Below are 225,387 nucleotides of genomic sequence, written 5' to 3'. Positions count from 1 at the left end.
ATAGTCAGACAACTGGGTCTACTGTGGGAGCTGGCTTGCCTGCGATGGCGTCATCGGCTCCGGACGATAAGCTCCGATACCGACTTGAGCAGGCTTTTCATAACGTAAAAGGGCGAGCCAGGAACACATCCGCCAGCAATTGATTACGCGGCAGGCCCGCCAGGAACAAGCGCTTGGAAAAGGCCTCGACGCTTGCAGGATGCCCGCAAAGCAAGGCCTGGGTGTGCCGGGAAACAAGCCGCAGTTGCGCCAATGCCGGCTGCAACTGCGCCGCGGTCCATAGCTCCACGGTGAGGTGCCCATGCTGCGCGGCAAGGGCTGCCAGGGGTTCAGCCAGATAATGAGCCTCGGCCTCATGGGCCAGGTGAATCACGCGAATGTCGCCCTGATGATCCTGGCGCAGTGCCTCGCGCAACACGCCCCACAAGGGGCCCAGGCCAGTACCGGAGGCCAGCAGCCACAAGGGTCGCGATTGCCAGTCAGGATCATAGTGCAGCGCTCCACCCCGCAGTTCGCCCAGGCGTAGAGGCTCACCGACCTTCAACTGTCGCGCGGCATCGCTGAAGGCACCGGGTTGACGGCAGTCGATATGGAACTCCAGGTACGGCTCCTCCTGGGGCAAACTCGCCAGGGAATAAGGGCGTGCCACCTGCCCCGCCCACAACACCAAATGCTGCCCGGCCCTGTACCGCAGGGCACGTTCTGGTTGCAGGCGCAGGCGCAGTACCGTCGAACTCAGCCAATCGGCGCCCACCACCTGGGCGGGCAGGCCATCGCGCTGAGGATCAAACGCTTCGACCTTCAGGTCCACACTGACCCGGCACTGGCACGCCAGGCGCCAACCTTGCTGGCGCTGCGTCGGGCTCAGGGCTTCGGGCTGCTGGTCGTCAACCTCACCCTCGCAACGCACCAGGCACGCATGGCAACTGCCGGCCCGGCAACTGAAGGGCACGGCCACACCGGCCTGATTCAAGGCATCCAGCAGGTTGCTGCCGGGGGTGACCGACCAATGGCGTTCGCCGACGTACAGTTCAGGCATATAAGGGCTCAATCATTGCAAAGGGCTAATCCATAATGCGGGTCGCGTTTGGTGGGAGCGGGCTTGCTCGCGAAGGCAGAGTATCAGCAACCACCTACGTCGAAGGGTACACCGCCTTCGCGAGCAAGCCCGCTCCCACATTGGCCTGTGTTCACACTCCTCAGACTTTGACCATAGTCGGGTGTATCGGCCACCGTGCCGGGTTATACTGCCGCGCCTTTTTAGCGTCGCGCCTGCACCATTCTGGCGTGCCTTGGAAAGATGGCTTCAGCCGACCGATGCAACACTGACGCCATCTTTATTGAATGTTCCCTTATAGAGGAGCGCGACTCATGACCGTGATCAAGCAAGACGACCTGATTCAGAGCGTTGCCGATGCCCTGCAATTCATTTCCTACTACCACCCCGTTGACTTCATCCAGGCCATGCACGAAGCCTACCTGCGCGAAGAATCGCCGGCAGCCCGTGATTCCATCGCCCAGATCCTGATCAACTCGCGCATGTGTGCCACCGGCCACCGCCCGATCTGCCAGGACACCGGTATTGTCACCGTGTTCGTGCGCGTGGGTATGGACGTGCGTTGGGACGGCGCCACCATGGGCCTGGACGACATGATCAACGAAGGCGTGCGTCGCGCCTACAACCTGCCAGAAAACGTCCTGCGCGCCTCGATCCTCGCCGACCCGGCAGGTGCGCGCAAGAACACCAAGGACAACACCCCTGCGGTCATCCACTACTCCATCGTCCCGGGTAACACCGTGGAAGTGGACGTGGCGGCCAAGGGTGGCGGCTCCGAGAACAAGTCGAAAATGGCCATGCTCAACCCGTCCGACTCGATCGTCGACTGGGTGCTCAAGACCGTTCCGACCATGGGTGCCGGCTGGTGCCCTCCAGGTATGCTCGGCATCGGCATCGGCGGCACTGCCGAGAAAGCCGCGGTGATGGCCAAGGAAGTGTTGATGGAGTCCATCGACATCCACGAGCTGAAAAAGCGCGGCCCGCAGAACCGTATCGAAGAAATGCGCCTGGAGCTGTTCGAGAAGGTCAACCAACTGGGCATCGGCGCCCAGGGCCTGGGTGGCCTGACCACCGTGCTCGACGTGAAGATCATGGACTACCCGACCCACGCCGCGTCCCTGCCGGTGTGCATGATCCCCAACTGCGCCGCCACCCGTCACGCGCACTTCGTGCTCGACGGTTCGGGCCCGGCGTCGCTGGAAGCGCCACCCTTGGACGCCTACCCGGAAATCGTCTGGGAAGCCGGCCCATCGGCCCGCCGCGTCAACCTCGACACCCTGACCCCGGAAGAAGTGCAGAGCTGGAAGCCGGGCGAAACCGTCCTGCTCAACGGCAAGATGCTCACCGGTCGCGACGCGGCGCACAAGCGCATGGTCGAGATGCTGAACAAGGGCGAAACCTTGCCGGTGGACCTCAAGGGCCGCTTTATCTATTACGTCGGCCCGGTTGATCCGGTGCGCGAAGAAGTGGTTGGCCCGGCAGGCCCGACCACCGCGACGCGGATGGACAAGTTCACCCGTCAGATCCTCGAGCAAACCGGCCTGCTGGGCATGATCGGCAAATCCGAGCGCGGCCCGACCGCCATCGAAGCGATCAAGGACCACAAGGCCGTGTACCTGATGGCCGTGGGCGGCGCAGCTTATCTGGTGGCCCAAGCCATCAAGAAGTCGCGCGTGGTTGCCTTCGCCGAGCTGGGTATGGAAGCCATCTACGAGTTCGACGTGAAAGACATGCCGGTCACCGTTGCAGTGGACAGCAAAGGTGAGTCCGTCCACATCACCGGTCCTGCCATCTGGCAGAAAAAGATCAGTGACAGCCTGGCGGTAGAAGTGCAGTAAGCACCTCTTCCAAAAGAATAAAGGCGACTGCGGCCCCATGGCCCAGTCGCCTTTTTTCTGCCTGAAGCAAGGGGGGCTAGCTCCCACACAAGCTCCTTGGTCACAAGATATGAGCTGCCCATGCTATGGTGCTCGCCCCTTACCGTGCCTGTTCATCATCGTATGATCGTGATCCCTCGCCCCCTGCGTCTGACCTTCTATTCTCTGTTGATCATCGCCGGTGCGGTGCTGGCCGCCGCCTTGGCCACGCGCCATGCCGAACGCCAGGCCCTGGTGGACGACGCCGCCCGTGCCAATCAGCAACTCGCGCTGTATGCCAACTCGCTGCACACCCTGATCGAACGCTACCGTGCCCTGCCCGCTGTGCTGGCGCTGGATTCGGAGATGATCAGCGCCTTGAAGGGCCCGCTGGACGCCGCTACGCAAGACCGGCTCAACCGCAAGCTGGAGCGCATCAACGGCGCTGCGCAGTCTTCGACCCTGGAACTGATGGACCGCTCCGGCCTGGCCGTGGCCGCCAGCAACTGGAACCTGCCCAGCAGTTATGTCGGCCACAACTACGCGTTCAGGCCGTATTTCAGCCAGACCTTGAGCCAGGGCACCGGGCGCTTTTATGCGGTGGGCGTTACCACGGGTATTCCGGGCTACTTTCTTTCCAGCGCGGTCGTGGATGAGCACGAGCAGTTCCTCGGCGCCATGGTGGTCAAGCTGGAGTTCCCCGAGCTGGAGCGCGAGTGGGCCCAGGGCAATGACCTGCTGTTGGTCAGCGATGCGCGGGGCATCGTGTTTATCGCCAACCAGCCGGGCTGGCGTTATCGCAACCTGCGGCCGTTGTCCGAAAATGACCTGGCTGAACTCAAAGCCACCCGCCAATACGACAAGAAGCAACTGCAGCCACTGGACACCCAGCCCCTGCAACGCTTTGACGAAAACAGCCACTTGATTCGCGTCAGCGGCCCCGACGGTAACGCCAATTACATCTGGGAGTCGCTGCCGCTCAAGCGCGAAGGCTGGACCCTGCACCTGTTGCGCAAACCCCAGTTCGCCTTTGAAGACCAACGTAACGCGGGCCTTGCCGCTGCGGGTTCGTGGCTGGCATTGGTGTTCCTGGTGCTGTTCCTCAGCCAGCGCTGGCGCCTGGCGCGCTTGCGCCAGCGCAGCCGTGAAGAGCTGGAACAATTGGTCGAAGAACGCACCCAGGCGCTGCGCACCGCCCAGGATGGCCTGGTGCAGTCGGCCAAGCTGGCGGCATTGGGGCAGATGTCGGCCGCCCTCGCCCATGAAATCAACCAGCCGCTGACCGCCCAGCGCATGCAACTGGCGACGCTGCGGCTGCTGCTCGACCATGGTCGCGTGGACGATGCCTACAAGGCTCTCACGCCATTGGATGACATGCTCACGCGCATGGCCGCGCTCACCGGCCACCTGAAGACGTTCGCGCGCAAGAGCCCCAGTGGCCTGCGCGAAAAGCTGGACCTGGCGACGGTGGTCGACCAATCCTTGCACCTGCTCGACGCGCGCCTGCGTGACGAAGCCATCGGTGTGGTGCTGGACCTCACCCGCCCGGCCTGGGTACGTGGCGACGCGATCCGCCTGGAACAGGTGCTGATCAACCTGTTGCGCAACGCCCTCGACGCCATGGCCGACAAACCGCGCAAGCGCCTGGAAATCCGCCTGCACGCCGATCAGCAGCTGTGGCAGTTGAGCGTCTGCGACAGCGGCGGCGGGATTGCCGAAGAACATTTGAGCAGCGTGTTCGACCCGTTTTTCACCACCAAACCGGTGGGCGACGGACTCGGCTTGGGGCTCGCGGTGTCCTACGCTATCGTGCATGAACTGGGCGGACGCCTGAGTGCCGCTAACCGTGGCGATGGCGCGACTTTCACCTTGACCCTGCCTATCGCCCTGGAGACGCCAGACCTATGTTGAACGCGGTGATTGTGGTCGATGACGAAGCCAGTATTCGCACGGCCGTCGAGCAATGGCTGAGCCTGTCGGGGTTTGAAGTGCAGTTGTTCAGCCGCGCCGAAGAGTGCCTGGCGCAATTGCCCAAGGACTTTGCCGGAGTGATTCTGAGCGACGTGCGCATGCCGGGGCTCAGCGGCCTTGAGCTGTTGGCCGAGGTGCAGCGCCGCGATGCCGATTTGCCGGTGATTTTGCTCACCGGCCATGGCGACGTGCCTATGGCCGTCGAAGCCATGCGCGACGGGGCCTACGACTTCCTGGAAAAACCCTTCAGCCCCGACGCCTTGCTCAACAGCCTGCGCCGGGCGTTAGACAAGCGTGGCCTGATCCTGGAAAACCGCCGCCTGCATCAACAGGCCGATCATCGCGCGCAGTTGGAGTCCAGCCTGCTGGGCGTGTCCAAGAGCCTGCAAAGCTTGCGCCGCCAAGTGCTGGACCTGGCGAGTTTGCCGGTCAATGTGCTGATTCGTGGCGAGACCGGCAGCGGCAAGGAGTTGGTCGCCCGCTGCCTGCATGACTTCGGCCCACGCGCCAAGAAGCCCTTCGTAGCCCTTAACTGCGCGGCGATCCCCGAGCAGTTGTTCGAAGCCGAGCTGTTCGGGCACGAAAGCGGCGCTTTCACCGGTGCCCAGGGCAAACGTATCGGCAAGCTGGAATATGCCCACGGCGGCACCTTGTTCCTGGATGAAATCGAAAGCATGCCCCTGGCCCAGCAAGTGAAATTGCTGCGAGTGTTGCAGGAACAGAAGCTGGAGCGGCTGGGCTCCAACCAGAGTATCCATGTGGACCTGCGCATCATCGCCGCCACCAAGCCCGACCTGCTGGAAGAAGCCCGTGCCGGGCGCTTTCGCGAAGACCTGGCCTATCGGCTCAACGTCGCGCAACTGCGCCTGCCGCCATTGCGTGAACGTCGCGAAGATATTCCGCTGCTGTACGAGCATTTTGCGCAAAGCGCCGCCGAGCGTTTGGGCCGCCAGGTCGAGCCCTTGAGTGGGCCACAGCTGGGGCGCCTGCTCAGCCATGACTGGCCGGGCAATGTGCGCGAGCTGGCCAACGTCGCCGAGCGCCAGGTGTTGGGGCTGGACGAGCCGGAACCGCAAGGGATCGAAGCCGGGCAGTCGTTGGCGGCGCAGCAGGAGGCGTTCGAGGCACACTGCCTGAAGGCCGCGTTGACGCGGCACAAGGGTGATATCAAGGCGGTGCTGGCCGAGCTGCAACTGCCGCGTCGTACCTTCAATGAGAAGATGCAGCGGCATGGGTTGGTGAGGGAGATGTTTCTCTGATCCCGCTTCTGTATTGATTGTAAGGACGTCTTCGCGAGCAAGCCCGCTCCCACATTTGAAATGAATTCCAACCTGTGGGAGCGGGCTTGCTCGCGAAGAGGCCAGTAGCTATAAGCGGATTTCCGCTCATCACCTAAAAACCATCAGCGACTTTCCGCTCAAAAAAAACCCATAACCCTTCTATTCCGGGCCTTCCTCTACCTGGCACAGCTCCTGCTATAGCCCGAACAGGCTGCGCACGCGCCGCTCCATAAAAACAACTAGATGAAGGATCCTTCAATGGATAACTCCAACACCGTGCCTCTGGGATCGACGACCGCAAAAGCGCAGGAGCGCACCACCTCCAGCCGCATCAAGTCGATCTTCAGCGGATCGGTCGGCAATATGGTCGAATGGTACGACTGGTACGTCTACGCCGCCTTCTCGCTGTACTTCGCCAAAGCCTTCTTCCCCAAAGGCGACACCACTGCCCAACTGCTCAACACCGCCGCGATCTTCGCCGTGGGCTTCCTGATGCGCCCGATCGGTGGCTGGCTGATGGGCCTGTACGCCGACAAAGTCGGGCGTAAAAAAGCCTTGATGGCCTCGGTGTACCTGATGTGCTTCGGCTCGCTGCTGATTGCCCTGAGCCCCGGCTATGAAATCATTGGTATCGGTGCGCCGATCCTGCTGGTGTTTGCCCGTCTGCTGCAGGGCCTGTCGGTCGGCGGCGAATACGGTACCTCTGCCACTTACCTCAGTGAGATGGCTACCAAGGAACGTCGCGGTTTCTACTCCAGCTTCCAGTACGTGACCCTGATTTCCGGCCAGCTCATCGCCCTGGCGGTGCTGATCGTGCTGCAACAGGTGCTCACCACCGAGCAGTTGTACGCCTGGGGCTGGCGCATCCCGTTCGCCATCGGCGCCCTGTGCGCAGTGGTCGCGCTGTACCTGCGTCGCGGCATGGAAGAAACCGAGTCGTTCACCAAGAAAGAAAAAGCCAAGGAAAGCGCAATGCGCACCTTGATGCGCCACCCCAAGGAACTGATGACCGTGGTCGGCCTGACCATGGGCGGCACCCTGGCGTTCTACACCTACACCACCTACATGCAGAAATACCTGGTGAACACCGTCGGCATGAGCATCTCCGACTCCACCACCATCTCGGCGGCGACGCTGTTTCTGTTCATGTGCCTGCAACCGATCATCGGCGGGCTGTCGGATAAAGTCGGCCGCCGCCCGATCCTGATCGCCTTCGGCGTGCTTGGCACCCTGTTCACCGTGCCAATCCTCACCACCCTTCACACCATCCAAAGCTGGTGGGGCGCGTTCTTCCTGATCATGGCGGCGCTGATCATCGTCAGCGGCTACACCTCGATCAACGCCGTGGTGAAGGCCGAGCTGTTCCCCACCGAAATCCGCGCACTGGGCGTGGGCCTGCCATATGCCCTGACCGTGTCGATCTTCGGCGGTACCGCTGAATACATCGCGCTGTGGTTCAAGAGCATCGGTATGGAAACTGGCTACTACTGGTACGTGACCGCGTGTATCGCCGTGTCGTTGATGGTCTACGTGACCATGAAAGACACGCGTAAACACTCGCGAATCACCACCGACTAAAAAATGTGGGAGCGGGCTTGCTGTGGCGAGCAAGCTTGCTTGCGCTGGGGTGCGAAGCGCCCCCAAAAAGCTGGCTCCAGCTACGCTGTCGAACGGGAGCAAGCTCCCTCGCCACAGCAAGCCCGCTCCCACATTAGCCTTAGGACAACTCTGCGGCCTCATTGCGCCCATAACGCCGTTGTGCATACGACGCGCCGACAATCATCACCAGCAGCACCGCTGCCAACACCGCCGATGAACCAATGGTGCCAAAATCCAAGCCGCCCTTTTCATGGGGTTTGGTCAGGAAATCCCCCAAGGTCGCGCCAAACGGCCGAGTCAGCACAAATGCCACCCAGAACAACAGCACCGACGATATGCGGGTGAAGTATTTGAGCGCCACCACCGCGGCGATGGTCGAGCCGATCAACAATGCGCCACCGGCGAAGCCCAGTCCCGAATCGTCCGCGAGGAAATCGCCCAATGCGGTGCCCAAGGTGTTGGAGAACAGGATCGCCATCCAGTAAAACAGCTCCCCTCGGAAGGTCTGCACCTTGTTCACGTTCAGCGAGTCACCACTGAGGTGCCACAATGCAAAGATGATCATCAGGATCACGATCAGGATCATCGACCCGGTGGCGTAGCCCAGCCCCAGAGTGCGGTCCATGAAGTCGGACATCGTGGTACCCGCCGTGCTGGTGGACAAAATCACGATCCAGTACAGCACCGGGTTGTAGGTTTTCGACCAGAGTTGTGTCACCAAGGTAACCAGGAACACGCTGATCAGGATCATCGAGCTGATGGCGTAGCCAACGTTCAAAGTCATCGACAGCAAGTCCCCGGCGGTTTCGCCCAAGGTGGTTGCGCAGATTTTCATGACCCAGAACGCCAGGGTGATCTGAGGAAGTTTGTTCATGTGTTAGAAGGCTCCAAGGCTCAGTCTTATAGGGGTATTGACCTTGGGCGCAGACTGAAGGGGAAGCTGTGAAAAATAGGTGGCCGATGTATGAAAAATCTATAGGCTCGATGGAAATTTGCCGCCATGAATTGCACTATGACGACCTCCCAAACCGCGTAGCAGGAACCCCGGCCATGCCTGACGACATCCACTTTTACGAACCCGCCAACGGCCACGGCCTGCCCCATGACCCGTTCAATGCCATCGTCGGCCCACGCCCGATTGGCTGGATCTCCTCGCACGACCGCGAAGGCCGCCTGAACCTGGCGCCCTACAGCTTCTTCAATGCGTTCAACTACATTCCGCCGATCATTGGGTTTTCCAGTGTCGGGCGTAAAGACAGCCTGAATAACATCGAACAGACCGGCGAATTCGTCTGGAACCTGGCCACCCGCCCGCTGGCCGAGCAGATGAACCAGAGCTGCGCGGCGGTATCGCCCGAGGTGAATGAATTCGAACTCTCCGGCCTGACGCCGGTGGCTTCGAAAATCGTTGGCGTACCACGGGTGGGCGAGAGCCCGGTGTCGTTCGAATGTAAGGTGACGCAGATCATCCAACTGCAACGTGCCGATCAACAGTTGGTGCCAAGCTGGCTGGTGCTGGGCGAGGTGGTTGCGGTGCACATCGCCAAATGGTTGCTCAAGGACGGGATCTACGACACCGCTGCCGCCGAGCCGATTTTGCGTGGGGGTGGCCCGGCGGATTATTTCCAGTTGGGGCCCGAAGCGCTGTTCAAGATGTACCGCCCAGGTGCCACCAAACCCTGACTGTAATGCAATCAAAACTGTGGGAGCTGGCTTGCCTGCGATAGCGGTGGGTCAGTTAACTCAGGAGTGGCTGATACACCGCTATCGCAGGCAAGCCAGCTCCCACATTGGTTAGGTGTGCTGCCTCAGCGTTAAGCAATTGCCCAGGTCAGTTGCCCTTCTGCATCCACATCGACCAGCCGCTCAAGTTGCAACGTCGCCGCATCATCGGCATCGGACGCAGTCTTGAACGTCTGCCCATCAAGGATCTTATGAAACCTGGGTGCGCCCATGCCATCCAGTGCCTTGACAGCGACGGCGGCGCTGTAGCCACCTTCGCCCGGTACTACGGCGGAAACGGCTTCGTGGTGGGCAAATTGTTTACGTGCCATGTTGCAGGTCCTGGCCAATGGAAAGTCGGCCATTCTAACCGTTAACCGGCCAGTTGCAGGTACTCGCCGTAGGCCTGTGTGGCCGATGCGTCGGTGAAGGTCTGGAAGTCCATGCTGCGCACGACCATGTCGTTCAGAAGCTCAGTGAAGATCATCAGGGCCGCAGAGTTGAAGTAGGCGCTCATGGCCTGCTCGCTGCTCCAGAACCCGGACACCAGCCAGACATCGGGATCGACCTGGGAGTGCTGCAACGAGAATTGCAGGCAACCCTGGGCCTGGCGACCCGGTTCAATCAAACTGCTCAAGCGTGCACCGAGTTCGGTGCTGCACCCGCTACGGGCACGGATAAAGGCCATATGGCTCGCGGGAATGGGGGTGGACATGTTCGACTCTCCCGTTGAGAAGTGATGCTCGGCAAGCACAATGAGAACGTGTTGCCACAGGATCAAAGATAACGGCGCGGAGGTGGGCGCGGTTAGTCAATTCCTGCAGGCTTATTGCACAATCCTGCGAGAAGCGTAGGGAAGACGTTCGGCCCCAGGATTTATTCCAGGCCCAGGCCTCATGTTTCAGGCAGATGACAGTCTGTGTACTTGCCTGATTCACGCCATCTCGCAGGATCAGGCAAGGATCCTGCAGAATCGACGTAACACTATTTGAAAAGCCGCCGCTAAGCTGAGCCCATCAAAGCAGCGTGTAGAGGACGCCCCATGCCGTCGCCAGAATCCAAGTCCGTTCCCCTCGATGCCGAGATGGAGAAACAACGCGCCGAGCTGGCCAGTATCGTGCACCGCCATACCTGGGAAGACGGTTCCTACGGCACGGCGATCACCTCGCTGTACCTGAACCGCCACAACGCGCCCCGAGATTTCATGCCGGTGCTGGTGGAACCCGCGCTGTGCATCCTCGCCAGTGGCAGCAAGGAAGTACGCCTGGCCGACGAGATCTTTGCCTACGACCCGCTCAACTACCTGGTGTTCTCGGTGGCGATGCCGGTGGCCGGCCGCATCATCGACGCCACCGCCGAGGACCCGAACCTCTCGGTGCGTATCAATATCGACCCGGCGCAACTCACAGCGCTGATCGCAGAGGCCGGGCCAATGGGCGTGCCCTCGCGCCCGACCTCACGAGGCATGTATGTTGACCGCATTGATCACGCGCTGCTCGACGCGGTGCTGCGCCTGACCCGCTTGCTGGACACCCCTAAAGACATCGCGATGCTCGCGCCGCTGATCAACCGTGAAATCCTCTACCGTTTGCTGCGTGGCCCGCAGGGTTATCGCCTGTATGAAATTGCTGTGACTAATAGCCAGAGCCATCGGGTAAGCCGGGCGATCAAGTGGCTGAACGGCAACTATGAACAGCCGCTGCGTATCGACGACCTGGCCAAGGAAGTGAACCTGAGCGTCTCGACCTTGCACCACCGGTTCAAAGCGATCACGGCCATGAGCCCGCTGCAATACCAGAAACAACTGCGCTTGCAGGAAGCCCGGCGGCTGATGATTGCCGAAGGGCTGGAGGCCTCGGCGGCGGGGTATCGGGTGGGGTATGAAAGCCCGTCGCAGTTCAGCCGGGAGTACAGCCGGTTGTTCGGTGCGCCGCCGCTGCGCGACCTGGCCCGGTTGCGTCAAAGCATCTGATGTACGCAAAGCACAATGTGGGAGCTGGCTCGCCTGCGATGGCGGTGTGTCCGTCGCTGATGAGTCAACTGAACCACCGCAATCGCAGGCAAGCCAGCTCCCACAGTTGATCGGCGACGCTTACTAATCCAAGGTTCGGGGGAGCTGCAGGGTGACGCGCAGGCCGCCTTCGCGCAGATTCTGCAAACTCACTTCGCCCCCATGGCTGTGGGCAATATTGCGCGCAATCCCCAACCCCAATCCGTAACCCTGCTGCTGGCCGGCCAGGCGGAAGTGCGGTTCAAACACCTGCTCCAGTCGCTGCTGCGGCACACCAGGCCCCTCGTCATCCACATGCAGGATGAACTGCGCGCCATCGTCCTCGATATGCAAATGCGCGTTCTGCCCGTACTTCAGCGCGTTGTCGATCAGGTTGCCGATGCAACGCTTGAGCGCCAGCGGCTTGCCTGGGTAGGCTGACAGCGCCGCGCCATCGAGGGTCACTCTGCCATTGCCATGGGGTGCCAGGTATGGCTCCACCAGGCATTCGAGGACGTGGTTGAGGTCCACCGGCTGGATGTTTTCGTGGATGTCGGTGTCTTTCACGCATTGCAGCGCGCCCTTGACCAGCAATTCCAGTTCATCCAGGTCACGGCCGAATTTGTTTTGCAGGTTCTCGTCTTCCAGCAATTCCACGCGCAGGCGCAGGCGGGTGATGGGTGTGCGCAGGTCATGGGAAATCGCGCTGAACAACTGGCTGCGCTCGGTCAGGTAACGGCTGATACGTTCACGCATGGCATTGAATGCACGGCCCACTTCCACCACTTCACTACCGCCGCCTTCAGCCACCGGCTCCACATCGGCGCCCAGGGACATGTCCCGCGCCGCTCGCGCCAGGCGCTTGAGCGGCCGGCTTTGCCAGTGCACCAGCAGGCCGATGAACAGCAGCAGAAAACCGCTGGTGAGCACAATGAACCACACCTGCTGGGATGGCAGGCCTTGCTCTTCCAGGCTGGTGTAGGGCTCGGGCAACAGCGAGGCGATGTACAGCCATTCACCGGGCGCCAGTTGGATCTGGGTGACCAGCACCGGCGGGTTCACCGGTTCCAGGGTCAGCGCGTAATGCGCCCAGGAGCGTGGCAGTTCGTCGAGCTTCAGGCCGGCATTGAAGATGCGCAGGTCTTCGGCGCTGACGAACTCCACCGAGATATGCACGTCGGCACCCAGGGTCTGGCGCAGCACTTCATCCACCGCCACCAGCACCGCCTGCTTGCGCGGGGTTTCGGGCAATATCTGCATGTCCAGCGGGCGATCATTCAGGGTCACCACAAAACGCGTGCCGCCCATGCTGCGCAATTGGTCCAGCACCAACGGGCGATAGGCCACCGGCAGCGACCGGAAGTAACTCACGCTGGCGGTCATTGAATGCGCCAGGCTACGGGCGCTGGTGACCAGGCCCTCAAGCTGGGTGGCGCGCAGTTGCGACACCCAGATCACGCTGGACAGCGCTTGGGCGAACAGCACCGCAAGCAAGGTCAGGAGTAACATGCGCCCCAGCAGCGAGCGGGGTACCGGGAAGCGGCGGCGGCGTTCGTTCAGCGGTTCAGTGGGCATTGCCGGCAACCACGCTGGCTGCCAGTTGATAGCCGCTGCCACGCACGGTGCGGATCAGCCGCGGAGGTTTCTCGGTGTCGCGCAGGCGCTGGCGCAAGCGGCTGACGGCCATGTCGACGATACGGTCCAAGGGCATCAGGTCGCGGCCACGGGTGGCGTTGCCGATGGTGTCGCGGTCGAGGATCTGCTGCGGGTGGTCGAGAAACAACTTGAGCAAGGCGAAATCGGCACCGGAGAGAATTACCTCTTCACCATCCACATGAAACAAGCGGTGGCTGATCATATCCAGGCGCCATTCATCGAACACCCACACATCGCCGCCACTGCTGCGCTCCTGGCCGAATTGGCAGCGGCGCAGCAGTGCCTTGATGCGCGCCTGCAACTCGCGGGGGCTGAACGGCTTGCCGATATAGTCATCGGCGCCCAGCTCCAGGCCGATCACGCGGTCGGCTTCGTCGGAACTGGCGGTGAGCATGATGATCGGCACCTGCGCCTGGCGCGGGTGCTGGCGGATCCAGCGGCACAGGCTGAAGCCGTCTTCGTCCGGCAACATGACATCGAGGATGACCAGGTCGCACGGTGCCTCGTTCATCGCCTGGCGGAACCCCGCGCCGTCGGACACGCCACAGACCTGGAAGCCGGCGCGACTGAGGTAGGTTTGCAGCAATTCACGGATTTCCTGGTCGTCGTCGACGAGGAGAATGGATTTACTGATTACGCTCACGGGGGCCTCCTTGTTGTTATGGCCTGGCTTAAATCATCGGGTGCCCTTTAGGCCGCCATCGCAGGCAAGCCAGCTCCCACACTTGGAATGCATTCCAGACTGTGGGAGCTGGCTTGCCTGCGATGGCGCCATTATGACCTATGCAAAAGCTTGCTCAAGCGCCACGCCAGCCCCAGTCAACCCGGAATACGGCGCCGTCACCAGCCACACGGGAATACCCTTGAAGTAGTCGCTCATGCAGCCTTTATCCGCAAAGCTTTTGGCGAAACCACTGGCGATAAAGAAGTCGGCAAACCTAGGTATCACCCCACCCACGATATACACGCCACCGCGCCCACCGGTGGTCAAGACGTTATTGCCCGCCACCCGGCCCAGCCAGATGCTGAACTGGTCCAATACTTCCATGGCCACCGGATCGCCGGCCAGGCCCGCCGCCGTGATGGCTTCGGGGGTGTCCAGCACCGGCTCATGCCCATCCACCGCACAAATCGCCCGGTACAGCCGCGGCAAGCCGCCACCGCTCAACGCGGTTTCGGCGCTGACATGCCCGATCTCGCTGTAGATGTGTTGCCACAATTGGGTTTCTCGTGGGCTGCTCAGGGGCAGGTCGACATGCCCACCCTCCCCCGGCAGCGCTGCCCAACGGCCTGCGCCGAGGTCCAGCAAGGTGCCGACGCCAAGCCCCGTGCCTGGGCCGATCACCACGGCCGGGCGCAAGGGTTCCGGCGTGCCTTCGCAGACCACGCGGAATTCGTCGGGCTTGAGCCGGGTCATGCCCAGGGCCATGGCCGAGAAGTCGTTGACCAGCAACAGTTCATCCACCTGAAGGGCCTGGCAAAACGCGGTTTTGCTCAGGCGCCAGTGGTTGTTGGTGAACTTGAATTCATCGCCGCTCACCGGCCCGGCCACCGACAGGCACACCGCACCGATGTCCCCGATTTGCAGGCCTTCTTCTCTGAGATAGACCTTGATCGCCTCTTCAGGACTGCCGTGATCCGCCGTGGCATGCACACGGATCGAATGCAGTTCCTGATCCCGCCATAACGCAAAACGGGCGTTAGTCCCCCCGATGTCACCGACCAGCGCAAGCTTCACTTAAGCGTCTCCAAGGCAGAGGTAAAGGCGCTGGCGCCCTGCTCTGCGGAGCTTGCGGCCAAGCGCATGAATGCAAACAGCTCGCGACCGGCCCCCACGTTATTGCCCAACAGGCCCGTGGCAGGCGTGCGCGCTGCAAATACTTCGGCGTCCACCTTAAGCTCCAGGGTGCCGGTAACGCCATCCACACGGATGATATCGCCATCCTGGACCCGCGCCAGCGGCCCGCCGCTCTGGGCTTCGGGGTTGACGTGGATCGCGGCAGGGATCTTACCCGACGCGCCGGACATTCGCCCGTCTGTCACCAGCGCCACTTTGAAACCACGGTCCTGCAACACGCCCAGGAACGGTGTCATCTTGTGCAGTTCCGGCATGCCGTTGGAGCGCGGCCCCTGGAAGCGCATCACCGCGACGAAGTCTTTTTCCAACAAGCCGGCCTTGAAAGCATCGGCCAGGTCCTGCTGGTCCTGGAACACCACCGCCGGCGCTTCGACAACCTGATGCTCCGGGGCCACCGCCGAAACCTTCATCACGCCACGGCCGAGGTTGCCTTCCATCACGCGCAAGCCGCCTTCCGGCGAGAACGCACGGGCCACCGGGCGCAGGATGGTTTCGTCGAGGCTTTCGATCGGGCCGTCGCGCCAGACCAGTTCGCCATCCACCAGGAAAGGTTCCTGGATATAGCGGCTCAAGCCCTTGCCGGCCACGGTGTTGACGTCTTCGTGGAGCAGGCCGGCTTCCAGCAGTTCGCGGATCAGGAACGACATACCGCCCGCCGCCTGGAAGTGGTTGATGTCAGCCTTGCCGTTTGGATACACGTGGGACAGGGTTGGTACCACCTCGGAGAGGTCGGCCATGTCCTGCCAGGTCAGGATGATGCCTGCCGACATGGCGATGGCCGGCATATGCAGGGTGTGGTTGGTGGAGCCGCCGGTGGCGTTGAGCGCAACGATGGAGTTGACGATGGATTTCTCGTCGACGATCTCGCCGATCGGCGTGAAGTTGCCATTGGCCTTGGTCAAGCGCGTGACCTGGTGCGCGGCCTCCCGGGTCAGCGCATCACGCAGCGGCGTGTATGGATTGACGAATGACGCGCCCGGCAAATGCAGGCCCATCACTTCCATCAACAACTGGTTGGTGTTGGCGGTGCCGTAGAAGGTGCAGGTGCCGGGGCTGTGGTAGGACTTCATCTCCGATTCCAGCAGCTCTTCGCGGCTGGCCTTGCCTTCGGCATAGCGCTGGCGCACATCGGCTTTCTGCTTGTTGGAGATACCCGACGGCATCGGGCCGCCCGGCACGAAGATCATCGGCAGGTGACCGTAGCGCAGCGCGCCCATCATCAATCCCGGGACGATCTTGTCGCAGATCCCCAGCATCAGCGCAGCGTCGAACATATTGTGGGACAGCGCTACCGCCGTGGACATGGCAATGACTTCACGGCTGAGCAGGCTCAGCTCCATGCCCGGCTCGCCCTGGGTCACGCCGTCGCACATGGCGGGGGTGCCGCCGGCGAACTGGCCGACCGAGCCGACTTCGCGCAGAGCCTTTTTGATTTGTTCGGGGAAATGCTCGTAGGGCTGATGCGCCGAGAGCATGTCGTTATAAGAAGAAACAATTGCCACGTTGGCGGCATTCATCATGCGCAGGCTGTTTTTGTCTTCGGTGCCGCAACCGGCCACGCCGTGGGCGAAGTTGGCGCATTGCAGCTTGCCGCGCATCGGACCGTCGCTGGCTGCGCCGCGAATGAGCGCAAGGTAAGCCTCGCGGGTGGCGCGGCTGCGGGCGATAAGCCGTTCGGTGACCTCAAGAACGCGGGGATGCATGTATAGAACTCCAGGCTAACGGATGTGGCGACCTGAGAGTCTATGCTGATCAAACGCCCACGGCTCATGGGATGGCAGGGGGTCGTTTGGATCATCGGACCAGTTGATTCAGGTCACTCGTTGTAGATTGAACAAAATATTGCCACTAAAAAGGCTTGTTTTCTATTTTTATGCGAATAATCTTGTAATTCTTACAACAAATCGACGACAGGCACTTTCCGATGACTCTTCGAATCGCAATCAATGGTTTTGGCCGTATCGGCCGTAATGTCCTGCGCGCACTGTATACCCAAGGCTATCGCCAGGATCTGCAGATCGTCGCCATCAACGATTTGGGCGACAGCTCGATCAATGCCCACCTGCTCAAGTACGACACCGTACACGGCACTTTCGACGCAGAGGTTGCCCACGATCAGGAAAGCCTGACCGTCAACGGTGACCGGATTGCCGTGAGTGCCATTCGCAACCCCGCCGACCTGCCGTGGGCTGCGCACAAGATTGACGTGGTGTTCGAATGCACCGGTCTGTTCACCGACCGTGACAAGGCTGCCGCCCATATTAGCGCCGGCGCGCGCAAAGTAATCATCTCGGCCCCGGCCAAGGGCGCGGACGCCACGGTGGTCTATGGGGTAAACCATGACATTTTGCGTCAATCCCACCAGATCATTTCCAACGCATCGTGCACCACCAACTGCCTGGCGCCGGTGGCCCAGGTGCTGCATCGCGAGCTGGGCATCGAAAGTGGGCTGATGACCACCATTCACGCCTACACCAACGACCAGAACCTCACCGACGTGTACCACACCGACCCGTACCGCGCGCGTTCGGCCACCCAGAACATGATCCCGAGCAAGACCGGCGCCGCTGAAGCGGTGGGCCTGGTGCTGCCGGAACTGGCAGGCAAGCTGACCGGCATGGCGGTACGCGTACCGGTGATCAACGTGTCGCTGGTGGACCTCACCGTGCAGCTGAAGAAAGAAGCCACGGCCGACGAAGTCAATGCCCTGCTCAAACACGCCAGCCAGCATTCGAAGATCCTCGGCTACAACACCCTGCCGCTGGTTTCCAGCGACTTCAACCATAACCCGCTGTCGTCGATCTTCGACGCCAATCACACCAAGGTCAGTGGCAAATTGCTCAAAGTATTGGCGTGGTATGACAACGAGTGGGGCTTCTCCAACCGTATGCTGGATAACTGCCTGGCGTTGTGCAACGCCGAATAAGCCCTGGGCTGGATTGCATGGACTGACTTGTGTGGGAGCCGGGCTCCCACACAATCTCCAAGGCATCTCAAAGTGCCACTTGCCATTTCAGTTGATGATAAGCATTATCATTCACTGCAAATCGGTCTGGTATCACTGTGAGCCAATCTCGCTTCAACCACGTCTTCCTCACCCAACGGGTGATCCTGCTACGAACTCTGCAACGCATGGTGCATAACCACAGCACTGCCGAGGACCTGTTGCAGGAAACCTACCTGCGCGTGACTCGGGCCCTGAGCGAGCGGCCAATCGACCACCTTGAACCTTTTGTCTACCAGACAGCCCGCAACCTGGCGCTGGATCATTTGCGCTCGCGCAGGATTCAGGCGCGTACGCTGCAGGAGGATGTCCCGCTGGATGTCCTGCAAAGCGTCGCCGCGCCCGCCAGCACGCCAGAGGAAGCCACTCAGGCCGAGCAACTGCTGGAGCACCTGAGTGTCAGCCTCGGCCAGTTGAGCGCCCGCCAACAGCGGATTTTCATCCTCAGCCGCCTGCACGGTTGCAGCTACCAGGAGATTGCCGATCAGTTGGGTGTGTCCTTGAGCACGGTGCAAAAGGAACTCAAATTGATCATGGCCATCTGTGTGGGTGTGGCCGAAAGGCTGGATCAGCCTTAAGCTTCACCTGACAGAGGTGTCGATCCAAGCTGTAGGAAAAATGAATAGAACGTGGCGAAGACCCGAGGAACACCGTGACGGACCCGAATAAACTGCGCCCCCATGCGTTGGCTCATGAGGTGTTGCAAGACGCGGCCATGGACCAAGCCCTCGATTGGCTGATTGCCTTGCAGTGCCCGCAACCGGGCCAGCAGGCCGAGTTCGACGCCTGGCTGGCCCAGAACCCGGCGCATGTCCACGCCTTCAGCAAGGCCCAGGCCGCTTGGGGTGACGCGCCGGTACACAGCGCCGCCGTGGCCCTCGCCGCACCGCGCAAGCCCAGCGGCTGGCGCCGGATCAAACCGCACTGGAAACCCCTGGCCACCGCCGCCGTGTTACTGGTCGGCTTGTTCAGTTTCAGCAACCTGCCGGTGCGTTTGCAGGCCGACCATCTGACGGTGGTGGGCGAGCGCCAGCGCCTGCAACTGGACGATGGCTCCAAGGTGCTGCTGAACACCAACTCGGCGTTTTCCAGCACCATCAAGGACCACCAGCGCATTGCCCGCCTCTACCAGGGCGAAGCGTTCTTTGAAATAGCGCCCACCCGTGGCCTGCCCCTGGAGATCGACGCCGGCCCGGTGCGCGCCAGCGTGAGTGACACCGCCTTTGCCGTGCGCTACCTCAATGGTGAAGCCCAGGTCCAAGTGCAGCGCGGCGATGTCGACCTGAGCAATACTTTCGACGATGCCCGTGTGCGCCTGAGCGCCGGTGAAAGCATCCGCATCGGCCCCAAGGGTTTCGGCCTACCGGCCAAGCTCGATCCCAGCAAGGACCTGGCCTGGGTGCAGGGCCGGCTGGTGTTCGAAAACTGCCCGCTGAGCGAAGTGCTGGCTGAGTTGCGCCGCTATTACCCAGGCTGGATCGTCAACAACAACGAGCAACTGGCCAGCGTCGCCGTCACCGGCAACTACCGCCTCGACCAGCCCCTGGACGTGGTGCGCTCCCTGGCTCACATCACCTCGGCCAAGCTGTCGGAGTACCCGGCGCTGGTGATCCTGAACTAAATGAGAATTATTTTTACTCGATGTTAACCGGCGATACGTCTCGTTATAGCCAATGCAACTGATTCCTATTTGGTTCGGTTCGCAACTATAAGATTCGTCTCCCGGAGCGCTCTCGATGTCCTCTCGTTTCAACCGCCGGTCTGCTTCGCCCGTTTTGTCCTTGCTGACCGCTGCGATCCTTCTGGCTGGCGCCCCCGTCATGAGCGCCACCGCCGCGGAACCTGCCGCTCGCAGCCACGCCAATTACACGTTCAGCATCGAACAGCAGCCACTGGTGTCGGCGCTTAACGCCTTTACCGCAGTGACCGGTTGGCAAGTCGGCCTGCCGGCCGAACTGGGCCAGGGCGTATCGTCCCCAGGCGTGCGCGGCCCGCTGCCAGCGGAAAAAGCCCTGGAGCGGCTGTTGGTGGGGACCAACCTGAGCTATCGCAAATTGGGCACCAACAACATCGTGCTGGAAAAACGTAGCGCCGGCAGCGCCCTCGCCCTGCAACAGGTGACCATCAGCGCCACCCGCAATGAACAGGATGTGAACAGCGTACCGAGCACCGTCAGCGTGCACGACCGCGAAGAACTGGACCGCCAGAACGTCAACAACATCCGTGAACTGGTGCGCTACGAACCCGGCGTTTCCGTCGGCGGCGCTGGTACGCGCTCGGGTAACGCGGGCTACAACATTCGCGGTATCGACGGCGATCGCGTGCTCACCCAGGTGGATGGCGTCGAAGTGCCCGACAATTTCTTCAACGGCCCCTACGCCAAGACCCGTCGCAACTACGTCGACCCGGAAATCGTCAAGCGCGTGGAGATCCTGCGCGGCCCGGCCTCGGCCCTGTACGGCAGCAGCGCCATCGGTGGCGCGGTGAGTTATTTCACCCTCGATCCGGATGACATCATCAAGCCAGGCCAGGACGTCGGCGCTCGCCTGAAGACCGGCTACAGCTCCGCCGACGAGAGCTGGCTGACCTCCGGCACCTTCGCCGGGCGTGTGCAAGACTTCGACGGTTTGCTGCACCTGAGCCAGCGCAATGGCCATGAAACCGAATCCTACGATGGCAACAACGCCACCGGCCTGGCCCGTACCGGCGCCAACCCGGAAGATGCGCGCACCACCAACGTGCTGGCCAAGCTGGGCTGGAACTATGGCGATGACAATCGCTTGGGCCTGACCTATGAGAAGTTCAAGGATGACCGCGACGTCAATCTGAAAAACGCAGTGGGCGGCCCGTTCATCGGTGGCCGAGGCATGAACCTGTACCGCGACCGTCGCGGTAACGACACCATTACCCGCGAGCGCTTCGGCCTGGAAAACACCTTCGCCCTGGAGTCGCCGATTGCCGACCGCATCAAGACCAGCCTCAACTACCAGATCGCCAAGACCGACCAGACCACCGCCGAAATCTACCAGGCCGGCCGTCGCGTCCTGCGTACCCGCGACACCCTTTACGAAGAAAAACAGTGGGTTTTCGACGCGCAACTGGACAAAGCATTCAGCCTCGGTGAAACCGACCACCAGGTCACCTACGGCACCACCCTCAAGCAGCAGAAAGTCACCGGATCACGCGAAGGCTCGGCCTCGTGCCTGGCCATTGGCGCCGGCTGCACCGCCATCGGCGCGCCCAGCCCATCAGCCAGCGACAGCGTGAAAAAGGCCAGCGACTTCCCCGACCCGACCATCAACACCTACTCGCTGTTCGCCCAGGACCAGATCACCTGGGACAAATGGACCTTCCTGCCCGCCGTGCGGTATGACTACACCCGGCTCAAGCCCAAGCTGACCCAGGAATTCCTCAACACCGTCAACCCGACCGGCGCCTATGCCGTCGATGGCAAAGACAAGACCTGGAACCGCGTAACACCCAAGTTCGGCCTGACCTACGCCCTGACCGACAACTACACCTGGTTCGGCCAATACGCCGAGGGCTTCCGCACGCCGTCTGCCAAAGCGCTGTACGGTCGCTTCGAAAACCTTAACCTGGGCTACACCGTCGAACCCAACCCCGATCTCAAGCCAGAAACCAGCAAAGGCATCGAAACCGGGATTCGCGGCAAATTCGACGAAGGCTCCTTCGATATTGCGGTGTACTACAACAAGTACCGTGACTTTATCGACGAAGACAACGCCGTGGTCGGCGGCACCGTGGAGCAGTTCCAGGCGGTCAACATCAAGCGCGCCACCATCAAGGGCGTGGAAGCCAAGGGCCGCCTGAACCTGGATACCTTCGGCGCGCCGAAGGGCCTGTATACCCAAGGCTCGGTTGCCTACACCCACGGTCGCAATGACGACAATGGCGAGCCGTTGAACAGCGTCAACCCGCTCAAGGGCGTGTTTGGCCTGGGCTACGACCAGGACACCTACGGTGGCCTGCTGAGCTGGACCTTGGTAAAAAAACAGGACCGCGTCGACAGCACGACCTTCCACGCGCCCGACGGCGGCACCGACGGCCCGTTCAAGACCCCGGGCTTCGGCATCCTCGACCTGACCGCTTACTACAAGGTGAGCAAAGACGTGACCGTCAACGGTGGCCTCTACAACCTCACCGACAAGAAGTACTGGAACTGGGATGACGTGCGCAGCTACGACAGCGTCGGCGAAGCCGGTGTGACCGGCCCGGCCAACCTCGACCGCCTGACCCAGCCCGGTCGCAACTTTGCGATCAACGTGATCTGGGACATCTGACCCATCCGCCTCACCTCGCCGCCATTGCATCCGCGGCGAGGTGAGGATTTTTTACTGTCCCGCGTCTTCTTGTTCGTCTAGTTGATAACGGCTCTCTTTAGGGCACCCAGGCGCTCCCCTTCTCAAGGACTTTTTCATGACTGCTTCTTCCACCGCAGAACGCCCAAGCCTGCGCTCCCAGCGCCTGAACCAGATCACCAACGAGCCGCACACCAAGCTCGACGCGTTGGTGAAGGCTCACGCGCCGTTCGAAACCCAAGCCAACTTCGCCCGCTTCGTAGTGGCCCAGTACCTGTTCCAATCGGAACTGGTGGCCCTGTACAACGATGCCGAGCTGAACCAGATCATCCCTGACCTGACCGCCCGCTGCCGCGCCGAAGCCGCCAAGCTCGACCTGGCAGACCTGGACACCGAAATCCCGGCCCCGGTTGCCGGCGCGGTGAACAACCCCAGCAAAGCCGAAGCCTTGGGCTGGCTGTTCGTCTCCGAAGGCTCCAAGCTGGGCGCTGCGTTCCTGATCAAGCGCGCCGTGGGCCTGGGCCTGAGTGAAACCTTCGGTGCGCGCCACTTGGGCGAGCCGGCCGGCGGTCGCGCCGAGGGCTGGAAGAGCTTCACCCGCACCCTCGACGGCCTGGCATTCAGCGCCGAGGAAGAAGCTGCGGTGGAAAAAGGCGCGATTGATGCGTTTGTGCGCTTCACCGTGCTGCTGGAACAGGCGTACGCTAGCGCCCCAGAACTGGCGTAAATGTTCTGGTAGACGGCGGTTCAAGGTGGGAGCTGGCTTGCCTGCGATGGCGGCGGGTCAGCTCCAGATGTTTAACCTGATGCACCGCTATCGCAGGCAAGCCAGCTCCCACATTTGAGTGCATTTCATCGCTGACAATGTGTAAACCCTCCCACCAGAAAACTGCAGCATGACCGGCAAACCCCAATCCTCCTCCAAAATCGCCCAAGTTCTCTTTGGCCTGCTGGCCTATGTCAGCCTGGGCATCGGCTTGGTGGCGATTGTCATACCGGGATTGCCCACCACCGAATTCATCCTGCTCGCCGCCTGGGCCGCCACCAAAAGCTCGCCGCGCCTCAGCGCCTGGCTGGAAAACCACCGCCTGTTCGGGCCGATCCTGTCCAACTGGCGCAATGGCAAGATCATCGCCCGCCGCGCCAAGGTCAGCGCCACGCTGAGCATGTTGCTGTGTGCCGTGTTGATGCTGGTGATGCTTGATCACGGCTGGCCGGTGTACCTGGCAATTGCCGGGATGAGCCTGGGCAACCTGTGGATCTGGTCCCGCCCCGAGCAACTGGCACGGCCCGTCTAGGGCTGCGTGTAGGCGTTTTCCTACCGCTCATCGCCTGTTCCTCATGAATTGATTTGTGACGCCGATGTTTCAGGCATGACGCCGAATGGACTTGGCGCGTTTGCGTGCATTCCAACAAGTCCATTCGTGAGTGAACCTATGTTCGACACCCTCTCCATCCGCTTGAAAATCGTGTTGCTGTCCGGCCTGTGTCTGCTGGGTGTGATTGCACTGGTGGTCGGCATCAATATCTACAACACCAACCAGAACGATCGGTTGGTCAGTGATTCAAGCTCACGAATGCTCACCGCCAGCGTGGAGCAGTTGCTGCAATCCAAAGCGGCCGAACAGGCCGGCCACTTACAGCAGACCTTCGGCGAAAACCTGCTGGTGGTCACCGCCCTGGCCGACCAGATCAAAGACCTGCGTCAGTTGGGCACCCAGCGTTCCCTTGAAGCCGGGGCCCTGCGTGAAGAGCTCAACCGCAGCGTTAAAACCGCGTTCGAGCGCAACACCAAGGTGCTGGGCATCTGGTTATCCTTCGAACCCAACGGGCTGGATGGCAAGGACAGCGAATTCATCGACGACAAGGCGCGCGTCTCCAATGAAAAAGGTCGGTTTTCCAGCTACTGGAGCCGGGCTGGCGGCGAAGGCCAGAACACCATCATGGTCGAAGATGACCTGACCAAGACCACCCTCAACCTCAGCGGCACGCCCTACAACATCTGGTACACCTGCCCACGGGACACGCGCAGCACTTGCCTGCTGGACCCGTACGAAGACACGGTGGCCGGCAAACCGGTACTGATGACCACCATTTCCTTGCCGCTGATCGTCGACGGCAAAGTCATTGGTGTCGTCGGCGTGGACATCGCCCTCACCGCCCTGCAAGCGACCACCGATGCTGCGCAAAAAGACCTGTTCAACGGCGCCGCCCACCTGGAGATTCTGTCCAGCACCGGCCTGATCGCCGCCTACAGCGGTGAACCGGCCAAAGTCGGCAAGAACCTGATCGACAGCATCGGCGCCGAAGGCAAGGAGATCGTGCAACTGCTGGCCAATGACCGGCCTGTTATCCGTGAACAGGACGACACCATTCGTGCCGTGTACCCGCTCAAGCCGATTGCTGGTGCCAAATCCTGGGGCGTGGTGATCAAGCTGCCCAAAGCGGTGATGCTGGCCGACAACGAAAAACTGCAAGCCGTACTCGACGAGGCCCAGGCCACGGGCACGCTCAAAGCCCTGCTGGTGGCCGCCGCCGCTGGCCTGCTGGGCCTGCTGTTGATCTGGCTGACCGCTACTGGCGTGACCCGCCCTATCAATAGCGTGGCCGCCATGCTCAAGGACATCGCCAGCGGTGACGGCGACCTCACCCAGCGCCTGGCCTACGCCAAGAAGGACGAACTGGGCGAGCTGGTGAACTGGTTCAACCGCTTCCTCGACAAACTGCAGCCGACCATTGCGCAGATCAAGCAAAGCATCACCGAAGCCCGCGGGACGGCCGATCAGTCGTCCGCCATTGCGCGCCAGACCAGCGAAGGCATGCAGGTGCAGTTCCGTGAAATCGACCAGGTCGCCACCGCGTCGAACGAAATGAGCGCCACCGCCCACGACGTGGCCAACAGCGCCTCCAATGCCGCCAGCGCGGCACGTGGCGCCGACCAGTCGGCACGCGAGGGCATGTCAATCATCGAGCAGAGCACCCGCGATATCACCACCCTGGCCGACGAAGTCAGCAAAGCCGTGGGCGAAGTCGAAGCCCTGGCGGTCAACAGCGAGCAAATCGGTTCAGTGTTGGAGGTGATCCGCAGCATTGCCGAACAGACCAACCTGCTGGCATTGAACGCAGCAATTGAAGCGGCGCGCGCTGGGGAAAGCGGGCGTGGTTTTGCGGTGGTGGCCGACGAAGTGCGCAACCTGGCCAAACGCACCCAGGACTCGGTGGAAGAAATCCGCCTGGTGATCGAGCGTATCCAGAGCGGCACCCGTGGCGTAGTGGCGACCATGCACTCCAGCCAGCACCAGGCGCAGAGCAATGCCGGGCAGATCCATCAAGCCGTGCAAGCCCTGGGCAAGATCAGCGACGCGGTCACGGTGATCAGCGACATGAACCTGCAAATCGCCAGCGCGGCCGAACAGCAGAGCGCGGTGGCCGAAGAGGTCAACCGCAACGTCTCGGCGATTCGCACCGTGACTGAAACCCTCACGGGCCAGGCCACCGAGTCGGCGGCGATCAGCAGCCAGCTCAATGCGCTGGCCAGCCAGCAGATGAAGTTGATGGATCAGTTCAGGGTCTGACTCGGTTCTGAAAACATTGCCTCCTGTAGGAGCGAGCTTGCTCGCGAAAAACGTCAACGATAACGCGTGCTTCCTGAATAAACGCGGCGCCTGTGAGTTTTTCGCGAGCAAGCTCGCTCCTACATATAGAGCAAGACGGTGGTGAATTACCGGCCGGGCCAGGCCTGGACGAACGGCGTCAGGTCTTCCTTCGGCGCAGTTCGCGGCGGGTTCTGCGGTGTGCCCAGGTAGAGAAAGCCAATCACTTCTTCATTCGCCGCCAGCCCCAGGCCCTTGGCGACATGGGCCGAGTAGGACAATTCGCCGGTACGCCACACCGCACCAATGCCCTGAGCATACGCCGCCAGCAGAATGCCGTGGGCCGCACAGGCGGCGGCCAGCAATTGCTCGGACTTGGGCACTTTGAAATGCTCTTGCACACGTGCAATCACCACCACCACCAGCGGCGCACGCAGCGGGCCGTTCTGGGCCTTGTCGATGTCGGCTTGCGGTGCGTCGGCGTCTTGCAAACGAGCGGCTTCGGCCAACAGCGTGCCCATCTGTTCACGGGCGGCGCCTTCCACGGTAAGGAAACGCCACGGGCGCAGTTGACCGTGGTCGGGCGCACGCATGGCGGCGGCGAACAGCAGGTCGCGCTGCTCCTGGGTCGGTGCCGGGTCGAGCAAACGGGGCACGGAAACACGGTTGAGCAAAGCGTCGAGAGCCTGCATTGGCCACCTCCATAAAAAATGTGCAGTCATTCTAGCGGGAAAGAATCGGGATGCCACCAAACGATAATTGCTCTTATTCAATCTGCCCTGCCCTGTTAGACTTTGCGCCTTAATTTTCTGCCCTCGTCCAGGAATCACGATGTTCCGTGCGCTTTTGTACCTGCCTGCAGCGTTGATGGCTTTAAGCCTGACTGCTTGCGACGACGCCCCTCGCTTCACGAAAGCAGAGCCGGGTGAATCGCGGGCCGGTGGCGCGGCGACGGTAAACAAGCGCGACCAGAACGCCTTTTCCCTGCCCTCGGCCAACCTCGCGCCGACGCGGCGCCTGGACTTCAGCGTCGGCAACAGTTTCTTTCGCAACCCGTGGGTGATTGCGCCGTCCACCACCACAGCGCGCGATGGCCTGGGACCACTGTTCAATACCAACGCCTGCCAGAACTGCCATATCAAGGATGGCCGTGCCCACCCGCCGCTGCCCGACGCGCCCAATGCCGTGTCGATGCTGGTGCGCCTGTCCATCCATCCCTCTATTACAGAGCAGTCAGCCTACGCCAGGCTCATCGAACAGATCGGCGTGGTGCCCGAGCCCGTCTATGGCGCGCAACTCCAGGACATGGCCGTGCCTGGCGTTGCGCCGGAAGGCAAGGTGCGGGTCGACTACACACCGGTCAACGTCAGGTTCAAGGACGGTACGGTGGTTGAATTGCGCAAGCCCGACCTGCAGATCACCCAACTTGGCTACGGCCCGATGCACCCCGACACACGCTTCTCGGCGCGTATCGCCCCGCCGATGATCGGCCTGGGCCTGCTCGAAGCAATCAGCGATGCCGATATCCTGCGCAACACTAACCCCAAGACCGCCGACAAAGAGGCCATCGTGGGTCGCGCCAATTGGGTCTGGGATGACGCTCAGAACACAACCGTGCTCGGGCGTTTTGGCTGGAAAGCCGGGCAGCCCAACCTCAATCAACAAAACGTTCACGCGTTTTCTGGTGATATGGGCCTCACCACGTCCCTGAGACCCTTCGATGACTGCACCGACGCCCAAGTGGCCTGCAAGCAGGCGCCCAACGGCAATGGCCCCCAGGGCGAGCCGGAAGTCAGCGATAACATCCTGCGCCTGGTGCTGTTCTACACCCGCAACCTCGCAGTGCCCGCGCGCCGCGACATTGATACGCCACAAGTGCTGGCCGGCAAGAACCTGTTCTACCAGGCCGGTTGCCAGGGCTGTCACAAGCCCAGCTTCACCACGGCCGCCAATGCCGCCGAACCTGAGTTGGCCAACCAGTTGATCCGCCCCTACAGCGACCTGCTGCTGCACGATATGGGCGAAGGCCTGGCCGACAACCGTAGCGAATTCAAAGCCACCGGCCGCGACTGGCGCACCCCGCCGCTGTGGGGTATCGGCCTGACGCAAACCGTGAGTGGCCACACCCAGTTCCTGCATGACGGCCGCGCCCGCAACCTGCTTGAAGCCGTGCTGTGGCATGGCGGTGAAGCCCAAGCGGCGCAGCAACATGTGTTGTCGTTCAATGCCGAGCAACGTGCCGCGTTGCTGGCGTTCCTGAATTCTTTATAAGCTTTGCCCCACTTACAGAAGGGAGCTCGACATGTTTCGTCCCAAGTTGTTGTTCACCAGCCTCGCCGCCCTGGCCTTGGGCGCCTGCTCGCCCCAAGACCCACAAGCAGTGACCTCGGCAGCCATCGCCAAGCAAGTGATCCTGCCGACCTACAGCCGCTGGGTTGAGGCCGACCGTCAACTGGCCGTCAGCGCCCTGGCCTACTGCCAAGGCAAGGAAAGCCTGGACACCGCCCGCGCCGACTTCCTGCACGCGCAAAAAGCCTGGGCCGAGCTGCAACCGCTGCTGATCGGCCCGTTGGCCGAAGGCAACCGGGCGTGGCAGGTGCAATTCTGGCCAGACAAGAAGAACCTGGTAGGCCGTCAGGTCGAGCAACTGGTCAGCGCCCAGCCGCAGATCGACGCCGCGGCCCTGGCGAAATCCAGCGTGGTGGTGCAGGGCCTGTCGGCCTACGAATACATCCTCTACGACGCCAAGCCCGACGTCGCCGACGCCGCCCAGAAAGCGCGCTATTGCCCGCTGCTGATGGCGATCGGTGAACGTCAGAAAGTCCTGGCCGAAGAGATCCTGGCCAGCTGGAACAGCACCGACGGCATGCTCGCGCAGATGACCAAGTTTCCGAACCAGCGCTACGCGGATTCCCACGAAGCCATCGCAGACCTGCTGCGCGTGCAAGTGACCGCTCTGGACACCCTGAAGAAAAAACTCGGCACCCCAATGGGCCGCCAGACCAAGGGCATCCCGCAACCGTTCCAGGCCGATGCCTGGCGCAGCCAGTCGTCCCTGCAAAGCCTGGAGGCCAGCCTCGCCGCAGCGCAGACCGTGTGGGTAGGCGTCGATAACAAAGGCCTGCGCGGCCTGCTGCCGGCGGACCAGAAGCCATTGGCCGAGAAAATCGACGCCGCCTACGCAGCGTCGCTGAAACTGTTCGCCAGCAACCAGCGCACCCTCAACGAACTGTTGAACGACGACGCCGGGCGCCAGCAACTCAATGACATCTACGACAGCCTCAACGTGGTGCACCGCCTGCATGAAGGCGAATTGGCCAAGGCGCTGGGCGTCCAACTAGGCTTTAACGCCAACGACGGTGACTGATGATGCTCAGGCGACAGGCTTTGGCGGTGGGCAGCGTGCTGCTCAGCGCTATCACCTTGGGTGGCTGGACGCTGTTCAAGCACAAAGACAAAGGCCCGCTGCTGCTGTCGGCGCGCGATGATGCCGACGGCAAGCACTACGCTGTCGGCTATCGCCTGGACGGCAAGCCGGTATTTGCCACTCAGGTCGGCCAGCGCTGCCATGACATCATCAACCACCCGACGTTGCCGATTGCGCTGTTCGTGGCCCGTCGGCCGGGCACCGAGAGTTACCTGATCGACCTGCGCGATGGCAGGCTGCTGCAAACCATCACCTCCAACGCCAACCGCCATTTCTATGGCCATGCGGTGATCCACAAGAGCGGTGACTGGCTATACGCCACCGAGAACGACACCTCCGACCCTGGCCGCGGCCTCTTGGGTGTGTATAAGTTCGAAGGTGAGCGGCTGGTGCACAGCGGCGAGATATCCACCCACGGCATCGGCCCGCATCAAGTCGCGTGGATGCCCGACGGCGAGACGCTGATCGTGGCCAACGGTGGCATTCGCACCGAAGCCGAAAGCCGGGTAGAGATGAACCTCAACGCCATGGAGCCAAGCCTGGTGCTGATGCGGCGCGATGGCAGCCTGATCAGCAAGGAAACCCTGGCCCAGCAGATGAACAGCGTGCGGCACATGGGTATCGCCAGCGATGGCACCATCCTCACCGGGCAGCAGTTCATGGGCCCGTCCCAGGAGCGTTCCGAGCTGCTGGCGATCAAGCGCCCGGGGCAGCCGTTCGTGGCGTTCCCGGTGGCTGATGAACAGTTGCAGGCGATGGGGCATTACACCGCCAGCGTGGCGGTGCACAGCGAACTGCGCCTGGTGGCGCTGACGGCACCTCGGGGCAACCGCTTTTTTATCTGGGACATGGACACCGCCGAGCTGCGCCTGGATGGGCCCTTGCCGGACTGTGCGGGGGTGGGTGCTGTGGCAGATGGCTTTGTGGTGACATCCGGTCAGGGACGTTGCCGCTTCTATGACTGCCGCCAGAAAAAGTTACTGGCAACACCACTGGAGCTACCGGCGGGGTTCTGGGATAACCACCTGCACTTGGTCTGAAATTACTCTTCTGTAGGAGCGAGCTTGCTCGCGAAGATCGCCAACGATAACGCGTCCATCCTGAATGAACGTGTCGTCTGCAGGTTTTTCGCGAGCAAGCTCGCTCCTACAACAGTTGAGGTGTCAGACACAAAAAAGGGCCTTGCGTCGCAAGGCCCTTTTTTGTGTCAATCGTTTCAACTTTGCGGCCTCATCGCTTGAGACATGCCGAACATGAATAACAGCAATTCATGGTCGGGCTTGGCCGCCACACTCGTCTTGGCAATGCGTGGCAGCAGGCATTGCCCACCACCGTCTACCGCACTCAACACTTGTGTACGAGGTTGCTCCCATACCGCCAGGGCCAGGGCTGCAACACCCAATGCCCCGACCAGAAACAAACCTCGTGCTATTTCTAGCTTCATCTGGTTAAACCCTTGATAGCGCTGCCAAACGCCGTCTCGTAAAAGTAGCTGAGTTTTTTCCAGTCGGTATCATTCCACGACGAATGGCGACGCAATTGCAGCATGTCGTGGGACGCGGCCCGATAAGCGGTCAGGCGCTGGCGGCATTTCTCAAAGTCCAGCAGGGCCACTTCCACAGTCGCCGCATCAGGCTCACCGGTAACCCGCACGAAAATGTGCTTGATATACAGGCAACCGTGTTGCCAGCGGCCTTTGTGCATACGGGCCAAGGTACCGGCCAACTCTTGCAGCAGGCGCTCGTGGACCGCCTCGCCATACTGTTCGCGGCCACCGGCGGCGTACCAGTTTTCAATCTCGTCGAAACCGTCCAGGGACGCGGTCACCAACAGGGCCTTCCATTGGTGCTCCGGGTCGCGACGCGCTTCGCAAAACACCAGTTCCGGCACACGCACATCCAGCAAACGCAGGCCTTTGAGGGCATCACGCTCACGCAGCACGGTCGGACGCCCAAAGGGGTGCAGCCAGCTGCGGTAGATGTGCCCGGTTTGGCGCTTGCAATAGAGCAAACGGCCGTTAGGGCTGATCACCCGCTGCACGCCACTTTCACCACCACGGCGCCGGTTGGGTTCTTCCACCCATTCACCTTGCTGACGCCAGAAAAAATCAAATCGTTCTTCGGGAGCTACATGACTGCCTACTACGCACTCAACTGCCATCCTGTTACCTCTTGCGCAATACATACACTCGCCACATGGCGTAGAGCGGTATGAAGTCCAGGGATTCCTGAACACGGAAACCGGCCTGCTCGAATTCTGCCTCAACAGTAGCAGCCGGTAACACAAACCGGTTTTGGTAACCTTCTTGCTCACCTTTTTTACGACGACGTACTTCGCTGCGCTTGCGCTTCCAGGCCTTGAAATTGCCGTCTACCCACAGCGAAATAATTACGCTGTCACGGGTAACACGTTGAAACTCGCGCAGTATTGTCAGCCTGTGCTCGGGCTCACCGATGTGGTGCATCAAGCGCATGCAGAAAATACTGTCGACGGAGTTATCTGGCAAATCGATATCAAAGGCAGACGTCTGCAAAGGGCGTACCCGTTTCACCACCTCAGCCGGTTGGGCAGCGGTGGCGATCTTCAACATCGACGCCGAATTGTCAGCTCCGATAATCACACGGTTGGGTTTTTCGGCCAGTAACGGCCAGAAGCGTCCAGCGCCACACGGCAGGTCCAACACCAGGCCCGGCTCACCGGCCATGGCCAATGCGCCGCGCGCCAACTGCTCGTCGCGTTTGTGGGACAACCGGCGAGCCAGATTGTCCTGATGCTTGAGCAAATATTTCTGCGCGTGTTGATCGTCGTACTTGTCAGAAAATTCCAGCTTGATCGGGGAAGGCATCTTACGTCTCCAGTAACTGATGCCTACGACCTTAAGCAGCGAACTGTGATCAAGAGGTCAACTCGTTGTGAAAATCTTGTCCTGTCCAATTGCATACATTTCAAGACTTTACAGAAACATTCAGTAGCACCGGGCCATCTTCGCCGAAAAGCACGCAGTCTGCATCAGCAAAACGACAGACTGAATGGTCAGGTTTTGACTGGGTTCAGCTCCACGTGAAAACGGCAGCCATTGGGCTCCATAGTGCTCAGGCTTACGCTCCAGCCCTGGCTTTCGCAGATCCGTTGCACCAGTGACAGGCCGAGGCCAAGGCCCTCGCCACGTTTCTCGCTACCGCGCACGAACGGCTCGAACATCGCCTCGCGCTTCTCTTCAGGGATGCCGACACCGGAGTCCTCCACCGTGAAACCACTGGGCTCCAGGGTCAGGCGGATAAACCCTTGCTCGGTGTAATGCAGTGCATTGCGCAGCAGGTTGCCCATCACCGCATGCAAGAAGGTGGTGTTGTAGCAGGTGTCCAAGGGGTTGCCTGGCAGGTAGACCAACGTCAGGCCTTTTTTCTCGATGGGCTCGCGCCAGATACCGAGCAGGTCTTCAGCCACCTGGGTGAGGTTACCTTGGGGGGAACTGGCAGCGTCGTCGTGTTTGGCGCGGGCCAGCATCAGGAAAGTCTGCACCAGCTCGCGCATTTCTTCACAGGCACGGGCAATGCGCTCTACCTGGTTGCGACCGCGCTGATCGATGGCCGGGTTTTCGCGCAACAGTTCGCAGGAGCTGGCCAAGACCATCAAGGGCGTGCGCAACTCATGGCTCACATCGCTGGTAAACAATTGCTCACGTGACAACGCCTGGCGCAAACGGCCGAGGGTGGCGTCGAACGCCACCGCCAGCTCGCCCACTTCATCGGCGGCGTAATCCGGCGCCAGGGGCGGTGCCAGGCCCAACAGTTGGTCACGATGACGGACCTGGCGGGCCAGGCGTACCACCGGCGCCATCACCTTGCGGGCCAGCACCCAGCCGAGGAACGCCGCCAGCGCCAGGCTGAGTACGAACCCCACCAGCACCACCGCAAACAGCACGCGCTCACGTTCTTCGAAATCGCTCTGATCTTGCAGCAACACATAACGCCGGCCATCGACCACTTCAACCATGGCGTGGTACGACAGCGCCTCGCGAAACACCTCATGAAACCCCGGGTCCAGATGGCGCAGATCCTTGGGCAGCTCAAAATCGCCACGCCCACCGCTGAAATAAAACAGCTGATCCGGCTCCGGCCGATGGTTCCAGTCTTCGACGCTATCCATCAACAGCAGGCGTTGCAAGTCGCCTCCCAAGCCCGCCGAGATCAACTTCTCTTCCACCAGGTGCACGGTCGCAATGATGCCGATGGCGAAGGCCCCCGCCACCAACGCACTCATCAAGGCGAAGGCGATGATGATCCGCTGGGCAAGGCTTTGCTTAAACTCCATCACGACCCTCGGCCAGGCGATAACCCACACCGTGTACCGTTTGCAGCAATGGCTTGGCGAAGGGTTTGTCGATCACTTGGCGCAATTGGTGAACATGGCTGCGCAGGCTGTCGCTGTCCGGGCAGTCGTCGCCCCACAGGGCTTCTTCGAGAACTTCCCGGCGCAGAACATGTGGGCTTTTTTGCATCAGCACGGCGAGCAGTTTCAGGCCCACGGGGTTGAGCTTGAGCAGGCGCCCTTCGCGGGTAACTTCCAACGTATCGAGGTCGTAGTTCAGGTCACCCACTTGTAGAGCACGACGCCCGCCGCCCTGGGCACGGCGCAACACCGCTTCGATACGCGCAGCCAGTTCCGACAAGGCGAAGGGCTTGAGCAGGTAATCATCGGCGCCGGACTTGAAGCCCTGCAGCCGGTCGTCCAATTGGTCGCGAGCGGTAAGCATGATCACCGGTGTGTCGCGGCGCGCGTCTTCGCGCAGGCGCTTGCACAGGGTGTAGCCATCGATGCCGGGCAGCATGATGTCGAGCACGATCAGGTCGTAATGCTCGGTGGCCGCCAAGTGCAGGCCCGACAAACCGTCCTGCGCACAGTCCACGGTGTAGCCTTTGAGCCCCAGGTAGTCGGCCAGGTTGGCGAGGATATCGCGGTTGTCTTCAACCAATAGAATTCGCATGGGCAGTGTCTCCGTACGCGGTAACGGCCGTGTTGGCTCGCGCAGCTTAAGGCCAAGCGGGGCTCAGGGATAGAGCGCAGAGCCCCGCTGATAAAGGTTTTCAACTGTTTATAGAACCGAACAAGTTTTTCACTATAGCTTCACAAACTAACTACAGTGTCAGGACGAAGATCGCCCCCCATTGATATAAGGAACTTAGACATGGGTTTTTTCAAAACAGCGCCAATGCGCTATTTGCTGTTGATAACCGGTGCCTGGTTATTGGTTTTCCTGCTTACCCGTAGCGTGCTGCTCATCACTCACCTGGATGAAGTCGGAGGCAACCTGCTGCCGGTGTTTGGCGTGGGTGTGCTCTACGACCTGGCCTTCCTCGCCTATGCAGCCTTGCCGCTTGGCCTGTATCTGCTGCTCTGCCCACCTGCCTTGTGGCGCCGCCGTGGCCATCGCTGGTTCCTGCAAGCGGTGCTGACCGTCAGCCTGTTCGCCATGCTGTTCACCTCGGTGGCCGAATGGTTGTTCTGGGATGAGTTTGGCGTGCGCTTCAACTTTATCGCCGTCGATTACCTGGTGTATTCCGATGAGGTACTGAACAACCTGCTGGAGTCTTACCCGATCGGCAAGCTGCTGAGCCTGCTGGCGATGCTTGCACTGATTCTGAGCGTGGCTCTGCGCAAACCCTTCAATGCCGCAATGGCAGCGCCGTTGCCTGCACTGCGTGGCCGTTTGGTCAACGCCCTGGGCTTGTTGGTGCTCGCCGGCATCAGCCTGCAACTGGTCAGCCAAGACAGCCCACGCACCCAAGGCGGCAACGCGTACAACAACGAATTGGCCAGCAACGGCCCCTATCAGTTCTTTGCCGCGTTCCGTAACAACGAACTGGACTACACCCAGTTCTACAAAAGCCTGCCGACCGACGTCGTCGCCAAGCAGTTGCGCGCCGAACTCAGTGAACCCAACGCCCGCTTTATCAACCCGGACCCGCTGGATATTCGCCGTGCCATCACCAACCCCGGCACACTGCGCAAACCCAACATCGTACTGGTGACCATCGAGAGCTTCAGCGCCAAGTACATGGGCAGCAATGGCGATGCGCGCAACCTCACGCCCAACCTCGATGCATTGCGCCAACAGAGTCTGTACTTCAATAACTTCTATGCCACCGGTACGCGCACCGACCGCGGCCTGGAAGCCATTACCCTGGCAATTCCACCGACGCCGGGGCGCTCGATCGTCAAGCGCATCGGCCGCGAAAGCGGGTTCGCCAGCCTGGGGCAACAACTCTCGGCCATCGGTTATGACAGCGTGTTTGTCTATGGCGGGCGCGGTTACTTCGACAATATGAACGCGTTCTTCAGCGGCAACGGTTATCGGGTGGTGGACCAGAGCAGCGTGCCTGAGTCAGAAATCTCATTCAAAAACGCCTGGGGCATGGCCGACGAAGACCTGTTCAAACAGACCTTGAAACTGGCCGACGCCGACTACGCCAAGCAACAGCCGTTCTTGCTGCAATTGATGACCACCTCCAATCATCGTCCCTACACCTACCCGGACGGGCGTATCGACATCAAGTCCGGCAAGGGCCGCGACGGCGCGGTGAAATACACCGACTACGCCATCGGCCAGTTCCTCGCAGCTGCACGTCAGAAGCCTTGGTTCGATAATACGATTTTCGTGTTCGTCGCCGACCACACCGCCGGCAGTGCGGGCAAAGAAGACCTGCCTATCACCAACTACCAGATCCCGCTGTTTATCTACGCCCCCAAGCTGATCGACGCACGGGAATCCGCCCAACTGGCCAGCCAGATCGACCTGGCGCCGACCTTGCTGGGCCTGCTCAACCTGAGCTACGAATCGACATTCTTCGGTCGCAACCTGCTGCAGGACAACCCATTGCCTCCACGGGTAGTGGTGGGCAACTACCAGCACCTGGGTCTGTTCGATGGCAAGGACCTGGCAATCCTCAGCCCTCGCCAAGGCTTGCGTCGCCATGACCAGGCCCTGGGCGAGAGCCAGGAGTTGCGCGTCGGTAGCGATGACCCTTTGATTCAACGGGCGATCACCTACTACCAGGCCGCCAGTTATGACTACAAACAGCAACTGCTGAGCTGGAAAGCGCCCAAGGAAGAGGCTCCAGTCTTAAGCAAACGCTAATCAAAAAGCACCGTGCAGGTGAGCACGGGGCTTTTTCACCAAGGTTCGTGATGAAATCCCCCTCCTCTTTACCGGTTTCCAAACCGCTTGATTTCTGGCTGTGCCTGGGCCTGCCTGCCTGCGCTGCGGTGGCCTTGCTGTTGCTGGAGCTGACGTCACTGGACATGGACCTGGCCAGGCATTTCTATAGCGCAGAGGCTGGCGGCTTCATTGGCCGCTATAGCTTCTTCCTTGAAGACATCCTGCATGACCGTGCCAAGCAACTGGTGATCCTGTTTTCGGTGCTGGCGATTCTGGGCCTGGTCGGCAGCTTCATCCTGCTGCGACTCAAGCCGTACCGCCGTGAACTGGTGTGCCTGGTGCTGTCGCTGGGAATGGCGACGGCGTTCGTGTCGCCATTGAAAACCATCACCGCCGTGCAATGCCCCTGGAGCCTCAAGGAATTCGGCGGCCAGGAAATCTACAGCGAACTGCTCAGCCCGCGCCCGCCGACCGATAAACCCGGCCGCTGCTGGCCCGGCGGGCATGCAGCCACCGGGTTTGCCTTGTTCGCCTGGTTCTTCGCGCTGCGGGATCGACGGCCGCGGCTGGCGCGCTACGCGTTCATCTTTGCTGTCAGCCTGGGCAGCGTGTTTTCAGTCAGCCGTATGCTGCAAGGGGCGCATTTCTTTTCCCACAATGTGTGGACAGCGATCTTTTGCTGGCTGATCTGCCTGGGGCTGTATTGCTTGTTGCTGTACCGGCCTGCACGGCAAGCCGTAATGCCGACCAGTTAAGCGAATGCAACGAAGATCAAATGTGGGAGCTGGCTTGCCTGCGATTGGCATAGGTATCTACATAACTCTGTAAGCTCAACGGTAAACACGATGCGAAGCGAGCCGCTCTTGATCTTGATCTGCTTTTGATCTTAGGCGCCCCGTTAAACCACGCTGGCGGATTACGGGCACACCGAGCCCAGGCGAGGTGCCGAGTGGTGGGGCAAGAGCGTTTTGCTTACTTTGGCCTGGGCCGGCATCCCGGCTTTTGCAAAGTGAGCCGCCGTCCGGGCGGAACCCTAAGTGGCCGTTACCGCAGGAATGGATATGTACTCGGTATAGCTGTGTCGGCTGGAAGGCCGTCATCGCAGGCAAGCCAGCTCCCACATTTGGATCCTGGGGTGTCAGGTAGAGATGCGTCGGCTGTCAGGCCGTCACGGGAGCAAGCTCCCTCGCCACAGGTCCAGCGTCGCCCCAAAGTTGTGTAGATACCTATGCTGCGATTGGCCATAAGTATCGACACAACTTTGCAGCGGTCGACGGCAACCACAACCCTGTCAACCACGCTGGCCGAACGCAGGCTTGAATTCGTGGGTAACCCGGCAGGATGCCGGGTTAGCCGCCGTCAGGGCGGCCCCCTAGATGGCCGTTGCCTAAATAACGGGTATGAACTCGCTCTGATCCAACATTCCTGCAGGCTGGCAGGCCGTCTTCGCAAGCAAGCCAGCTCCCACATTTTGACCGCGGCGCATCAGTTAGATAAGCGTGGCTGTCAGGCCGCCGTCGGGTAGGTACTGCCGCTCATAAAAAAGCCCCGCCTGCATCACTGCAGGCGGGGCTTTTTATAGTGCCGGGTAAGGCTGGCTTACATCATGCCGCCCATGCCACCCATGCCGCCCATGTCTGGCATACCGCCGCCAGCTGCGCCTTCAGCCTTCGGCTTGTCAGCGATGGCAGCTTCGGTGGTCAGGATCAGACCACCGATGGAGGCTGCTGCTTGCAGCGCGGAACGAGTCACCTTGGTTGGATCCAGGATGCCCATTTCGATCATGTCGCCGTAGACGCCAGTCGCGGCGTTGTAACCGTAGTTACCTTTGCCGTTCTTGACTTCGTTGACCACAACGCTTGGCTCGTCGCCGGAGTTGGCAGCGATCTGGCGCAGCGGTGCTTCAACGGCACGACGCAGCACAGCGATACCAACGTTCTGGTCGGCATTGTCGCCGGTCAGGTTGGTCAGGGCTTCCAGAGCACGGATCAGCGCAACGCCACCGCCAGGTACCACGCCTTCTTCGACGGCTGCACGGGTTGCGTGCAAGGCGTCTTCAACGCGGGCCTTCTTCTCTTTCATTTCAACTTCGGAGCCAGCGCCAACCTTGATCACTGCAACGCCGCCGGACAGCTTGGCCAGGCGCTCTTGCAGTTTTTCACGGTCGTAGTCCGAGGAGGTTTCAGCAACCTGGGCACGGATCTGCGCGATGCGGGACTCGATGTCGCCTTCAACGCCAGCACCGTCAACGATGATGGTGTTTTCCTTGGAGATGGTCACGCGCTTGGCGCTACCCAGGTTTTCCAGGGTGGCGCTTTCCAGGCTCAGGCCGATCTCTTCGGAGATAACGGTACCGCCAGTCAATACGGCGATGTCCTGCAGCATGGCCTTGCGACGGTCGCCGAAGCCTGGAGCCTTGACGGCTGCAACCTTGACGATGCCACGCATGTTGTTCACAACCAGGGTCGCCAGGGCTTCGCCTTCAACGTCTTCGGAAACGATCAGCAATGGACGGCCGGCTTTGGCAACGGCTTCCAGTACTGGCAGCATTTCGCGAATGTTGGAGATCTTCTTGTCGACCAGCAGGATCAGCGGGCTGTCCAGCTCGGCAACCATGGTCTCTGGCTTGTTGACGAAGTACGGGGACAGGTAGCCACGGTCGAACTGCATGCCTTCTACAACCGACAGTTCGTTTTCCAGGCCCGAGCCTTCTTCAACGGTGATCACGCCTTCTTTACCGACTTTTTCCATGGCTTCGGCAATGATGTCACCGATGGAGCTGTCGGAGTTGGCGGAGATGGTGCCTACCTGAGCGATGGCCTTGGTATCTGCACATGGCTTGGACAGGTTTTTCAGCTCGGCAACGATGGCGATGGTCGCCTTGTCGATGCCACGCTTGAGGTCCATAGGGTTCATGCCGGCAGCGACGGCCTTGTAGCCCTCGTTGACGATAGCCTGAGCCAGTACGGTAGCGGTGGTAGTACCGTCACCTGCGTCATCGTTGGCACGGGAGGCAACGTCTTTGACCAGCTGCGCGCCCATGTTTTCGAAACGGTCTTCCAGTTCGATTTCTTTTGCTACGGAAACGCCGTCCTTGGTGATGGTCGGAGCGCCGAAGCTCTTCTCGATGATCACGTTACGGCCTTTCGGGCCCAAGGTCGCTTTTACTGCGTCAGCCAGTACGTTGACGCCAGTGAGCATTTTCTTGCGGGCGGAGTCGCCGAATTTAACTTCTTTAGCAGCCATGATCGATATTCCTTAAATACTTTGTAGTAACGGGAAAATGAGCGAGGAAATCAGTCTTCCAGAACGGCGAGAATTTCGTTCTCAGCCATTACCAGCAGGTCTTCGCCGTCTACTTTCACAGTGTTGCTGCCGGAGTAAGGGCCGAAAACAACCTTGTCACCCACTTTCACGGCCAGTGCGCGTACATCACCGTTCTCCAGGGTTTTGCCTGGGCCCGCAGCGACGATTACACCGTGGTTGGCTTTTTCAGCAGCCGAACCTGGCAGAACGATCCCGCCAGCGGTTTTCTTTTCTTCTTCGCTGCGACGGATTACGACGCGGTCGTGCAGAGGACGAAGCTTCATTGTCGATCTCTCCTAATTGTGTTTTTCATCGGCCGGTATCAATTCCGGCGGGTTAAATTCCGGCGGTGCCGGTCGCGGCTCGCGGGGCGAGACGCGGAAGTCTGTCTGATGTCACCACCAGAAACCTTGCGGTGACCGTTACATAAGGGCGCCCAGGCTTATTACAAGGGGCCGGGGATGAATTTTTTTGTGTCGGCTCAAGGGTAAATGCAACACGGCACCCGAAGGTGCCGTGCCAGTGAAGCGTTTACTTAGGGTCGCGGTGTTCGAATTCGCCTTCGATCACATCACCCTCACGCCCCAGGGGTTGGCGCGGGGCCGGGCCGCCACGGGGTTGCAGGTCGTCGGCAAACGCGCGTTGGCGAATCGCCGCCTCTTCGGCGCGCTGGCGCATCTTGCCGGCCAGCAGTTTGCGGGTAAACGGCAGCAGCAGGACCAGGCCGAGCACGTCGCTGATAAAGCCCGGCAGGATCAGCAAGCCACCGGCCAGGGCCATCATCAGGCCCTCAAGCATGGTCTGGGCCGGCAGTTCGCCGCGGTTCAGGCTTTCACGGGCACGCAGTGCGGTCGCCAGGCCGGCGACACGCAGCACCAGGACGCCGAGCATGGAGCCTACGATGATCAGCAACAGCGCCGGGAAAAACCCGATCGCACCGCTGACTTTAACGAATACGAACAGCTCCAGCACCGGGAACAGCAGAAAGAGCAATAAAAAAGGGCGCATCAAATGGTTCCTCAACGCAAGAATGCCTTGCCAGTTCACCTTAGATGACGTCGCCGTTGTGTGAATTCAAGCAGTAGCCGCGTTTTTTTTCGGCCAGACTTCAGCGTGCGCCAATGAAACCAGGGCTTCGCGCACTTGTGTCGGCGTATTGCAAGGCTCGGCAAACCCTAGCCAATGTAACGATTGGCCAATGCGCAGGTGCATGCCTTCACTGTCGATACCGGCCAACTGTGCAGGCTCGGTGGTGGGCAAGCCGCCAAGCTCGACGTAATGGGCGATGGCCTTGGTGTGATCGCTGTTCATGTGCTCGATCATGCTGCGTTCGGCCTGGCCCGCAAACGGGTTGGCCAAGGTCAACTGGTCGACCCAATGAATCGCGCCAAACCCTCCGATATAACGGTGACGCACCGGTTTGAGCACCCAGAAATCGAAATCATGGGCCTTGTGGTAGTTGGCCGAATCGGGGAAGTAGCGGTAGTAACGCTCGGCGGCCGCTTCAATGGCGGCGGGGTCTTCCAGCTTCTCGGCTTCGGCCAGGTAGGTCAGGCGCCCGACGGCTTGCACATCATCGGCCTCGCGCTCACCCACCAGCAATGAGCACTTGGGATCTTTTTGCAGGTTATGGGTGTGCTGGGCAATGCGGCTGATCAGGATCAGCGGGCGGCCCTGCTCGTCGAGGCAGTAGGGCACGACCGAGCCGAAGGGAAAACCGGGCATGGCTTTTGACTGTGTGGCCAAAGCCCCACGGTATTCCTTGAGCAACAGCTCTCGGGCGTTCTTGGCAACGTGCGCGCTCAACGTATGACTCCTCGGGTGTTCCGCCGCCCATGGCATATGGGAATGGATCTCAACACAAGGTAATCAATATCCGCGCAGGTTGCCAGAGTGGCCGACGCAGCTTTTACCAGGCCACACCAAAGCCTGCGGTGTAGCGAGTCTTGCTCAGGCTGCTCTCGGAACTGCCGCTGACCTCGTTGCGCTCAGCCTTCAAGTTGAGCGAGGCCCATTCGGTAACCTTGTAGCGCAGGCCCATTTCCGCATCCAGGGAATACTCGGACGGCCCGGCAAGGGGTTTGCCCAATTCGCCGTTGGTGAAGAACTCGACGGTCTTGCCCACCAGGTAGCGGTTGTAGTTCCACTTCATGGCCAGGGAATAGAAGTTGTCCTTGCCGCCGTCGGCGTATTCGTAATCGGTGCGGTTGACCAGCGAACCGAGGGAGAACGCGCCCAGTTCATCGTCCCAGAACTGATAGCCCGGGCCGGTACCGACAACGCGCTGACGGGCCAGGTCTTCGACCTTGTCGCGCTTGTAGGTCAGGCGGCCCTGCCAGAACCAGTGCTCGGTGATGAAGCGGTCCAGGTTGTACTCCAGCGCCCAGTTATCGGTGGTGGTAACGTCGTCCTGGAACTCGCGGTTGTATTCGCCCTTGCCCGTATGACGCCATTGGCCATGACGGGCCGAGGTCTTGAAGTCGATGTCGTAATCGTTGGTGTCTTTGTCGGCACGCTTGTAGTCCAGCGCCAGGTCGACGTTGCCCTTCCACACCAGGTCTTCGATCACTGGCTTGGGCTTCATGATCTGTTGGATGCTTGCGAGGTCGACCGTCTTGGGTGCCTCGCCATTGGCCAGCACCACCTTGCCGTCATCCGACGCCTGCAACGACTTGGCCTTTTCGCCGCTGTAGGCGTCCTGCTTGACCAGCAACTCCTGATCGCTTTCCAGGGTCTTGACCTGCTTCCAGTCCACCGGGATCGAGCCCGCGTAGGTGGTTTGGATCAGCAGTTTGCCACCGTCGAAGACTTTGATCTTGCCGGTCAGCCGGTCGCCGTTTTTCAACCAGACGGTATCGGCGAGCAAGGGTGTGGAAGCACTGAAAACAGCAAGGCACAACAGGGTTCTGGACAACATAAGCAGATACGGGGCTCAGGGGTGGCAAAAAATAGGGGCGTTATAGTGTTACATGGCTAGAACTGACTCAAGGATTTATATTGAGTTCAATACTCATCGTCATGTTTACAGACGTTTCTGACAAAACCGCGACGATCTCAACGGATATCCCCATAGTGAAGCCACCCGCCGATACGCCGCAAAGCCCCGCCGAAATGCGGCGTACCGCGCTGTACCTGACCTTGTCGCAAGTGCCCGAAGGCTGCGTGGTGAGCTATGGCGAGCTGGCTCACCTGGCGGGCCTGGGTCGTGCCGCCCGATGGGTCGGGCGCACCCTGAGCCAGTTGCCCGAAGACACTCGATTACCCTGGCATCGGGTGCTGGGCGCCGGTGGTCGGATAAGTTTGCCGGTGGGCAGCGCCTCGGGCGACGAACAACGTGCGCGTTTACGTAGCGAAGGCGTCACTATCCTGAACAATCGTGTTGATATTCAGCGCCATGGCTGGCGTCCGGTAGAGCACAGCGGTTAGAGTGCGCGCTTTGTTTCCGCAAACCTGAGGCAGACTCCAGCCCATGCCCCGTAAAACCTGGCGCGCCGCGCTCGCCGCCTATGCCAGCCCCTCGACATTAGTGCTGTTGTTGCTCGGCTTCGCCGCCGGCATGCCTTACATGTTGGTGTTCTCGACGCTTTCCGTGTGGCTGCGCGAGGCCGGTGTGGCCCGCGAGACCATCGGCTATGCAAGCCTGATCGGCCTGGCCTACGCGTTTAAATGGGTCTGGTCGCCATTGCTCGACCAGTGGCGCCTACCACTGCTCGGCAAGCTGGGGCGTCGTCGCTCCTGGCTGGTGCTGGCCCAGTCGCTGGTGATCCTCGGATTGATCGGCATGGGCTTTTGCGATCCGCAAAAACACTTGTCCTGGTTGATCGCCATCGCGGTGATCGTCGCCTTCGCGTCGGCCACCCAAGACATCGCCGTGGATGCCTACCGCCTGGAAATTGCCGACGACAGCCGTCAGGCCGCCCTGGCAGCAAGCTACATGTCCGGTTATCGCATCGCCGCGCTATTGGCCACCGCCGGCGCGCTGTTCTTTGCCGAAGGCTTCGGTTCCACCGGTTTCAACTATAAACACTCGGCCTGGACCGGCACCTACGTGCTGTTCGGCGTGTTGATGGTTCCGGCGTTGCTCACCACCTTCCTCATGCGTGAACCTGATGTGCCACTGCGCACCCAGTTACAGGCCGGGCGCTACAGCTTCGTGCACCAACTGGTATCGGTGTTTGTACTGATCGTACTGTTGGTGTCGGTGCCGGCGATGTTCACCCAGCTGTACAACACCGACTTCGCCAGCGTGCTGTTCCAGGGCGTGAGCCTGTGGGAACTGCTGATGGAAGACCGCGCGTTCCTGCGCGCCATCCTTTATATCCTCCTCACCACCCTGTGCCTTTCGGCCATGGGCCGCCGGGGCCTGGCGCCGGTGCTGACGCCGGTCAACGACTTTATCCTGCGCTATCGTTGGCAGGCGCTGCTGCTGCTCGGGCTGATTGCGACCTATCGCATGTCCGACACGGTGATGGGCGTCATGGCCAACGTGTTCTATATCGACCAGGGTTTCACCAAGGACCAGATCGCCGGGGTGAGCAAGATCTTCGGCCTGATCATGACCCTGCTCGGCGCCGGCATGGGCGGCCTGTTGATTGTGCGGTTCGGGATACTGCCGATCCTGTTCATCGGCGGCGTGGCCTCGGCCGGCACCAACCTGTTGTTCGTGATGCTCGCCGACATGGGCCCTGACCTGCAGATGCTGATTGTGACCATCTCCCTGGACAACTTCAGTTCGGGCATGGCTACCTCAGCGTTCGTGGCTTACCTGTCGAGCCTCACCAACCTCAAATTCTCCGCCACCCAATATGCGTTGCTCAGCTCGATCATGCTGTTGCTGCCACGCCTGATCGGCGGCTATTCAGGGGTGATGGTGGAGAAGTTCGGTTACCACAACTTCTTTATGATCACCTGCCTGATGGGCGTGCCGACGCTGCTTCTGATTGCGTTGCATTGGTTTCAGGAGAACCGCCGCGCCCGACTGAATCCCCCGCAGGAAGACTGATACATGTGGGAGCGGGCTTGCTCGCGAATGCGGTGGGTCAGTCCAAGACTCGGAGGCTGACACGCCGCATTCGCGAGCAAGCCCGCTCCCACAGACCCCTCTGCATTCTGATACCTGTACTCCAGCACTCTGCGCCCGTACAATCCCAAGTCATTTCAAGTCCAAGCAACCGACAACGGCCTACCATGCGTACCAGTCAATATTTGCTCGCCACACAGAAAGAAACGCCTTCCGACGCGGTTGTGATCAGCCATCAGTTGATGCTGCGCGCCGGCATGATCCGCAAACTGGCCTCGGGCCTGTACACCTGGTTGCCCATGGGCTTGAAGGTGATGCGCAAGGTCGAAGCCATCGTTCGTGAAGAAATGAACGCTGCCGGCTCTCTGGAAGTGTTGATGCCGAGCACCCAACCGGCTGAGTTGTGGCAGGAATCCGGGCGCTGGGAAGAGTACGGCCCTGAGTTGCTGCGCTTTAAAGACCGTCATGGCCGCGATTTCTGCGCCGGCCCGACCCATGAAGAAGTCATCACCGACCTGATGCGCAACGAGTTGAGCAGCTATAAGCAGTTGCCGCTCAACCTGTATCAGATCCAGACCAAGTTCCGTGATGAGATCCGCCCACGCTTCGGCTTGATGCGTGGGCGCGAGTTCATCATGAAGGACGCCTATTCGTTCCACGCCGACCAGGCTTCCCTGCAAGCGACCTACGACCGCATGCACCAGGCCTACTGCAACGTGTTCACGCGCCTGGGCCTGAAGTTCCGCCCGGTTGAAGCGGACAATGGCTCAATCGGCGGTGCCGGCTCCCACGAATTCCACGTGCTGGCCGAGTCTGGCGAAGACGATATCGTGTTCAGCAACGGTTCCGACTACGCGGCGAACATCGAGAAGGCCGAAGCCATACCACGTGAAACCTCGCGCCCAGCTCCCACCGAGGAACTGCGCCTGGTCGACACGCCAGACACCAAGACCATCGCGGCGCTGGTGGAGAAATTCAATCTGCCGATTGAAAAGACCATCAAGACCCTGATCGTGCGCGCTGAAGAAGAAGGCAAGCTGATCGCCCTGGTGATCCGTGGCGACCACGAGCTCAACGAAATCAAGGCCGCCAACCAGCCTGGCGTAGCCAGCCCGCTGGTCATGGCCACCGATGCCGAACTGCGCGACGCCATTGGCGCCGGTGCCGGTTCCCTCGGCCCGCTGAACCTGCCACTGCCGATCATCATCGACCGTTCGGTGGAGCTGATGAGCGACTTCGGTATCGGCGCCAACATCGACGACAAGCACTACTTCGGCGTGAACTGGGAGCGTGACCTGCCGGTTCCGACCGTGGCCGACCTGCGCAACGTCGTGGCCGGCGACCCGAGCCCGGATGGCAAGGGCACCCTGGAGATCAAGCGCGGCATCGAAGTCGGGCACATCTTCCAGCTGGGCAACAAGTACAGCAAGGCGATGAAGTGCGAAGTGCTGGGCGAGAACGGCAAGCCGATCACCCTGGACATGGGCTGCTACGGCATTGGCGTGTCCCGCGTGGTTGCCGCTGCCATCGAGCAGAACAACGACGAGAAAGGCATCATCTGGAGTGACGCCCTGGCGCCGTTCCAGGTGGCCCTGGTGCCACTGCGCTATGAAACCGAGCAAGTACGCGAAGCCACCGACAAGCTGTACGCGGAACTCACCGCTGCCGGTTTTGAAGTGCTGCTCGATGATCGGGACAAGAAAACCAGCCCGGGCATCAAGTTCGCCGACATGGAACTGATTGGCATCCCGCACCGGATTGTGGTCAGTGACCGCGGCCTGGCTGATGGCAATCTGGAATACAAGAGCCGGACCGAAGCCGAAGCTCAACCGTTGCCGGTGGCTGACGTGCTGTCTTTCCTCCAGGCGCGTATTCGTCGCTGAAAACCAGATCAAGAGAAGTCATGTTCAAGCGAAACACCAGAGCCCTGGGGGGCGCCGCCTTGTGCGGCGCCCTGCTGGTCAGCGGCTGCGCCAATCAGATGTCGCAACGCAGCGAGCACGAGGAGCGGGTCGAGCGTAAGTTGCTCGACCACAGCCTGCAGATCGATGTAGGCGAGCCTAAAGTGCTGGAGCTGCCGCAACGCCGGGTTCGCATTCATGAGCAGAAGACCTTCGAGGTCACCGAATTCGAAGTCACCCGTCGTTACGACCGCTACACACCCTACCAGCCCTGGCGCAAACTCTATGAGATGCCCCTGGGTGCCGTGGCGCTGGTAGCGGGCGTGGGTGCCAACGTGGCGAATATCTTCGCCCTCGGCAACCTGCCCACGAGCGTGACCCGTGACTGGCTGAGCTACGGCGTGGACGGCATCAACCCGTTCATGAACGTGCAATCCCACGGCCGTGCGCAACAGAACCTGGCGGCTATCGATGAAGTCCAGCGTGACAAGCGCCTGGAGTATTCGAGCCTGCCCTGGAGCGAGCGCCCGGTACAAGTCACCGCCGGCAAGCAGACCCACGAGCTGACCACCGACCGTAACGGCATACTGCGCCTGAACCTGTTGGACAGCCCCTTTGCCGAGCAGGACCTGAACCGCGTCACCACGCTGAAAATCAGTGTGGAGGATGGCCAGGACGACGTGCATACCGACTCGACCCTGGCGGTCAGCAACACGCTGCGCAGCAAGTTGCTCGAAGCCCATGCCCTGATCTACGACGACCTGGAAGATGACGAAGTGAACCAGTGGGTGCACCGAGTCAAACGCCTGTCGGAGCTGGGCCTGGAAGAAGAAGCCAGCGAACTGGAACAAAGCCTGATCGAGCTGACCCGCAATGATCCGGAATTGCAGCAGGAGTTTGTGCAGGCGTTGACCAAGGATGCAGGGCGGTTGGTGGCGGATCCAGGCGCACGCTAATCGCTCAATACCTGTGAAGATCAAACGGTGGGAGCTGGCTTGCCTGCGATAGCGGTGTATCAGTTACAACGTTCGTGACTGACGCTCCGCTATCGCAGGCAAGCCAGCTCCCACATTTGTTTCGGGTTTTTACCAGGAAAACTCGAGCTGTTCGTTACCGCCGCTCAGGTCCAGCAACCGCACCCCTATCCCCAGCAACCGCACCGGCTTGCCCCCACGATTGAACGCCTGGGTCATCAACTGTTCATAACTCTCCAGATCCCGCCCTGCCCCGGCCTGCTCCAACGTCGTCTGGGTAAAGTCATGAAACTTCACTTTCACGAACGGCTTGCCCGCCCGGTAGCTGCTGTCGATACGCGCCATGCGCCCGGCCAGGGTTTCCATCAGCTCGGGCAGTTTCGCCAGGCAGCTTGAAAGGTCCGGCAGGTCCACGTCGAAGGTATTTTCCACACTGATGGATTGCCGCCGACTGTCGTTTTGCACCACGCGGTCATCGATGCCACGGGCCAGGCTCCAGAGGCGCTCGCCAAAACTGCCGAATTCGCGCACCAGCGCCAGTTTGTTCCAGTCGCGCAATTGCAGGCAGTCTTCGATGCCCAGGCGCGCCAGCTTGTCGGCGGTAACCTTGCCCACGCCATGCAGCTTGCTGACACGCAACTGCGAGACAAAGTCTTCAACCTGATCCGGCGTGATCACAAACAGGCCGTTGGGCTTTTTCCAGTCGCTGGCGATCTTGGCCAAAAACTTGTTGGGCGCCACGCCGGCAGAAACAGTGATATGCAACTGGTTGGAGACCCGACGCCGAATGTCCTGGGCAATACGCGTGGCGCTGCCGCCAAAATGCGGGCTGTCAGACACGTCGAGGTAAGCCTCATCCAGCGACAACGGCTCGATCAAGTCGGTGTAGTCGCGGAAGATCAGTTGGATTTCTTTCGATGCTTCTTTATAGGCATCCATGCGCGGCTTAACGATGGTCAAGTCCGGGCACAGCTTCAAGGCATGACGTGACGACATCGCCGAACGCACCCCATACGCCCGCGCCTCGTAGTTGCAGGTGGCGATCACCCCGCGCCGATCTGCCGAGCCACCGACGGCCAAGGGCTTTTGCGCCAGGCTCGGGTCGTCGCGCATCTCGATGGCGGCGTAGAAGCAATCACAGTCGACGTGGATGATTTTGCGCTGCGTCATATAAACGGGGTGTTAACCAACGGGTGGCCAGTATCGCACTCACCCCTGTATATAGCACCAGTAGTTTGAATCTTCTGCCTGAGCGGTAGGAAATTTCGCAGATGAATATATTTTTTCAATCGAATCTCGCATCCCAATAGAGCTGAAAGCCTTGTCCTGCCTGGCCTGGGCCCCTCAGGAACGGCCTTCTGAAGCGCTAACCGATTGAAGCACAAGCGCTTTTCTTAGATTTACGGGTTGACACACTCGCGTTCCTCTGTAGAATGCCGACACACAGACGCGGGATGGAGCAGTCTGGTAGCTCGTCGGGCTCATAACCCGAAGGTCGTCGGTTCAAATCCGGCTCCCGCAACCAAACATCAAAAAAGGCTACTCGAAAGAGTGGCCTTTTTTGTGCACGCCTGTTTTTGCCTGCACAATGCAGCCAACACCTTGATTTCAGAATAATTAGCGCTTATTTCAGCGATCAGCTCATTAACGGTTGACACCCTGCCGTTGGGCTGTAGAATGCCGCCCACAGACGCGGGATGGAGCAGTCTGGTAGCTCGTCGGGCTCATAACCCGAAGGTCGTCGGTTCAAATCCGGCTCCCGCAACCAAACATCAAAAAAGGCTACTCGAAAGAGTGGCCTTTTTTGTATCTGGCGAAAAAGTTCTTCTGAAACAATGGCATGGCATCTTTCATGAAACCGTAGACGGTTTGCAGAGTCCATCTCATTGCACGCTATGCTCAATGCTCAAGCGCTACCCCTCTACGACCAATGGCCGCAGTCGCCGCCCCCGGCGATCCGCGTTAATATTTGTAATTATTTTGTCCATAGGGATTGGTAACTTGGCTGGATACCTCCATCCTGTCGCGCACAATCCACGAGGTGATTGATGCGCGCCAACTCGTCTGAACCACAAGACACCGTCACAGCAGAACAACCGATCACGCCTACCCGCTTGCGATGGCTGGATTTGTTGAGCAAGTATCGCCAGCCCATTGGCCTGGCCGTAACGCTGCTGTTGTTTGCAATCGCCCTGATCGCCTGCCGGCACCTGCTGCTGGAACTGGATCTCTACGCACTCCACGATTCGATTCTGGAAGTGCCCAAGCCAGCCTTGCTCGGTGCGTTTGCAGCGGCAGTCGCAGGTTTCATTATCCTGCTCGGTTATGAATTTTCCGGCGCACGCTATGCCGGAGTGAAGTTACCCGCCAAGACCCTGGCCCTGGGCGGCTTCACCGCCTTTGCCATCGGCAACGCCATTGGCTTGTCGATGCTCTCGGGCGGTTCGGTGCGCTACCGTTTATATGCACGCCACGGCATCGGCGCATCGGAAGTGGCGCACATGACCGTGTTCGCCAGCCTGGCCCTGGGCTGCGCCCTGCCGCCACTGGCCGCATTGGCGACACTGAGCAATTTGCCGGCGGCCTCGACTTACCTGCATTTACCGCAAAGCCTGCTCGGGGGGATTTCCGGCGCCGTGTTGGTGTTGTCGGCCATGCTGTGCATCGGCATTTATCGCCGCCGCCTGCCGGAACAGCCCTACCCCGATAACCTGCTGGTCAAGGCCGGGCGTCGCACCCTGCGCCTGCCGGGCCGCCGCCTGACCTTCCTGCAGCTGATCATCACCGCACTGGACGTAGCCGCTGCCGCTGCCGTCCTTTATATGCTGTTGCCGGAAGCACCGCCCTTCGGCCCGTTCCTGCTGGTGTACCTGCTGGCCCTGGCCGCCGGTGTGCTCAGCCATGTGCCGGGCGGCGTAGGTGTATTCGAAGCGATCCTGCTGGCGGCCTTTGCCGACAAACTCGGTGCCGCGCCCCTGGCTGCCGCCTTGCTGCTGTACCGGATGATCTACGTGGTATTGCCGCTGCTGATCGCCTGTGTGTTCCTGCTGGTCAACGAGGCCCAGCGCCTGTTCCAGACCCAGCAAAGCCTGCGGGTAGCGTCGGGGCTGGCAGCGCCAGTATTGGCCGTCCTGGTTTTTTTGTCCGGCGTGGTCCTGCTGTTTTCCGGCGCCACGCCAGAGATCGACTCACGCCTGGAAAACATCGGCTTCCTGATTCCCCATCGTCTGATTGACGCGTCGCACTTCGGTGCCAGCCTGATCGGCGTGTTGTGCCTGTTGCTCGCCCAGGGCCTGCGTCGGCGGTTATCGGCCGCCTGGATGCTGACCATGGTATTGCTGCTGGTCGGTGCCCTGCTCTCGCTGCTTAAAGGCTTCGACTGGGAAGAAGCCAGCCTGATGACCATGACCGCAGTGCTGCTGGCAATCTTCCGCCGCTCGTTCTACCGCGCCAGTCGCCTGACCGAGCTGCCGTTTTCGCCGCTGTACCTGGTGGCCAGTGTCTGCGTGCTCGGCGCTTCGATCTGGCTGCTGCTGTTTGCCTACCAGGACGTGCCCTACAGCCATCAACTCTGGTGGCAGTTCACCCTCGACGCCAACGCCCCGCGTGGTTTGCGTTCGCTGCTCGGCGCCGCCGTGTTGCTGGTGATCGTGTCGCTGACCTGGCTGCTGCGCACGGCACGCCCGGTCATTCACCTGCCGACCCCGGAAGAACTGGAGCGCGCCAGCAAGATCCTGATGGCCTCGTCCCAACCCGACGGTGGCCTGGCGCTCACCGGCGACAAGGCGCTGCTGTTTCACCCCAACGATGAAGCCTTCCTGATGTATGCCCGTCGCGGGCGTAGCCTGGTGGCCTTGTACGACCCGATCGGCCCGACCCAACCGCGCGCCGAGATGATCTGGCAGTTCCGCGATCTGTGCGACATTCACCACGCCCGCCCGGTGTTCTACCAGGTACGCGCCGAGAACCTGCCGTATTACATGGACATCGGCCTCACCGCGATCAAACTGGGTGAAGAAGCCCGCGTCGACCTGAAACGCTTTGACCTGGAAGCCAAGGGCAAAGAAATGAAGGATTTGCGCTACACCTGGAACCGTGGCACCCGGGACGGCCTGTCCCTGGAGATCTGCGAACCGGGCAAGGCGCCGATGGATGAATTAAAAGTCATCTCCGATGCCTGGCTTACAGGTAAGAATGTGCGGGAAAAGGGCTTCTCCCTGGGCCGTTTCAGCGATGACTACCTCAAGCACTTTCGTATCGCGATCATTCGCTTCGAAGGGCGCCCGGTGGCCTTCGCCAATTTGCTCGAAACCTACAATCACGACCTGGCCAGCCTCGACCTGATGCGTGCCCATCCGGACGCGCCCAAGTTGACCATGGAGTTCATGATGGTGGGCCTGATTCAACATTATAAGAGTCACGACTACGCACGCTTCAGCCTCGGCATGGTGCCGTTGTCGGGCTTGCAACCGCGCCGTGGCGCACCGCTGACCCAGCGCCTGGGCTCGATGGTGTTCCGCCGTGGCGAGCAACTGTATAACTTCCAAGGTTTGCGCCGCTTCAAAGACAAGTTCCAGCCCGACTGGGAACCCCGTTACATGGCCGTGCCCGCAGGACTGGATCCGCTGGTGGCATTGGCCGATACCGCCGCCCTGATCGCGGGCGGCTTGACTGGATTGGTGAAACGCTGATGATTCGACGCTCCTGGCGGTATGTATTGGCCTTAGTGGTGCTGCTCGCGCTGATCGCGGCGGGCGGCTTCTGGTACTGGAACCGCCCTGCCCCGCAGCCGACCCTGGAGCATTTGCCCCAGGCCGACGGTTCGGTAATGACCCGCGTGACCCCGGCCAGCAACGCAAAAGCCCGCGTGGCCGTGGCGGTGATGGCCGACGAAACCCTGACCGACAGCCAACTGGTTGCCCTGAGCCAGGGCGGTACTGCGCAACTGGTTCAGGTGGTGCTGCCAAAAGATGACTGCGCGTTGCAGGAGAAAGCCCTGCAAGGCGCCCTGGCCCAGCTGAAAGGCCCCGCGACCCTGGTCAGCGGCATCGGCCCTGGCGCCGCACTCGCCTGGCGCTGGCTGGCCACCCAGAACGACGACAAGGCCAACGCCATCTCCGTGGGCTTCGCCCTTAAACAGGAAGGCTGCAACGACCCGCTGCCGAAAACCGCCGCCCATGGCAGCTGGCTAGTGGCGTGGAACGATAACCCTGACGATGAAAGCGCCAGTTTCGTACGCGACACACCGCGCGCCACCACCAGCATCAGCGACTACGACATTCATTACCCACAGGTGCTGAATAACGAACTGCGCAAGCAACTGGTCGGTTCGGACAACGGCGGGCTGGCGATTCCGGTGGTAGAAGTGCCTGCCGGCCAAGCCAAGGACACCGTGACCCTGTTCCTCTCCGGTGACGGCGGCTGGCGCGACCTGGACCGCGACGTGGCGGGCGAGATGGCGAAGATCGGCTACCCGGTCGTCGGCATCGACACCCTGCGCTACTACTGGCAGCACAAGACGCCGGAGCAAAGCGCCAAGGACCTCACCGAGCTGATGCAACACTACCGGCAAAAGTGGGGCACCAAGCGCTTCGTGCTGACCGGTTACTCGTTCGGCGCCGATGTATTGCCGGCGATCTACAACCGTATGCCAGAGAACGAACAGCAACGGGTAGACGCGATCATCTTGCTGGCGTTCGCCCGCACCGGCAGCTTTGAAATCGAAGTGGAAGGCTGGCTGGGCAACGCCGGCAAAGAAGCCGCCACCGGCCCCGAAATGGCCAAGCTGCCGCCTGAGAAAGTCGTATGCATCTACGGCGCCGAAGAAGTCGACGAGAGTGGCTGCACCGACAAGACCGCCGTGGGCGAAGCCATGAAGCTGCCGGGCGGGCATCACTTCGATGAGAACTACCCGGCGCTGGCCAAGCGCTTGGTGGATATTATCGTCAAGCATCAGGCCAAAGCCGAATAGCTCAAGGCTGTACACAAAACCAAATGTGGGAGCGGGCTTGCTCGCGAATACGGAATGTCAGTCAATGCAGCTGTGACTGATCCACCGCTTTCGCGAGCAAGCCCGCTCCCACATTTTTGATGTGTGGTGTTGCTAATAATCAGCGCGGTTCGATGTGGGCAATCATCAACTGCACCGTCTCATTGCCCCGAAACTCGTTCACATCCAGCTTGTAGGCCAACTCCACCCAACGCACCGTCGGGTTCGGCCACACTTCACGGTCTACCCCAAAGGCAATTCCATCGAGCTTCACCGACCCGCATTCGCTCTTGAGCACCACTTTCAGATGTCGCTCGCCCACCACCCGCTGCTCCACCAACTGGAATACCCCGTGAAACAACGGCTCGGGAAAGTGCTGCCCCCACGGGCCGGCATGGCGCAGGGCGCGGGCCAGTTCCAGGTGAAACTCTTCCACCGCCAGGGTGCCGTCTGAAAGCAGGCGGCCGGTGAGGTCTTCTTCGCGCAATTGCCGGCGCACTTCGGCATCGAAGGCTTGCGCAAACAATGGGAAGTTGGCCTCCGGCAAGGTCAGCCCAGCGGCCATGGCGTGGCCGCCGTACTTGGTGATTAGGTTGGGGTGCTGGCTGGCGACGACCGCCAGCGCATCGCGGATATGAAAGCCTTGCACCGAGCGTCCAGAGCCCTTGAGCAGGCCATCGCCGGCATCGGCGAAGGCGATGGTCGGGCGGAAATAACGCTCCTTCATGCGTGACGCAAGGATCCCGATCACCCCTTGGTGCCACTCCGGGTCGAACAGGCACAGACCGTACGGCATCGACTCCACCGGCAGGTCCTTGAGCTGAGCCAGGGCATCGCGCTGCATACCTTGCTCGATGGACTTACGGTCCTGGTTCATGCCGTCCAGCTGCGCGGCCATTTCCCGCGCGGCAGCGAAGTCGGTGGTAAGCAGGCATTCGATGCCCAGGCTCATATCGTCCAGGCGTCCGGCCGCGTTCAGACGCGGGCCGAGGATAAAACCCAGGTCGGTGGAGGTGATACGCGCATGATCACGCTTGGCCACTTCCAGGATCGCCTTGATCCCCGGGCGCGCCCGACCGGCTCGAATACGCTCCAGGCCCTGATGCACGAGGATGCGGTTGTTGGCGTCCAGCGGCACCACGTCAGCGACGCTGCCCAGGGCCACGAGGTCGAGCAGTTCACCGATGTTCGGCTGGGGCTTGCTGTCATACCAACCCAGGCTACGCAACCGTGCCCGCAGGGCCATCAACACGTAGAAGATCACGCCGACCCCGGCCAGGGCCTTGCTGGGAAACGTACAGCCCGGCTGGTTCGGATTGACGATGGCGTCGGCGGCCGGCAGTTCATCGCCGGGCAAGTGGTGGTCGGTGACCAGCACCTGCAACCCTGCCGCTTTCGCCGCCGCCACGCCTTCGACGCTGGAGATACCGTTGTCCACGGTGATCAGCAACTGCGGCTCGCGCTGCAGCGCCACCGCGACGATTTCCGGGGTCAGGCCGTAGCCGTATTCGAAGCGGTTGGGCACCAGGTAGTCGACGTGGGCCGCGCCGAGCAAACGCAGGCCCAGGGTGCCCACGGTGCTCGCCGTGGCGCCATCGGCGTCGAAGTCACCGACGATCAGGATGCGTTGGCGCTGCTCCAGGGCGGCCACCAGCAAGTCCACTGCCGCATCGATGCCCTTGAGCTGCTGATAGGGAATCAACCGCGCCAGGCTCTTGTCCAGCTCGGCCTCCGACTGCACCCCGCGTGCGGCGTAGAGACGGGTCAACAGCGGCGGCAATTCACCGAGAAAAGGCAGGACGGCGGGCAATGGGCGGGGATCGATACGCATACGGTGGTGATAACTTCTCTTTAATAATTGTAGGAGCGAGCTTGCTCGCGAAGGTGGTTAACGATGACGCGGGATGTCTGGGTGATCGCGGTGCCCTGGAGTTTTTCGCGAGCAAGCTCGCTCCTACAGGGAGCCGGGCTCAGCCAAGGTTCAACCGCGCTCGCCAACCAGCCATTGCAGTTGCACTTCATGCTGGCCACGGTCATCGGTCACAAAGATCGTGCCTTCGCTGATCATCACATCCCACTTGATCACCCGCGGCATGTCCTTGGCCAGGGTCTCCAACACTTCCTGGGGCACGGCAGCGATGTGCACGTTCTTCAGGTTGTTGGCCACCGGCACTACCTTGCCTTCCCACACACGCAGGCTGCCATAGGCCAGCAGGCTGGTGCGCTCGGTGCGGCGCGAGCACCAGGTCAGGCGATCGGCATCCGGCTGGCCGACTTCGATCCAGTGCAGGACCCGATCATCCAGGCTTTTTTCCCACAGGGCCGGTTCGTCTACATCCGACAGGCCACGCCCGAACGCCAGTTGCTCGTTGTACCAGAGGGCGTAGGCCAACAAGCGCACGGTCATGCGCTCTTCGGTTTCCGAAGGGTGGCGGGCAATGGTCTGTTTGACGCTCTCGTACACCGAACGGTCGAGGTCGGTGAGGTTGAGTTCGAACTTGTAGGTCGTGGACGGCTGGGCCATGAACGGGCTTCTAAAGACAAGGAAAGGCGGCCAGTCTAACCGATGGCGAGGGCATTGAACGAATACTGCGCTGCATCCGCGCGGCTCGCCTATGTTAAAAAGCAGGACATCATCGTCCCGCGCTTGTAAGGATCCCCATGTCGCTCAACGCCAAACCACTTGCCGGCCTGAAAGTCATCGAACTGGGCACCCTGATCGCCGGCCCGTTTGCCTCACGCATTTGCGCTGAATTCGGCGCCGAGGTGATCAAGGTCGAATCCCCGGACGGCGGTGACCCGCTGCGCAAATGGCGCAAGCTGTATGAAGGCACTTCGCTGTGGTGGTTCGTGCAGGCCCGCAACAAGCAGTCGCTGACCCTCAACCTCAAGCACCCTGAGGGCCTGGCGATTCTCAAGCAACTGTTGGCCGACGCCGACATTCTGATCGAAAACTTCCGCCCCGGCGTGCTGGAGAAACTCGGCCTGAGTTGGGAAACCCTGCACGCCCTCAACCCCAAGCTGGTGATGGTACGCCTCTCGGGCTTCGGCCAGACGGGGCCGATGAAGGATCAGCCAGGGTTTGGAGCCGTGGGTGAATCCATGGGCGGCTTGCGCTATATCACCGGCTTCGAGGACCGCCCGCCGGTGCGCACCGGGATTTCCATCGGCGACTCGATCGCCGCGTTGTGGGCGGTGATCGGCGCGCTGATGGCGCTGCGTCACCGCGAAGTCAACGGCGGCCTGGGCCAAGTGGTGGATGTGGCGCTGTATGAAGCCATCTTCGCCATGATGGAAAGCATGATCCCCGAGTTCGATGTGTTCGGTTTTATCCGGGAGCGCACCGGCAACATCATGCCCGGCATCACCCCGTCCTCGATCCACACCACCGCAGACGGCAAGCATGTGCAGATCGGCGCCAATGGCGATGCGATCTTCAAGCGCTTCATGCGGGTGATCGGCCGTGACGACTTGGCGGACGACCCTGCACTGGCCAGCAATGACGGGCGTGACGCTCGCCGCGATGAGCTGTACGGCGTGATTGATCGCTGGGTCAATTCGCTGTCGCTCGACCAGGTGATTGAGCATCTGAACAAAGCGGAGGTGCCCGCCAGCCGCATCTACAGCGCCGAAGACATGCTGGGCGACCCGCAATTCCTGGCCCGGGAAATGTTCCTCAAGGCGCAGTTGCCGGGCGGCAAGGACTTCAAGATGCCCGGCATCGTGCCCAAGCTCTCGGACACCCCAGGCAGTTGCGAATGGGTCGGCCCGCAGCTGGGTGAACACAACAGCCAGGTGCTCAATGCCCTCGGCTACGACGCGGCGGCTATCACTCGCCTGCGCGAGGATGGCGCGATCTGACAAATCCCAGGCAAAAAGAAACCCCGAGCAGTGGGGAGACAACTCGGGGTTAAACGTGGTCTACAAAAAGACCCGCACAGCAAGCGACAAACACCGGAGCACAATGCCTGCTCTTGCTGTTACAAACTCTGACTGACCAGCTTGTAGGAAGGTTCCGAAGAAAAATAATGTTTCATGCCAGTGCGCCGCCACGGGTTTGGGAGGCGTTGCGCAAGGCAGCGATGACTGAAGGTTCCAGGCGCCCTTCGGCAATTTTCAGGTCGCGGAGCAGGCAATCCACCACATCAACCAGTGCGCGCTTGTCGCTCAATTGCGCACGATCGACTTCACGTTCAACCACGATGGCACCACCGGGGTTCTTCACGGTTACCAGGCAGTCGTCGCGCATACCGGCAGAGGTCAGCGTAACCTGATAAGGGCTCAGTGCTTGGCTGAGCAATAGGTTGATACTTTCCATCTCGATCACCACTCAATCATTCGAAAAAGGTTCGAAAAACAAAAATGTCACGAAGAGGCTGACATTCAAGTGACCCGTGCTCAAAGCAGAAAGTTCTACCTTTTGTGTAATCCACTGCTTGAGGAAAACGAGCATGCACGGAAAAGATGACAGAGAAAAAACAACAGTTCACAGGCTAGAATCCCTGGATTGTCCTGGGAGCCTGCCTTGAGAGCTGCGTCTGAACCGCCCTTGCGTATCGTGATTGCCGACGATCACCCGATTTTCCTGATTGGCCTGCGCGCCGTGCTCGAACGTGACCCGCACATTAGCATCGTCGGCGAGGCCAATTCCCCCCAGGCCCTCAGTGCGCTGTTGCAGCACTGTGCCTGCGATGTGGTGGTGACCGACTTCATGATGCCCGTCGAGCCCCAGGCCGACGGGCTGCGCTTGATCGAGCAACTGCGCCGGCACTACCCGCACCTGCCCATTGTGGTGGTGACCATGCTCAACAATGCCGGGTTGTTTCACTCCATCCTGGCATTGGGTGTGATGGGCCTGCTGAGCAAGGCCAGCCTGGCCGATGAGCTGCCCCAGGCGATCCGCCAGGTGCGCCAGCAACGTACCTATGTGGCCCAGACCATCCGCCAGGCGTTGAGCTTGGCCGGAGAAGTCGGCGCTGATCGCCTGCATTCCCAGGAGCACCTGTCACCCCGGGAACTGGAGGTGATTCGCCTGTTGGCCAGTGGCATGACGGTGGGCGAGATCGCCGCGCACCTGCATCGCAGCAAGCAGACCGTCAGCGCGCAAAAAGTCAGCGCCATGCGCAAGCTGGGGCTGGTCAACGATGCCGCCCTGTTTATTTACGTGCAGGAACACGGGCTGGCCTAGCCTGAAATGCGATCCATTGCTTGAGCGCCGCGGCCTCCATCGGCCGGGCGATAAAGCAGCCTTGCAGCCACGCCGCGCCCAGTTCGCCCACGGCGTGATAGTCGGCGGCGGTTTCCACGCCGGTGACCACCACGGCAACGCCCAGGCGCGCCGCCATGCTCATGGCGCCTGCCACCACAGCGGCCTTGCGATCATCATTGGCCATCCCACAGGCAAACGCCGGGGGAATTTTCAGCTCGGTAAAAGGCAGTTCCAGCAAATGCTGCAGGCTGGTGCCGCCCATGCCGAAGTCGCCGATGGATAACTGGCAACCCAACATGCGCAAGCGCAACAAGCCGGTGACATGGGCGCTGTCGGTTTTCAATGTCGATGTTTCCACCAGCTCCAGGGTCAGGCTATGGGCGGGCACACCATGAAGTTGCAGCAAACCTTGCAGCACCTGGGGGAAGTGCTCGCGCTCCAGCATACGCCCGGGAATGTTCACAGCTACCGGCAGCACTCGGCCGCTTTCGCCCATCACCTGGTTCGCCAGGCCAAGCGCCTGCTCCAGCACATGCCAGGTAAACGCCTCTTCCATACCGGCAAACTCCAGCACCGGCAGGAACTCGTCAGGCAGCAATAGCTCACCGTCCTGCAACTGCCAACGCGCCAGCGCCTCCACCCCTTGCAACACACCGGCCTGACTGACGATGGGCTGGTACCAGACCCTGCCACAGGCTGCGATAGTCGCCTGGCTGACATCCGCCGAGGGCGGCAGTTGTTCCCGCTCGCTCAAGCTCAGCAGTTGACGGACGCGCTCCCAGGACAGCACCGCTGGCCCTGGGCGCAAGTGCTCCTGACAATCGCTCAGTACTTGCCCGATCAGCTTGGCCGAGGCCGGCTTGGGCAAGCACGCCAAGACCTTGAGCCCCAATTGGCGGGCCATGTTCGCCACGCCTTCCAGCACGTCGGGCTCGGCGTTGCTGAGCAGGATCAACACCTGGGCCAGGCGGCGTTCCGCCAACTCACGGATCAACGCCAGGCCATCGCCCTGCTCCAGGTACAGATCGCAGATGGCGATATCCACCGGGCCTTTGCTGTCCAGGGATTGGCGGGCGATTTCGACCGTTTCCGCGGCCCGTACATTGAACACGCCGTTGGCATTGAGCATCTGGTGCAGGGCCATCAGTTGAAACGGGTTGTCTTCGAGGATCAGGACGTTCAGGGATCGCATGGGTAAAGGTGTCGGTGCAGGGAAAGTCCTGCACAGTAGCCATACGCTGCGCCGTGTCCCATAGGACGTGTCCTAAAAGTTTCCTTAAATGTGGGAGGGGCAAGCCTTGTCGGTCAAGCGCAGATCTCCTGTGGGAGCTGGCTTGCCTGCGAAGGCGGTGTGTCAGTCGCTACATCTGTTACAGCACTACCGCTATCGCAGGCAAGCCAGCTCCCACATTTGATCTTCGTTGCTTTGAGCATTGCGTTCGCTTGGCTGATCGGCATACAGGCTGGGTTACGCATCCAGATAGGGTCGCAGGTCGCGACGAAACGCCTTGAGCACCTCGGACAAGCGCAACCAGGGTTCTTCAAGCTCGGCGCCGCGCTGTTCACGGGCGCACTGCTCAAGGGCGACACAGGCCTTGGCGAGTGGCAGTGCGTCCACCAGCGAGCAAATGCCCTTGAGCCGATGCAGCGATGCATTCAAGCGTGTCACGTCGCGCTCGGCCAGGGCTCCCGCCAATACCTCGTGTTCGTGGTCCAGGCTCTTGACCAGTTCCTGCAACATGCTTTGCAGCACCGGGCCATCGGCCTGGGTCATGGTGCGCAGGGCCTCGATATCGAACGAACGCTGGGGCGCCACGCGTGCCAGCACTTGGGTCCAGTGTTCCAGGGTCACCGGCTTGACCAGCAGTTCATCCATACCGACGTCCTCGCAGCGGCGTTGTTCATCTTTCATGGCGTTCGCGGTGCAACCCACCAGCGCGCTGCGAGGCCGTTGCTCCTCGGCTTCGAGGCGCCGTATCGCCGCACTCAAGGCATAGCCGGACATGCCGGGCATCTGGCAATCGGTGACCAGCACGTCAAAACGCTGCTCACGCCAGCGTTGCAACGCGGCCTCGGCCGACTCCAGGGCGACCACTTGATGACCGAGGAACTGCAACTGCTGCGCCAGCACCAGGCGGTTGGCCGCCAAATCATCCACCACCAGTACCGACAGGCTACGCCCCGTCGGTGACACCGTCGCGGTGGGCGTTGCCGGCACATCATCGGTGCTGACCCGGTCCAGGCGCAGGTCAATGCACACCACCGTCCCCTCGCCCACCACGCTGTCGAGGTGAATGCTCCCGCCCATCAATTCCACCAGTTGTTTGCAGATACTCAGGCCTAGCCCGGTGCCTCCATGCTGCGCAGCGGTCAAGGCGCTTACCTGGGTAAACGGCTTGAACACCCGCGGCTGTTGCTCGGCGCTGATGCCCGGGCCACTGTCCTTGACGCACAGGTGCAGGTATTCGGTATCGGTCTCATCCCGTTGGCAGGTCACGCTGAGGTGAACCCCGCCCCGCTCGGTAAATTTGAGCGCATTGCCCAACAGGTTGTGCATAACCTGGCGTAGCCGGAGCGGGTCGAACCAGTAATAGCCCTGAGCAACCGGATCAAACGCCAGGGTCAGATGCAGGCCCTTCTTTTGCGCCGTGGCTTCGAACAGGCTCTGGATACCCTCGAAAAAGCGCTTCAACTCAGTGGTCTGTGGCGCCAGTTGCAAGTGGCCGGCCTCGATCTTGGCCAAGTCCAGGCTGTCGCCCATCAGCGCAATCAACTCGCGCGCCGAACGATCGGCCACCTGCAGCGCCTCGGAAACCGGCTGGCCGCTTGCCAGGCAACGCTCTTGCTCCAGTTCGAGCAAGCCAATGATGGCGGTCATGGGGGTGCGAATCTCGTGGCTCAAGGCCGATAGAAATGCACTTTTGGCGTAGTTCGCTTCGTCGGCGGCCTGGCGAGCGTCCATCAACTGACGCTCCAGATCTTTGCGTTCGTTGATATCGATCCAGCCGCCCAGCAACCCTTGCAAGCGGCCCTGAGCATCGAAAAAGGGCACAGTCCACTGATAGACGTGATAACTGCCGCCGTTGAGTTCCAATTGCCGGTCGACAAACATCGGCTGCTGCGTGGCCAATTGCTCCATGTGCCCTTCGTGCAGGCGCGCCGCCGTGGCGTCGGGCACGACCTTGCTTTCCATCAGCGTCAGGCCCTGGATCAGCTCCAGCCGGGTCGCCAATTGCTGTTCATAACTTTTATTGCAGGTCACCAGGCACCCGTCCAGGTCGCGGACGAACAGCGGGTTGGGCATGCCGTCGAGCAGTGCGCGCTTGAACGCCAACTGGTCATTGAGCCGTTGCTCGGCCTCCAGCCGTTGGCGAATCTGGCGCTTGAGCCGGCTGTTCCACACCAGCGACACCAACACAAACAGCAGCGCCGTGGCTACCGTCCAATAGGCCCAGGGCGGTACGCGTTGCCAGGCCGGCAGCGGGATCGCCACGGCACCGATCCAACGCAGGCGCAACGCACTCAGCTCAGCCACCGGCAACGCCTCCAGGGCCTTGTTCAGAATGCTCAGCAGCTCAGGTTGGTCCTTGCGCACCGACAGGCAGTTGGACGACCACTTGCCATCGACACTGCGGCCGATACGCAGGCCATCCGCCGTGTAACTCTGCACTTCCACTTCGGTCTGTATCGTGGCGGCGGCCTCGCCTCGTCGCACCAACTCACGGGCCTGGGTGTAATTGTCCACCAGGCGCACCTTGATACGCGGATGGTCATGGCGAATCTGGCTCTCCATGACGTGGCGCGCCGGCAATGCCAGCACCTTGCCGTCCAACTGGTTCAAGCCCGTCAGGGGCGCGGCATCGGCACGTTCGATAAACACCCAGCCGGACCCGCCAAAACCATGGCTGAAGTTGAGCAGCGCACTGCGCTCCTGATTCACAGCCAGGGTCGTGTTCATCTGCGCCCGGCCGGTTTCCAGCCATTCCAGGGTTTGCGCAGTAGAACCCACCTCTTCATAGACAAACTGCAAACCGGTCATGCGCGAGATGCGATTCAACAGGTCGACATTCAAGCCAACCCACTGGCCGTCCTTGTCCCTGAAAATGTAAGGCGACATCTGCTGGGCCACCACCACGACATGGGGATGCTCACGCACCCAGGCCTGTTCCGACGCCGACAACGCAACGCGCTCACCACTGATACCGACGCCGAGCCCGGTGGTCCAGCGCGCGAGGATTTCGCGCTGGACCGACTCGTCGAGGCTTGCCAGCGCGCGGGTCATCATGGCCCCCAACAACGGATCGGCCTGGCGGGTGGCAAAGGCAAAACCGATGGGCGCCAGCCGGCTTTGCTCCTTGATCTGCAACCCCAGGTAAGGCCGCAGCGATTTATAGGCGCGCACAATCACTTCGTTGCCGATAAACGCATCGACGTCGCCCTGCTTCAAGGCTTCAAGGCCGCTGTAGAGGTTGGGGGCGAGCATGATGTGACTGTCGGGATACGCCGCGTGAACCTTCTGCACGTTGGCGTAGCCGTCGAGCAACACCAGCTTCTTGCCGGCCAGATCGTCGCCTTGGGTATCGTCGCGACGCAGCACCACCACCGAACGATCAGGCATGTAGTCCGGGGTGAACTGAAGGCCAGGTACGTCACGCTCGTAACCATTGGCACTGGTGAGAATGTCGATGGTGCCGTTACGCAGGGCTTCAACCGCCTGGGCGCGCTCGGAAAAACCCAGCACTTGCATGGGCACACCCAGCCGCGCGCCAACCAGGCTCAAGTAATCGGCGCTGATGCCCTGGTAGCGATTGCGGTCGCGGGTGATATCGATCGGCTGGTAGTCATCTATCGAGATGCCCACCTTCAACGTCCGATGCGCCGCCAACCACTGCTGCTCCGTTGGCGCCAGCGGCATAGGCTCAAGCGCGATAAACGCCGGCACCAGTTTGAACGGCAGGCTGACGGCGGCCAGGCTCATGGGCACCTGGGTGAACCACAACAGGCACACCAGCTTCAACGTCCATTGGATCAACACCTGCACCGGTTGGGTTTCCTTGATTGGGCGAATGGGCAAGTATGGCTCGCCAGAATGAAAAAGCCCGTCACGAGGACGGGCTTGGCCGACTGCAAAAAAAGCTGACTGTTGCCCCACCACGTCTTGGGTGGATGAAACCGTCTCAAATGTGGGAGCGGGCTTGCTCGCGAATGAGGTGTATCAGTAACACATTTAGTGGCTGACACAGCGCATTCGCGAGCAAGCCCGCTCCCACATTTTGGATCGATGGGCAGCACAAAGATGCCCATCGGCCTTCAGGACGTACTGTCGATCAGAGCGGCTTGCCCCGATTGCCATGCTGACTGACAAACGCCTGCACTGTCTTCAGGTCGTTGGCCAACACGGTGCAGCGCTCTTCGCGCTCGAACAGGTCGGTCAAATGCTCCGGCAGCTCCAGCGCCTTGCCAATGCCGGCCTTTTCCACCGCTTCCGGGAACTTGACCGGGTGCGCGGTACCGAGGATCACCATTGGAATATCCAGGCTGCGGCGGCATTCGCGGGCGGCTTTCACGCCGATAGCCGTGTGCGGGTCGAGCACTTCGCCGGTCTCGGCATAGACCTGCGCGATGGTTTCGCAGGTCTGTGCATCATCCACGGCCAGGGAATCGAACAGCTTGCGGGTTTCGGTCCAGCGCTCTTGCTCGACGCTAAAACCGCCACCTTGCTTGAAGCTGTTCATCAACTCGGCCAGGGCTGCGCCGTTGCGACCGTGCATGTCAAACAGCAGGCGTTCGAAGTTCGACGACACCATGATGTCCATGGACGGCGACAGCGTGGCGTGCAGGGTTTCCTTCACATACTGGTTGCCGCTCATGAAGCGATGCAGGATGTCGTTGCGGTTGGTGGCGACGATCAACTGGTTGATCGGCAGGCCCATGTTACGCGCCAAGTAACCGGCAAAAATATCGCCGAAGTTGCCGGTCGGCACCGAGAACGACACCGAACGCGCCGGGCCGCCCAATTGCAGCGATGCATGGAAGTAGTAGACGATCTGGGCCATGATCCGCGCCCAGTTGATCGAGTTGACCGCCACCAGGCGTGTGCCCTTGAGGAAGCTCTGGTCAGCGAAGCTGTTCTTGACCATTTCCTGGCAGTCATCGAAGTTGCCTTCGATGGCGATGTTATGAATGTTCTCACCAAAGATGGTGGTCATCTGTCGACGTTGCACTTCCGACACGCGCTTATGCGGGTGCAGGATGAAGATATCGACGTTTTCGCAGTGCTTGCACCCTTCGATGGCCGCCGAGCCGGTATCACCGGAGGTGGCGCCGATGATCACCACGCGCTCGCCGCGTTTTTCCAGCACGTAGTCGAGCAGGCGACCGAGCAGTTGCAGGGCGAAGTCCTTGAACGCCAGGGTCGGGCCGTGGAACAGCTCCAGTACCCACTCATTGCCGTTCAGTTGGCGCAGGGGCGCGATGGCGTTGTGAGAAAACACGCCATAGGTTTCTTCCAGAATCTTCTTGAAGTCCGCATCCGGAATGCTGCCGGTCACGAACGGGCGCATCACTCGGAAAGCCAGCTCGTGATACGGCAGGCCGGCCCAGGAGGCGATTTCTTCCTGGGTGAAGCGTGGCAGGTTTTCCGGCACGTACAGGCCGCCGTCGGTGGCAAGGCCTGCCAGCAGGACCTCTTCGAAATTCAGGGCCGGTGCCTGGCCGCGGGTGCTGATGTAACGCATGACTGGCTCCTCTAAAACATTCTCGAACAGGGGCCGCCGAATGGACGGGGCCCCTGGAACAAATCGGTTAGTTCAAGTGTTCGACGCGAATCCGCACCACCGGGCCGACCACACCTTGCAAGGCTTCCAGGGCGTGGATGGCATCGTTGATGTGCTGCTCGAGCACGCGATGGGTCAGCAGGATCATCGGCACTTGGCCGTTTTGCTCCTCGACTTCCTTCTGCATGATCGATTCGATGTTGATACCTCGCTCCGACAGGATGCTGGCGACCTGGGCCAACACGCCTGGATGGTCCTGGGCCTGGATGCGCAGGTAGTAGGCACTTTCGCAGGCTTCGATCGGCAGGATCGGGTGGGCCGACAGCGAGTCCGGCTGGAAGGCCAGGTGCGGCACGCGGTTTTCCGGGTCGCTGGTCATGGCGCGAACCACATCCACCAGGTCGGCGATCACCGACGACGCGGTCGGCTCCATGCCGGCACCAGCGCCGTAGAACAGGGTGGAACCGGCGGCGTCGCCGTTGACCATCACCGCGTTCATCACGCCGTTGACGTTGGCGATCAGGCGGTCGGCCGGGATCAGCGTTGGGTGCACCCGCAACTCGATGCCTGCTGCGGTGCTGCGCGCCACGCCCAGGTGCTTGATGCGGTAGCCCAGGGCTTCGGCGTAATTCACGTCGGCGGTGGTCAGCTTGGTGATGCCTTCGGTGTAGGCCTTGTCGAATTGCAGCGGGATACCAAAGGCGATGGACGCCAGGATGGTCAGCTTGTGGGCCGCGTCGATGCCTTCCACGTCGAAGGTCGGGTCGGCTTCGGCGTAACCCAGGGCCTGGGCTTCGGCCAGCACGTCTTCGAAGGTACGGCCCTTCTCGCGCATTTCGGTGAGGATGAAGTTACCGGTGCCGTTGATGATGCCGGCCACCCAGTTGATGCGGTTGGCAGACAGGCCCTCACGGATCGCCTTGATCACCGGGATACCACCGGCCACCGCGGCTTCGAACGCCACGATCACGCCCTTCTCGCGGGCCTTGGCGAAGATCTCGTTGCCGTGCACGGCGATCAGCGCCTTGTTGGCGGTGACCACGTGCTTGCCGTTCTCGATGGCCTTGAGCACCAGCTCGCGGGCCACGGTGTAGCCGCCTACCAGCTCGATGACGATATCGATCTCAGGGTTGGTGGCCACGGCGAATACATCGTTGGTAATCGCAATACCGGTCGTTTCGAACTGAGGCTTTGGCGAACGCGTGGCAATCTGCGCCACTTCAATCCCGCGACCTGCGCGGCGGGAAATTTCTTCAGCGTTACGCTGAAGTACGTTGAAGGTACCGCCACCGACGGTCCCTAACCCACAGATGCCTACTTTGACCGGTTTCACTGAAGAACTCCCCATGAAACGGCCGACGCTAGGTCGGCCGTGAAAACAGCCGCACAACTGCGGCTCTCAATTAATGCCCCGCCGACGGTTCGGCGGGCCATGATCGTCAAAGGCTCAACGATAAATGCTTACTTGGCACCCAGTGCCAGTTTGGCAACTTGCGGCGCCGGCTGGTAGCCCGGAATCACCTGGCCGTCGGCCAAAACGATGGCCGGTGTACCGTTCACACCAATGGACTGGCCCAGGGCGAACTGCTTGGAAACCGGGTTGGCGCATTTGGCCGATTTGATTTCCTTGCCGTCGACCATCTTGTCCATGGCCGCTTTCTTGTCGGCCGAGCACCACACCGCCTGCAACTGCTCGTCACCCGGCGAACCCAGGCCCTGGCGCGGGAAGGCGACATAGCGCACTTCCACGCCCAGCTTGTTCAACGCCGGGATCTCGGCGTGCAGCTTGTGGCAGTACGGGCAGGTGGTATCGGTGAACACGGTGATGTGGGTCTTGGTTTCACCAATGGCGGGGTAAACCACGGTTTCAGCCACCGGGATGCCGTTGATCAGCTTCGACACGCCCAAACGCTCGGCCTTCTCGGTCAGGTTGACCGGCTTGCCATCCTTGAGCTGGAACAGGTAGCCCTGGACGATGTACTGGCCATCGGCACTGGCGTACAGCACGCGGCTGCCCTTGAGCTTGACTTCATACAGGCCGGCCATGGGGCTGGCGCTGATGCTTTCGATAGGCGTGTCGAGCGCCAGGTTTGCCAGGCTCTTGCGGATGGTTTGCTCGGCCGCATCATCGGCGACCGCAAAGGTGGAAACCAACGCAATGGCTGCGGCGGCAATAATCTGGGTCAAGCGCATGGGAACTCCTGAAGGCAGAGGCAGGGACGGGAGCAGAATACTGATCTGGACCACAATGGGTGCCGTCCCTTTGCGAACCGGCAAAGCCTACCACAGTTGGGCGGGAGGGCAGACCGCGACAGGCAAAATGGGCCATTTCTGACGTTTTTATCCGCGCGGGTGATGCTTGGCGTGCATATCCTGCAAACGTGCGCGTGCCACATGGGTGTAGATCTGGGTTGTGGATAAGTCGCTGTGCCCGAGCAGCATTTGCACCACGCGCAAATCCGCGCCGTGGTTGAGCAAGTGGGTGGCGAACGCATGGCGCAAGGTGTGGGGCGACAACGCCTTGCCGATCCCGGCCACTTTGGCCTGGTGCTTGATGCGGTGCCAGAAGGTCTGGCGGGTCATCTGCTCGCCGCGCTGGCTGGGGAACAGCACGTCGCTGGGACGCCCACCGAGCAGTTCGTGGCGCGCATCGCGCATGTAGCGCTCGACCCACACAATCGCCTCCTCGCCCATGGGCACCAGCCGCTCCTTGCTGCCCTTGCCCATCACGCGCAATACGCCCTGGCGCAGGTTGACCTGCTCCAGAGTCAGGCTGATCAGTTCGGTGACGCGCAGGCCGCAGGCATACAGCACCTCCAGCATGGCGCGATCGCGCTGGCCGATGGCCTCGCTCAGGTCCGGGGCCGCGAGCAAGACCTCGACATCGGCTTCCGACAAGGATTTGGGCAAGGGCCTGCCGAGTTGCGGCATGTCGATTTGCAGGGTCGGGTCGACGGCAATGAGTTTTTCCCGCAGCAGGTAGCGATAAAAGCCACGCACACCGGAGAGGAATCGCGCGGTAGAGCGTGGCTTGTAGTTCTGCTCCAGGCGCCAGGCCAGGTGATCGAGGATCAGCTCGCGCCCGGCATTGATCAGTTCAAGGTTTTTCTCCTGCAGCCAACCGTTGAACAGCGCCAGGTCGCTGCGATAGGCCTGGCGCGTGTTGTCCGACAGGCCTTTTTCCAGCCAGAGGGCGTCGAGGAAGCGGTCGATCAAAGGGTGGTCGATGGCGGGCATGGGCTCTCAAGCGACGCAGCACGGGGCTTTGCGCAAATTATTTAGTGAACTGTGACAAGGGTCGCTAGTCTTTCATAGCCCGCTACTTCAAGGAACAGGAAGCCTCAATGAATGAACAACAGATTTTGCTGGCCTTTGCCGGCATTGGAGTGGCGGCGCTGGGCTGCCAATGGCTGGCCTGGCGGCTCAAGTTGCCGGCGATCCTGTTTCTGTTATTGACGGGTATTTTGGCGGGGCCGGTACTGGGCTGGCTCGACCCTCAGGAGATGTTCGGCCCCCTGCTGATGCCGTTGGTGTCCCTGGCTGTAGCGCTGATCCTGTTCGAAGGCAGCCTGACCCTGCACCTTTCGGAGTGGAAGGAAATCGGCAGCGTGGTGCATCGCCTGGTCACGGTTGGCGCCCTGTCGACCTGGGCAGTGATTACCCTGGCCACTCACTGGCTATTGGGTTTTGACTGGATGCTCGCGCTGCTGTTCGGCACGCTGACCCTGGTGACCGGCCCGACCGTGATCGTGCCGATGCTGCGCGTGGTGCGCCCCAAAGCCTCCATCGCCAATATCCTGCGCTGGGAAGGCATCGTCATCGACCCGATTGGCGCGTTGCTGGCGGTGGTGGTCTACAGCTTCATCATTGCCCGGGCTTCCGGCGACGGCTTGAGCCACAGCCTGCTGACCTTCGGCGGCGTCATCCTCTGCGGCAGTTTGTTCGGGATCGCCGGCGGCTGGGTACTGGGGCAGATCATGCGTCGGCAGTGGTTGCCGGAATACCTGCACAACCTCGCGACGCTAGCCGGTGTGCTGGGCATCTTCATCGCTGCCAACCAGGTGATGCACGAGTCCGGCCTGCTGGCGGTAACGCTGATGGGCATGTGGATGGCCAATATGAAGGGCGTGGATGTACGGCACATCCTGCACTTCAAGGAAAACCTCAGTGTGCTGCTGATTTCCGGGCTGTTCATCCTGCTCGCGGCGCGCCTGGACCTGAATGCCTTGATCGCCCTGGGACCATTCGTGCTGATTCTGCTGGTGATCATCCAGTTTATTGCACGCCCACTGAACGTGGCGCTCTCAACCTTTGGCTCCGGACTCAACTGGCGCGAGCGCGCGCTGCTGGCCTGGATCGCGCCACGGGGCATTGTGGCGGCGGCGGTATCGGCGATCTTTGCGATTCGCCTGGACGAGGCAGGTCATGAAGGCGCGTTATTGCTGGTGCCGCTGACCTTCGCGGTGATCATCGGCACCGTGGTGCTGCAAAGTGCCACGGCGCGCCCCTTGGCGCGCCTGCTGAAAGTCGCCGAGCCAGCGCCCAGCGGCTTCCTGATCGTCGGCGCGAACGGCCCGGCGCGGGCGCTCGGCAAGGCATTGCAGCAATTGGGCAGCCGGGTGTTGCTGACGGACTCAAGCTGGGAAAATATCCGCGCCAGTCGCATGGAGGGCCTGCCGACCTACTTCGGCAACCCCGCCTCCCAACATGCCGAGTCCCATCTGGATCTGGTCGGCCTGGGGCATCTGCTCGCGCTCTCGCCTTCTGGCGAACTGAATGCCTTGGCCACCATGCGTTTTCGCCATGATTTCGGCCATCGCCTGTTCGCCCTGGCCAGCAGCCAGGAAAGCCGTCGCACCGACAAACACAAGGCCAGCCACGAACACCGCGGCCACCTGCTGGGCAGCCAACCCCTGAGCTATACCAAGCTGGCCAGCCTGCTGGGCCAGGGCGCCGAACTGTATAGCACCAACCTTACCGACGGCTTTGGCTGGGAGCAGTACCAGGCGTTGCACGGAGAGCGCGCCACCTTGCTGTTTGCTCGCGACACCAGCGGCTGGGTGCATGTGGTCACGCCCGAGAGCAGCTTGAAGCCCGTGGCCGGCTGGACCCTGCTGGCGGTGATTCAACCGGAGAACGGCAGCGCCACGTAATCAGTCGGCAAACCCAGGCAATACCGGTACAGGGCGTTTGTCCGCGTCAATCGCGACAAAGCTGAACACGCCCTGGATCGCCTTTTCACGGCCATCAGCGCTCATGCTCTCCACGAACACTTCAACCTCGACCTTGAGGCTGGTGTTGCCGACCTTGATCACCCGACCGATCAGCTCAACGATAGAGCCGGCCGGAATCGCGTGGTTGAAGTCAATACGGTCGGTGGAGACCGTCACCAAAGGCAAGCGACAGAAACGCGTGGCGGTGATGAACGACACTTCGTCCATCCACGCCAGGGCGGTGCCGCCGAACAGGGTGTTGTGGTGGTTGGTGGTGGGCGGGAACACGGCCTTGGTCACGTGGGTGACGGACAGGTCGGTGCGACGCTGGATTTCTTCGAGGCGGGTGGTCATGGGTCAATACCGGCAGATAGGCAAATTTCAGGCACAAAAAAGCAGCCCGTAGGCTGCTTTTTTCTGCATCGGGAAGCTGGACTTAAGCCAGTTTTTCCTTGATGCGAGCTGCTTTACCGGACAGGTCACGCAGGTAGTACAGCTTGGCTTTGCGTACGTCACCGCGACGCTTGACGGCCATGCTGTCGATCTGCGGGCTGTAGGTCTGGAAAGTACGCTCTACGCCAACACCGTTGGAGATTTTACGAACAGTGAAAGCACTGTTCACACCACGGTTACGCTTGGCGATTACCACGCCTTCGAACGCTTGCAGACGCGAACGGTCGCCTTCCTTCACTTTCACCTGAACGACAATGGTGTCGCCCGGGGCAAAGGTAGGGATCTCTTTGGTCATCTGCTCTGCTTCGAGTGCAAGGATGATTTTGTTAGTCATGCTGTGCTCCTAAGGTAAGTCAATGGACCTACCATCGATACGTTGTTAACTATCGTCCCGCGCGAGGATGTATTCCTCGAGCAGCTTCTTCTCTTCTCCAGAAAGCGAGCGGCTTTCCAGAAGATCGGCGCGTCGTTCATAGGTCCGACCAAGGGACTGCTGTAAACGCCAACGCCGGATGTGTGCGTGATTGCCACTTAGCAATACGTCGGGAACACGCTGATCCACATACACCTCCGGACGGGTGTAGTGCGGGCAATCCAGCAAACCATCCGTGAAGGAATCTTCCTCCGCGGAGTCCGCATGCCCTAAAGCTCCGGGCAGCAGTCGTGTAACCGCATCTATCAGGACCATCGCTGGCAGCTCGCCGCCAGACAGGACATAGTCCCCAATCGACCACTCTTCATCGACATGAGCTTCAATAAAACGCTCGTCAATGCCTTCATAGCGACCGGCAATCAGGATCAAACTTTCCTCATTCGCCAGTTCGCGTACCGCCGCCTGTTTCAGCTGACGGCCTTGAGGGGACAGGTAAATTACCTTCGCCTTCTCCCCGGCGGCTGCCTTGGCCTGAACCAACGCATCTTCCAGGGGCTTGATCTTCATCACCATGCCCGGGCCACCGCCAAATGGGCGATCGTCCACAGTGTGATGTCGATCCGTCGTGTAGTCTCGCGGGTTCCAACAGGTGAGCTGCAACAGCCCCTGTTTCACCGCCCGACTGGTGATGCCGTACTCGCTGATGGCGGAAAACATCTCGGGAAACAAACTGATCACTTCTATGCGCAAATTAGCCACGCTTAGAAGTCCGCGTCCCATTCCACCTTCATCTCGCCCGCTGCCAGGTCGACGGCCAACACGCATTGCTCGGTATAGGGCAACAGGCGTTCACGGTCATCCAGGCTGCCAGCGCAAGGCTTGACCACCATTACATCATTGGCGCCGGTTTCCAGAAGATGATCGATTTTCCCCAGCAATTGCCCGAGTTGATCAATAACCTTCAGACCTTCCAGCTGGTACCAGTAGTACTCGCCGTCGGTCAATTCAGGGAACAGGTTGCGCGGCACGCAGATCTCATAACCGGCCAGAAGACGAGCTTCTTCACGATCATCAAGACCCTTGAGCTTTGCGACCAGGAACTTGTCGCTCCCGCGTCCACTGACCAGCTCTACCTGTTTCACACTCCCTTCGCGCTTGAGCGTCCAGGTCTTGTACTGCAACAGGTTTTCAGTCGGATCAGTAAAGGAATACACCTTCACTTCGCCGCGAACGCCATGAACAGAGTAAATCTTGCCGATAACGATCAAATCATCAGCAACAGCTGGCGTCGCGTTCATATTGCTCAGGCTGCGGCCTTAGCCGAGTCCTTCAACAGTTTTGCAACGCGCTCGGATGGCTGTGCGCCAACGCTCAGCCAGTAGGCTACGCGCTCTTGGTTCACGGACAGACGAACTTCTTGACCACGAGCAACAGGGTTGAAGAAACCAACCTGTTCCTTGTGCGAACCGTCACGCGGGTTGCGGCTGTCGGTTACGGTCAAGTGGTAAAACGGGCGCTTTTTGGAGCCGCCAAGGGCAAGACGGATTGTTAGCATGTGAACATCGTTCCTGTAGTCGGTGCTGCAAATCTAAATGCACAGCGGGCATAGGTGCCCGAAAGGCCGCATATTCTAAGGAATATCCGGACTTTTGCAAATGTCTTTTTCTGGCGCCTATCAGCGTGCCATTCAGATCTGCTATAGAGCCGTCGGTTAAAACGGCGAGTCAGCGCCCGCCAACGGCGGGTTTGCTGGAGATCCCACATCCCTGTGGGGCGGAGCGCAAGCAAGGCTTACGCTCGAATACTTTACATTTTAGGCATGCCGCCGCCGGGCAACATACCGCCCATGCCGCGCATCATCTTGGCCATACCGCCCTTGGCGGAGAATTTCTTCATCATCTTCTGCATCTGCTTGTGCTGCTTGATCAAGCGACCGATGTCCTGCACCTGGGTGCCGGAACCCATGGCGATCCGGCGCTTGCGCGAACCGCTGATCAGCTCAGGGTCGCGGCGCTCGGCCGGGGTCATGGAGTTGATGATGGCTTCCATCTGCTTGAACTGCTTCTCTGCCGCACCCTGGGCGTTGCCCATTTGCGCCAGGTTCACACCGCCGATGTTGGGCAGCTTGTCCATCAGGCCGCCGAGGCCGCCCATGTTCTTCATCTGTTGCAGCTGGTCGCGGAAGTCTTCGAGATCGAAGCCCTTGCCCTTCTTCAGCTTCTTGGCCAGTTTGTCGGCCTTGTCCTTGTCGAGCGTGGCTTCGGCCTGTTCGATCAGGCTGAGCACGTCACCCATGCCGAGGATGCGCGAGGCGATACGCTCAGGGTGGAACGGCTCGAGCGCTTCGCTCTTCTCGCCCATACCGATGAATTTGATCGGCTTGCCAGTGATGGCACGTACCGACAGCGCGGCACCGCCACGGGCGTCGCCGTCGACCTTGGTGAGGATCACCCCGGTCAGCGGCAGTGCGTCACCAAAGGCCTTGGCGGTGTTGGCCGCATCCTGGCCAGTCATGGCGTCGACCACAAACAGGGTCTCCACCGGGTTGATCGCGGCATGCAGCGCCTTGATCTCGCCCATCATCTCTTCGTCGATGTGCAGGCGACCGGCGGTATCGACGATGACCACGTCGATGAACTTCAGCTTGGCTTCTTTAATAGCGGCGTTGGCGATGTCGACCGGCTTCTGGCTCAGGTCGGACGGGAAGAAGGTCACACCCACTTCGCCCGCGAGCATTTCCAACTGCTTGATGGCCGCCGGACGGTACACGTCGGCCGACACCACCATCACGGATTTCTTCTTGCGCTCTTTAAGGAAGCGCGCCAGTTTGCCGGCGGTGGTGGTTTTACCCGCACCTTGCAGACCCGCCATCAGCACGACGGCTGGCGGCACGGCGCTGAGGTTCAGGTCTTCGTTGGCCGCGCCCATCAGGCTTTCGAGTTCGGCCTGGACGATCTTCACAAAGGCCTGGCCCGGGGTCAGGCTGCGGGACACTTCGGTGCCGACCGCACGCTCCTTGACCGAGTTGACGAAGTCCTTCACCACCGGCAAAGCCACGTCGGCTTCCAGCAACGCCATGCGCACTTCACGCAAGGTGTCTTTAATATTGTCCTCGGTCAGCTTGGCCTTGCCGGTAACGTGGCGCAGCGTCTGCGAGAGACGGTCAGTCAAGTTTTCAAACATGCGCGATCCTTTCAGGCCCTATTCATCGAAATGCAGGTAGACCGAGGTAATGGCGGCCCAGGCTGGGGGAAATCGCTATTAAAAACAGCGTTCGCCGAGCCTGCGGCGTGGGCAGGTCGCGGATTATAGCGAAGACTGCGCCCATGCACACCCGCTGTCTGGCCCGGGAGTCTTTCGTGCAACGCAGGTGTGTGCCAAACTCAACGCCTTTCGGGCTTGCCTACCAGGATTTATGCTCCCCTTGTCACCCAGTTTGCTACCCAGCCTCGCCGCCGCCATTTTGTATGCCGCTGCGACCCTCTATCAGGGCACTCGTCTGGCCCAAGGCGCCAAAGCGGACAAACGTCTGCTCGTCGGCCTTGGCGTGCTGGCCCTGCTAGCCCATGCCGCCAGCCTGTTCACCCACCTGATGACCCCGGTCGGCCTGGGCCTGGACTTTTTCAGCGCCGCCAGCCTGATCGCCGCGGCCGTCATCGCGCTGACGCTGTTGGCCTGCTACCGGATTCCGGTGGAGAACCTGCTGGTGCTGCTATTCCCCCTGGGAATGCTCACGGTGCTGCTGGCGCAGTTCACCCCCACCGGCACCGTACAGGTGATCGACGAGGAGCCGGGCATCCTCGCTCACATCCTGCTGTCCATCCTCGCCTACGGCATGTTCACCATCGCGGTGTTCCAGGCCCTGCTCCTGCTGCTGCAGGATCACCAGCTCAAGCACAAGCACCCGTCGGGGCTGATCAAGAACTTCCCGCCCCTGCAAACCATGGAAAGCCTGCTGTTCGGGTTCCTGTGGGCCGGCTGGACCCTGCTGTCACTGTCGCTGATCTCCGGCTGGCTGTTCGTCGAAAACCTGTTTGCCCAGCACCTGGTCCATAAAACCTTGCTGGCGTGCCTGGCGTGGGTCGTGTTCAGCGTGCTGCTGTGGGGGCGCAACCGCCTCGGCTGGCGCGGGCACAAGGCCATCCGCTGGACCCTGGCCGGTTTCTGCCTGTTGATGCTGGCCTATTTCGGCAGCAAGCTGGTTCGCGAATACATCCTGCATATCTGACGAGCAGTGATCATGGACAACTTGCCCTTAGGGCCGATGCTCGCCGTAATTGCCCTGCTGATTTTGTGGGCGGCGCTGTTTACCGCCATAGAAGCTGCGCAACAACACCTGCTGGCCCTGCGCCCTGGCACACGCCAGGGTGACAAGGCAGCCGCACGCCTGAGCTTCCCGCGCCATAGCCTGATCCTGTGCAACAGCCTGTGCCGCGCCGCCGTGGTGATTCTTTGCACCCTGCTGGCAATCTATGCCTGGGCAGAGAACGGGCCCTGGCTAGGCTGGCTGATTTCCTGCGCAGCGCTGCTGGTGCTGGCCGACTACCTGCCCCGCGCCCTGGCCACCCGTCACCCCCAAGCAGTGCTGGGCTTTGGCAATACATTGCTGGGTGTGCCGCTGAAAATCCTCTACCCCCTGGCTTGGCTGCTCAATGGCATCAGCCTGCTGTTATTGCGCCCGTTTGCACGCAAATCCGGCGTGGTAAAAAACAGCGACGAGCCTCTGCCCGACCATGATGACGACCCAGAGCTCGACACCGACGCCGACCGCACTCCCGGCCTGCCCGGTATCCACGCCCTGGACAACATCACGGTCAATGACATCCTGGTGCCGCGCAGCGAAGTGGACGGCATCAACCTCGATGAGCCGATAGAGGACATCATCGAACAGTTGCGCACCTCGCCGCGCACACGCCTGCCGGTGTTCCACAACGACATCAACCAGGTGCAGGCCGTGCTCAATACCCGGCAGGTCCAACACCTGCTGCCCGACGCCAGCCTGACCAAAGAGGCCTTGCTCGCCGCCTGCCACGAGCCTTACTTCGTGCCGGAAAGCACGCCGTTGCAGCTGCAACTGCTGAACTTCCACAAACAACAGCGGCGCCTGGGCATGGTGGTGGACGAGTACGGTGAAGTGCTGGGCATCGTCACCCTGGAAGATATTCTGGAAGAGATCGTCGGCGAATTCGAAAGCGATCAGGCTGTGGATAACCCGCATATCGAAGCCCAGCCCGATGGTCGCTACATCATCGACGGCGCCGCCTCGATCCGCGAACTGAACAAAAGCCTGGGCTGGCACCTGCCCAGCGACGGCCCCAAGACCCTCAACGGCCTGGTGACCGAGGCGCTGGAGACCATCCCCGATTGCGCGGTGTGCCTGAAAGTCGGCCGCTATCGCCTGGAAATCCTCGAGACCGAGGACAACCGGGTGAGCAAGGTATTGATCTGGCATACCAGCCACGTGCCAGTCGCTGCATAAGCATCTGGACACACACATTCCCTTGTGGGAGCGGGCTTGCTCGCGAATGCGGTGTATCAGTAGCAGATGTTCTGACTGAACCACCGCATTCGCGAGCAAGCCCGCTCCCACACTTGATCTGCTGTGGGTTCCCAAACCCACAACCCCCTTCCTATAATCCCTGCGGCTTACCCAAGCCCCGCCCGACCGCGTGCTACCCGCACTCAGCGTGTCCTGGCACCGCCTTACCATGTCCGACCGGTGTTTGCTCCCATCCCGAGCCGCCCCACGCACAGCCCTGATCCATGGGTGTTCGACCAATAATAATCCGCGTCCAAACGCGCAATAACCGTCAGGGATAACGTCATGAGCACCACCTACCAAGAGGCCTCGAGCCCCGCCCCAGCCAACTCGACCGCCCGAGTCGCCACGGCGAGCATCGTCGGCACCGCCATTGAGTTCTACGATTTCTACATCTACGCCACGGCTGCCGCCCTGGTGATCGGCCCGGTGTTCTTCCCCCAGACCTCCGGCACCGCGCAGATGCTGGCGTCGTTTCTGACCTTCGGCATCGCCTTTATCGCTCGCCCGCTGGGGTCGGCGTTGTTCGGCCACTTCGGCGACCGCATCGGCCGTAAATCAACCCTGGTGGCTTCACTGCTGCTGATGGGGGTGTGCACCACCTTGATCGGCTTGCTGCCGGGCTACGACAGCATCGGCGCCTGGGCCCCGATTCTCTTGTGTGTTTTGCGCTTCGGCCAAGGCCTCGGCCTGGGTGGAGAATGGGGCGGCGCGGCCTTGCTGGCGACCGAGAATGCCCCCAAGGGCAAGCGCGCCTGGTTCGGCATGTTCCCGCAACTGGGCCCGTCGATAGGCTTCCTGGCGGCCAACGGTTTGTTCCTGATTTTGGCCATGAGCCTGAATGACGAGCAATTTCGCAGCTGGGGCTGGCGCATTCCGTTCATCCTCAGCGCCGCACTGGTGATGGTGGGCCTGTACGCACGCCTCAAGCTGCATGAGACGCCGGTGTTCGCCAATGCAGTGGCCAAGGAAAAACCCGTGAAAGTGCCGCTGGTGGAACTGTTCAGCCAGCATTGGCTGCCGGTACTGCTGGGCGCCGCGTCGATGGTGGTGTGCTATGCGCTGTTTTATATCACCACCGCGTTTTCGTTGAGCTACGGCGTTTCCACCTTGGGCTACAGCCGTGAAACCTTCCTCGGCCTGCTGTGCTTTGCGGTGTTGTTCATGGGGCTGGCAACGCCATTGGCCGCCTTGGCCAGTGATCGCTACGGGCGCAAGCCGGTGCTGATTGTCGGCGCGGTCCTGGCGATTCTGTCGGGCTTTACCATGGAGCCGCTGCTGACCCATGGCTCGACCTGGGCCGTGGCGCTGTTCCTGGCGTTGGAGCTGTTTTTGATGGGCGTGACCTTCGCACCGATGGGCGCCCTGCTGCCGGAATTGTTCCCGACGCGTGTGCGTTATACCGGTGCATCGGCGGCGTATAACCTGGGTGGGATCGTGGGGGCCTCGGCGGCGCCGTTCTTCGCGACCAAGCTGGTGGCGATGGGTGGTTTGAGTTATGTCGGCGGGTATGTGTCGGCGGCAGCGTTGCTGAGTTTGATTGCGGTGCTGTGCCTGAAAGAGACGCGGGATAACGACTTGAACAAGGTCGCCTGAAAGCCAAAAAATGTAGGAGCGAGCTTGCTCGCGAAAAAGGTACATCCGACACCGCAATGTGCCTGAAATACCTTCGCGAGCAAGCTCGCTCCTACAGGGGCCGTTTTAGAGTTCTACGACAACTGCTTGGGAAGCACGGGTCGCCTTGGCCCGAGCTGCTTCAATCGACTCATCCCGCGCCAGTGCCACGCCCATGCGGCGCTGGCCGTTCACTTCAGGTTTGCCAAACAGACGCAACGCCGTATCCGGCTCGCTCAGCGCGGCGCCGAGGTTGGCGAATGCGGTCTGGGTGGACTGCCCTTCCACCAGGATCACCGCCGACGCCGAAGGCCCGAACTGACGGATCAATGGGATCGGCAGGCCGAGGATGGCGCGCGCGTGCAAGGCAAACTGCGACAGGTCCTGGGAAATCAGGGTCACCAGGCCAGTGTCATGGGGGCGCGGCGACACTTCGCTGAACCACACCTGATCGCCCTTGATGAACAACTCCACGCCAAACAAGCCACGGCCACCCAAGGCTTCGGTCACGGCTTTGGCAACGCGCTCTGACTCTGCCAGGGCAATCGGGCTCATGGCCTGCGGCTGCCAGGACTCCTGATAGTCGCCCTTCTCCTGGCGATGACCCACCGGCGCGCAGAAAGTGGTACCGCCGATGTGGCGCACGGTCAGCAGGGTGATTTCGTAGTCGAAGTCGATAAAACCTTCAATGATCACCCGGCCCTTGCCGGCACGCCCGCCCTCTTGGGCGTAGTCCCAGGCTTTCTGCACATCGTCGGCGCTGCGCAACAAGCTCTGGCCTTTGCCCGACGAACTCATCACCGGCTTGACCACGCACGGGAAGCCCAGGTCCTGGACGGCCTTGCTGTAGTCTTCGAAGGTGTCGGCGAAGTGGTACGGCGAGGTCGGCAGGTCCAGCTCTTCAGCGGCCAGGCGACGGATGCCTTCACGGTTCATGGTCAGCGACGTGGCGCGGGCGGTGGGGATCACGGTGAAGCCTTCGGCCTCCAGTTCAACCAGGGTCGCGGTGGCGATGGCTTCGATTTCCGGCACGATAAAGTGCGGTTTCTCCGCCTCGATCACCGCACGCAATGCGGCCCCGTCAAGCATGTTGATCACATGGCTACGGTGCGCCACCTGCATGGCCGGCGCGTTGGCGTAGCGATCCACGGCAATCACTTCAACGCCCAGGCGTTGCAGTTCGATTACCACTTCCTTGCCCAGCTCACCGCAGCCACACAGCAAAACGCGGGTCGCGGTTGGCGACAATGGAGTTCCGATTCGGGTCATCTCAGGTCCTCAGGGGAGCGGATCATGGGGGAGAAAGGCCGGCATTTTACATGAACTGTAAAAATTGGCCTCAGTTGGCGACAGCCCGCCGGCGGATGCGCCAGGCCATGATCAGCCAGACCACGGTGACACCGGCGAACTTGGACACCAACGCCGTGCCCGCCACCGCCGGCGTCAGTGCGCCGATCAGGCCGAAAAAGATAAAGGTATCGAGGGGAATGCTCAGCGCCGAACTTATCCACAGGCGGTCGTGCAGCGGGCGCTTGGTGATGCTGAACACCAGCCAGTCGATGCACTCGGACACCGCAAACGCCGTGGCACTGGCCAGGGCGATGGACGGGTCGGAGGTGATATAGGACAGCACCAGCGCCGCCAGCATGGCGATGATTGCGCCATGGCCGAAGCGGGTTTGCACCATGTCGCGCAGGATAAATACCAGGCCACCCCAGGCAGACCAGATGACGTCCAGGTGCGGGGCGGTGGAGAAGGCGAAGTTGATCAGCACGACGCTGCTGATGTAGGCGATCAGGAAAAACATGGGGATGGACCTGTGGGTAATGCCGCACAGGGTACACAATTACAAGGATGTCGTCTGGCAGGGCCTCATCGCAGGCAAGCCAGCTCCCACATTTGAAGGTATTCACACATCAAGGGTGGGAGCTGGCTTGCCTGCGATGGCGGCCTGTCAGGCGCCAGATTTTCCAGGGGTCATCCACACCATCCCACTCGCCACCGCCCGCTCATGGCACAACCCCAGCACCACCCGGCGCTCGGCGTTGTCCATGCGGCTCCAGCGCGTGATTTCATCCACATTGCGCTGGCAGCCGGTGCAGATATCGTCATCATCCAGCGCGCAAATACTGACGCAGGGCGAGGCGACCGGTCGTTCAATTGTGCTCATTCCTGCTGCTCAGCCAGGTCACGGGCATAACGCTGCGAGTTATGCACATAGTGCGCGGCGCTGGCTTCGAGCATGCGCTTTTGCGCCTCGGTCAGCTCACGCACCACCTTGCCCGGCGAACCCATGACCAGCGAGCCATCGGGAATTTCCTTGCCTTCACCGATCAGCGAGTTGGCGCCAATGATGCAGTGCTTGCCGATCTTGGCGCCATTAAGGATCACTGCGTTGATGCCGATCAGGCTGTAGTCGTCGACGGTGCAGCCGTGCAGCATGGCGTTATGGCCGATGGTCACGCCGGTGCCAAGGGTCAGCGGGTAGCCCATGTCGGTGTGCATCACGCTGCCGTCCTGCACGTTGCTGTTCTTGCCGATCAGGATCAGCTCGTTATCGCCACGCAACACCGCGTTGAACCAGACGTTGGCACCCTCCTCCAGCTTGACCTTGCCCACCAGCGTGGCATTGGGCGCCACCCAGCTGTGGGGATGCGTCTCGACGCGGGCGTCGCCCAGGCGGTATTTCATGGTTTTTCCTCACGGCATGCCATTTGAACGATGGCTTATAGATTGATGAAGCTCTTGGGTGGCTGGTGCAGGCTGATCTTGGCATCGTCATAGAGCAGGTTGATCAGCTCGACGATCATGATCGCCGTCAGCCCCCAGATTTTGTATTCGCCGAACCTGTAGCTTGGTACGTACCAACTGCGGCCCTGGTAATCAATGCGGTGGGTATGTTCGCGTGGGTCCTGTCGGAAAAAGTCCAAAGGCACACTGAAAACGGCGGCAATCTCGGCGTCGTTCGCCAGGTATTCGACGTAATCGGGGATCACGCCCACATAGGGCGTTACGCGGATGCCATGCAGGGAAATCAGCGGGCTCAACGGGCCAATGACTTCAACCAGCCCCGGCGGCAGGCCGATTTCTTCTTCGGCTTCGCGCAAGGCGGTAAAGATCAGGTCCGGGTCTTCGGGGTCACGGCGCCCGCCGGGAAAGGCCACTTCGCCACCGTGGGTCGACAGCCCGCTGGCGCGCAGGGTCAGGATCAGCTCGGGTTCGTCACTGCGGGTAATCGGCACCAGCACCGCAGCCTCAGGGAAACGCCCGTCGGTTTCCAGGGTGTGGGGGGTGTGATTGCTTACCCGGCGAAGTAGCTCGTCCAGCATGAGTCATCTCGGTCTGTTGGCTACCTTGCATCATGCACCAAAGCGTGCACGCGCCCAACCCCAAAACCGCAGCGCTGTCGCGAAACGACAACTTGCAGGAACGCCCGGCACCAAGCCAAGATGTGCCCATTCTCCAGGAACCCCAGCATGAATTTCTGCAGCCAGTGCGGCAAACCGGTGACCCAACGTATTCCCGAAGGCGACGCGCGCCTGCGTTATGTATGCGATCACTGCTCGACCATTCATTACCAGAACCCCAATATCGTCGCCGGTACCGTGCCGGTGTGGGGCGACCAAGTGCTGCTGTGCCGCCGCGCCATCGAGCCACGCCTGGGTTACTGGACCCTGCCCGCCGGCTTTATGGAAAATGGCGAGACCGTCGAACAGGCCGCCATGCGTGAAACCCTGGAAGAAGCCTGCGCCCGGGTGCGCAACCTGAGCATCTATACCCTGATCAATGTGCCGCACATCAGCCAGGTGCATATCTTCTACCGCGCCGAACTGATCGACCTGGACTTCGCCGCTGGCCAGGAGAGCCTGGAAGTGAGGCTGTTCGACGAAGCCGATATCCCTTGGTCCGAGCTGGCTTTCCGCACGGTCGGGCGTACCTTAGAATGCTTCTTCGCTGACCGTCGCCAACAGGCGTACCCGGTACGCAGCGAGTCAGTGCCACCGCTGTCCAAGCCCGCCCAATAACAAGCCGGCCAATGTCGCCAAAGGGATACCGTTTCAATGCGTTGGTTGCTTGCTCTGATCTGCCTATCGTTCGCCACGCTGTCCCCGGCCTCCACGGTGCAAACCCTTGACGGTAAAACGGTCGAGAAAGTCCTGGTCCTCAAGTCCGCCCACCAACTGCAGCTGATCAACGACGGCAAGCCGTTCAAGACCTATCGCATTTCCCTGGGCAAGAACCCCAAGGGCCACAAGCTGATCGAAGGCGACCGCCGCACACCCGAAGGCCTCTACTGGCTCGACTGGCGCAAGACCAGCGACCGCTTCAACCTGGCCATGCACATTTCCTACCCGAACATCAGCGACGCCGCCCGCGCCCGCCGCGAAGGCGTAAAGCCGGGCAGCATGATCATGATCCACGGCACCCCCGACACCGAAGACTACCCGGAACAGTGGTTTCACACCCTGGACTGGACCGACGGCTGCATCGGCATGCGCAATGTGGATATGCGCGAAGTGTGGAACCTGGTCAAAGACGGCACCCTCATCGAGATTCGGCCGTAATCGCGTGCCGTTCGTAAAATAATTCGAAAATAATTCCTGCCCCAGGCAGCGCCTGCCGGTGAATACCAGTTCACCGCGCGGGACCCTGCACTTGTGCGCGCCACAAAGACCTCTCTAATACCACTTGATACCAGGCCCCATTAAAGCGCCCTGAAACCGGGATTCGCACCGTTTTGGTAGCATTGACATGGTATTTAAGTGGTATTAGTTTTCGGCCATTACCGGGCGACAACACTCCAATAACGCATCGGAAACCTGACAGATGAATCCCATCCTGGCCCTGCGCCCCGACGACAAGCAGTCCACGCCGCTGTACCTGCAACTGGCCCGCAGCCTTGAAGCAGCGATCCATGCCGGCCAGTGGAAATCCGAACAGGCCTTGCCTTCGGAACGCGCGCTCAGCGAGCAGTTGAGCATCTCGCGGGTCACCGCCCGTAAAGCGCTAGAAGTGTTGCTGGCTCAAGGCCTGATCCGACGCAGCCAAGGCTCCGGCACCTTCATCACGCCGCGCCTGGAACAACCTTTGTCGCGCCTGTCGGGGTTCAGCGAAATGCTGCGGCTCAAGGGTTTTGTGCCCACATCCCAGTGGCTGGAACGCGACATCACCCCGCCAACCCATGAAGAACTGATCCGCCTGGGCCTCTCGCCCACCGACAAAGTGGCGCGCCTCAAGCGCCTGCGCAAAGCCGATGACACGGTGATGGCGATTGAAATGACCGCCATGCCAGCCTCCGTGCTGCCCCATCCCCAGGCCATCGGCAATTCGTTGTACGAATACCTGGAAAGCATCGGCAAGCCCATCGTGCGCGCCTTGCAGCATATCCAGGCGATCAATGCCTCGGATGAGTTCGCCGCACTGGTCGGCATCGCCCCCGGCACCGCCATGCTGCTGATGACCCGCGTGGGCTACACCGCCGACAACACGCCAATTGAAATCACCGACACCTACTGCCGCAACGATTACTACGACTTTGTCGCAGAACTGCGCCGCCATGATTACTCCGCCGAATTGCGAACTTAGAGAACTGCCCATGACTGAAGACAATATCCTCACGCCCAGCGGCTGGATGCGCGGTCGCCTGGTGCATGAGCACGGCAAGGTGGTCGCCATTGACGGCACGCCGTGCGACCCGGTCGACAACGACCTGCCCTACCTGCTGCCGGGCTTTATCGACCTGCATGTGCATGGCGGTGGCGGCGCGGACATCATGGAAGGTGCGGGCGCCTTCGAGACTATCACCCGTACCCACGTACGTTTTGGCACCACCTCGCTGCTGGCCACCACCATGACGGCGCCGGTGGAAGAAATCTCCCGCGTGCTCGGTGAGCTCGGCACGTTCTGCGAACAGCGGCCAGCCGGCAGCGCCCGCGTACTCGGCGTGCACCTGGAAGGCCCCTACATCAATCCGGGAAAACTCGGCGCCCAACCCAACTTCGCCCACACCGCGTTGATGCAGGAAGTGGAAGCCTACCTGCGCCTGGCGCCGATCCGGGTGATCACCATCGCCCCGGAAATCGCCGGCCACGACGCTCTGATCCGCGCCCTCAGCGAACGCGGCGTGCGCATGCAGATCGGCCACACCCTGGGCAGCTATGAAGAAGGCGTTGCCGCCCTGGCCGCTGGCGCCACCAGCTTCACCCACTTGTACAACGCCATGAGCCCGCTGCATCACCGCGAACCCGGCATCGTCGGCGCCGCGCTGGCCCACGCCCAGTACGCCGAGCTGATCCCGGACTTGCTGCATGTGCACCCCGGCGCCATGCGCGTGGCATTGCGCTCGATCCCCTGCCTGTACTGCGTCACCGACTCCACCGCCGCCGCCGGTATGCCCGATGGCGAATACAAGCTGGGCAGCCACACCGTGACCAAATGCCTGGGCGGCGTGCGCCTGGCCGACGGCACCCTGGCCGGCAGCACCCTGACCATGGATCAGGCGCTGCGCAACCTGGTGAAAATCGGCCTGCCAATCAGTGAAGCCTCACAACGCCTGTCGCAATTTCCTGCGGACTACCTGGGCCTGGAAGAACGCGGCCGCCTGCAACCCGGCAGCTTTGCCGACTGCGTGCGCCTGGACCGCTCCCTGACACTCATCGACGTAATGGTCGAAGGAGACACCATTGACTTCAAAAATGCTTGAAGAGGCCCTGGCCTCCTGCGACGCCGTCGCGGCCCAACTGCAACGCCTGGACCCGATGCTGGAAGAAATCGCCGGGCGCCTGCGCCGCCAGCCGCCGCAAGTGGCGATGACCATCGCTCGCGGCAGCTCCGACCACGCCGCCAGTTACTTCGCTTACCTGGCCATGCAGCACGTGGGCATTCCGGTGGCGTCGCTGCCGATGTCGGTGGTGACCCTGTTGCAGGCGCCGATGAAAGTCAGCGGCCAGGTAGCGTTTGGTTTCTCCCAATCGGGGCAGAGCCCGGATCTGGTCAATAGCCTGCGCCTGTTACGCAAACGTGGCGCCTTGAGCATCTCGCTGGTCAACGCCGAAGACTCGCCACTGGAAGCCGCGTGCGAATTCCATGTGCCGCTGTGCGCCGGGCCGGAACTCAGCGTGGCCGCCACCAAAAGTTTTATCGCCACCCTCAGCGCCAGTGCGCAACTGATCGGCCACTGGAATCAGGAAGCCGACTTGCTGCAAGCCTGTCAGGCCTTGCCCGATGGCCTGCGTGACGCCGCCACACAGGATTGGCGCACGGCCATCGACGCCCTTAAAGGCAGCCAGCGCTTGATGGTGATTGGTCGTGGCGCCGGTTTCGCCATCGCCCAGGAAGCCGCGCTCAAGCTCAAGGAAACCTCGGCGATCCAGGCCGAAGCCTTCAGCAGCGCCGAAGTGCGCCACGGGCCGATGGCGCTGATCGACGAGAACTACCCCCTGCTGGTGTTCGCCCCACGCGGCGCCGAGCAGGCCGGCCTGCTGAGCCTGGCCGCCGATATGCGCCAACGCGGTGCCCGCGTGCTGCTGGCCGCACCGGACGATATCGCCGAACGCGACCTGACGCTGAGCCGCGCCGAACACCCGAGCCTGGACCCGATCCTGGCGATCCAGAGCTTCTACGTGATGGCCGCCGGCCTGGCGCAGGCACGGGGCATGGACCCGGACCAGCCGCGCCACCTGAGCAAAGTCACCCGCACGCACTAAAGCGGCGTTTTCCTGATGAGTACCGTGCCCATGCCCAACAACAATAATCCATTGACCCTTAGCGCCCCCTTGAGTGGGCCGGTGCTGGCCCTGAACCGCGTCCCCGACGAAGTGTTCGCCAGCGGCGCCATGGGCGACGGTATCGCTATCGACCCGCTGAACGACTGCCTGCAGGCGCCCTGTGACGGCGTGATCATCCATGTCGCCCGCACCGGGCATGCGCTGACCATCCGCGCCGACAACGGTGCCGAAGTGCTGATGCACGTGGGCATCGACACCGTGGAGCTCAATGGCGAAGGCTTTGCTTTGCTAGTGAAGGATGGCGCACGGGTGAGCGAGGGCCAGCCGTTGGTGCAGTTTGACCTGGACCGCATTGCGCGCCAGTGCAAAAGCCTGGTGAGCCTGATCATCCTGACCAACAGTGACCGCTTCGAGCTGCAACCCATCGCGAGCAAGACCGTGAAGCTCGGTGAATCACTGATGCGGATTGCCCTGCGCACATCCGCGCCGGTTCAAACCGCTGTGGATAACTCGGTCGCAGAAGTGAGCGCCACGGTACGCATCACCCACCGTGGCGGCTTGCATGCGCGTCCTGCCGCGCTGGTGCGCAAGACGGCGCAAGGTTTCAGCAGCCAATCGCAGCTGCACATCGGCGATAAGTCAGCGGCGTGTGACAGCCTGATCGGCCTGATGGGGCTGGGCATTGGCGAGGGCGACGAGGTGCGGGTGACCTGCCGTGGCACCGATTGCGAAGCCGCGTTGCAGGCACTGGTCGCCGCGTTGTCTGTGGTGGTGCACGAGGAACATCAGGCGCAGGTCGTGGCCACGCCCCGCCGCGTGAATACCGAAGCCAATGTACTCCAAGGCGTATGCGCGGCACCGGGCCTGGTGTGCGGGCCGTTGTTCCGCCTCACGGGCATCGAACTGCCGGAGGACGCCGGCGCTCACAACATCGACGAGCAACGGCAACAGCTGGATGCGGCCCTTGAGCAAGTGCGCGGCGAAATCCGCAGCACCCTGGACCTCGCTCGCCAGCGCAAGAACGTCGAGGAAGAAGAGATCTTCGCAGCCCACCTCGCCCTGCTGGAAGATCCCGCATTGCTCGACGCGGCCACCGCTGCCATCGCACAGGGCAGCGCCGCCACCCACGCCTGGCGCGATGCGATCCAGGCCCAATGCGCCGTGCTGTTGGCGTTGGGCAAGCCGCTGTTCGCCGAACGCGCCAACGACCTGCGCGACCTGCAACAACGAGTACTGCGTGCCTTGCTGGGTGAAGCCTGGCATTTCGAATTGCCGGCCGGTGCGATTGTCAGCGCCCATGAACTGACGCCCTCGGACTTGCTGCAACTGAGCACGCAACAGGCCGCTGGCATCTGCATGGCCGAAGGCGGCGCGACTTCCCATGTGGCCATTTTGGCGCGGGGCAAAGGCTTGCCCTGTGTGGTGGCGTTGGGCGATGAAGTGCTCGACGTTCCCCAAGGCCAACGGGTGGCGCTCGATGCCACTAATGGGCGCCTGGAACTGGCCCCCAGCGAAGCGCGCCATGCCGAAGTCCACCAGATTCGCGAAACACAAAAACTGCGTCGTAAAGAGCAGCAGGCCCAAGCCCAGCAAGCGGCGCTGACCCACGATGGCGTGACCATCGAAATCGCCGCCAATGTCGCCTCCAGCAGCGAGGCCCAACTGGCGTTTGCAAACGGCGCCGATGGCGTCGGCCTGCTGCGCACCGAATTCCTGTTTGTGGACCGTCGTACCGCGCCGGATGAGCAGGAACAGCGCCAGGCCTACCAGGCCGTGCTGGATGCCATGGGCGACAAGTCGGTGATCATCCGCACCATCGACGTGGGCGGCGACAAGCAACTCGACTACCTGCCTCTGCCCGTCGAAGCCAACCCGGTGCTGGGCCTGCGCGGCATTCGCATGGCTCAGGTGCGTCCCGAACTGCTCGACCAGCAACTGCGTGCCCTGCTGCAAGTCTCGCCGCTGGGGCGTTGCCGCATCCTGCTGCCGATGGTCAGCGAGGTGGATGAACTGCTGCACATCCGCCAGCGCCTGGATGAGTTGTGCGTGGAGCTGGCACTGACCCAGCGCCCGGAACTGGGCGTGATGATCGAAGTACCCGCCGCCGCGCTGATGGCCGAGAAACTGGCCGAACATGCGGACTTTTTGTCCATCGGCACCAATGACCTGTCCCAGTACACCCTGGCCATGGACCGCGACCACGCAGGCTTGGCCGCCCGCGTCGATGCGCTGCACCCGGCGCTGTTGCGACTGATCGCCCAAACCTGTGCCGGCGCAGCCAAGCATGGCCGTTGGGTTGGCGTGTGTGGCGCCTTGGCCTCCGACCCACTGGCCACGCCAGTACTGGTCGGCCTGGGGGTCAGTGAGCTGTCGGTAAGCCCGCCGCAGATCGGCGAAATCAAGGACCGCGTCCGCCACCTGGACGCGGCGCAATGCCGGCAACTGAGCCTTGAGCTGCTCGACCTGAGCAGCGCCAAGGCCGTTCGCCAAGCCTGTCAACACCACTGGCCGCTGAGCTGAAAACAACAAGAATAGGGAGACACGCCATGTACCAACACTTTATCGAAGGCCTGCAACGCCTGGGCCGCGCCCTGATGCTGCCGATTGCGATCCTGCCAATCGCCGGTTTGCTGCTGCGCCTGGGCGACACCGATTTGCTCAACATCGCGGTGATGCATGATGCCGGCCAGGCGATTTTCGCCAACCTGGCGCTGATCTTCGCCATCGGCATTGCCGTGGGCTTTGCCCGTGACAACAACGGCACTGCGGGCCTGGCCGGGGCGATTGGTTACCTGGTGATGGTCTCCACGCTCAAGGTGATGGACACCACCATCAACATGGGCATGCTCGCCGGTATCGCCAGTGGCCTGATGGCGGGCGGGCTGTATAACCGCTTCAAGGACATCAAGCTGCCGGAGTACCTGGCGTTCTTCGGTGGGCGACGGTTTGTGCCGATTGTCACCGGCTTCAGCGCGGTGGGCCTGGGCGTGATTTTCGGTCTGATCTGGCCGCCGATCCAGCATGGCATCAACAGCTTCGGCGTACTGTTGATGGAAAGCGGCAGCCTCGGTGCGTTCGTATTTGGCGTGTTCAACCGCCTGCTGATCGTCACCGGTTTGCATCACATCCTTAACAACATGGCGTGGTTCGTGTTCGGCAGCTTCACCGACCCGGTAACCGGCGCGGTGGTCACGGGCGACCTGACCCGCTACTTTGCCGGCGACCCCAAGGGCGGCCAGTTCATGACCGGCATGTTCCCGGTGATGCTGTTCGGCTTGCCGGCTGCCTGCCTGGCGATGTACCGCAATGCGTTGCCTGAGCGGCGCAAAGTGATGGGCGGGATCTTCCTGTCGATGGCGCTGACCTCGTTCCTGACCGGGGTGACCGAGCCGATTGAATTTGCCTTCATGTTCCTGGCGCCGTTCCTATACCTGATTCACGCATTGCTCACCGGCCTGTCGATGGCGGTCACCGACCTGCTGAATATCCACCTGGGCTTTACCTTCTCCGGTGGGTTTATCGACATGGTGCTGGGCTGGGGCAAGTCCACCAATGGCTGGCTGGTGGTGCCGGTGGGCCTGGCCTACGCGGTGATCTACTACAGCGTGTTCAGCTACTGCATCCGCCGCTTCAACCTCAAGACACCGGGCCGGGAAGATATCCAGGTGGTGCAGGCTGAAGCGATGAGTGATAACCAGCGTGCTACGGCTTATATCCAGGCGTTGGGTGGTGCTGAGAACTTGCTGAGTGTGGGCGCTTGCACCACGCGTCTGCGTCTGGACATGGTGGATCGCAACAAGGCGGTGGACGCAGAGTTGAAAGCGCTGGGCGCCATGGCCGTGGTGCGGCCGGGGAATGGTGGGAGCTTGCAGGTAGTGGTCGGGCCGATGGCCGATAGCATTGCTGATGAAATCCGCTTGGCAATGCCGGGGTTTGTTGCCGCAGCGCCTGTAGCGGTTGCGCCTGTGGATAAGCCGGTGGCGGTGAATGTACACGAGGCCGAAAAATGGCTGAATGCGCTGGGTGGCCGAGGGAATGTGCGCCAGCTGGAAGCGGTGGCGATGACCCGGTTGCGGGTGGAGTTGAGGGATGACTCGGTGGTGTCCGACGCTGGCCTCACCGCGCTCGGATGCCAAGGGGTGAGCCAACTGGATAGTGGTGTCTGGCACTTGTTGGTTGGTGATAAGGCGTCGGGACTCGGTGAGGCATTGGAGCGGTTGGTTACCCGCCCGATCAACGCCTGATCACCCTGTGGCGAGGGAGCTTGCTCCCGCTGGAGTGCGAAGCGCTACCAGGAATTTTGGGGCCGCTGCGCAGCCCAGCGGGAGCAAGCTCCCTCGCCACAGAGTGTGGTTTATTCAGTTGCTGATGGGTACTTCCTGTAGATCCAGTACTCGATCCACCATCAACTGAATGCCCTCTACCATCCGATGAATGCCCTGCACTGCATCACGCTGCGGGCCGTCGACGTCAAAAGCCAGATTACCCGCCAGTGCCTGTACGGATGCCAGGTCTTGGGAAGCATTGGCGAGCAGGGTTTCGATGTTCAGACTGGGTAGTACGGTGAAGATCTGGTCGGACGGTGAATCACCAGCTTGGCGGGACTCGGCTTGAGATGAGATAGAACTGAAGACATCGCAGACAGCAAAAACCCGGCCTAAGCCGGGTTCTTTGATAGCTATCTATACCTAGGCAGACGCCGCACGCTGTTCGGCTTCATAGTGGCGGGTCTGAAAAGGCATCAAGGTCTGAACCTTCAAACCCAGACCCTCACTTAATCCCCAGGACATTGCCAGTTCGTCACGACGACTGCGCAACGCAACAGCGCCTTGGGATTTCACGTATTGCCTTGAGGCTGAGAACAGTTCAAGCGCCTTCAACGCTTCCTTTACCCGACTATCGGTCGCACACGAAAAGCGTGTGAAGCGCTCCAGCAAATAGCCTGCGCGACGAAGCTCTACCTCACTGGAGTGCTCCTGCATGAACGCCCTCACCTCGCCCACAAGATTCGTATCCGAATACCACACAGCTTTCGCTGCACTGACCAAGGCAGCATCATCAGCCTGATTCAAGGGGCTTTTGACCAGTGTGTCCAAGGCGGACGAGAGGACCGGACCGTTAAAGGGCTTCGCCATCTGCAGTCTCCAGATAATCGTGCAAGATATTGGTCAGTATGGATCTGGGTGGCTCTTTGTTGCCAACATACATATCAATCGCCTGCAATGCCAGCTGACGGAGCTCAGCGGTCACTATGAAGCCAGCCCTGAGCAACACCATGATGTCATCTACATCCTGATCAGTGGCTCTGCCCAATTTGGAGATTGCAATGTCGATAGGCGCAGCTACATGAAGATGCGGCGCAGACTCAAGAGGAAACTCTTCCAGGGGAAGACTTCGCTCCCAGTAGTCTTCGTGGAGCGGACCAAAGCTAGTGTTGTATTGGAGGTCATAGTTCAACTCCATGACACGGCCAGACTGCTCATCGAAAACTGTTCTGGAAACTCTGCAAGCAATGTTCGTAGGCGCAGCGTGTCTTGAGTATTTGCGCAATAAATCTCCGCATCCACGTCCGTGGACACACGGTGGTGGGTATATAAATGAACAGCACAACCACCGAATACAATGACCTGGACCGCGCCCGGACTGGCGCCTTCGAGCGTCAATTCCATTTCAATGGCTCTGAACATTGAAATCAGAGCTTGCCCTAGCGCAGAGCTGGTATTGAGGCGAGGAACAACGAAATCTGGAATTTGCATATTGAATTTCAAACCGTACGCAAGATCATTGCTGGACGGGTCTTGAATTCAAGCCCCGATCACTGAGTTATCAGCGACCGATTGAGGCTAGGGAGACAGGTTCCGAGGGACAACCTGAAAGGCTTGTCGGAAAGTTCTGAGGCGCTTGCACCGACGCCATCGCAGGCAAGCCAGCTCCTACATGGGATTGATGTACGGTCTGACAACGGGGTCAAATGTGGGAGCTGGCTTGCCTGCGATTGGCACTTACAGCCAACAAAAAACCCGCTGACCAAACTGGCCCAGCGGGTTTCTTGTTTATGCAGCCAGCCGATCAAAAATCCGCCAACTGCCACACCTCATACGCCGGTGTCTCATACGGGTGGCTAAGTTTGAGAGCAGCCACAACAGCCACAATCAACTCATCCGCCACCACCAGCTCAACCTTCCATTCCTCAACCACTTCAACCTGGCCGACCTGCCCGATAAACGGCTGACTGCCGTCCAACGCGCGGAATTGGCCCTGGCCCAGCACTTGCCAGGCGCAGCTGTCGTAGTCGCCGATGCGCCCGCCGCCGGCTGCGAAGACGGCGGTTTTCACCGTCTCCACATGGCTGTCGGGCACGAAGAAGGCGAGCTTGTACACGACCTTAGTTCACCCACACACGGGCGTTGCGGAACATGCGCATCCAGGCGCCGTCTTCGTTCCACTCTTCCGGACGCCACGAGTTCTGCACGGCGCGGAATACGCGCTCCGGGTGCGGCATCATGATGGTCACGCGGCCGTCGCGGCTGGTAAGGCCGGTAATCCCGCGCGGCGAGCCGTTCGGGTTGGCCGGGTAGCTTTCGGTGACCTTGCCGTGGTTATCGACAAAGCGCAGGGCAATGGTGCCGGACAGGTCGGCTTCAAGCAGCGCTTCTTCGCTGCTGAATTCGGCATGGCCTTCACCGTGGGCGATGGCGATTGGCATACGCGAACCGGCCATGCCTTGCAGGAAGATCGAGTTGGACTCCTGCACCTGCACCATGGCAACACGGGCTTCGAACTGCTCGGAACGGTTGCGCACAAAGTGCGGCCAGAACTCGCTGCCCGGGATCAGTTCGCTGAGGTTGGACATCATCTGGCAACCGTTGCACACACCCAGGGTGAAGCTGTCGTTGCGCTCGAAGAAGCCCTGGAACGCATCGCGGGCACGGCTGTTGAACAGGGCCGACTTGGCCCAGCCTTCACCGGCACCCAGCACGTCGCCGTAGGAGAAACCACCGCAGGCCACCAGGCCCTTGAACTCGTTGAGGTCAACGCGACCGGCGAGGATGTCGCTCATGTGCACGTCGATCGCATTGAAGCCGGCGCGGTCGAACGCGGCCGCCATTTCCACCTGACCGTTGACGCCCTGCTCACGCAGTACGGCAACCTGTGGACGAATGCCCTTCTTGATGTAAGGCGCGGCGATGTCCTGGTTGACGTCGAAGCTGAGCATGGTGCTCAGGCCCGGGTTGTCTTCTTCCAGGATCACGTCGAATTCCTGCTCGGCGCAGTCGGCGTTATCACGCAGGCGCTGGATCTGGTAGCTGGTCTCGGCCCACTGGCGTTGCAGCAGACGGCGTTGACCGGTAAAGACCGTGTCGCCATTGAACGAGATATTGACTTCGCCGTTGTTGATCGGCTGGCCAATCACCGCCACGCACTCGGCCAGGCCAGCGGCGCTGAACTGCGCGAGCACGTCTGGGGTAGCGTCCTGGCGCACCTGGATCACCGCACCCAACTCTTCGTTGAACAGGATGCCGTTGATTTCGGCAGCATCCTCGGCAACGCTGTCCAGCACGATGTTCAGGCCGCAGTGACCGGCGAAGGCCATTTCGACAACGCTGGTCAGCAAACCACCGTCGGAACGGTCGTGGTACGCCAGCAGGTGGCCGTCGGCATTCAGGCCCTGGATCACGGCGAAGAAGGCTTTGAGGTCTTCGGCGTCATCGACGTCCGGGGCCTGCTTGCCGAGCTTGCCATGGGTTTGCGCCAGGATCGAGGCGCCCATGCGGTTCTGGCCACGGCCCAGGTCGATCAGGATCAGGTCGGTGGTGCCCTTGTCCATGCGCAGTTGCGGGGTCAGGGTCTGGCGGATGTCGGTGACTGGCGCAAAGCCGGTGACGATCAACGACAGCGGCGACGTGACGCTCTTGTCGGTGCCGTCTTCGTTCCAACGGGTGGCCATGGACATGGAGTCCTTGCCCACCGGAATGGTGATACCCAGCTCCGGGCACAGCTCCATACCGACGGCTTTGACCGTGTCGTACAGGCGTGCATCTTCACCCGGGTGACCGGCAGCGGACATCCAGTTGGCCGACAGTTTGATGTCGGACAGCTTGCCGATACGCGAGGCCGCAATGTTGGTGAGGGTTTCACCAATGGCCATGCGGCCCGACGCCGGAGCGTCCAGCAGGGCCAGCGGCGTACGCTCGCCCATGGCCATGGCTTCACCGGTGTACACGTCAAAGCTGGTGGCGGTGACAGCAACGTCAGCCACCGGCACTTGCCATGGACCGACCATTTGGTCACGGGCAACCAAGCCTGTGATGGTGCGGTCGCCGATAGTGATCAAAAAGCTTTTGCTCGCCACGGCCGGGTGGTGCAGCACGCGTTCGATGCTGTTGGCCAGGTCCAGCGTGCTTGGGTCGAAGTCATCGCCCAGCTCGGCTTCACGGTTGGCCGAACGGTGCATGCGCGGGGCCTTGCCCAGCAGCACTTCCAACGGCATGTCCACGGGGCTGTTACCGAAGTGGCTGTCGGTGACTGTCAGTTGCGGCTCGGCAGTGGCTTCGCCGACCACGGCAAACGGGCAACGCTCGCGTTCGCAGATGGCCTGGAAGCGCGCGAAGTCTTCAGGGCCAACGGCCAGTACGTAGCGTTCCTGGGATTCGTTACTCCAGATTTCGTGCGGGGCCATGCCCGGCTCGTCGTTTGGAATGTTGCGCAGCTCGAAGCGGCCACCACGCTCGCCATCGTTGACCAGTTCCGGGAAGGCGTTGGACAAACCGCCGGCACCGACGTCGTGGATGAAGCTGATCGGGTTCTTGTCACCCAACTGCCAGCAACGGTCGATGACTTCCTGGCAGCGGCGCTCCATCTCAGGGTTTTCGCGCTGTACAGAAGCAAAGTCCAGGTCGGCCGAGCTGGTGCCGGTGGCCATGGAAGAGGCCGCGCCGCCGCCCAGGCCGATCAGCATCGCCGGGCCGCCGAGCACGATCAGCTTGGAGCCAACCAGAATCTCGCCTTTCTTGACGTGTTCTTCACGGATGTTGCCCATGCCGCCAGCCAACATGATCGGCTTGTGGTAGCCGCGCACTTCATCGCCACGCGGGGTGGTGATGGACTGCTCGAAGGTCCGGAAGTAACCGGTGAGCGCCGGGCGCCCGAATTCGTTGTTGAACGCGGCGCCGCCCAGCGGGCCTTCGATCATGATGTCCAGCGCGGTGACGATGCGCTCAGGTTTGCCGTACGGCACTTCCCACGGCTGTTCAAAGCCTGGGATCTGCAGGTTGGACACGGTGAAACCGGTGAGGCCCGCCTTGGGCTTGGCACCACGGCCGGTGGCGCCTTCGTCACGGATTTCGCCGCCAGACCCGGTGGCTGCGCCCGGGAACGGGGCAATCGCGGTCGGGTGGTTGTGGGTTTCAACCTTCATCAGGATGTGCACCGGCTCCTGCACCGCGCCGTACTGGCGGGTTTCAGGGTCGGGGAAGAAACGGCCGGCGACGGAGCCGACGATCACCGAGGCGTTGTCCTTATAAGCCGACAGAACGCCTTCGCTGTGCATCACGTAGGTGTTCTTGATCATGCCGAACAGGCTTTTCTCTTGGCTTTGGCCGTCGATGTCCCAACTGGCGTTGAAGATCTTGTGACGGCAATGCTCGGAGTTGGCCTGGGCGAACATCATCAGTTCGATGTCGTGGGGGTTGCGCTTCAAGCCGTTGAAGGCGTTGACCAGGTAGTCGATTTCGTCCTCGGCCAGGGCCAGGCCCAGCTCGGTGTTGGCCTTCTCGAGGGCGGCGCGGCCACCGCCCAGCACGTCAATGGCGGTGAGCGGCTTGGGTTCGGCATGGCTGAACAGGCCGGCAGCCTGTTCCAGCTGGCTGACGATGATCTGGGTCATGCGGTCGTGCAGGCTGCTGGCGATCAGCTCGGCCTCGGCGTCGCTGAACTGCCCGGCGACGTAGAAGGCAATCCCACGTTCCAGGCGCTGGATTTTATCCAGGCCGCAGTTGCGGGCGATGTCGCTGGCCTTGCTCGACCAGGGCGAGATGGTGCCGAACCGTGGCAGTACCAGGAACAAGCGGCCAGTCGGCTCTTGAACGGGAACGCTTGGGCCGTACTTCAGAAGGCGTGCCAGCACTTGCTGTTCGTCGGCGGTCAAGACGCCGGTAACGTCGGCGAAGTGAGCAAATTCAGCGTACAGGCCTGTAACAGCTGGAACCTTCTGGCTCAGTTGCTCAAGGAGTTTGCTGTGGCGAAAGGCAGAAAGGGCAGGAGCGCCGCGCAGGATCAACATCTTCGGGACAGCCTCGGGAAGGGGTGTGCTTTGAGGCCGTGCATTCTAGCGTAAACCTTCGCCAACGGCACCCGAAACGCTACCGGTGGCCGCCGCCGAACGTCAGTTGGCACGCTTTGCCTGCGATCACAGCACTCTCCAGGGCACTGGGCGCAGTTATTTTAACCGTCACAAACGGTCGCCAAGCCCCGTTTCTGCGGGCTGCAGCACAGTTTTACGCTGGCTAGCAGACAAGTGCGCCGCTGTCGAGATATGGCGCCGTGAGCCGTTTGCGTATACTGCGCAGATGTTCTTCCCAACTGTTTCGCGCCTGCGATGCGCCAAATGGCTCATCGCCACCCTGCTCTTCCTGATGCTCAGTGCCTGTGTTGATAAACCCAGCACACTGGAGCGAATCAAGGAGGATGGCGTATTGCGGGTGGTCACTCGCAACAGTCCCGCTACGTATTTCCAGGATCGCAACGGTGAAACCGGCTTCGAATACGAACTGGTCAAGCGCTTTGCCGACGACCTGGGGGTGAAGCTGGAAATCGAGACGGCCGACAACCTCGACGACCTGTTCAGCCGGCTGGGCAAACCCAATGGCCCGGTACTCGCCGCCGCCGGCCTGGTGAGCAGCGACCAGCGCCAGCAGCAGGTGCGCTTCTCCCACCCGTACCTTGAAGTCACCCCGCAGATCATCTACCGCAACGGCCAATCGCGCCCCACCAACGCCGCCGACCTGGTGGGCAAGAAGATCATGGTGCTCAAGGGCAGCACCCACGCCGAGCAACTGGCGGCGCTGAAAAAACAGAACCCGGCGATTGAATACGAAGAATCCGACGCCGTTGAGGTGGTGGACTTGCTGCGCATGGTCGACGAAGGGCAAATCGACCTGACCCTGGTGGACTCCAACGAAGTGGCCATGAACCAGGTGTACTTCCCCAACGTGCGCGTGGCCTTCGACCTCGGTAATGCCAGCAACCAGAGCTGGGCGGTGGCGGCAGGTGAAGACAACAGCCTGCTCAACGAGATCAACAGTTACCTGGACAAGGTCGAGAAGAATGGCACCTTGCAACGCCTGAAGGACCGCTACTACGGGCACGTCGATGTACTCGGCTATGTCGGCGCCTACACCTTTGCCCAGCACCTGCAGCAACGCTTGCCTAAGTACGAGAAGCACTTTCGCGCCTATGCCAAGGCCGAGAAAGTCGATTGGCGGTTATTGGCAGCCATTGGTTATCAGGAATCGCTGTGGCAACCCACGGTCACGTCCAAGACCGGTGTGCGCGGCCTGATGATGCTGACCCAGAACACCGCGCAAGCCATGGGCGTGTCCAACCGCCTGGACCCCAAGCAGAGCATCATGGGCGGCGCCAAGTACCTGGCCCGGATCAAGGATGAGCTGGACGACAAGATCGCCGAGCCCGACCGCACCTGGTTCGCCCTCGCTGCCTATAACGTGGGCACCGGCCACCTGGACGACGCACGCATCCTGGCGAAGAAAGAAGGCCTGAACCCGAACAAGTGGCTGGACGTGAAGAAGATGCTGCCACGCCTGTCGCAGAAGCAGTGGTACAGCAAGACCCGCTACGGCTATGCCCGCGGCGGAGAGCCGGTGCATTTTGTGGCGAACATCCGGCGTTACTACGACATCCTCACCTGGGTGACCCAGCCGCAGCTGGAGGGTAACCAGGTGGTGGAAGGCAATCTGCATGTGCCGGGCGTGGACAAGACCAAGCCGCCACAAGACACCCCACAGTTATAAAAACACCACATACCTCATGTGGGAGCGGGCTTGCTCGCGAAGGCGGTGGATCAGTCAATACATGTGCTGACTGACACACCGCTTTCGCGAGCAAGCCCGCTCCCACATTTGGATCTTTACTTGGCTTAGAGGCTGGTGAGCAGATGGACCACCCCACCCGTCAACACCATCACTGCCGGTATACCCGCTGCCTTCAACGCCGACTCATCCAAACGCCCCGCCTCCTTCAATTGCACGCGCACCCGCGTGAGTGCCACGCGCTGCTGTGACGTGACGTTCCCCTCCCCGCCCAATGCACTCACCACATCGGCCGACAACAGGCTCGGGGTCGTCGGCGCGACCGTCTCCGCCACCAAATCAGGCGTCAGGGCTTTCCAGAGCGCCCGCTGCAATTTCTCGAACATGCTCAGTGCTCCACGACAGGTGAGGTTTCAACGGTGGCCGCGTGGTACAGGCGCAGGGCCTCGCGCACTTGGTCGGCTTCTTCCAGGCCCAGCACCTGGCGGGCAATGATCTGGCAGTCGTGCAGGTCCAGATCGCGCACGGTGGCCTTGATGGTGGGGATCAGCGGCACGCTGACCGACAGCTCATCCACGCCCAGGCCGATCAATACCGGCACCGCCAGGGTTTCGGACGCCAGCGCACCACATACGCCTACCCACTTGCCGTGGGCATGGGCCGCCTTGACGGTGATGTCGATCAGGCGCAGGACGGCCGGGTGAAAACTGTCGGCCTGGCTGGCCAGGCGCGGGTGGTCGCGGTCCATGGCCAGGGTGTATTGGGTGAGGTCGTTGGTGCCGATGGAGAAGAAATCCACATGGGGCGCAAACACATCCGCCATCAACGCCGCGCTCGGCACTTCGATCATGATGCCCAGTTTGGGTAGTTCGCTCAGGCCAAGCGCCTGCGCTTCCTCTTCGAGCATTTTGCGCGCCAGATGCAGTTCCGACAGCAGGCTGACCATCGGCAACATGATATGCAGCCGCGCCAAGCCTGCACTGGCAAGAATCGCACGCAACTGTTCACGCAACAGTTCGGGGCGTTCCAGGCACAGGCGGATCCCGCGTAGGCCAAGGAATGGGTTGGTCTCGCTTTCCATCGGCACATAGGCCAAGGGTTTATCGCCGCCCACATCCAGAGTACGCACCACCAGATTGCGCTCAGTGCCGAGGGCGCGGGCGATGGCGCTGTAGGTGTCGGCCTGCTCCTCTGCGCTCGGCGCACGGTTGCGCTCCAGGTAGAGGAACTCCGAACGCAGCAGGCCCACGCCTTCACCGCCCAGAGTCAGTGACTGTTGCACTTCCTGCAATGAGGCGACGTTAGCTGTGACCTCGACGTGGTGACCATCGCGGGTGACCGCCGCCTGTGAGGCCTGTGCCACTTCACGCTGCAGCCGCAGCTTTTGCTGTTGTCGAACCGCCTGCAGTTGCTCGATTTCAGCCAGGTTCGGCTCCAGCTGCAGCTCGCCTTTGTCGGCATTGAGCAGTACCCGTTTGCCGTTGGCCAAGGCCAATACTTGGCTGGGTACACCGCAAAGGGATGGCAGGCCGAGGGCCCGGGCGAGGATGGCCACGTGGCTGGTAGCACCACCGGCGACCGTGACGAAGCCCAGCACTTTGCTGGTATCCAGGCCGGCGGTTTGTGAGGGGGTCAGTTGTTCAGCGACCAGGATGGCGCACTCCGGCAGCTCCATGGACCGCTCTGGAACTCCCAGGATCAACTTGAGCACGCGCTGGCCGACGTCGGCCAAATCCGCCGCACGCTCAGCCAGCAACGTTTTACCCAAGCCCTCGAAGAGTCTGGCGGTCGCCACCGTGGCCGTGTTCCAGGCAAAGGCGGCGCTCTTGCCTTCGGCCAGCAGGCTATGGGCTTGTTCAAGCAGGGTCGGGTCTTCAAGCAGTTCCTGGTGGGCGCGGAAGATCTCGGCCTGGGCGCTGCCGGCCGCCTTGGCCTGCAACGCTTGCAGCGCCTCGTTTGCCGCCCGCAGGCCACGGGCCAATGCGGTACGTTCGAAGGTTTCTCCCGCACCGGCTTCGGGAATTTCGAGCGTCGGTTCAGCCACTTGGACCACCTGGCCGAACGCCGAGCCCGGCGACGCACAGACGCCTCGCAACACGGACGCCGAAGACGCAGGCGTGGCGGGCTTGTTGATTGTCTCGACCGCTACCGGCAGCGTCTCGCCACAGCCGTCGAGCAACAACGCCACCAGCGCGTGGATCGCCGCCTCGGCATCTTCCCCCGCCGCGCTCACTTGCACGCTGTCGCCCTGGGAGGTTTGCAGCGCCATGATCGCCACAAGCGACTTGGCATTCGCGCTCAGGGTTTGCTTGTGCAGGAAAATGCTGGAACTGAACCCCTTCGCCGCCTGGGCAAACACCGCCGCAGGGCGGGCGTGCAGGCCGCTGGCATTGGGCAGTGTCACTGGCTTGGAAAACAGCGCATTGCCCTCCTCCTCGTCCACCTCTGTGGGCATCTGCCCCGGTGAAACCTGCAACAGTGGCTGGCCGGACTCGACCAGCGCCTGATCGGCCACCATCGGCACAAACGGCTCGCCGCTCACAATGAGCATCAAGGTCAGCAGGCTGCGTGCATTGAGCGCCACATAGTCGGCATCGAACTCGATCAGCGGCTGCCCGGCCTCCACCCGCTGGCCCTCCTTGACCAACCGGGTGAAGCCCTGGCCCGCCAGGTTCACGGTGTCCAGGCCAATATGCAGCAGCACCTGCACACCGCTATCGGCGGTGACGCTGACGGCGTGGCCGCTGTCCTGAATGTTGCTGATCACCCCGGCCAACGGCGCGCAGAGGGTCTGCGAGGTGGGGTCGATGCACAGGCCATCGCCAATCACGCGGCCGGAAAATACCGGGTCGGGGACCTGATCCAGCGCCAGCAAAACCCCGGACAAGGGTGCCAGCAGTTCCAGGGGTTGAGATGTGGTCATGACTTCACCTGTTTGTGTTGTTCTTTAAAAATCATTGAGTCGTTGCAAGGTTAGGGATGACGAAGATCAAAGGTGGGAGCGGGCTTGCTGTGGCGAGGGAGCTTGCTCCCGCTCGACTGCGCAGCAGTCGCAGGCGTTTGGGGGCGCTTCGCACCCCAGCGCAAGCAAGCTTGCTCGCCACAGTAAGCCCGCACACACGAGCCCGGATTACTTCCACCAATATTCGACCTGCACACCGACGTTCGACCCATGCCGCGCCGTGCCATAGGCGCCGGTGTCGGACAACGCCGAGCCCGCCGCCAGCTCATTGGCCGCACGCTTGGCCGCTTTGTTCCAGGACGCATAGGTGTAATACAACCGTACTTCCGGCCGCGCCCAGAACTCAGGGCCTTTGGGCGACCAGGTCGGGGCGAAGGTAAATTTGCTCAATTTGCGCGTACCGCCGGTGGCCTCGACCTGATCGTGCCCCAGCTCAGTGACCAGTTTGAATTGCTCGCTGAGCGCATACGCCGGGCGCACACCCAGGGACATCCAGTTCTGATCCTGACGCCCAGGGCGTACATCTTTCTGGTACACCGCCTCGACTTGCCCACCGAAACGCGGTGTCACCTGCCAATCAAAGAACTCCACGGCGCGGTAACTTTTGCTGCTTTTGTCCAACGTGGTATTGCCGGTGTAACCCAGGCCGGTGCCGGGGCCTTCGCCGTACTGCAGCGCAAACTTGTTCTTGCCGCCGAGGAAGGCCGCTTGTACATGCTGCGCCGTCAGCGCCCAGCCGCTGTTGGTGTCACGCCCACCGGCCTTGGCGATGTAGCTCAAGCCAAGTTCCAGTTCGCCACCGGGGTTGGTCTTGAAACCTGCGACGTTGAAGTCGTGACGGGTGGCGTATTCCTTCTGGTACAGGTTGTCCTTGCGCGACAGGGCGTAGCTGTATTTCAAACCGCCAATCAGCACGTCCTCGATCCCACCACCGGTGGCGCTCTGGTTCCAGTAGTAGAAGTCGGAAATATGGATGTCGTTACGTTTGTAGTAACGCCGCCCGGCCCACAGCGAACCGCCATTGAGACTGGGCAGGTTGGACCATTGCGCATACATCTGTGGCATGCGCGCCGAGCCATTGTTTTCGCCCTGGAACTTCAGGGCGCGGTCGTACTTGTTGTAGAGGGAAGCCATGGCATCGACGCTGAGCACCGAACCGTCGTCGAAGGTCAGCAAATCCTGACGCAGTTCCAGCTCGGCGTACTGCTCGCATTCGTTACCCAGGCGGTATTTGGTTTGTGCACCCGGCAGTTGGAAACATTGCTGCTTGCCGCTGCCCGTTGACGTGCCCACACCGCTGCGCAAATACCCGGCAAATTCCAGGGCCTGCGCGCCAAAAGACACCGTGAGGCACGACGCTATAAGGCCCAGCTTTATTGTTGTTTTCATGAAGCGCTCCTTTTATTTTTATTGTTTTTTCTTACTGTCTTGCGTGACGCGATCACCTGTAGGAGCGAGCCTGCTCGCGAAGAACTTGCAGCCTCCACGCAACACCTGGAGGGGCGCGTTATCGTTGACGATCTTCGCGAGCAAGCTCGCTCCTACAGGGGCATTTCAACCCGTCAGGTGCAGCACGAAGGATTCATAGGGGCGTAGCACCACCGTGCTCGTGCGCAGCGGGCAATCGGGGTAGTTGCTGATCAGCAGGCGTTGCTCGTTTGCAGCGTTGATCACGCCTTCGGGCAGTTGGATTTCACAAGGCGTGCCGTAGAAGTTGTTGAGCACCAGCAGGCGCTCGCCATGGCCTTCGCGCAGGTACGCCCAGACCTGGCGATGGTCTTGCAGCAGTTGCCGGTAAACACCCTCCTGGATCAGCGGTTCGCGGCGTCGCAGGGCAATCAAGGCGCGGTAGTGATGCAGCACCGAGTCCGGGTCCTCCAACTGGCTTTCGACGTTGATATGTGCGGCGTTAGCCGGGATGCCAATCCATGGCTCGCCACGGCTGAAACCGGCATTGGCCTGGCTGTTCCATTGCATCGGCGTACGGCCGTTGTCGCGGGACTTCTGCATGATCGCCGCCATGCTCGACGCCTCCGACTCTCCCGCATCGCGCTTGAGCCGGAAGATATTCAGCGTCTCCACGTCGCGGTATTGCGAGATTGTGTCGAAGCCCGGATTGGTCATGCCCAACTCTTCGCCCTGGTACACATATGGCGTGCCCTGGAGAAAGTGCAGCGCCGTGGCGAGCATCTTGGCCGAGATCACGCGGTGTTCACCGTCGTCACCAAAACGCGAGACCACCCGTGGCTGGTCGTGGTTACACCAGAACAGCGCGTTCCAACCGCCACCAGCCTGCATACCCATTTGCCAGTCAGAGAAAATCTGCTTGAGTTGCAGGAAATCGAAGTCGGCTTTCACCCACTTTTGCAGGTTGGGGTAATCGACTTTGAGGTGATGAAAGTTGAAGGTCATCGACAGCTCTTTCGACTCCGGCCGCGAATAGCGGATGCAGTGCTCCAGGCTGGTGGACGACATCTCGCCAACGTTGATCAGGTCATGGCCTTCGAAGACTTCGCGGTGCATTTGCTGAAGGTATTGGTGCACGTTCGGGCCGTCGGTGTAGAAGCGGCGGCCGTCGCTGTTGTCCTCGGGGAAGTCGGCGGGCTTGGAGATCAGGTTGATCACATCCAGGCGGAACCCACCCACGCCTTTGTCGCGCCAGAAGCGCATCATCTTGAACACTTCGGCGCGCACCTGGGGGTTGTCCCAATTGAGGTCGGCCTGTGTATGGTCGAACAGATGCAGGTAGTACTGGCCAGTCTGCGCTTCGTACTCCCAGGCCGAACCGCCGAACTTGGATTCCCAGTTGTTCGGCTGGTCGCGCCAGATGTAGAAGTCACGATAGGGATTGTCGAGGCTGCTGCGCGCCTGCTGGAACCATTCGTGCTCGATGGAGGTGTGGTTGACCACGATGTCGAGCATCAGCTTGATACCACGCTTGGCGGCTTCGCTGATCAGCAGGTCGCAATCTGCCATGGTGCCGTAGCTGGGGTCGATGGCGTAGTAGTCGCTGATGTCGTAGCCGTTGTCGCGCTGGGGCGAGCGCAGGAACGGCGTGACCCACAGGCAATCCACGCCCAGCCACTTGAGGTAGTCGAGTTTGTCCACGATGCCCAGCAGGTCACCGGTGGCGTTACCCGCGTGGCTGTGGAAGCTTTTGGGGTAGATCTGGTAGATCACCGAGTGTTGCCAGGTTTGCATGGTGGGTTCCTTCAGTTAATTTTGGACTGACCTTCAGGGCCTCTTCGCGAGCAAGCCCGCTCCCACATTTGAAATGCATTCCAACCTGTGGGAGCGGGCTTGCTCGCGAAGGCGGTCGATCAGGCGACCCGATACCCAGGCCGAACGATCTTCATGCTCAACATGCACGTCAGCGCAAACGGCACGACCATCGCCACGACCATGCCAATCACGAACATCGGAATGGCGCTCGGCACGATCGAGATAAACCCGGGCAGCCCACCGACGCCGATGGCCGAGGCCTGCACCTTGTTCAACGACAGGAAAATGCTGCCCAGCGCCGAGCCCAGCAGCGCGGCATAGAACGGGAATTTGAAACGCAGGTTCACCCCGAACATCGCCGGCTCAGTGATGCCGAAGTAAGCGGAAATGGCCGAGGTCGAGGCCATGCTTTTGTCCCGCGCATTGCGGGTCATGTAGAACACCCCGAGGGCGGCGCTGCCTTGGGCCAGGTTGGACATGACGATCATCGGCCAGATAAAGGTGCCGCCCTGGGTGGAGATAAGCTGCAGGTCGACCGCCAGGAACATGTGGTGCATGCCGGTGATCACCAGCGGTGCATAGAGCAGGCCGAAAATCGCGCCGCCAATCATCGGGGCGATCTCGAACAGGGTCACCAGGCCTTCGGTGATCAGGATGCCAAGGTGACGGGTCACCGGGCCGATGATCGCCAGGGCCAGCACGCCAGTGACGACGATGGTGGTGATCGGCACCACCAGCAGTTGAATGGCATTCGGCACCCGCGCCCGCAGCCATTTCTCGATCACGCTCATGACAAAGGCGGCCATCAGGATCGGCAGGATCTGCCCCTGGTAACCCACCTTCTCGATCTGGAACCAGCCGAAGATATCGAAGTACGGCAGACTCTGGCCGTCGAGGCCGGCGACCGCCTTGCCGTAGTTCCAGGCGTTGAGCAGGTCCGGGTGTACCAGCATCAGGCCCAGCACGATGCCAAGGATTTCACTGCCGCCGAACCGCTTGGCCGCCGACCAGCCCACCAGTGCCGGCAGGAACACGAAGGAGGTGTTGGCCATCAGGTTGATCAGGCTCCACAGACCATCCAGGTTCGGGTAGGCCTCCAGCAGCGTCTTGCCTTCGATGAACATGCCCTTGGCGCCCATCAGGTTGTTCACACCCATCAACAGGCCAGCAATGATCAGCGCGGGCAGGATCGGCATGAACACATCGGAGAACACCCGCACCAGACGCTGCATGGCGTTGGTCTTGTCGGCGCCCTTCTTCTTGACGTCGGCAATGGTGGCGGCGGCAAGGCCGGTCTGTTCGCGCAGGGCGGCGTAGACCCTTTCCACTTCGCCGGGGCCGATGACCACCTGGAACAGGCCGCCGGTAAAGAACGAGCCCTTGACCAGATCGACCTGGTTCAGCGCACTGCTGTTGACCAGGTTCGGGTCTTTGAGCGCCAGGCGCAGGCGGGTTACGCAATGGGCGGCTTGCTCAAGATTGTCGCTGCCCCCGAGGTGCTCGAGAATCTCGCGGGCGATAGTCGAATAGTCGTGGCTCATGATCGTTTTCCACTGTGATTGTTTTTATGGGTGGCAGTCATTGGCAGCGCGCCGAGGGGAAAAGTACTCGTCTGTACGAGTTAAATCAACAACTCGTCTGTACGAGTTACACTTTTGTTTATTATTGCGAACTGCCCGTCAGATTTTTCCCCGGGCTGCACGGGTGCCCAATGGACAAACCCCACCTCTGCCACTAAGGTTCCTGCCTTGAATGCAAGCCAGGCACAGAGCCATCCCATGAGCAAATACAACCAGATCTATACGGATCTGCTTGCCAGCATCACCACTGAACGCCTGCAACGCGGTACGCGCCTTCCCTCCGAAACCGAACTGATGGACGCCTACCAGGCCAGCCGTGGCACCGTGCGGCGCGCCATCGAGCAGTTGCAGGAACGTGGCTTTGCGCAAAAGATCCACGGCAAGGGCACCTTTGTGTTGTCGCCCAACCCGATCGAGTTCCAACTGGGCGGCATCGTCAGCTTCCACGAGACCCACGCCGACCTGGGCGATGACGTACGCACCGAAGTGGTCGAATTCACTCAGCTCCCGCTGGAGGGCTCACTGCTGCAACACATCGAGGCCGAACCCGGCACGCTGATCACCCGCGTCAAACGGGTGCGGCGCATCGGCGGCAAACGGGTGATCCTCGACATCAACCACTTCGTCGCTGACCTGATCCCCGGCCTGGATCGAGAGATCGCCGAACAGTCGATCTACGCGTTTATCGAACAGACGTTGCAGCTGCAAATCAGCTATGCGCAGCGCACCATCGAAGCCCTGCCGCGCAGCAAAGACGACCAGGCGCACCTGGACCTTGATGGGCAAAGCCATGTGATCGTGGTGAGTAACCAGACGTTTTTGCAGGACGGGAGGCAGTTCGAGTACACCGAGTCGCGGCATACGCTGGATAAGTTTTACTTTTCGGATATTGCGCGACGCTGAGCTGGACACAACGATGAATATTCCACACAAATGGCGTGAACAATTCCCCTGTGCGCTCATTGAACAACAGGCCATTGGCGAATCGCGCGCCGACGTCTTTCGTCTGCGCCAGGACGACGGTACAGATCTGTTCCTGAAGTCCGAGCCCCTCGAGGAACTGGGTGAGCTTGCAGACGAAATCGATCGACTGCGGTGGCTGCGGCAAATGAATCTGCCTGCGCCTGCTGTGGTGGATGAAGTCACAGAAAGCCATCGCCATTGGTTGCTGATGACCACCCTACCGGGACGGGACTTGGCCAGCGCCCACGAGCTTTGCGCCGAGCAAATCATCAACATCCTGGCAACAGCGCTACGCACCCTGCACCAGCTACCCGTCACCCTCTGCCCCTTCGATCACGCCCTTGAGCGGCGCATCGCACGTGCACAGGAGCACGTCAGCGCCGGCCTGGTGGACGAGACGGACTTCGACGACGAACGACTAGGCCAAAGCGCTGAGGATGTATTTGCTGAACTGGTGGCGACTCAGCCAAGCACTCATGATCTGGTAGTGACCCACGGCGACGCCTGCCTGCCGAACTTCATGGCGGCAGACGGTCACTTCAGCGGTTTTATCGACTGTGGACGCCTGGGGGTCAGTGACCGTTATCAAGACCTTGCCCTGGCTGCGCGAAGTATTGAACGCAACCTGGGGCAGGCATGGGTGAAACCCTTTTTTGAGGTTTATGGTGTTGAGCCCGATGAGCAGCGTATGAAGTTCTATTGTCTGCTGGATGAGTTTTTCTGATTCAGCCTACAGCCTGAAATACAAAACCCCGGCACCAGGCCGGGGTTTTGTTATTCAGCGTTCACCTGCCAGTGCAGGCTCACTCCCACTCAATCGTCGCCGGCGGCTTGCTCGACACGTCATAAGTCACGCGCGAAATACCTTCGATCTCATTGATGATCCGCCCGCTGACGGTTTCCAGCAGTTCGTAAGGCAGGTGAGCCCAACGTGCGGTCATGAAGTCGATGGTCTCTACGGCACGCAGGGCCACGACCCACGCGTAACGGCGGCCATCGCCGACCACGCCTACCGATTTCACCGGCTGGAACACCACGAACGCCTGGCTGACCTTGTGGTACCAGTCGGCCTTGCGCAGTTCTTCAATGAAGATGTGGTCGGCGCGACGCAGCAGGTCGGCGTATTCCTTCTTCACTTCACCGAGGATCCGCACGCCCAGGCCCGGGCCTGGGAATGGGTGACGGTAGACCATGTCGTACGGCAGGCCCAGTTCCAGGCCCAGACGGCGGACTTCGTCCTTGAACAGCTCGCGCAGCGGTTCTACCAGCTTGAGGTTCATTTCCTCAGGCAAGCCACCCACGTTGTGGTGGGACTTGATCACGTGGGCCTTGCCGCTTTTCGCGCCGGCCGACTCGATCACGTCGGGGTAGATGGTGCCCTGGGCGAGGTATTTGATGTTGTCCAGTTTGTTGGACTGGGCATCGAAGACGTCGATGAAGGTGCGGCCGATGATCTTGCGCTTCTTCTCCGGGTCGGACTCGCCGGCCAGGTTGTTGAGGAACTGTTCCTCAGCATTGGCGCGGATCACCTTGACGCCCATGTTCTCGGCGAACATGGCCATCACTTGCTCGCCTTCGTGCAGGCGCAGCAGGCCGTTGTCGACGAATACGCAAGTCAGCTGGTCGCCGATAGCCTTGTGCAGCAAGGCAGCCACAACCGAGGAGTCAACGCCGCCGGACAGACCGAGCAGCACGTTGTCGGTGCCGACCTGGGCGCGCACCTGGGCGATGGCGTCTTCAGCTATTTTCGACGGGGTCCACAGGGCCTCACACTCGCAGATGTCGAGGATGAAACGCGACAGGATGCGCCCGCCTTGCTTGGTGTGGGTCACTTCCGGGTGGAACTGCACGCCGTAGTAGCGGCGCTCGTCGCTGAACATGCCGGCGATCGGGCAGCTTGGGGTGCTGGCCAGGATGTGGAAGTCTTCTGGCATCTTGGTGACCTTGTCACCGTGGCTCATCCAGACGTCGAGGCCGAACAGGCCGTCGGCGTCGATGTGGTCTTCGATGCCGTCCAGCAGGCGGCTCTTGCCAACCACGTCGACACGGGCATAACCGAATTCACGCAGTTCGGAGCCTTCAACCTTGCCGCCCAGTTGCTCGGCCATGGTCTGCATGCCGTAGCAGATGCCGAACACCGGCACGCCCAGGTCGAATACCGCTTGTGGGCAACGCGGGCTGTTGGCTTCGTGCACGGACTCGGGGCCACCGGCGAGGATGACGCCTTTAGGGGCGAATTCGCGGATCGCTGCGTCGTCCATGTCGAACGGGTGCAGTTCGCAGTACACGCCGATTTCACGCACGCGGCGGGCGATCAGTTGGGTGTACTGGGAACCGAAATCGAGGATCAGGATGCGATGGGCGTGAATGTCGAGGGCCATGAAGTCAGTCTCGTCTAATGAATCAGAAACAACTCGGGGCTGAAAGAACAGCCCCGGTTACTTAACGTTTTGCTGGAAGGCTCAACCTACACGGTAGTTTGGCGCTTCCTTGGTGATCTGCACGTCGTGGACATGGGATTCAGCCATGCCGGCGCCGGTGATCCGTACGAACTCTGGCTTGGTGCGCATTTCTTCGATGTCGGCGCTGCCGGTGTAGCCCATCGAGGAACGCAGGCCGCCCATCAGTTGATGGATGATCGCGCTCAGGGTGCCTTTGTACGGCACACGGCCTTCGATACCTTCCGGTACGAGCTTCTCGGCGCCTGCCGAGGAGTCCTGGAAGTAACGATCGGAAGAACCTTGCGCCTGGGACATGGCGCCCAGCGAACCCATGCCACGGTAAGCCTTGTACGAACGGCCCTGGAACAGTTCGATCTCGCCTGGCGCTTCTTCGGTACCGGCGAACATCGAGCCCATCATCACGCAGGAGGCACCGGCTACGATGGCCTTGGACAGGTCACCAGAGAAACGGATGCCACCGTCGGCGATCAACGGTACGCCAGTGCCTTCAAGGGCAGCGGCGACGTTGGCGATGGCGCTGATCTGCGGCACGCCCACACCGGCGACGATACGCGTGGTGCAGATGGAGCCTGGGCCGATACCGACCTTGACCGCATCGGCGCCAGCTTCGGCCAGGGCCTTGGCGGCAGCGCCGGTGGCGATGTTGCCGCCGATCACCTGCACGTCAGGGAAGTTCTGCTTGACCCAACGCACGCGGTCGATCACGCCTTTGGAGTGGCCGTGGGCGGTGTCGACCACCACCACGTCAACACCGGCAGCGACCAGCGCCGAAACGCGATCACCAGTGTCTTTACCGGTGCCGACTGCCGCGCCCACACGCAGACGACCTTGGTCATCCTTGCTGGCCAGCGGGTAAGCCTTGGCTTTTTCGATGTCGTTGACGGTCATCATGCCTTTGAGGGCAAATTTGTCGTCGACGATCAGCACGCGCTCGATGCGGTGCTTGTGCAGCAGCTCGCGCACATCGTTCTTGTCGGCGCCTTCCTTGACGGTGACGAGGCGCTCTTTAGGCGTCATCACTTCGCGGACGGTGACTTCAAGGCGGTTCTCGAAACGCACGTCACGGGAAGTGACGATGCCGACCAGGTCGCCATCGTGCAGCACCGGGACGCCGGAGATGTTGTGCATACGAGTGAGTTCGAACAGGTCACGCACGGTGGCGTCGGCTTCGATGGTGATCGGATCTTTCACCACACCGGCTTCGTAACGCTTGACCTTGCGCACTTCGGCAGCTTGCTGCTCGATGGTCATGTTCTTGTGGATGATGCCGATGCCGCCTTCCTGAGCCATGGCAATGGCCAGACGGGCTTCGGTGACGGTGTCCATGGCAGCGGAAACCAGGGGAATATTCAGCTCGATGCCACGGGTTAGGCGGGTCTTGAGACTGACTTCGTTAGGAAGCACCTCGGAATAACCGGGCACTAGGAGAATGTCGTCGAATGTCAGAGCTTCTTGGCTGATACGCAGCATCGCGGGGGCTCCCGAGCGGGAAAATGGAAGCGCGCCATTATATACATGCACCCTGCCGGGCTCAATGTAAAACTCTGACAAACTTGGTAATACTGATAGATGGATTAAAGCTCGACTTTGACCCAGCTCATTTTCTGGTCCAACCAATCGGCAAATTCGTCGATAAAGCTCTGCTTGAACCCCGCCTCCGCCCAGTTGTTGAAGATGAACCCCAGGTTGGAAAACCCGCATTCCTGCAGGAACAGAAAGCCGTTAATGTCATCTTCATGCCCACACAGCGGGCAGGTGAAGTTGTCGGTGTGACCAGGCATCCAGTCTTCCAGGCTTTCGAACAGCGCCTCGCCAACTTCCTTCAGGCACTCCGGGCAGCCGGCTTCTTCAAGGAACCCCTTGGCCGGCGTGTAGATGCAACGCTTGTAGATGATTTCCAGGCCATTGACCGGCTCGTTGAACGGCAGCGCTTCAGGGTGCAGCACCACCGCGCGGGCACCATCGGCCAGGGCGTAGGCCATGCGGTTGCCGGTACGCCCGCAAGTGGTGAGCTCTTCCTTGATGATGTTCTTGCGCACCAGCCAGCGCACAATCGCCCGGGCACGGGGTTCGTGGACGGGCAAGGTGGAGATTTTCGGGACAAGGATGCTTTGGGAATTCATGGGAGTCCTGCGGTGTGCCGTCTGACGCCTTCGCGAGCAAGCCCGCTCCCACATTCGACCGCGATCCTGCTGGATTAAATGCGGTCAACTGTGGGAGCGGGCTTGCTCGCGAAGAGGCCCTGAAGGCTGGCAGCTTAATCCCTGAAAAAATCAGGTCAAGTACTCACATACCGCCCGATCAACGCAATACCACTGGCCAATACCAACCAGGTCACCAACCGCACAAACGCCTCACGGGACAGCCGCATCGTCAGCCTGCGCCCACACCACAGCCCCAAGGCCATCGCCGGCAACAGGCAAACCGCCAACATCAATAACGGCAAATCTGCATACACCCCGGCAATCAGGAACAGACTCAAGCGCACGACCGTACTGCAACTGATCAGCGCGCTTTGCGTGGCCCGCGCCGCGTCCTTGGGCAAACGGCTGTTCAGGTAAATCGCATATAAAAAGCCGCCACTGCCGAATAGCGCCCCAAACAGCCCCCCAACAGTGCCCATGGGAATCGACCAGCCCGCTGCCAGCTGAGTCGGCCGTGCCTTCACCGCCAGGCTGTAAATCGCGTAGGCGCTGATAAACAGACCCATCAACAGCAGCAACAGGTCCGAATGCAGGTTGAGCAAAAACACCACGCCCAGGGTGCAGCCGATGGCCATGCAGGGCAGCAACCGCAACAGTTCTGGCTTGTTCACATCGCGCCGCGTTTGCAGCAGGCCGCCAAACGCCGCGACAAAGTCCAGAAGCACCAGCAACGGGATGATCTTCGACAGCGGCATGAATAGAATCAGGACCGGCCCCGCCACCAGCGCCGTGCCGAACCCGGCAATGCCAAACACCACATAGGCCAGCACCACACCCAGGCCGATCACCAGCCAATCCACAGCCCCGAACGACCACTGACTCATCAACTCAACCAGGCTCATGGGTTATTCCTTGTTGGACATGGCCTTCACTTTAGCCATTGTCGACTGTTGCGACTAATATCTTCAAAGCTAGCCACTCATCTCAAAAAGGCATGACTCGTGATCTCCACGCGGCAACTGCGTTACTTCGTCGAAATCGCCGAGCGCGGCAGCTTCAGTGCCGCGGCCGAACGCCTGTTTGTGGCGCAGTCGGCCTTGAGCCGGCAGATCAAGGAACTGGAAAATCAACTGCAAACCCCATTGTTCGAACGCACCGCACGCCAACCGCGGCTCACAGCGGCCGGTGAAGCGTTCTACCCACGGGCGCGCAATTTGTTGAGTGAGTTGCTCAAGGCCAGCGAAGTGGCGACCCTAGTAGGCAATGGCCAGCTTGGCACGCTGCGCCTGAGTCACTCGAGCACAGTGCCGATGAGCGGCGCGTTATTGCACGGCATCAGCACCTGGCTAGAGCGCTGCCCTGAAGTATCGGTGGATATCGCCAAGCTCTCCTCCGAAGCCCAGTTGGAGGACATCGCCGAGGGTCGCCTGGACGTCGGCCTGCTGCGCTTGCCCGTACTGCGCCAGCGCGACGGCGTGCGTGTGCTGCCGTTGTACACGGAGCCGTTGATGCTTGCGGTGCCGCCGAATCATCCGTTGGCACGCAGCCACGCGCCTGTGGAGTTGGCGCAGCTAAAGGACCAAGCGTTTATCTCGATCCCCCATCCCCAACGCGGCGGGCTGAGTTATCTGTCGGCCGAATTGTGCATGCGTGCAGGATTTTTCCCCAAGGCGGCGCGGGTGATGTCGCGCAAGACCACGCAGTTACAATTGATCCAGGCCGGTTTCGGTATTGCCTTGTTACCAAAATCCATGCAGGACATCGCCCCGCCCGACGTGCACTTTCTGCCCCTGGCCGACCCAGACTGCCACAGCACCGTAGCCCTGGCCTGTGCGCAAGCGCCAAACGCGCTGGTGGAGCAATTCTGTCAAACCCTGCACGAATGCCTATAAACTGCCGCCCATGATTAAAGATCCTTTTGCCCGCTTGGGCCTGGACCGCGAAGTCCTGACTGTCAGCCAGCTCAACGGCCGCGCGCGGGTGTTGCTGGAAGACGTGTTCACCAATATCTGGGTAGAAGGCGAGATCTCCAACCTCGCCCGCCCGGCTTCCGGCCATGTGTATTTCACCCTCAAGGACAGCGGGGCCCAGGTGCGTTGCGCGCTGTTTCGCAACAACGCTGCACGCGTGCGCCAGGCGTTGAAGGACGGCCTGGCGGTCAAAGTGCGTGGCAAGGTCTCGCTGTTCGAGGGGCGTGGCGACTATCAACTGATCCTCGACACCGTGGAACCTGCCGGCGATGGCGCGCTGCGCCTGGCCTTCGATGCCTTGAAGGAAAAGCTCAGCGCCGAAGGCCTGTTCAGCGCCGAGCGCAAGGTGCCGCTGCCCGCGCACCCACGGCGTATCGGCATCATCAGTTCGCCGACCGGCGCGGTAATTCGCGACATCATCAGTGTGTTCCGCCGCCGGGCGCCGAACATTGAACTGACACTGATCCCGACCGCTGTCCAGGGCCGCGAGGCGATCCCGCAGATCGTGCGGGCGCTTAAACTCGCCGATGCCCGCGGCTTCGACGCGCTGATCCTGGCCCGTGGCGGCGGCTCACTGGAAGATCTCTGGTGCTTCAATGAAGAAGCCGTGGCCCGAGCGGTGGACGCCTGCGTCACGCCCATCGTCAGCGCCGTCGGCCATGAAACCGATGTGTCGATCAGCGACTTCGTGGCAGACGTGCGCGCTCCGACGCCCTCCGCCGCCGCGGAGCTGCTGGCACCGGACGCCAGCCATCTGGTGCGCCAGGTAGACAACCTGCATCGGCGCCTGGTGATGCTGATGCGCAACCGCCTGAGCCACAGCCGCCTGCGCCTGGAAGGCATGGCCCGGCGCCTGCGTCACCCGGGCGAGCGTTTGCGCCAGCAGGCCCAGCGCCTGGATGACCTGGACATGCGTATGCGCCGCGCCTTCGAGCGCAGCCTCAATACCCGTCGCGAGCGCTTGATTCGCCTGGAGACCCGCCTCGCCGGCCAGCATCCAGGCCGCCAATTGGCGCTGCTGCGCCAGCGCCTGGACAGCCTCGCCGAACGCCTGCCCCGAGCCATGCGCGAAGGTCTCAAGGCACGACGCCTGCAACTGCAAAGCCAGGTGCAGACGTTGCAGGTGGTCAGCCCGCTGGCGACCCTGGGCCGTGGCTACAGCATCCTGCTGGACGAACGCGGCCAGGCGATTCGCAATGCTGCACAAACCCATACCGGCCAGCGCCTGACCGCGCGCCTGGGTGAAGGTCAACTGCAAGTGCGGGTGGAAGACAATCACCTGACCCCCGTCACCCTTTCGCTACTGGATTGATTGATGCCACGTCTACTGAGTTTGTTGCTGCTGTGCCTGTCCATGAATACCTACGCGGACAGCTATATCACCCGCACCTTGAACAAACCGGTGCCCGGTGGTGTGGCCGTGGTCGAACTGGGACCGGCCGCCACGGCGCCCAAAGCCACTTACCAAGGCAAACCGGTGCTGGTGGTCAAAGAACAGGACAACTGGCTAGCCATCGTCGGTATCCCGTTGACGGTCAAGCCCGGAAACGAGCGCATCAGCAGCGGCGGGCGCAATTTGCCGTTTATCGTCGGTTACAAGAAGTACCCGGAACAGCGCATCACGCTGAAAAATAAAAGCCAGGTCAACCCTGACCCGGCCCAGCTCAAGCGCATCGAAGGCGAGTTGGCAGTACAGCTCAAGGCTTACCGCAGTTTCAGCCCCACCCTGCCGAGCAACCTGGTGCTGGACAAACCGGTGAACGGCCCGTTGTCGAGCAAGTTCGGGGTGCGGCGCTTCTTCAACGGTGAAGAGCGCAACCCGCATTCGGGCCTCGACTTCGCCGTGCCGGCCGGTACGCCGATCAAGACGCCCGCGAACGGCAAGGTGATTCTGGTTGGCAATTACTTCTTCAATGGCAACACGGTGTTCGTCGATCATGGCCAAGGCTTTATCAGCATGTTCTGCCATATGTCGAAGATTGACGTGAAGGTGGGCCAGCAACTGAAGCGCGGCGCAGTAGTGGGCAAGGTCGGCTCGACGGGCCGTGCGACCGGGCCGCATATGCATTGGAATATCAGCCTGAACGATGCACGTGTAGATCCGGCGATCTTTATCGGCGCTTTTCAGCCCTGAGCGCTGTCCAATGCCCTGCCCCCGGACATATCGCTACATTTGCAACCGGAACCAACCCACCGCTGCCCCTCACTTAATTGGCGACTTACAAGGACCGTAACGACAACATTTCGATTAAGTGATGAGGTTGTTTCTATGTTTGCGCCAGCCAGCTCTACAGTCCAACGCCCTTTGGATCAACATCACACCTTTGCCCCACCCGCCGAAACGCCTCCCCCCCAAGAAAAAAGCCAGACCGCCCCCCGCGCAGCGCCTTCGACGTACGCCCCAGACGATCTGCCTTTACCCGATTCGCCAAGTACGCCACCTGCCACTGTTCTCCCTTCACGCACTGTCAGCCTCATAGAACAACACAACGAAGCCACCCATTCGATACAGGAGCTCTACAAAGAGCAACCGAACTTCAAGACCTTCCTGCGGCAACAACTGGCCACACTGTTTCCTGACCAACCCCATCTCAATGCCGCAGACCTCACCTTCAAGCGTTGGCGCAAGCAAGACGATGGCAGTATAAAAACGCTGTCCGTAGAACCCCTTCTCGACGAACTGAATAAAGAAATCCAGGAACAGCTGCGTAATCCTGGGAAAAAAGCAGGCGAAGATAACAACGTACACGTGGGCTTGTTCACGCAAGGCAGCGCCGGTGTGCCGCCTACCCTGATCAACTCAGCACACTCATTGCACACGATTGCCCAGCGCATCATCCAATACGCGACAGCGCAGCAGACGTTCTGGACCACACCTCGTCAAAGCCCGCAAAACCCGCAGGTGCGAACCACGCCACAGAACGAGCTACTGGCCCTGCACAAGCGACAGCTGGCAACACTGGCCGCAGCTCGCGCCAACGATGGCACCTTGAGCCCGGCAAGCAAGCAACTGATCGACACAGCGCTGCAATACCCCACCTTGGCCGAGCGAGAAAATACCTTTGCTGACGGTGCCCGCCCTGGGGTGTACCCACTCACCGTGGATGACGGTACTGAACGTGGGGCGCTGTTGGCGGGTACCTTCCTCATCACCCAGACCGACGGTTCCTTCGCGACTGAGCCCACATGGCCTAAAGGTCGGTCCTTGTCGCTCGGTGACAGCCATGGTCCGGTGGTTCTGTACACCCCCGGCGAAGGGTTCGAGGAGTTCGCCACGCCCGCCCAAGCCCGCGCGGCATTGGCCAAGCGCCTTGATCAAGGTGGGGTAAACGCCGAACTGTTGCTGCAAACGCTGCCGCTGGCGCTGCAAAACCGAGCAGAGCAGCCTTCGGGAGATGACCTGACACTGCGCATTGAGCCTTTGACCGCAGATGTTCTGGCAGAGGGCATTCCGTGGATGCTCAAGCGCCAGCAAGAAGAAATCAACAAGCAGCTCACCGAGACACTGACGGCCGCTACGCCAGGCAACCCACTGACAGACCCGACGTCAACCCAAGCCATTGATGACGCCGCCGACTGGTCGTACCAACTTGATAGCAGCAATGCACTCTTGGCCTACCACGCCAAGCTGATCGAAAAACAACAACCCGAGTGGTTGAAAAACCTGACCCCGGCTCAAGAAGCCATCTTTCTGAACCTGGAACGGTCGGAGAAAAAAAGCACTGACGCGTTACTTCCAAGGCTTCAAAAAATCCCTTCCCTGTCAGACTTCTCCCGCGACAGGATGAACGAGGCGATCAAGAAGCTGTATCCGACTGCGCAGATTGATGCCGATAAATTAAAGGTGCAGATAGACGAAACCACGATCCAGGACAACTCGACCGACTTCTTGATTGCCGACCTGGCCATGTCAATATTGGGTAAAAACATCACTACCTCGTCAGAACAAAAACATCTTTCACTGACTGATCTGGCACTGAAAAACCCCACCGGTTTTCTTCCAAGAAGTGTCAAGAAAACGACCACCCTCACACTGACCCTGCCGCTCGTTGACATAAAGGGCAATCCGATTACCGATAGCAATGGCAAGCCGATCATACTCAATGATGAACAGCTTAAAGCCTTGATCAACACGGCGGATGTGGGAGGCCAATACGACAAGCTGCTTAAAAAAGAACTGACACCTGATGCCCCTTCGGATCTGCGCGAGGCATGGAAATCCAACCTGAGTGATGCCATGGAGAAAGATGCGTTTCTAGCGCAGCTCAGCCCTACGGCCTATAAAGAGCAGGCCGCCGAAGACAAGAGCAGCAAACGCGCAGCGCAATGGGTTACGGCAATCCTGGACCACCCCAACCCCGCCAACCGCCCCAAGGTCGATGGTCAAAGCATTATCGCCAATGCCCTGCTCGACTATGGACAACCGATTCATGGGGTTCTGGTGATTGGCAACAAGGTCGATTCATCATTGGTGCTGTACACGCCCAAAGCGCCCGACGGCATCGCGTTTCGCGAAGTAGCGGACCAGAAAGCAATGGACGCCTTGCTGAAAAAAGACGAGTGGAAAGCCTACATCGCGGACAGAAAATCACCGGTCAATAAAGATGATGTGGCTAAACGCAACGAGGCGATCAGGGATATCCCCAACAATCCGTTCACCGTCCTGTCGCCCGACAAAGTCTTGGATATAGCCGTCAAAGAGATAAAGGTCGCGTTCGGCGGCTCGGTACTCAAACCCATAGAGGGTAATGTTCAGGATCATCTCTATCAGCAAAACGTTCAGATGATAGTAGACAAGGCAGACCATCAATCAGTCAGCAGTGCACAAGTGGCCCAGCAATCGTTCATCAATAAAGCTACGTTTGGCGTCGAAGTGGGCATGCTATTTCTGGATTTTTTGCCAGGTGTCGGCAAGGCCACAAGAACCGGGACTCATCTCAGTAAAGCCGCGTTAGTTGCTTTGCGCACCAACAGGAAACTTTTGCCCAAGCTCATAAGCAAACCCGGCCTGGCGCAGACGATCCATGTTGACTTCGCACTGGCTACAGCAGGTATCAAGGGTGTGCGTGCCGCGCCACTACGCCCCGTCTTCAGATCATCGACAACGACGAGCGCGCCTGTGCCACGTCAAGGGCCCAGCACGTCGACAGGGACGCCCAGCGCCCCATCGTCAGCAAGCGCCTCCACCAGCAGCGGCGTAACCACCGCCGCCACGCGCCCCTCGACCAACGCTGCCATTCCAAACCGCGACCTGAGCGCCTACACCGTGCCCAATGAGGTCATCAGCGGCCGCCCCCTACGGCCCGACGGCACTTACAACGTGGGAGATAACTGGTACGTGCGCTTTACCGACAGTACCGGTGCGAACGGTGTTTACCAGATCGACTCGGCATTCCACGCTCGCAGTGGACAGGTCAATATCATTAATCCCAATGCCCCAGCGACAGCATCCAGAAGCAGCAGGACAGTGGCCTCCCTGCAATCGGCAGGCAACGGGGAATGGCGTATCAATCAACTGCCTGGCGGCAGGCGCGGTAGAGAACGCAAGCAAATGCATGAATGGCCGGTGAATTACACCGATTACTTGCTCTCGGGAGGACTTGATATAACCGCAGCAGGCGTTAACAGGCGCTTTGCGACACGCTGGTTCAGAGAAGGAGCGAATGAAAGCTATGTCAATCAAGCCTTAGCGCCTACACCTCGTCCGAACATGCCTGCTATAACGCCAAACGCATCACCGGGCGAACTGGCACGTGAGCTGCTACGCACCTCAAACGGCATTGTATTTGGAGAGCAACACAATCAGATTGCTACCAACGTCATGCTGATAAAGAACATGCAGGCCTATGCAGATGAAGGCGTCACAACCCTTTATCTGGAAGGTGCTGAATGGAATGGCTTCACAGGTTACACAGCCGATGAAATTTCACGCATACCCCCGCAGCCCCGCAATCGTATTTATAAACCCGAAGTCCCTACGCGCGAGAATGTGCTGGCCGCCGCACAGCAACACGGCATCAAAATCGTAGGTATCGAACATGAACATCTGACGATGCACTCAACTCGCCCCTATGACGATGACGTTGCTAACCTTCGGCATACCACTGATCGATTGCGAGAGCTCAACTACTTCGCCAGCAAGGTTATTCAGCAGACCCCGCCAGGGGAAAAGTGGATTGCGGTGGTGGGTAGAAGACATATGAACACCACCCAGGGCGTGCCCGGCATCGCTGAACAGACCGGGGCCATCAGCGTGGGTGTATACGATGCAACGCCCGGCGCCAGCAGTGTCGCCGTCAAGCATACCGGCCCGCGTCCGGCGCCTGAAGAACGGTTCGCCGCCAATGCAACGGTGGGAGACTACCAAGTCCACCAGAACGTTGACCCTTACCTTAAAACGCCTTGATCGACCTGATGACGGCGCGCGGGCGGTAGCAGCGCACCCCGCCGAACACGCCTGCCTGGCGTTAGCACCTCACCCTCAAGCGAGGGGACTTCGAAGCAGGTTGTTGAGCACCTCTTACAATTTCGCCAGGAACCATCCGACATCCAACACTCACCTATCTCATAACTTACACGGAGCGTAATGAGCATGACCTGACCAGTGGAAATTCGAAACCTGTGAGACTCACTCCATGTTCTCTCTTACCCAAGCTTTGGCAGCCCGACACCAACAACAAACCCTGAGCACTTCTGCAGCCACCACCTCCTCCTCTCCTCCCACGCCTTCCAGCACCACACAAGAGCTCCCTCCCGCACCAACAACCTACGCTCCCGACACGCCTCCCGTCCCCACCTCTTCCGGCATAACCAGCGCCCAACTGCGTTACCCCGAGCTGGAGAAACACTTCAAACCCAGCAAGCAGTTAGCCTACACCGTTGAACACGGCCTCTTGACGGAGGACATGCAACGCCTGCACAACCAACAGCCGAGCTTCAAAACCTTCATACAGGCGCAACTTGAACAAGCATTCCCCGCCGTCAGGCCGCTGAATGCCGAGACAATGAGCGTCAATCGTTACCGCACTGACGGCAATCAGGAATCACTGGCGTCGTCCGAGCCTCTGATGACCGCCCTGGCCAGGATGGTTCAAGACATCCTGGCTAATCCCAATAAGCTGATGCGCCCTGAGCGCAACATAAACGTCGAATTCACTCATCGCAGAAGCCTGGCCGACCTGGCAATGCCCGCCGCCACCGCAGGCACATTGCAAACCATCGCGCGCAGCATCGCCACCCAGTACCCAGAGGCGATTGAACACTACTGGAACACCCCCAGCCCGGTTCGGGATGAACCGAGCAAGCACGAGTCGCCGCTCAATCAATTGCTGACCCTGCACAAACGCCAATTGTCGAGCCTGGCCGCCCTGCGTGTCAGCGATCAAACCCTGAGCACAGAAAGCAAAGCACTGATCGACGACGCGCTGCGATACCCCACCCTGGATGCCCGGGAAAAAAAATTCGCCAATGGTGCTCGCCTTGGCGTATATCCCCTCACAATCGATGACAAAACCGAACGCGGTGCAATGCTGGCGGGGGCGTTCCTCATCACCAAAAGCGACGGTTCACATGCCACGTCGCCTACCTGGCCGAATGGGCGCACGCTTGAGCTCAACGACACAAATGGTCCCGTCGTGCTGTACACGCCCGGCGAAGGATTCGAGGAGTTTGCCACGCCCGCGCAGGCACGCCAGGCATTGGCAGACCGGCTGGATCAAGGCGGCACCCAGGCCGAACTGTTGTTGCAAACCCTGCCACCGGCCCTGCAAAAAAGACCTGATGGCTTTTCCAGCGATGACCTGATGCGCAGTGTCTCGCCATCTTCCGGTGATGTGTTGGCAGAAGCCGTACCTTGGATGCTCAGACGCCAGCAAACAGAAATCAACGCAGGCATGAGCAAAGCACTGACCTCAGGTAACGGCGCCAACCCCTTAGTCGACAGCGCATCGCTTCAAGCCATAGACAATGCTGCGGACTGGTCTTATCTGCTCGATGGCAGCAATGCCATGCTGGCCAGGGACGCCAAATTGGCCGACAAAAACCAACCCGAGTGGCTGAAGAATCTGCTCCCCGGTCAGGAAGCGGTGTTTTCACATTTGGAACAGGTGCAAGAGAAAAGCCTGAATACGCTGGCGCCACTGCTCGAAAAAATCCCGTCCCTGAGCGCCTTCTCCCGCGACAGACTGAATGCGGCCCTCAACAAGCAATACCCGGGGGCGATAGTCGATGCTGATCAATTAAAGGTACAGGTGCACACCCGCACTGGCGTCCACGGCGGCCGGGGTACTGGCCAGCCCCTCTATTCCAAAAATGACCCCGTCTCTCTAACCGACTTGGCGTTGAGCAATCCCAGTGGTTTTCCAGCCATCGAAAGAGGCACTTTTACCGATGTAAAAATGACCTTGGCGCTGCTGGACACACAAGGCAAGCCTGTCCGGGACTTGGCTGGTAAACCGGTGATCCTGGACACCGAGAGCCTTAAGAAACTGGTCAATGCCGCCGATGTCGGCGGCGAATACACCAAGCTACTTAAACAGGAAATGGCCACTGACACCGGTTCTGATAGCGCCGCACAGTTGCGTACAGCCTGGAAAGCCAGCCTGGAAGACGCCATGTTCAAAGAGGCGTTTTTGTCAGAACTCAATCCCGACGCGTACAAAGAACAAGCGCACGAAAAACCTGCCACCAAACGCGCGACGCAGTGGGTTGATGCAGTATTGGCCCACCCCGACCCCGTCACACGCCCGCAGGTCGATGGAAAAACCATTGTGGCCAATAGCCTTATCCATCGCGGGTTGGCGGTGCAAGGCGTGATGGTGATCGGCAATCAGACGGACTCGTCGCTGGTGCTTTACACCCCCAAGGCTCCCGACGGCATCACATTTCGCGAAGTGGCAGACCGCACAGCCTTGGATGCCCTTCTGGCTAAAGGCGAATGGACCTCCTATATCGCGAAAAGGAAATCGCCAGTCAGTAAAGATGAGATCGCTGAATTCAAGGAAGCCCTTAAAGATAGTGCGTACAACCCTTTGAAGCTGCTCTCCCCCGAGCTGATCATTTCATCGACCAAGCTATTGGGCAGCGCGATAAGCCTCAAGCCAATCGAAGGCGATGTTCAGGATCACCTGTACAAACAACACGTACAGATGGTGATCGACCGCGCGGATCACCAGTCCGTAAGCAGCGCGGAAGTGGCGAAGCAATCCACCCTGAACAAAATCGAGTTCGGCATTGAAGTGGCCTTGATTTTCGCGGACCTGTTACCTGTGGTCGGCAAAGGTGTGTCCACCGGTGTTCGCCTGGGCAAAGCCGGTGTGACGGCGCTGCGCGCCAATAGCAGAATCTTGCCGCACTTGATCAAAAAACCTGGCTTGGCACGGACGATCTACAGTGACTTCAGCCTGGCTGCCACAGGCATCACCAATCTTCGCGCCGCACCGATGCGGCCGGTATTCAGATCCACCGTCCAAGCCGGCCCGCTTGCCACACGTTCGGGTCCCAGAGCGTTGCCGGCACCCGCCAGCCCTCCCACTGCGGCGGCCTCCACCAGCAGCGGCGTCACCACCATTGCCACCCGCCCCTCGCCCACCGCCGCTGCGCCCAACCGCGACCTGAGTGCCTACACCGTGCCGAACGAAGTCATCAGCGGGCAACGCCTGAGGCCAGACGGCACTTATAACGTGGGTGACCATTGGTATGTGCGTTACACCGACAGTACCGGTACAAACAGGGTTTATCAGATCGACTCGGTGTTTCACGCGCGCAACGGCCAGGTCAATATCGTCAACCCCAATGCTCCGCCGACGGCGCCACGCGGCAGTAGAGTCGTGGCGTCCCTGCAATCGGCTGGAAACGGGGAATGGCGGTTGAGTGAACTACCCGGTGGCCGAGGCAAAAGGGGCAGAGCTGCACCACCCGGCGACACCTATATGGACCGTGTTCTTTCGGGCGCCGCGGCCCATGACATTACTGGAAATCCAGCCATTACCGGGCACATTCGGCGCTGGTTCAGGCGCGACATGATCAACCTCTACAACTCCATACGAACCAACGGGATACCGACTCGCCCTTCGATGCCCATGCTGAACAGCAGCAACACACCGACGGAGGCCATTCAGAAAACGTTGTCGCAGCCCGATGTACGCGGGCTGGTCATCGGCGAACTTCATCATGAGCCTGCAGCCTATCAACTGGCGATCGACCAGTTGGATAACTTCGCAAAAAACGGGGTAACCACTATTTATCTTGAGGGCGCACCTTTCCTTCAAGGTTCTCCGAAAGTCAGCGACGCCGCCTTAGCACTGTCTAATGGGCCCAGCCTGGGGCTACATCCCTACGACCCTGCCTACACGGGCGGACCGACAATGCTCGACATAATCAGCGAGGCAAACAAGCGCGGAATCAAGGTTGTGGGACTCGAACACCATCAGTTGACTTGGCATGTGGATAATGCAGCAGGCAACCTCAGGAATATGCCAATGGATCAATGGCAACAAGGCCGCCTGCAAGAGTTTAACTACTACGCAGCAGAAATCATCAAACGAACCCCGCCCGGCGAAAAGTTCGTCGTCTTGGTCGGGAAAAGCCATATGAATACTTTTGATAATGTACCGGGTGTCGCTGAGTTGACCGGTAGCGTCGGGATATCCGTAACCCCGGCGCCTAAAGGCAGTCCGACCGTTGTCAGCCAACCGCCCCATACACCTCCTCCGCCATTGAAATTCATGCACGGAGGCGTCCCCGAGCCCGCTGGAGACATTCATATCGAATACAACATTGACGCAATCACCGTATAACGCCCCCACGAGGCAAGCCTCTCGACAGAAGATTCGAGAGGCTTCCGATTGCGCCACAAGGAAATCAATAGCAATATAAGACATGCAACCCTATTAAAAACGAAATAAAACCTCAAAAAAAACCAAAATAGTAGAAATTATCTCAATTTTTTCTCACAACTTGCCATCCTTCCGCCCCGCGGTTAGGGTTGACCACATGAAAACCTCTCACACCCTCATTCAGCTCCGTCAGCACCGCAGCCTGTGCCTTGTCAGCGCACGACTGCCAGGCTGAATCGATCTGCCTCGTCTTTAAGCTTTATCCCCAAAAATAGTTCTACGGCAGGCCGCCTTTTTTCGGCCCCTACAACAAAGGATTTTCCGATGAGCATGCTCAAAGACCCGTCTTCGAAATACCGCGCGTTCCCGACCATCGATATCCCGGATCGCACCTGGCCATCGAAGACCATCACCACCGCGCCGATCTGGTGCAGCTCCGATCTGCGTGATGGCAACCAATCGCTGATCGAGCCGATGGACGCCGCGAAAAAGCTGCGTTTCTGGAAGACCCTGGTCTCTGTAGGCGTGAAGGAAATCGAAGCCTCGTTCCCGGCCGCCTCGCAAACAGACTTCGACTTCGTGCGCACCCTGATCGAAGACAACCACATCCCCGAGGACACCACCATCCAGGTGCTGACCCAGGGCCGTGAAGACTTGATCGCACGCACCTTCGAATCCCTGCGCGGTGCCAAAAAAGCTATCGTGCACTTGTACAACGCCACGTCGCCGTCGTTCCGACGCATCGTGTTCAACCAGGACAAGGACGGCATCAAGGCTATCGCCGTCAACGCGGCCAAGCTGTTCGTCAAATACGCCGCCCAGCAGCCTGAAACCCAGTGGACGTTCGAATACTCCCCAGAGACTTTCAGCGCCACTGAGCTGGAGTTCGCCAAGGAAGTCTGTGACGCGGTGATCGAGGTGTGGAACCCAACGCCCGAGCACAAGATGATCCTCAACCTGCCCGCCACGGTTGAATGCGCCACCCCTAACATCTATGCCGACCAGATCGAGTGGTTCGGTCGCCATATCAACCGTCGTGACAGTGTGATCATCAGCCTGCACACCCACAACGATCGCGGCACCGGCGTGGCCGCCACCGAACTGGGCCTGATGGCCGGCGCCGACCGCGTCGAAGGCTGCCTGTTCGGCAACGGCGAGCGTACCGGCAACGTCGACCTGGTGACCGTGGCGCTTAACATGTACACCCAGGGCCTGGACCCGCAACTGGACTTCTCCGATATCGACGGCGTGCGCAAAGTCGTTGAAGAGTGCAACCAGATCCAGGTGCACCCGCGTCATCCTTATGTGGGCGATCTGGTGCACACCGCATTCTCCGGCTCCCACCAGGATGCGATCCGCAAAGGCTTCTCCCAGCAGAAAGACGATGCGCTGTGGGAAGTGCCGTACTTGCCGATCGACCCGGCGGACATTGGCCGCAGCTACGAAGCGGTGATTCGTGTGAACAGCCAGTCGGGCAAAGGCGGTATCGCCTACCTGCTGGAGCAGGAATACGACATCAGCTTGCCGCGTCGCATGCAGATCGAGTTCAGCCAGGTGGTACAGGCCGAAACCGATCGCGTGGGCCTGGAGATGACTGCGCCACAGATCTATGCCTTGCTGCAGCGTGAGTACCTGCAAGCCAACACCCCGTACGCGCTGGTCAGCCACCGCCTGCAAGAAGAGAACGGCAACAGCTTTGTCGAGGTGGAAGTCTCCGGCAAAGGCCAGGGCGAAACCAACCTGCATTGGAAGGGCAAAGGCAACGGTGCGTTGGAAGCGCTGGTAGCGGGCCTGCCGATTGGCGTGGAGATCATGGACTACAACGAGCACGCGATTGGTGCGGGTACCAATGCCAAGGCGGCGGCCTACATTGAACTGCGTGTGAACGGTGAGCGCCCGGTGCATGGTGTGGGGATCGATGAAAACATCACTACCGCCAGCTTCAAGGCGCTGTTCAGTGCCCTGAACCGTTCGTTGAGCCAGTTGGAAGCCAAAGCGGCGTAATCGGATGCTGAAATGCGAAAGGCCCCTGGGTGTGAATCCAGGGGCCTTCTCGTTTCAATACCTTGTAGGAGCGAGCTTGCTCGCGAAAAACCCAAAGGCACCGCTGGCAACCTGATAACGCTGCGTTATCGTTGGCGCTTTTCGCGAGCAAGCTCGCTCCTACAGGAACTGAAAGCTATCGGCATCCAGGTTCGCCGGGAACCGTGTACGGTAAGCTGCCAGTTCCGCCGCATCCAGGATCACCTGAAACACCCCATCCGCTTCCCCCGCACTCAGCAAAGTCTCACCCTGGAAATCCAACACCTGGCTATCGCCGGTGTAGGCAAAACCCTTGCCGTCGGTGCCCACCCGGTTCACCGCCGCCACGTAACACAGGTTCTCAATGGCCCGCGCCGGCAACAGCCGATTCCAATGCTGACGCCGAGCGCCCGGCCAGTTGGCGGTGTACAGCAGCAGGTCCGTATCCTGGGCATCGCGGCTCCATACCGGGAAGCGCAGGTCGTAGCAGATCAGCGGACGAATGCGCCAGCCTTTCAACTCAAACAACACCTGGCGCTCGCCGGGGGTGTAATGGTCATGTTCACCGGCCATGCGGAACAGGTGGCGCTTGTCGTAATGCAACACCTCGCCATCCGGCCGCGCCCACAGCAGGCGGTTGCGGTGGCTGCCATCGGCGGCCTGGATGATCACACTGCCGGTAATCACGGCCTGATACTTTGCCGCCTGGGCCTGGAGCCAATGATGGGTGGGGCCGTTTTCCGGTTCGGCGAGGGTTTCTGATTCCATCGAAAAACCGGTGGTGAACATCTCTGGCAGCACGATCAAGTCGGCGCCTTTGGCCTGCTCCAGCAGCAACTCGAAGTGTTCGAAATTTGCCTGGCGGTCATGCCAGGCCAGGGTCGTCTGCACCAGGGCAATGTTCAGATTCGGCAATGTACTCAGATCACGCATAGTTTTTCCGCCGCTTGTCGCAGCGTCTCCTCGCGTTTGGCAAAGCACAGGCGCACCAGGCGCTGGCCTTGGGGTGGGTGCTGGTAGAACACCGAAACCGGAATGGTCGCCACGCCATGTTCACGGGTCATCCACAGGGACATGGCCACGTCATCCAGGTCAGGGCGAATCTGCGAGTAATCCACCAGTTGGAAATAAGTGCCGGTCACCCGGGTAAAGCTCAAGCGCGATGGCGCCAGCAAGTCGCAGAACAGGTCCCGCTTGGCCTGATAGAAGGCCGGCAGTTCTTCGACATGTTCCGGGTGTTCGGCCATGAAGTCCGCCAAAGCGTACTGCAAAGGGGTGACGCCGCAGAAGTTGACATATTGATGCACCTTGCGCAGTTCGGCGCTAAGGGCCGGTGGCGCGACCACGTAGCCGGTCTTCCAGCCCGTGACGTGATAGGTCTTGCCGAATGAGCTCACCACGAACGCCCGCTGATACAGCTCCTCATGGGCCAGTACGCTGACGTGGGGCACGCCGTCGAACACCAGGTGCTCGTAGACCTCATCGCTGACCAGGTAGATATCGCGGTCGCGGATCAGTTCGGCCAACTGGTCCAGCTCGGCACGGCTGATCAACGCACCGGTGGGGTTGTGCGGGCTATTGAGGATGATCATGCGCGTACGCGGTGAAAGCGCAGCCTTGAGTTTCTCGAAGTCCAGGGCGAAGCCTTGCAGGCTCAGTTGCACATGCACGCAGCGGCCACCGGCCAGTTCAACAGAAGGCTCGTAGCTGTCGTAGCTGGGGTCGAAAACGATGACTTCATCGCCGCTGCGAATCACCGCCTGAATGGCACAGAAAATCGCCTCGGTGGCCCCTGGCGTAATGGTCACTTCAGTGTCGGCATTCACCGTGACGCCATAGCTGCGGGCGATCTTGGCCGCCACCTGCTGGCGCAGCACCGGCAGGCCAGTCATGGGGGCGTACTGGTTATGACCGAGGGCGATGTGCTTACCCACTGCATCGAGCAGACTCTGCGGGCCATTGAAATCGGGAAAACCCTGGGACAGATTGAGCGCGCCGGTTTCGGCGGCGAGTTGCGACATGGTGGTGAAAATGGTCGTGCCGACGTTTGGCAGCTTACTGGTGATCATGGGAGCCCCCTTCGGGTGAGCTGCAAGTTTTAAGCTGCAAGCTGCAAGCAGGTCAAGGGGCAAACCGTCAGGCACAAAAAAGGGCTCCGAAGGAGCCCTCTCTTGCAGCTTGTCGCTTACAACTCGAAGCTGCCGTTACTTCTTATCACGGCGCTTCTTGTCGGCCTTCTTGTGGTGAGTCATCAAACGACGCTTCTTGTTCACCTGACGGTCGGTCAGTGTGTTCTTGTTGCCTTCGTATGGGTTCTCGCCACCCTTGAACTCGATACGGATCGGCGTACCGACCAGTTTCAAGACTCGGCGGTAAGTGTTTTCCAGGTAACGCACGTAGGACTTGGGCACCTTCTCGATCTGGTTACCGTGAATCACGATAATCGGCGGGTTGGCACCACCCAAGTGGGCGTAACGCAGTTTGATCCGGCGGTTGTTGACCATCGGTGGGGCGTGTTCGCCCACCGCGTCTTCCAGGATCTGGGTGAGACGGTTGGTCGGCCAGCGGGTGACCGCAGACTTGAACGAGTTCTGGACGGACGCGTAGAGGTTGCCCACGCCGGTGCCGTGCAGTGCCGAGATAAAGTGGATATCGGCGAACTCCACGAAGAACAACCGGCGCTGCAGCTCGATCTTGACGAAATCGCGCTCGCTCGGCGTCATGCCGTCCCACTTGTTGATCGCGATCACCAGGGCGCGACCGGCTTCCAGGGCAAAGCCCAGCAAGTTGAGGTCGTGGTCGACCACGCCTTCTCGGGCGTCCATCACGAAGATCACCACGTTGGCGTCTTTGATCGCTTGCAGAGTTTTGACCACGGAGAACTTTTCAACTTCTTCGTGGATCTTGCCGCGCTTGCGCACACCGGCGGTGTCGATCAGCGTGTACTTTTCCTCGTTGCGCTCGAACGGGATGTAGATGCTGTCGCGGGTGGTACCGGGTTGGTCGTAGACGATAACGCGGTCTTCACCGAGCATACGGTTGACCAGGGTCGACTTGCCGACGTTCGGGCGGCCAATGATGGCGATCTTGATGCCGTCTTTTTCGCTCGGGCCAGGAATGCGCTTGGCTTCCTCGCCTTCAGCGACGATCTCTTCCTCGCCCTCTTCTTCCTCGACGTCATCCTTGGGGAAGTCGCGCAGGGCGATTTCCAGCATCTGGGTGATGCCGCGGCCGTGGGCACCGGCGACCGGGATCGCGTCGCCCAGGCCCATCGGGCTGAACTCGGCACGGGCCGCCTCAGGATCGATGTTATCGATCTTGTTGGCGACCAGATAGGAACGCTTGTTGCGTTTGCGCAGGTGCTCGCCAATCATCTGGTCGGCAGCGGTGTAGCCCGCGCGGGCGTCCACCAGGAACAGCACCACATCGGCTTCTTCGATAGCGAGCAGCGACTGCTCCGCCATCTTTTCGTCCATGCCATGCTCGTCACCGGAGATACCACCGGTGTCGACAATAATGTAGGAGCGCCCTTGCCACTTTGCCTCACCGTATTGGCGATCACGGGTCAGACCGGACAAGTCGCCGACAATGGCGTCGCGAGTCCTGGTCAGGCGGTTGAACAAGGTGGACTTGCCGACGTTAGGTCGGCCCACCAGGGCGATTACGGGAACCATGCGGCTCTCCACTTCGTTATTTCAGAAAATACAAAAGCCGCTGCAGGGCAGCGGCTGGTGCTCGGGGCGGCATTTGAAATGCCACATGCCCTGCTCTGGCACTACTATTGTAGGAGCGAGCTTGCTCGCGAAAAAACCGAGAACGACGCGTTTATTCAGAAAACCCGCGTTATCGTTGACGTCCTTCGCGAGCAAGCTCGCTCCTACACAGAGCATTGAAACAGGGCCGCCTGGGGGTTACCCCAAGCATAGTCAAACCTTTACTTGATGGTCAGGGCTTCCAGCTTGCCGCCGTTGCCATACACATAAAGCATGTTACCCACCACCAGCGGACGCGCACGCAGGCCGTCGCTGTCGATACGCTGGCGACCGACAAAACGACCGTCCACCTGGCTCAGCAGGTGCAGGTAGCCTTCGAAGTCACCCACCGCGACGTAGCTGGAGAAGACTTCCGGTGCCGACAGTTGACGGCGAGCCAGGGAGTCATTGCTCCACAGTGCAGTGGTGGAACGCTCATCGACACTTTCAACGGTGCCGGATGCCAGGCTCACATAGACGCTGCCAAACCCTTGGGCGACACCCGCATAGCTGGAAGCATCACGCTGCCAGTTGATGCGACCGCTTTGAAGGTCCAACGCGGCAACACGACCCTGGTAGGTGGCGACGTAGAGGGTTTCACCCGACAGCAGCAAGCCGCCGTCGATGTCTACAACGCGATCCAATTCGGAACGACCTTGCGGGATGGCCACACGAGTTTCCCAGGCCGGCACGCCATTCTGGGTATTCAAGGCAACCACTTTACCGGTCGACAGGCCAGCAACGGCCAGGTTGTTGGTCACAATCGGACCACTGGTACCGCGCAGGGTCAACACCGCAGGGGTGCTGTCGTACAACCAGCGTTGGTCGCCGGTGGAGGCATCCAGGCCGATCACGCGGTCGTCCTGGGTTTGCACCACGACGATATCGCCGTTGGTCGCCGGTGCCGAGAGCACTTCACTGGTCACGCGGGCGCGCCATTTCTCTTCACCGGTGCTGGAGTCCAGCGCGACCACGTCACCCTTGAGGGTACCGATCAGCACCATGCCGTAGCCGACGCCCACACCGCCGGAAACCGGCAGTTCGAGGTCTTTCTTCCACTTGACGTCGCCGTTCATGCGATCCATGGCAACCACGACGCCAGTGGAATCAGTGGCCACGATGTTGTCGCCGTCAATCGCCGGCTGCAACAGGTTGTAGAGGTCGCCCTGCCCATCACCAATGGATTGGCTCCATTGTTTTTGCAGGACCACTTCTTCCTTGAAGCTGGTCAGCTCGGCAGGAGGCAGTTCTTTTTTGCTGTTGCTGCTGCAACCCGCGGCCAAAACGGCCAGAGCCAGCAATGCTGCATGTTTCCAACGGATCACGTCACGCATCCCCTTTGGCCAAGTCGTCGAGCTTGATTTGTAAGCCACCGACCGCCGCTTCATCAGACAGCGCCGCCTTGGCTTTTTGGTACGCAGCATGGGCTTCGTCGGTACGACCCAATTGGACCAACAGGTCGCCCTTGAGCTCTTCGCGAGTGGCCACGAATGCCTTGTCAGCATCGCCGTCGAGCAGTTTGAGTGCTTCGTCAGCCTTGTTCTGTGCCGCCAATACCTGTGCCAGGCGCTGACGTGCGATTTCACCCAGGGTCGGGTTGGTCGGCTTGTCGGCAATGGCCTTCAGTTCGGTGACGGCGTCGTCCAGCTTACCGGTGTCGACCGCGACTTTCGCGACGAACAGGCTGCCGTACTGGGCGTAGGTGCTACCGCCGAATTCGTTCTTCAGCTTGCCGGCCAGGTCTGCCACCTGCGCAGGGTCAGGCTTGCCGTCCGGGGTCAGGGTAGTTTCCAGCAGTTGCTGATAAACGATCGAGGCACCTTGGGACTGGTTGGCCTGATACTTGGTCCAGGCTTGCCAGCCGAACACCACCACTAGCGCCAGCAGGCCACCTGTGACCAGGGGCTTGCCGTTACGCTGCCACCAGTCCTTGAACTCGGCCAGTTGCTCATCATCAGTACTCGACACCCCAATACTCCTTAATCGCTAAATTCGGCTGTTCGACAGCTTCAACCCTGCACAACGCAGGTGGCCAAGTGCGCAGCGAGCGCATCAAAGGCAATGTTCTGTTGTTCGCCCTGGCCACGCAGGGGTTTGAAACCTACCACTTGCTGGGCCAGCTCGTCATCGCCGAGGATCAGTGCGTAAAGCGCACCGCTCTTGTCGGCCTTCTTGAACTGGCTCTTGAAGCTACCAGCGCCGGCATTGATCTGCAGGCGCAGGTTGGGCAGTTGGTCACGTACTTTTTCGCTCAAGGCCAGGGCCGCCAGTTCGGCAGCCTCACCGAAGGCGCACAGGTACACGTCCACCTGACGGGAAATCTCTTCTGGGACCTGCTCCAGGGTTTCCAGCAGCAGGATCAGCCGCTCGATGCCCATGGCAAAGCCTACGCCCGTGGTCGGCTTGCCGCCCATTTGCTCGACCAGGCCGTCGTAGCGACCACCGGCACACACGGTGCCCTGGGCGCCGAGCTTGTCGGTGACCCACTCGAACACGGTCTTGCTGTAGTAGTCGAGGCCACGCACCAGCTTGGGGTTGATCACGTAGGGAATACCGGCTGCATCCAGACGAGCCTTGAGGCCCTCGAAATGCACGCGGGACTCGTCGTCCAGGTAATCAGCCATTTTCGGCGCATCGACCAGCACGGCCTGGGTATCGGCGTTCTTGGTATCCAGGACGCGCAACGGGTTGGTCTTCAGACGGCGTTGACTGTCTTCGTCCAGCTTGTCCAGGTGGGCCGACAGGTACTCGACCAGGGCTTCGCGATAGCGCCCCCGGGACTCGCTGGTGCCCAGGCTGTTGAGTTCAAGCTTGACCGCATCGCGGATGCCCAGTTGGCCCCACAGGCGCCAAGTCAGCACGATCAGCTCGGCGTCGATGTCCGGGCCGTCCAGGTTGAAAACTTCGCAACCGATCTGATGGAACTGGCGGTAACGGCCTTTCTGCGGGCGCTCGTGGCGGAACATCGGGCCGATGTACCACAGTTTCTGGGTCTGGCCACCACCGGTGATGCCATGTTCCAGTACGGCGCGAACGCACGCGGCCGTGCCTTCCGGACGCAGGGTCAGGGAGTCGCCGTTACGGTCTTCAAAGGTGTACATCTCTTTTTCGACGATGTCGGTCACTTCACCGATGGAGCGCTTGAACAGCTCGGTGAATTCGACGATCGGCATGCGGATCTGCTTGTAACCGTAGTTATCCAGCAGGCGCGCGACAGTGCTTTCGAAATAACGCCACAGTGGCGTCTGCTCCGGCAGGATGTCGTTCATGCCACGAATGGCTTGCAGAGACTTGCTCACATCAAATCCTTAAGTTCGTTCAATCAGCCGCGAGCGATCAGCGCTGCGTCAGCGGCGACCTTCTCGGCCGCTTTCTCGCGGATCAGCTTTTCCAGCTCATCCACCAGATTGTCATTCGTTAGCTTCTGCGATGGTTTGCCGTCGATGTAAATCAGGTTCGGTGTACCACCGGTCAGGCCCACGTGGGCCTCTTTGGCCTCACCCGGCCCATTGACCACACAACCGATCACTGCGACATCCAGCGGCACCAGCAGGTCTTCCAGGCGCAACTCCAGGTCGTTCATGGTTTTCACCACGTCGAAGTTCTGCCGCGAACAGCTCGGGCAGGCGATGAAGTTGATACCACGGGAACGCAAACGCAGGGATTTGAGAATGTCGTAGCCGACCTTCACTTCCTCTACGGGGTCTGCCGCCAGGGAGATGCGGATAGTATCGCCAATCCCTTCGGCGAGCAGCATACCGAGACCCACCGCAGATTTCACTGTGCCTGAGCGCAAACCGCCCGCTTCAGTGATACCCAGGTGCAGCGGTTGCACGATTTCCTTGGCCAGCAGGCGATAGGCTTCTACGGCCATGAACACGTCCGAGGCCTTTACGCTGACCTTGAAGTCCTGGAAATTCAGGCGTTCAAGGTGTTCAACGTGGCGCAGTGCCGACTCGACCAGCGCCGCCGGAGTGGGCTCGCCGTATTTCTTTTGCAGGTCTTTTTCCAGGGAGCCGGCGTTGACGCCGATGCGGATTGGAATACCGCGATCACGGGCAGCGTCCACCACGGCACGCACGCGGTCTTCACGCCCGATGTTGCCGGGGTTGATACGCAGGCAGTCCACACCCAGTTCGGCCACGCGCAACGCGATCTTGTAGTCGAAGTGAATATCGGCAACCAGTGGCACCTTGACCAACTGCTTGATACGACCAAAGGCCTCGGCTGCGTCCATGTCCGGAACGGACACCCGCACGATGTCCACGCCAGCCGCTTCCAGACGATTGATCTGGGCCACGGTGGCGGCCACATCGTTGGTGTCGCTGTTGGTCATGCTCTGCACTGCGATGGGGGCGTCGCCACCCACCGGCACCGAGCCGACCCAGATCTTGCGCGATACGCGACGTTTGATTGGAGATTCGCCGTGCATGACTATTGTCCCAACTTGAGGCGAGCAGTCTCGCCACTGGTGAACGGCGCCACGTCTACAGGCTGGCCGTTGTAGGCCACTTGCGCGCCACGGGCAAAGCCCAGACGCAGCGTCAAAGGAGGCTTGCCGCCCTGGTCAAGCGTATCTCCCTTACGCTTCAAACCGCTGAACAGCACTTTGCCGTTGCCATCGGTGACCTGCGTCCAGCAATCAGCGATGAAGGTAATTTGTAGGCGCCCATCACCGGCGATCAATGCCGGGGTGGTGGGAGGCGACATCGCCGGCGCGGCTGGCGCAGGGGTCGCAGGTGCAGGCGTCGGAACCGCCGGAGCCTGGGCCACGGGTGCTGCCGGAGCGGTCGGAACAGCCGGAGCCGGTACCGCAGCAGGGGCCGTGCCAGCGTCTGGCGCGGGTTGCTCGGCAGTGGCCGGCGCTTGCGGCGCGGCTTGCCCTTCTACCACGGCCTGGTCTTCCGGCTCGTCCAGGGGGTGAATCTGGGTGGTGCCGTCGGCGCTTTCGACTTCGACATGTTCCATGGCGTTGCTGGTCAGGTCTTTGTTGCGCTGGGACGTCTGGTCTTGCCACCAGACGAAACCGCCGCCGATCACGGCAATCAGCAACAACAGGCTGACAATCCGCAAAATCGTATGGGAAACCCGCGTTGGCTCTTCGATACGCCCCAACCCATGGACATTACTGCCCTGGGCATCGGTACCGGTGAACTGGTCGAATTCCTGCACCAGCACGGCCTGGTCGATCCCCAGCAATTTGGCATAGGCGCGGATATAGCCGCGGGCAAAGGTGTGCCCAGGCAGCTTGTCGAACGCGCCGGCTTCCAGGTTGGCCAGGGAGGTGCTGGTCAAATTGAGCTTGAGGGCCACTTCCGCCAGCGACCAACCATTGCTTTCGCGGGCCTGGCGCAAGGTTTCGCCTGGGTTGACGCGATTAGCTGCTACATCTTCCGGGTGCGCGGCTTTCATCATTGCTCCGACAGGTATTGCTGATATTCCGGCGTACCGGGATAGAGTCGTTCGAGTTGCTGGCCAAAACGTGCGGCCGTGTCGTGTTCTTCATGAACCGTCGCCAGGCGCACACCGAGCAATAGACTACGTGCATTTTGCCCGCTGAGCAGGCTAAAACGCTCGTAATAGTCACGTGCCGGCACATAATGCCTGTCTTCGTAAGACAACTCAGCCATTTCGAGCAATGCCCGTGGCTGGCGACTGTTCAGGTGCAGGGCTTTTTCCAGCTGCTGGCGGGCGCTGTCGCGCTGACCGAGGCGCATCGAGGTCACACCAAGGTTCTCGAACACCCGCGAACGCTGCGGGTAGAGGGTATCGGTGGCGGCTTGCTGGAAATAACGTGACGCCAGGTCGTACCGTTGCTGCTCGAACAGGAAGCTGCCGTAGTTGTTCAGCAGCCGCGGATCGGCAGGGCGGGAGGCCAGGGCCTTGTGAAAATAGCGGTCGGCCAGCTCGGGCTCGGCCTGAGCCTGAAACACCAGGGCCAGCGCGGCATTGGCATCGGCATCATCGGCGTCCAGCTCAAGGGCGTTTTTCAACGGCACCTTGGCCTGCTCGCTCATGCCTTGGCGCAGGTACCCCAAACCCAGTTGCACATAGGCAACTCGCGCCTCATCACGGCCTTTATCAGTGCGCAACGGGCTGTCATGGCCCGATGAAACGCAACCGGCCACCAGGCCGGTAAACAGTAAAAGCAGCGCAAGGCGCAAGGGCATAGAGATCCTCTCTCAGATTCGATTCACAACGATTTGCGGCAAATCTTCAGCGGCGTTAAGTTCGCGCACGGCGATATAACGTTCACTGCGGCGGGTGCGGTCCATCACCTGCCCTACCAATTGGCCACACGCGGCATCGATGTCTTCACCACGAGTGGTTCGCACAGTGACGTTATAGCCGGCCTGGTGCAGTTGATCCTGAAAACGACGGATGGCGTTGTTGCTCGGCCGCTCGTAACCAGAATGAGGAAACGGGTTGAACGGGATCAAGTTGATCTTGCACGGGGTGTCCTTGAGCAATTCAATCATCTCGACCGCGTGCTCCAGTTTGTCGTTGACGTCCTTGAGCATGGTGTACTCAATGGTCAACACACGCTTCTCACCCAGGGTCGCCATATAACGCTGGCACGACTCGAGCAGCATCTTAAGCGGATACTTCTTGTTGATCGGCACCAATTGGTTACGCAATGCGTCATTAGGTGCGTGCAGCGACAACGCGAGGGAGACGTCGATGTGCTTGGCCAGCTCATCGATCATCGGTACCACGCCGGAGGTCGACAGGGTCACACGGCGCTTGGAGATGCCGTAGCCCAGGTCGTCCATCATCAGGTGCATGGCCGCAATCACGTTGTCGAAGTTCAGCAGCGGCTCACCCATGCCCATCATCACCACGTTGGTGATGGCACGGTCGACGGTCGCCGGGACGCTGCCAAAGGATTTGTTGGCAATCCACACCTGGCCGATAACTTCGGCGGCGGTGAGGTTGCTATTGAAGCCTTGCTTGCCGGTGGAGCAGAAACTGCAGTCCAGGGCACAGCCTGCCTGGGACGAAACGCACAAAGTGCCACGTTTGCCCTGGGGAATGTACACGGTCTCGACACAGCTGCCGGACGCCACGCGCACGACCCACTTACGGGTACCGTCGCTGGAAATGTCCTCGCTGACCACTTCGGGACCACGCACCTCGGCAATGGCCTTGAGCTTGTCGCGCAGGGCCTTGCTGACGTTCGTCATGGCGTCGAAATCGTCGACGCCAAAGTGGTGAATCCACTTCATTACCTGACCGGCACGGAAACGCTTCTCCCCGATTGAGTCGAAGAATTTCTCCATTTCCGGCTGAGTCAGACCCAGCAGGTTGGTTTTAACAGTCGATGTAGTCATGGATTCACCCTCACTCTTTAAGCCGATGCTTAGCGAGCGGTTACTTCAGTAGCAGCGAAAAAGTACGAGATTTCGCGAGCAGCGGCAGCTTCGGAGTCCGAACCGTGAACAGCGTTGGCGTCGATGGACTCAGCGAAGTCAGCACGGATGGTGCCGGCAGCGGCTTCTTTAGGGTTGGTAGCGCCCATCAGCTCACGGTTCAGAGCGATAGCGTTTTCGCCTTCCAGAACCTGAACAACAACAGGACCGGAGATCATGAAGGCAACCAGGTCGCCGAAGAAGCCACGAGCGCTGTGCTCAGCGTAGAAGCCTTCAGCTTCAGCCTTGGACAGTTGCTTGAGTTTCGAAGCTACAACCTTCAGGCCGGCTTTTTCGAAACGAGTGGTGATCTCGCCGATGACGTTTTTTGCAACAGCGTCAGGCTTGATGATGGAGAAAGTACGTTGAACAGCCATGGTGTAACTCCAGAAACGGTAATTTACGAAAAATTAAACCCGCGAATTATACGCGGGTTATTGGGTATTGCCTAACTGCGTAAAGGGAGGCGTCAGTCCTGTTCTTCTTTCCAGGCAGTCTGGATAGCTTCCAGAACCTTTTCACCACCGCGATCACGCTCATCTTCGAACCCTGGCAACGCCATGACCATGTCACGCAAAGCTACAAAGTTCAGGGAGTAAGGATCCAGATCCGGGTTGGCATCGGCCAACAGGATAGCGATCTCTTGTACATCAACCCATTTAAGACTCATGACACTTCCTTGAATCAATGCGGCGCTTCGGCCGCATGGTTGAGCGAATATTTCGGGATTTCAACGGTGAGGTCTTCAGTTCCCACTTTCGCCTGACAACTCAGGCGCGACGTCGGCTCCAGGCCCCACGCCCGATCAAGATAGTCTTCTTCCAGGTCGTCAGCCTCATTGAGGCTGTCGAAACCTTTACGAATGATGCAGTGACACGTGGTGCAGGCATTGACGCCGCCACAGGCACTTTCGATCTCGATGTGGTTGTCATGGGCAACGTCAAGCAGGGACTTGCCGGTCTCCGCCTCCACGACCATGCCCTCAGGGCAATGTTCGGCATGCGGTAGAAAAGTGACCTGCGGCATCAGTTATTCCTCAATTTCGTTCAGGTTGCGGCCCGCCAGCGCGGCTTTAACCGTCTGATCCATACGGCGGGCGGCAAAGGCATCAGTCACTTGCGACAGGCGCTTGGTCTGTTGCTCGATGGCGTAGCCATCGCTGCCTTTCATCAGTTCGGCCAGTTCCTGCATTTGCAGGTCAATGACCATGCGTTCTTCGGCATCAAGCAGGCGCTCACCGTCGGCTTCAAGGGCGCCCTGCACCGCTTCGAGCAGGCGCTGGGCATCCACTTGCTGCTCGCGCAATACGCGGGCGACCTTGTCGTCACCGGCATACTGGAACGAGTCCTTGAGCATCTTGGCGATTTCGCCATCGGTGAGGCCGTAGGACGGCTTCACCTGGATGCTGGCTTCAACGCCGGACGCCAGTTCGCGCGCGGCAACACTGAGCAAACCATCGGCATCGACCTGGAAGGTCACGCGAATCTTGGCGGCACCGGCCACCATCGCCGGAATGCCGCGCAATTCAAAGCGCGCCAGGGAGCGACAGTCGCTGATCAGCTCGCGCTCGCCTTGCAGCACATGAATCATCATGGCTGTCTGGCCGTCTTTGTAGGTGGTGAAGTCCTGGGCACGTGCGACGGGGATGGTGGTGTTACGCGGAATCACCTTTTCCATCAGGCCGCCCATGGTTTCCAGGCCCAGGGACAACGGGATCACGTCGAGCAACAGCAATTCGCCGCCATCGCGCTTGTTACCAGCCAGGGTATCGGCCTGGATGGCGGCGCCGATGGCGACGACTTGATCCGGGTCGATTTCGGTCAGTGGTTGGCGCCCAAAGGCTTCGGCTACCGCTTCACGCACGCGCGGCACGCGGGTGGAACCGCCTACCATGACCACTGCGCCAACGTCTTCCAACTCGATACCGGAATCACGCACAGCACGACGACAGGCTTTGAGGCTGCGGGCGACCATCGGCTCGATCAGCGCATCAAACGCTTCGCGAGTCAGTGGCGCCGACCAATTACCGTAGCAAACGTCAACAGAAGCAGCGTCAGTCAGCGCCTCTTTGGCCGCACAGGCAGTTTGCAGCAGGTTGCGCTGCGCGCCTGGGTCCAGGTCGGCCGACAAGCCGGCACTGCTGATGATCCAGCCAGCAATGGCGTGATCGAAATCATCGCCTCCCAGAGCGCTGTCGCCGCCGGTCGCGAGCACTTCAAACACACCGCCGGTCAGGCGCAGGATCGAAATATCGAAGGTGCCGCCGCCCAAGTCATAGATAGCAACCAGGCCCTCAGCGTGCTGATCCAAGCCATAGGCTACAGCGGCCGCAGTCGGCTCGTTCAGCAGGCGCAGCACGTTCAGGCCGGCAAGTTTCGCCGCATCCTTAGTGGCTTGACGCTGGGCGTCATCGAAATACGCCGGAACGGTGATAACCGCCCCTACCAGCTCACCACCCAGGGTGCTTTCTGCACGCTGGCGCAGCACCTTGAGGATATCGGCCGACACTTCCACCGGGCTCTTGGGCCCCTGGACAGTGTCGATGAACGGCATATGGGACTCGCCGCCGACAAAGCGGTACGGCAGTTGGTCACCCAATTGCTTGACGTCGGACAACCCACGCCCCATCAAGCGCTTGACCGACAACACGGTATTCAAGGGGTCTGCGGACGCGGCCAGCTTGGCCGATTCGCCCACTTCAGTGCGATCAGCGTGGTAACGCACGGCGGACGGCAGGATCACCTGCCCATCGGCGTCAGGCAGTGGCTCGGACAGGCCGCTGCGCAAGGCAGCAACCAGGGAATTGGTGGTGCCCAGATCAATCCCGACCGCCAGGCGACGCTGGTGCGGTTGAGGGCTTTGGCCGGGTTCGGCGATTTGCAGTAGAGCCATGGTAATCAGGTCTTATCTGTCTATCAGGCGTGCATCACGGGCAGCACTGGGTTAATCGTCGAGGCGCTCTTCTAGCTGGCGCACTTCGTAGGTGAGCTTGTCGAGGAACTGCATGCGCCGCATCAGGCGTTCGGCCTGTTCGCGATGCGCCGCATCATCCCAACAGGCTGCGAAGCTTTCGTTGAGCTCATCCTGGGCGGTTTTCAGACGACGCTTGAAGACCGCGACACCCGCCACATCGGCTTCGTCCTGCAGTTCTTCGAGTTCTTCACGCCATTGCATCTGCTGCATCAGGAAGTCCGGGTCATGCACGGTGACTTCCATCGGCAACTCGCCGCCCTTCATCGCCAGCAAATAGCGCGCGCGTTTGGGGGGGCTTTTGAGCGTCTGATAGGCTTCGTTGAGGCTGGCCGATTGCTCAAGGGCCAAGCGCTGCTCACGCTCGGAAGCGTCAGCGAAGCGGTCCGGATGCACCCCACGCGCCAATTCACGGTAGCGCGTGGCGAGCTGCTCAAGGTCCAGCCGAAAGCTCGGCTGCAGCTCGAATAAAGCGAAATGACAAGGAGTACCCACGAGTAGCCTCAGATGTTGAAGCTTTCGCCGCAGCCACATTCACCGCGCACGTTAGGGTTGTTGAACTTGAAGCCTTCGTTCAACCCTTCCTTGACGAAATCGAGTTCGGTGCCGTCCAGGTAGGTCAGGCTTTTGGGGTCGATAATCACTTTCTCGCCGTGACTTTCGAACACCTGATCCTCTTCAACCACCTCGTCGACAAACTCCAGCACGTAGGCAAGGCCGGAACAGCCCGTGGTGCGTACACCCAGACGAATCCCCTCACCTTTACCGCGCCCATTCAGGGAGCGGCGAATGTGCTGCGCAGCCGCTTCTGTCATGCTGATAGCCATCGTTGACTCCTTACTCGTCGCCAAATGCTTAGATCAAGCCTTTCTTCTGCTTGTAGTCGCGAACTGCTGCCTTGATGGCATCTTCAGCGAGTACGGAGCAGTGGATTTTCACTGGCGGCAGCGCCAGTTCTTCGGCCAGCTGGGTGTTGCTGATGGTGACAGCCTCATCCAGGGTCTTGCCTTTCATCCATTCGGTCGCCAGGGAGCTGGAGGCGATGGCCGAACCGCAGCCGTAAGTCTTGAATTTGGCGTCTTCGATAACGCCAGCATCGTTGACCTTGATCTGCAGGCGCATCACATCGCCGCACGCTGGGGCGCCGACCATGCCGGTGCCGACATCAGGATCTTCCGCGTTCATCTTGCCGACGTTGCGCGGGTTTTCGTAGTGGTCGATGACCTTTTCGCTGTAAGCCATGGTACTGAATCCTCACTCATCAGGGCCGCTCTGGAACCCTGTAGAAACGCCTGCGTTTTCCGCCACGTTCCTACAGAGCTTGGGTGGCGGCTTCTATAGTTAGTGTGCCGCCCACTCGATCTTGGAAATATCGACACCGTCTTTGTACATGTCCCACAGTGGCGACAGAACGCGCAGCTTGTTGACGGCTTCGCAGACCTTCTGCGCGGCGTAGTCGACTTGCTCTTCAGTGGTGAAGCGGCCGAACGTAAAGCGGATCGAGCTGTGTGCCAGTTCGTCGTTACGGCCCAGGGCGCGCAGTACGTACGAAGGCTCAAGGGACGCCGAGGTGCAGGCCGAACCGGACGATACCGCCAGGTCCTTGAGCGCCATGATCAGCGACTCGCCTTCGACGTAGTTGAAGCTCAAATTCAGGTTGTGCGGTACACGAGCGGTCATGCTGCCGTTGATGTACAGCTCTTCAAGGTTTTCGACCTGCTTGTAGAAGCGATCGCTCAGGGCCTTGATGCGCACGTTTTCGGCAGCCATGTCTTCCTTGGCTACACGGAAAGCTTCGCCCATGCCGACGATCTGGTGGGTAGCCAGAGTACCCGAACGCATGCCGCGCTCGTGACCGCCGCCGTGCATGGTGGCTTCGATGCGCACGCGAGGCTTGCGGCTCACGTACAGCGCGCCGATGCCTTTAGGGCCATAGGTTTTGTGGGCAGAGAACGACATCAGGTCGACTTTCAGCTTGGACAGGTCGATATCGACCTTGCCAGTGGACTGAGCAGCGTCGACGTGCAACAACACACCCTTGGAGCGGGTCAGCTCGCCGATGGCGGCGATGTCGTTGATGGTGCCGATTTCGTTGTTCACGTGGATCACCGAAACCAGGATGGTGTCTTCACGCATCGCAGCTTCGATCATGGCCGGGGTGACGATACCGTCGGTGGTCGGCTCAAGGTAGGTGACCTCGAAACCTTCACGCTCCAGTTGGCGCATGGTGTCCAGGACAGCCTTGTGCTCAATCTTGGTGGTGATCAGGTGTTTGCCTTTGGTCGCGTAGAAATGCGCCGCGCCCTTGATAGCCAGGTTGTCGGACTCAGTGGCACCGGAGGTCCAGACGATTTCGCGCGGGTCGGCATTGACCAGGTCAGCCACCTGGCGACGAGCGTTCTCGACCGCTTCCTCGGCTTTCCAGCCGAATACGTGGGAACGGGAGGCCGGGTTGCCGAAGTTTCCGTCGACCAGCAGGCATTCGCTCATTTTTTGCGCGACACGCGGATCAACCGGGGTGGTCGCTGAGTAATCAAGGTAAATCGGCAATTTCATGGACTTTCTCCTAAATCAGGCTGGCTGGCGTGCCGTTAGCTCTTCGGCTGTCACTCGACGGCGGACGCTTCAATCTTGTCCAGACGCGGCGCCTTGGTGTTGCAACGGCGCTGGTCCTGACGCTGGGCTACTTCTTGCACCTCACGGCGAGTCACAAGATCAGCCAAGCTGATACCACTCAAAAACTCATGGATCTGCAGGCTCAAGTCACACCACAAGTGGTGCGTCAGGCAGGTGTCGCCGGCATGGCAATCACCCAAACCCTGGCATTTGGTGGCATCGACGGATTCGTTGACCGCATCGATTACCTGGGCTACCTGGATGCCCTGCATATCGCGGGACAATTGATAACCACCACCTGGACCACGAACACTGGAAACCAGATTGCTACGGCGCAATTTGGCGAACAACTGCTCGAGGTAGGACAGGGAAATGCCTTGGCGCTCGGAGATATCGGCCAGGGACACCGGCCCAGTTTGCGCGTGCAAGGCCAAGTCGAGCATGGCGGTCACCGCGTATCGGCCTTTTGTAGTCAGTCTCATGGACAAGTACCAAGGTGTTTCAGAATGGGAGCAAGTATGCGATTCCCGAGTATTTAAGTCAACTATAAGACCTAGTACTTTAGTCAGGATTACCCGTAAAAAGGGCGCGCGAATCATAGCAGGATGGGGTCGGATCGAACAGCGCAACCAGGCCTGCTGCAAGACCACTGAGCCAATGGAGATCAAATGTGGGAGCTGGCTTGCCTGCGATAGCTATCTATCAGCTAGCTTATAGGTTGCTGGCCCGCCGCAATCGCAGGCAAGCCAGCTCCCACAGTGGACCACGCTCAGCCTGCCTTGGTGGTAGCGGTTTCGTCCTTGATCTCAGCAAAATCTTCTTCGCGCAGTTCAGGCAGGTCTTTGGCACAGTACGGGCTGCCCAACTCCTTCAGCGCCCCGCACATGCCCTCCAGCTTGCCATCTACCGCCTGCAGATGATCAAGCAATTGACCAATCGCACGGGCCACCGGGTCGGGCATGTCTTCACTGACGCCATAGGCATCGAAACCAATCTTCTCGGCCATCGCCTTGCGCTTGGCCTCTTGCTCATCACCGGCTTGCGGCTTGACGATGATGCGGCCTGGAATGCCCACAACCGTGGCACCCGGCGGCACAGCCTTGGTCACTACCGCATTGGAGCCGACCTTCGCGCCGGCACCCACGGTAAACGGCCCGAGCACCTTGGCGCCCGCCCCTACTACCACGCCATCGCCCAGCGTTGGGTGGCGCTTACCCTTGTTCCAGGTGGTGCCGCCCAGGGTCACACCTTGATAGAGGGTGACGTCATCACCGATCTCAGCCGTTTCACCAATCACAATGCCCATGCCGTGATCGATAAAGAACCGGCGACCCACCTTGGCACCCGGATGGATCTCGATACCGGTCAACCAGCGCCCGAAGTTCGATACCAGCCGCGCCAGCCATTTCCAGCCCATGCCCCACAGGGCGCCGGACAAGCGGTGGATCCAGATCGCGTGCATGCCCGGGTAGCAGGTCAGCACTTCAAAGGCGTTGCGCGCCGCCGGGTCACGGTGGAAAACACTTTGGATATCTTCTCGCAAACGCTCGAACATTTTTAATCCTTCCGCTTTAGAAGCTCACCACGGGCCGCTTTCTGGGTTTCCGTGAGGATGCCACGCAATATGTTCATTTCAGCCCGGCTAACCGAGCTGCGGCCGTACAAACGACGCAGGCGCGCCATCAAGTGCCGTGGCTTTTCAGGGTCGAGGAATTCGATGGCGACCAGGGTTTGCTCCAGGTGCTCATAGAACCGCTCCAGCTCGTCCATGGTGGCCAACTCGCCACTTTTGGTCGATGCAACCTCTTCCTTTTCCACTTTGCTCGGCTGGCCTGCAGCGGCCAGCCAGGCCATGCGCACTTCATAAGTCAGCACCTGCACCGCAGCCCCGAGGTTCAGCGAGCTGAACTCAGGGTCTGAGGGGATATGCACGTGATAATGACATCGCTGCAGCTCTTCATTGGTCAGGCCGGAATCTTCACGGCCGAATACCAAGGCGATTTCAGCACCGCCAGCAGCCTCCTCCACCACTTTGGTGCCACATTCACGCGGATCCAGCAGCGGCCAAGGGATACGCCGGTCACGGGCGCTGGTGCCGAGTACCAGATTGCAGCCGACCAGGGCGTCCTCCAAGGTAGCGACCACCTGGGCATTTTCAAGCAAGTCATTGGCGCCGGACGCACGGGCATCAGCCTCGTGGTGCGGGAATACCCGCGGTTCGACCAGCACCAGGCGCGTCAGCCCCATGTTTTTCATGGCTCGCGCCACCCCGCCGATGTTGCCGGGATGACTGGTATTGACCAAGACGACACGAATGTTTTGCAGCAAGGGAGGCGCTCGCGGACACAGGAAAGGGGAGCAAATCTTACAGAACCGCCTAAGGTTATGCCATGAAAGCGAACGTCGCCCTTCACCTGGGGAAAGTTTCTGCTAGAATGCTCGGCTTTCTTTAACAACCTTAGGTGACCTATCCATGCAGCCCATGCTGAATATCGCGCTGCGCGCCGCCCGCAGCGCCAGTGAATTGATCTTCCGCTCCATCGAGCGCCTGGATACCATCAAGGTCGACGAAAAAGACGCCAAGGATTATGTATCCGAGGTGGATCGCGCCGCCGAACAGAAAATCATCGACGCCCTGCGCAAGGCCTACCCTACCCACGGCATCCTCGGTGAAGAAACCGGCCTGCATAAAGGCAGCGGCGAAGGCGAAGACTACCTGTGGATCATCGACCCACTGGATGGCACCACCAACTTCCTGCGCGGCATCCCGCACTTTGCCGTGAGCATCGCCTGCAAATACCGTGGCCGCCTGGAACACGCCGTTGTGCTGGACCCGGTTCGCCAGGAAGAATTCACCGCCAGCCGTGGCCGTGGCGCCCAACTGAACGGCCGCCGCCTGCGTGTCAGCGGCCGCACCAGCCTGGAAGGCGCCCTGCTGGGTACCGGCTTCCCCTTCCGTGACGACCAGATGGACAACCTGGAAAACTACCTGGGCATGTTCCGCGCGCTGGTTGGCCAGACCGCCGGCATCCGCCGCGCCGGTGCAGCCAGCCTGGACCTGGCGTATGTAGCCGCCGGTCGTTTTGATGCGTTCTGGGAGTCAGGCCTGTCCGAGTGGGACATGGCTGCTGGCGCTCTGCTGATTCAGGAAGCAGGCGGCCTGGTGAGCGACTTCACCGGCGGTCACGACTTCCTGGAGAAAGGCCACGTCGTGGCTGGCAACACCAAATGCTTCAAGGCAGTACTGACGGCGATCCAGCCGCACCTGCCGGCTTCGCTGAAGCGCTAAGCGAGCGAGCACAAAAAAAGCACCCCATGGGGTGCTTTTTTTATGCCTGGGATTTAGCAAAAAACCAATTCCAACTGACTCAATACAATCCAATGTGGGAGCTGACTTACCTGCGATGGCGGGCTGCCAACCAACTAATTAGTTACTGACCCACCGCTATCGCAGGCAAGCCAGCTCCCACATTTGGATCGAAACCAGACCTGGGGATTACTGCTGGTTCTGACCCAGGATCAGACGACCTTCCTTATCCACCGGAATCTGGCTGCCAGGGTCGCGCTCCATACGCACGGTGCCTTCCTTGCCGTCCAGGTTGTAACGCACGTCATAACCGACCACCTTGTCACTGATGTCGTTAACGGTGTTACAGCGAGTTTGCGTAGTGGTGTAGGTATCGCGGTTCTGCATACCTTCCTGAACCTTGTTACCGGCGTAGCCACCACCGACCGCACCGGCCACGGTGGCCAGCTTCTTACCGTTACCGCCACCAATCTGGTTGCCTAGCAGGCCACCCGCAAGTGCACCGACCACGGTACCGGCGATTTGATGTTGGTCCTGCACCGGACGCTGTCGGGTCACAGTGACGTCCTTGCACACCTCACGCGGGGTTTTAATCTGGGTTTTCACCGGCTGTACCGCCAGCACTTGCGCATACTCAGGGCCGCTTTTTACCAGGCTGTAGGTGGCAACAGCGCCTCCGGCAGTCACACCGACAGCACCCAATACCGCACCAACCAGCAACGACTTGTTCACATGAACCTCCTGACCATCACAAGCGGACCGAAAGATCCGCGCTATACCCAGCCTTGGAGCAAAAAAAAAGGCGCGAGTTCAATACTCGCGCCTTTCTTGTAACAGCGGATCAACAAACGCCCATCAAGGACGGTCGTCGACCTCCTTGTCGGTAGCGGCAGGAGGGATCAAGTCTTCGCTGTTGAGGTTCAGCCAGATCAGCACCACGTTGGCGATGTAGATCGACGAATAGGTACCCGCCAGAACGCCGATAAACAGCGCCAGGGAGAAGCCCCACAGGTTGTCGCCACCGAAGATCATCAGCGCAGCAATCGCCAGCAAGGTGGAGATCGACGTCGCCATGGTCCGCAGCAGGGTCTGGGTGGTGGAGATGTTGATGTTCTCGATCAACGATGCTTTGCGCAGCACCCGGAAGTTCTCACGAACCCGGTCGAATACCACGATGGTGTCGTTGAGCGAGTAACCAATGATCGCCAGCACAGCCGCCAATACGGTCAGGTCGAAGGTGATCTGGAAGTAGGCCAGGATACCCACGGTCACGATCACGTCGTGGATCAGCGACACAATGGCGCCGACACCGAACTTCCACTGAAAGCGGAATGCCAGGTAAATCATGATGCCGACCAGCGCCATCAGCATGCCGAGGCCGCCCTGGTCGCGCAGCTCTTCACCCACTTGCGGGCCAACAAACTCGACGCGCTTGACCGACGCCGGGTTGTCACCACCCACCTTTTGCAAGGCCTCTGCTACCTGGTGACCCAATTGCGGGTCTTCGCCAGGCATGCGCACCAGCAGGTCAGTGGTAGCGCCGAAGCTCTGCACCACGGCTTCGTGATAGCCGGCCTTGACCAGCTCGCTGCGCACCAGGGTAACGTCGGCCGGCTTCTCGTAGGTCAGCTCGATGAGCGTACCGCCGGTGAAGTCCAGGCCGTAGTTCAGGCCCTTATGGAACCAGCTGAACAACGCCAGTACGGTAAGGAGCACGGTGACGCCGAACGCAACGTTGCGAACGCCCATGAAGTTGATTGTACGTAACATGGCAGCCCCTTAAATCCACAACTTCTTGAAGTCACGCCCGCCAAAGATCAGGTTGACCATTGCGCGGGTCACCATGATGGCCGTGAACATCGAGGTAAAGATCCCGAGGGACATGGTCACCGCAAAGCCTTTCACCGGGCCTGTGCCCATGGCGAAGAGAATCCCGCCGACCAACAGTGTGGTCAGGTTGGAGTCGAGGATCGCGGTAAATGCCCGGCCGAAGCCTTCGTTGATTGCACGCTGTACGGTCATGCCGGCGGCGATCTCTTCACGAATCCGCGAGAAGATCAGCACGTTGGCGTCCACCGCCATACCCATGGTGAGTACGATACCGGCGATACCTGGCAGGGTCAGCGTGGCGCCCAGCAACGACATCAGCGCCAGCAGCATCACCATGTTGCCCGCCAGGGCGACAGTGGCGATCACACCAAAGAAGCGGTAGATGGCGATGATGAACAGCGACACGAACAGCATGCCCCACAGCGCCGCATCGACACCCTTGGTGATGTTGTCGGCACCCAGGCTCGGGCCAATGGTACGTTCTTCAGCGAAGTACATCGGTGCAGCCAGGCCACCGGCACGCAGCAGCAATGCCAACTCGGAAGACTCGCCCTGGCCATTCAGGCCCGTGATACGGAACTGAGCACCCAGCGGCGACTGGATGGTCGCCAGACTGATGATCTTCTTCTCTTCCTTGAAGGTCTGCACCGGCACGTCTTTCTCGACACCGTTGACCATCTGCTTGGTGTAGGTGGTCACCGGGCGCTGCTCGATGAAGATCACCGCCATGCTGCGACCGACGTTGCTGCGCGTGGCGCGGCTCATCAGTTCGCCGCCATGGCCATCCAGACGGATGTTCACTTCAGGCGTGCCGTGCTCGCCGAAACCCGCCTTGGCGTCGGTCACCTGGTCACCGGTGATGATCAAACCACGCTCGATCAGAGCTGGAGGACGGTTGCCTTCACGGAATTCGAATTCTTCGGAAGTGGCACGCGTAGCGCCTGGGTCTGCCGCGAGACGGAACTCCAGGTTGGCGGTCTTGCCGAGGATACGCTTGGCTTCAGCGGTGTCCTGTACGCCTGGCAGCTCAACCACGATGCGGTTGGCGCCCTGGCGCTGCACGATTGGCTCTGCCACACCCAGCTCGTTGACGCGGTTACGGACCGTGGTCAAGTTCTGCTTGATGGAATATTCGCGGATTTCAGCGATCTTGGCCGGGCTCATCGCCAGACGCAGCACCGCTTGACCATTGAGGTCGGCCGGTACGATGTCGAAGTCATTGAAGTTCTTGCGGATCAGCGCACGGGCCTGTTCGCGGGATGCTTCGTCAGCAAAGCCCAACTGAATGGCACCGTTGAGCTGCGGCAGGCTGCGGTAGCGCAGCTTCTCTTTGCGCAGCAGGCTCTTCACGTCGCCTTCGTAGACCTTCAGACGTGCGTCCAGGGCCTTGTCCATGTCGACTTCCAGCAGGAAGTGCACACCACCGGACAAGTCCAGACCCAGCTTCATCGGGTGCGCGCCAATGCTGCGCAGCCATTGTGGCGTGGTCTGGGCCAGGTTGAGCGCGACAACATAGTCGTCACCCATGGCCTTGCGTACGACGTCCTTGGCCGGCAATTGGTCTTCTTGCTTGGTCAGGCGCAACAAGCCGCCTTTGGAACCAGCTGCCAAGGTTGCCGCTTTAACCTGGATGCCCGCGTCAGCCAGCGCTTTGCTAGCGCGTTCCAGATCAGCCTGATTGACCTGCAGCGAAGTGCTGGCGCCAGAGATCTGGATCGCCGGGTCATCAGGATAGAGATTGGGAGCGGAATAAATAAAACCGATCGCCAGCACCGCCAGGATCAGTACGTATTTCCACAGAGGGTATTTGTTCAGCATCACGCCGCCCGCTTATAACGCGGGGCGCCTTGCGCGCCCCGTCGATTGGTAAAGGTTGTTACTTAGATCGCTTTGAGCGTGCCTTTAGGCAGCGTGGCGGCGATAGCGCCCTTCTGGAACTTCATTTCCACGGTGTCGGAGACTTCCAGTACCACGAAAGCATCGGAAACCTTGGTGATCTTGCCGGCGATGCCGCCAGTGGTCACGACTTCGTCGCCTTTTTGCAGGCTGCCCAGCAGGTTTTTCTGCTCTTTGGCACGCTTGGCCTGTGGACGCCAGATCATCAGGTAGAAGATGACCAGGAAGCCGACCAGGAAAATCCACTCGAAACCACCGCCCATAGGGCCGGCGGCAGCAGGCGCAGCGGCGTCAGCCATGGCGTTAGAGATAAAAAAGCTCATTTAGCACTCCAGTTGCAAATAGTGAATCTTAGGGTCGGAAAACTCAGTCCAAGGGCGGCACAGGGAGGCCACGCTTGGCATAGAAGGCATCGACGAAGGCGGCCAATGTACCCTGTTGAATAGCCTCGCGCAAACCAGCCATCAGGACTTGGTAGTGACGCAAATTGTGGATGGTATTCAACATGCTACCCAGCATTTCCCCGCACTTATCCAGATGGTGCAGATAAGCACGGGAGAAGTTCTGGCAGGTGTAGCAGTCACAGGTAGGATCCAGCGGCGAATCATCATGGCGATGGAACGCGTTACGGATCTTCAGCACGCCTGTATCAATGAACAGATGCCCATTGCGGGCATTACGGGTTGGCATCACGCAATCGAACATGTCCACACCGCGGCGCACACCCTCTACGAGATCTTCCGGTTTGCCAACGCCCATAAGGTAACGAGGTTTGTCAGCTGGCATCAGGCCCGGCAGGTAATCCAGCACCTTGATCATTTCGTGCTTGGGCTCGCCCACCGACAAACCGCCGATGGCCAGGCCGTCGAAGCCGATCTTGTCGAGGCCTTCCAGCGAGCGTTTACGCAGGCTTTCATGCATACCGCCCTGGACAATACCGAACAGCGCCGCGGTGTTATCGCCATGGGCGTTCTTCGAACGCTGGGCCCAACGCAGCGACAACTCCATGGAGATACGCGCCACCTCTTCATCGGCCGGGTACGGCGTGCACTCGTCGAAAATCATCACGATGTCCGAGCCCAGGTCGCGCTGTACCTGCATCGACTCTTCCGGGCCCATGAACACCTTGGCGCCGTCGACCGGCGAGGCAAAGGTCACGCCCTCTTCCTTGATCTTGCGCATGGCGCCCAGGCTGAACACCTGGAAACCACCGGAGTCGGTAAGGATCGGGCCTTGCCACTTCATGAAGTCATGCAGGTCGCCGTGCTTCTTGATCACTTCCGTGCCCGGGCGTAGCCACAGGTGGAAGGTATTGCCGAGGATAATCTCGGCACCGGTGGCGACGATGTCACGGGGCAACATGCCTTTGACGGTGCCATAGGTGCCGACCGGCATGAACGCCGGGGTCTCCACAGTGCCGCGCGGGAAGGTCAGGCGACCGCGACGGGCTTTGCCGTCCGTAGCGAGCAATTCAAACGACATACGACTCATAAGTTGTCCTCAGGGCCGCGCGGCGCCGGGTTACGGGTGATAAACATCGCATCACCGTAGCTGAAAAAACGGTACTCGTTAGCGATGGCAGCCTGGTAGGCAGCCATCGTTTCCGGGTAACCGGCAAATGCCGACACCAGCATCAACAGCGTGGATTCGGGCAAATGGAAGTTGGTGACCAGGCAATCGACCACATGAAAGGGTCGCCCTGGAAAAATGAAGATATCGGTGTCGCCACTGAACGGCTTGAGCACGCCGTCACGCGCTGCACTCTCCAGCGAACGCACGCTGGTGGTACCCACGGCAACCACTCGACCGCCCCGCGCCTTGCACGCCGCCACCGCATCCACCACGTCCTGGCTGACTTCCAGCCATTCGCTGTGCATATGGTGGTCTTCGATGTTATCCACACGCACCGGCTGAAACGTACCGGCCCCCACGTGCAGAGTTACATAGGCGGTGTCGACGCCCTTGGCGGCAATCGCATCCAGCAGTGGCTGGTCGAAATGCAGCCCGGCAGTCGGGGCGGCGACGGCGCCGAGGCGCTGTGAGTACACGGTCTGATAGCGCTCGCGGTCCGCGTCTTCGTCGGGGCGGTCTATATAAGGAGGCAACGGCATATGGCCGACGCGGTCCAACAGTGGCAACACTTCTTCGGCAAACTTGAGCTCGAACAAGGCATCGTGCCGCGCGACCATCTCGGCTTCGCCACCGCCCTCAATCAGGATGCTCGACCCCGGTTTGGGCGACTTGCTGGAGCGCACATGGGCCAGCACGCGATGGCTGTCCAGCACCCGCTCCACCAGGATTTCCAGCTTGCCGCCGGAAGCTTTCTGGCCAAACAGCCGCGCCGGAATCACCCGGGTATTGTTGAAAACCATCAGATCGCCTGGGCGCAAATGCTCAAGCAAATCAGTGAATTGACGGTGTGCGAGGGCACCGCTGGGCCCATCAAGGGTCAGCAGTCGACTGGCGCGACGCTCGGCCAAAGGGTGGCGAGCGATCAGCGAATCAGGGAGCTCAAAAGTAAAGTCAGCAACGCGCATGATGGGGTTCGTCTAGCAGGGCCGGGAAGTCTAGCGGAAATAGTGAAAATAGACCATGAAACGTGATTGACCAACGGTAATCTCATCTCTATACTTCGCCGCCATTGAGCCCTGATGGCGGAATTGGTAGACGCGGCGGATTCAAAATCCGTTTTCGAAAGGAGTGGGAGTTCGAGTCTCCCTCGGGGCACCATCTTAAAGAAAGACCTTGAAATTCAAGGTCTTTTTTTTCGCCTGCAAAAAAGTGCCAGGCGTGGCAGTGGAGGGAGCGGGACCATGGAGTTGACGCTTGAAGCGGTTGCGTTGTTTGCGCTGAAGCTGGTGCATGAGACTGACGACGGCAGCCCTTTGCTGCGCGATGATCCGGCGATGGAGGGTTATGAGCGCGAAGTGTTTGGGTTGTTGGTGCGTCAGAAAAAACTGGCCGAGATCCAAGTGAAGCTTAATGAATGTCTGTCATTGGCACTCGACACCCTGGGCGGCGCCGATACCGTCATGGGTCGCGAGTTGCAGCGGCTCGCAATGGACGCGCGCCAAGCACATACCCTGGAGGCACTCGACGCCCCGCTCCACGCACTCAAGGATTACCTGAAAGCCATCCTGTGACGCGCACTTACTTACGCCCCTCTACCGCCATCCGCACCGCCAAGCCCATCAACACCGACCCCATCAGCCAGCGCTGCACAACCTGCCAACCCGGCCGGGTCACGAAGAACACCGCGATAGAACCCGCCATGCAGGCAATCACCGCGTTGACGCTCACACTGATAAGAATCTGCAGGGAGCCCAGCGCCAGGGATTGCATCAGCACACTGCCATGACCATTCGGGTCGATGAACTGGGGCAGCAACGACAAATACATCACCGCCACTTTGGGATTGAGCAGGTTGGTGACCAGCCCCATGGTGACCAACTTGCGCGGGCTGTCCTTGGGCAAGTCGCGCACCTGGAATGGCGAGCGCCCACCCGGCTTGACCGCCTGCCAGGCCAGGTACACCAGGTACAACGCCCCGCCGAGCCGCAGCGCGTCGTAGGCAAAAGGCACCGCCATCACCAACGCGGTGATACCCAGTGCCGCGCACACCATATACACCAAAAACCCCAGCGCCACCCCGCCCAGGGAAATCAACCCGGCCGTGCGCCCCTGGCAGATGGAGCGGGAAATCAGGTAGATCATGTTCGGCCCGGGTGTCAGTACCATGCCGAGTGAAATCAGGCCGTAGGCGAGCAAGCTGGACATATCAGGCATGGATTGGCTCCTGGTTTTTTATGCTGCCAGCGTGAAATCCTTCGCCGACGCGGTCGTGTTGAGCGTCATGCTAGGGGCTTGCAGGCCCAGGCGTTAGATACAGATCCGCAAGCAAAACGTCATACACCGACGGCACCCCTTACCCAGGACAGGCACATGATCGACTTCAACAACAAAGGCTTCTTCAAGCTCAAGCAAAACAACGAATACGCCGAACGCGTAGCGGCCCTGCTGCTGGACGGCGAAGAAGTGGTCGACGCCTACAAAGCCATGCGCGACGGCGTCGTGTTCACCACCAAACGCATCATCGCGGTGAACGTGCAGGGGATTACCGGCAGCAAGAAGGATTTCACCTCATTGCCATACAAGAACATCGTGGCGTACTCGGTGGAAACGTCAGGGACGTTTGACTTGGATTCGGAGTTGGAGATTTATTTTTCGTCGTTGGGGAAGGTGAAATTCGAATTCACTGGCAAGACCTCGATCGTGGAAATCTCCCAGCTGATTTCCAAGCACCTGCTGAGTTGATCCACAGGCACAAAAAAGACCTTGGTGTTTCAAGGTCTTTTTTATTGCGGCTCAACTGATACACATTGCTCAAAATGTGGGAGCTGGCTTGCCTGCGATGCCCTTTAAGGAAAAATCACAGCCGCTGATTCACTTAATACTCGGACACATTTTCATTCCCGCCACCTACTCAAACGCCTGCAATACCAAACCGCCCCACTGAACGCTGCTCCCAAAACCACAACCCCATTCCCAACCAACCAAAGCCCAAAATTCCTGCTCTGATCCGCATCCCCTTGATAAAACGGCCCAAAATACGCAGACACGACCACCACCAAACCGTTAAACACTCCGAGCGCCACTACAACCACCCCGACGACAAACACCACGCCCTTAATCAACTTCATATGACCTTCCAAAACCAGATCTCCCTGGACTCGTGATAGTCCGAGAACGTCCCCTCAATCGAGAATCCCAGCTGGATACGCGGATAACTCAGCCAATCCGTCAACCGCCGTCCATTCCAAAGGTCAATGTGGTCACCGCTGCGATTGCCAAACGTCTCATTCCCTCGGCGCCAAAAATCTTTGAAAAAGATAATGCCTTGCTGCCCCGCCAACACTTCTTCGAAATCCTCAGTTTTTATCTTCTTCGGACGCTGCAAGCCGGGGATATTCGCGCCACTTAGAGCTTTGGCCATCTCCTCAGCCGCCAACACATGGCCCTCACTCTTGGCATGCTGCCAACAATAGCGCACACCTCTCAACCGGCTCAGGTCGGCGCCTGACCTGCGCAGTGCTACGCCAAGATGAATGGCGCATTGGTCACTGAAGTTTTTGGCGCCGTTGGTTCTACAAGGGGCGGCGTCTCCGAAGATTTCCGGATGGTTTTTCCATAGGGAGTTGAACGTCAGCATTAAGCGCTTCCATCGCGTATTTTTCACACGAACGTAGCAAACGCTTTGCCGAGAATGGTGAGGTCAGGCGCAAATCAGAACGGTCCTACTTGTGTGTAGGCTTTGGATGCAGGCTAAAGCTCACACTGTTAATGAAATACCCGAGACGCTTGAGTTTTCTGGTTGGGGGATTTTTTCAGAGCGCCTACCCCACGATGCCAAGATGCTGCGGCAGTGCTTGGCTGAGCTCGCGACCTATTACCCGGACCTTGCGTCGCGGGTTCAGCAAGGCTTTTTTGTAGGAGCGAGCTTGCTCGCGAAAAACGTCAACGATGACGCGTGCTTCCTGAATGAATGCGACGCCTGTGAGCTTTTCGCGAGCAAGCTCGCTCCTACAGAGGACGGTGATGCGTGCCAGCCTGGGCGCCTCACTTGGGCTGGAATGTCTCCAAGTACGCCAGGATATTTTCAATCTTCTCCTGATCACTGATCCCCCAGAAGTTCATCCGCGTGCCACTGACCACCGACTTCGGGTCTTCAATGTAGGCCGCCAGTTTTTCCCGCGTCCATACCACGCCCGAGTTCTTCATCGCATCCGAGTACTGGTAGTCCGTGGTGGTACCGGCAGGCCGGCCAATGATGCCGTTCAGTTCCGGGCCAAAACCACCTCGCGCGCCTTCACCAATGCTGTGGCAGCCGCCGCAGGTCTTGGTAAAGAGTTTGCCGCCCGCCTCGGCGTCGCCCGCAGCGAACGCGGGTGCGGCGATAACGGTCAGGGCGAGGGTCAATAACACATACTTCATTCAGGTCTCCCTATCGGCTGTTGACGTCGATTATGCCTGCTCGTACGGCCTTTCCCCCAGCCTCTCCACCAGGCGTACCAGGTAACCGTCCGGGTCTTGCACGATGAACTGGCGCTGCCCGGCCTCCACGTCACCGGCTCGGTACCAGGCGTCTTCTACATCACAGAACAATGGCCAGCCAATTTGCGCCAGGCGTTGCAGGATGGGCGCCACGGAGGGCACATCGATTTGCAGGTTGATGCCGCGGCCGAACGGTGGCTGCAACGGTGCGGTCAGCCACTGACCGGCCACGGGGTCGTATTGTTCAAGCATGATTTGCGCGCCGTTCAGGTCGAGGTAGGCAAAGCCTTCTTCAGCGCGCTGATAGGCAATGGCGAAACCTAACTGTTCGACCCAGAACGCCAGGCTTGCGGCGAGGCGGGTGACGATCAGTTCCGGCACGAGTGGGTTACGGTTGAACATGGCATTCCTTGGGCGGCAGGGTGGCGTTCACCTTAACGGATTGTCGTGCCCATGGCTCACAAGTGGCCAAACGACCACCCATCGTTTAAAAAACATCCAATCGAACCTATATACCCAACCCCTACTCCACCTTACTGAACCCCTGATGGTGGAGTAAGGATCATGGCTCAGCCATCGATTTTGGTATTGGAAGACGACGAGATCATTCGGGCGTTGATGGTGGATGTGCTGGAAGACTTTGGTGCGGTGGTGACATCGTTTGCATCGGCAGACGAAGGGATGATTTACCTGGAGCGCGGCGATGAACCGGTGGATTTGATTGTCAGTGATATTCAAATGCCCGGCTTGCTCAATGGTTATGACTTGAGCCGCGTCGTCGCCCATCGCTGGCCTGAAGTACAGGTGGTGCTGACCTCAGGTAATACAAAAATCGCCGCCGAGTTGGGCAGTTCCGTGCGGTTTCTGCCCAAGCCCTGGAGTACCGACCACTTGCTTGAGTGCGTGCAGACAGCATTGACGCACTAGGGCCTGTCCCTGCATTGATAGCAGCGCGACATCATTTCAACCGAACTTGAGGGCCCGTTCTGCGGTCATGTAAAGGGCAGGGAGCGACTTTTCTGATCCGCTGGTCAGCCTTTTCGCTTATGCGTTCAGCTGACGACAATGAGTTGTGTAGAATCATCGCCCATTTTCACGCGTCATTCATGGCCGACAGGCCCACAGTTCGAGCTCATTGAATGCATTCACAGGCCCATGACGTTGGTGCGCCCTCCTTGTTGGAAACGTTGCGCACGGGCACGGGCCTGCTGCATGTGGCGTTGGAACAGCGCCTGCCGTTTTTTTCCGAGCGCCTGGATGCCCAGTGGTATCGGCGCTTGCTGCAGGCGTACTACGGCTTTTATCAGCCGATGGAAGCGGCGCTGTATGACAGCGGGTTGATTCCCGAGGGATATGAGTCTGCGTTGCGTGTGAAAACGCCAACCCTGGTCCATGACCTGCACGCACTCGGCCTGACTGACCACGCCATCCATGCCCTGCCTCGCTGTACCCAACTCCCCGGATTAGACACACCGGCTGCGTGCCTCGGCGCCCTGTATGTGCTGGAAGGCGCCACCCTGGGCGGCCAAGTGCTACGCCGGGAAATGGCCCTGCGCCTGGATGTGAACGCCGACAACGGCGGTGCCTTTCTCAATGTATACGGCGCCGAGACCGGACGGCGCTGGAAAGATTTCCTCGATTATCTGGGCCGCCAGCCACTTGATACACAGGCCGCCGTGCGCGCGGTGATGGCAGCCCGCTCGACATTCAGCGGCTTTGAGCAATGGCTCGACAGCCAGGAGGTATTGCTATGAAACCCGAAGATTTTGAAGAGCTGCTTGCCAACTGCGCCGATGAACCCATTCGTTTTCCGGGGGCCATCCAGCCCCACGGCGTGCTGCTGACCTTGTCGGAACCTGGCCTGAACATCATTCAGGTAAGTGCCAACGTTGGTACGTTGTTCGGCCACGCCCCCGAGGCGCTGTTGGATCAACCGTTGCACAGATTGATTGGCGAGGAGTACGCCCAGGCCGTGCAAACCATGGCCGAGGACAGCGCATTCCTGGACTCGCCGCCCTTGCTGCTCACCTTCAAGGGTGAGCAGTTCGAAGGCCTGTTGCATCGCCACCAGGGCGTGTTAGTGCTGGAATTCGAACCACGGCTCAAGGATTTCAAACCCCGAGCGCACAATGGCCGCACCAGCAACCTGGGCAAGATGCTGCACCGCCTGCAATCGGCAAAGACCTTGGAGGCGCTCTACGCCATCAGCGTCAACGAAATCCAGGCCATGACCGGTTATGACCGGGTGCTCATCTATCGCTTCGAAGAGGAAGGCCATGGCCAGGTGATCGCCGAGGCCTCAGCGCCATCCATGGAATTGTTCAACGGGCTGTTCTTCCCCGCGTCCGACATCCCTGAGCAGGCTCGCGAGCTGTATCGCACCAACTGGCTACGGATCATCCCGAATGCGTCCTACGAACCGGTGCCGCTGCTGCCCAAATTGCGCCCGGACACCGGGCAGCCCCTGGACCTGAGCTTCGCCACCCTGCGCAGCGTGTCACCGATTCACTGCCAGTACATGCAGAACATGGGCGTGTTGTCGTCCATGAGTATTTCATTGATGAAGGGCGACAAACTCTGGGGCCTGATCAGTTGCGGCAACCGTGAGCCGCTGCTGGTACCTAATGACCTGCGCATGGCCTGCCAGACCATCGGCCAGGTGCTGTCATTGCAGATCAGTGCCATGGAGACCCTGGAGCTGACCCGCCAGCGCGACGAGAAAGTCGAAGCGCTGGCGCTGCTGGACCAAGCGATGAAAGCCTCTGCCAATAACGTCTTCGACGGCTTGGCCCAACAAGGCCGAATGCTGCTGGACCTGACCCTCTCCGGCGGCGTGGCGATCATCGAAGATAAACAACTGCACCGCTACGGCAACTGCCCGGAACCGGCGCAGATACGCGCGCTGCACAAGTGGTTGCAGGGCAAGGGTGAGCCGGTTTTTTCCAGCCATCACCTGGCCTCGGTTTACCCGCCTGCCGCCGAGTATCAGAGCATGGCCAGTGGTGTGCTCGCCATGAGTTTGCCCAAGCCTGTGGATAACGGTGTGTTGTGGTTTCGCCCGGAAGTCAAAGAGAACATCCATTGGAGCGGCGACCCGAACAAGCCGCTGAACCTGGAAACCTGCGACGCGGGCATGCGCCTTCGCCCACGCACCTCGTTTGAAATCTGGAAGGTGGAAATGGCCGGCATCTCCACCAAATGGAGCCATGGCGACCTGTTTGCCGCCAACGATTTGCGCCGCTCGGCCTTGGAGAACGACCTGTCCCGGCAGGTGCTGCGCGAGCAACAAGCGGTGCGTGCGCGGGACGAGCTGGTGGCGGTGGTTTCCCACGACCTGCGCAACCCGATGACGGTCATCTCCATGCTCTGCGGCATGATGCAAAAAGCCTTCAGCTCCGATGGCCCCCACACTTCACGGCGTATCTCTTCAGCGATCGACACCATGCAACAGGCCGCCGGGCGCATGAATGTGTTGCTGGAAGACTTGCTCGACACCTCGAAAATCGAAGCCGGGCGCTATGTGGTCAAGCCGGTGGCGCTGGACGTCAGCCAGATCTTTGAAGAGGCGTATTCGTTGCTGGCCCCCCTGGCCACGGAAAAAGGCATTGATCTGTCGTTCAATGCCGAGCCGGGACTGCAAATAAAGGCCGACCCGGAGCGCTTGTTCCAGGTGCTGTCGAACCTGATCGGCAATGCGATCAAGTTCACTCCGCGCCAGGGCAATATCGGCATCAGCGCCATGAGCAATGGCGAGGAGATTGTATTTTCGGTGCGCGATTCGGGTGAAGGCATTGCACCGCACGACTTGCCCCATGTATTCGATCGCTATTGGACCCAGACTGAAAACAACCCCACGGGCAGCGGGCTGGGGCTGTATATCACCCAGGGGATTGTCCAGGCCCATGGTGGACGAATCGAGGCCGAAAGCGAACTGGGACGCGGCAGTGAATTCAGGTTTACGGTGCCAAAGCCAGCTTGAAACGCGCATAAATCCTACAAGCCAACATAGGGTTACCTATGGCCGGGAACGAAAAACCCGGCCAGCTCCACTCACTCAATGCGCAGTCAAAGGGAGTATTGATGCGACAACAGTCCTCCAATTGAGTAAGTGGTTTTACCGATGATCATTGGCAATTCGTTTGACAGCTTCAGCTATAACATCCAGCAAGGCTTTAAAGATAACCAGCCTCCAGGCAATCCCGCACCCACCTCTTCGCCGGTTGGCAGCCCCCCACAGGGGCAGGACACGCGACCAAAACCCAAAGATTCGGGTATGACCTCCCTTGGAGGAGGCAAACTGCTTTAAACCGTTACCAGTCACCGGCAACGAGTGCAGCGCACCGCGTTGCACTTGCGTTAACAAAACACTGACATCCTCTGCGTTATCCTTTCCAGTTCCACTTGGTATGAGCTGCATTCTTCATGGGTCAACCTGAAATCCTGCCTGCCGTGATCACCGGCCCCTTGCTAAGACGCCTGGAACCACAGCGCCTGGTTATCTGGTTGGTGGGCAGTCGTGCCCTGCCCCTGTGCTTGCGGCTGCAATTACCCTCGGGCGAGGCGCTGGATATCCCGCTCGATGCAACGCACTGCCAAGTCGTACCCGTCGGGCGCCATGCCTTTATCCACCTGATCGACATAGCCCTGGGCGACGCCCTGCCACAGGATGAAATCATCGGTTACGACCTGTTGATCGACGGCCTCGGCATTGCACAATGGGCACCCCACTTGCTGTATGGCGACGCGACTACGCCTAGTTTCGTGCTGCATAGCCGCATCCACCACTTGGTGCATGGCTCGTGCCGCAAACCCCACCACCGTGCCGACGAAGGCTTGCTGTGTGTCGACCGCCTGTTGGCGGACGCCCGCACACCGCTCGAACGCCCAGCCTTGCTGATGATGAATGGCGACCAGATCTACGCCGACGACGTCGCAGGGCCCATGCTGCGGGCCATTCATGGGCTGATTACGCGCCTGGGCCTGTACGATGAGTTTCTGGAGGGCGCGGTGGTGAGCGACAGCGCCAGCCTTTATGGGCATCGCGCCAGCTATTACCACCGAGCCGACCTGCTCCCTGCGCTGGACAGTAACGAGACCTTGCGCGAACGCTTTTTCGGCGGCGTGAAGAAACCAATCTTCACCAGCAGCACCGCCGACAATCACCTGGTGACCTTTGCCGAAGTGATCGCCATGTACCTGCTGGCCTGGTCGCCGACACCCTGGACGCTGATCACACCAGAACCGCCGCCGCTGAGTGCGCAAGAACAACAACGCTATGCCCGCGAACAGGTTCATATCGACCAGTTCCGCAACGGCCTGCCTGGGGTGGCGCGGGTGTTCGCGCACCTGTCGACGCTGATGATGTTCGACGATCACGACATCACCGATGACTGGAACCTCAGCGCGCAGTGGGAAGAAACCGCCTACGGCCACCCCTTCTCCAAGCGCATCATCGGCAATGCCTTGCTGGCGTATCTGTTATGCCAAGGCTGGGGCAACCAGCCCCAGGTGTTTGGCGAACTGCTGGGCCAAACCCAGGCACTGACCGGCCAGGTACAGGCCAATCATCTCGACGCGACGGCGCAAGACGCGTTGCTGGACGCCTTGCTGAAATTCCAGCAGTGGCACTACGTATTGCCCACCACCCCGGCGCTGGTGGTACTCGACACCCGCACCCGACGCTGGCGCAGCGAGTTCACCCTCAAGCAACCTTCCGGCCTACTGGACTGGGAAGCCTTGAGCGAACTGCAACAAGCCCTGCTGGACCACCCATCCGCCATCATTGTCTCGCCCGCGCCGGTCTTTGGCGTCAAGCTGATCGAGACAGTGCAAAAAGTCTTCAGCTGGTGCGGTTTTCCCCTACTGGTGGACGCCGAGAACTGGATGGCCCACCGCGGCGCCGCCCAAGTGATTTTGAATATCTTCCGCCACTCACGCACACCGGGTAACTACGTGATCCTTTCCGGTGACGTGCATTACTCGTTTGTCTACCAAGTGCTGATCCGCCACCGCAACGGCGGCCCCAAGATCTGGCAAATCACCAGCAGTGGCATCAAGAACGAGTTCCCGCCGCGCCTGCTGGAATGGTTCGATCGCCTCAACCGCTGGCTCTACTCCCCGCGTTCGCCGCTCAACTGGTTTACCCGCCGCCGCACCATGCAGGTGGTGCCCTATATTCCAGAGCATGCCGAAGCGGGTGAGCGGTTGTGGAACTCGGCGGGCATTGGCCAAGTGTTTTTCAATGAGCAGGGCCAACCGCAGGAGATTTACCAGCACAACGCGGATGGACGGCCTCGGACTAAAATGATGGCGCCAGAAAAATAGCGTTTCGCCACTCGTCATAAGCAGCACACCTGCCCTATTCAAACCGCGCAAGCGCCGATGTACAGTAGCGCCAGCCACGGAGTATCGGCGTCAACCATGACTGGCCTTGGGCGCCAGCCCCCGCAGGAAGCGCGCAGATGGACGATACATCCGGCAAAGAACCGCTACGCAATGAGGTGTCCGACCTTAACGTCGACCTGTTGCACGCCATTATGGAACTGGTCAGTGATGGCATCTGGGACTGGAACGCCAATACCGGCTTCGTCTACCGCAATCCCGGATGGTACGAAATGCTTGGCTACTCCCACCACTCCCTGGAAAACAGCGTCTTCACCTGGGAGAACGTGATCCACCCCGAGGATTATCCTCGCGTGATGGCGGTGTTCGATGACTACATCAGCCAACGCGCTGCTCATTACCGGGCCGAATACCGTTGTCGCAAAAAAGACGGTACGTACCTCTGGATCGAGGACCGTGGCTACGTCATTGCCCGTAACCCCGACGGTTCAGTGGCGCGCATGGTCGGCGCACACCGCGATATTCATGCGCGCAAATGCTCCATCGAACAGTTGCAAAAACGCAACCAGTCCCTGGAAGCACTGGTTGCGCAGCGCACCCTTGAGTTGTCGCGCGTCAACCAGCAACTGCAATTGCAGCTGGACGAAAACCGCTCTTTGGCCGAGCGCGACGCCCTGACGCGCATCGCCAACCGGTACCGCCTGGAAAAAGTGCTGCTGGAGGAATGCGACCGCGCCGAGCGCTTCCGCCTGCCCTTGGCACTGGTGGCTATGGATGTCGATGACTTCAAGCCGATCAATGACCAATACGGCCACGGCGTCGGCGACCAGACCCTGATACGGGTGGTGGAACACCTGGAAGCCTGCGTACGTAAAAGCGACTTGCTGGCGCGCTGGGGCGGCGATGAGTTTATGGTGGTGCTGCCCAAAAGCAACCTGGACACGGCCAAAGAGTTGGCCGAAAGGATTCGCCATAAAATCAAGACGACGGCCCCCTTGGGCGCGTTGAACGTTACCCTGAGCCTGGGCGTAGTAGAGCGGCGCATGGGTGAATCCCCGGCTGCGCTGATGGCGCGGGCCGATCAAGCCTTGTATCGGTCCAAGGCGGCGGGCAAGGATGGGGTGTCGGAATAGGCCGCAGCTCCTTCCAAGGTGGAATGACCCGGCAACTTTATTTCGTTTGCGGCAAGGCCAGGCGCACGGCTTAGATAGCGCTGCGCCCACCACTGTCGAGTCCCAGAGTCATGAGCCACGCTAGCATCAGCCAGTCGATCTCCACCGTTCACCCCATCAGCCTGAGCCACGGTAAAAACGCAGAAGTCTGGGACACGGCGGGCAAGCGTTACATCGACTTTGTCGGCGGTATCGGCGTACTCAACCTGGGTCATTGCCACCCGGCCGTGGTGGCGGCCATTTGCGAGCAAGCCACCCGGCTCACCCATTACGCATTCAACGCCGCGCCGCATACGCCTTACATCGAGTTGATGCAACGTCTCAGCGCCTTTATCCCGGTGGGTTACCCCGTCAGCGGCATGCTCACCAACAGCGGCGCAGAAGCGGCAGAAAACGCCCTGAAGATCGCCCGTGGTGCCACCTCGCGCACGGCGGTGATCGCCTTTGACGGCGCCTTCCACGGGCGCACCCTCGCGACCCTCAACCTCAATGGCAAGGTCGCGCCCTACAAGCAGAAGGTCGGTGTACTGCCCGGCCCTGTGTATCACCTGCCCTACCCCAGTACCGATAACGGCGTGACCTGCGCCGAAGCGCTGAAGGCCATGGAGCGTCTGTTCAGCGTGGAAATCGACGTAACCGATGTGGCCTGCTTCATCATCGAGCCGGTACAGGGCGAAGGCGGTTTTCTCGCCCTGGACACTGAGTTCGCCCAGGCCCTGCGGCGCTTCTGCGACCAGCACAACATCCTGCTGATCATCGATGAAATCCAGTCGGGTTTTGGTCGCACCGGCCAGCGTTTCGCCTTCTCGCGCCTGGGCATCGAGCCGGACCTGCTGCTGCTCGGCAAAAGCATCGCCGGCGGCATGCCGCTGGGGGCGGTGGTCGGGCGCAAGGCGCTGATGGACAACCTGCCCAAAGGCGGCCTGGGCGGTACGTACTCGGGTAATCCCATCGCCTGTGCGGCGGCGCTGGCGACCCTTGAGTTGATGAGCGACAAAAGCCTGCACGCATGGGGCGTCGCGCAGGAGGCCGCGATTGTGGGCCGCTATGAAGCCTGGCGCGCACAGCAACTGTCGCCCTACTTGGGCCGCCTCACCGGTGTCGGCGCCATGCGGGGCATTGAACTGGCCCATGCCGACGGTACACCTGCCCCCAAGCAACTGGCGCAACTGCTGGCGCTGGCGCGAGAGGCTGGCTTGCTGCTAATGCCCAGCGGCAAGTCGCGGCACATCGTGCGCTTGCTGGCCCCGCTGACCATTGAGCCTGCGGTGTTGGAGGAAGGCCTGGATATTCTCCAGGCGTGTCTCACCCAGCTGGACGAATAGCGGGCTGCCTTGACCTGATGCCCTCACCCGCTGAAAATGCCCGACGTTTTTTGTCTCCTCCGCTTACTACGCAGTGAAATTTTAATGTCTGATTCCTACACCGAAAAATCCGCCGAAGAATCCGTAGTCGCCCTGCACGCCAAAGCCGAATACGAAAACGCCATCAATCTTTCACAGCATGTGCCAGCCGCCAAGATCATCAGCGAGATGGTGCTTGACGCGTTTCACACCTCCAAGGAAAGCGACCAGATCCGCGAGCTGCGCGTTGCCATCCGCCAGGCCCACGATGCCTTCGACGATGACAAAGCCTATGAGCTGATGGGCCAGCTCAAGCAATTGAAAGACGCCGAAGCCGCAGACAACGCCGCCCTGGAACACCTGAGCAGCCAGTTCTCGATCACCCGCATCCTGTCCAGCTTCAAGGACGACCCCGAATTCCAGGAACTGGTCTATGGCCTGGCCCTCAAGGTCCTTAACCAGTCGCACCAGGCCATCAGCAACCCGAGCGCCGGCAAGGGCAAGGCTGCACGCGCCAAGAAAGACACCGAAGTGTTTGTGATCAGCAAGGATGGCATCAGCGTCACCCTGCCGCTGCGCACGCCGCGCTCCAAGCTCAATGTGGACCGCGAAGCGCTGGAGTTCCTGGGCTTCACCTTTGTGGGCGAAGGCAGCGAGGCGGAACTTGCGAGCGAAACCTTCATCGACAACAGCGGCGCCGAACAGCCGGTCACACGTAAGAGCATCGTGACCGCGCTGCAACAGCAAAGCGCCTTCGACGGTTACGCCATCGCCGCCCAGTAACCCGGTGACGCAACCTGGCGCGCGCAAGGCGCAGCGCCGGTTGCCGTCTACGCCTCTTGGTTCCATAACACCGCCGAGCTTTTCATCATCCCCACCGCGATGGCGAACAGCAACAACACGCAGCCTGCCAGCAGCCAGGGTGATGGCAAGGTTGGCCGGGCCAGCAACATGAACGCCAGCGATGGCGCGATCATCACGCCGATGTTGACACCCGCCGAATAGTAGCCAAGGTTTCGGTCCACGCTGTCGCGGCTGGAAATGCTGCTGACGTAGTGGGTGATCGCGGGGAACACAATCATCTCGCCCAGGCTCCACAACGCCGTCGCGAGCATCAACAGCGCGCCGACCTGACCAAAGCCCATCAAGAAGAAACCGCTGCCTGCCAGCAACAGGCCAATGATCAACGAGCGGCTGCTCGCCAAGTGCGCCATGCGCAGGTTGATCGGTACTTCAAATACAATCACCAGCAACGCATTGATGAAGAAGATGATGCCCACGTAATAGGCCGGCAATTGGGTGTAGTTGATGATGTACGCCGACAGAAAAGTCGGCGGCAATGCGTAAGCCACGTGCACCGGCAGCGCCGCCAACAGGATCACCAGCAGTCGCGAACGCTCATGAGCCGCCACCTCGGGCAAGCCCTCGCCTTTGCCGGCGACAGGCACGCCTTGGGTGGCCGGCCGGGGCCGACCGAACCGCAGGCAGGCGGCGAAGGCCAGCAGGGACAGCACGGCATTGATGTAGAACACCGCGTCGGCATTGCTGAGGAAGATCAAGCTGCCCAGCAATGGCCCGATGGCCATGCCGATGTTGATCGCCAGCCGGTTGCAGGAAAACGCCACTTTGCGCGACTCAAGGCTGCTGTGAGCCACCGTCTCGGAGAACGCGGCCGGTGTGAAGGCTTCGTAACAGGCGCCCCAGAGAAACGACAACAGGAACAGCGCCAGTGGGTTATCCACCGAGGGAATGGCCAGCAGCAACACTGCATTGAACAACAACGAACCGAGAATGACCCGGTTGGCCGAAAAACGTTTGATCACGGCGCCGATGATCAGGTCGGTACACAGGGCGCCCGCACCATATACACCGACCAACAGGCCAGCCGTGCCCGGCGATATCGCGTGTTGATGAATCAGGTACGCCGCGTAAAAAGGAAACGCCAGGGTGCCCATGCGGAACACCAGCGTGATCATGAACAGTGCTTGCAACCGCGTATTCAGGCTGCGCAACGCGTGAAAAGTCCCCATCAGCGCGGCACGCTGGCACAGGTGTGGAGCAAAGCTACAGAGCGGCTCATCCGGATGTCCTTTCGCAATGGCGGCGCCGGTGTGTCCGGCGCCAAACTCCATAGCTGGGCAACCTAATGCAGCACTGTGCGGCGAACAAGCTACCCATTTGGACAGGTAGGCGGTGATTGCGGCCTCAGGCCGGGTGACGGATATAGCCCAATTGCAAGGCCTTGCCGATCGCTGACTTGCCGTTGGTGACCTGCAATTTGCCGAAGATATTCTTCATATGAAACTTGACCGTATGGGAAGTCATCGAGGTCAGGAGCGCCACTTCGTTGTAGGTCTTGCCCAGGCTGACCCAGGACAATACTTCGGTTTCCCGTGGGGTCAGCACCGTCTGTTGAGCGACAGGCGCCGCGTGATTTTCCAGGGCCTCGTCGTACATCGACACCAACAACATCTGCAGTTCACTTTGATGGGCCAGCACCGTTTCGCGAAACTGCTGGTCTTCGCCGAAGCTGCACAGATTGAGGACCGAATAGAAGCCGCGATTGCCATGCACGATAAAACTGGCGCCCTCGCCAACGGGTTTGTAGGGGCCCGGCACCGGTACCGCCTCATCGGCCACGGCCAGCAGTTGTTCATCACTCCAGAAAAACGGTTTGATCCGCGTACGAGTCAATGAAACCAGCTCGCCACGCCGGTAGAAATCGTCGGCCGTGTCGGAAGGCTTCATGGCTTCTGGGTAATTGGACACAATCTGCGCTTGGTCCAGCGTGGGCCCACACTGGTAGACCTCGAAGTGTCCCAGGCCACGGCGGCTCAGCTCGGTATCGAGCAAGCGGCGCATATCCTCGGGCAGCATGGGCGATTTTTTATCGGGTTGGCCATTAGGTCGCACGGTTGTCTTCCTTGATCATTCAACCCGGTCGAGCATGAAGCATGCCTGGCTTACCTGTCCAGGCAACGGATGCAAACCCAGGGGCTAGACCTGCGCCGCGAACGCCTCGCGAAAGCGTTCCATCTCCTGCTCGTTACCCACCGTCACCCGCACCCACTGCGGCCAATCCTTCCATACCCGCCCAACCAACACATTCTGCGCCGCCAACTGCTCAATCACCTGCTCTGCTGGCCGCTTCACGTCGATCATGAAGCAGTTACTGTGGGAAACGGTGCAGCTAAAGCCCGGGCCCTTGAGCCACGCGATCGTCTCATCGCGCAACCTGGCATTGAGCGCTTTGCGTTGGCCCACCAGTTGCGCATCTTCCAGGCTTGCACGGGCGGCCAGCAAGCTGGCGCCGGCCGGGACATTGTCGCCGCCAAACACCGCCAACCGCTCCAGCAGCGCCGGGTGGCCGATCGCCAGGCCCAGGCGCGCACCGGCCATGCCGTAGATCTTGGAGAAGGTGCGCAGCACCAGTAGGTCGTCGTGGTCGTTGACCCAACTTACGCAACTGGGGGCGTCGCAGAAGTCGATATAAGCCTCGTCCACCACCAGCACGCTGCCCTTGGGTTTATTCACCAGGGCGTGGCGAATGGCCTCGGTCGTGGTGAGCGTACCGGTCGGGTTGTTGGGGTTGCACAGGTACAGCATGCCGGCCTGTGGGTCCGCCGCGAGCATGGCGGGCACATCGTGGGCATGCTGGGCGTCGAGGTTCACTTCACGCACCGGCGCCTTGATCGATTCGGCCGCCTGGCGCGGTACTTCGTAGGACGGCGTGGCCATTACCAGGCCACGAGTTTGGCTGGCGAACGCCAGCACCGCGTAACGCAGGGCGGCCATCGAGCCGGCAAATACCCCGACGTTTTCTTCGGCGATACCCTGTTGCTCGGCAAACAGCGCGGCCAATGCATACATGTCCGGGTAAGGGTAACGCCCGGAGCCTGCAATCGCGCGCTGCATCGCCTGGCGAGCCGCGCCTGAAGGGCCGTAGGGGCTTTCGTTGTAATTGAGCAGCACCTTGTCAGACTTCGTCGGCGCCGGGCTGGCGAAGGCCCAATTGAGCTGCCCCATCACAGGCAGGGCCGCGCCCAGGGCGAGAAGGGATCGACGACTGACACGCACCATGGTGACTACTCCTTGTAGAGGCGCGAGGGATTCGCGCTGGCCGTTCAGAAGAGTATGACGAGAAAGCCGTTGCCTGATTTACCACCGAGGCGTATCCCTGCACTCAGTACTTTATTGTTGTAGCGGGCGCATGCAACACTTTCACTGCCGCGAACCTTCAAGAACGGGTTCTGCCGGCATGGACTGATGACTAAATGGAAGTGGTGAGCACTTGATACACAGACGGGAAAAAACCGAGCACTTGAAGAGCAACATCAAGTACTTGATCAAGAGTCGTGGCGAAACCCAGCTTTCGTTAAGCAGTGCTGCCGGCCTGACCAGGACCACCATCTACAACATCCTGGAAGGCAAGGTCGTTAACGTACAGCAGTCGACCATTCGCAAGATCTCGGACTTCTTCGGCGTCTCCTACGAAGAAATCGAGACCATCAGTTTTGAGGCCAAGGAAGTCATCGAGAGCAATGTTTCCCCGCTGGGTAACAAGAACCCGGCGGCAGTGCCTGTGCTCAAGGAAAGCCTGCTCATGCAGAACCTGGGCAAGCGCATCGGTGAACTGGCCACGCTGCACCCGCTGACGTACTACTTCGGCAGCGCCTGCAATTTGATCGGCGTGCGCCTTGAGCACGGAATTCCGGGCCTCAATGAACCGGGGGACTTGCTGATCGTGCAGAAAGGCTCGTCGAGCGACGATAAAGAAAAGCTGGTGTACGACCGCGCCACCAAGAAGCTGTTCATCACCCTCGAACCCTGTGGGAACTCAGAGCGTTTGTGTGTCATCGGCGACATCCTTGAGGAGCGCTTCAATGACAACGTCTGAGGGCGCCGTTGAAAACAGCAAATACAAGTTGCTGGGCTTTGAAAACGACAAGCGCCTGGCGGTGATCATGGTGATCGCCACGGGCAAGGTCCTCAAGATCAAGCTGAGTGAAGTGCTCAGCAGTGAAATGATGGACAACTTCAACAAGATGGAAATCAAGAACCTGTACAAGAAGTTCTACTCCCAAGGCGGGACACTGACCGCCTACGATATAAACGACCGCAATGAAAACTCCTGGATGATCTACATCATCCTGAACTTGCTGCTGTTCACCTTCTATATCTTCACCAGCATTGCCGCGACCAAACCGATTTACCTGGAGTCGTTGGGCATCATCGTCACACCGGGCACGTTCCTGTACCCGCTGACCTTCTTGATCGTGGACTTGCTCAACGAGAATTTTGGTTTGCGCCTGGCGCGACGGGCCATTCTGTTTGCGTTTGCCAGCAACGCGATGATCATCATCCTGCTGTATGGCTCGACGTTCCTGCCGGGGCTGCCGGGCTGGAAGCTGGATGGGCCTTATACCGACGTGATCCTGCAAGTGTCGTCGGTGCTGGTGGCCTCTTCGGTGTCATTTCTGGTGTCGGAGAATATAAACTCCTACCTGCTGTGCAAGATCAAGGAGCTGACTAACTCCAAGTACCTGTACTTGCGGATATTCCTCAGTACGTTCTTCGCGGTGATTATCGACAGCTTCCTGTTCTGCTTTATTGCCTTCTACGGGGCGATGCAGACCAGCGATATCCTCAGCATGATTTATGTGCAGATCGTGATCAAAGTCGGCTTTGCGTTCTTCAACATCCTGCCTGCCTACGGGGCACGCTCGTTGTTCAAACGCTATCAATAATCCTGTAGGAGCGAGCTTGCTCGCGAAGAACCTGAGAGCGCCGCGTTCAACCAGATGCGCTGCGTTATGGTTGACGTTCTTCGCGAGCAAGCTCGCTCCTACAAAGGTTATTTCAGCTGCAACTTGTGCTTGAGGCTCTGCATCACATTTGTCTGGTTCTGCAGGTAGTCATTCAAGCCCCGAGCGCGCAGGTTGCACGCGTCACACTCGCCGCAGCCGGTACCGATGATGCCGTTGTAGCAGGTCAGCGTCTGCTCGCGTACCAGCTCCAGTTGGCCATGGTAATCGGCCAGGGCCCAGGTCTCGGCCTTGTTCAGCCACATCAACGGCGTGTCCAGGCGCACGTCGTATTCCATGCCCAGCTTGAGGGCCTGGTTCAGCGCTTTGACAAACTCATCCCGGCAATCGGGGTAGCCAGAGAAGTCGGTTTCGCACACGCCGGTGATGACGGTCTCGGCCTTCACTTGGTAGGCGTAGATCGCAGCCAGGGTCAGGAACAGGATGTTGCGCCCCGGCACAAAGGTGCTCGGCAGGCTTTCGCCCGAGCTGTTCACGGTCGGCACCGGAATGTTGTCGCGCGTCAGGCTGCTGATCGCCAGCTCATTGAGCAGGGACACATCCATCACTTTGTGCACAGTGGCGCCCAACTGCTTGGCCAGCTTCTGGGCCACTTCGATTTCTGCCACATGGCGCTGGCCGTAATCAAAGGTAATGCAGTGCACTTCGTCATACAGCGGCAGGGCCTGGATCAGGCAGGTGGTCGAATCCTGCCCGCCACTGAAGACCATCACGGCTTTTTTACTCATTGCATTGCTTCCTGCATTTGTAGAATTGGGAGGTAGGAGCGAGCTCGCTCGCCAAAAACGTCAACGATAACGCAGCGTATCCGGTTTGGCGCAGCGCTCAATAAAAAACCCCGCGCGACTTTCGAAGGCGGGGCTTTTTTACTGCAAGACCACTCAGTGGGCGTAGGTCAGCAACAGCTCTTTCGGCACTTGGAAATCCAGGGACATCATCACGCTGAGCGCGGTGATGGTGAAGATCGAGAACACGAACAGCTTGCGCGCCCAGACGGTGTCGTCCACCGCCTTGTAGCCGGTCCAGGCCATGTACAACCAGTACATGCCCATGGCGGCGGCGACGGCGAGGTAGCTCATGCCGGCGTAGCCACTGAAGGTCAACATCAAGGTCGCCACGAGGAAGGCCAGGATGTAGAGCAGGATGTGTTTCTTGGCCACCTGAATGCCACGCTTGACCGGCAATACCGGAATCGACGCAGCCAGGTAGTCATTGAAGCGGAAAATCGCGATGGCGTAGGAGTGCGGCATCTGCCACAGGCTGAACATCACCAGCAGCACCAGCGCGGCCATATCGAAGCTATTGGTCACAGCCACATAACCAATCACCGGCGGCATCGCCCCCGACAGACTGCCCACCAGCGTGCCGTGAACCGACTTGCGCTTGAGGTACAGGCTGTAGAGACCGACGTAGATGACAAAGCCAATCACGGCAAACAGCGCCGCCAATGGGTTGGCCACCTTGTACAACAGGGCCACACCGGCAACACCCAGGACGGTCGCGAAGATCAGTGCCAGCTTCAGGGAGATAAGGCCCTGGACCAGCACGCGATTCTTGGTGCGCTCCATCTTGATGTCGATGTCACGGTCGATGCAGTTGTTGAATACGCAACCGGAAGCAACCACCAGGGACGTACCGATCATTGCCGCCAGGAAGATGGCCAGATCGACATGTCCCTTGGAGGCCAGGAAGAAACCGCCCGCCACAGAAAGCACGTTACCGAAAATGATCCCCGGTTTGGTGATTTGGATAAAGTGCTTAAGCGACATCGGGTCTTACCTCACTTCGCCATCATGTAGGTGTGGATGCTGAACATGATCCACAGCGACAGACCAACCAGCAGAACGATCACCAGGCCTGCGAACACAAACGCGATCACGTTCTCGCGCTGCTCTTTGGAGCGGTCCAGGTGCAGGAAGTACACCAGGTGAACCAAAACCTGAATTACCGCGAACGCCAGGACGATCATCAAGGTGATCGACTTCGGCAAGGTTGGGTACATCACCAGGCCGAACGGGATCAGGGTCAGGATGACCGACAGGATGAAGCCGATAGCATAAGACTTTACGCTGCCGTGGCTCGAATCGTGGCTGTCATGGGAGTGTGCGTTAGCCATTACAGAGTCCCCATCAAGTAAACGACGGTGAATACGCAGATCCAGACCACGTCCAGGAAGTGCCAGAACAGGCTCAGGCAGCTCAGGCGAGTCTTGTTGGTGTTGGTCAGGCCGTGCTTGTTGACCTGATAGATCATCACCGCCATCCACAGCAAACCTGCGGTTACGTGCAGACCGTGGGTGCCGACCAGCGTGAAGAACGCCGACAGGAAACCGGAACGGTGCGGGCCGTAGCCTTCGGAGATCAGCAGGTGGAACTCGTTGATCTCCATGCCGATGAAGCCCAGGCCGAACAGGAAAGTCAGGCCCAGCCAGGTCAGCACGCCCTTCTTGTTGCCCTTGTAGAAGGCCAACATGGCGAAGCCGTAGGTGATCGAACTGAACAACAGCAAGGCGGTTTCGCCGAGCACGTAAGGCAGTTCGAAGATGTCGTGGCCCGACGGGCCACCCGCTACGTTGTTTACCAGTACCGCGTACACCGCGAAGATCGACGCAAACAAGATGCAGTCGGTCATCAGGTAGAGCCAGAAACCGTAGACGGTTATTGGCCCCGAGTCGTGGTGATGGTCATCGTGCCCATGGTCATCGACATGGGCGTGTCCAGCATTGGTCACTAAGTTCGACATGGTTTAAGCCTGTTCCAACGAGGTTTCTACACGGTTGGCCGGGATCTTCTTCTCGGCTACCAGGCGAGCGTGCTGCTCGGCTTCGATGCGTTCGATCGTTTCGACCGGCACCATGTAGCCTTGATCATCACGGGCAGCGTGAATGATGAAGTAACCGATAGTGCCCACCAGGCTCGCGATTGCCAGCCACCAGATGTGCCAGATCATCGCGAAACCGAACACGGTCAACAGCGCACCCATCACCACGCCAGTGGCGGTGTTGTTTGGCATGTGGATCGGTTCGTAGTGCTTGGGCTTCTGGTACGCAGTACCGTCTTCCTTGGCTTCGGTGAACGCATCAATGGTGTTCGCAGTAGGGATCACGGCGAAGTTGTAGAACGGTGGTGGCGACGAGGTCGACCATTCCAGGGTGTGGCCGTTCCATGGGTCGCCGGATTCGCACATGTTCTTCTTGCGATCACGCACGCTGACGTACAGCTGGATCAGTTGGCAGGCGATGCCCACAGCGATCATCACCGCACCGAACATGGCAACGTACAAGTACGGTACCCACTCAGGGTTGGTGGTGGCGTTCAGACGACGGGTCATGCCCATGAAGCCCAGTGCATAGAGCGGCATGAACGCGACGAAGAAGCCCGAGATCCAGAACCAGAACGCAGCCTTGCCCCAGCCTTCGTGCAGCTTGAAGCCGAACGCTTTCGGGAAGTAGAAGCTGAAACCAGCGATGTAGCCGAATACCGCACCACCGATGATCACGTTGTGGAAGTGGGCGATCACGAACAGGCTGTTGTGCAGCACGAAGTCAGCACCCGGGATGGCCAGCAGTACGCCGGTCATGCCGCCGATGGCGAAGGTCACCATGAAGCCCAGAGTCCAGAGGACCTGGCTGGTCATGCGCAGACGACCGTGGTAGATGGTGAACAGCCAGTTGAATAGCTTCACCCCCGTCGGGATGGAAATCAGCATCGTCGCCAGGCCGAAGAAGGCGTTGACGCTGGCCCCCGAACCCATGGTGAAGAAGTGGTGCAGCCACACCATGAAGCCCAGTACGGAGATCGCGCCCGATGCGTAGACCATCGAGTGGTGACCGAACAGGCGCTTGCCGGTAAAGGTCGAGATCACTTCGGAGAAGATACCGAACGCTGGCAGGATCAGGATGTACACCTCAGGGTGACCCCATGCCCAGAACAGGTTCACGTACATCATTGGATTGCCACCAAGTTCATTGGTGAAAATGTGGAAATCCAGATAACGGTCAAGCGACAGCAGCGCCATGGTAGCGGCCAGGATCGGGAACGAAGCCACGATCAGCACGTTTGCCCAGGTGCAGGTCCAGGTGAAGATCGGCATGTCCATCAGTTTCATGCCAGGGGCGCGCATTTTCAGGACGGTGGCCAGGAAGTTGACCCCCGTCAATGTCGTCCCGAGCCCTGATAACTGTAGCGCCCAGATGTAGTAGTCCACACCCACGCCCGGACTGTATTGCAGCCCCGACAATGGCGGATACGCAACCCAACCGGTCTTGGCGAATTCGCCGACGCCCAGGGAAACGTTGATCAGCACCACGCCGGACACCAGCAGCCAGAAGCTCAGGGAGTTCAGGAACGGGTAGGCAACGTCACGCGCACCAATCTGCAGCGGCAAGGCAAGGTTCATCAAGCCGGTGAAGAAAGGCATCGCCATGAAGATGATCATGATCACACCGTGGGCGGTGAAGATCTGGTCATAGTGTTCAGGTGGCAGGTAGCCAGGCGAACCCTCGGTGGCCATGGCCAACTGGGTACGCATCATGATGGCGTCGGCAAAACCACGCAGCAGCATGACCATGGCAACGATGACGTACATGACGCCGATTTTCTTGTGGTCGACCGAGGTCAGCCACTCGGTCCACAGGTAGGACCACTTCTTGAAATAGGTGATACCCGCAACCAGCGCCAGACCACCCAGCGCGATCATGGCGATAGTCACCATTACGATCGGCTCGTGGAATGGGACCGCGTCCCAACTTAATTTACCAAACATCGTTTACTCCTCTGCCCCAGCAGTTGAATGCGCGCCCGTATCAGAACCTTCAACCACGGCCACTTCTTTCTTCTCGTGCTTGACCGGCTTGCCTGGCTTCATACCTTCGTACTTGTCGACGATTTTCTGAAACAGGTCCGGCTCATACGCGGAGTACAAGGCGACAGGGTTGTTCTGGCTTGGTTTGGTCAGAGCGTCGTATTCAGCTTGATCAAGCTGTTTAGGTGCGGCCTTGACTGCAGCTACCCAGGCGTCGAAATCTTCCTGGCTTGTCGAGATCGCTTTGAATTTCATGCCGGTGAAGCCAGCGCCGCTGTAGTTGGCGGAGATGCCTTCCATTTCAGCTTTCTGGTTGGCGATCAGGTGCAGGCGGGTCTGCATGCCTGCCATCGCGTAGATCTGACCGCCCAGTGCAGGGATGAAGAACGAGTTCATCACGGCGTCGGAGGTGATCCGGAAGTTAAGCGGGGTGTGCTCCGGGAAGCGGATCTCGTTGACAGTGGCGATACCCAGGTCCGGGTAGATGAACAGCCACTTCCAATCCAGCGCGACCACTTGGATGTTCACAGGCTTGACGTCGGACTCCAGCGGACGGTACGGGTCCAGCGCGTGGGTCGACTTATAGGTGATGTAACCCAGGGCGATGATGATGAGGATCGGAACCAGCCACACCGCGATCTCGATCTTGGTGGAGTGCGACCACTTCGGCGCGTAGGTAGCGCTGGTGTTGGACGCGCGGTATTTCCAGGCGAAGGCGAAGGTCATCACGATCACAGGCACCACAACCAACAGCATCAGCAGGGTAGCGGTGATGATCAGGTTTCGTTCATCCAGACCGACCTGTCCTTTTGGGTCGAGCAAGGTCCACTTGCAGCCTCCCAGCATTAAAAACATGCCAAGCAGCGGCAAAAAGCCTAGTAATCGGGGGTACCTGTTTTTACTCATCTCACGACCTCTAAAGCAGCTTGCGCAATGCAGTTGGGTTTTGATCGCCAACACTTCACCCTGCCAAGGGTTGGCATTTCTCTTCGATTGAATAAGAGCCTGTCCGACACGTCATGACTGTACGTTTCACGGACCTGCAGTGAGTTCTTATTCGATTTCGTGGCTAAAGGCCTTGTTACAGACCAATTCCATTTGGTGCGGATAGTTGAAAGGCTGCCGGAACCTGGGGTCGCATTGAGCCTTCCATCTGCTCCTCGACCGCTCCAATGCTCAAATATTGAACAGCACCGGACATTCAGTGCGGGCGATTGTAGTTAGCTAGCGATGTATAAACCATGTCTTATAAAGAAATAATTTTTATCGATTCCAGCAACAATCCTTCACCAAAGTTGCAAAGATTCGCGATCTTATCGTGTTCGATTCTCAACAAAAACCACAAAAATTGCCGTGTTATTGGGCACAGTGCCACTTCCCTTACGGCTTGTAAGGGCATGCGGATGCCGTCCAAGTCCCCATAAAACAAGGCATTCATAGATGCTGCAAGGGTTCGGCCCGCACACGAATCGGGCCGCCGCGCGAACCACGAACTGACAGCACAATTTGTGCGCTGGGTGCAAATTTAAGGGCTGATTTGGCGGGTCAGAAACGTCCTGCGACAGCCTCCGTGTGACAACATGTCGCACGCTGCGCGCAGCTTCCGTTGCCCCTCGTCACGGTGCTTTCACAAATCCCTACAAACAAAAACGCTCCGACCTTCATTCAGAAGGAACGGAGCGTTTGGCAGGCGCGGCGACTCAGGCTTTGGGGTGACGGTTGCGATAGATGCACAGGGGCACCAGGATCGCCGTCAGCACGAATGCCACCAGCGCCCATTGGGCCAGGGACAGGCCGAGGATCGGCGGGTAGGGAGTGCTGCAAAAGCCGTCGACCTGGAAGCCCAGGGGAAACACCTTGGCCAGGGGCAGGTCGTCGACAATCGGCTGCAACACATCAATGCCGCAACTGACCTGGGGGAAGAACTGGGTATACACATGGTGGCCGGCAGCGGCCACGCCACCCAAGGCGCTGAGCACCACCAACCCTTCGAAGAACGTCAGCGCGCCCTTGGTGCGCATGGCCGCGCCGATGAACGCGAAGAGCGCAATCAGCAGCAAGGCGTAGCGTTGCAGAATGCACAGCGGGCACGGTGCTTCACCCAGCACCACTTGCATATACAGCGCCCCGCCAATCAGCGCCAGGCAGATGATGCCCAGCAACACCAGAAAGCGCCGCTCCCTGCCTAAACGCATGTCGTCAATCATCCCCGTCTTTCCCTTTCTTTGATTATGGTTGTGCCTAATGGCAACAAGTTTACACACAGGCAGTGGTTAAAACAGAGAGGGGTTAACAGCGGATTAATCGGGAGCAATAGAGGGCCAAATGTGGGAGCGGGCTTGCTCGCGAAGGCGGAGCATCAGAGACATATGATTGACTGACACACCGCTTTCGCGAGTAAGCCCGCTCCCACATTTTGGACAGTGTTGTTGCTAGGGGGGATTATTCCAGCGCCGCTGCCGGGCCAAAGAACTCATAGCGCGCCTGCTCCTGCGGCACACCCAGCGCCTTGAGATGACGTTTGATCGCCGCCATGAAGCCCTTGGGCCCCAGGAAGTAGGCATCAATGTCGCGCTGCTCAGGCAGCCAGGCCGCCAATTGCTCCTGGTTGAGCATGCCGACCTTATCTGCCGCCGGGCTGACACCGTCATCTTCGGCATAGCAGTAGAAACGCTTGAGCTGCGGATGCTTGGCAGCCAGTGTGTCCACCCAGTCACGGAATGCATGCACCCCGCCGTTACGGGCGCAATGGATGAAGTGCACCGGGCGCTGGGTCGCCAGGGCGGCTTCGAGCATCGGCAGTGTGGGCGTAATGCCTACCCCGCCGCTGATCAGCACCAGCGGTTTATCACTGGCGGCCAGGGTGAACTCGCCCGACGGCGGGAACAGGTCAATGGTCGCGCCGACGTGCATCTGGTCGTGCAGGTAATTGGAGACCCGCCCACCCGCTTCGCGCTTGACGCTGATGCGGTACAGGCCAGTGTCGGTGAGGGCCGACAGGGAATAGTTGCGACGTACTTCTTCGCCATCGAGCACGAGCTTCAGGCCGATGTACTGGCCGGGTGCCGCAGCCAGGATCGGGCCGTTGTCCACCGGCGCGAAGTAGAAGGAGATGATCTCGTCGCTCTCCTCCACGCGTTTGACCAACAGGAACGGCCGCGCACCCCGCCAGCCGCCGGGCGCCTGGGCTTTTTCGTCGTAGATGGCCGCTTCGGCGCCGATCAAAATGTCCGCCAACTGGCCGTAGGCCGCGCCCCAGGCGCTCATGACCTCGGGGGTGGCAATCTCGCTGCCCAGCACTTCAGAAATAGCCCGCAGCAGGCAGGCCCCAACGATGGGGTAATGCTCCGGCAGAATCTGCAAGGCCACGTGCTTGTTGATGATCTTAGCCACCAAGTCGCCCAGTTGATCCAACTGGTCGATATGCCGCGCGTACATCAGCACGCCATTGGCCAGGGCGCGAGGCTGGTCACCACTGGCCTGGTGGGCCTGGTTGAACAGCGGGCGGACTTCGGGATACTCGGACAGCATCATGCGATAAAAGTGGGTGATCAGTGCTTCGCCGCCGCTTTCCAGCAGGGGCACAGTAGATTTGACGATTGCACGGTCTTGGGCACTAAGCATGGGAGACTCCTGGGTCTTCTTACTGATTGCGTTTAGATAGTCAGTAATCGTGCCAACTTATAAATCCTTTATTTTCAATGGCTTAAATATTATGTAGTCAGTATGACCTCCTACACTTTATAGTCATAAGGACTACAAGGAGTCATTATGACTGCACAACCCCTGCTCACCACCTTGCTGCCACTGGTCGCCGACCTGTCCCGGGACTTGCCCGAAGGCGAGCGCTACCGACGCCTGCTGCAAGCCATGCGCGCCCTGCTGCCCTGCGACGCCGCCGCATTGTTACGCCTGGATGGCGAGTGGTTGGTGCCGTTGGCCGTGGACGGCTTGAGCGCCGATACCTTGGGTCGACGCTTCAAGGTCAGCGAACATCCGCGCTTCGAGATCCTGCTGAGCAGCCCCGGCCCTACCCGCTTCGACAGTGACAGCGAACTGCCCGACCCCTATGACGGCCTGGTCGCCGGCTTGCACGGCCATCTGGAAGTCCACGACTGCATGGGCTGCCCGCTCTTTATCGATGACCAGCCCTGGGGCCTGCTGACCCTGGACGCCCTCGATACCGAGCGCTTTGAACGGGTCGAACTGGACGCCCTGCAAGCCTTCGCCAGCCTCGCCGCGGCCACCGTCAACGTGGCTGAGCGCATCGAGCGCCTGGCGCTGCGGGCCGAAGACGAGCACCAGCGCGCCGAAATCTATCGCCAGGCCAGCGGCCAGCAGCACAAAGAAATGATCGGCCAGAGCAAAGCGCACAAGCGTCTGGTCGAGGAAATCAAGCTGGTCGGCGGCAGCGACCTGACCGTGCTGATTACCGGCGAAACCGGGGTCGGCAAGGAACTGGTGGCCCAGGCGATCCACGCCGCCTCCTCCCGCGCCGACAAACCACTGATCAGCCTCAACTGCGCCGCCCTGCCCGAGACCTTGGTAGAAAGCGAATTGTTCGGGCATGTGCGCGGCGCCTTTACCGGCGCGTTGAACGAGCGCCGGGGCAAGTTCGAACTGGCCAATGGCGGCACCTTGTTCCTGGATGAAGTGGGTGAGTTGTCGTTGAGCGTGCAGGCCAAGTTGCTGCGCGTGCTGCAAAGCGGCCAGTTGCAGCGCCTGGGGTCGGACAAGGAGCACCAGGTGGACGTGCGCCTGATTGCCGCCACCAACCGCGACCTTGCCGAAGAAGTGCGCAATGGCCGCTACCGCGCTGACTTCTACCACCGTTTGAGTGTCTATCCGCTGCAAGTGCCGGCGCTGCGCGAGCGCGGGCGTGATGTGCTGCTATTGGCAGGCTTCTTCCTTGAACAGAACCGTTCGCGCATGGGTCTGGGCAGCCTGCGCCTGACTGGCGACGCCCAGGCGGCACTGCTTGCCTACAACTGGCCCGGCAATGTGCGCGAGCTGGAGCACTTGATCGGACGCAGCGCGTTGAAAGCCCTGGGCAACTGCCGCGAGCGCCCGAAAATTCTCAGCCTGAGCGCCCTGGACCTGGACTTGCCCGCCGTGAGTACGGCGGTGGCCGAACAAGCACCGGCCCAAGCCCTGCCCATGGTCAGCGGCGATCTGCGCCAGGCCACCGAGCATTACCAGCGCCAACTCATCAGCGCCTGCCTGGAACGCCATCAGCACAACTGGGCCAGCGCCGCCCGCGAACTGGGCCTGGACCGCGCCAACCTGGGGCGCATGGCCAAGCGGCTAGGGCTCAAATAAAGCAGGCACCTCAGTCAAATGTGGGAGCTGGCTTGCCTGCGAAAGCGGTGGGTCAGTTAAAGATACATTGACTGGCACACCGCCTTCGCGGGCAATCCAGCTCTCACATTCAGGCTTGGCTAGCCTTCAGGCCCGGCACGCTGGCCCGGGGCTTACGAAACACCAGCACATTCCCCAGCATCACCAGCACCAGTCCAATCAACGCCGGCGCCGTCCACTGGTAACCCTCGGCCACTGCCGAGACGTTCAGCGCCACCACCGGAAACAGCACGGTGCAATACGCCGCTTTCTCCGGGCCCATGCGGCCCACCAGGGTGAGGTAAGCGGTAAAACCAATCACCGAGCCCGGGATTACCAGGTACCACAGCGCGCCGATATACCGCGCACTCCAGTCCATCTCGAAGGGAATACCACGCACTGCGCAATAGGTCGCCAGCATCGCCGCCCCATAGGCCATGCCCCAGGCATTGGTGGTCAGCGGCTTGAGCCCGGCCTTCTGCTGCAGGCTCGATAGCAGGTTGCCCGCCGAGAAGCACAGGGTGCCCAGCAGCGCCAAGCCCAGGCCCAACAAGGTTTGCGGGCTGGCGGTATGCCCAACCAGCTCCGGCCAGAATAAAAAGCCCAGCCCCAGCAGCCCAAGGGCCCCGCCCATCAGCACGTTACGCGCCACCCGCTGGCCGAAAAACACCCGGGCATTGAGGGCGTTCCACAAGGTCGCCGTGGAGAACACCACCGCCACCAGGCCACTGGGGATCCATTGGCTGGCGGTGAGAAAGCACATGAAGTTGACGCAGAACAGGCACAGCCCCTGCGCCAGGCAGATCAGGTGCCCGCGCCGATTCATCACCTGCAACTTGCGGCTGAGCAGCAACAGCACGAACAGCACCAGGGCGGCCAAGCCGAAGCGATAGACAATCGACACCGCAATCGCCACCACGCCCAACTGCCATTTGAGGGCGATCCAAGTGGTGCCCCAGATGAGCACCGTGAGTAGATACAGGAAAAGATTCATAACCGGCTCCGTCGATTGAGCCACAGTGTGGCCTTCAACCCCTTGCAGGCTCTTGCACATTCTTGCGCTTTTGTCGGGCGATGGGCTCACAGCGCCAGCCGTGGAGCGTAGGATGCAGGGTGTCGGAGAACACACCATGCCAGAGCTGCAATCGCTGCACGTCTTTCAATCTCTCAACCGCTCGCCCCACGCACGCCTGCAAGCCTGCGCCGAGCTCGGTGACGGGTTGGCCGCGGCCGTGTGGAGCAACCACCATGACGCCCAGGATTACCAGGCCCCCAGCCATCACACCTTGTCCTGCTACATCGACGGTGGCACGGGCACCTTTCGGCGTGACCAGCCTGGCGTCAAGGGCGGCCCCGACAAACTGTGCATCCTGCCGGCCGAGCATCAGTCGGCCTGGGTGATCAATGGCGATATTCGCCTGGCCCACCTGTATTTCAGCCCGGAACAATTTGCCCTCGGCTGCGTCACCCTGCTGGACCGTGAGCCACGGCAGCTGCACTTGCGTGAGGGCACCTTCCTTGAAGACCCATTCCAGGCCCGGCGTTTTCACCAGTTGGTCAGCCTCAACTGGCACGAGCCCGGCGAGCGCCTGCTGACCAGCAGCCTGGCCCACGAACTGCTCAGCCATACCTTGCTCAGCCAGGTCAGCGCCCGCGAAGGCCTGCGCTTGAAAGGCGGGTTGGCCGCGCACCAACGGCGGCGGTTGGTGGAGTACATCGACCAACATATGGAAGACGCCATCAGCCTCGGCCAGTTGGCCGCCATGTGCGCCCTGTCCGAATACCATTTCGCCCGAATGTTCCGCCAAAGCTTTGGTGTGCCGCCCCATCAATACCTGCTGGCACGGCGTCTGGCGCGAGCGAAAAACCTGCTGCGCAGCAGCGCGTTACCGATCAATGAGCTGGCTATGCTGTGCGGTTTTTCCAGCGCCAGCCATTTCAACCAGCGCTTTCGCCACGCCATGGGCGCCACGCCGAGCCAATACCGCCAGGCATTCTGCGCCTAGACCATCAAGCCCAACGTCTTCGCCTTGGCCACCGCCTGGGTGCGTCGCTCTACCCCAAGTTTGCTGTGGATACGCCGCGCATGCGTCTTGACGGTGTGCAGGGAGATATACAGGCGATCAGCGATTTCCAGGTTGGAGTTGCCGAGCGCGATCAGTTGCAGCACCTCCAGCTCACGCTGGCTCAGCGGGTTCTGCGCCGCCCCGGCAGGCGCGGCCTGGGGCTCCAGGCCCAGCTCACTCAAAAGTCCCGGGGCGCGTAAACGCAACTCGCGGACCGCCTGCTGCACCTGGCAACGCTCTGCCAGCGCCAAGCCAGCTTGCAGCGACCGGCGCGCCAACGCCGGGTCGCCGAGTTGCCAGGTCACTTCACCCAGCACCAGGTGCAATTCGGTTTCCAGGCAGAGCATGCCGCGTTGCCGTGAGGTGTCGAGCAAGGCATTGAGCCGCGCGATGGGTTGCTCGGCACAGCCCAGCTTGACCTCGGCCAGCACCAGCAAATATTCAAGGCGCGGGATCAGTTCCAAGGTGGCCGGCGGTGCCTGCTTGGCGCAAGGCCCGCGAAAGTGGCGCAATACCCGGCGCACGGCTTGCACCGTCAATTCGGCGCGACCTTGCTGCAACCAGAAGTGCCCACTGACCAAGAGCAGTACCGCGCGGTACACCGTGTCGGGTACCTGACGCTGCTGCATCAGGCGCTCGGCGTCGCGCAATTGGATGAAGGCCTGGGCGTAGTCGCCACGATTGGCCGCCAATAGCGCCAGGCCCAGAAAGCCGTACAACACGCGCTTGTCCTGGCTCTGCAGGCACATGCTCAAGCCGGCCTCGAAACATTCGGCTGCCAGGCCGTCCTGGCCCTGACGCAAGGCCAGATGCCCGCGCCGCAGGACAATACGCCCCACCAACGGCCCGGCGGTGAGGCGCTGCCCGGCCAACATCGCTTGCACCGTTTCCAACAAGCTTTGCGCCCGGTACGGCGCGCCACGCTGCTCCAGCAATTGGGCGTGGTCCAACTCCAGCAGGGCCTCCAATACCAACGAACCGTGGGCCCGGGCCAGGCACAGCGCTTCACGGTTCAAGCGTTGGGCGGCCTCCAACTCACCGCGTAGCAAGGCTTGCTGGGTCAGGCCCGACAGGCACATCAGGCGCGATGTCCAGGCGCTGTCGGGCAACGCTTGCAGGGCTTCGAGAAAGTGCTCGCGGGAGCGTTCGGCGTCGCCGCTCAAATGCAGCAACCAGCCCCACTGCGCCTGCCAGCGCGCCAGCAGATAGCGCTGCGCGGCGGCCGTCGGTTGCGGGGCAAACCGGGCCAGTTGGTCGATGCACAAGGCCGCCTGTTCGAAGCGCCCGGCAAACAACAACGCGGCCGTGAGCAGTCCCACCAGTTGCGCCGACCCCAACATCAATTCATCGCCCTGCTGTTCCTGCAGGCGCAACAACAGCACGGCATTCTGCTGGCGAAACAAATCCTCGAAACTGAAGTGCTGCAACAGGCTCACCGCCACTTCATATTCCTGCGCCAGCAACGCTTGCTCGAAAGCGGCTTGCCAGTCGCGCTCGGCGCTGAACCATTGGCAGGCGCGGCGATGCCACGAGCGCTTGGCCGACCAGGGCTCGTCGCGCAGCAGTCGCGCCAACGGTGGAAACACGTGCAGCCAGTCGCTGGTAGTGTCCCAGGGCTGGATAAACGCCCCGAGCGCCTGCAGCTCGCGCAGGTACTGATCGCCGTCACCCTGACCGAACAAGTGCTCGCACAGGCTCAGGTTAAAGCGCGGCAGATGAGCCAGTACACGCCAGGCTTCGGCCAGTGGCGCGGGCAAGGTGCTGAAGAGTTCGTGTTGCAGGTAATCCAGCAAGGTCTTGTCGGGGTGGTTATCGCCCAGCGCGGCGAGGCGCACACCAGCACACCAACCGCCGCTGAACTGCAGCACCCTGTCAACGTTCTGCCCTGGGGCGAGCAGCGCCTGGACCTCCGCAGCGTTGAATGACAACTCACTGCACTCCAGCCATTCATCCTCCAGCAAAAGGCGCGGCCAGTTGCACACCGGGCGCCGCCGCGCACCCAGCCACCACGTCAGTTGCGCACTGCTGGCGCTGAGCAGACGATCAAGCAACGCGTCCAGCTCGGGGGCCGGCAGGCGGCAGAAATCATCCAGAAACAGCCAAGTGCGGCTCGGCCAGCGACTGAGGTCGAGCAATAAGGTGGCTTCATCGACAAACACCAGGCCCAGCTGTTGCGCCAGCCGTGTGCACAACTCCAACGGGCTGAGCGTGAGGCCATGGAGCGGCATCCAATAAACCAGGCACCCCGCCGGCGCCTGTAACGCACACTCGGCGAGCAACGCGCTCTTGCCACTGCCAACGGGCGCGCACAGCAACTTCACACGCGCCTGCGCCGCGAGCAAAGGCCCGGACAAGCGCGGACGCAACAGGTGGTGGGCGGCCAGCCGCGGCATGCATCCAGGACGGTCCAGGCAGCGGGTCATGGCGGTCATTGCTGCATCCTGCTGTTTTTATTGTTGCGTCACCCTAGACCTGTGGTTGGCGGTTGTTGAAGAAGTATTCAGCGGGGTGATTGAAGACCATAAAAACCAAGGTATACGCCCTTCAGTGTGGGAGCTGGCTTGCCTGCGATGGCCATAGGTATCTACACAACTTCGGCGCGACGCTGGACCTGTGGCGAGGGAGCTTGCTCCCGTGATGGACTGACAGCCGACGCTGCTCTAGCTGACGCACCACGATCCAAATGTGGGAGCTGGCTTGTCGGGTCGCCGCATCGCTGCGAAGACGGCCTGAAAGTCAACACAGTTGGACCGTGTACATATCCATTCCTGCGGTAACGGCCACCTAGGGTTCCGCTTTTACAGCGGGTCACTTTTGGAAAAGAGCCCGGAATGCCGGCCCAGCCAAAAGTAACCAAAAAGGCTCTTGCCCCACCACTCGGCACCTCGCCTAGGCTCGGTGTGCCCGTAATCCGCCAGTGATTTGGGGGGCCGCCGCCACGCGCCATCCATGGCGCGGGGCGGCTAAACCGGCATCCCTGCCGGTTTACCCCCCAAATCCCTGTCGAATTCCGGCCAGCGTGGTTTAACGGGGCGCCTAAGATCAAAAGCAGATCAAGAGCGGCTCGCTTCGCATCGTGGTTACCGGCGGCTGCGGCGAACTGCACAGTTGTGTAGATATCTATGCTGCGATGGCGGTGCAACAGCACTCGATGAGCGGCCTGGCCCACCGCTATCGCAGGCAAGCCAGCTCCCACATTTTCAACCTCACTTCGAGCCGGAATCAGCGCACGCCCTCCGACCTCAGTGCTGCCGGGGTGTAGTCCGCCGCCTTGGCCGCGAAGCCGAACACGAAGCTGCTTTTCTCTTCGTTCTTCATGCCCAGCGCGATGTAGCGCCCGGCAATCAGGTCGTACAGGGTTTCTACGGTGTAGGCCGGCACTTGGTGGTCGTAGTAGAACTGCGCATGGCCTTCGGCAACTCGCCACAGTTGGCCGCGGCCGTCGTAGTGGTCCACCAGCGCGACTTGCCAGCTGTCTTCGTCGATGAACATGTGGCGCTTGGCATAGATGTGCCGCTCGCTGGGCTTGACGGTGCCGACCACTTCCCACACGCGGTGCAGTTCGTAACGGGTCAGGTCCTGGTTGATATGCCCGGCCTTGATGATGTCGTCGTACTTGAGGCTTGGCGAATCGAGCTTGTAGCTGTTGTAGGGAATGTACATCTCCTTCTTGCCCACCAGTTTCCAGTCATAACGGTCGGGCGCGCCGGAGAACATGTCGAAGTTGTCGGTGGTGCGCAGGCCGTCGGAGGCGGTGCCCGGGCCGTCGTAGGACACCTGCGGTGCGCGCCGCACACGGCGCTGGCCGGCGTTGTAGATCCAGGCCAGGCGCGGTTCCTTCACCTGGTCGAGGGTTTCATGCACCAGCAGCACATTGCCTGCCAGCCGCGCCGGGGCGGTGACCGACTGCTTGAAATAGCTGAGCACGTTGGCGGCCTTGGCCGGGTCGATATCCGGGATGGCCTGGGGCACCGCCACTTCTTCTTCGAAGCGGATCGGCGTGTAGCTGCCATTGGTCTGCGGCGTGGCCTGGGTGATGATGCGCCGCAGGTTGCCGCCGTGGTAACGGGTGATGTGATTCCACAGCACCTCCACGCCATTCTTGGGGATAGGGAACGCGTAGTAACGGTTGCCGGTGAAGTTCTCCAGGCCGTTGCCATCGTTGATCGCCTTCACATTCAAGGCGCTGCGCTTGATCGACTCGTAAATGTCCGCCGGCAAGTTGACCGTGCGGTGGCTGGGATACACCGGGATCTTGTAGGTCTCGGGGTAGCGCTTGAACATCGCCACCTGGCCGTCGGAGAGCTTGTCCTTGTACTTGTCCACCGTGGCGGCGGTGATCACGAACAGCGGTTTTTCGTTGGCGAAGGGGTCAGCCAGGAAGCCCTTGCTGTCCACCGCGCCGGCGTTTTTCGGAATACCACCGGTCCAGGCCGGGATCGAACCATCGGCGTTGCCGGCTTTTTCAGCGCCGACCGGGGTCAGGCTGGTGCCGAGCTTAGCGGCTTCGTCGGGCGATACCGCCGCCATTACGTTGGCGGCCAATACACTCAGGGCCAACACTGCAATCATCTTACGCATAGGGTCTTGTCCTTCTTTTAAGCCAGATCAGAAGTTCACGCCGAAGCTGAGGGCGAGGAAGTCGCGGTCGGTCAGGGTGTTGTAGTCACCGCCAAAAAAGTCGGTGTAGCTCAGGCTTGCGGTGTAGGTGCTGCGATAGTCCGCATCCACGCCGACGCTGATGGCCTTGGCGCCTTTGTTGAACAAGCCGTTGGGGCCGTAGCCCGCGACGTCATGGGACCAGGACAGGTTGGGCTTGAGGTTCACACCGGCAATTGCGTTGTTGTAGTCAAGGATCGCGCGCGCCCGGTAGCCCCACGAGGTGGAAGTGACAAAACCGTCGGTGTCACCTTGGAAACCGTAGGCGCCGTACACCGAGTCTCGGCCGTAGCGCAGTTTGGTTTTGTCTTCCAGGCCCGCGACGTGCACCACCGCCGCTTCGCCCACCAGGGTCAAGCGCTCGGCGCCCAGTACCTGGTCGAAGAACTGGGTCATGGTGCTCTGGATCTGGGTGATTTCCTTGCGGCGGTAGCCTTTGTTGTCATCGCCAAAATTGCTGCGGATGGGTGAGGCGAGTTGACCCGCGATGGGATTGACCAAGGCCAGGGTCAGGTCAGTGGTGTTGAGCTGCACCGGCGCATTAGGCCGATAGCTGATCTCGCCGGTCCACGCCGTGCCTGTGGGCAAGGTAGTGGAGAAACTGGCGCCGAACAGACGGATGTCTTCCGGGTAATCCAAGTAGTACTGGCCACGGCCAAGCAGGGTGCTTTGCGCCAAGCCGGCGCCAGAGCCAGGCGCCAGGGCGTTGGCGGTGTTGATAATGCGCCCGATAGTCGCCAGGTTGGTATTGGCGGTCAGGGTGCCGACGGTTGGCGTGCGGCTGTGGTAGTTCATGAAGTACAGGCCGTACTCAGTGTCATCGCCCAGCCAGCGCAGGGCCGCGCCGAACTGGCCGGAGTCGCGCGCATCGCGGTCACCGGCACGCCGCACAATCACGCCTTCATTGGTCACGCCAAACCCTTGGCCAAAGGCAGCCGCCACCGGTTGCAGCGGTCGAATCGCCGGGCTGCCGACCGTGTAGTTATTGGTGCAGCCGTCCGCCGCCACGTCCCCACCGAAGAAGGTGCCGCAGTTGTCCAGCACCGTCTGGTCCCATTCCAGTTGGTAGAAACCTTCAACAGTCAGTTGATTGGTCAGACTCTGGGAGGCAAACAGCATGTTCACCGGGATCAAGCCTTCCTTGATCTCGGCACCGGGCCTGCGGAACGCCGAGACGTCGATCGGGTTGATGCTGTTGATGGAATTACCGATGAAGGTACTTTCGCCCCAACTGACCACCTGCTTGCCGGCGCGCACGGTGCCGGGCAGGTCGCCCAGGGAGTAGTTGTGGTAGACGAAGGCATCGAGGATCTGCGCACCGCTGGACTTGGCGCCTTCCTTACGGTTGTGGTCGCTGATGGGCTTGAACTCGCGGCCTTCGTCCTTGAGCTCGAAGTCGTACCAATACTTGCCACGCACGAATACGCCGGTGTCGCCGTACTTCAACTCAAGGTCGTGCAGCCCCTTGAAGATCTTGGAGAAGGTCTCGCCCTTCTTGAAGTTGAGGCGCCCGTCATCCCCGGTGGACGCCTGGCCCGTCCCGCCATTGACCGTGCCGACCAGGCTTTTATCGGCATCGCGCATGCCCCAACTGGCGCCGACGGACAGCGAGGAGTCGAATTGCCCTTCGATCTCGCCGATATTGAACGAAACAGCCTGCGCCTGGGCACAGCAGCCCAGCGCAACCGCAGTGGCCAGCGCCTGTGGCGTGAAGATGGCGCGCATTATTGTTTTTGTCATGCGTCTTCCCCGGTGAGTGACAGAAGGCCCCACCCTACTGCCGCCCTTGAGGAGCGATAAGCGCACCAAGGAGGTATTCGTGTTGTCGCTCGAAAGGATGAAGGGGTTCGATGGCAGGGCGCTCGGCCGGGGCCATGCATGGGATGGATGAAGGCTTATCAGAGGAATCGATGGCGACGGGCAATTATTGTCGATTTGGTAACAGTCCTTGTCCCGAACTGCTATTACTCATTCTGTTACAACCGATTATTCTTACTTGGCTTTCAGGGCAAACGCCCGCTCCCGCATCGGGGAGAAAAGCCAATTTATAACGGATTGATCCAGTAATCAGTCTGTTCCCGGTGTTCACTGACGTTGATTTGTCGCTCCTTGATCCAACGTCTTACTTCGGCCGCTGCCTATGCAGCGGCCTTTTTTATGCCCGAAACAAAACGGGGCGTCATCGACGCCCCGTGGGATTCATTGATTTACCGGCAATGATCAGAGGCTGAACTTCTGCAAATTAGCCATCATTTCCTTCAACGCCTCGATATTGTCCTTGGGGTGCGCAGCCCCTTCGAAATCGCAGATTTGCTGCCAGTGCGCGGCCACATCCTGCGGCGAAAAACCGGCCTCGGGATCAAAACCCACGCCCAGGCTGCGCTCCCAACGGGTCTTGCCGATCCAGCCGCCACCCACTTCAAACAAGCCGGCAGTTTCTTCACAAGCTTCACTGCCCAGGTACACCACCAACGGGCTGACCAGTTCCGGCTTGAGGCGCTCGAACACCTGCGGCGGAATCAGCCCTTCGGTCATGCGCGTGCCGCCGGTGGGGGCAATCGCGTTGACCAGAATGTTGTTCTTGCGCCCTTCCAGCGCCAGGGTGCGGGTCAAGCCATACAGGCCCAACTTGGCCATGCCGTAGTTGGACTGGCCGAAGTTGCCGTAAATACCTGACGTCGACGCCGTGAAGATCACCCGGCCATAACCCTGCTCGCGCAAATGCGGCCAGGCGGCGCGGGTGACTTTGTAGGCGCCTTCGACATGCACCCGGTAAACCAGGTCCCAGTCGCTGTCGTCCATTTTGTGGAAGGTCTTGTCGCGCAGGATGCCGGCGTTGTTGACCACCACGTCGACCCGGCCGAAAACGTCCAGGGCGTTCTGTACGATCTTGTCGCCGTCGGTGACGGAGTCATGGTTGGCTTCGGCAATACCGCCCGCCGCGCGGATCTGCGCCACCACCCGGTCGGCCGCCGAGGCGTTGGCGCCCTCGCCTTGGGTTGAGCCACCCAGGTCGTTAACCAGCACTTTGGCCCCGTGCCTGGCGAACAGCAGCGCATGGGCCTGGCCCAAGCCACCACCGGCGCCGGTGACGATCACGACCTTATCCTGAAACTGCACTGACTCACTCATACCGAACTCCGCTGGCGGCAATGGGAATAGGCAGAGTGTCACGCACGTAGCCTTTGGTCACAATAAAGACGGCCAGGGCTGAATGGTGCTTGATAAGGCAGCAGGATGATGCGCAGGCTCAGGAATAGGCCGCGCGCGATGAAGGCTGGCTGATGCGCTCACGAAACGCCTGGTAATGCTTGAGCACTTGGACCGGCGCCTCGATCTGCGGGTAGTGGCCGATATTGGCCAGTCTTATCGTGTCGGGCTCGGGCACCAGTTGGCGATAGCGCTCGACCATATGGGCACCGGAAATCGGGTCGACCTCACCGTCGATCACCCGCAACGGCACTTCGCCTCGCTGCATGGCCGCCAGCCAGCGCTCGCGCAGACGACGACGCTGGGGAATGTAGGCGATGAGTTTGTGCAGGATACGCGGGCCGTCGTTGCAACTGATCAAACTCCAGAAATCATCCAGCACGCTTTCACTGGGTCGCGTCTGGGGGCCGAAGATCTGGTTGAAACTGCTGGCCAAGGCATTGCGCCCAAAGGCCCGACCGATCATCCAGCCCAACGGGCTGAGCAGTAGCTTTTGCACCAACGCCGGCCGATGGGTTTCCGGAAACAGCCCGCCGTTTAGAAATACGCAGCTCGCCATCTGGAACCGCCCCTCGTAATGCCGGGCCAATAACTCCTGGGCGACGCTGTCGCCATAGTCATGAGCCAACACATGCACCGGCCGCTCTACCCGCAGGTGCTCAAGCAGCGCCTGTTGCAGATCGGCCTGTTCCAACAGGCAATAGTCGTGGTTCAAGGGTTTGGCCGAGTCGCCAAAGCCGAGCATGTCGCAAGCGATCACCAGGTTACGCTGGGCCAGGGGCTGCCACAGGTAGTGCCAGTCCCAACTGGCCGTGGGGAACCCATGAATCAGCAGCAACGGCTCGCCCTGCCCGGCCACCCAATACCGCACGGTGTGGTCACGAAAGACGAAGTCCTGGCCGCGCTTGCGCCAGGCTCTGAGCGGTATCTCGGCGAGTGGCATCAGCTTTTATACCCGGGGTCCTGGTGGTCCAATTTGCGTAGCAGCGCCGGCCAGGCCAGCGCACCACCCATACCTTGGGCGCTTTTTGTGACAGCTGCCACCATCGCCTTGGCACCGGCGAGAATCTGCGGCTCGATGGCGATCAACTCGGTGCCGCCGCTCTGGGCCAGCACCTGGATCTCGCAGGCGCGCTGGAAGGTGAACATCATCAGGAAGGTATCGGCGATGGTGCCGGCGCAGGTCAGCAGGCCGTGGTTGTGCAGCATCAGGAAATTGTTCTGGCCCAGATCCGCTTGCAGCCGGGCCTTTTCCTCGTGATTGAGCGCCACGCCCTCATAGGCGTGATAGCCGAGGCTAGACAGTACAAACAGCGATTGCTGGCTGATGGGCAACACACCCTGCTTTTGCGCACACACCGCCACGCCCGCAGCAGTGTGGGTGTGCAGCACGCAGGTCACGTCGTGGCGCACTTCGTGGATGGCGCTGTGGATGGTGTAGCCCGCAGGGTTGATCTCGTAGGGGCTGTCCATTTGCTTATTGCCGGCCTGGTCAACCTTGACCAGGCTCGACGCGGTGATCTCATGGAACATCAGCCCATAGGGGTTGATCAGAAAATCTTCAGTGCCCGGCACCTTGGCCGAAATATGCGTGAAGATCAGGTCATCCCAGCCGTGCATGGCCACCAGGCGATAACAGGCCGCGAGGTCCACGCGCGTTTGCCATTCGGCGGGGCTGACCTGGGCTTTGACATTCTGTGGCGATGGAGCAGGGGCTAGGCTCATGGCAATGACCTCCTTGGCGCACTTCTTATGGTGTCTAAAGTGAGAGCCAGTCTAGTCAGACGCCCAGGTGCAAGGAGTTTCCTTGGCAGCCAGCTTGATGACTGAGCGAGTCAGTCAAGAGAATAGTACAAATACGTGTCAAACAAGCGCCGTCAATAACGGCGCTCCCTGGGGTTCAACCGCGCAGCGCGGTGATCAAATCGGCCAGCCAAGGCTCGGCGTCAGCTTCCGGGGTGACGCTCTCGCTGGCGTCCAGGCGCAGCATCGGCTGCACTTCGCGGATGCCCAGTTCGCCGAACAATTCGCGCATTTGTTCACCGCCGCCACAGAAGGTATCGCCGTAGCTGGCGTCGCCCAGGCCGATGACCGCTCCCGGCAGGCCGCGCCAGGCGGCGGGCAGTTGGTCGCGGAGGGTTGAGTACAGAGGTTGCAGATTGTCGGGCAGCTCGCCCATGCCGGTGGTCGAGGTCACTGCCAGGAATGCATCGGGAGCAAAGGCCTGCACGTCTGCAAGCGTGGCACGCGCGTTGTGCCAGGCGTTGAAACCTGCGTCCTTGAGGATTTCTTCCGCGTGGCGAGCGACTTCTTCAGCCGTACCGTAGACCGAGCCGGAGAGGATGGCGACTTTCATCAATCTGATCCTGTAGTTGAGTGAAAGCGTGGGATATTAGCAGCCTGTGCCAATATTTCAGTGCGCGCCGTGCAACATTCCAGACTTGCCATAAACTGGCAAGGTCAAAACCAGGCCAGGGACCGCTCAATGATTAACGCCAAACTGCTGCAAATGGTCGTCAATGCGTCCAATGACGGGATCGTCGTTGCCGAACGCGAAGGCAAAGACAAACCGCTGATCTACGTCAACCCGGCCTTCGAACGGCTGACCGGCTATACCCTCGACGAGATCCTCTATCAGGACTGCCGCTTTCTGCAGTCGGGCGACCGCGACCAACCGGCCTTGATCGCCATTCGTGACGCGCTCGACAACGGCGGCGCCTGCCGGGAGATCCTGCGCAACTTTCGCAAGGACGGCACGCCTTTCTGGAACGAGCTATCGCTTTCGACCGTGTACAACGAGGTCGACAAGCAAACCTATTTCGTCGGCGTGCAAAAAGACGTCACCACCCAAGTCAAGGCACAGCAGCGCGTCGCCCAACTGGAAGCCCAGTTAGCCGAGCTCAAAAGTGAGATCGCCGCACTCAAGGCGACGAGTGGAATTAACAAACTGTAAAAAACGCGGTCTTTAGAGCGATAATGGCTTTTTAATGCCTCAGCCTTGAGCTAGATCAATGCAACGCGACACGCTATTGACGCAGGACGAGCTGGATTTTATCCAGGACATGCAGCACAACCCGCAGCTCAACCTGCGGGATGCATGGTCGAGCCTGACGGTTAATGGCGGGGCGCAGATTCGCGATTTGCTCACGCGGCTGGCCGCCCACGACCAGGTCACCATCCAGGCGCAGTTCGACAACCAGCAACTCACCTTCCCGTTGCATCTGGTGGAAGATGAGTTTCATGCTGTGCATTTGCGCCTGGGCGTACCGAGTATTTTTGAAGATGGGCCGATGATCCGCCCATGGCGCCTGGCGCTTGAAACGCCGGTGGCGCTGGAAAACATCAAGGGCTACCCCAGCGCGCTGTGGGTGCACGAAGTGTCATTCAAAGGGGTGCTGGTAGAAGTGCGTGGCCGGGTCAAACCGCCAAAGACGTTTTCCCTGTGGTTCAGCCCTTCCGGCTACGAACGCATCGCCCTGCGCGGTACGCTGGAGCGGGAAACCGCCCGCGGCCTGTTCGCCTATCGCCTGAGCCAAAGCGATGCCGATGAGATCGAACGGCTACGCCAGTTCATCCTGCACCAGCACCGCCTGGTGCATCCTCACGTTCACGCCTGAGACTCGGGATCCAGATGGCCGCTGAGCAGTTGCTGCAAGCGGCGCGGCATCAAGCGTCCGTCATTGCCCAAGCAACCAATCGACGAATCCGCCAGGCTGTGTTCTGCCAGCTCTGACGCCTCTCCAGCCAGCAACAATGGGCAATCGAGGGTGAAGGCCAGGCGTTTAAGCCGCGACGCCAGCTCTGCGCCAGGGGCGTGGTTGGAAAACAGCACCAGGGCTTGCGGCCGAGTGCGCTCGCAGATCAGCGTCAACTCATCCAGTGGCTGGCCAACGCCCAGGACCTTGACCGCCAGTTTATCGCTCGACATCAACAAGCCCGCCACCAGCAACTCCAGCTCACGGCACTCTCCGGCAATGGCTGAGAGCAATACCCGGGGCGCTGGCGAGGCACAGGCCATTTGCAGGCACCGTGCGACGCGCGAGCGCAGGAAATTGTCGAAGAACAGCCACTCGCTGGCTTGGCCAAAGCGGCCTTGGTGACGTAACAACTGCTGCCACAGCGGGACCAAAATGTCCTGGAACACCACGGTCGTCGAATAGACGCTGAAGATCTGGCCGTACAACCGGTCGAGCTCACGATCATCAAAAGCACTGATGGCCTGCCGCAGTTGCGCCTGCCATTGGCGCCACTCCAGTTCGGTATCGCTGCGAGACGCGGTAGCCGGCTCGTTGGGCTGTGGGGCGCGCGCCAAAAGCTTGCCGACTTTGCTCACCGCCACGCCCCGCTCGATCCAGTCGAGGATGCGGTGCACGGTTTCGATATCGGTGCTTGAGTAAAGCCTGTGCCCACTTTCGGTGCGCACAGGCTGGATCAAACCGTAGCGACGCTCCCACGCACGCAACGTCACCGGGTTTACGCCTGTGAGTCTTGCCACTTCACGAATCGGAAACAGCCCATCGCAGTCAGTGTGGCTGTCGGGTGTTGTTTCGCGAAAAGGCGCAGTGATTTCGGGCATCAGCGGTCAAGAAACTTATATGAATTTGAATACCATTTAACGCCGATTGATCTGCATGATTCAAGATCTGCGGCGATCCATCCGAAGTTTCTGGCGTATTTGGGCAAAACCGGAATAATCCTTGCCTGTTCTTTTGCGTCGCTGCACCACCCCGCAGCTTCGTCCGTGCGCCGCCTACCCGGCTCGGCGCACTTGCTGATTTGGAGATATACGATGTCTACCTCACCCGTCACCTTGATGGTTGCGCGCCGCGTGGCCAAAGGTCGCTACGAAGAATTGATGGCCTGGCTGCGCGAAGGCGAGCAATTGGCGACTGACTTCCCCGGTTACCTGGGTTCCGGCGTGCTGGCCCCGCCACCTCATGATGATGAGTTCCAGATCATCTTTCGCTTTGCCGATGAAAAGACCCTGCACGCATGGGAGTTCTCCGCTTCGCGCAGCGCGTGGCTGAGCCGTGGCAGCGAGCTGTTTGCCGACCCGTCGGAGCACCGTGTCAGCGGTATCGATGGCTGGTTTGGTGCCGTGGGTGCACGCCCGCCACGCTGGAAACAGGCGGTGGCCATCTGGTTGGCTTTTTTCCCGGTATCGTTGCTGTTCAACTTCGGCCTGGGGCCGCTGCTCAGCGAGTTGGACCTGTTCAGCCGCGTACTGGTGAGCACCGCAGCCCTGACCCCGTTGATGGTTTATCTCTTTATCCCGCTGTCGACCCACCTGCTGGCGAACTGGCTGCACCCTTCGCCCCCGCGCAAAGTCACTGAAGCCGCCGCTTGAGTACAGGGAGGCCGGGGCGCTGGTATAGTTTGAGCCTGCCAGCGACTTGAGCCTCCCATGAATGCAACCAACGCTCCGATCCTGATCACCGGTGCCGGCCAGCGTGTCGGCCTGCATTGTGCCGAGCGCCTGTTGGATGAAGGCCAATCGGTGATATTCAGCTACCGCAGCGAACGTCCCGGCGTGCAGGCACTGCGTGAACGGGGTGCCATCGGTGTGTTTGCCGACTTCTCCAGCGAAGCCGGAGTGCTGGCTTTCATTGCCGCAGTGAAAAACCATACTCAAAGCCTGCGAGCAATCATCCACAACGCTTCAGCCTGGGTCGCCGAAACCCCGAGCGACGAAAGCCGTGCCTTTATCGACATGTTCAGCGTGCACATGCTTGCGCCGTACCTGATCAACCTGCATTGTTCACCTTTGCTGCAACGCTCGACACCTGCCGATATCGTGCATATCAGCGATGACGTGGTGCGCAAGGGCAGCCGGCAGCACATCGCCTATTGCGCCACCAAGGCCGGCCTCGACAGCCTCACGCTATCGTTTGCCGCGCAGTTCGCGCCGCGGATCAAGGTCAACGGTATCGCCCCGGCGATGGTGATGTTCAACGAAAGCGACGACGCGGCCTATCGCGCCAAGGTCCTGGCCAAGTCGGCCCTGGGCATCGAGCCCGGGCCTGAGGTGATCTACCAGAGCGTGCGTTACCTGCTGGACAACCCCTATGTCACTGGTACCACCCTGACCGTCAACGGCGGGCGGCATATCAAGTAAGCCGTTTGCGAGGATGTTGTATGACCTTATCCCTGCCCCACCACTACCGCGAGATCCTCAAGGGCCTGGGCGAAGACCCGCAGCGCGAGGGCCTGCTCGACACGCCCAAGCGTGCCGCCAAGGCCATGCAGTACCTGTGTCACGGCTATGAGCAGAACCTGGAAGAAATCGTCAACGGCGCACTGTTTGCGTCCGACAATGACGAGATGGTGATCCTCAAGGACATCGAGTTGTACTCGTTGTGCGAGCATCACCTGCTGCCCTTTATCGGCAAGGCCCATGTGGCCTATATTCCGACCGGCAAGGTGCTGGGCCTGTCAAAACTGGCGCGCATTGTCGACATGTTCGCCCGGCGCCTGCAGATCCAGGAAAACCTCACGCGGCAAATCGCCGACGCCATCCAGGACGTGACCCAGGCCGCTGGCGTGGCGGTGGTGATCGAAGCCAAGCACATGTGCATGATGATGCGCGGCGTAGAGAAACAGAATTCAACCATGAACACCTCGGTGATGCTCGGCGCCTTTCGCGAGTCGAACACCACCCGCATGGAGTTCCTGCAACTGATTGGACGGAGCAAGTAGCAATGCCACAACTTCAACCAGGCATGGCGCGTATCCGGGTCAAGGACCTGTGCCTGCGCACCTTTATCGGCATCAACGAGGACGAGATCCTCAACAAGCAGGATGTGCTGATCAACCTGACCATCCTGTATGCCGCCCAGGAGGCCGTGCGTGACAACGATATCGACCACGCCCTGAACTACCGCACCATCACCAAGGCCATCATCGCTCATGTCGAAGGCAACCGCTTTGCCCTGCTGGAGCGCCTGACCCAGGAACTGCTGGACCTGGTGATGAGCAACGAATCGGTGCTGTACGCCGAAGTCGAAGTGGACAAGCCCCACGCGCTGCGCTTTGCCGAGTCGGTTTCGATCACTCTGGCCGCCAGCCGCTGATATTAAGTGAGCCCTATGAACGACCAACAACGCCTCGAACTCGAAGCCGCCGCTTTTCGCCGACTGGTGGCCCATCTGGACAGCCGCAAGGATGTGCAGAATATCGACCTGATGAACCTCGCCGGCTTCTGCCGCAACTGCCTGTCCAAGTGGTACAAGGCCGAAGCCGACGAACGCCAGATCGAGGTCAGCCTCGATGACGCCCGTGAAGTGGTGTACGGCATGCCGTACGCCGAGTGGAAAGCCCAATACCAGCAAGAAGCCAACGCCGACCAACAGGCCGCGTTCGCCAAAGGAAAGCCTCATGACTGATTTGAACAACCTGCGCGCCAGCCTCAACAGTGGCGAACACGTCTTTGCCGATACCCTGGCGTTCGTCGCGGCCGGTTATGACTACCAGCCGCAAGCTTTCACCAACGGCGGTGTGGAAAATGCCGCTGGGCAGAATGAAGGGTCGTGCAAGACCCTGGGCTTGGCCTTGTTGGAAGGCTTGAGCGATCAAGAAGCGTTGCTGGCGTTTGGTGAGCATTACCGTTCGGTGGTGGCTACTCCGGACGGCAGTGACCATGGCAATATTCGGGCGCTGATTGCCCATGGGTTGGCCGCAGTGAAGTTTGCTGAACAGCCTCTGACTCGCCGCTGATTCATAACCAACCCCGCTCAATGTGGGAGCCGGGCTTGCCCGCGATGACGGTGGTGACTATCACACCGCTATCGCAGGCAAGCCAGCTCCCACATTTGTTTTGCGGTGTCTCGGCTATATCGCAGGCATAAAAAAACCGGCTTTCGCCGGTTTTTTTGAGTCAACGGGTTTAGAACGAAGCGTCCTTCAAACCGTCGAGGTAACGCTCGGCATCCAGGGCCGCCATGCAACCGGCGCCGGCCGAGGTGATGGCCTGTCGGTAGACGTGGTCTGCCACGTCGCCGGCAGCGAAGATACCTTCGATGTTGGTCGCGGTCGCATTGCCTTCACGGCCGCCTTGCACCACCAGGTACCCGTCTTTGGCTTCCAGCACGCCTTCGAAGAGCGAGGTGTTCGGGGTGTGGCCGATGGCGATGAACACGCCGTCGACTTTCAGCTCGTCGAAGCTGCCGTCGTTGTTTTTCAGGCGGGCACCGGTCACACCCATGTTGTCGCCCAGGACTTCATCCAGGGTGGCGTTGAGCTTGAGGATGATCTTGCCTTCGGCGACACGGGCGTGCAGCTTGTCGATCAGGATCTTCTCGGCGCGGAAGGTCTCGCGGCGGTGAACCAGAGTCACGGTGCTGGCGATGTTGGCCAGGTACAGCGCCTCTTCCACGGCAGTGTTGCCACCACCGACCACGGCAACCGGCTTGTTGCGGTAGAAGAAACCATCGCAAGTGGCGCAGGCCGAAACGCCCTTGCCCATGAACGCTTCTTCCGACGGCAGGCCCAGGTAACGTGCACTGGCGCCGGTGGCGATGATCAGCGCGTCGCAGGTGTACACACCGCTGTCACCGGTCAGGCTGTAAGGCTTTTTCGAGAAGTCGACCTTGTTGATATGGTCGAAGACGATCTCGGTTTCAAAGCGCTCGGCGTGCTCTTTCATACGCTCCATCAGCACCGGGCCGGTCAAACCATGGACATCGCCAGGCCAGTTGTCGACTTCAGTAGTGGTGGTCAACTGACCGCCCGCCTGCATGCCGGTGATCAGCAGCGGCTTGAGATTGGCCCGGGCAGCGTAGACAGCGGCGCTGTAACCGGCAGGGCCGGAACCGAGAATAATCACTCGGGAATGACGGGTATCAGACATGACTCACTCCTACCGACCGCCCGGACCACAGGGCGGCGGGAATAAAAAAGGACGGCGAAGCACTTGGGGAAGGCTTTGACTCGCCAGGTCCTGAAAATAATGGGTGCAGCGTATCGAGGGGGGCAAGATTAAGGAAATACGCATTAACAATCCAGCTCATAGGTGTTCTCTATGCGCGCGATTGAGCTAATCGACACCTTTGTAACCCTGGATGTCGCCTACCTACCCGCGCTTTCACAACAGGTGCAAAGCCGGTAAGGTCGGCGCGTTCGCCATTTTGCTCGGAGTACTCCATGCCCGCCCCTGCTCTTTCCGGCCCGCAATACCTGCGTGAAGGCCTCAAACTGGTGTTGAGCCCTGGCCTGCGCCTGTTTGTGTTGCTGCCGTTGGCGATCAACCTGGTGCTGTTCGTCGGGTTGATCTATTTCGCCGGCCATCAGTTCAGCCTGTGGGTCGACAGCTTGATGCCGACGCTGCCCCACTGGCTAGGCTTTTTGAATTACCTGTTGTGGCCACTGTTTGTCGTGCTGGTGTTGCTGATGGTGTTTTTCACGTTCACCATGCTCGCCAATATCATCGCCGCGCCGTTCAACGGGTTTCTCGCCGAGAAAGTCGAGGTCGTGGTACGCGGCACCGATGACTTCCCGCCGTTCAGTTGGGCCGAACTGGCAGCCATGGTCCCACGCACCCTGGCGCGGGAGATGCGCAAGCTGGGTTACTTCCTGCCACGTGCCATCGGCCTGTTTATCCTGTCGTTCATCCCGGTGGTCAACCTGATCGCGGCGCCGTTGTGGCTGCTGTTTGGCGTCTGGATGATGGCGATCCAGTACATCGACTACCCGGCCGATAACCATAAGCTGGGCTGGAACGAGATGCTCGCGTGGCTGCGCCAGAAACGCTGGCAGAGCATGAGTTTTGGCGGCATTGTCTACCTGGTACTGCTGGTGCCGGTGGTCAACCTATTGATGATGCCTGCGGCGGTGGCCGGCGCGACGTTGTTCTGGGTGCGAGAACAAGGCGCCGAGGCAATGGAGAAGCAAGCGGTGGCCACGTCATAAATCCATCATCGCACTGACACAATGGCGACATGGCCCACGCCGACACTGTGGGTCATGACGACAGCCTCGCTTCACATCACCCTCATTACCGAAACCTTCCCGCCGGAAATCAACGGGGTGGCCAATACCCTTGGCCGCCTGTGCGAGGGCTTGCGCTCACGCGGCCATCAGGTCGAGCTGGTACGCCCACGCCAAAGTACCGACCAAAGCCGCCCCAGCGATGATGAACTGCTGCTGTGCCGCGGCTGGCCACTGCCTGGCTATCCAGGCCTGCAATGGGGTCAGTCGTCGATGCACAAGTTGCTGCGCCGTTGGACGCGCCAGCGCCCGGATGTGCTCTATATCGCTACCGAAGGGCCGTTAGGGCTGTCTGCATTACGTGCAGCTCGGCGCCTGGGCATCAGCGTGGTCAGCGGTTTTCACACCAATTTTCAGCAGTACTCCAACCAATACGGTTTGAGCCTGTTAAGTCGCATGGTCACCCATTACCTGCGCTGGTTTCATAACCGCTCAACCTTGACACTGGTACCCAGCGCCAGTCAGCGCCTGGAACTAGAGCGCCGACATTTCGAGCGCCTGGGCATGTTGTCGCGGGGTGTGGACAGCCAACTGTTCCACCCTGCCAAACGCGATAATGCCTTGCGTGAGAGTTGGGGTTTGGAGAGCGGCGATGTCGCCGTGCTGCATGTGGGACGCCTGGCCCAGGAGAAGAATCTGGGGCTGCTCAAACGTTGCTTTGATGCGTTACAGGATACCTACCCACTACGGAGGATGAAGCTGATTGTCGTCGGTGATGGCCCCCAGCGTGCATCGCTGGAACGCGAGCTGCCCGATGCGGTGTTCTGCGGCACTCAACGCGGCGAAGAGCTGGCAAGGCATTACGCCTCAGGGGATCTGTTCCTGTTTCCCAGCCTGACCGAAACCTTCGGCAATGTGGTGCTCGAAGCGATGGCGTCTGGCCTGGGAGTGGTGGCTTACGACCAGGCTGCTGCAAGCCAGCATCTACGTCATGGCTATAGCGGCGCACTGGCAATGCCTGGGGATGAAGACGCATTTTGCGACGCAGCCATCTGGCTGCTGGAGGAGCGTGAAACGTTGCGCAGAGTGCGCTTGAATGCCCGACAACATGCCAGCCGTCAGGGCTGGCCGGCGATTATCGAGCAATTCGAGCGCCAGTTGCGTGGGGTATGCGAGGACGGTCAACCGGTGCCTGCCCTCTCACCGCTCACACCAGAGTCATCAACGCCTCACGACTGAAGGGCAAGATGTCGCCCTCGCGCCCTTCGCGCACCTTCACGGCCCAATCCGGGTCGACCAACAAGGCTCGCCCCACTGCCACGAGGTCGAACTCATCGTTATTCAGGCGCTCCAGCAGTTTCTCCAGGCTGGCAGGCTGGGCGATCTTGTCGGTGTTGACCATGAACTGCAGGAACTCGCCATCCAAGCCCACGCTGCCCACCGTGATGGTTGGCTTGCCGGTGAGCTGACGCGTCCAGCCGGCCAGGTTGAGGTCCGAGCCTTCAAATTCAGGCTCCCAGAAACGACGGGTGGAACAGTGGAAAATATCCACGCCAGCGTCAGACAATGGCTTGAGGAACTCACCCAACGCTTCATGGGTTTGTACCAGGCGTGCGGTGTAGTCCTGCTGCTTCCACTGGGAGAAACGCAAGATAATCGGAAAGTCCGGGCCAACAGCGGCGCGGGTCGCCTGGATCAGTTCGAGGGCGAAGCGCGAGCGGTTGGCCAGGCTGCCACCATATTCGTCGGTGCGCTGGTTGCTGCCTTCCCAGAAAAACTGGTCGACGAGGTAGCCATGGGCACCGTGGATTTCCACGCCGTCCATGCCGATCGCCTGGGCATCCTTGGCGGCTTGGGCGAAGGCGTTGATCACCTCCGCGATGTCCTGCTTCGTCATGCCATGGACAACCACGTTGCCGTCCTTGAGCTTTTCCATCGGGCCATAGGCCGGGACGCTGGCGTCAGGTTCGGTACCGATACGGCGCACACTGCCCACATGCCACAGCTGCGGGACAATCTTGCCGCCTTCGGCGTGGACCGCATCGACCACTTTCTTCCAACCAGCCAGTGCGGCCTCACCGTAGAAATGCGGCACGTTGGGATAGCCATTGGAGGCCTGGTGCCCGACCACCGTGCCTTCGGTGATGATCAAGCCCACGCCAGCAGCGGCACGGCGACGGTAGTACTCAATGACTTTCGAATTAGGTACGCCACCTGGGGAGAACGAGCGGGTCATGGGCGCCATGACCACGCGGGTCGACAGTTGCAATGCGCCGAGTTGGAAGGGTTTGAACAAGGCTTGGACGGGCATGGAGCGCTCCACGGCTAAGAAATTTATGACGTGGATAATATGGAGACTAAAGCGCCACTCATAGCACTATTGATCTAAATGATTAAGGTATAGAAGTACCCGAATACCTGTAGGAGCGAGCTTGCTCGCGAGGAACCTGAGGACGCCGCGTATTTCCGGAAGCACGCGTCATCATTGGCGATTTTCGCGAGCAAGCTCGCTCCTACAGTGGGTCGGAGTCAGCTGAGGGCTTTTTCGATGGCCTGGATGATGGAGGGATCTTCGGGGGGCGTACGTGGTGAGAAGCGTGCAAGGACGCGGCCATCTTTACCCAACAGGAATTTCTCGAAGTTCCAGGTGATATCCCCGGGGAATTCAGCGCCCTCGCCCGCCAGCAAACGGTACAACTGATGCCGATCAGGGCCGTTGACCTCGATCTTGCTGCCCAGTGGAAAAGTCACGCCGTAGTTCAGGCTACAGAACTGCTGAATCTGCTCCTCGGTGCCCGGCTCCTGGCCTGCAAACTGGTTGCATGGCAAGCCGAGCACTGTGAACCCCTGGTCCTTGTACTGCTGGTAGAGGCTCTCCAACGCCGCGTATTGCGGGGTCAAACCACACTTGGACGCCACATTGACCACCAGCACGACTTGGCCCTTGAAAGGCGCCAGCGGTAGCGCTTGTCCGTCCAAGGCTTTGAGTTTCAGATCGTGGAAAGCACTCATGACGAACTCCAGATATCCCATGTTCTTTGCATTGCAGCCCTTCGGAGCTTACAACCGGCAAAGCTGCAATCATAGACGCCGGTGACGAAACTCGCCTGCCGGTTACTGAGCGGTCGGCCAGGGCAAAATCGGAATCGCCGTCACCGCATTCTGCGGGCTGCCTTCGATCAGGCGGTCGCTGTAGACCAGATACACCAGGGTGTTGCGCTTCTTGTCGAGGAAACGCACGACCTGCATGGTCTTGAACACCAGCGAGGTGCGCTCCTTGAACACTTCGTCGCCGTCCTTGAGCTCACCCTTGAAGTGGATAGGGCCCACCTGGCGGCAAGCGATCGAGGCCTCGGCACGGTCTTCGGCCAGGCCCAGCCCGCCCTTTACCCCGCCAGTCTTGGCGCGGGACAAGTAGCACGTCACGCCATCGACCTTGGGGTCGTCAAACGCTTCGACCACAATCCGGTCGTTAGGGCCGACAAACTTGAACACCGTCGAGACCTGGGCGATTTCTTCGGCCGAGGCCAGCAGTGGCATGAGCAATAACAGGCCGAGTAATCCCTTCATTACACGCATCGGGTATTCCTTTCGTTTAAACCAGGATGAGGTTGTCGCGGTGCACCAGTTCCGGTTCCGCCATGTAACCCAAGAGTCCGACAATCGCGTCAGACGATTGTCCAATAATCTTCTGTGCTTCAAGGGCGCTGTAGTTGGCCAGGCCACGGGCAATCTCACGACCGTCCGGCGCGACGCACACCACCATCTCACCACGGCGGAAGCTGCCCTGCACCAGCTTGACGCCCACCGGCAGCAAGCTCTTGTTGCCTTGGGACAACGCCGACACCGCGCCCTCGTCCAGCACCAGAGTGCCACGGGTTTGCAGATGCCCGGCCAACCACTGCTTGCGCGCCGCCAGCATGCCGCGCTCCGGCGACAGCAGCGTACCGATGCGCTCACCGGCCTTGAGGCGATCCAGCACACGCTCCAGGCGCCCACCAACGATGATGGTATGGGCACCGGAACGCGCAGCCAGGCGAGCGGCGCGCAGTTTGGTCTGCATACCGCCACGGCCCAGGGCACCGCCGACACTGCCGGCGACCGCATCCAGTGCCGGGTCATCGGCGCGGGCTTCGTAGATAAGCTGGGCATCGGGGTTGTTGCGCGGGTCGGCGTCGAACATGCCATCGCGGTCGGTGAGGATCACCAACAAGTCGGCCTCTACCAGGTTGGCCACCAGGGCGGCCAGGGTGTCGTTGTCACCGAAGCGGATTTCGTCGGTGACCACGGTGTCGTTCTCGTTGATGACCGGGATAACCTTGAGCTCCACCAGCGCGCGCAAGGTGCTGCGAGCGTTGAGGTAGCGCTTGCGGTCGGACAGGTCGTCGTGGGTCAACAGCACCTGCGCCGTGTGGCGGCCGTGCTCGGCAAAGCTGGATTCCCAGGCTTGCACCAGGCCCATCTGGCCGATGGCAGCGGCGGCTTGCAGTTCGTGCATCGCGCTGGGTCGCGCGGTCCAGCCGAGGCGGCTCATCCCGGCGGCAACCGCTCCGGACGACACCAGCACCAACTCAACGCCTGCTTCATGCAAGGCCACCATCTGCTCGACCCAGACGCTCATGGCTGCGCGATCCAGACCTTTGCCATCCGCCGTCAACAGCGCACTGCCGATTTTCACGACCCAGCGCTGCGCACCTGTCACTTTGCTCCGCATCATCTTCAACCTTAGAGTGAGGGCCGCGCGACCCAGCGCTGCCCATAACGTTATACCCGGATACCAAAACGCCGCTCCAGGGAGCGGCGTTCAAGTTTATCGCAACGGATCAGTCACGCACGTAAATGATTTCCGGACCGTCTTCATCATCCACGTCTTCTTCGTCCCAATCATCGTCGCCGATGTCGTGGACCGACTTCACGCCGCTGCGGCGCAGGGCGCGCTGGTCGTCCAGGGCCTGCAACTGGGCACGGGCCTCGTCTTCGATCTGCTGGTCGAGTTCGGCGAGTTCGGCCTTGTACACAGGGTCGGCCGCCAGGCGGTCGGCACGGTCTTCCAGGTAACGCATGATGTCGCGGGTCAGGCGCTCGGTGCCTTCTTTGGCGATGGCCGAGATGACATAAACCGGACCTTCCCACTCCAGGCGATCAACGATCTCCTTGACGCGCTCTTCGTGCTCTTCTTCAAGGATTTGGTCGCACTTGTTCAGTACCAACCAGCGATCGCGCTCGGCCAGGGCCGGGCTGAACTTGGTCAGCTCGCTGACGATCACTTCGGCGGCATCGGCGGCACTGGTGTCATCCAGCGGCGCCATGTCGACGAGGTGAAGCAGCAAACGGGTGCGGGACAAGTGCTTGAGGAAGCGGATACCCAGGCCCGCGCCGTCGGAAGCGCCTTCGATCAAGCCAGGAATGTCGGCAACCACGAAGCTTTTCCAGCGGTCGACACTGACCACGCCCAGGTTTGGCACCAGGGTAGTGAACGGGTAGTCGGCAACTTTCGGCTTGGCGGCCGATACCGAGCGGATGAAGGTACTTTTACCCGCGTTCGGCAGGCCCAGCAGGCCCACGTCCGCCAGTACTTTCATTTCCAGCTTCAGGTCGCGCTGCTCGCCCGGCTTGCCCGGCGTGGTCTGGCGCGGTGCACGGTTGGTACTGGACTTGAATCGGGTGTTACCCAGACCGTGCCAGCCACCCTGCACAACCATCAGTTTCTGGCCGGCCTTGGTCAGGTCGCCAATCACTTCCTGGGTCGCGGAGTCGATGATCGTGGTGCCGACCGGTACGCGCAGTACCAGGTCTTCACCTTTTTTACCGGTGCAGTCGGTGCTGCCGCCGTTGGAGCCACGCTCGGCATCGAAATGCCGGGTGTAACGGTAGTCGACCAGAGTATTGAGGTTCTCGTCGGCCATCATGTAGATGGAACCACCGTCACCGCCGTCACCGCCGTTCGGGCCACCGTTTTCGATGAATTTTTCGCGACGGAAACTCATGCAACCGTTACCGCCGTCGCCTGCTTTTACTCGGATGGAAACTTCATCAACGAACTTCATAACAAAACGCCTCTCGCCGCGTGGACGAGCTTAAGAAACCAAGACATAAGACTCTTGCAAAAATGAGCGCAGCGACCTCAATCAGCGACCGCAAACCAGCGCCTGAGCTCATCACAGACAGCTTTGCAAGAGACTCACTCCACAAACGAAAAAGCCCCGTCGCAAGACAGGGCTTTCCCAGCGATCTCGCAATTAAGCTGCGACAACGCTCACGTAACGGCGGTTGAACGCGCCCTTTACTTCGAACTTGATCACGCCTTCGATTTTAGCGAAGAGGGTGTGATCTTTACCCATGCCAACACCGTAACCGGCGTGGAATTGGGTGCCGCGCTGACGCACGATGATGTTGCCCGGAATGATTTTCTGGCCGCCATACATCTTCACGCCAAGACGTTTGGCTTCTGAGTCGCGACCGTTACGGGTACTACCACCAGCTTTTTTGTGTGCCATGAGTCAATTCTCCTAGTGAGGAATTAGGCTGAAATTAAGCCTGAATACCGGTGATTTTGATCTCGGTGTACCACTGGCGGTGGCCCATACGCTTCATGTGGTGCTTACGACGACGGAACTTGATGATGCGGACTTTATCGTGACGACCTTGGGAGATCACTTCAGCCACAACGGTAGCGCCAGCAACAACTGGAGCGCCGATGTTCACGTCATCGCCATTGGCGACCAACAGAACGCGATCAAAAGTAACGGATTCGCCAGTAGCGACTTCCAGTTTCTCGATCTTCAGGTATTCACCTGGGGCGACTTTGTATTGCTTGCCACCAGTAACAATTACTGCGTACGACATGGTATTTCTCCGATAATCCTGCTCACCCAGCGCTTTATAAGAAGAGGTATTGGCTGGCATGGCTGCATGGGATGGACGTCCCGAATGCAATTGCGTAAGGCAGGTGCTGCCCAGGAAGTTCAGGGTGCGCGATTGTACGCAAGCTATGGGAGGCTTGCAAGGGGCCGTCTATCGCGCCTTGACACCCGGGGGTCAGGGTCCTAGCATGCCGCGCAACCCTTCTGGAGCGACTGTCGCTGATGCAACCCCAAGCTTTCTACCGCGCGGTCGCGGACGATTTTAGCGCCGTCGACGGCATCATCAAGCAGCAGCTGACGTCAAAAGTGCCGCTGGTCTCCAAAATTGGCGACTACATTACGTCGGCGGGCGGCAAACGCCTGCGTCCTTTATTAGTGTTGCTGTGCGGCAAGGCCCTGGGCCGTCAAGGCGACGACCTGCGCCTGCTGGCTGCCACGATCGAATTCCTGCACACCGCCACCCTGCTGCATGACGACGTGGTCGACATGTCCGGCATGCGCCGTGGCCGCGAGACGGCAAACGCCATGTGGGGCAATGCGCCCAGCGTGTTGGTAGGCGACTTCCTGTATTCGCGCTCATTCGAAATGATGGTCGAGCTGGGCTCGATGCCCGTGATGAAGATTCTTTCACAGGCCACACGCATCATCGCCGAAGGCGAAGTGTTGCAGCTGTCCAAGGTCCGCGACGCCAGCACCACCGAAGAAACCTATATGGAAGTGATTCGCGGCAAAACCGCGATGCTCTTCGAAGCCTCGACCCACAGTGCCGCCGCGCTGTGTGGCGCCACCGCCGAACAGGCCGAGGCCCTGCGCACGTTCGGTGACCACCTGGGCGTGGCGTTCCAACTGGTGGATGACCTGCTCGACTACAAGGGCGACGCCGAAACCCTGGGCAAGAACGTCGGTGACGACCTGGCCGAGGGCAAGCCGACCTTGCCGTTGATCTACACCATGCGCGAAGGCACGCCGGAACAGGCCGCCCTGGTGCGCAAGGCGATTCAGAAAGGCGGAATCGAAGACCTGGAGGCCATCCGTGCCGCTGTGGAAGCCTCGGGTTCCCTGGAGTACACCGCGCAACTGGCGCGTGACTACGTGGCGCGGGCGATCACCTGCCTGCAAGCGCTGCCGGCCAGTGAATACCGGGATGCCCTGGTTGAACTGAGTGAGTTTGCGGTCGCCCGTACTCACTGATTCCGCGCGGTAGTGAGTGGGCTTGTGTGGGAGCGGGCTTGCTCGCGAAAGCGGAGGGTCAGTTAATACAGTTATTGACTGATCCACCGCTTTCGCGAGCAAGCCCGCTCCCACATTTTGAATTCATTACCAATTCAAGATCCCGTCCCGGCTACAAAACCCTATATAATGTGCGACTTTTAGTCATCCCTGAACCTCAAGGAGCTTTAGTGAGCACGTTGCCACCCTGCCCAAAATGCAATTCCGAATACACCTACGAAGACGGCGCCCAGCTGATCTGCCCGGAATGCGCCCATGAGTGGTCCGCCAATGGCGAGGCCGAAGTGGCCAGCGATGAAACAGTGAAGAAAGACTCTGTGGGTAATGTCCTGCAGGACGGCGACACCATCACCGTAATCAAGGACCTCAAGGTCAAAGGCACTTCCCTGGTGGTCAAGGTCGGCACCAAGGTCAAGAACATCCGCCTGTGCGACGGCGACCACGATATCGATTGCAAGATCGACGGTATCGGCCCGATGAAACTCAAGTCCGAGTTCGTGCGCAAAGTCTGATCCTGCTGCATTCCATCCCGCGCCCGCCGCGGGATGGCGTTTTGCCCTCTGCGTTGATCGAACGCAATACCCACACAGAAAAAAACAGAAACTGCCAATAGACGCTTGCTATTCTACGAATAAGAATTATTCTCATTGAAACTCATCAAGGAGAACGACCATGACTTATTTGATAGATGCCTGGCTGGACCGTCCACACCCTTACCTGCGAATCCTGCATCGGGAAACCGGTGAAGTCTGCGCGGTACTTGAAGAAGAAGCGCTGAACGAGCTGCAGGATCAGGGCGATCTGGACGTCAATGGCCTGAGTTCCAGTGAGCCTGGAGTGCTGAAGGAAGTGGTGAGGAATCTGTTTCTGTTCTGCTATGCGCGAGCGTTGCGCCCGGCGACGGAGCTCAATGGCAAGTTCCATCCATGAACAACCTGGCAAATCCCTGTTGGGGCGAACGCATTCGCCCCAACAGGTAATCAACAACAGGTCTTACAGAACGTCGAGCAGCTCGACGTCGAATACCAGAACGCTGTGCGGCGGGATGCTGCCAACGCCTTGAGCGCCGTAAGCCAGTTCGCTCGGCACGTACAGGCGCCATTTGCTGCCGGCATTCATCAGTTGCAGCGCTTCGGTCCAGCCAGCGATCACGCCGCCAACCGGGAACTCTGCAGGCTGGCCGCGCTCGTAGGAGCTGTCGAACACAGTGCCGTCGATCAAGGTGCCGTGGTAGTGGGTACGCACTTGATCTTCACGGGTCGGCTTGGCGCCGGTGCCGGCAGTCAGCACTTCAAATTGCAGGCCGGAAGCCAGGGTGGTGATGCCATCACGCTTGGCGTTTTCAGCCAGGAATGCCAGGCCGGCACCCGCGGCTGCTTCAGCCTTGGCAGCGGCTTCGGCTTGCATGATCTCGCGGATCACTTTGAAGCTGGCAGCCATTTGCTCTTGGTCAACACGGCTTGGCTTGCCTGCGAACGCGTCGGTCAGGCCGGCCAGGATCGCGTCCAGGCTGACGCCCGGTGGCGGGTTGTCGCGCAGTTGGTCGCCCAACTGACGGCCGATACCGTAGCTGACGCGGGTTTCGTCGGTGGACAGATTAACTTCGGACATGAAGAGGCTCCGCTGTAGGACAACACGGTTTCCCGCGCTGCCCAGAACTAAAAGGGCCCGCAGACTAGCACACAAGACCGGCACATGATCAGCCCCCCTCCCCGGCTATCAGAGCGCCAGGTCGTAGGTCAGATACAGCCGGTAGTTATCCCGGTCGCTGGCATAAGTCGAACGATAAGTAGCCTTGCGCAACTCCACACCCAGGCCTTTGAACGCGCTGTCCTGGACCACATAGCGCAGATTCGTGTCGGACTCCCACTCCCGCGCCTCGCGCCCCTTGAACTCGCCGTTTTGCCCTTTGTAGTAGCGGGTCATGAAACTCAAGCCCGGCAGTACCGCCGCGAAGTCATAGTCGTAGCGCAGCATCCAGGTTTGCTCACCAGCCTGGATGAACTTGCCCACACCGGCGTTACTGAAGGAATACACGGTCGAGACGCTGGCATACGGCAGCGCGGTCTCGCCGCTGACCTTCTGATAGCCGACACCCAGCGCCTGCGGGCCCAGGCGGTAAGTGAACAGACCGCTGAACATGTCACTGTCGACCTCGCCGTTACGCGCCTCACCCGCGTCGTTACTAATGAAGTAGCGCAAGTCGCTGGTCAGTGTGCCGTTGCCCAGCGGCTGCTTATGCACCAGGCCGAAGAATTGCTGGCGATAGAATTCGCGCATTTCACCGTAGTACCAGGTGCCGCTGAGCTTCGGCGTAAAGGCATAGGTGGCGCCGGCAAAATCGAAGTCACTGCCCTTCTTGCCGCTGTAGCCTTGGGGATAAATGTCCACGCTGTCGGTGGAATTACGCAGCTTGAATTTGTCCAAGTGCCCGGCGTGCAGGTACAGGTCACGAATGCCACTGTATTCCACTTGAGTGCCCTGGAACGTCTGCGGCAACAGGCGGCCATCGTTGTGTACCAGCAGCGGAATTTTCGGCAGCAACGTGCCGGTTTTCACCACTGCATCGCCCCAGCGCAGTTTGGCCGTGACGCCCAGGCTGGAAAACTCACTGGCCGCATGACCATCGTCGTGCACAGGCAACAAGCCCGTCCCGGCGTGCGTCGGGCTGGAGTCCAGACGCAGGCCCGCCAGCCCCAAGGCATCCAGGCCAAAACCCACGGTGCCCTCGGTATAACCTGACTGAAGGTTGAGCAGAAAGCCCTGGGCCCACTCCTTGCGGTCTTCACCACCGTCGCGGTAACCGTCGTTGAAGTAGAAGTTGCGCAAGGTCAACCGGCCGTGGGAATCCGCCCAAAAGCCCTGGGCCATCAAGGCCGGTGACAGGCTCGCCATCAGCCCCGCCGAGACCATTCTCCCCCTCGTGAAAAAATCACGCATAAACCCTTCCTCAATGCCATGTTGTGTTTTTTATGGGCAGTTGCACCGCGCGGCAGGCTGGACGGCATGTCGCGTTGGAGCGGACACTAACGGCTCGTCGACAGCCCCACAACGTTATGCGAGAAGCGCATCAGGCTATGCGTGAAGTACCGGCCGCCCTTCCCAACCGACAGGAAAAACACGGTGAATCTCAAGCAACTCGAAGCCTTCAAAGCGATCATGGCCACCGGCTCGACCATCGGCGCAGCAACGCGCATGGGCCTGTCGCAATCGGCGGTCAGCCGCCTGCTGAGCCAGTTGGAAGAGCACTTGGGTTTTGCCTTGTTCCTGCGCAAGAAGGGCCGCTTGATGGCGACGCCCGAAGCCGAGGAACTGCTCGCCGAAGTCGCCGGACTGGTGGATGGCATGCAACGAATCCAGCGCCTGGCCGACGAAATGCGCGTGGGCCGCTCACGCAAGAGCCTGCTCAAGGTCGGGGTGCCCACAAGCATGACCCAGGAGCTGTTGCCGCGCATCGTGGCGCAGTTTCTCAAGGAGCATGACGACATTGTCGTGGAACTGCTGACCGGTTCTTACGACACGATCGAGCGTGCGGTGCTGGACCGTTCCGCCGACCTGGGCTTTGTACGCCTGCCCACGGAAATACCTGACTTCGATGTCGAGCCGGTGCTACGAACCGAAGGCGTCTGCGTGATGCCCGCCGACCATCCGCTGACCCGTCACGCCTGCATCCAAGTGCAGCACCTGCGCGATGTGCCGTTGGTGATGCTCGGCCGGCAACGCGCATTGCGGGCCGAGCTGAACCAGGTGTTTCGTGCCGCCAACCTCACACCGCAGGTGCGGGTCGAGGTGCACTCGGTCGGGGCAGCGTGCAGCTTCGTTGCCGAGGGCCTGGGGGTATCGATCGTCAATGGTCTGCTGGCCAGCCACTTCCGGCATTTGCCCATCGTCACCCGCCCGTTTCGCCCGGCGCTGCCCTACGCATTCGGCCTGGCGTTTCGCGCCAATGAGCCGCGCTCGCAACTGGTACACGCGTTTGCCGAGCACCTCAAGCAGGGTCTGGCCGCACAAAACGCATAGCCCAACCCACCCCACGCATAACGTTGTCGTCGCGAAAACTTTGCCCTAGTGTCCGCCCCACACGTGTCACCCCTATAACAATAACGGCGCACGCCGGGGCCACTAGCATGAGCGAATCCCAGAGCATCCCTACCCAAGCAGCGGTGGGAAATACCACGCAACGCAAGCAGATCAATCCCGCCATCATCCTGCTGAGCATCGTTTTGCTCGCAGTGGCGTTTACCTACGCGGTGAACTCGGGCACGTTCCAGCGCCAGAATGGCCTGGTGATACCGGGCTCTTACCAGGTGCTGGAAAAACACGACTCCCTGGGCCAACTGTTCAGCCTGGAGCCGCGCAAAGCCGGCGACACCGTGGCCCGCCCGGTGTCCTTGGTGGAAGGTTTCATGGCCATTCCCCAGGGCATCGAGAAACGTGCGGCGCTGATTTTCATGGTGCTGTTCATCGGTGGCATGTTCGGGGTGCTGAACAAGGCCGGAGTGATCGACGCCGGGCTGGAACGCATGCTGGGGCTGACCCGGGGTAATATCTACGTGCTGGTGCCATGCCTGATGCTGGTGTTTTCCGCCGGCAGTACCTTCATGGGGCTGGCCAAGGAATTTATCCTCATCGTGCCGTTGATGGTTGCCATGGCTAATCGGCTGGGGCTGTCGAACCTGATCGGGCTGGCCATCGTCACGATCTCGGTGAAGATCGGCTACCTGGCTTCTATTTCCAATCCCGTGGCGCTGTCCGTGGCGCAGCCGATGGTCGGGCTGCCGATCTTCAGTGGCCTGAGCATGCGTGTGCTCGCCTACTGCAGCTTCCTGCTGGTGGGCATTGCCTTCGTGCTGTGGAGTATTCGCAAGCACGGTTACGATGCCACGGCGCAGATCACTTTCGAAAGTACGCCGTTGCCCCTGCGCCATCTGATCAACCTGATCGTACTGCTGACGGGCATCGCTTTCCTGGTCTACGCCTCCAACCGCTGGGGCTGGAAATACCATGAGCTGTCGGCGTTCTATCTGCTGCTGACGCTGGCCTTCAGTGTGATCGCCGGGCTCGGCGCGAGCACTGCTGCCAGTGCCTTTGTCGATGGCATGAAGAAGGTGCTGATCGCTGGCGTGCTGATCGGTCTGGCTACCGCCGTGGAGATCATCCTCAGTACCGGCCAGGTCCTGGACACCATCGTCAACAGCCTGGCCAACCTGGTGGGCGACCACGGTCCGATCGTGTCGGCCTACGGCATGTTCTTCGCGCAACTGGGCCTGGATGTACTGATCCCATCCACCTCCGGCCAGGCGGCTGTAACCATGCCGATCTTCGGGCCCTTGGGCCAGTTGTCCGGCGTCAGCCCGCAGACCACGGTGTTCGCATTCTTGATGGGCAACGGCCTGACCAACATGATCACCCCCACCTCCAGCGGCCTGCTGGTGCTGTTGGCCACCGCCAATGTCGGCTGGGGCCAATGGGCGCGTTACATCCTGCCGCTGTTCCTGATCTACGCCGTGCTGGCGATGGTGTTGCTGGCCATTGCGGTGACGAGCGGGTACTGAATCGATGAGTATTATCCCCATGCACATCCTGCGTAACCAAATGATCCCGATGCGCGACGGCATTCACCTGGCCACCGACATCTACGTGCCGGCGGCAGGCGGTGGACCGTTTCCGGTGGTGATCGAGCGCACGCCCTACGACAAGAGCAAACCCTCGCGCTCGGAAAAACAGCGCGACGGCCGACACATCTCCCGCGAGCAAATGGCCGCACGGTTTACCGAGCAAGGCTTTATCGCGATCTTCCAGGACTGCCGTGGGCGCTACGCCTCCGAAGGTACGTTCATCAAGTACACCGCCGAGGGCGAAGACGGTTTCGACACCCTGGCCTGGATCGTCCAACAGCCCTGGTGCAACGGCAAGATCGGCAGCATGGGCCTGTCCTACGCGGCCCACACGCAACTGGCGATGGCCTGCCTGCACCCACCGGGGCTGAGCAGCATGGTGCTCGACAGCGGCGGCTTCGCCAACGCCTACCAGTGCGGGATTCGCCAGGGCGGCGCCTTCGAACTCAAACAGGCGACGTGGGCCTTTCGCCAGGCCAAGGAAAGCCCAGCGGCCCTGGACGACCCGCTGATTCGCCAAGCGTTGGAGCAGGAGGATATTCATCAATGGTTCACACGTATGCCCTGGCAACCCGGGCAATCACCCCTGCGCCATGTGCCGGAATATGAAGCCTACGTGCTGGAGCAATGGGCCCAGGGCACCTTCAGTGAATATTGGCAACAGTCGGGGATCTACGCCGAAGGCCATTACGCGCGACTGCCCGATATCCCGGTGCTGTTCATGTCCAGTTGGTACGACGCCTACGTTAGTTCGACCCTGGCCAACTACCGCGCCTTCACACACCAAGGTACGGCCAGCCAACGACTGGTGATGGGCCCGTGGCTGCACGGCGACCGCAATATCAGCCACAGCGGCGATGTGGAATTCGGCCCGCAAGCCGCCTTTGACGGCCAGGTCGATCAGGATTGGCTCAGTTGCCGACTGGCCTGGTTCGAGCAATCCCTCAAGCCGTCGCCGCGAACCACAACGGCCAGCGTACAGGTGTTTCTGATGGGGGGCGGCAGCGGTAACCGCGACGAAAACGGGCGCCTGGACCATGGCGGCCGCTGGCTGCACACCACGCAATGGCCGCTGCCCGGCAGCCAAACACTGACCCTCTATCTGAATGCACACAGGCAGTTGAGCCGCACGGCACCTGTCGAGGCTGACGCCCACTTGAGTTACCGCGCCGACCCGGCCCACCCAGTCCCGACCATCGGCGGCGCGCTGACCTCCGGCGCCCCTGTGTTTGTTGGCGGGGCCTTCGACCAACGGGAGCGTCCCGACTTTTTCGGCACCCAAGGGGATAACCGCCCCCTGGCTCAGCGCGATGACGTTCTGGTGTTCCAGACCGAGCCTCTGGACGACGACCTGATCGTCGCCGGTGACGTGCAGATCGAGCTGTGGATCGACAGCGATGCTCCCGACACCGACTTCACTGCCAAGCTGGTGGACGTGTACCCGCCCAGCGCCGACTACCCCGAGGGCTTTGCGATGAACATCACCGACGGCATCCGCCGCTGCCGTTATCGCGACTCATGGGAACAGCCGACGGCCCTGACGCCGGGTGAGCGAGTGAAGGTGCTGATCGAGCCTTTCGCCACCTGCAACCTGTTCAAGCGCGGCCATCGGTTGCGCCTGGATATCGCCAGCAGCAATTTCCCGCGCTTTGACGTCAACCCCAACAGCGGCGAGCCTTCAGGCCAGGCCAGCCACCCTCGGGTTGCCCACAATAATGTGCACCTGAGCCACGCTGCCGCCTCCTGCCTCAGGCTTACCGTGGTGCCCAACACGGCGGAGTCCTGAGCGCATCGGATCGCCATTGCTGCACGGTAATGGCGACCCTTCGTCACCCCGCAAGAAAAGTACTTCAGAATCATCCTTTGCCGCCGATACAGCCCTACACATCTTGGCTGGCTCAAACAACAACACACCGTCCAGCAGACAGACATCACTCTTCAAGGAGCTTTCGATGAACAGCTGGTTCGGTAACATCAGCGTCAATCTCAAACTCGGCCTGGGCTTTGGCCTGGTGCTGGTCCTCACCTCGATCCTGGCGCTCACCGGCTGGACCAGCCTGGGCGGCCTGATCGACCGCAGCAACTGGATGAGCGACATCACCCAGCTCAACGCCTCGCTGACCAAGCTGCGGATCGTACGCCTGCAATACATGCTGGCCAATGGCGACGAAGCCGTGGCGCAGAATGTGCAGACCAGCCTGGATGCCTTCGCAGCTCAACAACAGAAATTGCTGGACAGCTTCAAGAGCCCGGAAAACCTCAAGCTGCTCAATGAGCAGAAAGCCGTCATTACCGCTTACCGCCAGTCCCTGAACAAAATGCGCGAGGCCTATCGCAATGGCAACGCTGCGCGCGACGTCATGGGCGCCAAGGCAGACATCGCCAACGCACAGATCAATGCGCTGGAAACCAGTGTGCAGCAGTCACCCGACAGCCCGGAGCGTTTCACGCAGTTCCTGGCCGTGACCCAGGCCAAGAACGAATTCCTGCAGGCTCGCTACGAGGTGCGCGGCTATACCAATAGCCCCAACGCAGAAACCGAAGCCCGCGCTGCTACACAGCTGGAAAAAGCTGTCGCCGGTTTGAAAGGCCTCAGCGTTGCCTTCGGTGCCGGTCAGCAAAGCGCATTGTCCGCACTGGAAACCGCGCTTGGCGCCTATCGCAGTGCGGTGCAGAGCTACAAGGCGGCCAACGCCAATATCGTCACCGCCCGTGCCGAAATGACTACCCAGGGAGCCGACATCGTGACAATCAGCGACAAGCTGTACGACATCCAACTGGAACGTCGCGACGCCGAAAGCACCCAGGCCCGCAGCCTGCAATTGATCAGCACTTTGCTGGCCCTGTTGGTCGGCGTGATTGCCGCGTGGGTGATCACGCGCCAGATCACCCGTCCGATCCAGGACACCCTGGCCGTGGTGGAGCGCATCGCTTCGGGCGACCTGAGCCACAACATCCAGGTGACCCGTCGTGATGAGCTGGGCGTGTTGCAACAAGGCATCCAGCGCATGGGCACCACCTTGCGCGAGCTGATCAGCGGCATTCGCGACGGCGTCACTCAGATCGCCAGCGCTGCCGAAGAGTTGTCCGCCGTGACCGAGCAGACCAGCGCCGGTGTGAACAGCCAAAAGATCGAGACCGATCAGGTCGCCACCGCCATGCATGAAATGACCGCCACCGTGCAGGAAGTTGCGCGCAATGCCGAGCAGGCTTCCCAAGCCGCTTCCGACGCCGACGGCCAAGCCCGTGAAGGCGATAAAGTGGTGGCTGAAGCCATCGCCCAGATCGAACGCCTGGCGGCCGAAGTGGCGCGCTCCACCGACGCCATGACGCACCTGCAACAAGAGAGCAACAAGATCGGCAGCGTGATGGACGTGATCAAGGCCGTGGCTGAACAGACCAACCTGCTGGCGCTCAACGCCGCGATTGAGGCGGCGCGCGCCGGGGAAGCCGGCCGTGGCTTTGCCGTGGTCGCCGACGAAGTGCGTGGCCTGGCGCAGCGTACACAGAAGTCCACCGAAGAAATCGAAGACCTTGTAGCCGGTTTGCAGAACGGTACCCAACAAGTGGCCAACGTGATGAACAACAGCCGCAGCCTCACCGACAGCAGTGTCGAACTGACCCGCAAGGCCGGGGTATCCTTGGAAAACATCACCCGCACCGTGTCGAATATCCAGTCGATGAACCAGCAGATCGCAGCGGCCGCCGAACAGCAAAGCGCCGTGGCGGAAGAGATCAGCCGCAGCATCGTGAATGTGCGGGATGTATCGGAACAGACTGCGACGGCCAGTGATGAGACAGCCAAGTCGAGCGTGGAACTGGCTCGCTTGGGTAGCCAGTTGCAGCAGATGGTCAGTCATTTCCGGGTGTAAGCAACCACAACCACTAACCGCGATTGCAAAAAAACCGCCTACCAAGGCGGTTTTTTATTGCCTGCAATTTACCGCTCACCCCTCGCTGTCCTCGACAAACACCAGCCGATTTCCAAACGGGTCACGGATGCTCATTTCCCGCGAACCCCAGGGCGTGTCCTCAACCCCAGGCTTGGCATATCGGTACTCTTTGCCCAGCAACTGCTGCTGATACGCATCGACCCCTTGGGCCTGAATTCGCACAGCCGCCCCCGGCGAAGCATCACCATGATGCTCGGACAAATGCAGCACGCATTCCCCCAGCGAGACCTGAAGGTACAACGGGAAATTCGCCTCGAAACGATGCTGCCAATCGACCTTGAACCCCAGGAAGTCGACGTAGAACTCCAAGGCTTTGACCTCGTCGAAAATCCGCAGAATGGGGACGACTTTTCCTAAGTGCATGGCGACAGCTCCGTATAAAAGAAGCCCCACTATAGAGCCGTAAACCCACCACGCAAATCCCCGCTACGCGCCAGGAACCGGCCTGCTCTCGCGCCGTTCGCCTGCCCATCGCGATAGCTCAATACGCCATTGACCCACACGCCATCAATCCCTTCAGCTGCGCGCTGCGGTGCGGTGAAATCCGCCACATCCCGCACCCGCAGGGGGTCGAACAACACCAGGTCAGCCCAGTAGCCTTCGCGGATCTCGCCACGCTCGGCCAGCCCAAAACGCGCCGCCGACAAGCCGGTCATCTTGTGCACCGCCGTGTGCAAAGGGAATAAACCGACATCCCGACTGAAATGCCCGAGTACCCGTGGGAAGGCCCCCCACAAGCGTGGATGAGGAAACGGGTCTTCAGGCAAGCCGTCCGAGCCCACCATCGACAACGGATGCGCGAGGATGCGCCGAACGTCGGCCTCATCCATCCCGTAATACACCGCCCCTGCCGGCTGTAAACGGCGAGCGGCCTCCAACAGCGAAACGTTCCACTCGCCAGCGATGTCCTGCAAATCGCGCCCGCCCATGTGCGGGTGCGGTGTCGACCAGGTGATGGTGATGCGAAACGCGTCGGTCACTTGCTTGAGGTCCAGGGTCGAGGAGCTGGCGGCATAGGGGTAGCAATCACATCCTACCGGATGATCTTTTGCCGCTGCTTCCAAGGCCGCCAACAGCTGCGGACTGCGCCCCCAATTACCGGCTCCGGCGCATTTAAGATGGGAAATAATCACCGGCACCCTCGCCTCTCGGCCGATCAAGAACGCTTCATCCAGCGCCTCCAGCACCGGTTCGAACTCGCTGCGCAGGTGAGTGGTGTACACCGCGCCGTAGGCCGTCAACTCTTGGGTGAGTTGCAGCACTTCATCGGTCTCGGCGTTGAACGCGCTGGCGTAGGCCAGGCCTGTGGACAAACCCAGGGCACCGGCCTTCAGGCTCTCCTGCAACTGCACGCGCATGGCCGCAATTTCATAGGGTGTGGCGGTGCGGTGCAGGTCGTCCATATGGTTGCTGCGCAGCGCCGTGTGGCCGATCAACGCCGCGACGTTCACCGCCGGGCAGGCTCGCTGCACCGCGGCGCGATAATCGGCAAACCGTGGATAAGAGAACGCCTCGCGGGTGCCCAGCAAGTTCATCGGGTCTGGCGGGTCGCTGCGTAAACTGACCGGCGCGGCGCTGATGCCACAGTTGCCAACAATCACCGTGGTCACGCCCTGGCTGAGCTTAGGCAGCATTTGCGGCTGGCGGATCACCACCGTGTCATCGTGGGTGTGCACGTCGATAAAACCTGGTGCTAATACCTGGCCATGGGCGTCGATAACCTGCTCGGCCCGGGCTGTGGACAAGTCGCCAATCGTGCGGATGCGCCCTGCGTGCACGCCCACATCGGCGACATACCCTGGGGTGTTACTGCCATCGATGATCAGCGCCTGGCGAATCAGCGTGTCGTACTTCATATCAGTCTCCAAGCGGCAGGCTGTCAGGGCCGCCGCGGTAATCGTCCAGGGCCAGTTTGATCCGGCGCAGGCGTTCCTGGTTGTCGTCCGGCAGGGCCAGCGCCAACTCGGTGGCGAGCAGGTCGATGGCCAGCAACATGCCGTAGCGGGCCGCGGTGGGCTTGTAGATGAAACTGGTTTCCGCTGGTTGCAGCGGCAGCAACACATCTGCCAACTGCGCCAGGGGGGAATCGGCAAGCGTGATAGCGACGATACGGGCGTCGTAGTTGCGCGCCAGCTTCACCACATCCAATAGCTCGGGCGTCAGCCCGGTGAGGGAACAGACGATCAAGGCATGTTCCGGCCCCAGGGTCGCAGCGGTGACACGCATCATCACCGGGTCATGGCTGGCGGCAATCGAGTAGCCCAGACGCACCAGGCGCACCTGCAACTCATCACTGCACAGGCTCGACGGGCCACCCATGCCGAACGCGTGGATCATCCGCGCCTTGCCCAACAGATTGACCGCATCGACGAAACTGCGTTGGTTGAAACCCGACAGATGCTGACGCAACGTCGCCTCGATATCGCCCAGGATCTGCCGATGAAACGCCGATTGTTCCGGCAACCCCGCAGGGTCCAGGAAGCGGCTGCCCACGCCGCTGGCCTGGGCCAATTGCAGGCGCAAATCGCGCAAGTCACGGCAGCCGACACTGCGGGCGAAGCGTGACAAGGTGGCGGTACTTACCTCAGCCCGTTGCGACAGTTCCTCCAGGCTGGCGGAGGCGGCAAAGCCCACATCCTCAAGCATCAGCTTGGCGATACGCCCTTCGCCGGCACTGAAAGCGTCCTGGCGGGCGCGGATCTGATAGAGGATGTCCATGGGGGCTCCGGGTTACAGGCTCATAAAACAAGGGACAGACCGTAGGTCAGGCCGAAGGCGACCAGCGAAATCAAGGTCTCCAGTACGGTCCAGGTCTTGAAGGTCTGGATAACCGTCATATTGAAGTATTCCTTGATCAGCCAGAAGCCACCGTCGTTGACATGGGAAAAGATCACCGAACCCGCACCGGTCGCCAGCACCAGCAATTCGGGGTGTGGATAACCCAAGCCCAAGGCGACCGGCGCGACCACGCCCGACGCCGTGGTCATGGCGACCGTGGCCGAGCCGGTGGCGATACGCATCAGGGCGGCGAACAGCCAGCCCATCACCAGCGGCGACAACTGGAACGCATGGGCCAGGCCGAGGATTTCATGGGTGACGCCAGCATCCACCAGGATGCGATTCAAACCACCGCCCGCGCCCACCAGCAAGGTGATGCTGGCAGTCGGCGCCAGGCATTCGTTGGTGAACTTGAGGATCGACTCGCGGTTAAAGCCCTGGGCCAGGCCCAAGGTCCAGAAGCTCACCAGGGTCGCCACCAACAAGGCAATCACCGAGTTGCCGATAAACAACAGGAACTGGTTGAAACCGCTGCCCGGCGTGGAAATCACATTGGCCCAGCCGCCGATCATCATCAACACTACCGGCAACAGGATGGTACCCATCGTCAACGCAAAGCTGGGCAGGCGCGTACGCGGTTCACGCTCGATAAACTGGCGCTCCAGCGGGTTTTCCGCCGGCAAATGAATGTGCGGCACGATGAACTTGGCGTAGACGGGCCCGGCAATGATCGCCGTGGGGATGCCAATCAGGATCGCATACAGCACCGTCTGCCCGACCGAGGCGTTATAGGCCAGCACCGCCATCATTGCCGCCGGGTGCGGCGGCACCAACGCATGCACCACCGACAGGCCGGCGACCATCGGCAACCCGACCATCAGGATCGACACGCCCACGCGCCGCGCCACGGTAAAGGCGATCGGCACCAGCAACACAAAGCCGACTTCGAAAAACAGCGGCAGCCCCACCAGGAATGCAATACACACCATCGCCCAGTGGGCATTGCGCTCACCGAAGCGGTTGATCAGCGTACGCGCCACCTGCTCGGCGCCACCGGATTCGGCCATCATCTTGCCGAGCATGGTGCCCAGCGCCACCACCAGGGCGATATGCCCCAGGGTCTTGCCGACACCCGCCTCGTACGAACCCATGATGGTGTCCGCTGGCATCCCGGCCATCAGCGCCAGACCGATGGACACCAGGGTAATCACGATAAAGGGGTTGAGTCGGTAGCGTGCAATCAGCACGATCAATGCAATGATGGCGATGGCAGCGTATGCCAACAGCCCGAAGCCCGGTGATGCGGCCATGCGGTACTCCTCGGAAAGGGTCACGTCGAATTGGTTGTGAAACTCATAAATCATTCCCGAGGAGTATTTTCAATTTTCATGAAAGTAATTTTCGCCCATGGATAAGCGCTGTCGCTTGGGGATATGCCCGACGCGGGCCGATGAAAATTCGGGGGGTGTTCTTACATGAAGATCAGAGAAGACGGAAACTCAAACGCCGCCCTTGAGTCATAGACTGCGCATCCACTGCCCAGGAAACCGCTCATGATTCGCACCACAATCGCCGCCAGCGTCCTGCTCTTGTGCGGCAGCGCTTATGCCGCCGACAACCCTGCCTTGAAAACATGCATGGACAGCGCGAATACCACCGCAGACATGGTCAACTGCAACGCCAGGCAAACCAAGGTGCAGGACGACCGCCTGAACCGCGCCTACAAAACCGCCCTCGCCGCCCAGGAAGGCCCGCGCAAACAGCAACTGCAAGACGTGCAGCGCCTGTGGATCAAATACCGCGACGCCAATTGCGCCTTCGCTGGCAGTGCCACCGGCGGCACGATTGATCAGGTCAATGGCACAGGCTGCGTGCTGGACATGACCCAGACCCGCGCCCAGGAGCTCGAAGACCTGGTCGGGCCGTAACAATGAACCTGCCACCTGTAGGAGCGAGCTTGCTCGCGAAAAACTCGAGAACGCCGCGTGGCGTCAGAATGCCCGCGTTATCGTTGACGATTTTCGCGAGCAAGCTCGCTCCTACAAAGGTAGGTGTTCAGTCATGCTGAACCCTGGCACGCTTGAGCAACTTCTTGCAGCGCTCGGATAAATGCAGCACCCGCAGGTGCTTGCCGGCCTTGGTATAGCGCTCGCGCAGGGTCATCAGCGCGGCAATCGCCGAATAGTCGACAAAGCTCAGGTGACGGCAATCCAGCGTGACCTGGGCCGGATCGTTGGCCGGGTCGAATTGATTCAGGAACGGCGTGGTCGAGGCAAAGAACAAGGTGCCATGCAGACGGTAAAGCTTGCTGCCGTCAGCCTCCAGGTGTTCATCCGCGTACAGCTCCCGCGCCTGTTGCCAGGCAAAGTTAAGCGCGGCGATAACGATACCGCACAGCACAGCGGTGGCCAGGTCGGTAAACACGGTAATGATCGTCACCGCCATGATCACCAGCACATCATTGAGCGGCACCTTGTTGATCACCCGCAACGACGCCCAGGCGAAGGTCTGTTGCGACACCACGAACATCACGCCCACCAACGCCGCCAGCGGAATCCGCTCGATCAGTGGCGACAGAAACAGAATGAACAATAGAATCATCACCCCGGCAAACACACCGGAGAAACGCCCCCGCCCGCCGGAGCTGAGGTTGATCACGGTTTGCCCGATCATCGCGCAACCGCCCATGCCGCCAAACAGGCCCGAAACCATATTCGCCGCGCCCAGGGCCACGCTTTCGCGGTCAGGATAACCACGGGTCTCGGTGATTTCGTCGGTGAGGTTGAGGGTCAGCAAGGTTTCCAGCAGGCCAACCATCGCCATCAAAAACGCGTAGGGCGCGATGATGCCGAGGGTTTCCAGGGTCCAGGGAATCTGCGGCAGCGCGAAGGTCGGCAAGCCACCGGCGATGTGCGCCATATCCCCCAAGGTGCGGGTCGGCAAACCAAGCAGGTACACCGCCAGGCCCACCCCCAGAATCGCCACCAGCGCGGGCGGCACGGCACGGGTCAGGCGGGGCAACAGGTACACAATGGCCATGGTTGCCGCCACCAGCCCGGCCATCACGTACAGCGGCGTGCCGCTGAGCCAGGTTTCACCGCTCTTGAAATGCTCCAATTGCGCCAGCGCAATGATGATCGCCAGGCCGTTGACGAAGCCGAGCATCACCGAATGTGGCACCATGCGCACCAGCTTGCCCAGGCGCAGCAGGCCGAAAGCGACCATGATCAACCCGCCCAGCAACACCGTCGCCAGCAGATACTCCACGCCGTGCTGCACCACCAGCGCGACGATCACCACCGCCATGGAGCCGGCCGCGCCCGAGACCATGCCCGGGCGGCCGCCGAACAACGCGGTGAGGGTGCAAATGATGAAAGCACCGTAGAGGCCCATCAGCGGGTTGAGATGGGCCACCAGCGCAAAGGCGATGCATTCGGGCAGCAAGGCGAAAGACGTGGTGAGGCCGGCCAGGGCGTCGGCGCGCAGACGGGTGAGGTTCATGGAGTACCAGGGAATTGCGGGGGATAAGGCGGGGAATGGTACGAAATTGCGGCGGGTGGGGCTAGTGAAGTGTCAGCTCCGATGTACCGAGTCGCCTCTTTCGCAGGCAAGCCAGCTTGTATGGTTAGACTTGTAGGGGTGGA

200 protein-coding genes, 3 tRNA genes and 1 pseudogene are annotated in these 225,387 nt (G+C 60.3%); 82 read left to right on the top strand and 122 right to left on the bottom strand.

Features of this window, described 5'->3' with window-relative positions:
* Window positions 1-97: 97 nt before the first annotated feature.
* On the bottom strand, window positions 98-1,039 hold the full coding sequence (locus tag ODQ19_RS17365) for an iron-sulfur-binding ferredoxin reductase (protein ID WP_330210723.1): 942 nt from the start codon (window positions 1,037-1,039) through the stop codon (window positions 98-100).
* Between the two features lie 332 nt (window positions 1,040-1,371).
* On the opposite strand from ODQ19_RS17365, the gene ODQ19_RS17360 reads away from it, so the two are divergent.
* The 4 genes from ODQ19_RS17360 to ODQ19_RS17345 all read left to right on the top strand — a co-directional run bounded on the left by ODQ19_RS17360 (window position 1,372) and on the right by ODQ19_RS17345 (window position 7,742).
* Complete coding sequence (locus ODQ19_RS17360; RefSeq protein ID WP_003193907.1) at window positions 1,372-2,895, top strand: fumarate hydratase; 1,524 nt, start codon at window positions 1,372-1,374, stop codon at window positions 2,893-2,895.
* A 162-nt stretch (window positions 2,896-3,057) separates the two neighbouring features.
* The gene (locus tag ODQ19_RS17355; RefSeq protein ID WP_330210722.1) at window positions 3,058-4,824 is read left to right on the top strand and encodes an ATP-binding protein; all 1,767 of its coding nucleotides are present in this window, start codon (window positions 3,058-3,060) and stop codon (window positions 4,822-4,824) included.
* Complete coding sequence (locus tag ODQ19_RS17350) at window positions 4,818-6,143, top strand: sigma-54-dependent transcriptional regulator (RefSeq protein WP_330210721.1); 1,326 nt, start codon at window positions 4,818-4,820, stop codon at window positions 6,141-6,143. The genes ODQ19_RS17355 and ODQ19_RS17350 overlap by 7 nt, the downstream gene beginning before the upstream one ends.
* A gap of 279 nt (window positions 6,144-6,422) precedes the next feature.
* Complete coding sequence (locus ODQ19_RS17345) at window positions 6,423-7,742, top strand: MFS transporter (protein WP_330210720.1); 1,320 nt, start codon at window positions 6,423-6,425, stop codon at window positions 7,740-7,742.
* Between the two features lie 139 nt (window positions 7,743-7,881).
* On the opposite strand, the gene ODQ19_RS17340 is transcribed toward ODQ19_RS17345, so the two are convergent.
* The gene (locus ODQ19_RS17340) at window positions 7,882-8,637 is read right to left on the bottom strand and encodes a COG4705 family protein (protein WP_330210719.1); all 756 of its coding nucleotides are present in this window, start codon (window positions 8,635-8,637) and stop codon (window positions 7,882-7,884) included.
* 176 nt (window positions 8,638-8,813) lie between these two features.
* Here ODQ19_RS17340 and ODQ19_RS17335 point away from each other — a divergent pair, with 176 nt between their 5' ends.
* Window positions 8,814-9,446: a flavin reductase family protein gene (locus ODQ19_RS17335; RefSeq protein ID WP_014719748.1), complete on the top strand. Its 633-nt coding sequence runs from the start codon at window positions 8,814-8,816 to the stop codon at window positions 9,444-9,446.
* A 131-nt stretch (window positions 9,447-9,577) separates the two neighbouring features.
* Here the strand turns inward: ODQ19_RS17335 and ODQ19_RS17330 are convergent, their stop codons facing one another.
* On the bottom strand, window positions 9,578-9,817 hold the full coding sequence (locus ODQ19_RS17330; RefSeq protein ID WP_116666452.1) for a hypothetical protein: 240 nt from the start codon (window positions 9,815-9,817) through the stop codon (window positions 9,578-9,580).
* A gap of 41 nt (window positions 9,818-9,858) precedes the next feature.
* Window positions 9,859-10,200: an antibiotic biosynthesis monooxygenase family protein gene (locus ODQ19_RS17325; protein ID WP_116666453.1), complete on the bottom strand. Its 342-nt coding sequence runs from the start codon at window positions 10,198-10,200 to the stop codon at window positions 9,859-9,861.
* A gap of 327 nt (window positions 10,201-10,527) precedes the next feature.
* On the opposite strand from ODQ19_RS17325, the gene ODQ19_RS17320 reads away from it, so the two are divergent.
* On the top strand, window positions 10,528-11,457 hold the full coding sequence (locus ODQ19_RS17320) for an AraC family transcriptional regulator (RefSeq protein ID WP_116666454.1): 930 nt from the start codon (window positions 10,528-10,530) through the stop codon (window positions 11,455-11,457).
* A 123-nt stretch (window positions 11,458-11,580) separates the two neighbouring features.
* Here ODQ19_RS17320 and ODQ19_RS17315 read toward each other — a convergent pair whose 3' ends face one another.
* The 4 genes from ODQ19_RS17315 to edd all read right to left on the bottom strand — a co-directional run bounded on the left by ODQ19_RS17315 (window position 11,581) and on the right by edd (window position 16,692).
* The gene (locus ODQ19_RS17315) at window positions 11,581-13,050 is read right to left on the bottom strand and encodes an ATP-binding protein (RefSeq protein ID WP_330210718.1); all 1,470 of its coding nucleotides are present in this window, start codon (window positions 13,048-13,050) and stop codon (window positions 11,581-11,583) included.
* Complete coding sequence (locus ODQ19_RS17310; RefSeq protein ID WP_330210717.1) at window positions 13,040-13,774, bottom strand: response regulator transcription factor; 735 nt, start codon at window positions 13,772-13,774, stop codon at window positions 13,040-13,042. The genes ODQ19_RS17315 and ODQ19_RS17310 overlap by 11 nt, the downstream gene beginning before the upstream one ends.
* A gap of 138 nt (window positions 13,775-13,912) precedes the next feature.
* The gene (locus ODQ19_RS17305; RefSeq protein ID WP_116666455.1) at window positions 13,913-14,869 is read right to left on the bottom strand and encodes a glucokinase; all 957 of its coding nucleotides are present in this window, start codon (window positions 14,867-14,869) and stop codon (window positions 13,913-13,915) included.
* The gene (gene edd / locus ODQ19_RS17300) at window positions 14,866-16,692 is read right to left on the bottom strand and encodes a phosphogluconate dehydratase (protein ID WP_014719752.1); all 1,827 of its coding nucleotides are present in this window, start codon (window positions 16,690-16,692) and stop codon (window positions 14,866-14,868) included. The genes ODQ19_RS17305 and edd overlap by 4 nt, the downstream gene beginning before the upstream one ends.
* A 221-nt stretch (window positions 16,693-16,913) precedes the next feature.
* On the opposite strand from edd, the gene gap reads away from it, so the two are divergent.
* From gap to ODQ19_RS17265, 7 genes are all read left to right on the top strand, one after another.
* Window positions 16,914-17,915 carry a type I glyceraldehyde-3-phosphate dehydrogenase gene (gene gap, locus ODQ19_RS17295; RefSeq protein WP_003193921.1) on the top strand — a complete coding sequence of 334 codons (1,002 nt, stop codon included), beginning with the start codon at window positions 16,914-16,916 and terminating at the stop codon, window positions 17,913-17,915.
* A 137-nt stretch (window positions 17,916-18,052) separates the two neighbouring features.
* On the top strand, window positions 18,053-18,571 hold the full coding sequence (locus ODQ19_RS17290) for an RNA polymerase sigma factor (RefSeq protein WP_003193922.1): 519 nt from the start codon (window positions 18,053-18,055) through the stop codon (window positions 18,569-18,571).
* Window positions 18,572-18,645: 74 nt separating this feature from the next.
* Window positions 18,646-19,614 (top strand): FecR family protein, encoded by a 969-nt coding sequence (locus ODQ19_RS17285; RefSeq protein ID WP_330210716.1) that lies wholly within the window; start codon window positions 18,646-18,648, stop codon window positions 19,612-19,614.
* Window positions 19,615-19,729: 115 nt separating this feature from the next.
* A complete protein-coding gene (locus ODQ19_RS17280; RefSeq protein WP_330210715.1) occupies window positions 19,730-22,294 on the top strand; it encodes a TonB-dependent receptor in 2,565 nt (854 codons plus the stop codon).
* A gap of 136 nt (window positions 22,295-22,430) precedes the next feature.
* Window positions 22,431-23,039: a biliverdin-producing heme oxygenase gene (locus ODQ19_RS17275; protein ID WP_330210714.1), complete on the top strand. Its 609-nt coding sequence runs from the start codon at window positions 22,431-22,433 to the stop codon at window positions 23,037-23,039.
* A gap of 169 nt (window positions 23,040-23,208) precedes the next feature.
* Entirely contained in the window at window positions 23,209-23,610 is a 402-nt protein-coding gene (locus ODQ19_RS17270; protein WP_330210713.1) for a YbaN family protein, read from the top strand.
* A 138-nt stretch (window positions 23,611-23,748) separates the two neighbouring features.
* Complete coding sequence (locus tag ODQ19_RS17265) at window positions 23,749-25,887, top strand: methyl-accepting chemotaxis protein (protein ID WP_096144452.1); 2,139 nt, start codon at window positions 23,749-23,751, stop codon at window positions 25,885-25,887.
* Window positions 25,888-26,033: 146 nt separating this feature from the next.
* Here ODQ19_RS17265 and ODQ19_RS17260 read toward each other — a convergent pair whose 3' ends face one another.
* On the bottom strand, window positions 26,034-26,597 hold the full coding sequence (locus ODQ19_RS17260) for an NAD(P)H nitroreductase (RefSeq protein WP_330210712.1): 564 nt from the start codon (window positions 26,595-26,597) through the stop codon (window positions 26,034-26,036).
* A 139-nt stretch (window positions 26,598-26,736) separates the two neighbouring features.
* Here ODQ19_RS17260 and ODQ19_RS17255 point away from each other — a divergent pair, with 139 nt between their 5' ends.
* From ODQ19_RS17255 to ODQ19_RS17245, 3 genes are read left to right on the top strand one after another with little or no spacing between them, the layout of a single operon-like run.
* The gene (locus tag ODQ19_RS17255; RefSeq protein ID WP_330210711.1) at window positions 26,737-28,176 is read left to right on the top strand and encodes a di-heme oxidoreductase family protein; all 1,440 of its coding nucleotides are present in this window, start codon (window positions 26,737-26,739) and stop codon (window positions 28,174-28,176) included.
* A gap of 31 nt (window positions 28,177-28,207) precedes the next feature.
* Window positions 28,208-29,272, top strand: coding sequence for an imelysin family protein (locus ODQ19_RS17250; RefSeq protein ID WP_032895451.1), 1,065 nt, complete (start codon window positions 28,208-28,210; stop codon window positions 29,270-29,272).
* A gap of 2 nt (window positions 29,273-29,274) precedes the next feature.
* The gene (locus ODQ19_RS17245; protein ID WP_330210729.1) at window positions 29,275-30,372 is read left to right on the top strand and encodes a DUF1513 domain-containing protein; all 1,098 of its coding nucleotides are present in this window, start codon (window positions 29,275-29,277) and stop codon (window positions 30,370-30,372) included.
* 176 nt (window positions 30,373-30,548) lie between these two features.
* On the opposite strand, the gene ODQ19_RS17240 is transcribed toward ODQ19_RS17245, so the two are convergent.
* The 5 genes from ODQ19_RS17240 to colR form a co-directional block, all read right to left on the bottom strand.
* Window positions 30,549-30,776, bottom strand: coding sequence for a hypothetical protein (locus tag ODQ19_RS17240; protein WP_003193932.1), 228 nt, complete (start codon window positions 30,774-30,776; stop codon window positions 30,549-30,551).
* Window positions 30,773-31,492, bottom strand: coding sequence for a lipopolysaccharide kinase InaA family protein (locus ODQ19_RS17235; RefSeq protein ID WP_019817333.1), 720 nt, complete (start codon window positions 31,490-31,492; stop codon window positions 30,773-30,775). Before ODQ19_RS17235 ends, ODQ19_RS17240 begins: the two co-directional genes overlap by 4 nt.
* Window positions 31,493-31,496: 4 nt before the next feature.
* Window positions 31,497-32,177 carry a class I SAM-dependent methyltransferase gene (locus tag ODQ19_RS17230; protein WP_003193934.1) on the bottom strand — a complete coding sequence of 227 codons (681 nt, stop codon included), beginning with the start codon at window positions 32,175-32,177 and terminating at the stop codon, window positions 31,497-31,499.
* 188 nt (window positions 32,178-32,365) lie between these two features.
* On the bottom strand, window positions 32,366-33,646 hold the full coding sequence (locus ODQ19_RS17225; RefSeq protein ID WP_330210710.1) for a sensor histidine kinase: 1,281 nt from the start codon (window positions 33,644-33,646) through the stop codon (window positions 32,366-32,368).
* Entirely contained in the window at window positions 33,636-34,319 is a 684-nt protein-coding gene (gene colR / locus ODQ19_RS17220; RefSeq protein WP_003193936.1) for a two-component system response regulator ColR, read from the bottom strand. Before colR ends, ODQ19_RS17225 begins: the two co-directional genes overlap by 11 nt.
* 201 nt (window positions 34,320-34,520) lie before the next feature.
* Here colR and ODQ19_RS17215 point away from each other — a divergent pair, with 201 nt between their 5' ends.
* Together ODQ19_RS17215 and ODQ19_RS17210 are read left to right on the top strand one after the other, a co-directional pair.
* Window positions 34,521-36,470, top strand: a complete 1,950-nt coding sequence (locus tag ODQ19_RS17215; RefSeq protein ID WP_330210709.1) for an LTA synthase family protein — start codon at window positions 34,521-34,523, stop codon at window positions 36,468-36,470.
* Between the two features lie 50 nt (window positions 36,471-36,520).
* The gene (locus tag ODQ19_RS17210; RefSeq protein WP_330210708.1) at window positions 36,521-37,246 is read left to right on the top strand and encodes a phosphatase PAP2 family protein; all 726 of its coding nucleotides are present in this window, start codon (window positions 36,521-36,523) and stop codon (window positions 37,244-37,246) included.
* A gap of 844 nt (window positions 37,247-38,090) precedes the next feature.
* Here the strand turns inward: ODQ19_RS17210 and groL are convergent.
* The 5 genes from groL to ODQ19_RS17185 form a co-directional block, all read right to left on the bottom strand.
* Window positions 38,091-39,737, bottom strand: a complete 1,647-nt coding sequence (gene groL / locus ODQ19_RS17205; protein WP_003193939.1) for a chaperonin GroEL — start codon at window positions 39,735-39,737, stop codon at window positions 38,091-38,093.
* A gap of 50 nt (window positions 39,738-39,787) precedes the next feature.
* The gene (locus ODQ19_RS17200; RefSeq protein WP_003193940.1) at window positions 39,788-40,081 is read right to left on the bottom strand and encodes a co-chaperone GroES; all 294 of its coding nucleotides are present in this window, start codon (window positions 40,079-40,081) and stop codon (window positions 39,788-39,790) included.
* 247 nt (window positions 40,082-40,328) lie between these two features.
* Entirely contained in the window at window positions 40,329-40,805 is a 477-nt protein-coding gene (locus tag ODQ19_RS17195) for an FxsA family protein (RefSeq protein WP_330210707.1), read from the bottom strand.
* Between the two features lie 66 nt (window positions 40,806-40,871).
* On the bottom strand, window positions 40,872-41,603 hold the full coding sequence (locus ODQ19_RS17190) for a HugZ family pyridoxamine 5'-phosphate oxidase (protein WP_330210706.1): 732 nt from the start codon (window positions 41,601-41,603) through the stop codon (window positions 40,872-40,874).
* 103 nt (window positions 41,604-41,706) lie between these two features.
* The gene (locus ODQ19_RS17185; protein ID WP_032879652.1) at window positions 41,707-42,714 is read right to left on the bottom strand and encodes a DUF481 domain-containing protein; all 1,008 of its coding nucleotides are present in this window, start codon (window positions 42,712-42,714) and stop codon (window positions 41,707-41,709) included.
* A gap of 194 nt (window positions 42,715-42,908) precedes the next feature.
* Here ODQ19_RS17185 and ODQ19_RS17180 point away from each other — a divergent pair, with 194 nt between their 5' ends.
* From ODQ19_RS17180 to ODQ19_RS17165, 4 genes are all read left to right on the top strand, one after another.
* The gene (locus tag ODQ19_RS17180; protein WP_232910479.1) at window positions 42,909-43,223 is read left to right on the top strand and encodes an MGMT family protein; all 315 of its coding nucleotides are present in this window, start codon (window positions 42,909-42,911) and stop codon (window positions 43,221-43,223) included.
* A 43-nt stretch (window positions 43,224-43,266) separates the two neighbouring features.
* Window positions 43,267-44,799 carry an AmpG family muropeptide MFS transporter gene (locus ODQ19_RS17175; RefSeq protein ID WP_330210705.1) on the top strand — a complete coding sequence of 511 codons (1,533 nt, stop codon included), beginning with the start codon at window positions 43,267-43,269 and terminating at the stop codon, window positions 44,797-44,799.
* A 185-nt stretch (window positions 44,800-44,984) separates the two neighbouring features.
* Window positions 44,985-46,700, top strand: a complete 1,716-nt coding sequence (locus ODQ19_RS17170; protein ID WP_019817246.1) for a proline--tRNA ligase — start codon at window positions 44,985-44,987, stop codon at window positions 46,698-46,700.
* A gap of 20 nt (window positions 46,701-46,720) precedes the next feature.
* Window positions 46,721-47,674 carry a hypothetical protein gene (locus ODQ19_RS17165; protein WP_116666041.1) on the top strand — a complete coding sequence of 318 codons (954 nt, stop codon included), beginning with the start codon at window positions 46,721-46,723 and terminating at the stop codon, window positions 47,672-47,674.
* Window positions 47,675-47,803: 129 nt separating this feature from the next.
* Here the strand turns inward: ODQ19_RS17165 and dinB are convergent, their stop codons facing one another.
* Window positions 47,804-48,862 (bottom strand): DNA polymerase IV, encoded by a 1,059-nt coding sequence (dinB, locus tag ODQ19_RS17160; RefSeq protein ID WP_003193948.1) that lies wholly within the window; start codon window positions 48,860-48,862, stop codon window positions 47,804-47,806.
* 278 nt (window positions 48,863-49,140) lie between these two features.
* Here dinB and ODQ19_RS17155 point away from each other — a divergent pair.
* From ODQ19_RS17155 to ODQ19_RS17140, 4 genes are all read left to right on the top strand, one after another.
* Window positions 49,141-49,217, top strand: a tRNA-Met gene (locus ODQ19_RS17155).
* 166 nt (window positions 49,218-49,383) lie between these two features.
* Window positions 49,384-49,460: transfer RNA gene (locus tag ODQ19_RS17150), tRNA-Met, on the top strand.
* A gap of 280 nt (window positions 49,461-49,740) precedes the next feature.
* Window positions 49,741-52,383: a bifunctional lysylphosphatidylglycerol flippase/synthetase MprF gene (mprF, locus tag ODQ19_RS17145; RefSeq protein WP_330210704.1), complete on the top strand. Its 2,643-nt coding sequence runs from the start codon at window positions 49,741-49,743 to the stop codon at window positions 52,381-52,383.
* Window positions 52,383-53,663: a virulence factor family protein gene (locus ODQ19_RS17140; protein ID WP_116666043.1), complete on the top strand. Its 1,281-nt coding sequence runs from the start codon at window positions 52,383-52,385 to the stop codon at window positions 53,661-53,663. Before mprF ends, ODQ19_RS17140 begins: the two co-directional genes overlap by 1 nt.
* A 139-nt stretch (window positions 53,664-53,802) precedes the next feature.
* On the opposite strand, the gene recJ is transcribed toward ODQ19_RS17140, so the two are convergent.
* Window positions 53,803-55,512 carry a single-stranded-DNA-specific exonuclease RecJ gene (recJ, locus tag ODQ19_RS17135; protein ID WP_330210703.1) on the bottom strand — a complete coding sequence of 570 codons (1,710 nt, stop codon included), beginning with the start codon at window positions 55,510-55,512 and terminating at the stop codon, window positions 53,803-53,805.
* Window positions 55,513-55,662: 150 nt separating this feature from the next.
* Window positions 55,663-56,205: a YaeQ family protein gene (locus tag ODQ19_RS17130; RefSeq protein ID WP_003193952.1), complete on the bottom strand. Its 543-nt coding sequence runs from the start codon at window positions 56,203-56,205 to the stop codon at window positions 55,663-55,665.
* A gap of 137 nt (window positions 56,206-56,342) precedes the next feature.
* Between ODQ19_RS17130 and ODQ19_RS17125 the strand changes: the two genes are divergently transcribed.
* Window positions 56,343-57,542, top strand: coding sequence for a CaiB/BaiF CoA transferase family protein (locus ODQ19_RS17125; protein ID WP_330210702.1), 1,200 nt, complete (start codon window positions 56,343-56,345; stop codon window positions 57,540-57,542).
* Window positions 57,543-57,714: 172 nt separating this feature from the next.
* On the opposite strand, the gene ODQ19_RS17120 is transcribed toward ODQ19_RS17125, so the two are convergent.
* Entirely contained in the window at window positions 57,715-57,999 is a 285-nt protein-coding gene (locus tag ODQ19_RS17120; RefSeq protein WP_020301357.1) for a DUF3509 domain-containing protein, read from the bottom strand.
* Between the two features lie 207 nt (window positions 58,000-58,206).
* Between ODQ19_RS17120 and ODQ19_RS17115 the strand changes: the two genes are divergently transcribed.
* Window positions 58,207-58,869: a response regulator transcription factor gene (locus ODQ19_RS17115; protein ID WP_034133589.1), complete on the top strand. Its 663-nt coding sequence runs from the start codon at window positions 58,207-58,209 to the stop codon at window positions 58,867-58,869.
* Here the strand turns inward: ODQ19_RS17115 and ODQ19_RS17110 are convergent.
* From ODQ19_RS17110 to xerD, 6 genes are all read right to left on the bottom strand, one after another.
* Window positions 58,838-60,082: an EAL domain-containing response regulator gene (locus ODQ19_RS17110; RefSeq protein ID WP_330210701.1), complete on the bottom strand. Its 1,245-nt coding sequence runs from the start codon at window positions 60,080-60,082 to the stop codon at window positions 58,838-58,840. The genes ODQ19_RS17115 and ODQ19_RS17110 overlap by 32 nt on opposite strands.
* A 276-nt stretch (window positions 60,083-60,358) precedes the next feature.
* Window positions 60,359-63,931 (bottom strand): ATP-binding protein, encoded by a 3,573-nt coding sequence (locus tag ODQ19_RS17105; RefSeq protein ID WP_330210728.1) that lies wholly within the window; start codon window positions 63,929-63,931, stop codon window positions 60,359-60,361.
* A gap of 286 nt (window positions 63,932-64,217) precedes the next feature.
* On the bottom strand, window positions 64,218-65,627 hold the full coding sequence (gene thrC, locus ODQ19_RS17100; protein WP_330210700.1) for a threonine synthase: 1,410 nt from the start codon (window positions 65,625-65,627) through the stop codon (window positions 64,218-64,220).
* A gap of 67 nt (window positions 65,628-65,694) precedes the next feature.
* Complete coding sequence (locus ODQ19_RS17095; RefSeq protein WP_032895431.1) at window positions 65,695-66,999, bottom strand: homoserine dehydrogenase; 1,305 nt, start codon at window positions 66,997-66,999, stop codon at window positions 65,695-65,697.
* A 128-nt stretch (window positions 67,000-67,127) separates the two neighbouring features.
* Complete coding sequence (locus ODQ19_RS17090) at window positions 67,128-67,859, bottom strand: thioredoxin fold domain-containing protein (protein WP_005791088.1); 732 nt, start codon at window positions 67,857-67,859, stop codon at window positions 67,128-67,130.
* Between the two features lie 147 nt (window positions 67,860-68,006).
* Window positions 68,007-68,903 (bottom strand): site-specific tyrosine recombinase XerD, encoded by an 897-nt coding sequence (xerD, locus tag ODQ19_RS17085; protein ID WP_330210699.1) that lies wholly within the window; start codon window positions 68,901-68,903, stop codon window positions 68,007-68,009.
* Between the two features lie 107 nt (window positions 68,904-69,010).
* Here xerD and ODQ19_RS17080 point away from each other — a divergent pair, with 107 nt between their 5' ends.
* On the top strand, window positions 69,011-70,819 hold the full coding sequence (locus ODQ19_RS17080) for a cation:proton antiporter (RefSeq protein ID WP_330210698.1): 1,809 nt from the start codon (window positions 69,011-69,013) through the stop codon (window positions 70,817-70,819).
* Here ODQ19_RS17080 and ODQ19_RS17075 read toward each other — a convergent pair whose 3' ends face one another.
* The 6 genes from ODQ19_RS17075 to ffh form a co-directional block, all read right to left on the bottom strand.
* Window positions 70,820-71,233 (bottom strand): acyl-CoA thioesterase, encoded by a 414-nt coding sequence (locus ODQ19_RS17075; protein WP_016977715.1) that lies wholly within the window; start codon window positions 71,231-71,233, stop codon window positions 70,820-70,822.
* Between the two features lie 82 nt (window positions 71,234-71,315).
* A complete protein-coding gene (rplS, locus tag ODQ19_RS17070) occupies window positions 71,316-71,666 on the bottom strand; it encodes a 50S ribosomal protein L19 (protein WP_003175895.1) in 351 nt (116 codons plus the stop codon).
* A 45-nt stretch (window positions 71,667-71,711) separates the two neighbouring features.
* Window positions 71,712-72,485 (bottom strand): tRNA (guanosine(37)-N1)-methyltransferase TrmD, encoded by a 774-nt coding sequence (trmD, locus tag ODQ19_RS17065; RefSeq protein ID WP_153475158.1) that lies wholly within the window; start codon window positions 72,483-72,485, stop codon window positions 71,712-71,714.
* Window positions 72,467-73,003 (bottom strand): ribosome maturation factor RimM, encoded by a 537-nt coding sequence (rimM, locus tag ODQ19_RS17060; protein ID WP_003175898.1) that lies wholly within the window; start codon window positions 73,001-73,003, stop codon window positions 72,467-72,469. The genes trmD and rimM overlap by 19 nt, the downstream gene beginning before the upstream one ends.
* Before the next feature lie 5 nt (window positions 73,004-73,008).
* Window positions 73,009-73,260, bottom strand: a complete 252-nt coding sequence (gene rpsP / locus ODQ19_RS17055) for a 30S ribosomal protein S16 (RefSeq protein WP_003175899.1) — start codon at window positions 73,258-73,260, stop codon at window positions 73,009-73,011.
* 251 nt (window positions 73,261-73,511) lie between these two features.
* Window positions 73,512-74,888 carry a signal recognition particle protein gene (ffh, locus tag ODQ19_RS17050; protein WP_003193965.1) on the bottom strand — a complete coding sequence of 459 codons (1,377 nt, stop codon included), beginning with the start codon at window positions 74,886-74,888 and terminating at the stop codon, window positions 73,512-73,514.
* 232 nt (window positions 74,889-75,120) lie between these two features.
* Here ffh and ODQ19_RS17045 point away from each other — a divergent pair, with 232 nt between their 5' ends.
* From ODQ19_RS17045 to ODQ19_RS17035, 3 genes are all read left to right on the top strand, one after another.
* A complete protein-coding gene (locus tag ODQ19_RS17045; RefSeq protein ID WP_003193966.1) occupies window positions 75,121-75,933 on the top strand; it encodes a cytochrome C assembly family protein in 813 nt (270 codons plus the stop codon).
* Between the two features lie 12 nt (window positions 75,934-75,945).
* Complete coding sequence (locus tag ODQ19_RS17040; protein WP_116666050.1) at window positions 75,946-77,184, top strand: transporter associated domain-containing protein; 1,239 nt, start codon at window positions 75,946-75,948, stop codon at window positions 77,182-77,184.
* 345 nt (window positions 77,185-77,529) lie between these two features.
* Window positions 77,530-78,840 (top strand): MFS transporter, encoded by a 1,311-nt coding sequence (locus ODQ19_RS17035; RefSeq protein ID WP_116665429.1) that lies wholly within the window; start codon window positions 77,530-77,532, stop codon window positions 78,838-78,840.
* A 105-nt stretch (window positions 78,841-78,945) separates the two neighbouring features.
* On the opposite strand, the gene purT is transcribed toward ODQ19_RS17035, so the two are convergent.
* The 5 genes from purT to ODQ19_RS17010 form a co-directional block, all read right to left on the bottom strand.
* Window positions 78,946-80,127 carry a formate-dependent phosphoribosylglycinamide formyltransferase gene (gene purT / locus ODQ19_RS17030; RefSeq protein WP_054918313.1) on the bottom strand — a complete coding sequence of 394 codons (1,182 nt, stop codon included), beginning with the start codon at window positions 80,125-80,127 and terminating at the stop codon, window positions 78,946-78,948.
* Between the two features lie 70 nt (window positions 80,128-80,197).
* Window positions 80,198-80,665: a preQ0 transporter gene (locus ODQ19_RS17025; RefSeq protein WP_003193971.1), complete on the bottom strand. Its 468-nt coding sequence runs from the start codon at window positions 80,663-80,665 to the stop codon at window positions 80,198-80,200.
* 147 nt (window positions 80,666-80,812) lie between these two features.
* Window positions 80,813-81,028 carry a DUF1289 domain-containing protein gene (locus tag ODQ19_RS17020; protein ID WP_105228314.1) on the bottom strand — a complete coding sequence of 72 codons (216 nt, stop codon included), beginning with the start codon at window positions 81,026-81,028 and terminating at the stop codon, window positions 80,813-80,815.
* Complete coding sequence (locus ODQ19_RS17015) at window positions 81,025-81,549, bottom strand: gamma carbonic anhydrase family protein (protein ID WP_032895426.1); 525 nt, start codon at window positions 81,547-81,549, stop codon at window positions 81,025-81,027. Before ODQ19_RS17015 ends, ODQ19_RS17020 begins: the two co-directional genes overlap by 4 nt.
* Window positions 81,550-81,584: 35 nt before the next feature.
* Window positions 81,585-82,187 (bottom strand): CoA pyrophosphatase, encoded by a 603-nt coding sequence (locus ODQ19_RS17010; RefSeq protein ID WP_032895425.1) that lies wholly within the window; start codon window positions 82,185-82,187, stop codon window positions 81,585-81,587.
* 147 nt (window positions 82,188-82,334) lie between these two features.
* Between ODQ19_RS17010 and ODQ19_RS17005 the strand changes: the two genes are divergently transcribed.
* The 7 genes from ODQ19_RS17005 to nagE all read left to right on the top strand — a co-directional run bounded on the left by ODQ19_RS17005 (window position 82,335) and on the right by nagE (window position 90,829).
* A complete protein-coding gene (locus ODQ19_RS17005; RefSeq protein WP_003193976.1) occupies window positions 82,335-82,883 on the top strand; it encodes an NUDIX hydrolase in 549 nt (182 codons plus the stop codon).
* A gap of 36 nt (window positions 82,884-82,919) precedes the next feature.
* A complete protein-coding gene (locus tag ODQ19_RS17000) occupies window positions 82,920-83,423 on the top strand; it encodes a L,D-transpeptidase family protein (RefSeq protein ID WP_047711705.1) in 504 nt (167 codons plus the stop codon).
* 262 nt (window positions 83,424-83,685) lie between these two features.
* Window positions 83,686-84,444, top strand: coding sequence for a GntR family transcriptional regulator (locus tag ODQ19_RS16995; protein ID WP_003193978.1), 759 nt, complete (start codon window positions 83,686-83,688; stop codon window positions 84,442-84,444).
* A gap of 10 nt (window positions 84,445-84,454) precedes the next feature.
* Complete coding sequence (nagA, locus tag ODQ19_RS16990; RefSeq protein WP_330210697.1) at window positions 84,455-85,561, top strand: N-acetylglucosamine-6-phosphate deacetylase; 1,107 nt, start codon at window positions 84,455-84,457, stop codon at window positions 85,559-85,561.
* Window positions 85,542-86,564, top strand: coding sequence for an SIS domain-containing protein (locus ODQ19_RS16985; protein WP_330210696.1), 1,023 nt, complete (start codon window positions 85,542-85,544; stop codon window positions 86,562-86,564). Before nagA ends, ODQ19_RS16985 begins: the two co-directional genes overlap by 20 nt.
* A 30-nt stretch (window positions 86,565-86,594) precedes the next feature.
* A complete protein-coding gene (ptsP, locus tag ODQ19_RS16980; protein ID WP_330210727.1) occupies window positions 86,595-89,105 on the top strand; it encodes a phosphoenolpyruvate--protein phosphotransferase in 2,511 nt (836 codons plus the stop codon).
* Between the two features lie 26 nt (window positions 89,106-89,131).
* Window positions 89,132-90,829 carry an N-acetylglucosamine-specific PTS transporter subunit IIBC gene (gene nagE, locus ODQ19_RS16975; RefSeq protein WP_330210695.1) on the top strand — a complete coding sequence of 566 codons (1,698 nt, stop codon included), beginning with the start codon at window positions 89,132-89,134 and terminating at the stop codon, window positions 90,827-90,829.
* A 114-nt stretch (window positions 90,830-90,943) separates the two neighbouring features.
* Here the strand turns inward: nagE and ODQ19_RS16970 are convergent, their stop codons facing one another.
* The 6 genes from ODQ19_RS16970 to purL all read right to left on the bottom strand — a co-directional run bounded on the left by ODQ19_RS16970 (window position 90,944) and on the right by purL (window position 96,867).
* Window positions 90,944-91,207 (bottom strand): DUF6124 family protein, encoded by a 264-nt coding sequence (locus tag ODQ19_RS16970; protein WP_330210726.1) that lies wholly within the window; start codon window positions 91,205-91,207, stop codon window positions 90,944-90,946.
* A gap of 66 nt (window positions 91,208-91,273) precedes the next feature.
* Window positions 91,274-91,720, bottom strand: a complete 447-nt coding sequence (locus ODQ19_RS16965; RefSeq protein ID WP_116665419.1) for a hypothetical protein — start codon at window positions 91,718-91,720, stop codon at window positions 91,274-91,276.
* Window positions 91,704-92,048 (bottom strand): hypothetical protein, encoded by a 345-nt coding sequence (locus ODQ19_RS16960; RefSeq protein WP_330210694.1) that lies wholly within the window; start codon window positions 92,046-92,048, stop codon window positions 91,704-91,706. The genes ODQ19_RS16965 and ODQ19_RS16960 overlap by 17 nt, the downstream gene beginning before the upstream one ends.
* Window positions 92,039-92,341, bottom strand: a complete 303-nt coding sequence (locus ODQ19_RS16955; protein WP_330210693.1) for a hypothetical protein — start codon at window positions 92,339-92,341, stop codon at window positions 92,039-92,041. The genes ODQ19_RS16960 and ODQ19_RS16955 overlap by 10 nt, the downstream gene beginning before the upstream one ends.
* A gap of 313 nt (window positions 92,342-92,654) precedes the next feature.
* Entirely contained in the window at window positions 92,655-92,966 is a 312-nt protein-coding gene (locus ODQ19_RS16950) for an NIF3 1 (protein ID WP_003193986.1), read from the bottom strand.
* A gap of 4 nt (window positions 92,967-92,970) precedes the next feature.
* Window positions 92,971-96,867 (bottom strand): phosphoribosylformylglycinamidine synthase, encoded by a 3,897-nt coding sequence (purL, locus tag ODQ19_RS16945; protein ID WP_116665417.1) that lies wholly within the window; start codon window positions 96,865-96,867, stop codon window positions 92,971-92,973.
* A gap of 286 nt (window positions 96,868-97,153) precedes the next feature.
* On the opposite strand from purL, the gene mltF reads away from it, so the two are divergent.
* Entirely contained in the window at window positions 97,154-98,614 is a 1,461-nt protein-coding gene (mltF, locus tag ODQ19_RS16940) for a membrane-bound lytic murein transglycosylase MltF (RefSeq protein WP_330210692.1), read from the top strand.
* A gap of 125 nt (window positions 98,615-98,739) precedes the next feature.
* Here mltF and ODQ19_RS16935 read toward each other — a convergent pair whose 3' ends face one another.
* The 5 genes from ODQ19_RS16935 to treP form a co-directional block, all read right to left on the bottom strand.
* The gene (locus ODQ19_RS16935) at window positions 98,740-99,018 is read right to left on the bottom strand and encodes a PTS glucose transporter subunit IIB (protein WP_330210691.1); all 279 of its coding nucleotides are present in this window, start codon (window positions 99,016-99,018) and stop codon (window positions 98,740-98,742) included.
* Window positions 99,019-99,020: 2 nt separating this feature from the next.
* The gene (ptsP, locus tag ODQ19_RS16930; protein WP_330210690.1) at window positions 99,021-101,555 is read right to left on the bottom strand and encodes a phosphoenolpyruvate--protein phosphotransferase; all 2,535 of its coding nucleotides are present in this window, start codon (window positions 101,553-101,555) and stop codon (window positions 99,021-99,023) included.
* 207 nt (window positions 101,556-101,762) lie between these two features.
* Window positions 101,763-102,983 carry a maltoporin gene (locus ODQ19_RS16925; RefSeq protein WP_330210689.1) on the bottom strand — a complete coding sequence of 407 codons (1,221 nt, stop codon included), beginning with the start codon at window positions 102,981-102,983 and terminating at the stop codon, window positions 101,763-101,765.
* Between the two features lie 165 nt (window positions 102,984-103,148).
* Window positions 103,149-104,795, bottom strand: a complete 1,647-nt coding sequence (gene treC / locus ODQ19_RS16920; RefSeq protein ID WP_330210688.1) for an alpha,alpha-phosphotrehalase — start codon at window positions 104,793-104,795, stop codon at window positions 103,149-103,151.
* A 119-nt stretch (window positions 104,796-104,914) separates the two neighbouring features.
* Window positions 104,915-106,357: a PTS system trehalose-specific EIIBC component gene (gene treP, locus ODQ19_RS16915; protein ID WP_330210687.1), complete on the bottom strand. Its 1,443-nt coding sequence runs from the start codon at window positions 106,355-106,357 to the stop codon at window positions 104,915-104,917.
* Between the two features lie 237 nt (window positions 106,358-106,594).
* On the opposite strand from treP, the gene treR reads away from it, so the two are divergent.
* Window positions 106,595-107,299 (top strand): trehalose operon repressor, encoded by a 705-nt coding sequence (gene treR, locus ODQ19_RS16910; protein WP_330210686.1) that lies wholly within the window; start codon window positions 106,595-106,597, stop codon window positions 107,297-107,299.
* A 13-nt stretch (window positions 107,300-107,312) separates the two neighbouring features.
* A complete protein-coding gene (locus tag ODQ19_RS16905; protein ID WP_330210685.1) occupies window positions 107,313-108,083 on the top strand; it encodes an APH(3')-II family aminoglycoside O-phosphotransferase in 771 nt (256 codons plus the stop codon).
* A gap of 79 nt (window positions 108,084-108,162) precedes the next feature.
* Here the strand turns inward: ODQ19_RS16905 and guaA are convergent, their stop codons facing one another.
* The 4 genes from guaA to ODQ19_RS16885 form a co-directional block, all read right to left on the bottom strand.
* Window positions 108,163-109,740: a glutamine-hydrolyzing GMP synthase gene (gene guaA / locus ODQ19_RS16900; protein WP_005791155.1), complete on the bottom strand. Its 1,578-nt coding sequence runs from the start codon at window positions 109,738-109,740 to the stop codon at window positions 108,163-108,165.
* A gap of 81 nt (window positions 109,741-109,821) precedes the next feature.
* Window positions 109,822-111,291: an IMP dehydrogenase gene (gene guaB / locus ODQ19_RS16895; RefSeq protein ID WP_014719807.1), complete on the bottom strand. Its 1,470-nt coding sequence runs from the start codon at window positions 111,289-111,291 to the stop codon at window positions 109,822-109,824.
* 104 nt (window positions 111,292-111,395) lie between these two features.
* Window positions 111,396-111,944, bottom strand: coding sequence for a hypothetical protein (locus tag ODQ19_RS16890; RefSeq protein ID WP_058422675.1), 549 nt, complete (start codon window positions 111,942-111,944; stop codon window positions 111,396-111,398).
* Window positions 111,945-112,099: 155 nt separating this feature from the next.
* A complete protein-coding gene (locus ODQ19_RS16885; protein WP_330210684.1) occupies window positions 112,100-112,867 on the bottom strand; it encodes a sulfite exporter TauE/SafE family protein in 768 nt (255 codons plus the stop codon).
* A 99-nt stretch (window positions 112,868-112,966) separates the two neighbouring features.
* Between ODQ19_RS16885 and ODQ19_RS16880 the strand changes: the two genes are divergently transcribed.
* The 6 genes from ODQ19_RS16880 (at window position 112,967) to leuA (ending at window position 126,774) form a co-directional block, all read left to right on the top strand.
* Window positions 112,967-113,857, top strand: coding sequence for a LysR family transcriptional regulator (locus ODQ19_RS16880; protein ID WP_330210683.1), 891 nt, complete (start codon window positions 112,967-112,969; stop codon window positions 113,855-113,857).
* 10 nt (window positions 113,858-113,867) lie between these two features.
* Window positions 113,868-115,247 (top strand): exodeoxyribonuclease VII large subunit, encoded by a 1,380-nt coding sequence (gene xseA, locus ODQ19_RS16875; protein WP_005791160.1) that lies wholly within the window; start codon window positions 113,868-113,870, stop codon window positions 115,245-115,247.
* A gap of 3 nt (window positions 115,248-115,250) precedes the next feature.
* Complete coding sequence (locus tag ODQ19_RS16870; protein ID WP_116665403.1) at window positions 115,251-116,069, top strand: M23 family metallopeptidase; 819 nt, start codon at window positions 115,251-115,253, stop codon at window positions 116,067-116,069.
* Between the two features lie 135 nt (window positions 116,070-116,204).
* Window positions 116,205-120,341 (top strand): membrane-targeted effector domain-containing toxin, encoded by a 4,137-nt coding sequence (locus ODQ19_RS16865; RefSeq protein WP_330210682.1) that lies wholly within the window; start codon window positions 116,205-116,207, stop codon window positions 120,339-120,341.
* Window positions 120,342-120,570: 229 nt separating this feature from the next.
* On the top strand, window positions 120,571-124,731 hold the full coding sequence (locus ODQ19_RS16860) for a membrane-targeted effector domain-containing toxin (protein ID WP_330210681.1): 4,161 nt from the start codon (window positions 120,571-120,573) through the stop codon (window positions 124,729-124,731).
* 363 nt (window positions 124,732-125,094) lie between these two features.
* Window positions 125,095-126,774: a 2-isopropylmalate synthase gene (leuA, locus tag ODQ19_RS16855; protein WP_032879611.1), complete on the top strand. Its 1,680-nt coding sequence runs from the start codon at window positions 125,095-125,097 to the stop codon at window positions 126,772-126,774.
* 159 nt (window positions 126,775-126,933) lie between these two features.
* Here leuA and ODQ19_RS16850 read toward each other — a convergent pair whose 3' ends face one another.
* The 21 genes from ODQ19_RS16850 to trmJ form a co-directional block, all read right to left on the bottom strand.
* Window positions 126,934-127,725: an amidohydrolase gene (locus ODQ19_RS16850; RefSeq protein WP_330210680.1), complete on the bottom strand. Its 792-nt coding sequence runs from the start codon at window positions 127,723-127,725 to the stop codon at window positions 126,934-126,936.
* Window positions 127,713-128,861 carry a pyridoxal phosphate-dependent aminotransferase gene (locus ODQ19_RS16845; protein WP_330210679.1) on the bottom strand — a complete coding sequence of 383 codons (1,149 nt, stop codon included), beginning with the start codon at window positions 128,859-128,861 and terminating at the stop codon, window positions 127,713-127,715. Before ODQ19_RS16845 ends, ODQ19_RS16850 begins: the two co-directional genes overlap by 13 nt.
* Before the next feature lie 135 nt (window positions 128,862-128,996).
* Window positions 128,997-130,466, bottom strand: coding sequence for a ribosome biogenesis GTPase Der (der, locus tag ODQ19_RS16840; protein WP_016977675.1), 1,470 nt, complete (start codon window positions 130,464-130,466; stop codon window positions 128,997-128,999).
* Between the two features lie 260 nt (window positions 130,467-130,726).
* A complete protein-coding gene (gene bamB / locus ODQ19_RS16835; protein ID WP_032903676.1) occupies window positions 130,727-131,878 on the bottom strand; it encodes an outer membrane protein assembly factor BamB in 1,152 nt (383 codons plus the stop codon).
* Entirely contained in the window at window positions 131,871-132,512 is a 642-nt protein-coding gene (locus ODQ19_RS16830; RefSeq protein ID WP_014719816.1) for a YfgM family protein, read from the bottom strand. The genes bamB and ODQ19_RS16830 overlap by 8 nt, the downstream gene beginning before the upstream one ends.
* Window positions 132,513-132,553: 41 nt before the next feature.
* Complete coding sequence (gene hisS / locus ODQ19_RS16825; protein WP_034128022.1) at window positions 132,554-133,843, bottom strand: histidine--tRNA ligase; 1,290 nt, start codon at window positions 133,841-133,843, stop codon at window positions 132,554-132,556.
* Between the two features lie 23 nt (window positions 133,844-133,866).
* Window positions 133,867-134,976 (bottom strand): flavodoxin-dependent (E)-4-hydroxy-3-methylbut-2-enyl-diphosphate synthase, encoded by a 1,110-nt coding sequence (gene ispG, locus ODQ19_RS16820; RefSeq protein WP_003175952.1) that lies wholly within the window; start codon window positions 134,974-134,976, stop codon window positions 133,867-133,869.
* A gap of 2 nt (window positions 134,977-134,978) precedes the next feature.
* Entirely contained in the window at window positions 134,979-135,956 is a 978-nt protein-coding gene (locus ODQ19_RS16815) for a RodZ family helix-turn-helix domain-containing protein (RefSeq protein ID WP_330210678.1), read from the bottom strand.
* Window positions 135,956-136,714, bottom strand: a complete 759-nt coding sequence (pilW, locus tag ODQ19_RS16810) for a type IV pilus biogenesis/stability protein PilW (RefSeq protein WP_330210677.1) — start codon at window positions 136,712-136,714, stop codon at window positions 135,956-135,958. Before pilW ends, ODQ19_RS16815 begins: the two co-directional genes overlap by 1 nt.
* A gap of 12 nt (window positions 136,715-136,726) precedes the next feature.
* Window positions 136,727-137,875, bottom strand: a complete 1,149-nt coding sequence (rlmN, locus tag ODQ19_RS16805; protein WP_330210676.1) for a 23S rRNA (adenine(2503)-C(2))-methyltransferase RlmN — start codon at window positions 137,873-137,875, stop codon at window positions 136,727-136,729.
* 29 nt (window positions 137,876-137,904) lie between these two features.
* Window positions 137,905-138,330, bottom strand: coding sequence for a nucleoside-diphosphate kinase (ndk, locus tag ODQ19_RS16800; protein WP_003175956.1), 426 nt, complete (start codon window positions 138,328-138,330; stop codon window positions 137,905-137,907).
* Window positions 138,331-138,422: 92 nt separating this feature from the next.
* Window positions 138,423-138,623, bottom strand: coding sequence for a Fe-S cluster assembly protein IscX (gene iscX / locus ODQ19_RS16795; protein ID WP_016977667.1), 201 nt, complete (start codon window positions 138,621-138,623; stop codon window positions 138,423-138,425).
* 14 nt (window positions 138,624-138,637) lie between these two features.
* A complete protein-coding gene (gene fdx, locus ODQ19_RS16790; protein ID WP_032895388.1) occupies window positions 138,638-138,979 on the bottom strand; it encodes an ISC system 2Fe-2S type ferredoxin in 342 nt (113 codons plus the stop codon).
* Between the two features lie 3 nt (window positions 138,980-138,982).
* Window positions 138,983-140,845 (bottom strand): Fe-S protein assembly chaperone HscA, encoded by a 1,863-nt coding sequence (gene hscA, locus ODQ19_RS16785; protein ID WP_116665394.1) that lies wholly within the window; start codon window positions 140,843-140,845, stop codon window positions 138,983-138,985.
* 51 nt (window positions 140,846-140,896) lie between these two features.
* Window positions 140,897-141,418 carry a co-chaperone HscB gene (gene hscB / locus ODQ19_RS16780; protein WP_330210675.1) on the bottom strand — a complete coding sequence of 174 codons (522 nt, stop codon included), beginning with the start codon at window positions 141,416-141,418 and terminating at the stop codon, window positions 140,897-140,899.
* A gap of 8 nt (window positions 141,419-141,426) precedes the next feature.
* Window positions 141,427-141,750, bottom strand: coding sequence for an iron-sulfur cluster assembly protein IscA (iscA, locus tag ODQ19_RS16775; protein WP_003209680.1), 324 nt, complete (start codon window positions 141,748-141,750; stop codon window positions 141,427-141,429).
* Window positions 141,751-141,778: 28 nt separating this feature from the next.
* Window positions 141,779-142,165 (bottom strand): Fe-S cluster assembly scaffold IscU, encoded by a 387-nt coding sequence (iscU, locus tag ODQ19_RS16770; RefSeq protein ID WP_003175965.1) that lies wholly within the window; start codon window positions 142,163-142,165, stop codon window positions 141,779-141,781.
* A 99-nt stretch (window positions 142,166-142,264) separates the two neighbouring features.
* Window positions 142,265-143,479 carry an IscS subfamily cysteine desulfurase gene (locus ODQ19_RS16765; protein ID WP_003194019.1) on the bottom strand — a complete coding sequence of 405 codons (1,215 nt, stop codon included), beginning with the start codon at window positions 143,477-143,479 and terminating at the stop codon, window positions 142,265-142,267.
* A gap of 50 nt (window positions 143,480-143,529) precedes the next feature.
* Entirely contained in the window at window positions 143,530-144,021 is a 492-nt protein-coding gene (gene iscR, locus ODQ19_RS16760; RefSeq protein ID WP_003194020.1) for a Fe-S cluster assembly transcriptional regulator IscR, read from the bottom strand.
* Between the two features lie 287 nt (window positions 144,022-144,308).
* A complete protein-coding gene (gene cysE / locus ODQ19_RS16755; RefSeq protein WP_056789033.1) occupies window positions 144,309-145,094 on the bottom strand; it encodes a serine O-acetyltransferase in 786 nt (261 codons plus the stop codon).
* 2 nt (window positions 145,095-145,096) lie between these two features.
* Window positions 145,097-145,867: a tRNA (cytosine(32)/uridine(32)-2'-O)-methyltransferase TrmJ gene (gene trmJ / locus ODQ19_RS16750; RefSeq protein ID WP_014719824.1), complete on the bottom strand. Its 771-nt coding sequence runs from the start codon at window positions 145,865-145,867 to the stop codon at window positions 145,097-145,099.
* Window positions 145,868-146,012: 145 nt separating this feature from the next.
* Between trmJ and suhB the strand changes: the two genes are divergently transcribed.
* Window positions 146,013-146,828, top strand: a complete 816-nt coding sequence (suhB, locus tag ODQ19_RS16745; protein ID WP_005791195.1) for a type III secretion system regulator SuhB — start codon at window positions 146,013-146,015, stop codon at window positions 146,826-146,828.
* Window positions 146,829-147,035: 207 nt separating this feature from the next.
* Here the strand turns inward: suhB and ODQ19_RS16740 are convergent, their stop codons facing one another.
* From ODQ19_RS16740 to queA, 6 genes are all read right to left on the bottom strand, one after another.
* Window positions 147,036-147,578: a glycine zipper 2TM domain-containing protein gene (locus ODQ19_RS16740; protein WP_003194023.1), complete on the bottom strand. Its 543-nt coding sequence runs from the start codon at window positions 147,576-147,578 to the stop codon at window positions 147,036-147,038.
* A 123-nt stretch (window positions 147,579-147,701) separates the two neighbouring features.
* Window positions 147,702-148,616 carry a protein translocase subunit SecF gene (secF, locus tag ODQ19_RS16735; RefSeq protein ID WP_330210674.1) on the bottom strand — a complete coding sequence of 305 codons (915 nt, stop codon included), beginning with the start codon at window positions 148,614-148,616 and terminating at the stop codon, window positions 147,702-147,704.
* A gap of 9 nt (window positions 148,617-148,625) precedes the next feature.
* Window positions 148,626-150,494 (bottom strand): protein translocase subunit SecD, encoded by a 1,869-nt coding sequence (secD, locus tag ODQ19_RS16730; protein ID WP_330210673.1) that lies wholly within the window; start codon window positions 150,492-150,494, stop codon window positions 148,626-148,628.
* A gap of 62 nt (window positions 150,495-150,556) precedes the next feature.
* On the bottom strand, window positions 150,557-150,895 hold the full coding sequence (gene yajC / locus ODQ19_RS16725) for a preprotein translocase subunit YajC (protein ID WP_003175975.1): 339 nt from the start codon (window positions 150,893-150,895) through the stop codon (window positions 150,557-150,559).
* 43 nt (window positions 150,896-150,938) lie between these two features.
* Complete coding sequence (tgt, locus tag ODQ19_RS16720) at window positions 150,939-152,054, bottom strand: tRNA guanosine(34) transglycosylase Tgt (RefSeq protein WP_164692241.1); 1,116 nt, start codon at window positions 152,052-152,054, stop codon at window positions 150,939-150,941.
* A 5-nt stretch (window positions 152,055-152,059) separates the two neighbouring features.
* Entirely contained in the window at window positions 152,060-153,109 is a 1,050-nt protein-coding gene (gene queA, locus ODQ19_RS16715) for a tRNA preQ1(34) S-adenosylmethionine ribosyltransferase-isomerase QueA (RefSeq protein WP_330210672.1), read from the bottom strand.
* Window positions 153,110-153,217: 108 nt separating this feature from the next.
* Here queA and ODQ19_RS16710 point away from each other — a divergent pair.
* Window positions 153,218-153,302, top strand: a tRNA-Leu gene (locus ODQ19_RS16710).
* 83 nt (window positions 153,303-153,385) lie between these two features.
* Window positions 153,386-153,715 (top strand): hypothetical protein, encoded by a 330-nt coding sequence (locus ODQ19_RS16705; protein ID WP_330210671.1) that lies wholly within the window; start codon window positions 153,386-153,388, stop codon window positions 153,713-153,715.
* A 7-nt stretch (window positions 153,716-153,722) separates the two neighbouring features.
* On the opposite strand, the gene ODQ19_RS16700 is transcribed toward ODQ19_RS16705, so the two are convergent.
* Entirely contained in the window at window positions 153,723-154,358 is a 636-nt protein-coding gene (locus ODQ19_RS16700; protein ID WP_330210670.1) for a LysE family translocator, read from the bottom strand.
* Between the two features lie 156 nt (window positions 154,359-154,514).
* Between ODQ19_RS16700 and ODQ19_RS16695 the strand changes: the two genes are divergently transcribed.
* Window positions 154,515-154,886, top strand: a complete 372-nt coding sequence (locus tag ODQ19_RS16695) for a PH domain-containing protein (RefSeq protein WP_116665383.1) — start codon at window positions 154,515-154,517, stop codon at window positions 154,884-154,886.
* A gap of 152 nt (window positions 154,887-155,038) precedes the next feature.
* Here the strand turns inward: ODQ19_RS16695 and ODQ19_RS16690 are convergent, their stop codons facing one another.
* The 4 genes from ODQ19_RS16690 to ODQ19_RS16675 all read right to left on the bottom strand — a co-directional run bounded on the left by ODQ19_RS16690 (window position 155,039) and on the right by ODQ19_RS16675 (window position 157,025).
* Window positions 155,039-155,272 carry a hypothetical protein gene (locus ODQ19_RS16690; protein ID WP_057710522.1) on the bottom strand — a complete coding sequence of 78 codons (234 nt, stop codon included), beginning with the start codon at window positions 155,270-155,272 and terminating at the stop codon, window positions 155,039-155,041.
* Window positions 155,269-155,781, bottom strand: a complete 513-nt coding sequence (locus ODQ19_RS16685) for a type VI secretion system amidase effector protein Tae4 (RefSeq protein ID WP_330210669.1) — start codon at window positions 155,779-155,781, stop codon at window positions 155,269-155,271. Before ODQ19_RS16685 ends, ODQ19_RS16690 begins: the two co-directional genes overlap by 4 nt.
* Window positions 155,782-156,188: 407 nt before the next feature.
* Complete coding sequence (locus ODQ19_RS16680; protein ID WP_330210668.1) at window positions 156,189-156,563, bottom strand: c-type cytochrome; 375 nt, start codon at window positions 156,561-156,563, stop codon at window positions 156,189-156,191.
* Between the two features lie 30 nt (window positions 156,564-156,593).
* Window positions 156,594-157,025 carry a bleomycin resistance protein gene (locus tag ODQ19_RS16675; protein ID WP_330210667.1) on the bottom strand — a complete coding sequence of 144 codons (432 nt, stop codon included), beginning with the start codon at window positions 157,023-157,025 and terminating at the stop codon, window positions 156,594-156,596.
* Window positions 157,026-157,187: 162 nt separating this feature from the next.
* Between ODQ19_RS16675 and ODQ19_RS16670 the strand changes: the two genes are divergently transcribed.
* The 7 genes from ODQ19_RS16670 to ODQ19_RS16640 all read left to right on the top strand — a co-directional run bounded on the left by ODQ19_RS16670 (window position 157,188) and on the right by ODQ19_RS16640 (window position 166,263).
* Window positions 157,188-157,550 carry a response regulator gene (locus ODQ19_RS16670; RefSeq protein ID WP_330210666.1) on the top strand — a complete coding sequence of 121 codons (363 nt, stop codon included), beginning with the start codon at window positions 157,188-157,190 and terminating at the stop codon, window positions 157,548-157,550.
* Window positions 157,551-157,762: 212 nt separating this feature from the next.
* Entirely contained in the window at window positions 157,763-158,377 is a 615-nt protein-coding gene (locus tag ODQ19_RS16665) for a biliverdin-producing heme oxygenase (RefSeq protein ID WP_330210665.1), read from the top strand.
* Window positions 158,374-160,602 carry an ATP-binding protein gene (locus ODQ19_RS16660; RefSeq protein ID WP_330210664.1) on the top strand — a complete coding sequence of 743 codons (2,229 nt, stop codon included), beginning with the start codon at window positions 158,374-158,376 and terminating at the stop codon, window positions 160,600-160,602. The genes ODQ19_RS16665 and ODQ19_RS16660 overlap by 4 nt, the downstream gene beginning before the upstream one ends.
* A gap of 443 nt (window positions 160,603-161,045) precedes the next feature.
* The gene (locus ODQ19_RS16655) at window positions 161,046-162,947 is read left to right on the top strand and encodes an alkaline phosphatase D family protein (protein ID WP_330210663.1); all 1,902 of its coding nucleotides are present in this window, start codon (window positions 161,046-161,048) and stop codon (window positions 162,945-162,947) included.
* A gap of 137 nt (window positions 162,948-163,084) precedes the next feature.
* The gene (locus ODQ19_RS16650) at window positions 163,085-164,098 is read left to right on the top strand and encodes a sensor domain-containing diguanylate cyclase (protein ID WP_330210662.1); all 1,014 of its coding nucleotides are present in this window, start codon (window positions 163,085-163,087) and stop codon (window positions 164,096-164,098) included.
* Between the two features lie 110 nt (window positions 164,099-164,208).
* Entirely contained in the window at window positions 164,209-165,462 is a 1,254-nt protein-coding gene (locus ODQ19_RS16645; RefSeq protein WP_330210661.1) for a 2-aminoadipate transaminase, read from the top strand.
* A gap of 84 nt (window positions 165,463-165,546) precedes the next feature.
* On the top strand, window positions 165,547-166,263 hold the full coding sequence (locus ODQ19_RS16640; protein ID WP_330210660.1) for a hypothetical protein: 717 nt from the start codon (window positions 165,547-165,549) through the stop codon (window positions 166,261-166,263).
* 47 nt (window positions 166,264-166,310) lie between these two features.
* Here ODQ19_RS16640 and ODQ19_RS16635 read toward each other — a convergent pair whose 3' ends face one another.
* The 3 genes from ODQ19_RS16635 to ptaA all read right to left on the bottom strand — a co-directional run bounded on the left by ODQ19_RS16635 (window position 166,311) and on the right by ptaA (window position 169,560).
* Entirely contained in the window at window positions 166,311-167,510 is a 1,200-nt protein-coding gene (locus ODQ19_RS16635; RefSeq protein ID WP_330210659.1) for an MFS transporter, read from the bottom strand.
* A 175-nt stretch (window positions 167,511-167,685) separates the two neighbouring features.
* A complete protein-coding gene (locus ODQ19_RS16630; protein ID WP_330210658.1) occupies window positions 167,686-168,393 on the bottom strand; it encodes a helix-turn-helix transcriptional regulator in 708 nt (235 codons plus the stop codon).
* An 84-nt stretch (window positions 168,394-168,477) separates the two neighbouring features.
* Window positions 168,478-169,560 (bottom strand): pyoverdine biosynthesis transaminase PtaA, encoded by a 1,083-nt coding sequence (gene ptaA / locus ODQ19_RS16625; protein ID WP_330210657.1) that lies wholly within the window; start codon window positions 169,558-169,560, stop codon window positions 168,478-168,480.
* Window positions 169,561-169,771: 211 nt separating this feature from the next.
* On the opposite strand from ptaA, the gene ODQ19_RS16620 reads away from it, so the two are divergent.
* The gene (locus tag ODQ19_RS16620; RefSeq protein ID WP_003194047.1) at window positions 169,772-170,377 is read left to right on the top strand and encodes a helix-turn-helix transcriptional regulator; all 606 of its coding nucleotides are present in this window, start codon (window positions 169,772-169,774) and stop codon (window positions 170,375-170,377) included.
* Window positions 170,364-171,227, top strand: coding sequence for a queuosine precursor transporter (locus tag ODQ19_RS16615; RefSeq protein WP_116666308.1), 864 nt, complete (start codon window positions 170,364-170,366; stop codon window positions 171,225-171,227). The genes ODQ19_RS16620 and ODQ19_RS16615 overlap by 14 nt, the downstream gene beginning before the upstream one ends.
* A 107-nt stretch (window positions 171,228-171,334) precedes the next feature.
* Here the strand turns inward: ODQ19_RS16615 and queC are convergent, their stop codons facing one another.
* The 8 genes from queC to hmpA form a co-directional block, all read right to left on the bottom strand.
* Window positions 171,335-172,033 (bottom strand): 7-cyano-7-deazaguanine synthase QueC, encoded by a 699-nt coding sequence (gene queC / locus ODQ19_RS16610; protein ID WP_003194049.1) that lies wholly within the window; start codon window positions 172,031-172,033, stop codon window positions 171,335-171,337.
* Window positions 172,034-172,186: 153 nt separating this feature from the next.
* Entirely contained in the window at window positions 172,187-173,074 is an 888-nt protein-coding gene (gene cyoE, locus ODQ19_RS16605) for a heme o synthase (RefSeq protein ID WP_019817484.1), read from the bottom strand.
* An 11-nt stretch (window positions 173,075-173,085) separates the two neighbouring features.
* Window positions 173,086-173,421, bottom strand: a complete 336-nt coding sequence (gene cyoD, locus ODQ19_RS16600; protein WP_003194051.1) for a cytochrome o ubiquinol oxidase subunit IV — start codon at window positions 173,419-173,421, stop codon at window positions 173,086-173,088.
* Complete coding sequence (locus tag ODQ19_RS16595; protein ID WP_034133624.1) at window positions 173,421-174,047, bottom strand: cytochrome o ubiquinol oxidase subunit III; 627 nt, start codon at window positions 174,045-174,047, stop codon at window positions 173,421-173,423. The genes cyoD and ODQ19_RS16595 overlap by 1 nt, the downstream gene beginning before the upstream one ends.
* Before the next feature lie 3 nt (window positions 174,048-174,050).
* The gene (cyoB, locus tag ODQ19_RS16590) at window positions 174,051-176,069 is read right to left on the bottom strand and encodes a cytochrome o ubiquinol oxidase subunit I (RefSeq protein ID WP_005791254.1); all 2,019 of its coding nucleotides are present in this window, start codon (window positions 176,067-176,069) and stop codon (window positions 174,051-174,053) included.
* Between the two features lie 3 nt (window positions 176,070-176,072).
* The gene (gene cyoA / locus ODQ19_RS16585; RefSeq protein ID WP_116666309.1) at window positions 176,073-177,014 is read right to left on the bottom strand and encodes a ubiquinol oxidase subunit II; all 942 of its coding nucleotides are present in this window, start codon (window positions 177,012-177,014) and stop codon (window positions 176,073-176,075) included.
* Window positions 177,015-177,808: 794 nt separating this feature from the next.
* Entirely contained in the window at window positions 177,809-178,315 is a 507-nt protein-coding gene (locus ODQ19_RS16580) for a disulfide bond formation protein B (protein WP_003194055.1), read from the bottom strand.
* A 235-nt stretch (window positions 178,316-178,550) separates the two neighbouring features.
* Window positions 178,551-179,732: an NO-inducible flavohemoprotein gene (gene hmpA / locus ODQ19_RS16575; protein WP_330210656.1), complete on the bottom strand. Its 1,182-nt coding sequence runs from the start codon at window positions 179,730-179,732 to the stop codon at window positions 178,551-178,553.
* A gap of 147 nt (window positions 179,733-179,879) precedes the next feature.
* On the opposite strand from hmpA, the gene norR reads away from it, so the two are divergent.
* A complete protein-coding gene (gene norR / locus ODQ19_RS16570; protein WP_330210655.1) occupies window positions 179,880-181,427 on the top strand; it encodes a nitric oxide reductase transcriptional regulator NorR in 1,548 nt (515 codons plus the stop codon).
* A gap of 109 nt (window positions 181,428-181,536) precedes the next feature.
* Here the strand turns inward: norR and ODQ19_RS16565 are convergent, their stop codons facing one another.
* On the bottom strand, window positions 181,537-182,439 hold the full coding sequence (locus ODQ19_RS16565; RefSeq protein ID WP_330210654.1) for a DMT family transporter: 903 nt from the start codon (window positions 182,437-182,439) through the stop codon (window positions 181,537-181,539).
* 136 nt (window positions 182,440-182,575) lie between these two features.
* Between ODQ19_RS16565 and ODQ19_RS16560 the strand changes: the two genes are divergently transcribed.
* Window positions 182,576-183,451 (top strand): AraC family transcriptional regulator, encoded by an 876-nt coding sequence (locus ODQ19_RS16560; protein ID WP_330210653.1) that lies wholly within the window; start codon window positions 182,576-182,578, stop codon window positions 183,449-183,451.
* Here the strand turns inward: ODQ19_RS16560 and ODQ19_RS16555 are convergent.
* From ODQ19_RS16555 to ODQ19_RS16525, 7 genes are all read right to left on the bottom strand, one after another.
* A complete protein-coding gene (locus tag ODQ19_RS16555) occupies window positions 183,448-185,943 on the bottom strand; it encodes a LuxR C-terminal-related transcriptional regulator (protein ID WP_330210652.1) in 2,496 nt (831 codons plus the stop codon). The two genes, ODQ19_RS16560 and ODQ19_RS16555, sit on opposite strands and share 4 nt — an antisense overlap.
* Window positions 185,944-186,733: 790 nt before the next feature.
* A complete protein-coding gene (locus tag ODQ19_RS16550; protein WP_330210651.1) occupies window positions 186,734-188,092 on the bottom strand; it encodes a DUF1329 domain-containing protein in 1,359 nt (452 codons plus the stop codon).
* Window positions 188,093-188,119: 27 nt separating this feature from the next.
* Window positions 188,120-189,910 (bottom strand): DUF1302 domain-containing protein, encoded by a 1,791-nt coding sequence (locus tag ODQ19_RS16545; RefSeq protein ID WP_330210650.1) that lies wholly within the window; start codon window positions 189,908-189,910, stop codon window positions 188,120-188,122.
* 480 nt (window positions 189,911-190,390) lie between these two features.
* Complete coding sequence (locus tag ODQ19_RS16540; protein ID WP_330210649.1) at window positions 190,391-191,302, bottom strand: SDR family oxidoreductase; 912 nt, start codon at window positions 191,300-191,302, stop codon at window positions 190,391-190,393.
* Window positions 191,303-191,420: 118 nt separating this feature from the next.
* A complete protein-coding gene (locus ODQ19_RS16535) occupies window positions 191,421-192,323 on the bottom strand; it encodes an alpha/beta fold hydrolase (protein ID WP_330210648.1) in 903 nt (300 codons plus the stop codon).
* Window positions 192,323-193,105, bottom strand: a complete 783-nt coding sequence (locus tag ODQ19_RS16530; RefSeq protein ID WP_330210647.1) for a class II aldolase/adducin family protein — start codon at window positions 193,103-193,105, stop codon at window positions 192,323-192,325. The genes ODQ19_RS16535 and ODQ19_RS16530 overlap by 1 nt, the downstream gene beginning before the upstream one ends.
* Window positions 193,106-193,280: 175 nt before the next feature.
* On the bottom strand, window positions 193,281-193,736 hold the full coding sequence (locus tag ODQ19_RS16525; RefSeq protein ID WP_330210646.1) for a flavodoxin: 456 nt from the start codon (window positions 193,734-193,736) through the stop codon (window positions 193,281-193,283).
* Window positions 193,737-193,865: 129 nt separating this feature from the next.
* On the opposite strand from ODQ19_RS16525, the gene ODQ19_RS16520 reads away from it, so the two are divergent.
* The gene (locus ODQ19_RS16520; RefSeq protein WP_116666703.1) at window positions 193,866-194,333 is read left to right on the top strand and encodes a PAS domain-containing protein; all 468 of its coding nucleotides are present in this window, start codon (window positions 193,866-193,868) and stop codon (window positions 194,331-194,333) included.
* A gap of 58 nt (window positions 194,334-194,391) precedes the next feature.
* A complete protein-coding gene (locus ODQ19_RS16515) occupies window positions 194,392-194,997 on the top strand; it encodes a hypothetical protein (RefSeq protein ID WP_032895350.1) in 606 nt (201 codons plus the stop codon).
* On the opposite strand, the gene ODQ19_RS16510 is transcribed toward ODQ19_RS16515, so the two are convergent.
* Window positions 194,988-195,956, bottom strand: coding sequence for a MerR family transcriptional regulator (locus ODQ19_RS16510; protein WP_330210645.1), 969 nt, complete (start codon window positions 195,954-195,956; stop codon window positions 194,988-194,990). The genes ODQ19_RS16515 and ODQ19_RS16510 overlap by 10 nt on opposite strands.
* 213 nt (window positions 195,957-196,169) lie before the next feature.
* Between ODQ19_RS16510 and ODQ19_RS16505 the strand changes: the two genes are divergently transcribed.
* Genes ODQ19_RS16505 through ODQ19_RS16480 form a run of 6 tightly spaced genes read left to right on the top strand, consistent with a single transcriptional unit; the run spans window position 196,170 to window position 199,093 of the window.
* Window positions 196,170-196,727, top strand: coding sequence for an antibiotic biosynthesis monooxygenase (locus ODQ19_RS16505; RefSeq protein ID WP_032895348.1), 558 nt, complete (start codon window positions 196,170-196,172; stop codon window positions 196,725-196,727).
* Between the two features lie 57 nt (window positions 196,728-196,784).
* Window positions 196,785-197,495, top strand: a complete 711-nt coding sequence (folM, locus tag ODQ19_RS16500) for a dihydromonapterin reductase (RefSeq protein ID WP_330210644.1) — start codon at window positions 196,785-196,787, stop codon at window positions 197,493-197,495.
* Between the two features lie 20 nt (window positions 197,496-197,515).
* Window positions 197,516-198,076: a GTP cyclohydrolase I FolE gene (gene folE, locus ODQ19_RS16495; RefSeq protein ID WP_003194072.1), complete on the top strand. Its 561-nt coding sequence runs from the start codon at window positions 197,516-197,518 to the stop codon at window positions 198,074-198,076.
* Between the two features lie 2 nt (window positions 198,077-198,078).
* The gene (gene folX, locus ODQ19_RS16490) at window positions 198,079-198,450 is read left to right on the top strand and encodes a dihydroneopterin triphosphate 2'-epimerase (protein WP_003194073.1); all 372 of its coding nucleotides are present in this window, start codon (window positions 198,079-198,081) and stop codon (window positions 198,448-198,450) included.
* Between the two features lie 15 nt (window positions 198,451-198,465).
* Entirely contained in the window at window positions 198,466-198,762 is a 297-nt protein-coding gene (locus tag ODQ19_RS16485; RefSeq protein WP_032879544.1) for a DUF1244 domain-containing protein, read from the top strand.
* The gene (locus ODQ19_RS16480; protein ID WP_330210643.1) at window positions 198,755-199,093 is read left to right on the top strand and encodes a HopJ type III effector protein; all 339 of its coding nucleotides are present in this window, start codon (window positions 198,755-198,757) and stop codon (window positions 199,091-199,093) included. The genes ODQ19_RS16485 and ODQ19_RS16480 overlap by 8 nt, the downstream gene beginning before the upstream one ends.
* Window positions 199,094-199,262: 169 nt before the next feature.
* On the opposite strand, the gene trxB is transcribed toward ODQ19_RS16480, so the two are convergent.
* A complete protein-coding gene (gene trxB / locus ODQ19_RS16475; protein WP_003194076.1) occupies window positions 199,263-200,225 on the bottom strand; it encodes a thioredoxin-disulfide reductase in 963 nt (320 codons plus the stop codon).
* Window positions 200,226-200,518: 293 nt separating this feature from the next.
* Here trxB and cysZ point away from each other — a divergent pair, with 293 nt between their 5' ends.
* Together cysZ and ODQ19_RS16465 are read left to right on the top strand one after the other, a co-directional pair.
* Complete coding sequence (gene cysZ, locus ODQ19_RS16470) at window positions 200,519-201,283, top strand: sulfate transporter CysZ (RefSeq protein WP_330210642.1); 765 nt, start codon at window positions 200,519-200,521, stop codon at window positions 201,281-201,283.
* A 54-nt stretch (window positions 201,284-201,337) separates the two neighbouring features.
* Window positions 201,338-202,540 (top strand): glycosyltransferase family 4 protein, encoded by a 1,203-nt coding sequence (locus ODQ19_RS16465; RefSeq protein ID WP_330210641.1) that lies wholly within the window; start codon window positions 201,338-201,340, stop codon window positions 202,538-202,540.
* Here ODQ19_RS16465 and ODQ19_RS16460 read toward each other — a convergent pair.
* The 7 genes from ODQ19_RS16460 to rplU all read right to left on the bottom strand — a co-directional run bounded on the left by ODQ19_RS16460 (window position 202,509) and on the right by rplU (window position 208,147).
* Window positions 202,509-203,612 (bottom strand): NADH:flavin oxidoreductase, encoded by a 1,104-nt coding sequence (locus ODQ19_RS16460; RefSeq protein WP_330210640.1) that lies wholly within the window; start codon window positions 203,610-203,612, stop codon window positions 202,509-202,511. The genes ODQ19_RS16465 and ODQ19_RS16460 overlap by 32 nt on opposite strands.
* A gap of 218 nt (window positions 203,613-203,830) precedes the next feature.
* Entirely contained in the window at window positions 203,831-204,313 is a 483-nt protein-coding gene (locus tag ODQ19_RS16455; protein WP_116666444.1) for a glutathione peroxidase, read from the bottom strand.
* A gap of 102 nt (window positions 204,314-204,415) precedes the next feature.
* A complete protein-coding gene (locus ODQ19_RS16450; protein WP_032879534.1) occupies window positions 204,416-204,880 on the bottom strand; it encodes a CreA family protein in 465 nt (154 codons plus the stop codon).
* Window positions 204,881-204,896: 16 nt separating this feature from the next.
* Window positions 204,897-206,015, bottom strand: a complete 1,119-nt coding sequence (gene proB / locus ODQ19_RS16445) for a glutamate 5-kinase (RefSeq protein WP_116666443.1) — start codon at window positions 206,013-206,015, stop codon at window positions 204,897-204,899.
* Between the two features lie 109 nt (window positions 206,016-206,124).
* Window positions 206,125-207,348: an Obg family GTPase CgtA gene (cgtA, locus tag ODQ19_RS16440; protein ID WP_003194084.1), complete on the bottom strand. Its 1,224-nt coding sequence runs from the start codon at window positions 207,346-207,348 to the stop codon at window positions 206,125-206,127.
* 192 nt (window positions 207,349-207,540) lie between these two features.
* Window positions 207,541-207,798 carry a 50S ribosomal protein L27 gene (gene rpmA / locus ODQ19_RS16435; protein ID WP_003176049.1) on the bottom strand — a complete coding sequence of 86 codons (258 nt, stop codon included), beginning with the start codon at window positions 207,796-207,798 and terminating at the stop codon, window positions 207,541-207,543.
* Between the two features lie 34 nt (window positions 207,799-207,832).
* A complete protein-coding gene (rplU, locus tag ODQ19_RS16430) occupies window positions 207,833-208,147 on the bottom strand; it encodes a 50S ribosomal protein L21 (protein ID WP_007950961.1) in 315 nt (104 codons plus the stop codon).
* A 239-nt stretch (window positions 208,148-208,386) separates the two neighbouring features.
* Between rplU and ODQ19_RS16425 the strand changes: the two genes are divergently transcribed.
* From ODQ19_RS16425 to ODQ19_RS16415, 3 genes are all read left to right on the top strand, one after another.
* Window positions 208,387-209,355, top strand: a complete 969-nt coding sequence (locus ODQ19_RS16425; protein ID WP_014719891.1) for a polyprenyl synthetase family protein — start codon at window positions 208,387-208,389, stop codon at window positions 209,353-209,355.
* Between the two features lie 209 nt (window positions 209,356-209,564).
* Window positions 209,565-209,906: a zinc ribbon domain-containing protein YjdM gene (locus ODQ19_RS16420; RefSeq protein ID WP_034115956.1), complete on the top strand. Its 342-nt coding sequence runs from the start codon at window positions 209,565-209,567 to the stop codon at window positions 209,904-209,906.
* Window positions 209,907-210,066: 160 nt separating this feature from the next.
* Window positions 210,067-210,324: a PA4570 family protein gene (locus ODQ19_RS16415; protein ID WP_003194088.1), complete on the top strand. Its 258-nt coding sequence runs from the start codon at window positions 210,067-210,069 to the stop codon at window positions 210,322-210,324.
* Between the two features lie 63 nt (window positions 210,325-210,387).
* On the opposite strand, the gene ODQ19_RS16410 is transcribed toward ODQ19_RS16415, so the two are convergent.
* Window positions 210,388-211,005 carry an FKBP-type peptidyl-prolyl cis-trans isomerase gene (locus tag ODQ19_RS16410; RefSeq protein WP_003194089.1) on the bottom strand — a complete coding sequence of 206 codons (618 nt, stop codon included), beginning with the start codon at window positions 211,003-211,005 and terminating at the stop codon, window positions 210,388-210,390.
* Window positions 211,006-211,113: 108 nt separating this feature from the next.
* A complete protein-coding gene (locus tag ODQ19_RS16405; RefSeq protein WP_442962759.1) occupies window positions 211,114-212,334 on the bottom strand; it encodes an OprD family porin in 1,221 nt (406 codons plus the stop codon).
* Between the two features lie 183 nt (window positions 212,335-212,517).
* Between ODQ19_RS16405 and ODQ19_RS16400 the strand changes: the two genes are divergently transcribed.
* The 5 genes and pseudogenes from ODQ19_RS16400 to ODQ19_RS28180 all read left to right on the top strand — a co-directional run bounded on the left by ODQ19_RS16400 (window position 212,518) and on the right by ODQ19_RS28180 (window position 218,884).
* Window positions 212,518-213,414, top strand: coding sequence for a LysR family transcriptional regulator (locus ODQ19_RS16400; RefSeq protein WP_330210639.1), 897 nt, complete (start codon window positions 212,518-212,520; stop codon window positions 213,412-213,414).
* 107 nt (window positions 213,415-213,521) lie between these two features.
* On the top strand, window positions 213,522-214,949 hold the full coding sequence (locus ODQ19_RS16395; RefSeq protein ID WP_094774896.1) for a YfcC family protein: 1,428 nt from the start codon (window positions 213,522-213,524) through the stop codon (window positions 214,947-214,949).
* Between the two features lie 19 nt (window positions 214,950-214,968).
* Complete coding sequence (locus ODQ19_RS16390; RefSeq protein ID WP_330210724.1) at window positions 214,969-216,798, top strand: CocE/NonD family hydrolase; 1,830 nt, start codon at window positions 214,969-214,971, stop codon at window positions 216,796-216,798.
* A gap of 166 nt (window positions 216,799-216,964) precedes the next feature.
* Window positions 216,965-217,981: pseudogene (locus ODQ19_RS28185) on the top strand (methyl-accepting chemotaxis protein); the annotation flags it as partial.
* Between the two features lie 39 nt (window positions 217,982-218,020).
* Window positions 218,021-218,884 carry a methyl-accepting chemotaxis protein gene (locus tag ODQ19_RS28180; protein WP_371915674.1) on the top strand — a complete coding sequence of 288 codons (864 nt, stop codon included), beginning with the start codon at window positions 218,021-218,023 and terminating at the stop codon, window positions 218,882-218,884.
* A 75-nt stretch (window positions 218,885-218,959) separates the two neighbouring features.
* Here ODQ19_RS28180 and ODQ19_RS16380 read toward each other — a convergent pair whose 3' ends face one another.
* The 4 genes from ODQ19_RS16380 to ODQ19_RS16365 are packed head-to-tail and all read right to left on the bottom strand — an operon-like array spanning window position 218,960 to window position 223,107.
* Window positions 218,960-219,328 (bottom strand): glyoxalase superfamily protein, encoded by a 369-nt coding sequence (locus tag ODQ19_RS16380; RefSeq protein ID WP_057703974.1) that lies wholly within the window; start codon window positions 219,326-219,328, stop codon window positions 218,960-218,962.
* Window positions 219,329-219,357: 29 nt separating this feature from the next.
* Window positions 219,358-220,821, bottom strand: coding sequence for an N-acyl-D-amino-acid deacylase family protein (locus ODQ19_RS16375; protein WP_330210637.1), 1,464 nt, complete (start codon window positions 220,819-220,821; stop codon window positions 219,358-219,360).
* 1 nt (window position 220,822) lies between these two features.
* A complete protein-coding gene (locus ODQ19_RS16370; protein WP_330210636.1) occupies window positions 220,823-221,683 on the bottom strand; it encodes a MurR/RpiR family transcriptional regulator in 861 nt (286 codons plus the stop codon).
* A gap of 20 nt (window positions 221,684-221,703) precedes the next feature.
* Complete coding sequence (locus tag ODQ19_RS16365) at window positions 221,704-223,107, bottom strand: GntT/GntP/DsdX family permease (protein WP_330210635.1); 1,404 nt, start codon at window positions 223,105-223,107, stop codon at window positions 221,704-221,706.
* A gap of 189 nt (window positions 223,108-223,296) precedes the next feature.
* On the opposite strand from ODQ19_RS16365, the gene ODQ19_RS16360 reads away from it, so the two are divergent.
* Window positions 223,297-223,671, top strand: a complete 375-nt coding sequence (locus tag ODQ19_RS16360; RefSeq protein ID WP_116666433.1) for a lysozyme inhibitor LprI family protein — start codon at window positions 223,297-223,299, stop codon at window positions 223,669-223,671.
* Window positions 223,672-223,798: 127 nt separating this feature from the next.
* Here ODQ19_RS16360 and ODQ19_RS16350 read toward each other — a convergent pair whose 3' ends face one another.
* Window positions 223,799-225,244: a SulP family inorganic anion transporter gene (locus ODQ19_RS16350; RefSeq protein ID WP_116666432.1), complete on the bottom strand. Its 1,446-nt coding sequence runs from the start codon at window positions 225,242-225,244 to the stop codon at window positions 223,799-223,801.
* Between the last annotated feature and the right edge of the window lie 143 nt (window positions 225,245-225,387).

Source organism: Pseudomonas sp. AM4(2022) (assembly GCF_036346515.1).
GTDB lineage: Bacteria > Pseudomonadota > Gammaproteobacteria > Pseudomonadales > Pseudomonadaceae > Aquipseudomonas > Aquipseudomonas paracarnis.
The sequence above is the reverse complement of the archived record's forward strand: the minus strand, read 5'-3'. Positions and strand labels throughout refer to the sequence as shown.

Coding starts and splice junctions, on each gene's coding strand:
- ODQ19_RS16925 (WP_330210689.1), bottom strand. CDS start 102,983: ATGAAAACAACAATAAAGCTGGGCCTTATAGCGTCGTGCCTCACGGTG.
- rlmN (WP_330210676.1), bottom strand. CDS start 137,875: ATGACTACATCGACTGTTAAAACCAACCTGCTGGGTCTGACTCAGCCG.
- ODQ19_RS17275 (WP_330210714.1), top strand. CDS start 22,431: ATGACTGCTTCTTCCACCGCAGAACGCCCAAGCCTGCGCTCCCAGCGC.
- ODQ19_RS17345 (WP_330210720.1), top strand. CDS start 6,423: ATGGATAACTCCAACACCGTGCCTCTGGGATCGACGACCGCAAAAGCG.
- ODQ19_RS17140 (WP_116666043.1), top strand. CDS start 52,383: ATGATTCGACGCTCCTGGCGGTATGTATTGGCCTTAGTGGTGCTGCTC.
- ODQ19_RS16375 (WP_330210637.1), bottom strand. CDS start 220,821: ATGAAGTACGACACGCTGATTCGCCAGGCGCTGATCATCGATGGCAGT.
- ODQ19_RS17090 (WP_005791088.1), bottom strand. CDS start 67,859: ATGCGCTTGACCCAGATTATTGCCGCCGCAGCCATTGCGTTGGTTTCC.
- ODQ19_RS16415 (WP_003194088.1), top strand. CDS start 210,067: ATGACTTATTTGATAGATGCCTGGCTGGACCGTCCACACCCTTACCTG.
- ODQ19_RS17175 (WP_330210705.1), top strand. CDS start 43,267: ATGCCCCGTAAAACCTGGCGCGCCGCGCTCGCCGCCTATGCCAGCCCC.
- ODQ19_RS16365 (WP_330210635.1), bottom strand. CDS start 223,107: ATGATTTATGAGTTTCACAACCAATTCGACGTGACCCTTTCCGAGGAG.
- ODQ19_RS16675 (WP_330210667.1), bottom strand. CDS start 157,025: ATGTTCAACCGTAACCCACTCGTGCCGGAACTGATCGTCACCCGCCTC.
- ODQ19_RS16850 (WP_330210680.1), bottom strand. CDS start 127,725: ATGCGTGATCTGAGTACATTGCCGAATCTGAACATTGCCCTGGTGCAG.
- ODQ19_RS16655 (WP_330210663.1), top strand. CDS start 161,046: ATGGGTCAACCTGAAATCCTGCCTGCCGTGATCACCGGCCCCTTGCTA.
- ODQ19_RS17365 (WP_330210723.1), bottom strand. CDS start 1,039: ATGCCTGAACTGTACGTCGGCGAACGCCATTGGTCGGTCACCCCCGGC.
- xerD (WP_330210699.1), bottom strand. CDS start 68,903: ATGCCCGCCATCGACCACCCTTTGATCGACCGCTTCCTCGACGCCCTC.
- ODQ19_RS17170 (WP_019817246.1), top strand. CDS start 44,985: ATGCGTACCAGTCAATATTTGCTCGCCACACAGAAAGAAACGCCTTCC.
- groL (WP_003193939.1), bottom strand. CDS start 39,737: ATGGCTGCTAAAGAAGTTAAATTCGGCGACTCCGCCCGCAAGAAAATG.
- rpmA (WP_003176049.1), bottom strand. CDS start 207,798: ATGGCACACAAAAAAGCTGGTGGTAGTACCCGTAACGGTCGCGACTCA.
- ODQ19_RS17235 (WP_019817333.1), bottom strand. CDS start 31,492: ATGGCAGTTGAGTGCGTAGTAGGCAGTCATGTAGCTCCCGAAGAACGA.
- ODQ19_RS17330 (WP_116666452.1), bottom strand. CDS start 9,817: ATGGCACGTAAACAATTTGCCCACCACGAAGCCGTTTCCGCCGTAGTA.
- ODQ19_RS16550 (WP_330210651.1), bottom strand. CDS start 188,092: ATGCGTAAGATGATTGCAGTGTTGGCCCTGAGTGTATTGGCCGCCAAC.
- ODQ19_RS16695 (WP_116665383.1), top strand. CDS start 154,515: ATGATCGACTTCAACAACAAAGGCTTCTTCAAGCTCAAGCAAAACAAC.
- ndk (WP_003175956.1), bottom strand. CDS start 138,330: ATGGCTGTTCAACGTACTTTCTCCATCATCAAGCCTGACGCTGTTGCA.
- ODQ19_RS16545 (WP_330210650.1), bottom strand. CDS start 189,910: ATGACAAAAACAATAATGCGCGCCATCTTCACGCCACAGGCGCTGGCC.
- ODQ19_RS17020 (WP_105228314.1), bottom strand. CDS start 81,028: ATGAGCACAATTGAACGACCGGTCGCCTCGCCCTGCGTCAGTATTTGC.
- folE (WP_003194072.1), top strand. CDS start 197,516: ATGACCTTATCCCTGCCCCACCACTACCGCGAGATCCTCAAGGGCCTG.
- ODQ19_RS17265 (WP_096144452.1), top strand. CDS start 23,749: ATGTTCGACACCCTCTCCATCCGCTTGAAAATCGTGTTGCTGTCCGGC.
- ptaA (WP_330210657.1), bottom strand. CDS start 169,560: ATGGTGCGTGTCAGTCGTCGATCCCTTCTCGCCCTGGGCGCGGCCCTG.
- ptsP (WP_330210690.1), bottom strand. CDS start 101,555: ATGACCACATCTCAACCCCTGGAACTGCTGGCACCCTTGTCCGGGGTT.
- ODQ19_RS16650 (WP_330210662.1), top strand. CDS start 163,085: ATGGACGATACATCCGGCAAAGAACCGCTACGCAATGAGGTGTCCGAC.
- yajC (WP_003175975.1), bottom strand. CDS start 150,895: ATGAGCTTTTTTATCTCTAACGCCATGGCTGACGCCGCTGCGCCTGCT.
- ODQ19_RS16905 (WP_330210685.1), top strand. CDS start 107,313: ATGAATATTCCACACAAATGGCGTGAACAATTCCCCTGTGCGCTCATT.
- ODQ19_RS17045 (WP_003193966.1), top strand. CDS start 75,121: ATGCTCCCCTTGTCACCCAGTTTGCTACCCAGCCTCGCCGCCGCCATT.
- trxB (WP_003194076.1), bottom strand. CDS start 200,225: ATGTCTGATACCCGTCATTCCCGAGTGATTATTCTCGGTTCCGGCCCT.
- ODQ19_RS16450 (WP_032879534.1), bottom strand. CDS start 204,880: ATGCGTGTAATGAAGGGATTACTCGGCCTGTTATTGCTCATGCCACTG.
- ODQ19_RS16890 (WP_058422675.1), bottom strand. CDS start 111,944: ATGAATTCCCAAAGCATCCTTGTCCCGAAAATCTCCACCTTGCCCGTC.
- pilW (WP_330210677.1), bottom strand. CDS start 136,714: ATGCCCTTGCGCCTTGCGCTGCTTTTACTGTTTACCGGCCTGGTGGCC.
- ODQ19_RS16685 (WP_330210669.1), bottom strand. CDS start 155,781: ATGCTGACGTTCAACTCCCTATGGAAAAACCATCCGGAAATCTTCGGA.
- ODQ19_RS16410 (WP_003194089.1), bottom strand. CDS start 211,005: ATGTCCGAAGTTAATCTGTCCACCGACGAAACCCGCGTCAGCTACGGT.
- ODQ19_RS17360 (WP_003193907.1), top strand. CDS start 1,372: ATGACCGTGATCAAGCAAGACGACCTGATTCAGAGCGTTGCCGATGCC.
- mltF (WP_330210692.1), top strand. CDS start 97,154: ATGTTCTTCCCAACTGTTTCGCGCCTGCGATGCGCCAAATGGCTCATC.
- ODQ19_RS16935 (WP_330210691.1), bottom strand. CDS start 99,018: ATGTTCGAGAAATTGCAGCGGGCGCTCTGGAAAGCCCTGACGCCTGAT.
- leuA (WP_032879611.1), top strand. CDS start 125,095: ATGAGCATGCTCAAAGACCCGTCTTCGAAATACCGCGCGTTCCCGACC.
- gap (WP_003193921.1), top strand. CDS start 16,914: ATGACTCTTCGAATCGCAATCAATGGTTTTGGCCGTATCGGCCGTAAT.
- ODQ19_RS16680 (WP_330210668.1), bottom strand. CDS start 156,563: ATGAAGTATGTGTTATTGACCCTCGCCCTGACCGTTATCGCCGCACCC.
- ODQ19_RS16555 (WP_330210652.1), bottom strand. CDS start 185,943: ATGACCGCCATGACCCGCTGCCTGGACCGTCCTGGATGCATGCCGCGG.
- ODQ19_RS16645 (WP_330210661.1), top strand. CDS start 164,209: ATGAGCCACGCTAGCATCAGCCAGTCGATCTCCACCGTTCACCCCATC.
- ODQ19_RS17005 (WP_003193976.1), top strand. CDS start 82,335: ATGAATTTCTGCAGCCAGTGCGGCAAACCGGTGACCCAACGTATTCCC.
- norR (WP_330210655.1), top strand. CDS start 179,880: ATGACTGCACAACCCCTGCTCACCACCTTGCTGCCACTGGTCGCCGAC.
- cyoA (WP_116666309.1), bottom strand. CDS start 177,014: ATGAGTAAAAACAGGTACCCCCGATTACTAGGCTTTTTGCCGCTGCTT.
- proB (WP_116666443.1), bottom strand. CDS start 206,015: ATGCGGAGCAAAGTGACAGGTGCGCAGCGCTGGGTCGTGAAAATCGGC.
- ODQ19_RS16660 (WP_330210664.1), top strand. CDS start 158,374: ATGAAACCCGAAGATTTTGAAGAGCTGCTTGCCAACTGCGCCGATGAA.
- ODQ19_RS17180 (WP_232910479.1), top strand. CDS start 42,909: ATGCGGCGTACCGCGCTGTACCTGACCTTGTCGCAAGTGCCCGAAGGC.
- trmD (WP_153475158.1), bottom strand. CDS start 72,485: ATGGGACGCGGACTTCTAAGCGTGGCTAATTTGCGCATAGAAGTGATC.
- ODQ19_RS17245 (WP_330210729.1), top strand. CDS start 29,275: ATGCTCAGGCGACAGGCTTTGGCGGTGGGCAGCGTGCTGCTCAGCGCT.
- ODQ19_RS16395 (WP_094774896.1), top strand. CDS start 213,522: ATGAGCGAATCCCAGAGCATCCCTACCCAAGCAGCGGTGGGAAATACC.
- ODQ19_RS17195 (WP_330210707.1), bottom strand. CDS start 40,805: ATGCGCCCTTTTTTATTGCTCTTTCTGCTGTTCCCGGTGCTGGAGCTG.
- ODQ19_RS17110 (WP_330210701.1), bottom strand. CDS start 60,082: ATGCGATCCCTGAACGTCCTGATCCTCGAAGACAACCCGTTTCAACTG.
- ODQ19_RS16455 (WP_116666444.1), bottom strand. CDS start 204,313: ATGAGTGCTTTCCACGATCTGAAACTCAAAGCCTTGGACGGACAAGCG.
- ODQ19_RS16480 (WP_330210643.1), top strand. CDS start 198,755: ATGACTGATTTGAACAACCTGCGCGCCAGCCTCAACAGTGGCGAACAC.
- ODQ19_RS16390 (WP_330210724.1), top strand. CDS start 214,969: ATGCACATCCTGCGTAACCAAATGATCCCGATGCGCGACGGCATTCAC.
- cyoB (WP_005791254.1), bottom strand. CDS start 176,069: ATGTTTGGTAAATTAAGTTGGGACGCGGTCCCATTCCACGAGCCGATC.
- ODQ19_RS16540 (WP_330210649.1), bottom strand. CDS start 191,302: ATGAGTGAGTCAGTGCAGTTTCAGGATAAGGTCGTGATCGTCACCGGC.
- ODQ19_RS16665 (WP_330210665.1), top strand. CDS start 157,763: ATGCATTCACAGGCCCATGACGTTGGTGCGCCCTCCTTGTTGGAAACG.
- ODQ19_RS16520 (WP_116666703.1), top strand. CDS start 193,866: ATGATTAACGCCAAACTGCTGCAAATGGTCGTCAATGCGTCCAATGAC.
- ODQ19_RS16955 (WP_330210693.1), bottom strand. CDS start 92,341: ATGCAAATTCCAGATTTCGTTGTTCCTCGCCTCAATACCAGCTCTGCG.
- bamB (WP_032903676.1), bottom strand. CDS start 131,878: ATGCGTGACGTGATCCGTTGGAAACATGCAGCATTGCTGGCTCTGGCC.
- ODQ19_RS16595 (WP_034133624.1), bottom strand. CDS start 174,047: ATGTCGAACTTAGTGACCAATGCTGGACACGCCCATGTCGATGACCAT.
- guaB (WP_014719807.1), bottom strand. CDS start 111,291: ATGCTGCGTATCAGCCAAGAAGCTCTGACATTCGACGACATTCTCCTA.
- cgtA (WP_003194084.1), bottom strand. CDS start 207,348: ATGAAGTTCGTTGATGAAGTTTCCATCCGAGTAAAAGCAGGCGACGGC.
- ODQ19_RS17210 (WP_330210708.1), top strand. CDS start 36,521: ATGAAATCCCCCTCCTCTTTACCGGTTTCCAAACCGCTTGATTTCTGG.
- ODQ19_RS17165 (WP_116666041.1), top strand. CDS start 46,721: ATGTTCAAGCGAAACACCAGAGCCCTGGGGGGCGCCGCCTTGTGCGGC.
- ODQ19_RS16995 (WP_003193978.1), top strand. CDS start 83,686: ATGAATCCCATCCTGGCCCTGCGCCCCGACGACAAGCAGTCCACGCCG.
- ODQ19_RS17130 (WP_003193952.1), bottom strand. CDS start 56,205: ATGGCCCAGCCGTCCACGACCTACAAGTTCGAACTCAACCTCACCGAC.
- secF (WP_330210674.1), bottom strand. CDS start 148,616: ATGTTACGTACAATCAACTTCATGGGCGTTCGCAACGTTGCGTTCGGC.
- ODQ19_RS17010 (WP_032895425.1), bottom strand. CDS start 82,187: ATGCTGGACGAGCTACTTCGCCGGGTAAGCAATCACACCCCCCACACC.
- ODQ19_RS16885 (WP_330210684.1), bottom strand. CDS start 112,867: ATGAGCCTGGTTGAGTTGATGAGTCAGTGGTCGTTCGGGGCTGTGGAT.
- ODQ19_RS16565 (WP_330210654.1), bottom strand. CDS start 182,439: ATGAATCTTTTCCTGTATCTACTCACGGTGCTCATCTGGGGCACCACT.
- purL (WP_116665417.1), bottom strand. CDS start 96,867: ATGTTGATCCTGCGCGGCGCTCCTGCCCTTTCTGCCTTTCGCCACAGC.
- ODQ19_RS17270 (WP_330210713.1), top strand. CDS start 23,209: ATGACCGGCAAACCCCAATCCTCCTCCAAAATCGCCCAAGTTCTCTTT.
- iscX (WP_016977667.1), bottom strand. CDS start 138,623: ATGAGTCTTAAATGGGTTGATGTACAAGAGATCGCTATCCTGTTGGCC.
- secD (WP_330210673.1), bottom strand. CDS start 150,494: ATGCTGAACAAATACCCTCTGTGGAAATACGTACTGATCCTGGCGGTG.
- ODQ19_RS17015 (WP_032895426.1), bottom strand. CDS start 81,549: ATGAAATACCGCCTGGGCGACGCCCGCGTCGAGACGCATCCCCACAGC.
- ODQ19_RS17260 (WP_330210712.1), bottom strand. CDS start 26,597: ATGCAGGCTCTCGACGCTTTGCTCAACCGTGTTTCCGTGCCCCGTTTG.
- ODQ19_RS16860 (WP_330210681.1), top strand. CDS start 120,571: ATGTTCTCTCTTACCCAAGCTTTGGCAGCCCGACACCAACAACAAACC.
- ispG (WP_003175952.1), bottom strand. CDS start 134,976: ATGCACGGCGAATCTCCAATCAAACGTCGCGTATCGCGCAAGATCTGG.
- purT (WP_054918313.1), bottom strand. CDS start 80,127: ATGACCCGAATCGGAACTCCATTGTCGCCAACCGCGACCCGCGTTTTG.
- ODQ19_RS17225 (WP_330210710.1), bottom strand. CDS start 33,646: ATGGAGTTTAAGCAAAGCCTTGCCCAGCGGATCATCATCGCCTTCGCC.
- recJ (WP_330210703.1), bottom strand. CDS start 55,512: ATGCGTATCGATCCCCGCCCATTGCCCGCCGTCCTGCCTTTTCTCGGT.
- ODQ19_RS16640 (WP_330210660.1), top strand. CDS start 165,547: ATGTCTGATTCCTACACCGAAAAATCCGCCGAAGAATCCGTAGTCGCC.
- ODQ19_RS17280 (WP_330210715.1), top strand. CDS start 19,730: ATGTCCTCTCGTTTCAACCGCCGGTCTGCTTCGCCCGTTTTGTCCTTG.
- ODQ19_RS16870 (WP_116665403.1), top strand. CDS start 115,251: ATGCCACGTCTACTGAGTTTGTTGCTGCTGTGCCTGTCCATGAATACC.
- tgt (WP_164692241.1), bottom strand. CDS start 152,054: ATGTCGTTTGAATTGCTCGCTACGGACGGCAAAGCCCGTCGCGGTCGC.
- ODQ19_RS17335 (WP_014719748.1), top strand. CDS start 8,814: ATGCCTGACGACATCCACTTTTACGAACCCGCCAACGGCCACGGCCTG.
- ODQ19_RS16580 (WP_003194055.1), bottom strand. CDS start 178,315: ATGATTGACGACATGCGTTTAGGCAGGGAGCGGCGCTTTCTGGTGTTG.
- ODQ19_RS17340 (WP_330210719.1), bottom strand. CDS start 8,637: ATGAACAAACTTCCTCAGATCACCCTGGCGTTCTGGGTCATGAAAATC.
- folX (WP_003194073.1), top strand. CDS start 198,079: ATGCCACAACTTCAACCAGGCATGGCGCGTATCCGGGTCAAGGACCTG.
- ODQ19_RS17355 (WP_330210722.1), top strand. CDS start 3,058: ATGATCGTGATCCCTCGCCCCCTGCGTCTGACCTTCTATTCTCTGTTG.
- ODQ19_RS16635 (WP_330210659.1), bottom strand. CDS start 167,510: ATGGGGACTTTTCACGCGTTGCGCAGCCTGAATACGCGGTTGCAAGCA.
- ODQ19_RS16670 (WP_330210666.1), top strand. CDS start 157,188: ATGGCTCAGCCATCGATTTTGGTATTGGAAGACGACGAGATCATTCGG.
- queA (WP_330210672.1), bottom strand. CDS start 153,109: ATGCGCGTTGCTGACTTTACTTTTGAGCTCCCTGATTCGCTGATCGCT.
- ODQ19_RS17125 (WP_330210702.1), top strand. CDS start 56,343: ATGTCGCTCAACGCCAAACCACTTGCCGGCCTGAAAGTCATCGAACTG.
- ODQ19_RS17255 (WP_330210711.1), top strand. CDS start 26,737: ATGTTCCGTGCGCTTTTGTACCTGCCTGCAGCGTTGATGGCTTTAAGC.
- nagE (WP_330210695.1), top strand. CDS start 89,132: ATGTACCAACACTTTATCGAAGGCCTGCAACGCCTGGGCCGCGCCCTG.
- ODQ19_RS16360 (WP_116666433.1), top strand. CDS start 223,297: ATGATTCGCACCACAATCGCCGCCAGCGTCCTGCTCTTGTGCGGCAGC.
- colR (WP_003193936.1), bottom strand. CDS start 34,319: ATGCGAATTCTATTGGTTGAAGACAACCGCGATATCCTCGCCAACCTG.
- cyoD (WP_003194051.1), bottom strand. CDS start 173,421: ATGGCTAACGCACACTCCCATGACAGCCACGATTCGAGCCACGGCAGC.
- ODQ19_RS17215 (WP_330210709.1), top strand. CDS start 34,521: ATGGGTTTTTTCAAAACAGCGCCAATGCGCTATTTGCTGTTGATAACC.
- ptsP (WP_330210727.1), top strand. CDS start 86,595: ATGCCCAACAACAATAATCCATTGACCCTTAGCGCCCCCTTGAGTGGG.
- ffh (WP_003193965.1), bottom strand. CDS start 74,888: ATGTTTGAAAACTTGACTGACCGTCTCTCGCAGACGCTGCGCCACGTT.
- iscR (WP_003194020.1), bottom strand. CDS start 144,021: ATGAGACTGACTACAAAAGGCCGATACGCGGTGACCGCCATGCTCGAC.
- ODQ19_RS16690 (WP_057710522.1), bottom strand. CDS start 155,272: ATGAAGTTGATTAAGGGCGTGGTGTTTGTCGTCGGGGTGGTTGTAGTG.
- ODQ19_RS16350 (WP_116666432.1), bottom strand. CDS start 225,244: ATGAACCTCACCCGTCTGCGCGCCGACGCCCTGGCCGGCCTCACCACG.
- treP (WP_330210687.1), bottom strand. CDS start 106,357: ATGAGCCACGACTATTCGACTATCGCCCGCGAGATTCTCGAGCACCTC.
- ODQ19_RS16530 (WP_330210647.1), bottom strand. CDS start 193,105: ATGAGCCTAGCCCCTGCTCCATCGCCACAGAATGTCAAAGCCCAGGTC.
- hscA (WP_116665394.1), bottom strand. CDS start 140,845: ATGGCTCTACTGCAAATCGCCGAACCCGGCCAAAGCCCTCAACCGCAC.
- rimM (WP_003175898.1), bottom strand. CDS start 73,003: ATGAACGCGACGCCAGCTGTTGCTGATGATTTGATCGTTATCGGCAAG.
- ODQ19_RS17025 (WP_003193971.1), bottom strand. CDS start 80,665: ATGTTTTTCCTGATCGCCTACATCAGCAGCGTCGTGCTGATCAACTTC.
- ODQ19_RS16535 (WP_330210648.1), bottom strand. CDS start 192,323: ATGCCACTCGCCGAGATACCGCTCAGAGCCTGGCGCAAGCGCGGCCAG.
- ODQ19_RS17250 (WP_032895451.1), top strand. CDS start 28,208: ATGTTTCGTCCCAAGTTGTTGTTCACCAGCCTCGCCGCCCTGGCCTTG.
- ODQ19_RS16965 (WP_116665419.1), bottom strand. CDS start 91,720: ATGGCGAAGCCCTTTAACGGTCCGGTCCTCTCGTCCGCCTTGGACACA.
- ODQ19_RS17200 (WP_003193940.1), bottom strand. CDS start 40,081: ATGAAGCTTCGTCCTCTGCACGACCGCGTCGTAATCCGTCGCAGCGAA.
- ODQ19_RS16405 (WP_442962759.1), bottom strand. CDS start 212,334: ATGCGTGATTTTTTCACGAGGGGGAGAATGGTCTCGGCGGGGCTGATG.
- ODQ19_RS16370 (WP_330210636.1), bottom strand. CDS start 221,683: ATGGACATCCTCTATCAGATCCGCGCCCGCCAGGACGCTTTCAGTGCC.
- thrC (WP_330210700.1), bottom strand. CDS start 65,627: ATGCGTTACATCAGCACCCGCGGCCAGGCACCGGCCCTGAATTTCGAA.
- ODQ19_RS17350 (WP_330210721.1), top strand. CDS start 4,818: ATGTTGAACGCGGTGATTGTGGTCGATGACGAAGCCAGTATTCGCACG.
- fdx (WP_032895388.1), bottom strand. CDS start 138,979: ATGCCGCAGGTCACTTTTCTACCGCATGCCGAACATTGCCCTGAGGGC.
- iscU (WP_003175965.1), bottom strand. CDS start 142,165: ATGGCTTACAGCGAAAAGGTCATCGACCACTACGAAAACCCGCGCAAC.
- guaA (WP_005791155.1), bottom strand. CDS start 109,740: ATGGCCCTCGACATTCACGCCCATCGCATCCTGATCCTCGATTTCGGT.
- edd (WP_014719752.1), bottom strand. CDS start 16,692: ATGCATCCCCGCGTTCTTGAGGTCACCGAACGGCTTATCGCCCGCAGC.
- ODQ19_RS17040 (WP_116666050.1), top strand. CDS start 75,946: ATGGACAACTTGCCCTTAGGGCCGATGCTCGCCGTAATTGCCCTGCTG.
- treC (WP_330210688.1), bottom strand. CDS start 104,795: ATGCAAACCTGGCAACACTCGGTGATCTACCAGATCTACCCCAAAAGC.
- ODQ19_RS28180 (WP_371915674.1), top strand. CDS start 218,021: ATGGGCACCACCTTGCGCGAGCTGATCAGCGGCATTCGCGACGGCGTC.
- rplS (WP_003175895.1), bottom strand. CDS start 71,666: ATGACTAACAAAATCATCCTTGCACTCGAAGCAGAGCAGATGACCAAA.
- treR (WP_330210686.1), top strand. CDS start 106,595: ATGAGCAAATACAACCAGATCTATACGGATCTGCTTGCCAGCATCACC.
- ODQ19_RS17000 (WP_047711705.1), top strand. CDS start 82,920: ATGCGTTGGTTGCTTGCTCTGATCTGCCTATCGTTCGCCACGCTGTCC.
- suhB (WP_005791195.1), top strand. CDS start 146,013: ATGCAGCCCATGCTGAATATCGCGCTGCGCGCCGCCCGCAGCGCCAGT.
- dinB (WP_003193948.1), bottom strand. CDS start 48,862: ATGACGCAGCGCAAAATCATCCACGTCGACTGTGATTGCTTCTACGCC.
- nagA (WP_330210697.1), top strand. CDS start 84,455: ATGACTGAAGACAATATCCTCACGCCCAGCGGCTGGATGCGCGGTCGC.
- ODQ19_RS17080 (WP_330210698.1), top strand. CDS start 69,011: ATGAATGAACAACAGATTTTGCTGGCCTTTGCCGGCATTGGAGTGGCG.
- ODQ19_RS17240 (WP_003193932.1), bottom strand. CDS start 30,776: ATGAAGCTAGAAATAGCACGAGGTTTGTTTCTGGTCGGGGCATTGGGT.
- ODQ19_RS17230 (WP_003193934.1), bottom strand. CDS start 32,177: ATGCCTTCCCCGATCAAGCTGGAATTTTCTGACAAGTACGACGATCAA.
- ODQ19_RS17120 (WP_020301357.1), bottom strand. CDS start 57,999: ATGGAAAGTATCAACCTATTGCTCAGCCAAGCACTGAGCCCTTATCAG.
- ODQ19_RS16505 (WP_032895348.1), top strand. CDS start 196,170: ATGTCTACCTCACCCGTCACCTTGATGGTTGCGCGCCGCGTGGCCAAA.
- rplU (WP_007950961.1), bottom strand. CDS start 208,147: ATGTCGTACGCAGTAATTGTTACTGGTGGCAAGCAATACAAAGTCGCC.
- ODQ19_RS16460 (WP_330210640.1), bottom strand. CDS start 203,612: ATGCCCGTCCAAGCCTTGTTCAAACCCTTCCAACTCGGCGCATTGCAA.
- ODQ19_RS17315 (WP_330210718.1), bottom strand. CDS start 13,050: ATGCCCACTGAACCGCTGAACGAACGCCGCCGCCGCTTCCCGGTACCC.
- ODQ19_RS17320 (WP_116666454.1), top strand. CDS start 10,528: ATGCCGTCGCCAGAATCCAAGTCCGTTCCCCTCGATGCCGAGATGGAG.
- der (WP_016977675.1), bottom strand. CDS start 130,466: ATGGTTCCCGTAATCGCCCTGGTGGGCCGACCTAACGTCGGCAAGTCC.
- ODQ19_RS16510 (WP_330210645.1), bottom strand. CDS start 195,956: ATGCCCGAAATCACTGCGCCTTTTCGCGAAACAACACCCGACAGCCAC.
- cyoE (WP_019817484.1), bottom strand. CDS start 173,074: ATGTCGCTTAAGCACTTTATCCAAATCACCAAACCGGGGATCATTTTC.
- ODQ19_RS16845 (WP_330210679.1), bottom strand. CDS start 128,861: ATGATCACCAGTAAGCTGCCAAACGTCGGCACGACCATTTTCACCACC.
- cysZ (WP_330210642.1), top strand. CDS start 200,519: ATGCCCGCCCCTGCTCTTTCCGGCCCGCAATACCTGCGTGAAGGCCTC.
- ODQ19_RS17325 (WP_116666453.1), bottom strand. CDS start 10,200: ATGTCCACCCCCATTCCCGCGAGCCATATGGCCTTTATCCGTGCCCGT.
- folM (WP_330210644.1), top strand. CDS start 196,785: ATGAATGCAACCAACGCTCCGATCCTGATCACCGGTGCCGGCCAGCGT.
- ODQ19_RS17075 (WP_016977715.1), bottom strand. CDS start 71,233: ATGACCACCCGCCTCGAAGAAATCCAGCGTCGCACCGACCTGTCCGTC.
- ODQ19_RS16815 (WP_330210678.1), bottom strand. CDS start 135,956: ATGAAAGCCGCGCACCCGGAAGATGTAGCAGCTAATCGCGTCAACCCA.
- cysE (WP_056789033.1), bottom strand. CDS start 145,094: ATGTTCGAGCGTTTGCGAGAAGATATCCAAAGTGTTTTCCACCGTGAC.
- ODQ19_RS16705 (WP_330210671.1), top strand. CDS start 153,386: ATGGAGTTGACGCTTGAAGCGGTTGCGTTGTTTGCGCTGAAGCTGGTG.
- ODQ19_RS16425 (WP_014719891.1), top strand. CDS start 208,387: ATGCAACCCCAAGCTTTCTACCGCGCGGTCGCGGACGATTTTAGCGCC.
- ODQ19_RS16485 (WP_032879544.1), top strand. CDS start 198,466: ATGAACGACCAACAACGCCTCGAACTCGAAGCCGCCGCTTTTCGCCGA.
- ODQ19_RS17035 (WP_116665429.1), top strand. CDS start 77,530: ATGAGCACCACCTACCAAGAGGCCTCGAGCCCCGCCCCAGCCAACTCG.
- queC (WP_003194049.1), bottom strand. CDS start 172,033: ATGAGTAAAAAAGCCGTGATGGTCTTCAGTGGCGGGCAGGATTCGACC.
- ODQ19_RS16865 (WP_330210682.1), top strand. CDS start 116,205: ATGTTTGCGCCAGCCAGCTCTACAGTCCAACGCCCTTTGGATCAACAT.
- ODQ19_RS16765 (WP_003194019.1), bottom strand. CDS start 143,479: ATGAAATTGCCGATTTACCTTGATTACTCAGCGACCACCCCGGTTGAT.
- hmpA (WP_330210656.1), bottom strand. CDS start 179,732: ATGCTTAGTGCCCAAGACCGTGCAATCGTCAAATCTACTGTGCCCCTG.
- ODQ19_RS16465 (WP_330210641.1), top strand. CDS start 201,338: ATGACGACAGCCTCGCTTCACATCACCCTCATTACCGAAACCTTCCCG.
- ODQ19_RS16515 (WP_032895350.1), top strand. CDS start 194,392: ATGCAACGCGACACGCTATTGACGCAGGACGAGCTGGATTTTATCCAG.
- ODQ19_RS16525 (WP_330210646.1), bottom strand. CDS start 193,736: ATGAAAGTCGCCATCCTCTCCGGCTCGGTCTACGGTACGGCTGAAGAA.
- ODQ19_RS16380 (WP_057703974.1), bottom strand. CDS start 219,328: ATGCACTTAGGAAAAGTCGTCCCCATTCTGCGGATTTTCGACGAGGTC.
- xseA (WP_005791160.1), top strand. CDS start 113,868: ATGATTAAAGATCCTTTTGCCCGCTTGGGCCTGGACCGCGAAGTCCTG.
- ODQ19_RS16960 (WP_330210694.1), bottom strand. CDS start 92,048: ATGGAGTTGAACTATGACCTCCAATACAACACTAGCTTTGGTCCGCTC.
- rpsP (WP_003175899.1), bottom strand. CDS start 73,260: ATGCTAACAATCCGTCTTGCCCTTGGCGGCTCCAAAAAGCGCCCGTTT.
- ODQ19_RS17185 (WP_032879652.1), bottom strand. CDS start 42,714: ATGTTGTCCAGAACCCTGTTGTGCCTTGCTGTTTTCAGTGCTTCCACA.
- iscA (WP_003209680.1), bottom strand. CDS start 141,750: ATGGCTATCAGCATGACAGAAGCGGCTGCGCAGCACATTCGCCGCTCC.
- ODQ19_RS16560 (WP_330210653.1), top strand. CDS start 182,576: ATGCCAGAGCTGCAATCGCTGCACGTCTTTCAATCTCTCAACCGCTCG.
- ODQ19_RS16615 (WP_116666308.1), top strand. CDS start 170,364: ATGACAACGTCTGAGGGCGCCGTTGAAAACAGCAAATACAAGTTGCTG.
- mprF (WP_330210704.1), top strand. CDS start 49,741: ATGCGCGCCAACTCGTCTGAACCACAAGACACCGTCACAGCAGAACAA.
- ODQ19_RS16700 (WP_330210670.1), bottom strand. CDS start 154,358: ATGCCTGATATGTCCAGCTTGCTCGCCTACGGCCTGATTTCACTCGGC.